The following is a 226,947-nucleotide window of genomic DNA, read 5'->3' as shown; positions in this document are numbered from 1 at the left end:
TACACCTCGCTCAAGAACAAGGACATCGACGTCTTCCTCGGCAACTGGATGCCGACCATGGAAGGCGACATTGCCCCCTATCGCGAAGACAAGTCCGTCGAAACTGTCCGTGAAAACCTCACGGGCGCCAAATACACGCTGGCGACCAACGCCAAGGGCGCCGAACTCGGCATCAAGGATTTCAAGGATATCGCCACCCACAGTGATGCTCTCAGTGGTAAGATCTACGGCATTGAACCGGGAAATGACGGAAACCGCCTGATCCTCGATATGGTTGCCAAGGACACATTTGGCCTCAAGAGCTTCGAGGTCGTCGAATCGTCCGAACAGGGCATGCTGGCGCAGGTCGCCCGTGCAGAAAAATCCGGTGAACCGATCGTCTTCCTCGGCTGGGAACCGCATCCGATGAACGCGAATTTCAAGCTGGCCTATCTGACCGGCGGTGACGACGTTTTCGGCCCGAATCTCGGCGGCGCGACGATCTACACCAACGTTCGCAAGGGCTACACGGAAGAATGCCCGAACGTCGGCACATTGCTCAAGAACCTGCAGTTCTCGCTGCCCATGGAAAACGAGATCATGGGCAAGATTCTGAATGACGGCCTTGAGGGCGAAGCCGCAGCGACAGCCTGGTTGAAAGCCAATCCTTCGGCAATCGAGCCATGGCTTGCCAACGTCAAGACCAAGGATGGCAGCGCGGATGCCCTACCAGCCGTGAAGAAGGCATTGGGCCTCTAAAGCGAAGACATGCGATGCTGATCCGGGGTGTCTTTTGACATACCCGGACGAGCGGGGCATGACATGATATCCGTGCATGGCGTTGGCCGCGAAATTCTGTCGCGTCGAGCGCCAAGCGCTCGCCCGGCGTCTGGCAAGGCAATGTCAGAATCTATGAAACGGATCGAAATGGCGAGGACTGCGACAAAAGCCGAAGGGTGAGGTCAGTGGCTCCGCCAAAGGCTGCAACAAGTAGACTGATGCAATACCCGTCATCATTTCGATCCATTTCACAGGTTCCAAGCCCGAACTGCCCGCCGTCGTCCCTGAATCTGTTCGCGAAAGGTCTCGTCTTACCGTGGAATGGCTCAGCGCCCCTGAAAACCGTTTGCCCGTCGGCCGATACGCCAAGGAAGCCATCGACTGGCTGACTGGAAATCTCGCATTTTTCTTCGACTGGCTCTCGTTCATTTTCCAAAGCGTCATCGACGCTTTGCTATATGTCCTCCAGACACCACACCCGCTTGTGATTGTCGCAATTCTGACCGCACTGTCCGCATGGACACGCCGCTCGGTCGGTATGCCGATTTTCACCATCCTCGGGCTGCTTCTCATCATCAATCTCGGCTACTGGAAAGCGACGACGGAAACCCTTGCGCTTGTGATTGCCGCAAGCGCAGTGTGCATGATTATCGGCATACCGCTTGGAATTCTGGCTGCACGCCGCAAATGGATTTACGCGGCCATGCGTCCGGTTCTCGATCTGATGCAGACGATCCCGACCTTCGTTTATCTTATCCCCGCGCTGGTTCTTTTCGGGCTCGGCATGGTTCCCGGCCTGATCGCCACGGTAATCTTTGCCATTCCAGCACCGATTCGCTTGACCCGCCTCGGTATCATCTCAACACCGCCGGCGCTTGTTGAAGCCGCCGTTGCCTTCGGTGCAACGCCGGGACAGGTACTTCGCAAGGTCGAACTGCCATTTGCAGCCCCTCAGATCATGGCAGGGCTGACCCAGACCATCATGCTGTCGCTGTCGATGGTGGTGATTTCCGCCCTCGTCGGTGCAAACGGCCTCGGCGTGCCAGTGGTACGTGCGCTCAACACCGTCAACATCGCGATGGGCTTCGAAGCCGGCCTGTGCATCGTCATATTGGCGATTGTTCTGGACCGACTGTTCCGCCTTCCCGGCTCGGAGGACGACCTGTGACGGACGCAATCATTTTCGGAAATGTCGACATCGTCTTCGGCAACAGGCCAGAACTCGCTCTGTCGCTGATCGACATGGGCAGATCCCGCGAGGAAATCAACGCGAAAACGGGGCTGGTGCTTGGCGTCGCCAACGCATCGCTCGCGGTGAAGGAAGGCGAAATCCTCGTTCTCATGGGGCTTTCCGGCTCCGGAAAATCCACTCTGGTTCGCGCTGTCAACGGACTTGCGCCGGTCGTGCGCGGCAATGTCTCCATCAAGACCAAATCCGGTTACGTCGATCCTTATCGCACGACGGCGAAGTCGCTGCGCGATCTGCGCATGCACACGGTGTCGATGGTGTTTCAGCAATTCGGCCTTTTGCCCTGGCGCAATGTTGCAGAGAACGTAGGATTCGGCCTGGAACTTGCCGGTGTGCCCGAGGCGGAACGCAAGCGCCTCGTCGATGAACAACTGGAACTCGTCAATCTTTCCGAGTGGGCGAACAAAAAGGTCGGAGAACTATCCGGAGGCATGCAACAGCGCGTCGGACTGGCCCGGGCCTTTGCAACGGGCGCACCGATCTTGCTGATGGATGAACCGTTTTCAGCGCTCGACCCGCTCATTCGAAGCCGCCTTCAGGACGAACTTCTGGAGTTTCAAAGCCGCCTGAAGAAAACCATCCTGTTTGTCAGTCACGACCTGGATGAGGCATTCCGTATCGGCAACCGGATCGCGATGATGGAGGGCGGGCGTATCATCCAGTGCGGCACACCGCAACAAATCGTCAAACATCCGGCCACACAATATGTCGCGGACTTCGTCCAAAACATGAACCCGATTTCCATGCTGACTGCAGCGGATGTCATGACGCGCGGCATTGGAGAAAAGAACGGGCATCTGGCGGTTGCCGCAACGGCCCGCCCCACGTCTCCTCTCATCGATATTCTCGACGCTTTGTCGAAACATTCCGGCGCAATCGGCGTCGTCGACAACGGCTCAATCGTCGGCACGATTTCGGCGGATGACATCGTCAGCGGCCTGACTCGACACCGCAAAAAATGACATTGCACCAGGTTCCAAGAAGGCTTTCGCAACCGCGGAAGCCTTCTTTTTTGTTCCTGGAACAAGAAAACTGTATCTGGAATGCAAGTTCCAAAAAAAAGATTGTATGGAACAACCATTTTAACAAGAATGCGATTGCAAACTAAAAAAAATCGCACAAGCTCAAGCATAGCTTTTGAAGCGATTGCTAAATTTAAGGGGACAGCGATCATCGAAGCCGAAATCGCGCTGCATTAACCGAAAGTACGACGCTTATTTTTTAGCCAGTGAAGTGTCGCAAATGTTATGCCGACAACATGAATACTCATGATTTCAGACAAAAAACAGGCATAAGGTAAGCAAATTAGTCATGAAGTCCCAAGTAGAGCATCATCTAACAATACTCAGAAAAAGGAACACGACATAAGCTAAATTTAAGTATATACAACGCGATCGTAGAACATTAAAACGCCCCATCGAACACCGGTTAATAGCCACCATGACCGTCGTTTCGACTGTCATTAGGAGACTTGAGCGCATGGACAACGAATCTCTGTCGGATCATAGTATCGCCGCTGCGGATCTGCTTTCGGCAATGGCGAATCCAAAACGTCTGCTGATTCTTTGTACGCTCGTGGACACCGAAGTCCCTGTCGGAGTGCTTGCCTCCCAGGTCGGTCTGAGCCAATCCGCTCTTTCGCAGCATCTTTCCAAGTTGCGCGCACAGCGACTGGTCAAGACACGCCGCGACGCTCAGACGATTTATTATTCCAGCAATTCTGAATCGGTGAAGAAGATCCTCGCATCGCTTGAAGAGATCTATTGTCAGTCGCAGAAGAGCAGCCGCACTGCCGCCTGATATTCAGGCTGGCGCTGGCGCTCGCACTTTTGAAAGATGATACCCGAAACCGGCTTCAGGCCGGTTTTTTGTTTTGAGGCTCAGGCTGCGGAAACGATCGAAGCCTGCTGTTTCAGCTTGTTGGCGGCAGCCGCATATCCACCCGATGCACCGTCAACGAAATGCATGTGGTCCCTCGATAATGGCGACGGTACGATGCAGGTCATCAGAGCAGCATCCTGCTCATGCAGCCCATAATAACAGGCACCCGTAACACGGCCTCTTTCCAGTCGTGTCCGCAGGCTCTCAAGTCGCGCCGCGTCCATATCGACTGTCATTTTCAATCCGTCATCGAACTTCCTGAAATCTGTGTTGCTGGCAACGGACCGGCGGTAACGCGCCGCATTGAACCGCCCGAGCGAAAGCCCTGTGATTTGAAGGATATTGATCAAAAAACTCTCTGCCAGGATACGCAGAGAACTGCGGATCGCCCCGACACGATCATGGTAGCCTGAGCGCGCATGTGCTTCCAGGCCGAGCCCTTCGCGCACGAAACCGAGCTTTGGCCCATCTTCCGGCACGGGATGCCCCTGCCGGGCATCATCGCCGGCAAGCTCAACAATATCCGCCACCAGCGCCCGAAACGCCTGCATATCCTGTGACGGGCCCGGCACCGCAATGATGGAAACAATCTTGCCATGTGTCGCCTCGATCGGATTCCAGCGACAGGAAAGCCCCGTCAGATCGGGCCGCGCACCCGTTTCCGCTTCAGGCACACCATAACGCCCCTCTTTCATGCGCGCTTCCGCCCAGCTGTTGCCGCCGCCCGAAAACATCGCATAGGAAACATCCTCGCTCGCCTGAAAACGCGCAACGCGCACGTCGAAACCGTTTTCCCGTATCTCGGCAACGGGAACCAGCGCCACACGCATGGTCAGGTCGAGTTCGTCCTTCACCCAGCGCTGCACATTTGAAAGCGCGGCACTGGCAATCTCCAGTGTATGCGGCGGCACAGCCACTGCTGCCCCATCGCCACCGAAAACGAAAGGCAGATCATGCCGCTTGAGGCTGTTTGAAACCCCTGAGATGACGGCAGCCCCCGCCATGTTGACGGTCTTGTATCGACCAGCACCAATAGCTGCGGTCGAATCGACAATATCGGCAATCGCCAAAGCCCAGCCTTGCGGCAGGGCGCGATAAAGGGCCGGATCGGCAACATCCTCAAAGTGCTGGAACACAGGAAGTGCGGCCAGGAATTCGTCGTCGACTGTTCTCATGCCGTCATTATCCTCCAACGCGCACCAAACGCCAAGCATTCGCAATGCCACAGGTGTATATTCAAACCACGCGTTTCAGGGGCTGATCGCAATCGATTTACCAACTATGAACCGTATAGCTTCAAAGGCCGCTTGCCTAAACCATCAAACCTTTCCTATGAACTGGTTTGAACACTCGGAATTCAAATATGAAACGGGTTTTCGCGTCGCGACGTCTGCAAAACGAAAACAGGCTGCGGACGAGGCGCATACCGGGTCCAGGACCCATTCCAAGGAGATACCAGGATGAAACTGAAGACTTTGACCAGCGTGACGCTCGCAGCGTCCTTCGCCTTCGCACCGCTCGCCCATGCCGAAATCGTCATCGGCCTGATTGCACCTCTGACCGGCCCGGTCGCCGCTTATGGTGACCAGGTCAAGAACGGCGCCCAGACCGCCGTCAACGAAATCAACAAGAAGGGCGGCATCCTCGGCGAACAGGTCGTGCTGAAGCTCGCCGATGACGGTGGTGAACCCAAGCAGGGCGTTTCTGCCGCCAACCAGCTCGTTGCTGACGGCATCCGTTTTGTTGTCGGCCCGGTGACCTCCGGCGTCGCCATTCCGGCCTCCGACGTTTTTGCTGAAAACGGCATCCTGATGGTAACGCCGACGGCAACCGCTCCCGACCTGACGAACCGTGGTCTTTCCAACGTTCTGCGCACTTGCGGCCGTGATGACCAGCAGGCCGAAGTCGCCGCGAAGTATGTGCTGGCAAACCTGAAGGACAAGAAGGTCGCCATCATTCATGACAAGGGCGCCTACGGCAAGGGTCTCGCCGACTCCTTCAAGGCAACGCTGAACGCTGGTGGCGTCACCGAAGTTTTCTATGACGCCTTGACCCCAGGTGAAAAGGATCTGGGTGCATTGACGGCTCGCCTGAAGTCGGAAAACACCGACGTCATCTACTTCGGTGGTTACCACCCTGAAGCGGGCCTGCTGGTCCGCCAGCTCAATGACGCCGGTTCCAAGGCTGTCGTTATCGGTGGCGACGGCCTTTCCAACAGCGAATTCTGGAACATCGGCACCAAGGCCGCTGAGGGCACGTTGTTCACCAACGCCTCCGACGCCCTGAAGAATGCAGATTCCAAGGCTGCGGCAGACGCGCTGGCAGCTGCCAACATTCCGGCAGAAGCATTCACGCTCAATGCCTATGCGGCAGTTGAAGTGTTGAAAGCCGGTATCGAAAAGGCGGGAAGCGCTGAAGATTCCGAAGCTGTTGCCACCGCCCTGAAGAGCGGCGACGCCTTTGCAACGTCGATCGGCAAGGTCACCTACGGCGAGACCGGCGATCTGACCTCGCAGGCCTTCACACTCTACAAGTGGCAGGACGGCAAGATCGTCGCTGCTGAATAAGCTTCAACATATCGTCGGCCCGGAGGCAATCTTCGGGCCGATGTACGATCAGACAGTTGAGCGCGAAGCGCCAGTTGTTGCGCTCTGTCACTTCCATCTTTAGGGTCGGATAAAGATGAATCGAAGAAAGTCCGACATGGTTTCCACACTTGAAGCGCGCATTGACCAGGGTACCGGCCGTGAACCAGCGGATATCGTTCTCAAGGGAGGCCGTTTCTTCGATCTGGTGACGGGCGAACTTGTCGCGTCGGATATTGCCATTTGCGGCGACACCATTGTCGGCACGACGGAAACCTACACGGGTCGTCAGGAGATCGACATTACCGGCAAGATCGTCGTGCCGGGTTTCATCGATACTCATCTTCACATCGAATCATCGCTGGTCACGCCGCATGAATTCGACCGATGCGTCCTACCCTACGGTGTCACGACCGCAATCTGTGATCCCCACGAAATCGCCAACGTTCTTGGCGAGGAAGGCATCCGTTTCTTCCTGGATTCCGCCCTGGAAACCATCATGGACATCCGGGTGCAATTGTCCTCTTGCGTGCCCGCGACACATCTGGAAACGGCAGGTGCCGATCTGCCAATAGAAAAGCTTCTGCCATTCCGGAACCATCCGAAAGTTATCGGCCTTGCCGAGTTCATGAACTTTCCGGGTGTTGTCCACAAGGACCCCGTATGCATGGCAAAACTGGAGGCATTTCAGGGCCAGCACATTGACGGCCATGCGCCGCTTCTCTCCGGGACGGCGCTAAACGGCTATCTCTCCGCGGGCATCCGCACCGAACACGAATGCACGACTGCCACAGAGGCGCTGGAGAAGATCCGCAAGGGTATGCACATTCTTGTGCGCGAAGGTTCTGTATCGAAAGATCTGCACGCCCTGATGTCCATCATAACCGAACGCTTGTCGCCGTTTCTGGCACTCTGCACGGATGATCGCAATCCACTCGACATCGCCGAACAGGGCCATCTCGACTACATGATCCGTACCGCCATCGCCAACGGCGTCGAACCACTTGCCATCTATCGCGCCGCCTCCATTTCGGCTGCAAAGGCTTTCGGCCTTCGCGATCGCGGCCTCGTTGCTCCGGGCTGGCGCGCCGATCTCGTGGTGATCGACACGCTGCAGAACTGCAAGGCAGGCCTGGTACTGTCGGCCGGCAGGATCGTCAACGACGACTTGTTTGCCACACGCAAACCTGTCGCCCCGGTTGGCCTCGACAGCGTCAAGGCACGACACGTGCTCGCAGCACATTTCGGCGTTCCGGCGACGGACAGCGAAAGCCCGGTGATTGGGGTGTTGCCCGGCAAGATCATTACCGAACATCGCCGCTACAAGCTGCCGACAGATGGAAACCAGACCAGCGTCGATCTCACCAACGACATCATAAAGGTCGCGGTGATTGAGCGGCACGGCAAAAACGGCAATCATGCCAACGGGTTTGTGCAAGGTTTCGGCCTGAAGAAGGGTGCTATCGCATCCACCGTTGGACATGACAGCCACAATATCTGCGTCGTCGGCGTCAATGAGGACGATATGGCGCTTGCCGCCAATCGCCTCGGCGAAATCAATGGCGGTTTCGTTGTCGTTGCGGATGGCAAGGTAATGGGTGAAATCGCACTGCCGATTGCTGGCCTGATGAGCCTCGAGCCTTACGAGACGGTTCGCGACACATTGCACGATCTGCGCAAGACGGCTTACGCGCTCGGAACGACGCTGGAAGAGCCTTTCCTTCAGGTCGCCTTCCTGCCGCTTCCCGTCATTCCGCACCTGAAGATTTCCGATAAGGGCATGGTGGACGTGGATCGCTTTGCGCTGATCTGAGCCGAACCAGACGCTGCCAGCCTAAGGTTCGCTGCTAACTCTTTGGTGCCGGCAGGATCTTGCGGAAGTAGACGACGCGTTCCGTTTCCTCAAAACCCAGAGCCGCGTGCATGCAATGAGAAGCGATGTTGGCAATATCCGCATCGGAGGCGAGTTCGGTCACGCCTTTGCTGGCCGCCCATTGTGTGACTTCCGCGATCAACGCAGCGGCAACACCCTGCTTTCGAAACGCCTCCTCAACGTAAACCCCTTCAAGGAACGCCACGGGCGACGTCTGACAACCATTGACGTAGTCATGCCGCAGACTTGCTTCGACGAAGCCGACAGCAACTCCCTCCGCACTGTAGGCGACCAAGCCGGCCTGCCTGTCCGAGCACGTCTGCAGTTCGGCTTTATGCTCGGCAAGCGAGCTTGTGGGCCATAAAAGAGATCGCAGTCGTGACCAGTCATCCAGACAGGCGATGCCGGCCTTGATGACGACCGGCCCCGTCACGCAATGATCCCGCAAAAAACATCCAGCCCTTCAAGGGTCACCACACCTGCACCGAACAGCGGCGTGAAGCCCGGCATCGGCGTGATGTCCTTGATCACAGTACCCTTCGGAACAGGGAACTCCACGGGATCGCGGGTGAGATTGAAGACGAAGAGCAACGTCTCCTCTCCCTTGGTGCGGGTAAAGGCCAGAACATCGAGATTGGTCTTGAGAAAGTGCATATCGCCATCGCGCAATGCACCATGACCTTTGCGAAAGGCCAGCACCGCGCGATAGTGGTTCAGAACCGACTCCGCTTTGCGCTGCTGCCCATCCGCTGCCAGCATCGCATGAGCGTAGGGCACCGGAAGCCATGGTTTCTCCGCAGTCGAAAACCCGGCATTCGGCATACCCGTTTCCCAGGGCATGGGCGTGCGGCACCCATCCCGTCCTTTGAAAGCCGGCCAGAAGCGGATGCCGTAGGGATCGCGAAGATCCTCAAAAGCAAGCTCAGCCTCCGTCAGAGCCAGCTCCTCGCCCTGATACAGGCAGATCGAACCCCGAAGGCTCGCCAGCACGCAGATTGCAAGCTTCGCAACACGCGTCTGTTCCTCGACATTTTCCGTAAACCGGCTGAGATGGCGAACCACATCATGATTTGAAAAGGCCCAGCAGACCCAGCCATCTGTGACGGCCTTCTGAAAGCCTTCAACCGAGTTGCGCAGATGCCGTGCCGTAAAATCCGGCCCGAGCAGATCGAACGTGTAACACATGTTGAGCTTGTCGTTGCCGGACGTGTAGGCGGCAACAGTCTTCAGCGACCTCGCCCCGTCTCCGACTTCACCAACCGTGGCCCGGTCGTCGTACTGATCCATTAGAGCACGAAACCGTTTGAGAAAATCGATGTTTTCCGGCCGCGTCTTGTCGTAGAGATGATCCTGCATGCCGTAGGGGTTCACGTCCGATGCATCGAGGCCGAAACTTTCCTCGTCGAACAGCGGCGGGTTATCGCGCAGCAGCTTGTCGTGGAAATAGTGGTTGACGGTGTCCAGCCGGAAGCCGTCGACCCCACGCTCCAGCCAGAACTTGACGGTTTCGAGCAGCGCATCCTGAACATCGGGATTGTGGAAATTCAGGTCCGGTTGCGAGCCCAGAAAGCTGTGCATGTAATATTGCTTACGCACGCCGTCCCATTCCCATGCGGGTCCACCGAACACAGACAGCCAATTGGTCGGCGCGGTGCCATCCGGCTTCGGATTGGCCCAGACATACCAGTCGGCTTTCGGATTGATGCGGCTGGCGCGGCTTTCCACAAACCAGGAGTGTTTGTCGGAAGTATGCGAGATCACCTGATCGATGATGACCTTCAAGCCGAGCCGATGCGCCTCCGCGATCAGCGCGTCGAAGTCAGCCAATGTCCCAAACAACGGATCGACATCGCAATAATCGGAAACATCATAGCCCATATCGGCCATCGGCGAGGTGAAGAACGGTGAGAGCCATATGCCGTCCACACCGAGCGAGGCAATATAGGGCAAACGCCTGGTTACGCCGGCAAGATCGCCATATCCGTCCCCGGTCGTGTCCTGAAAAGATCGCGGATAGACCTGATAGATCACCGCTCCCCTCCACCAATCCGATTGCACAAGAGGTTTCTGAACCGGGGCATGGGTTGGCTGCATGGAGGCTCTCCTGATGGCGGCGAATCCCAGAATATAAAGCTGTCGCCCTGCCGTAAACGGCAACTTCGCAAATGCACACAATCCGTCGCAATGGACTTGTCAGGCAAAGTCAGGCGTCGTAATTCGAACGCAAGAGCGAGTGGAGGATCAAGGCGTGGGTGGACGGTTTCTTTCGATTGGCGAGTGCATGGTGGAACTGTCTCAAGCCGGAGACGGGCTGCTGCGCAAAGGCTTCGCAGGCGACACCTTCAACACGGCCTGGTACGCACGGGCCTGCCTGCCGGACGATTGGTTGGTGGATTACTTCACTGGACTTGGCGACGACAGCCTTTCAGAGGACATGCTGGCTTTCATCGAGGCAGCAGGGATCGGCACGCACAGCATCCGCCGCATCAAAGGTGGTACACCGGGCCTCTACCTCATCAACCTCAAGAACGGCGAACGGACCTTTAGTTACTGGCGCAATGCCTCGGCGGCACGGCAGCTTGCCGATGATGCCGATCACCTGCGCAAGACGATCGAAAACGCCGATCTGATCTATTTCTCCGGCATTACCCTTGCAGTCCTGTCCTCGCCAAACGCGGTGGAGACCTTCCTGTCGGAACTGCGCCGCGCCAAGGCGGCCGGTAAGCGCGTGGTTTTCGATCCAAATATCCGCCCTCGTCTGTGGGCCGACAAGGCGACGATGCTCGACACCGTTTCGCAGGGCGCGCGCGCCGCGACACTGGTGATGCCGAGCTTCGATGACGAAGCGACCCATTTCGGCGACACGTCCGTCGAAGCGACAATCGATCGCTACCGCGCACTCGGCGTCGTCGACATCGTCGTCAAGGACGGTGCGAAAGGCGCCACGCTCGACTTCGGCGGTCAGCGCAGCCATGCACCTGCGGTCCAGGCTGTAGACGTGGTGGATACCACCAGCGCAGGCGACAGCTTTAACGGCGCGTTCCTCGCTCGCTACGTGACCGGCAGCGCGCCAGACGAGGCAGCAAGCTTTGCTGCCGAGGCCGCTGCTGTCGTGATCGGCCACCACGGTGCATTGATCAGCCCGGAGCTTCTGCCGCTGGTTGGCTGAAGCGCCGCCCTGCCAACTGACATGATCCTGTAACACGCACGCCGCATATACGGTCCGAAACCGCGCAAATCGGGATTCGGCGACGCGGATGCAAGCAGGATCGGCTGTTCATGACGAGAATCACGATTGTCACAGATGCCTGGCACCCGCAGGTCAACGGCGTGGTTCGCTCGATTGAAAACACCAACCTGGAATTGGCCCGCCTTGGCGTCGACGTCCGCATGGTGACACCACAGAATTTCCACAGCATACCCTGCCCGACCTATCCCGAGATCCGCCTGTCCGTCGCCGGATATCGCCGTGTGGCCGCCGAGATCGAGAAAAGCCAGCCGTCCTTCGTCCATATCGCAACGGAAGGTCCGCTCGGTTTTATGGCGCGACGCTGGTGCGTAAAAAACAGGATGCGGTTTTCGACCAGCTACCACACGCGCTTCCCCGAATATGTCGCAGCCCGCTTCCCGGTCCCGGAGCGCTGGCTTTACGCCTTCGTTCGCTGGTTTCACAACGGGGGCAACACATGCATGGTCGCAACCCAGAGCCTTGAAACCGAACTTGAGGCGCGCGGCGTCAGAAACCTCAGACGCTGGAGCCGTGGTATCGACGCGCACCTGTTCCACCCGCGTCCAAAAACATCCCTCCCCTTCGATCTGCCGCGCCCGATCTTCATGACGGTCGGTCGTGTCGCGATTGAGAAAAACCTGCCCGAATTCCTCGACCTCGATCTGCCGGGTTCGAAGGTCGTCGTCGGAGACGGCCCCGCACGCGCCGAATTGCAGGAAAAATATCCCGACGTGCTGTTTACGGGCGTAAAGACCGGCGAAGCCCTCGCCGACGCTTACGCGCAAGCGGATGTATTTGTCTTCCCATCAAAAACAGACACGTTCGGCAACACCATCCTGGAAGCGCTTGCAAGCGGCGTGCCGGTGGCGGCGTTTCCGGTTACCGGACCGATCGACATTCTCGGCGACAATCCTGAGGCTGGCGCACTGGACAACGACCTCCGAAACGCGTGCCTGGCTGCGCTCTCCTGCTCAGCGGAGGGAGCACTGGCGCTCTCGAAAAACTACAGTTGGGAAAAAGCCTCCCGGCAGTTCCTCGACAACGTAATCCAGGCGGCAGGCAAGAACCTGCCTCGCTTACCGCAATCGCGCCTGGCCTGACAAAACGAAAGCTGGCGCCTCCATATTTCGATGGACGAACGACCGCGACAGTGCCAAAAGGCGATCAGGACGCGACCGCCGTTAACTTTAGAACGGGGTCGGGCTGCTGATTGACGTCAGGCGGCTGCCGCGAGAACACGCTGGCCGTCCTTTTTCCATATTGTCGAGATTACCAGGCGCCGCTCAGACCATTGCCGGTCAGAGGAATGGTTGTGCTTTTACCATTGCTGTCACTGACAGAAATCTCGCTTTGCATCTGCTTTGGCGACTTGCGGAACCAACCGGCTGCGATGGACGCCAGATCGCCGATCATGCCGTGCTTGTGCCAATCCGCAAAACGTTGCCCCATGGCCTCCGGCTCGACCTTGTAGAAGAAGTCGCCAGACTGGCCGAGATCGTTGATGGATGTCGCCATGGACGAAAGCGGACGCTGAAACATCTTGGAAGGCACGGAAAGATGTTTTGCACTTTCCGAAAATGCAGGCGCCATGAAATCGATCGCCCATCCATCCGCTTCAACCCAGCAATGGAAGTTTTCGCCAGCACCGGTCACATAACCGTCCTCACGATGATCACCGAACAGGATGAGCGTGCCGCCGAGATTATAGGCAGCGAGGCCGCCCTTCGGCACGGCCTTGATCTTGTACTGCTGCTGGAGAATAAACGCGCCAAACGTGCTGAAATACATGCACGCCGTTGCCGGATCAGCGTTTTCGTTGATAAGCAGGCTGTTGATGACGCGGTAAATCCGGTGGTAGTCGCTCTGCTTAATCAACATGGTCTTTCACTCGCAGTTCTACGTCGACGATAGAGCCGTCAACCAGGCCCATTGTCCGGTGCGATTGTTCAATCTCGTCTGAGGGCATCCCCGCCTTCGATGCGAGGATGCATCAATATTCGATCCGATCAGCGCTTCTTCTTCGCCTTGCCTTCGAACGGATTGTCAGAGCCGCGGTAATGCACACGGATCGGGACGCCCGGCATGTCGAAATCCTTGCGCAGGCCGTTCACCAGATAACGCGTATAGCTTTCCGGAATAGCTTCCGGGCGTGTGCATGAAATCATGAAGGCCGGCGGACGCGCCTTCACCTGTGTCATGTATTTCAGTCTCAGGCGGCGACCGGAAACGGCTGGCGGCGGATGCTGCGTCGTCTGCGCATCCAGCCAGCGATTGAGCCTTGCCGTCGAGATACGACGGTTCCAGACCTTATCCGTATCGATGATGTTCTGCATCAGCCGGTCGAGACCATACCCGGTCTGGCCGGAGATCGGCACGGCGCGAATACCACGCGCCTGCGGCAGAAGCCGCTCGGTCTTTTCACGCAGATCGGCGAGATAGGCCTGCGGATCTTCGACGAGATCCCACTTGTTGAAAGCAAGAACTGCGGCGCGTCCCTCGCGGATCACGAGATCGACGAGCTGCAAGTCCTGCTTTTCGAAAGGAATGGTGGAATCGAAAACGATAACAACCGTTTCGGCAAAGCGGATCGAGCGCAGGGAATCGGCGACCGAAAGCTTCTCCAGCTTCTCCGTCACCTTCGCCTTGCGGCGCATACCAGCCGTGTCGAACATCTTGATGGTGCGGCCGCGCCAGTCCCACTCGACCGAGATACTGTCGCGGGTAATACCGGCTTCCGGACCGGTCAGCAGACGGTCTTCGCCGAGGAAACGATTGATGAGCGTGGACTTGCCCGCATTCGGACGACCGATGATGGCGACGCGAAGCGGCTTCGTGTCGTCGTAAACCGGCTCTTCGTCCTCATCGTCTTCGTCACCAAATTCGTTGTGCGAAAGAACGATGTTGGTTTCCGCCTCATCCACCTCTGGCGGGAACGCCACATCTTCGCCGATCGCGGCGACGATGGCGTCGCGCAGGTCGATCATGCCCTGGCCATGCTCGGCAGAGATCGGGCAAGGATCGCCGAGACCCAATGTGAAGGCATCGTAAAAGCCGCCGTCAGAACCGCGTGCTTCCGACTTGTTCGCTACGAGAACAACAGGCTTGCCGCGACGACGCAGCATTTCCGCCAGCGTTTCATCAGCCGGCGTCAAACCCGCCTTGGCATCGACAACAAAAAGCGAAACATCGGCTTCCTCGATGGCCGCTTCGGTCTGCGCCCACATGCGGCCTTGCAGCGTTTCGGGCCCGGATTGCTCCAGACCAGCGGTATCGATGATGGTGAAACGCAGATCGACGAGCTTCGCCTCGCCGGGGCGGCGGTCACGGGTCACGCCTGGCGTGTCGTCCACAAGCGCCAGCTTCTTTCCGACCAGACGGTTGAAAAGCGTGGACTTTCCGACATTGGGGCGCCCGACTATGGCGACGGTGAAGTTCATTGATCGTAGTTCCTTGAAGGTGGGAAAGCTCTGTTACGAAGCTTTGCCCGAAGCGGTGATATTGTCGAGCATGATCTGCGCACGATTGGTGACGTTACGCGGTGCCTGTGCATCCGTCACGATCTGCTCGAACCATTGTTTTGCCTTGGCGAAGTCGCCCGCCTTGTAAGCGGAGAGACCCAGAGCCTCACGTGCGGAAGCGCGCATCGTCTGGGCTTCGCCGCTCAGTGGTTCCGCCAGCGCAGCAACCTGATCATAGGTGCCGTTATCGACCAGCAACCATGCAGCGCGAACCTTTGCCGTATCGCGGAACACCTGCGGTGCAGACGTGTCGTTGCCAATATCGGTAAAGGCGGAGATGGCACCTGCTGCATCGCCCTTTTGCGACAGCAGCGTCGCCGAACGGAATTTCGCCAGAACCGGATAATTGCCGTGGCCGGATGTCTCCAGATCCGTAAATGCCTTCAGCGCCTCGTCCGTCTTGTTTTCGGAAGCAAGCTTCAAGGCTGCAAGGAACTGATCGCCGGAGTTGGATGCACGGCTGGTGTTCCAATATTCGTAGATACCTGCACCGGCAGCCCCCAGCACGATCAGGACCGCGCTTCCCACGACCACAATCCCGTAGCGGCCCCAGAAATTGGACAAGCGTTCCGAACGGATCTGCTCGTTCACTTCGCGGATAAAGGTATCATTTTCGTTTGCCATCGAATTCTCCGTTATCCACCCGGAAAGGTCGCTACGACCAACCCGTCGGCGGACATGCCAAGGCGCGCTGCCGGGAGCCAGTAAAAAAGGCCCACCAAGCTATGGTCGGCCTTCTAGAGCGTTTTCGCCTTATATGTAAGGGGGAAACGTCGATTTCCTACATCGCAAGCGGTTGCACGCCGATCAACCATTCGTGCAACTTGAATATGAAAGCTGCCCAGAGCGCAACACCGCCGATAACGGCGATGACATCGTAGCGACCCGACACGAATGGACGCACCACCTTCTCCCCTGCCCGCTCACGTCGCTTGAGAGAAATTCTGAGCACCACACCCCAGGCAAGAAACGATGCGAAGAGCAGGATGGAAGACGTCTCACCGTTCGCGAGAAGATGTGCAAGCGCCCAGATTTTCACGGCCAGAACCAGCGGATGTTTTGATTTCGTGGCAATGTGCCCGGCTGGAAGAAGGCTCGCCACAAGACAGATCATCGAGGGCAGCATCAGCGTCAGCGCGATATGGCTCATCCAGATTGGCGGATACCAGAGCATTCCGGTTTCCTGCCGTGCCTCACCAAAACCGTAGACGAGGAGAACGATGGCAAGAAGACTGACGAACGAGTAAAGCCCCCTGAACGGGCCCTGACCAAGCCGCGCAATCATGCTGGCCCGGAACCCGGGCGCAATCACGCTGAGCGAATGCGTCAGGAAAAAGAAGATAAGACAGAGTACGAAAAAGAGCATGGAGCAATTTCCCCTGATGTCCGCAAACGCCGGACTGCGACAAGCCGATGAACGGAATTAGGACGAAAGCTGTAAAAAAGCCAGATTATTCAAAGCTTCGCCTTATTCCGGCGGCAAAAGGCCACAGTGTTTGATAGTCCGGATACCCGATGATTTCCCGTTTTGCCGCCATTTCACTGTCGTTCTGCATCGCCGCACCGGCCTTCGCCCAGGTTGATGAGAAGCCCAAACAGCTCGTCATCGTGTCTTTCGATGGCGCTGGAGACAACACGCTGTGGGACCGGAGCCGGGCGACGGCAAAAGAAACCGGCGCACACTTCACCTATTTCCTTGCCTGTACGCTGGTGATGGATCGCAAGACCAGCGCCAAGACCTATCAGGCACCCGGCCAGAAGGCCGGTCGGTCGAATGTCGGTTTTGGACAGTCGATCGACGACGTCGAGACACGTCTGAGAAACATCTGGACAGCCTCGCAGGAAGGCCACGAAATCGGCAACCACACCTGTGGCCATTTCGATGGCGGGCAATGGACGACAGAGCAGTGGGACGCGGAGTTCACGACCTTTACCAGCACGCTGGAAAACGCCTGGCAGATGATTGGCAAGAAGGGCGAGGAACCCGAGGGATGGCGCGACATGGTGCGCAAGATCAATGGTTTTCGCGCGCCCTATCTTTCACAGGGTGAAGCCTTGACGGCCGCACAGAAAAAACACGGCTTCGTCTATGACGCCACCAGCATTACCAAAGGGCCGGAATGGCCTGTGGAACGCGAAGGCATCGAGCATTTCGGCCTGCCGCTTATTCCGGAGGGCCCAAGCAATCGACCGATCATCGGCATGGACTACAACCTGTTTGTTCGCCACTCCATCGGTGTCGAGACACCTGATCGCTCCAAGGAATTCGAAGAGCGCGCCTACACCGCGTTCCGCAACGCCTTCAACAAGCAATATAACGGTGAGCGTATTCCCCTGCAGCTCGGTTTCCATTTCGTCAAAATGAATGGCGGCGCCTATTGGAACGCCTTTGAGCGATTGCTGCGCGAGGTCTGCAAGAAAGACGATGTCGCCTGTGTCAGCTACGCACAGGCAATGCCGATGATTGAGGCACGCCAGAAACACAAGACGGAAGGGTAAAACCCGACCGGTTACAAAAAGGGCGGCCAATCGGCCGCCCTTTTGTTTTCGTCACGGCCGGTTGGCGGCCATTTCACCCTCTTCAGCCTCACGCTGCAGATAACGCTCGTCGATATCGGGCAGTGGCTGGTCATCGATTGCCGCTTCGAAGGCGACCAAGCGTTTGCGGATCGACAGAAGCTCGATGATCGTCGACCAGGAGCTGACGAGATACTGGAAGCTGTCGCTGACCTGACCGAACGCCGTGGCGATCTGCTGCCATACACCCATGGTGATCTTCGCGGCCACGATGGTCGGGATCAACATGAAGGTCAGGATGATCGCATCGAGCTGACCGAACGTGTAGCGAGCAACGTTGAAATAGAGATAGTGCCAGTACATGCGGAAATAGTTCTTGCGCACATTGGCGAACAGCTCACGCATGGTCGGCGGCTGGGCACGGTCGCCATGGTCTTCGCCATAGACAAGCTCCTTGCGGAACGCTGCCTCGACGCGCTGGTTGCGGAACTGCAGGCCTGGAAGCTTGATACCGACAACAGCAAGAAGCACGGTGCCGAAGACGGACCACAACAGGGCAAGCCAGAACAAAGAATGCGGGATCGCGCCGAGGAATGGCAATTCGGTGACATGCGCCGACATCTGGAACAGCAGTGGCAGGAAAACGACCAGGGTCATGACCGAGTTGATCAGGACAACGCCAAGGCCTTCAACGATCGATGCAAACCGCATCGTATCTTCCTGCACACGCTGGGAAGCACCCTCGATATGGCGAAGCTTGTCCCATTTCGACAGGTAGAAATCGTTCATCGCAGTACGCCAACGGAAGACATAGTGGCTGGTGAAGAACGCCGTGGTGACGTTCATCGCCACGCCAACCATGCCGATTTCCAGGAAGCGCAGTTGAAGTGCGTAGAACTGGCTTGCCTCGATCCCCGGCTGTCCCTCCAGCGCGCGCTGGAAAAGATCGAAGAACGGGCCGCGCCAGTTGTTGATCGCAACGGAAACCTGAACTGCGAAATAGGCGATGAAGATGATGAAGGCCGAACCCCAGATCGACCAGCTGGTCCAGGGGTGGTCCTTGGCAAGGATCTGCCACGTCACGCCGAATATCGCGACGAAAATCGTGAAGTAGAGATAGAACCAGACGTTATCACGGGAAAAGAAATACGCGATGCCAAGAGGTGCCGTTTCGCCCGGAGCCAAGGGCGGCATGCCAAGGGCGGCGCCCAATTGTGGACCGATGCTGTACCACACGGCAATGCACACGACGGTCCACAATGCCGCTGAGGTAAAAAACAGCTTCGGTTTGGGAAAGAAGGAATGAAACACGTTTTTAGTCCACGCGCGTTTGAGATCGGCCATTATTGGCGAAGCACTTGTTGGCGCGAACCTAGGGCAGAAATTTGTGCACAGCAACGCCGAAGCGCTCACCTTAACAATATGTAAGGCATATCAGCCGTGTGAAGGGCTTTCAGCGCCTCGCGTCGGCTGCGAGAACAGGCAACATCAGAAGAATGCTGACACCGAGAATGCAGGTAGCGAGGATCGAGGGGGCCGTGAAATTTCCCGTCGCCTCAGCAATCCATCCGGCGGCAAGCGGGCCAATGATCTGGCCCGTTCCGAAGGCTGCCGTCATGAAGGCGAAGGCACGTCGGGGGCTACCAGCCGCAAATTCACGTCCGAGCTGCAGCCCGTACGCTGTGATGACCATGAAGGTCAGACCAAGCAGCAGGCCACCCGTGAGAACACCTGCGACGGGCGGCAACATCACCGATCCCAGGACACCGACCGCCTCCACCGCGAGCACGATCACAAAGGCCCGCTTCAGCCCTTGAGCCCTCAATACCGGCTTCCACAGGAACAACGAGACCGCCGCAGCGCAGCCGGTCACAAACCAGGCCAGAAACTCCACGAAGACACCGGCTGACGCCATGCGCGCGATGGCGACGATAAAGGTCGCGGTTATGACGTAGCCAAAGCCGAACAGACCATAAGCAAGCGTGGTCAAAACCAGCGGCCGTTTCCATTGAAGCGGCGGCTCGGCGGCGACAGACGCATGCCGGGGCGGTCCTGCAGGCAGAACACGCCAGACCATGACCAGAGTTGCGAACGTAAAGATGGCACCGGCAACCCATTCCTGTCGCCAGGAAGCGCCGCTGCCATGAAAAACAACACCAATCAGGTAAACGACAAGCGACGAAATGGCGATGCCTGCACCGACGCCGCCAAAATGCAGTGCCTGGATATGGTCTTTGCCGGCCTGCATCGCATGACCGATGACGATCTGCGAGGTGAAGATCATGGTGAAAGCGCTGGCGAGACCGGCAAGGAAACGAATGACTGTGAAAGCTGCAACACTATCGAAAACAGCCATGGCGAACAGCAGGACACCGGTTGCCAGCAGACCGGAAAGAGCGACGAGACGCTCTCGTCCCTCTGCCCATGAATAGGCTGCCAGGATGGCGCCCGCCAGATATCCGGCGAAATTGCCAGCCGCGATCACGCCAGCATCTGAGGCCGACAGAGGAATGTCCGCCATCATACCCGGGAGAATGGGGGTGAAGGAAAAGCGGCCGAAACCCATGGCCGATGCCATCATCAATGCGCCGCTGAAACCAAGCGCGACAAGCCGCCTGTTCGAAATATGGTCTGAGGAGGTCATGGACGGCTTATCGCAGCCGCCCAGCCAACCGACAAACAAGTTATTTTGATTGCGCCAATAACGCGTTTTGATCGATCACTCGACAAGCGTCAGAACGAGCGGACCATTTTTCGTCGCAACGACAGTGTGCTCGTACTGAACCGTCGGGGCGCTCGGATCGCTGAAGAGCGTCCATGGATCATCATCACCGTCTTCCGCCCAATAGGCGCCCATCGACAAGAACGGCTCCACCGTGAACACCACACCTTCCTGCATGATGCGTCGCTCCGCCTTGTCCGGCCAGGTCGCAAGTTCTTTCGGCTCCTCGTGCAGCGAGCGACCGATGCCGTGGCTGGCAAGATTGGTAATCAACGTATAGCGGTTCTTCTTCGCAAACGAGCCGATTGCATTGCCGATATCGGCGAATGGACGCCCGGTCTTTACCTGCTGAAGCCCGGTCCACATTGCCCGCTTGCCATCGCGGCAAAGCCGCTCAATCTCTTTCTTGACCGGCGGCACGGCGAACGACGAACCCGTATCGCCGAAAAAGCCGTTTTTCACGGCCGAAACATCGATATTGACGAGATCACCCGCCTTTATGATGCGCGGACCCGGAATGCCATGGGCCACTTCCTCGTTGACGCTGATGCAGGTGGCACCCGGAAACTGGTAGCAGAATTCCGGTGCCGATTGTGCACCATTGTCTTCCAGCACCTTGCGACCGATCGCATCCAGCTCCGCGGTGGTGATGCCAGGCTCAAGCGCATCAGCCATCGTCTGCATCGCAAGCGCGCAAACCCGGCCGACATCCTTCAGCATCTCCAGTTCTTCGTCGGTGGATATGACCATTTTTCCGTCCGTATTCTTGTAAGCGATGCCCTCCTGGGGCACCGCCATCATCGTCAATCAGGCTGTGGCTTTCACCGGATCGGCGCTGCCAGTCAATTCTTTTCTGACGATCGGGGCGACTTTCGTGCCGTAAAGCTCGATACCGCGCATGATCTGGTCATGCGGCATGAGCCCGATGGCCATCTGCAAAAGGAAGCGATCATTCTTGAAGACACCATGCGCCTTGATGATCTTTTCCGCCACCTGCTCGGGTTCACCGAGGAAGAGGTTGCCTTCAGCCCCACGCGCAGCATCGAAATGGGCACGGTTCGTCGGCCCCCACCCCCGCTCGCGACCGAGACGGTTCATAACCTCCGCCTGCGGACCATAAAACTGATCGGCGGCCTTCTCGGTGGTATCGGCAATAAAACCATGGACGTTGATGCTGGTCCGCAATTTCGTCTTGTCTTGCCCTGCGCGGCGAGCCGCCTCGTGATAGAGATCGAATAACGGTGCGAAACGGCGATATTCGCCGCCGATGATCGCAAGCGCGACCGGCAATCCCATCGCACCTGCCCGTGCGACCGACTGCGGCGTACCGCCAACGGCGATCCAGACAGGCAGCTTCTCCTGTAACGGGCGCGGATAGACACCACGTCCGTTGATCGGCGCACGCTTGGCGCCGCTCCAGGTAATGATCTCCTGCTCGCGCAAAGCCAGCAGCAGGTCGAGCTTTTCGGTGAACAGCTCGTCATAGTCTTCCAGATTGTAGCCGAACAGCGGGTAGGATTCGATGAAGGAGCCCCGCCCTGCCATGATCTCGGCGCGACCATTCGAGAGCAGATCGACAGTCGAAAATTGCTGAAAGACCCTGACCGGATCATCAGAACTGAGCACGCTCACGGCACTCGTCAGCCGAATGTTTTTCGTTTTCACCGCAGCAGCCGCAAGCACTGTCGATGGTGAGGATGCGACGTAATCAGGGCGATGATGCTCTCCCAGCCCGAAAACATCCAAGCCAACCTGGTCGGCAAGCTCGATTTCTTCCAGCAGATTTTTCAATCGCCGCACGCCTTCAGGCCCGCGTCCATCAGCGGGGTTGGGGTCGACATCCGCGAAGGTGTAGAGACCGAGTTCCATGTCCGATACCTCTGTTTTTCCGTTCCCCTGAAATAGGCACCCACTCTCCCCAAAACAAACGGGAAAATCTGGAACGGTCTCTTCGAAAAAATGGATGGAAGCGGTTTCTCCAGCGTTTCCCCTGTCACCCATCTTCCCGCAGGAGGCGTATACAGCGCATTCTTCAAATGCCGATTGCCAGCCGGGCCGGTTTGGGCATACGCTCGTCAATATATATGTGCGAGGTAATGCCGAGAGGGGAATGCATGCATCGGACAGTGATTGTAACAGGCTCTACAAGTGGAATCGGTCTTGCCATCGCCCAGGCGTTTGCCAAGGATGGAGCCAATGTGGTTTTGAATGGCTTCGGCGACGACGATGAAATCGAGGAGCTTCGCCTTCTGCTGGAGGCAGAGAGCGGTGGTCGCGTCCTCTATCATCCGGCGGACATGACACAGCCCGATGAAATTGCCGATCTCGTCAATTCCACGTTCGAGAAACTGGGCTCGATCGACGTGCTCGTCAACAACGCAGGTGTTCAGCACATTGCTCCGGTCGATGAGTTTCCGCCGGAAAAATGGGATGCGATCATCGCCATCAATCTGACGAGTTCCTTTCATACCATGCGTGCTGCGATACCCTTGATGAAAAAGGCTGGCAAAGGCCGCATCATCAACATCGCCTCGGCACATGGGCTTGTCGCCTCGCCGTTCAAATCCGCCTATGTCGCAGCCAAACACGGCATCATGGGGCTGACCAAAACGGCAGCGCTGGAGTTGGCGCAAACAGGCGTGACGGTCAATGCCATCTGCCCCGGCTACGTGCTGACGCCTTTGGTCGAAAAGCAGATACCCGAAATGGCAAAGGCGCGCGGGATCAGCGAAGAGGCCGTCAAGAACGATGTGATGCTGGAACTGCAGGCCATCAAGGAATTCGTCACGGTCGAGGATGTCGCGGCCACAGCGCTGTTTCTGGCAAGCGATGCTGCCAACCACATCACGGGTACACATATTTCTGTCGACGGCGGCTGGACGGCGCAATAATCAGCCGATTTTATTTCCATTTCAGAAATAATGAATTTCCGAAACGGAAATCGATCTCCACCCGCAGGCGTGCATAGATGATGAGACAGGAACCGGCGATTTGCCGGGCAACGAAGCAAGGCAGTGCATGAACGACGCAATCAGTTTCATCCTCAACAACGAAACCGTTTCGTTGAAGGATTTTGGACCAACCGACACGCTTCTTGATTACCTTCGGCTCTCCAGACGGCTGACAGGCAGCAAGGAAGGCTGTGCGGAAGGTGACTGCGGCGCATGTACGGTCTTGGTCGGGCGGCTGCTCGATGGCTCGCTGCGATATGAAAGCGTCAATGCCTGCATTCGCTTTTTGGGCTCGCTGCATGGCACTCATATCGTGACGGTGGAACATCTCGCCGCGCGTGACGGCACGCTGCATCCCGTCCAGCAGGCCATGGTGGATTTCCATGGTTCACAATGCGGTTTCTGCACGCCGGGCTTTATCATGTCGCTTTACGGTCTGTGGCTTTCGGCGGAAAATCCGTCACGCGCGGATATCGAAAAGGCCCTGCAAGGCAATCTCTGTCGATGCACGGGCTACGAGCCGATCGTCCGCGCCGCGGAAAAGATCGCGGCAGCCCGCCCCAGTGCGCTTTTCGACCCGCTACAGCGCGATCGTACCGACATCATGGCACGTCTTTGGGCCATCCGGACCAATGAAACCATCGTCGTTACCAAGGGCGACGACCGCACCATCGTTCCGGCAACGCTCTCATCGCTGATCGATCTCTATGCCGCCGAACCGAAAGCAACCATCGTTGCCGGCTCTACCGATGTCGGCCTGTGGGTGACGAAGCAGATGCGGGCGCTGAACCCGGTCATCTTCATCAACAATCTGTCCGAATTGCAGACCGTGACGGTCGATGGCGAGGGCATCACGCTGGGCGCTGGCGTCACTTACAGCCAGGCATTCAAGACCATTGCGGATCATGTTCCGCCACTTGCCCGGCTGTTCGACCGGATCGGCGGTGAGCAGGTGCGCAATATGGGCACGATTGGCGGCAATATCGCCAATGGTTCGCCGATCGGCGATACGCCGCCGGCATTGATCGCACTCGGCGCCATCCTGACATTGCGCTCCTCATCGGGTGCACGCACCATACCGCTCGAAAGCTACTTCATCGAATACGGCAGGCAGGACAGATTGAGCGGCGAATTTGTCGAAAAACTCCTCATTCCGCTTCCTAAGGCGGAAAGCCGCTGCGCTGTCTATAAGATCTCGAAGCGGCGCGACGAAGACATTTCTGCCCTGTGCGCAGCCTTCAACCTCACGCTGGATGCAGACGGCAGCGTCGAAGATATCCGCATCGCCTTCGGTGGCATGGCGGGCACGCCCAAACGAGCGGCTCATCTGGAAGCCGCTTTGCTGGGAAAACAATGGACGCAGGAAACGATCGAGGCTGCCCGCGATATGCTGGACGAGGATTTCCAGCCGTTGACCGACTGGCGCGCGACAGCCGAATACCGGCAACTGACGGCTAAGAACCTGCTGACGCGCTTTTTCCTTGAGACAAGCGGAGCAAAGCAGGAATTGAGCCGTTTTGCGCTGGAAGACGCATAAACGCGAAGGATTGACACAGATGGACACGACCACCTTCGACAAGACCAAAACAAAGATCGATGGCCCGATGCATGCGTCGCTGCGGCACGATTCCGCCCATAAGCATGTCACCGGCACCGCCGAATATATTGATGATATTCCAGAACCCGACGGTTTGATCCATGGCGCGCTTGGCATGGCCGACCGCGCCCACGCAGAAATCGTTTCGATGGATCTTTCCGAGGTCGAAGCGATGCCTGGCGTCATCTGGGTGATGACAGGCAAGGACGTACCGGGCGAAAATGACGTGTCCTCCGGTGGTCGCCACGATGAGCCGTTGCTCGCAGAAAAACTGGTCGAATTTCACGGCCAGCCGATCTTTGCTGTCTTTGCAGAAACCCGTGACATCGCCCGCAAGGCCGCCCGCAAGGCAAAGATTACCTACAAGGATCTGCCGCATTGGAGTGACATCGACGGCGCTTTGGAAAACGGTGAGCCGTTGGTGACACCGGGCATGGTCTTGCAACGTGGCGAAGCGAAAATCGAGATGGACGTTGCGCCACGCCGTCTGACCGGCACGATGCGCATTGGCGGGCAGGAACATTTCTACCTCGAAAGCCATATCGCCATGGCGGTTCCCGGCGAAGATGACGAGGTTACGGTGTGGAGCTCCACCCAGCACCCGAGCGAAATCCAGCATATCGTCAGCCACATTCTCCAGGTGCCATCAAATGCAGTGACCGTGCAGGTGCGTCGCATGGGTGGGGGCTTCGGCGGCAAGGAAACGCAAGGCAACCAGTTTGCGGCCCTTTGCGCAATTGCTGCCAAGAAGCTGAACAGGGCTGTCAAAATTCGTCCCGATCGCGACGAGGACATGACGGCAACCGGCAAACGCCATGACTTTCGGGTCGACTACGAGCTTGGCTTCGACGAGGAAGGCCGTATCCATGCGGTTGACGCCACCTATGCGGCGCGTTGTGGCTTCTCATCCGATCTGTCTGGTCCGGTGACCGACCGCGCCTTGTTCCATGCGGATTCGAGCTACTTCTACCCGCATGTGCATCTCGCGTCGAAGCCTCTGAAAACCCACACGGTTTCCAACACGGCGTTCCGCGGCTTCGGTGGCCCTCAGGGAATGGTCGGCGGCGAACGCTTCATCGAGGAGATCGCCTATGCGGTGGGCAAGGACCCGCTGGAAATCCGCAAGCTGAATTTCTATGGCGAACAGGGTTCCAACCGCACCTTGACCCCCTACCATCAGGAGGTCGAGGACAACGTCATCGCCCGGATCGTCGACGAACTGGAAGCCTCCGCCGATTATCAGGCCCGCCGACAGGCAATCATCGAGTTCAACAAGACAAGCCCGGTCATCCGCAAGGGCATTGCTCTGACGCCGGTAAAATTCGGCATCTCCTTCACCATGACGGCCTTTAACCAGGCTGGCGCGCTGGTTCATATCTACAATGATGGCTCGATCCATCTGAACCACGGCGGCACCGAAATGGGCCAGGGACTTTATACAAAGGTCGCACAGGTGGTCGCCGATGCATTCCAGGTCGATGTGGGTCGGGTGAAGATCACCGCGACCACCACCGGCAAGGTGCCGAATACCTCGGCAACCGCAGCGTCTTCCGGCTCCGATCTCAACGGCATGGCCGCCTACGATGCCGCGCGGCAGATCCGCGAGCGTCTGATCAAGTTTGCCGCCGAAAACTGGAACGTCTCGGAGGAAGATGTCGTTTTTCTGCCAAACCGGGTGCGGATCGGACAGGAAGAAATCGGCTTCAACGATTTCATCAAGAAGGCCTATTTCGCCCGCGTGCAGCTTTCTGCCGCCGGTTTTTACAAGACGCCGAAAATCCATTGGGATCGCGCTGCTGGACGGGGCACGCCGTTCTATTACTTCGCCTATGGCGCATCCTGTTCCGAAGTGTCGATCGACACGCTGACCGGTGAATACATGATGGAACGCACCGACATTCTGCACGATGTCGGCAAGTCGCTGAACCCGGCCATCGATATCGGTCAGGTGGAAGGCGCCTTTGTTCAGGGCATGGGCTGGTTGACGACCGAAGAATTGTGGTGGGACGCCAAGGGACGGCTACGCACCCACGCACCGTCGACCTACAAGATCCCGCTTGCCTCCGACCGGCCGAAAATCTTCAACGTGAAGCTCGCAGAATGGTCGGAAAATGCCGAGCCAACGATTGGCCGCTCCAAGGCTGTCGGCGAACCACCCTTCATGCTGGCGATCTCGGTTCTGGAGGCGCTGTCGATGGCCATTGCCTCCGTTGCCGACTATAAGGTCTGCCCGCGTCTTGATGCACCGGCAACACCGGAACGGGTTCTGATGGCGGTGGAACGGCTGAAGAAGGTGTGAGGGCAAGCAACAATGCCTGAAACGCGCCTTTCCCGTTTCCTTGCCAGTTCCGGTCCGGCCGTCCTCGTCGAAATAGAGGCCGTGAAAGGATCTTCGCCGCGTGCGGCAGGAACCTTCATGCTGGTGGCTGAAAACCTGCTTTGGGAAACCATCGGCGGCGGGCAGTTCGAATATATGGCAATCGACCATGCCCGCGCCATGCTGCGCAGCGGCGCGGTGGAAGACAGCATGGACATCCCGCTAGGCCCGGAAATCGGCCAATGCTGCGGTGGAAGGACATTGTTGCGTTTTCAGCGTGTGACCACAGGCATCGCCAATCAGCTCGAACAGAGGCTTATGCAGGAAGAACAGGCACAGCCCGCCGTCTTCATTTTTGGCGCCGGCCATGTCGGCAAGGCGCTCGCACAGACACTTTCACTTTTGCCGTTGGCCATCACGGTCGTGGAAACACGCCAGAACGAATTGCTGGGCCTGCCGGAAACGGCCGAAACCGTTCTCACGCCGATGCCGGAAGCCGCTGTCGCCACTATTCCCGAAAACGGTGCGGCGATCATCGTCACTCACGATCACGCTCTCGATTTCCTCATTGCCAAAGAGGCGCTTGCGCGTTCCGATCTTGCCTATGTCGGCATGATCGGTTCGAAGACCAAACGCGCTACCTTTGCACATTGGCTGGAGCGAGAGGGAGAACCGCCATCGAATCTTCAAAAGCTGGTCCTGCCAATCGGCGGCAGCAGCGTGAAGGACAAGCGCCCTGCTGTCATAGCGGCCCTTGTGGCAGCCGAGCTGCTGCACGCAATTTCCCTTGTCGGAAATCACTTCGAAAATAGCCACGTCCATCCCTGACACCGATATCGCGCTTGATATCATCCGACAGGCTTTCTTCTGCCAAATCATCTGGCTTGAAGCTTTCAAAGGTAAACCGTTCCAGTGCTCGCAGACCGGCGCGCACGCGGGTCCACGCATGCGAAAGATATCGCCGCATGTTCATCTCCATTCAGAAATTCAATTGATGACTGAGACGAAAGATGCTTTGTTTTTCATCGAAAAACAAATGAAACATCCATCTCATTGCATAAAGAGAACTTATCCATGAAGATGTCGCGCCAGTTCCCGCTGAACGCACTGAGAGTGTTCGAAGCCGCTGCCAGACATTTGAGTTTTACAAAGGCCGGCGATGAACTGGGCATGACGCAGACCGCCGTCAGCTACCAGATCAAACTTCTCGAAGAACACATTGGTGAACCACTGTTTGTGCGCAAGGCACGGCAGGTGATGCTTACGGAAACGGGACAGAAACTTGCGCCTAAAATTGCCGAAGGTTTCAGCATTTTGCGGGAGGCCGTAAACGGTGCGCGCGATACGGCTGACGAAACGTTGAGCATCCACTCGACGGCAACGTTCGCGTCACGCTGGCTTTCCAAACATCTGGGGTCGTTTCAACTCGAAAACCCGTCCATCGCCGTAAAACTGCAGACGTCGAGCGACCTTATCGACTTTGCTCGCTCGGATGCGGATGTTGCAATCCGCTGGAGCACAAGCGACAGCCCTGGCCTTGTTTATCACCGTTTGCTGAGAGGGGTTTTCAGCCCAATGCTACACCCGGCCTTGGCCGAGAGCGTGGGCGGCCTTCACGCGCCAGCGGATTTGCTGAAACTGCGGATCATCGATCCGGGCGATCTCTGGTGGGCAAAATGGTTTCGGGACGCCGGTGTTGAAAATCCTGATCTGGCACGGTACCCGCGAAGCCGCCTCAGCGTACAGGCCTTCGAGGCTGCCGCTGCCATTGCCGGTCAGGGTGTCGCCATGCTGACGCCTGAGCTTTACGCAGACGAGATTGCGCTTGGACGACTTTATCAACCCTTCGAGTACCTCAGCACCGAGGGCAAGGACTATTGGCTCGTTTATCCTGAAGGCAGGAAAAACCAGAGGAAAATAAGGTTGTTCCGCGACTGGATTTTAAAACGGATCGAAGAAGGCAGAACACCGCCAGGTCAAAAACCCATATCGGGCGCATAGAAACAGCGGGGCGTATCTTCGTTTGGATAGAGGCACAGATGATATTCCCCATCGTCCGAGCGGCGTGCCTCACGCTGCGACCAGTTGAAGACGTGGCGCTTGGTCACCAGCCTATGATCTCCCGGTCCAAGTGAGACCTCATAACCGTCAGGGGTAACGCGAACACTTCGGGTCGGGATCATCTGGCAATCCCCCCCTTCGGCATCGCCGTTGCAGCAATAGCTCTCATATTTGAAACCCTTGTGGGATTCATGAGCAAAAGCAGTGGCACTGAAAGCCAGTAGCAGAAAAGTCACTGTCAGAATAACGCGCATCGGCATAGTCTCCGTTGAAGAACAACGGCAGCAGCCGGAAAGTCATTGCGTCACTTCATTCAAAATCCAAACATTACAAGCAAAACCCGGACACAATGGTCTTCGGGACCTGCTTCACCCTGCCCTTGACTGCCCCCCGCCCCAGGGATTGCAGCTCCCGCTTTCGGCACACCACCAAGCGAAGCATGTATGGAAGCATTTTTTGGCTCCGCAGCCTTTTAGTGTAGCACATCACCGGGCTGCACATCCATTATTAGCTGAGTCGCGATAGCCGGCTAAGTGCAATCTGTGCGCCGCACAAGATCATCGCCCTATGTGACGGCGGCGCATCAGCAGCGATGCCTTCGGCGGCCGATGTTGTGGACACAAACGCTCCATATTGTGAACAATCGTCGCGACTGCTCTGCTTTTTTCTTCCCTCTCCGGCAATTTTCTCGCAATGTGCACTGCACAGGATCAGGGGAACAGAATGTACGAATACGCCATTGCCTGGGAATGGATGGCTTTTGCCGTCCGCTGGCTTCATGTGATCACCGCAATCGCCTGGATAGGCTCATCCTTTTATTTCATTGCGCTCGATCTCGGACTGGTCAAACGCGCCCACCTTCCGCCCGGTGCTTACGGCGAAGAGTGGCAGGTCCATGGCGGCGGTTTCTACCATATCCAGAAATATCTGGTCGCCCCTGCGCAGATGCCGGAACACCTGACCTGGTTCAAATGGGAAAGCTATGCCACATGGCTTTCCGGCTTTGCCATGCTCTGCATCGTTTATTACGGCGGTGCGGACCTTTTCCTTATCGACCATTCGGTGCTGGCACTCACCCAGTTTCAGGCAATCTGTCTTTCGCTTGCCTCGCTGGCGATCGGCTGGCTGTTTTACGACTTTCTCTGCAAGTCACCGCTGGGCAACAACACCTGGGGCCTGATGATCGTGCTCTATGTTGCGCTGGTGGCGATGGCGTGGGGTTATACGCAGGTCTTTACCGGCCGCGCCGCGTTCCTGCATCTTGGCGCCTTCACCGCCACCATCATGTCGGCCAACGTTTTTTTCATCATCATTCCCAACCAGAAGATCGTCGTGGCCGACCTGATTGCCGGCCGCACACCCGATCCCAAATACGGTCGGATCGCCAAGCAGCGTTCGTTGCACAACAACTACCTGACGCTGCCGGTCATTTTCTTCATGCTGTCAAACCACTACCCATTGGCCTTCGCCACTGAGTTCAACTGGATTATCGCGGCACTGGTGTTCCTGATGGGGGTTACTATCCGTCACTGGTTCAACACCACCCATGCCCGCAAGGGCAAGCCGACATGGACCTGGCTTCTGACAGCGATCATCTTCATCGTCATCATGTGGCTATCGACGGTTCCGAAAATTCTGACTGGAGAGCAGGAGGAAAAAGCCGCCACCCTGTCTCCTGTCCAGCAGCGCTTCGTCAGTGATGCGCATTTTGCGACGGCGCGCGATGTGGTGCAGGGACGCTGTTCCATGTGCCATGCGGCGGAGCCGGTCTGGGAAGGCGTACCCTTCACACCAAAATCGGTGAAGCTTGAAACCGATGCGCAAATCGCCGCCCATGCACGTGAAATCTATTTGCAAGCCGGCCGAAGCCATGCCATGCCGCCCGGCAACATCACCGCCATCACTCCCGAAGAACGCAAGGTGCTTACCGCCTGGTATGAAAGCGCCGTGTCCGGGGGTGGAAATGCCGAAGGAAAAACAGAATGAGCATGCTTCTGCTGCGTGGCCGCCTGCTGAGCTTTAACCGTGCCCCGCTCTCCATCGATGATCATCAAAGTTATCTCTATATCGAAGATGGTGGCCTGCTTGTCGAGGACGGCAAGATCGCAGCGATCGGCGACTACGCCGATATCCGTAAAAAAGCACCGGAAGACGTCGCGGAGAAAGATCACCGACCTCATCTGATCATGCCCGGCCTGATCGACATGCACCTGCATTTCCCGCAGATGCAGGTTATCGGTTCCTACGCCGCCAATCTTCTCGAATGGCTGAACACCTATACGTTCCCGGAGGAATGCCGTTTCGTCGAAAGTGCGCATGCCCAGCGCATCGCCACGCATTTTTACGATGAACTGGTTCGCCACGGCACCACCACTGCCGTCGCTTACTGCTCCGTACACAAGACCTCCGCCGACGCCTATTTTGCCGAAGCCATGAAGCGCAACATGCTGATGGTTGGCGGCAAGGTGATGATGGATCGCAACGCGCCGCAAGGGCTACTCGATACGCCGGAAACCTCCTACGACGAAACACGGCAGGTCATCGCGGATTGGCACGGCAAGGGCCGTAACCACGTTGCCATCACACCACGTTTCGCCATCACTTCCACGCCCAGGCAGATGGAAGCCGCGCAAGCGCTGGCACGCGAATTTCCCGATCTCTTCATCCAGACCCACCTGTCCGAAAATCTGGACGAGATCAAATACACCTGTGAGCTTTACCCCGAAGCGACCGACTATACTGACATTTACGTCCGCTACGGTCTGATGGGTAAGAAGACCCTGCTCGGTCACGCCATCCACCTGTCCGAACGCGAGGCAGACGTGTTGTCGGATACGGGTGCGGTTGCAGTGCATTGCCCGACGTCCAATCTGTTTATCGGCTCCGGCCTGTTTCCGATGAAGAAACTTCAGCGGCGCGAGAAGCCGGTCCGCATTGCCGTGGCGACCGACATTGGTGGCGGCTCCAGCTACTCGATGCTGCGCACCATGGATGAAGCCTACAAGATCCAGCAGTTTCTGGGCGAGCGCCTCAATCCGCTGGAAAGCTGGCACCTGATGACGCGCGGTAATGCCGAAGCGCTGTCGATGGTTGACCGTATCGGCACGCTGGATGCGGGCACAGACGCCGATATCACCGTTCTCAATGCATCCTCCACCCCTGCCATGGCGCTGAAAATGGAAGTGGTGAAAAGCCTGACGGAAGAGCTGTTCCTGATGCTGACCATGGGTGACGACCGCACTGTGGTGGAAACCTATGTGGCAGGTGAAGCAATGAAAAGCGCGCTCGCATAATTCGGTCACGGCCGAAACATCGCGTCGCCATAACCTGTATATCGGCCCCGAAGAACCAACTCTGTAAGGGAAGTCTCCGTGGTCGATCTGCAAACCGGTAGTCTTGTTGCGATATTTGCGATCTTCACGATTGCAGGGATCGTCAAGGGTGTGACGGGCATGGGTTTGCCGACTGTCGCCATGGGCATGCTTGGTTTTTTCATGTCTCCCGTGGCTGCCGCCGGCATGCTCATTCTGCCATCCTTCATCACCAATATCTGGCAACTTCTGTCGGGACCGCATCTGAAGGCCACTCTCTTGCGGCTGTGGCCCATGATGATTGCCATCGTCGCCGGTACGCTGATCGGCATCCGATTGATGACGGGCGGCGCGGCAGTCTGGACGACTTCGGCGCTTGGCGCAGCACTCGCCACATATGCCGCTTTCAGCCTGCTCGCCCGTCCCTTCTCTCTTCCCTGTGCTCTGGAAAAATGGCTCTCCGCACCGGTCGGCTTCATCACCGGTCTCTTGACGGGCGGTACCGGCGTTTTCGTCGTTCCGGCCGTGCCATACATACAGTCGCTGGGTTTCCAGCGTGACGATCTCGTGCAGGCGCTCGGCCTGTCATTCACGGTTTCCACGATGGCGCTGGCGCTTGGCCTTGCCTCCCAATCGGTGCTCCAGACACAGGAACTCACCATCTCGGCACTCGCCGTTATACCGGCTCTCCTGGGGATGTGGGCAGGTCAGAAAATCCGTCATATTGTCAGCCCGACGACGTTTCGACGCTGGTTTCTGATATGTCTGCTCATTCTGGGATGCGAACTGTTTTTACGGGCATTCTGGCTCTGAAAACGACGACGATTTCGATGTCACAATCCAGAAATTCGTGATATTTGAAGCCAACATTCAAATGTGAAGGCTTTATCCATGGGCAAAATCCTCACCATTGCAGACCTGAAGAAGAAGGCGCAACGCCGTGTTCCGAAGATGTTTTTCGACTATGCCGACAGCGGCGCATGGACGGAAAGCACCTACCGCGCCAATGAAGAGGACTTCCAGAAGATCAAGCTTCGCCAGCGCGTGCTGGTCGATATGACAGACCGCTCCCTGGCAACGGAAATGATCGGCCAGAAGGTCTCTATGCCTGTTGCCCTTTCACCCACCGGCCTCACGGGCATGCAGCACGCCGATGGTGAAATGCTGGCCGCCAAGGCTGCAGAAGAATTTGGCGTACCTTTCACGCTGTCCACCATGAGCATCTGCTCCATCGAGGATGTTGCCTCTGTCACCTCGAAACCATTCTGGTTCCAGCTTTACGTGATGAAGGACCGCGACTTCATCAACAACCTGATCGATCGCGCCAAGGCCGCCAAGTGCTCGGCGCTGGTCTTGACACTCGACCTGCAAATCCTTGGCCAGCGCCACAAGGATTTGCGCAACGGCCTGTCAGCTCCGCCGAAATTCACGCCGAAACACATCTGGCAGATGGCGACGCGCCCGCAATGGTGCCTGGACATGCTGCAAACCAAACGCCGCAGCTTCGGCAACATCGTTGGACATGCCAAGAACGTCTCCGACCTGTCCTCGCTATCGTCCTGGACAGCAGAACAATTCGATCCGCGTCTATCCTGGAAGGATGTCGAATGGATCAAGGAACGCTGGGGTGGCAAGCTGATCCTCAAGGGCATCCTGGATGAAGAAGACGCGCGTGCAGCCGTAGGCACAGGCGCGGATGCGATCATCGTCTCGAACCATGGCGGTCGTCAGCTCGATGGAGCCCATTCTTCAATCGCCATGTTGCCGAAGATCGTCGATGCGGTCGGTGACCAGATCGAAGTCCATATCGATGGCGGCATTCGCTCCGGCCAGGACGTGCTGAAGTCGATCGCCCTGGGCGCCAAGGGCACCTACATCGGTCGCCCCTTCCTTTATGGGCTGGGTGCCGGTGGCAAACAGGGTGTCACAACGGCCCTCGAAATCATCCGTAAGGAGATGGACATCAGCATGGCCCTCTGCGGCAAACGGCTGATCACCGATGTGGACCGCAGCATCCTGGCATAACGTGACCGGGCGGGGAAACCAGCCCTTAATGTCCGACCGTCTTTGAGAACACGTTCACGACCACGACCCCGGCGATAATCAGGCTAAGACCGATCACGGCCGGCAGATCCAGCGTCTGCCGGAACACGAAATAGCCGATGGCCGAAATCAGGACGATGCCGAGACCGCTCCAGATCGCGTAGGCAACGCCGACCGGCAGGGTGCGCAGCGTGATCGACAGCAGATAAAAAGCCGCACCATAGAACAATGCCATCAGGAGCGTCGGCAACAGCCTGGTAAACTGCTGCGATTGCTGCAGGAAAGACGTCGCGATGACCTCGCAGACTATGGCCGCGACAAGCGCTCCGTAGGTCAACATCACCGCATTCATCGTCCTTTTCCCTTTTCCGTTTGCGTAATCAGCAATGCATGAAGTGCGGCGCGATCATCGCCTGCCCCACCATCATCGGCCAGCAGGTCGGCAAGCCAGACGCCATCGGCAGCAAGCCGAACAGCTTCAAGCTGGGGCGTGTTATCCGTGTCTTTGTGACGGACAAGACGCTCTGCAAGCCATGTCGACCACATGCTCCGTAGCGACGGTTCTCCAATCATCGAAACCGAGATTGCCGCCCATTGTTTGCCCGAATCGCGCTCTCGATCGGCGAAAACCGCGTTCACATAGGCACGCGTGAAGCACCCGTGAGCTTCACAATCCTGTGAGACCAACCCATCTATTTCCGCGTCCAGCGCCGTCAAAAGGTCGGCCATCACCGCTTCGAGCAGGACCTGCTTGGAGGCGAAGTGATGAAACAATCCGCCCTTCGTCACACCCGCCGCATCAGCAACGGCCTGGATGGAAATCGCCGAAACCCCTTGATCGGCAGCAAGTTTCGCTGCGCAATCGAGAAGATTGCGACGAACGAGTTCGGGCTGCTTCTTTCGCTCATGTGCATTTGTCATGGCAAAAAACATACCGGATGGACGGTTTCTTTTCAAGGGGACAAGAGGTTCGCCTCATTGGCGGAAATTCATACTTAATTAAGCATGAAAGCTATCTCTAAAGTTTTAGCGGTTTTGTTGCCGGAATGTGTCAGTAAAAATGCGCCGGAAACAGGCTTTCAGGCGGCCAACAGATTTGAAGGGGCGGAAAATGTCGGGAACGATCAAACGGGGAATGGCGGGAGCATGGGTTTTCGCACTCGCCTTCTTTTGCGCGATCCTCTCTTTGCAGGCAAAGCCGGCTATGGCCGGTTATGCGCACTTCATCATGGACGCAAACACCGGCAAGGTGTTGGCCTCGCGCAATGCGGATGTCCTCAACCACCCTGCCTCTCTCACGAAGATGATGACGCTCTACATGACTTTCGAGGCGCTGCACAACGGCCGCCTGAGATGGGATCAGCGCATCACCATGTCAAAACACGGCGCGGCCGCTGTTCCCTCGAAACTGTGGGTCAAGGCTGGCACCACCTTCACCGTGCGCGAAGCCGTTTATGGCATGATCGTAAAGTCCGCGAATGACATGGCGGAGGGCATGGGCGATCACCTGGGCGGATCTGAAGCGAAGTTTGCGCAGATGATGACCCGCAAGGCCCGCCAATTGGGTATGTCGAAAACCGTGTTCCGCAATGCGTCCGGCCTGCCAAGCAAAACGCAGGTCACCACCGCGCGCGATATGGCCAAACTCGGCCTCGCCCTTCAGCGGGACTTCCCTAGAGAATATCGGCTTTTCGCCACCCAGTCTTTCAAGTTCCGCGGCCAGACCATCCGGGGGCATAATCGTCTTCTGGCAAGCTACAGAGGCGTAGACGGCATCAAAACGGGTTACACAAACGCCTCCGGCTTCAACCTGGTCAGTGCCGTCAATCACAATGGCCGTAGCGTCGTTGGCGTCGTGCTTGGCGGCAAGACGGCCCGTAGCCGCGATGCGCAGATGGCCGCGCTGCTGGACAAGGCTGTACCGCAGGCCTCGCGCGGTCGCGCCACCGAACAGCTCGTTGCCAGCGCCAGCGTCAGCCGCACCTTCGATGTGCCACCGGCGACTGTACCTCTGCCGATGTTTGCAGAGCGCCGCCAAGACCCCGTCGCCATGCAGATTGCCACGGCAAACAGCCAGATGGCCGACATGATGCAAGTGTCTGCCATTCCGACACCGGCCTCCCAACGCAGCCGCTGGGAAGTTCAGATTGCAGCAACGGACTCAGAATCTGCTGCGCGCTCGCTGCTGGCCAACGCGCAAAGCAACATTGCGGGAAGCCACACAGGCATTGCCCCCTACACCGAGGCTGTTCAAAGCGGATCGGCAACGCTTTACCGCGCCCGTTTCACCGGGTTCGAGGATCAGTCCTCCGCAGTTTCGGCCTGCAAGGCATTGAAGGCGCAGTCCTACTCCTGCGTGGTGATGACGAGCGAGGGCTAAAGGGTCAGGTCTTCAGCCAGCCGGTGGCCAGGGCATTGGCGAGATAGCCAATGCCGTTTGCCCGCGCCATTTCAGCCATGGCAAGATTGTCGTATCGCACCTGCCGGAAATGCGCCTGCCAGCCTCTGTGCGTCTTTTCCAGAACGGCGTAGCTCGCAAGCGGATGACCGGCCTCGACATGATGATCGAACGGCGCGTTGTCTCTCCAGCCGGGGCAGCCGACACTGCCGGGGTTAACGATCAGTCGGCCATCTGAAAGCTGAACCATGCGCTGAATATGCGTATGGCCGCACAACATCAGCGGCTCGGAAATACCCTCTGCCATGGCCTCGATTTCGGCCAGAGGCCGAAGCTTCAGCACCCCTTCCGGCGAAAGTGTCTCAAGCCAGTATTCGAGATCGTCACGCGGCGACCCATGACAGCAATAGGCAACGTCCTGAAACACCAGACTGAACGGCAAGGTCCGCAACCAGTCCAGATGCGCTTCCGTCAGTTGCGCATAAGCGGGCTTCTCCCAGCTCCCCATCTCGTCCGGTGCACGATCTATCAATTCCCGATCATGATTGCCCCGAACCGAGGGTATCCACTTGCGAAGCAGAAGATCGCCCGTAAAACCGGCTTCCAGCGGACCGCTGAAGCAATCGCCAAGATTGACGATATCGCTGATGCCCTGTTTGGCGATATCCTCAAGCACGGCCTCCAGCGCCGCGCAGTTTCCGTGGATGTCGGCGATGGCGGCAAAGATCATGACACTTAACTTCCGCGGTAGGTCGAATAGCTGAAGGGTGAAAGCAGGAGCGGCACGTGATAGTGCCCGCTTTCGTCGGCAATACCGAAACGGATCGGAATGACGTCCAGAAAGGCTGGTTCTGGCAAGACAATACCTTTGGTGCGTAAATAGTCGCCGGCATGGAAGATGAGTTCGTATTGCCCTTTTTTGAAGTTGTCGCCAATCAGCAGCGGTCCACCATCGACGCGCCCGTCACTGTTGGTCGTCACCGTTTTCAGCTTCTCGCGTGTTTCACCATCAAGCCGATAAAGATCGATTTGCAGGCCTTCTGCGGGTGTGCCGTGGGCCGCATCGAGAACATGGGTTGTCAAACCGGTCATAGGGCAGGCTCCGCGATCATGTAGGGTTCGTCGAAAAAATACTCTTCCAGATTGTTACCCGGCCCATCACGATCGGCAACGAGAAAATCCGACACGGCCTGCAACGGCATCAAGGGATAATGCCACGTATTGCGCCGGTAATTCACACCCTGATCGCCACGCGCCATAAACACCTGAGGTTCGCCAGGACGTCCGCCCTCGTCTTCTGCCACCACAACCAGAAACGACCGACCGGAAAGCGGCGAAAAACTCTGGCTGCCAAGCGGATGCCGCTCCATCATCTCGATGGCATGCGGAAACCGACGCGGCTGGCCGCGGAAGATATTGAGAACAATATGCGCGCCCTCCCCGGCGGCTTCTGGTGCCGCAAGCGCATGATGTCTCTCGGTCTGGCCACCATTGATAAGCCGCATCGAGGATGGGGTTGGTTCGATGACATCGCCGAACGACGCGAATGCCTCTTTGGTCAGGGGGCGGATTTCCAGGAAATCAGTCAAACGTCATTCACCTTGTGTATGCCAGTCGCGGATGAGATCGAGTTGGTCGAGCAGTTCAGGAATGCTGACAGAGGCCGTACGCCACAACAGGGGGAGTTCGGCGCGATAGTGATCGTACGCAATCAGATTTTTCATTGCCCTGATCTTGGACCACGCAATCTCCGGGTGGTCGCTGACGAATGCCGGATAGAGTGTATCTATCCTTGAGGCCGCTTCGCCGATCAGCGCAAGTGCCATCATGGTCGCCATCTGGGTTCGTTCGTCGGCATTGAATTCCTGCTCGTTGATGCCGCGCAGAAAAAGCCGAGACTTGTTGGCCGCCAGCCGCATATCATCGAGATAGGATAAAAGACCATCCTCTTTCATATCGGTCCGCCCCTTCAAGCACTCGGCAACATCGAGGACAGACGCAGCCAGGCGATTTTCTCGACCTGCGCGGTGGCAGTCGAAAATTCATCCTCCGGGCTGTTGTCGATGCGGTTTTCGAAGGCTGAAAGGATATCCTGTCTGTTCAGACCCTTGACCGCAATGATGAAGGGAAACCCGAATTTCTGTGTGTAAGCAGAATTGAGTGCCGTGAAGCGCGCATGCTCTTCAGGCGACAAACGGTCCAGCCCCGCCCCAGCCTGCTCGTTGCGGCTATCCTCCGTCAACTCGCCAGCAATCGCGAGCTTGCCGGCAAGATCGGGATGAGCACGCAATACACCGAGCCTCTCTGGCTCCGACGCTGCGCGAAACTGTGTGCAAAGCGCATCGTGGACCACCTTTGCCGTCAACTGTTCGGAAATCGCTCCGGCGTCAAACGCACGCTCGGCAATGAAGGGCGAATGTTCGAACACGCCGCCGAAGCGGGTTACAAAGTCCTGCCGCACGATCATGATGCAGTGCCTGGCTTGTGGTGTTCGTGCCAATGGCGAGCGATATCGATGCGCTGCGGAATCCAGACCTTTTCATGCCCCAGCACATATTCAATGAAGCGCCGCAGCGCCGCAGCACGGCCAGGCCGCCCAACGAGACGGCAATGCAGACCGACGCTCAGCATCTTCGGCGAACCTTCGACACCCTCTTGATAGAGAACATCAAAGGCATCCTTCAGATAGGTGAAGAACTGATCACCGGAATTGAAACCCTGCGGCGTCGCAAACCGCATGTCATTGGTCTCAAGCGTGTAAGGAATGATCAGGAAAGGATCGTCTTTAGCTCCTTCAACCCAATAAGGCAGATCGTCGGCATAGCTGTCAGACGAATAGAGGAAACCACCCTCTTCCATGACCAGCCGCAAGGTATTGTCAGATGGTTTGCCTTGATACATGCCGTAAGGGCGTTCGCCCGTCAGCTCCGTATGCAGGCGAACGGCCTCCTGAATATGCTTGCGCTCTTCCTCTTCCGAGAAGTCCTTGTATTCCAGCCAGCGATAACCGTGGCTGGCGATCTCCCATCCAGCTTCCTGCATCGCAGCAACCGCTTCCGGGTTGCGCGCCATCGCGGACGTCACACCGTAGACAGTCGTTGTGACGCCGAGGCTGGTGAACATGCGCCACAGACGCCAGAAACCTGCCCGTGACCCGTATTCATAGATCGATTCCATGTTGAGGTTGCGCTGACCCTGCCAGGGTTGCGCACCGACAATCTCTGACAAGAGCGATTCCGATGCCTTGTCGTTATCGAGAATGCAGCTTTCGCCGCCCTCTTCGTAGTTGATAACGAACTGTACGGCGATACGGGCGCCGCCCGGCCATTTCGGATCTGGCGCGTTGCGGCCATAGCCGATGAGATTGCGCGGGTAATTATCGGAGATCATTCAGCCACCTTGCAAATAAGACGCTGAACGGTAGCATTCACGCTTGGAATGTCGAGAGCAATTTTGCCGACATTCCGATGCTTTTTTGTGTACGATTTCGCGGATTAGGCGTCAGGCAATCCTGCGAGCGGAGACCCGACCCATAGGATGCAAGGAATGAACACGGAAAGGAGCGCCGGGTTCGTCCTCGATGAACAGGGCCAGATTGGCAAACGGCATGGGCCGCGCCAGTAACGGCTCGAACACCGTTTTGACGGCACGCTCGATCCGCGAATAATTCACCGGTTCAACGCTGCCCGTCAGCGTCATCTGGAACCGGAATTCATCCATAACATGTGGACTGCCCCAACGATAAAGGTTGGTAAGCTGCGCTGCGGAAAGCCTTTCCGGATTCGCACGCTCGATCTCGGCGTCACCGATGGGCGCGCGGTAACGATCGAATTCCTGAACGACACTCGCGGCAAGAAAATGCAGGACGTCACATGGCCGCTCGGGCACCAGGCTGAACACATTCTCGAGTTTGGCCACAACGAGCTGCGGCAACACGAATGGCTCCTGCTTGCCGGAAAACCGCATAAGATCGCGCAACAGCGACGCTTCTGAGTGCCCCTCGGCCAGACGGAACGGCGCCTTGATCGTGCCGTGGAACCCATAACGTCGTGGCAAAGCCGTGTGATAGGAAATATCCGGCATGGCGAGATCGATCATTCCGGGCGGTTCAACCGCCCGACCGGAATAAACGTCACGACCAAGCCACGCGGCAGCAGCCTGCGTTAACGGATCGTTGGGAGACGGCGTAAAATGAATGGCGTATCGCATGCGCTTATCACCTCGCCGGACATGCGGCTAAACGGGCCTTGTTGCTGGCCAGCAGTTAAGTGATTTGCGTAACAGATTGACGACGCGAAGCGCGTAAATCAGGATTTACTGAAATTCTCTTGCGCAAGACGCAGGTGCTCACCCAACAGAAAACTGGGCGGCAAAGTGGACGTTTGCCCGCAAACCTCCGCCAAAGCAGCATCGGCGAGACGATGGGCAAGGCCGAAACTGACCTTGAAGCCACCCGCAAGCGCGACGATGCGCGGCATTTCGGGCACGCTACCAACCATAGGGTCACGCCCGATTGCCTTCGGCCGCAGACCGGCCCATCGTTCGATCACCGCAGCATTTTCAAGCGAAGGAACGAGCGTTTTTGCTTTCGAAACGAGAAGATCGAGTCTCTCGTCAGTCGTAAAGGGCGCCTCGAAGAAATCTTCGCTGGTGCTGCCGACCGCGACAGTTCCGTCCTCATGCGGCACGACATAAAGGCCGTTGAGAAAAATGACCGGCATTTCAGGGTCACATCGCGCATCGAGAAGAGCTGCCTGCCCTTTGACAGGTTGTCCAAGAGCCAGACCGTTTGGCTGGCCAAAAGCATCACGGATCATTGAAAAGGCGTGATGACCATTTGCAACAATCGCGTGGCCGAAATGAACCTCATGCCCGGAGGACAAGGTTACCCTTCCCTGCGTCGCATCGAGAGACAGGACGCTGCATTTTTCTGCCGCGTGAACATGCCGGGCTTTTCTGATGGCGCTCGACAAAACACCCGTCAGAGCGCGCGGCGCCACGCGACCTGCCAAAGTGTCAAATACGAAACCTGCCTCGCCGGCGGCATGATCCACCCAGGCTTCACCGCGGGCAGGCACATCCGTGACATGCCAGTGAAATTGCCGATCAGCGGTTTTCCAGTTGTCTTCAGCATCCCGTTCGTGACGCTCGGCAATGCCTCGCAAATGCGGTTTTGGCAGAGGAATGATACGACCGCATCGACGGTATCCGGCCGACAATCCGGTCTCGCTTTCAAGCCGTGCGACTTCGGTTTCGAGGTCGATAAGCGCGTCGAACTGAAACTGCTTCTTGTCGGACCAGCGATCCGGCATGTGCGGCATCAATGCGCCAAGTAAACCGCCACTCGCGCCGCTTCCGAACGCTGCTGCATCGACAAGCAGCGTATCGATGCCCATTCGCTCCGCTTTGACGGCCGCCCAAAGCCCCATAATTCCGCCACCGACAATCAGCAGCGACACTGAAGCCGGTAATCTTGGCGATTGACGGTGATCGAAAGCAGGACTATCGGCTTCTCTCATGACACATTCCGAGGACAATCCGGCTTCCGCTACCGGCCATACAGCGCTCGACTGGCGCGACGGGGATATGCCCTATTCCCTGGCCTTTGGCGACCATTTTTATTGCCAGACCGATGGCAGGCTCGAATGCGGCCACGTTTTTCTGGCCGGCAACGGCCTGCCTGAACGTTGGCTCGGAAGCACTGAAACCTTCCGTATTGGCGAACTTGGATTTGGCACCGGCCTCAACCTCTGCGAGACTTGGCGGCAATGGAAGCTGACGCGCGACGGTAGCAGAAAACTGCATTTCATGTCCTTCGAACTTTATCCGATGAAGGGCGAAGAGTTGGACCGTGCGCTATCGAGATGGCCGGAAGTCGACGCCGAACGCCAAGGCCTTGTTGCCCGCTGGCCGGATGAACCGAAAGGTTTCGTCGAGATCGAACTCGACGAAACAACGCACCTGACCGTCGTCTGCGGCGATGCCCTGAAGGGTATTTCGGCACGCCACGAGATCTTCGATGCCTGGTTTCTGGACGGTTTCGCCCCTTCAAGAAACCCTGACATGTGGTCGCTGGAAATCATGCAGGCGCTTTTTGACAAGACCCGGCAAGGGGGCAGCTTTGCGACCTATGCCGCAGCAGGCTTCGTGCGACGAAATCTTCAGGCCGTCGGTTTTGATATCGAACGCCGCAAGGGCTTTGCCGGCAAGCGTGAGATGCTCTGTGGCATAAAGATGGGGTAAGGCAATCGTCCTTGGCTGCAAGATGCCTATTGAGTGGAGCCCTTGGGTTTGTCCTGACGTGGCGCGTTACTATCGAGCCACTGGGCGACCTTGCCTTCCAGTATTTCCGGACTGATCGGCTTCGATAAGTAATCGTCCATACCGGCTGCAAAACACAGGTCGCGATCGGCATCGAGTGCGTGCGCTGTGACGCCGATGATGGGAACATGCCGGCCATCGCCGAAAACCCGCTCCTCTGCCCGGATTGCTTGCGTGGCCTGATGGCCATTCATTACGGGCATAGAAACGTCCATCAGAATGACAGCAGGGTTAAACTCCTGCCATGCCTGTACAGCCTTCTTGCCATTGTTAACGATGCGAAACCGCAAGCCGGTCTGCTGAAGTATCTGTGTGAAGACGATCTGATTGACGTCATTGTCTTCTGCGACAAGCACGTCAAGCAGGCACGGCCGCCCCCGCTCTGCAGGCGCGGGCATGACGACCTCATTCCGATCGGCTTTCTTCGTATTGTCTTCGCGCGGTCTCTCCACGCTTTGCGCTGAACCGTCAGAGCGTCCAGCGTGCTGGCCGCGTTTCAGCCGCACATCGCGCACAACGTCGAACAGCGTCGAACGCAAAAGCCTTGCGCGCGCAGGCTTCATCAGATGCGCCTGCACATTGAGATCGGTGAACAGGCTTTCGTCGCCAACAACATCCATGGACGTCAGGAAAACGATGGCGATGTTGTCGAAACGGCAATCGGAACGTATGCGCTCGACAACATCCAGCCCGTTCATGACTGGCATATGATAGTCCAGGATGATGGCGTCGATATCAAAGCCGATGGCAGAGGCCTCATGCAGAATGGCAAGACCGGCAGCCCCGCTTTCAGCGGCATAGCCATCCACGCCCCACGTATGCAGTTGTTCGGTCAATATGCGGCGATTGACGTCATTGTCATCGATCACAAGTACGCGGACGTCATCGATCGAAACCGTATGAGCGGATACATCGTCACGCCGCTCGGTGACCTGGAACGGGATGCTGACGGTGAAGGTCGACCCTTGTCCCACGCGGCTGTCGACGTGAATGGCGCCATCGAAAAGCCCGACAAGTCCCACCGTGATTGCCAGTCCAAGGCCCGTACCCTCATGCCTGCGTGTCGCCGAACTGTCGACCTGGCTGAACTTGTCGAAAATCGTTTCCAGCTTGTCGGAAGGGATGCCGATACCGCTGTCCTCGACACGCAGCGTCAAAATCGCCTCTGAAGCCTCGGCCGACTGGGCTGACAGTTCGACCAGCACATGGCCGGTCTCGGTGAACTTGATCGCATTGCCAACAAGGTTGGTAACGATCTGTCGAAACCGACCGGCGTCGCCGATAACCCTGCCGCGCACGGACGGGTCGATACGGACGACCAGTTCTATGTCCTTGTCCAGTGCCGCCGAAGACAAGAGTGACACGACGTCTTCCAATGCCTCCACCGCATCGAAAGGCACATTGCGCAATTTCATCTGCCCAGCCTCGATCTTGGAAAAATCGAGGATGTCGTTGATGATCGTCAGCAGGGCATTGCCGGATTTGACAATAATGTCCGTGAAGGTTTTCTGGCGCGTATCCAGATTGGATTTTGCCAAAAGTTCGGCCATGCCGAGTACGCCATTCATTGGCGTTCGGATCTCGTGGCTCATATTGGCAAGAAATTCGGACTTGGCACGGTCGGCAGCTTCGGCGCGTGACAGCAGACGCTCCAGTTCGGCTTCGCGCACCTTCATTTCGGTGACGTCAGTTACGATAACCAGCCAATAGGCTCCAGAACTGTTGGTCGCCTCCAGATTGAGCCACGACTTGCCGGCAACATGGATAAGCCAGGAAAACGGAATGTTGGCAGCGATGCTGTCTTTCCAGGCACGAAGCGTTGCCGCCGCCTCGTCGGCGGTGCCAAAGTCACCACGCTTTGCACAATAAGCAAAGAAACCTGACCAGTTCCGTCCCTTTTCCAGCAGTTCTGGCGGGACATCGAACATCGCCGCCATCGCCTCGTTGGACATGATGATCGTGCCTTGCTCGACAAGAACAAGGCCCTGCGCCATGGCCCGCGTTGCGCCCTGCATATATTCGCCGACGCGCTCGAGATCGGCTTTTGTCTTGGTGATTTCCGCATCGCGCAATCGCACTTCCGTCACATCGGCGTAGGTGCTGAGAACCTTGCCACCGCTCAGGCGGGTTTTGGAGATGACCGTCATCCTGCCATTTTTGCTGCGGACCTCACGCGGCGCAGAAAACTCTTCGTTCAGAAGGCGCGCAACGCGTTGCTCATAAAGCTCTTCAAACGAAAGGTCGCCGTAGTCGTAGAGACCACTCTTGAAATTGCACTCCATGAAATAACGGTAGCTCTTGCCGACAAGCTCTCCGGCCTCCCCCACCCCACCCCACAGGTCGTAGAAGCACGAATTGGCATATTCGATGATGAGGTCTGCATTGATGAGCAGAACGCCTACCGGCAAGGCATGGAGAATGGCCTCAAGCTGGCGGTGCAACTCTTCAGCGTGGTTTTGCGCCGCAATCAGGTCGTTTTCACGCGTTTTCAGAACGCTGACATCGGTGATAGAACCGACAAGATAATGTTCGTCGTCCGGTGTAGAGACTCTTCCGAGCCGCGTGATGACTGGCACGGAGCCACCATCCGGCAGGGGTACGCTTTCAGCCTTCTCGATTGCCCCACCCGTTACCAGAATCTCTTCGTTTTCACGATGAAACTGATCTCCGGCTCCGGGAAACATCTCGCTTGCGGTCTTGCCGATATATCGGGCGAGATTGCCGCCCACGAACTTTTCATAGGCAGCATTGGCAAATGTCAGCCGACGCTGGTCGTCGCGAAGGAAAACCGCGACGGGCAATTGTTCCAGCGCCTCACGCAACAGCCAGGTTTCACGGATATGTTTGCTGAGAAGCGCTTCGTGCGACTTGAACTCGGTGACGTCGATACGCAGGCCAACCAGCATGCCGTTTTCGAGCCGTCTGTTGACAACGCGCACCCATCGCCCGTCGCAAATCTGCTCGACCGCTTCCGAATGCGCCAAGGAAAGCTCGCGCAGCCTTGCATCGACCCAGGCGCGCATATCAGGCTCATCACAAGCCGGTCCATAGCCCGTTTCCATGCAGGCGCGATAACAGGACTCCAGCGAACTCTCGAGTGTCAGCCCGGCCGCCAGTTCAACATCAAGCTCGCTATAGAATTCCGCAAACCGGGCATTGCAATAGACAAGTCGATCGTCGCGGTCGTAGATAACGATCCCGGCGTCGATCAGATCGATCACCCCACTGTCCAGCAACAGATCCGCAGCAGTGCTCTTGCTGAACGGGGTTTCCGGCTCGAAAGCCGGCATGACCTCGAACACTTCGAACAGATAAAAACTTCCGTCGTCGCCGGTGAAGCGCTCGCAACGAGCGTCATAACCTCCCTGTACACTGCGCCCGAAACAGGAAACCACTTCCTCGGTGGCAAATACCACAGATCGGCGTTCCTTGTCTTCGCGGTCAGCACTTGGTGCGCTATTGGACAGTGATGATGTTGTTCGGCCCGCGAGCTGCTCGACCGTCGACCCCATGAAACGGCCGTATGCTGCATTCACGACGACATAACGCAGTTCGCTGTCCTTGATGCATGCGGGCAAATCCAGAGCTTCGACCGCCCTGCACGCTTTTTCCAGCAACCCGCCGCCCTCGGTCATACGATATTCCACGCCGCGCAGATCCATCCCGTCGAATCAAATAGTTCAGGACAATTTCCCGTAGAACGTTAGGGGAGAAACCAACCCTTTGCTATGTACTTGAGAGAACAACAACCAATTGTTAACGACAATTGTCTGATTGCTGCCCAAATCTGGCACATACGCACGCGAGTTCACGCCCGAATCACCGCCGCGACATATCAGCCATGCGTTGTCCGAAGGCCCGTTTTCGAAACTATTGCTTGACTTTGCAGTGCAAAACGCCCACATGCCCGGTTGAGCTTTCACCTTCGGCAGCCGCGTGAGCTGCAGCGGACCAAAGATATTCCAACGCATGAAGGAAAAGCGCAACCGATACAGAAGACGGCATTTGCCGCACTGATGCGCAGAGAGTTATTCCAACCCACAAGTTCCCAATTCACGCGGGGTTCTTGACGCCGAAACCACCGGACAGCAGCAACTGTTCCGGTCGATTTTGTTTTGGCGCCCCGAAAGGCGATACTATTGACCAGTTTTAACGAACTCGGCCTCTCCGAAAAGATTGTGGCTAGCGTTACCCAGCTTGGCTACACGACCCCCACGCCCATTCAGGCAAAGGCCATTCCGCTGCTTCTCGAAGGCCGCGATCTGATCGGCCTCGCGCAGACCGGCACCGGCAAGACAGCCGCATTCGGCCTTCCCATCATCGAAATGCTGCTGAAAAATGCAGACCGCCCGGCAAACCGCACGGCCCGTACGCTGATCCTTGCTCCGACACGCGAGCTGGTAAACCAGATCGGCGAGAACCTTCGTTCCTTTGTCCGCAAGACCCCTTTGCGCATCAACCAGGTCGTTGGCGGCGCATCGATCAACAAACAGCAGCTCCAGCTTGAAAAAGGCAGCGATATTCTCGTTGCCACGCCCGGCCGCCTGCTGGACCTGATCGCGCGCAACGCAATCTCGCTGTCGAAGGTCACCTACCTTGTCCTCGACGAGGCGGACCAGATGCTCGATCTCGGCTTCATTCACGATCTGCGCAAGATTTCGAAGATGGTTCCGGCCAAGCGTCAGACGCTGCTGTTTTCGGCAACCATGCCCAAGACCATCGCTGATCTCGCTCACAGCTACCTGACCGATCCGGTCAAGGTCGAAGTGACGCCGCCCGGCAAGGCTGCCGACAAGGTCGAGCAGTACGTACACTTCGTTGCTGGCAAGAACGACAAGACTGAACTTCTGAAGAAGTCGCTGACCGAGAACCCGGACGGTCGTGCCATCGTCTTCCTGCGCACCAAGCACGGCGCAGAGAAGCTTTCGAAGCACCTGGAGCATGTCGGCTACAAAGTTGCCTCCATCCACGGCAACAAGAGCCAGGGCCAGCGTGAGCGCGCCCTGAAGGGCTTCAAGGACGGCGAAATCAAGGTTCTGGTAGCAACCGACGTTGCTGCCCGCGGCATCGATATTCCTGCCGTGACCCACGTCTTCAATTATGACCTGCCGGAAGTTCCTGACGCTTACGTGCACCGCATCGGCCGTACCGCCCGTGCCGGTCGTGATGGTATTGCCATCGCGTTCTGCGCACCGGATGAAACCCGTCTGCTGCACGACATCGAAAAGCTGATGAAGATCGAAATTCCGGTCGCATCGGGTGAACGTCCTGCAGGGCTGGCAAGCCCGTCGCGCGGCAACAACAACAATCGCGGCCGCAACAACGGCGGCCAGCGCGGTCCCCGCGAAGGTGGACGTCACAACGGAGAATCCCGTCCGTCCCGCCACCATGGACACCGCGAGCACGAAGCCGACAACGATCTCGAAGTCACGTCGGATTTCAAGCGCGTGAAGCAGGCTGAAGGTGAAGCCGGCCGTCCTGCCGGTCCGCGCAAGCATCGCCGTCCGGCTCGCAAGCCTGGTACGAACCGCCACGCTCCGGCTGGCGGCAACGCGCCCGAGAAGCGCGCATCCGGCAACGGCAATCGCGGTCGCAACCGCTAAAGCGTTTCTGGCACATTGACACAAAACTCGGACCCCGCAGGTGCAAGCCTGCGGGGTTTTCTTTGCCTAGCCACTCTGGGCAGCCGCACGCCGACGCTGCGGTAACGTCATGGCGAGGACCCCGATGATGACGCAGACAAGCCCGATCCACATGGCGGGAGTTGGGACCTCACCGAGAAACAGCATGCCAATACCGACACCCACCGGAACTCGCAGATAGGCCTGAGACGTTGTCCCGACCGACCCCAGCGTCTGCATGAGCCGAAAGTAAATCATGAAGGCGAGTGCGGTCGAAAAGACACTCAGGCACAACAATGCTGCAATCGAGGCGTTGGACGGCGACAGCGTCCATGGTCGATCAACGACGACGCTTGCGGGCAGCAGAATGATTGCACCGCAGATCAGCGACCCCGCAGCCGGCATGATTGGATTCAATCCCCTGAAATTCTTCCCGAAAATAGCCGCGCAAGCATAGGAAAAGGCGGCTGCCAGAATGGCAAACTGGCCCCACAGCATCTCACCCGTACCATTGAGTGCTTCAAGGCCGATAATGAGGCATACGCCGGTCATACCGGCGATGGTTCCAAACAGCTTGCGCCCGCTCACCAACTCATGCCGGACGACAAGAGCGGTGAGAAGAAAGGTGAAGATGGGTGTTGTCGCATTGAGAATAACGGCAAGACCGGCATCGATATGCTGCTCGGCCCAGGCGATCAACGTGAAAGGCAACACGCTGTTGATACAGGCCTGAACCAGAAAAAGCCGCCAGGTCGCCGTGTCGGTGGGGAGGCGCAGGCCACGCAATCGCATGATCGTCAGCAGCAAAAGGCCGGCAATCAGCGTGCGTGCGGCAATCAACGTCAAAGGCGGAATGGTTTCCACGCCAATTTTGATAAACGTATAGGAGGAAGCCCAAAGTGCTGACAAACACGCCAGCAGCAGGAGTTCTCTCGCAATATTGGTCTGTGTCGTCACGGATCGGTCTTTCATAGGCGATGAGGTCAGGCCATCTCTAACGCAAAAAACACATCAAAGCTTCGGTCGCCACCGAAGCTTTGCCTGCAAAGAAAAAAGGCCCTGCATGGTCATCACCATGCAGGGCCTCAGGCAAATATGGAACTGCTAAAGCTGGAGATCAGCGGCGTTCGTCGACCGACAGGGCTCCAGCGCCAGCAAAAACCAGATACAGGAAGATGAAGCAGAACAGGATTGCGCCATCGCCACCGTTGAGAGCCGGGAAAAAGCTCTTCGGTGCATGGGCCATGAAATAGGCAACAGCCATCTGGCCGGAGAGAATGAAGGCAACCGGCCGCGTGAAGAAACCAACCAGGATCAGCAGACCGCCGATCAGTTCGAGCAGAGCGGCAACAAGCAGCATCGGCGGCAGCGAGCCTTCCATCTGCGATGCCGGAAAGCCGAACAGCTTTTGTGTACCGTGTTCGATGAAAAGCAGCGCAGCGATGATGCGAAGGGCTGCAAGCGCGTAAGGTCTATAACGAGACAGGTTGTCGAAAGAGGCCATTTCCAGATGCTCCGTTGATTTGGTGCCGCGCTCGATACAGCGCCTGAAACCGGTTATGGATACACGTATCACACACCGGAAATCACGTTTTCGATATTGTAGCATCCCTTTATATATGGAAATGGGGGATTTTCTACAGTGAGTTGTTTTTTATACGGAAAACAGAGATTTCACACTTACATATCAACCGCTGGTCTAGCCGAAGACTGAGTCAGAAAATTCGAGAAATTTTCGGCCTGAACCTCCGTTTCAGACGAAATCGAGCGGCACTCCTTCAAACGCCTTCACTTCCTTCAGTACGAAGGTGGTCTGCATTTCCTTGATTCCCGGCAGGCGTCGCACCACGGACATCGCAAAATCGGCGTAACTGTCCAGATCCGGCGCCACGACCTGCATCAGAAAATCCGCGTCGCCGGCAATGCTGTAACACGCCACAACTTGCGGAAGCGCTGCAACCTGCCGGGAGAAGAGCTCGGCCTCCTCCTCATTGTGGCTGTCGATCTTGACCCGGATGAATGCAAGGACACCAAGGCCGACCTGTCTCCGGTCTATACGTGCGGAATACCCTTGTATGACGCCCGTTTCCTCCAGTTGGCGCACGCGCCGCCAGCAGGGTGAAGCGGAAAGTCCGACCTCGTCGGCCAAGGCCTGATTGGTAAGCCGGCCGTCATCCTGCAGCGAAGACAGAATTCGAACATCGACCGGTTCAAGCTTCGAATTTGGCATAACCTACCTCACACTGAAACAACGGAGGCAGAATCTACCAAATTTAGGCATCGAAGACCAGAAAAAGGCAGGTTCGTCCACTCAAGCACGATTATCTTCCGAAACACATCAGGAAGGAAGAACACGGACATGACAGACGACTTTCGCATCGCCATCATCATCAACCCGGAGATGCCAGCAGGCAGGATTGCCAACACCGTTGATGCCGTTGGCATCGGGCTTGGCGCCAGCACGCCCGACCTTGCCGCAGACCGACTTACGGACGGCCAGGGACGGTCGATCGAGATCAGCTCAAACCGCCCGGTTCCTGTTCTTCAGGCAGACAGCCAGGCGATCGGAAGACTGTTGCTCAAGGCGCTGGAAACAAAACCTGAAGGCTCCGCCATAGTCCCCTTCCCGGCCTTCGCACGTACCTTGCACGCCTATGCGGACTACAGAGAGACCTTTCCCGAAAGGGATCTGTCAGCAGAGGAGATCGACGGCCTCGGAATTACCGGGCCGGCGAAATGGGTCAAATCCCTGACGGGCGCACTGAAACTGCTAAGGTAGAAGCGTAGCTCAGGCCTGCAGGACGACGACGCGGGCGCCGACAGGAACACGCGAATAGAGATCGATGATGTCGTGGTTCAGCATGCGAATGCAACCGCTCGACATGGCATGACCGATGGACTGCGGCTGATTGGTGCCGTGCAACCGGAACATTGTATCGTTGTTACCACGATAAAGATAAAGCGCACGCGCGCCGAGCGGATTGTTCGGACCGCCAGGCATGCCACCAGCGAATTTCAGATTGCGCGGATCGCGTCGCATCATATTCGCTGTTGGCGTCCAGGATGGCCATTCCGCCTTACGACCCACATAGGCATCGCCCTTCAGTGCCAGTCCCTGTCGGCCAACACCAACGCCATACCGCATCGCCCGGCCATCGCCCATGACGTAATAGAGACGGCGCGCCGGCGTATCGACAACAACGGTACCTGCTGGATGCGTCGTATCATAGGACACTTCCTGGCGGCGAAGCTCCGGCTTCACCTTGTCGAGATGCATTGCAGGAAGCGGGAACTTCTCATCCGGCTTCGCCGCATAATTGAGCCTTTGATGCGATACGCCTGAGCTTGCACAACCGGCCAACAACAGCGGTAATCCAAACAGAACACCACGACGCGAAATAGACATGTAACCCCCGCCAAGAATCTTTCGATTAACGAGGGGTATAATTTTATGGTTAACAAACCTCTAATCTACATAGGCAAGTGTTAACCGCCGGACGCCGAAGCAACAGGTTTGCGATTTGCAAGGTAGACACCCGCGACCGCAAGTACGGTCCCGGCCATCATCGCCGTCGTCAATGTCTCGCCAAACAGAACAGCCGCTTCGATGGCAGCAAGCGGAGGCACAAGATAGATCAGTGATGCGGCGCGCGACACCTGTCCCTTGCGAATAAGATAGAGCAACAAGGCAACCGCGCCGATGGAAATTGCCCCGACCGACCATGCAAGCGTCGCCAGAAGCCCCGTGCTCCAGTCGATGTGGCCATCCTCGAGCAAGAACGTGAATGGCACAGTTATCAGCAAAGCGCCGACATATTGCAGGGTCGCCACCGCCATGATGTTTCCGCCATGGACATGTTTCTTCTGGTAAAGCGTCCCGTAGGTGACCGAAACCATGCCAAGGACATTGATGGCCACAGCATAAAACGGCACCGGCACCCCGGCGGCCCCGACCGCCATCACCTTTGGTAAAACTGCGATCGCTATCCCCACGAAACCGATGACCAGTCCGGCACGCTGCGCATTGGACAATCGCTCGCCGATCACAAAAGGAGCGGCAACGGCAGTCATCAGCGGCTGCAATCCGGCAATGATACCACCGATTGCCGCCGGAACGCCTTGGCCAATCGCCCACCAGATCATGCCAAGATAGATGCCGTGCAGGAAGACGCCAGACAAAATCGCACGACCGATGTCCCTCCATCCCCGTGGCCAACTCACGCTTGCCACTTGACAGATCAGCCACAGTAAAACACCCGCCAGAGCATAGCGAAGACAGAGGAACGTCAGTGGCCCGGTATAGTGGACGGCATATTTTGCCGTCACCCACCCGGTTGACCAGAGAAAGACGAAAATGGCCGGAGCCAGACGGTCAAGAGACATGAGTGCGTTCCGAAAACCTTGTCGTAATGGCGGCTTGAACGCCGGTAACTCCGTTACAAACGAAGGTCAAAAGTCTTTTCGTGATCACATCGTTCAGTTTTTCTGATGAAACACCAACCAGCATCAGCAGAAAGCGAAAGAGCAAATTTTATGCATTCGCCCAATGGCCGCACAGTCCAGCAGCCCCTCTCCGCCCCGTCACCCGACGCAACCAATTTCGACGTGCCGCATTTATAGGCTAAATCTCAAAAATTGCTTCTTTTTTATAAGGATAGCTCGGCCACAATCCGGGAGAAAATCTTCAACCGGTGGCCTGCATAGTTCTTGCATTGCTTCTGACGTTGTATTCATATGGCAAAAAAGGGGACATCGAAGTTGGCATTTGACGAAATGATGAATGCGGACAACACGCCGCGAAACCCATACGAAAACTACAACGAGTGGTACAGCCGACAGGACAGCGCGCACCTGATCCAGAAGTCAAAAGACGCGGAAAACATCTTTCGGAAAACCGGCATTACTTTTGCCGTTTATGGCCACGCTGACAGTTCCGAGAAACTGATACCATTCGACATCATCCCGCGCATCATCTCCGGACGGGAATGGCGCAAGCTGGCGCAGGGTATCGAACAGCGGGTGCTCGCCCTCAACGCTTTCCTCGATGACATCTATCACAAGCAGGAAATCATTCGCGCTGGACGTATTCCTCGCGAACTCATTGAAAAGAATGAGGCCTTCCTGCCGGAAATGATCGGCTTTACGCCACCAGGCGGCGTTTATACTCACATCGTCGGCACGGATATCGTTCGCACCGGTGAAGACCAGTTCTATGTTCTCGAGGACAACGCCCGCACACCATCCGGTGTCAGCTACATGCTGGAAAACCGCGAAACGATGATGCAGATGTTCCCGGAACTGTTCCATGAGAACCGCGTGCAACGGGTGGAGGATTACCCCTACCTGCTGCGGCAGTCGCTGGCATCACTTGCTCCGCCCGGCTGCACCGGCAAGCCGCGCGTCGCCGTCTTGACGCCGGGCATTTATAATTCCGCCTATTACGAGCATTCGTTCCTTGCCGACATGATGGGCGTCGAACTGGTGGAAGGATCTGACCTGCGTGTCATGGACGGCAAGGTCAAGATGCGCACCACCCGGGGTTACGAGGCAATTGACGTCCTCTATCGCCGCGTCGATGACGACTTCCTCGATCCGCTGACCTTCCGTCCGGATTCCGCCCTTGGCGTACCCGGCATCATGGATGTCTATCGTGCTGGCAATATCACCATTGCCAACGCACCCGGAACCGGCATTTCCGACGATAAGGCGATCTACTCCTATATGCCGGAGATCGTCGAGTTCTATACCGGTCGCAAGCCGCTTCTGGAAAATGTGCCGACATGGCGCTGTTCCGAGCCGGACAGCCTGAAATACGTTCTCGACAACCTGGCCGACCTTGTCGTCAAGGAAGTCCACGGTTCGGGCGGTTACGGCATGCTGGTCGGCCCGACGGCCTCGAAGCGGGAACGAGCGCTTTTCGCAGAGAAGCTGAGGGCGCGCCCGGCCAATTACATTGCGCAGCCCACGCTGTCGCTTTCGACCGTGCCGATCATGGTGAAAAACGGCATCGCGCCGCGCCATGTCGATCTTCGCCCCTATGTCCTCGTTTCTGACAAGGTGAAGATCATTCCCGGCGGTTTGACCCGCGTCGCGCTCAAGAAGGGCTCGCTCGTGGTCAATTCCAGCCAGGGCGGCGGCACCAAGGATACGTGGGTACTGGAGGACTAAGCCATGCTGGGCAGGACGGCAAACGGGCTCTACTGGATGTTCCGGTACATCGAGCGTGCAGAAAACATCGCCCGACTGATCGACGCGGGCTTACGCATGTCGCTGACACGCAGTGGCACCGGCGATGAAGACTGGGATGGCGTACTGCAAAGTGCGGGCGTACGCGAAGCGTTTCTTGAAACCAACGAAAAGGTAACGGCAGTCGACGCGATCGACTACCTGCTGCGTGAGAGATCAAACCCCTCCAGCGTCATGTCCTGCATCGAGTCAGGCCGCAACAACGCCCGCATGGTGCGGACGGCACTGACGCGTGAAACGTGGGAGGCAACGAACGAGTTCTGGATCGAACTGAAAAACCTCCTCGGTCGACGTGTGAAAGCCGCCGAACTGCCGCAAATCATCGATGTCATCAAACATCGCGCCGGACTGGTGCGCGGCGCGTTCCACGGCTCGATGCTGCGCAACGATCTCTACAATTTCTCGCGCATCGGCACGTTCATCGAGCGTGCGGACAACACCGCGCGTATTCTTGATGTGAAGTATTATGTGTTGCTGCCAGGTATGTCGCATGTCGGATCATCGCTCGACAACGTACAGTGGGAATCGATCCTGCGCTCAGCCTCTGCCCACCGTTCCTACGGCTGGGTGTATGACGCAGAGTACAAGCCTGCCAATATTGCCGATTTCCTGATCCTCAACGCCCGCATGCCACGCTCTCTTGCCTATTGCTACGACAAGATCGCCAGCAATCTCAATTACATTGCAGAGGATTACGGCGAGCGGCACCAGGCTCACGAAACGGCCGAAAGCATCCGCAACACCTTGCACACGACGACGATCAATCGCGTCATGGATGAAGGCTTGCACGAGTTTCTGGAAAGATTCGTCATCCGCAACGGGCAGTTGGGGCAGGAAATCACGGAAGGCTACCGCTTCTATCAGTAAGCGCGTGGACGGGGACAGGGTATGCGTCTGAAAATCACCCATACGACAGAATATGTCTATGACGAGCCAATGCCTTATGCCTTGCAAAGGTTGCGGCTGACACCGCAGACCGGCCCTTGCCAGAAGGTCGAGGATTGGGCTGTCGCAGTCGATGGCGCGACCGTCGAAGTGACCTATGACGACCATTTCGGCAACAGGGTCTCTCTGGTGGAAACCGAAGGTCCACAGCAGCAGGTCAAGGTCGTTGCAAGCGGCATTGTCGAGACCGAAGACAGGGCCGGTGTCTACGGTTACCATATCGGCAATGCACCGCTCTGGCTTTTTCTGCGCGAAACACCACGCACCAAGCCGGGAAAGCTCATTCGCGAGCTGGTCAAGGTGAGCAATGGCGAGAGCGAACTGGCGCGTCTGCACGACCTGATGGAAAACATCCATCGCAAGGTCGAATATGTTCCTGGCGCAACAGACCCGGAAACAACCGCTGAACTGGCGCTGGAAACCGGCAAGGGTGTGTGCCAGGACCACACGCATATTCTCGTGTCTGCGGCGCGCCTGATCGGCCTGCCGGCCCGTTACGTTTCCGGTTATCTGATGATGGAGGACGTGGCAGAGCAGACTGCGACCCATGCCTGGGCGGAGGTGCACCTGGAGGGACTTGGCTGGGTCGGTTTCGACGCTGCCAACAACATCTGCCCCGACGACCGATATGTGCGCATCGCATCCGGCCTGTGCTACCGCGATTGCGCGCCTGTATCCGGCATGCGGATCGGCCAGGCCGGCGAAACCCTCAACGTCTCGGTAACCGTCCAGCAATCGCAGAGCCAGAGCCAATCACAAAGCTGACGGTGATAAAACAGTGACGGGCAAGGACGACGAAACAATCGGCTTTTACAAGCAGAATGCCGATGCCTATACGTCGACAATGCGCAACGCGAACATTCTGTATCTCGAGCCGTTTCTCCAAAAGCTGCCGTCTGGCGCAACGATCCTTGAACTTGGCTGCGGTAGCGGCCAGGACAGCGCTTTCATGCTTGAAAGAGGCTTCGACGTTCATCCGACAGATGGCACACCGGCAATAGTCGCGGCGGCACAGGCAAGACTGGGTGTTCCCGTCAGGCAACTGTTCTTTGATGAACTGGATGAAGAGGAGCGATATGAGGGCATCTGGGCAAATGCCTGCCTGTTGCACGCGCCTCGCCCCTCGCTGTCAGGAATCGTAGGCCGTATTCACCGTGCCCTGAAGCCGAGCGGCGTTTTCCATGCAAGTTTCAAGGCGGGTGAGACGGACGGCCGCGACCGGTTCGGTCGGTATTTCAATTATCCAACGCAAGAATGGCTGACGGACGCCTACATGCGGCATGGCTGGCAGGAACTGACGATCGAAACACGGCAAGGCAGCGGCTATGACAGAGAGCCGACCGAATGGCTCCATATCACAGCCATCAAGGCATAATCTATCACGACAGGACACCGCCCGGCTTATGCTAATGCGCGTGAGATCCTCCAGGAATAGCAGGCACCCGGCCGTCACGGATACGTCTTGCCCGCGCGTTCATCCAGTGTCGTATGACAAATGAATAGAGCAGGCCTTTTACCCCGTGGAACGCCTGTTCGTGTTGCCGATAAAAGGCATCAGGACTGTTGAACAGGCCAAGGTCCTGATTGATGCCAGTCTTCTGGATATAGGTGCTGCGCCCGGTCCATGTGACGGCGGGTGCGTCAAGACAATCCGTTCCCGCGCCATAACCACACAAGGATGAGCCCTGCTCCGCAAAATGCGTTTGCAGGCTTTTCAGAAACCGCGCGTCGAGAATAAAGCCTTCCAGTTCGATCCATCGATCTTCGAACCAGATCTCGACCCAACTGTGCAGAATGCTGTCAGGCGCGATGCCGTAGACGATTTCGGGCACGATACCCCGCTGCAATCCCTTGTGGATCGTGAAGCCGTGCAGACGGCATGGGATTTCCAAAGCGCGCAGCAGTGCCATCAGCAAGATGGCCTTGGTATTGCATTGCCCATAGCCGTCGGCAAGCACAGCGGTGGCAGGAATATCGTCTGCCCGATTGTAACCGAAGGCGACATCGTTTCTTACGAAGTCATAGGCCGCACCAATGCGCTCGAACGGCAACAGCATCGCCCATCCTCTTGCGGCAAGAATTGCCTGTATGCTGCGCGAGCGATAATTCAACAACGGCGTCTCCACCAGATAAGCCTTCACCTCTTTTCCTCCATGAACGCCGCCTCCATCACTTCCGACAATGGCTAGCATCTATAGCGACTAGAGGTTCAAGCCCCTTCTCAACAAAATGGTAGACGTCGTGATGAAAGGCAGTGAGACTGGCAGGAATGCAGGGAGAAAGACTATGAAGCCACTCGGCGGCATTATGGAGACAGCCATCTACGCCGATGATCTGGAGGCCGCCGAGCAGTTTTATGGTGAGGTTTTCGGACTTGAAATGGTCAGGAGGCTTCCGGGACAGTTCGTGTTTTTCCGTTGTGGGCAACAAATGTTGCTGATCTTCGACCCGGAGAAATCCCGCAAGGCGGACGAGCACAATCCCATCCCTCGTCACGGTACGGCAGGTCAGGGACATTTCTGTTTTCGGGTAAAAGACAGTAGGGAGGTCGATGCATGGCGCGATCGTTTCATCACTCTCGGCATTGCTGTCGAACATTACCATCGCTGGGGCAATGACAGCCGGTCGGTCTACATCCGCGACCCCGCAGGAAATTCGGTCGAGGTGGGCGAAGGACGACTTTGGGGCTTAGACGGAATGCCCCCCTCATAAAAAAGCCCCGCCTGTTTCCAGCCGGGGCCCTGATCGTTCATACCACCAGATCAGATCTGACGGACGGCAATCTCTTCTTCCGCATCGACGGCAAGCGGGTTTTTCAGCGCCAGGCCGAAACCAGCGGCTTCGATTTCGAATACGTCGCCCGCCTCCGGCTTCACGCCATCTGCGAAGGAAAGCGTTGCAGTGCCGAACATGTGGACATGCACGTCGCCCGGTGCACGGAACAATCCATATTTGAAATGGTGATATTCGAGGTTTGCGAAGGTGTGGGACATGTTGTCTTCACCCGAAACGAACGGCTTTTCGAAAATCACCTTGTCGCCACGACGAATGCGCGACGTACCGCGAATGTCCGAGGGCGGTGCGCCAACGCGGATTTCCGGGCCAAAGCTTGCCGGACGCAGCTTGGAATGCGCGAGATAAAGGTAGTTGATCCGCTCGGTGACGTGGTCGGAGAACTCGTTCGAAACAGCAAAGCCGATGCGGACCGGTTCGCCCTTGTCAGAGATAACGTAGATGCCAGCCATCTCAGGCTCTTCGCCACCGTCAAGCGCGAAGGATGGAGAAGTGAGCGCAGCACCAGGAGCGGCAGCAACGTAACCGTTGCCCTTATAGAACCATTCCGGCTGAACGCCCTTTTCACCGGCCTTCGGCTTGCCGTTCTCGAGGCCCATGCGGAACATTTTCATGGAATCCGTCAGGCTTTCCTCGGCGGCTTCCGTTGTCTTCTTGTGCATGCTGTCACGCGTTGCAGCGGAGCCGAGATGCGTCAGACCCGTGCCCGTCAGATGCAGATGCGCCGGGTCCGGATGCGTGATCGGCGGCAGAAAACGGCCTTCTGCATAGACCTGCTCAAGGTCGACAGTCTCGCCCAGACCATGCGCGGAAATAACATCCGCAAGGCTCTTGCCACCGTTGGCGGCTTCCATGGCAAGCGCATAAACGGATTCTGCGTTGTTGACGGCACGCGCTTCGCCGCCCTCTTCGCGAACTGCCACGACGATCTTGCCGCTGGTGTCCTTGATCTGTGAAATTAGCACGGTCATTCCTTCCTAAGGCGCTTTACGCCTGTCTCTCAAACCTGCGGCGCAATGCGCCTGCATCTTATGAAAGTGGCCGGAACCCGGCCACTTTTTTGCTTGCTAGATCGGGCTGGACAATCAGCCCTTGTTCTTGTTGTAGACGTCGAAGAACACAGCAGCGAGAAGCACGAGGCCCTTCACCATCTGCTGGAAATCGATGCCAAGACCGACGATCGACATGCCGTTGTTCATGACACCCATGATGAAGGCGCCGATAACCGCACCGGTGATCTTGCCGACGCCGCCGGATGCAGAAGCACCGCCAATGAAGCAGGCCGCGATCACGTCCAGTTCGAAGCCAACACCGGCTTTCGGTGTCGCCGAGTTGAGGCGAGTTGCGATGATCATGCCAGCCAAGCCGGCAAGAACACCCATGTTGATGAAGGTCAGGAAGTTCAGCCGCTCGGTATTGATACCGGAAAGCTTCGTCGCCTTCTCGTTGCCACCCAGCGCATAGATGCGGCGACCAATGGTGGTACGGCGCGTCACGAAGCTATAGAGCACGATCAGAGCAATCATCACGATCAGAACGTTCGGCAGGCCACGATAGGTCGACAGCTGATAGCCGAGGAACAGGATCGCAGCGGAGATGACGAGGTTCTGGGCGATGAAGAAGCCGAACGGCTCGACATCGATGCCGTGTTGTACGTTCACGGCACGACGACGCCAGGCCAGATAGAACAGAATGATCGGTGCGAGTACGGTCAGGATCATGGAAGTCGTGTTAAGACCCTCGATACCGCCGATATCAGGCAGGAAGCCGGTGCTGATGACCTGGAAATCGGCCGGGAACGGACCAATGTTCTTGCCGCCCAGCACGAAAAGCGTCAGGCCTCGGAACACCAGCATGCCCGCCAGCGTCACGATGAACGACGGAATGCGGTGATAGGCAACCCAATAGCCCTGCGCAGCACCGATGATGCCGCCGATGACAAGACAAATGAGCGCCGCGAGGAACGGGTTCATGCCCCATTGCACCGTCAATATGGCGGCGATCGCGCCGACAAACGCAACAATCGACCCCACCGAAAGATCGATGTGTCCCGCGACGATGACAAGCAGCATGCCCAACGCCATGATGACGATGAACGAGTTCTGCAGAACGAGGTTCGTCAGGTTAACCGGGCGGAACAGAATGCCGCCGGTATAAAACTGGAAGAAAACCATGATGGCGACGAGCGCAATCAGCATGCCGTATTCGCGGATGTTGGCGCGAATGTAGGACGACACGGAGATGATGTTGCTTTCTTCTTTTGTTGTATTGGCCGAACTCATGAGTTCTTCTCCCCTGAGCGCATGATAGCGCGCATGATGCTTTCCTGGCTCGCCTCTCCCTTCGGCAGTTCGGCAACGATGCGGCCTTCGTTCATGACGTAGATGCGGTCGCAATTGCCGAGCAATTCTGGCATTTCCGATGAAATCATCAGAACGCCTTTGCCGTCGGCAGCGAGCTGGTTGATGATGGTGTAGATTTCATATTTGGCACCGACGTCGATACCGCGCGTCGGTTCATCGAGGATCAGAACCTCGGGATTGGAGAACAGCCACTTCGACAGCACGACCTTCTGCTGGTTGCCGCCCGAAAGATTGACCGTCTCCTGGAATATGCCCGAAGACCGGATGCGCAGGCGCGTGCGAAAATCGCTCGCCACCTTCATCTCCCTGATGTCATCGATAACCCCCGCATTGGAGACACCGGCCAGGTTGGCGAGTGTCGTGTTGTGGAGAATGTTGTCGTTCAACACCAGACCGAGATGCTTGCGGTCTTCGGTGACATAAGCGAGACCAGCATAGATTGCCTTGCGAACCGTACTGACGTCGACGGCCTTGCCGTCCATCAGCACCTCGCCGGTGATCTTGTGGCCGTAGGACTTGCCGAACACGCTCATCGCGAATTCCGTGCGCCCCGCGCCCATCAGACCCGCGATGCCGACAACCTCGCCCTTGCGGACGGTGATGTTGATGTCGTGCAGCATCTGGCGGTCGCGGTGGTGCTGGTGATAGGCGTTCCAGTTCTTCACTTCGAGAATGGTTTCGCCAATCGGCACATCGCGTGGTGGATAACGATCTTCCAGATCGCGGCCCACCATGTTGCGGATGATGACGTCTTCGCTGATTTCTTCCTTATGACAGTCGAGCGTCTTCACGGTCATGCCGTCACGCAGCACGGTGATCTGGTCGGCCACCTTGCGCACTTCGTTCAGCTTGTGGGTGATGATGATCGACGTCATACCCTGCTTGCGGAACTCCATAAGCAGGTTCAGCAACGCTTCGGAATCGGTTTCGTTGAGCGACGCCGTCGGCTCATCGAGAATGAGCAGCTTCACGCTCTTCGACAACGCCTTGGCGATTTCGACGAGCTGCTGCTTGCCGACGCCAATGTCGGTGATGAGGGTTTCAGGCGATTCCTTCAACCCGACCTTCTTCAGAAGCTCGCGGGTACGGTTGAATGTCGTCTGCCAGTTGATGACGCCGCTCGACGCAACTTCATTGCCGAGAAAGATGTTCTCCGCAATCGACAGCAGCGGCACAAGCGCCAGTTCCTGGTGAATGATGATGATGCCGATATCTTCGCTATCGTTGATCGCGCGAAAATTACGGACGGCGCCGTCGTAGTGAATTTCACCTTCATAGGTGCCCGCGGGATAAACACCGGAAAGGACCTTCATCAAGGTCGACTTTCCAGCGCCGTTCTCACCGACGAGTGCGTGGATCTCACCTTCCTTCACTTGGAGGTTGACGTTCTCAAGCGCTTTCACGCCTGGAAACGTCTTGGTGATGTTCCGCATTTCGAGAATGGTATTGGCCATATCGCAATCCAGCGCCCGATTAATTCCGGGGTTTTTATTTTTATGGAGAGCGGGGAAAGCTGCAAGCCTTCCCCGCGATTGTCAGATTATTTCAGCTGGTCTTCGGTGTAGTAACCACCGTCAACGAGCACCTGCTTGTAGTTGTCCTTGGTCACGGCAACCGGCTTCAGCAGGTAGGACGGAACAACCTTGACGCCGTTTTCATAGGTCTTGGTGTCGTTGACTTCAGGCTCTTTGCCTTCCATCAGCGCGTTGACCATGTTCACGGTAACCTTCGCCAGTTCGCGGGTATCCTTGAAGATGGTGGAGTACTGTTCGCCAGCGATGATCGACTTGACGGACGGAACTTCAGCATCCTGACCGGAAACGACCGGCAGCGGCTGGTCCTTCGAGCCATAACCTACGCCCTTGAGCGAGGAGATGATGCCGATGGACAGACCGTCGTAAGGCGACAGAACAGCGTCGACCTTGGCGTCGGTGTAGTAAGCCGAAAGCAGGTTATCCATACGAGCCTGGGCCGTTGCCGGGTCCCAACGCAGCGTACCAACCTTGTCCATGCCCGTCTGGCCGGACTTTACGACCAGCTTGCCGCTGTCGATGTAAGGCTGAAGAACGGACATAGCGCCATCGTAGAAGAAGAAGGCGTTGTTGTCGTCCGGAGAACCGCCGAACAGTTCGATGTTGAACGGACCCTTGCCATCCTTGAGGCCGAGCTTGTCGACGATCGAAGTCGCCTGCAGAACGCCAACCTGGAAGTTGTCGAAGGTTGCGTAGTAGCTGACGTCGCCGCTGTTACGGATCAGGCGGTCATATGCGATGACCTTGATGCCCTGCTCGCCAGCCTGCTTGAGAACGTCCGAAAGCGTCGTTCCGTCGATCGAAGCAATAACCAGGACCTTTACGCCCTTGGTGACCATGTTTTCGATCTGCGAAAGCTGATTCGGGATATCGTCGTCTGCGTACTGCAGGTCCGTGGTGTAGCCAGCTTCCTGCAACTGCTTGACGATGTTGTTGCCGTCATCGATCCAGCGCGCGGAAGACTTGGTCGGCATGGCAATGCCAACGGCACCCTTGTCTTGTGCGAAAGCCGGCGCAGCAAACGATGCTGCACCGATGGCACAAGCCGCCAGCAACGAAATAATGGATTTCATTAACTCTCTCCCTTGAACCCTTATCTCTGGCGCCCGCATGCTGCGGCGCACCACAAAATCCATGCCATGAAAGAGAGAAGCCGCCCGGTGGCTCAATCCTTTTCGCAAATGCGAAACAGGTCCACTTGCCGCTCCTCCCCGGCATTCCCGCAAACTGTTCCGAATCCATATAACTGTCAAATAGAATAAATCAGTTTACCTATATCAATTTTGATATATTAAATCGATATAATAACCGAATGAGAGAAACAAAAAGCCGATGAACAACCATAAAGAGTATGAGCATCCGCAAAATACTGAAGGGCTTTTTGTCTTCGAAGACAACCCTTTGTTGCGCGCCGGGCTGAAGATGAGCCATCTGCGCATGCTCGTGATGATCGAAGAACATGGGCAGGTCAGTGCAGCCGCAGCAGCCATGAACATGACGCAACCGGCCGCTTCCCGCATGCTTTCAGAAATGGAAGCCATTGCCAAAAGCCCGCTCTGTCGACGCGCCTCGCGCGGCGTCGTTCTGACGAAATTCGGCGAGGCATTGGCAAAGAGAGCGCGCACAATCCTTCTGGAACTGCGTGAGGCAAGCCGCGAGCTCAATCAGATGAAATCCGGAAGCGGCGGCTCCGTCTATATCGGTGCCGTGACGGCCCCGGCGATCAGTCTGGTGGTCCCGGCAATCCGCCGTGCCATGGACACTTATCCCGGCATTGAAATCAATGTGCAGGTGGAAAGCAGCAACATTCTGGCCCGGGAACTCCTGGCTGCCAGGCACGATTTCATTATCGGCCGAATACCCGATGATCTCGACCCCAGCCTGTTCTCCATCCACGAAATCGGCATTGAGCGGGCCTGCCTGATCGTCCGCGAGGGGCATCCTTTGCTGAGCCGCAAACCGGTGGCACTGAAAGATCTCTCCGCCTATGACTGGGTCTTCCAGCCCCCCGGCGCGCTGTTGCGCAGGACCATGGAAGATGTCTTCCTAGCCCACGGCGTTGCCATGCCGCGCAACATTATCAACACGCCATCTGTCGTCCTGACACTCGCGCTCGTCTGCAACACCAACGCCATCGCTCCTATCGCTCTCGATATGGCCGAATTTGTTGCAGCGCAGCAGGCGCAGATCGGTAAAACACGGGTTTTGCCGACAGAATTTGACCTGAACGTCAAACCTTACAGCATCATAACAACCAAAGGTCGTGTTTTGCCCCCTAGTGCGCGTCTGCTCTACGATCTCGTCCTTGAGGAGAGCCGCAAACTTACAACCGAGGTGCAATTCGCGTCGACAAGCCCGGCACAATCCTTCGTTGCTTGAATGACGCCCGACAAGGAGTGCACGGATGCTATTTGGACAATCCGTTTTCCAGTCAGTCATTGAAAGACTGAAACGGGAAGCAGACGAAAATACTGCGGAAGGCGATGAGGTACCGGTAAATTACCGCGTCGGCGGAATGACGTCGGGTTTCGTCATCAATACGGAAACATCAGAAAGGCAACCCGGCAACAGCGGCATGGAGGCCTACATGGCATTCCTGGCTGACGCTCCGCCACCACCCGAACCGGAGCCTGAGCCCGAACCGGACCCCATGCCGACCTATCTTGAGAAAACCTCGCTTGAGGACGTCGCCAACGAGCTGGACATCACTGAACGCGATACGCTGGCGACACTCACCGAAAAACGACGCCGCTTCGCCCGACTTAATCATCCAGATAGTGTGAGGCCGCAGTTCCGGCAAAATGCGACATTGCGCATGACAGCAGCCAATCTTCTGATCGATCAGGCAATCCGCATGTTACGGCGCTGACAGTCGAACGTCAGCAATTATGCCGTTTCGTCCTTATCGCTTATCTTGTCGGCAGGTTCTTCGTTCGTTTTGATCTCATCTGCCGCCGGCCCGGGCTTGAAAGCCACCAGCAGCACGTAGCCGGCATAGACAGCAATGCCGCCGACAACCGTGCCCCAGAAAAATTCCCGATTGACGAACTCAACGACCGCCCAGGCGGCACAAAACCCAACGATCAGCAGTCGCACCCAGATGGGACGATAGAGCGGATGGCTCGTGTCGATATTAAGCATGGCGTCTCCGTGGAGGCTGATGTGCCGAAACCGGCTTTTGGGAACGCTCTATGTCGCCTCCCGAGCAAATCGCCAAGTAAAATCGTCGTAAGTCAAAGGAATATCAAAAAATAAGACTGGCTCTACGTATTCCAGAAAAAACTCTGATCAATCGCGCAAGCGTCCAAGCAGGGTAAGAAGTTTGTCGCGCGCCTTCTCGCCACCAATCTTATCGATCAATTTTTCTTCACGGTCGCGCCATTTGGCGGAAAGACTGTCGAGCAGCCCGACACCCTTTTTCGTCATGTCGAGAAAATGCACTCGCCTGTCGTCTTCCGATTTGCGACGGACAAGCAGGTCCTTTTCTTCCATGCTGTCGACGATGGCGACGAAATTGGCCCGCTGTATGCCGAGCGCCTCTGCAACGTCGCTTTGCTTGAGACCGGGATTGCCACCAACGATTACGAGAACGGAAAAATCCGCTGGCCTAAGGCCCTGTTCAGCCAGCACATCGGCAAAACTGTTTGCCACGGCAAGTTGCGAATGTCGCAAGTGATAACTGATCGCATTCGACAACAGACCGTAGTCGATTTCCGCATCAGTCTCGTCAAATTCCATCTTTTCGGATCTTCGTTCGTTGTCCCGTGCCAATCGTAAAGCCATCGGATCCCCGCGTGATTCGTACCATCTACCCGGGCGGCAGCATAAACGACAAAGCGCTAAAACTGTATTCAAAATAAATGTAGATGATACTAATATTGTATAATAATTTGGTGGTTACCCCGAAAATCTTCGCCGTAACACTGACAAAAGCCCCAATATTAGGCTGCCAAAGCCCGAAAAAGTGATCACCGCAAAGTGAACATTTCGGTAGCCGGCAAACACATCGCCAACCCTTCAGTTATCCTCATATCCCCCTTCACGAAGAACGGGCGGAACCGGGTACCACACGAACCAGTCAAGAAAATCGTCACTACTTATGGGAGCGTCTTTTTCACGAGTGCAAATCTCAACCCGCTCTGACCAGCCCTGAAGCCACGAACAACACCATCATTTTTCAGATCACCAAACAGCCGCAGTTTCACAACACTCTCGTATTTTGACATTGATGTGGGAGAAAAGCTGGGCTATGAACCAACCGCTGCGCGATTCACGCGTCGAGGCTGCACCCGTAGCTCAGCTGGATAGAGTGTTGGATTCCGATTCCAAAGGTCACAGGTTCGAATCCTGTCGGGTGCGCCATTAGTTTTACCGCCAGTTTAAAAGCGAACATTGAGGTCCATGACCTCGGCTACAGCTTTCCGACGTTATTACAAATCGCAACCGCACTTATGTTGGACTCAAAAGTCCTCCGGCAGCCTAGAGCTTCAGCTGCTGTAAATTTACCAGCCCCAGCCCACCATTCAGATCTCGCGACAGGCGCCGGGCATAACCGTGTTGACACGCATGCTCGGCGTTTTCAGCAAAGCGGCTTTCAATCCTTAAATCGGGCGCCTCCAAGATATCGACAAAAACCTCTCTGGAAAGTTCAGAACAAAGGATTTTTGGGCGAAAAACACCGCAGTTTCCGCCAGTGAAAAAAATCAAAAATATTGATTAGCGCCAATGCGTTATACTTCATAAAACCATGCAATACATGGTACTCAAGAATTAAGATCGCCCTTCCAAATATTAACTCGGCTTTAAATGTTGACCTGATAAGGCGTGCAAGTCGCAAAATTTTTTAAGCGGCATACGCACAAACTAGCGCGGAAAATCCGGGCCCTTTTTCTGGCTCGAATTGCATGATGCCTTTCCAGCGCAGGTTCGCACACGAGCCATGTTCTCCCTAATTTCGCTTATTTGCAGATGTCGGACCGCTGTCCTGAATGGCGGTGTCTGGCGGCAGATAGGCGTGACCAGTCGCTATTCGGTATCAAGGACACGTTCATGACTTCGATTATCTCCTCATTGTCTGCTGCGCAGATCTCCAAGCTTTCGACGTCAACAATCGCTGGTTTGACCTCGGAGGACGTGAATGCCCTGGATAGCGCCAAGATCAAGGCGCTGACGTCCTCGCAGATCGCCTCGCTGAGCACTGATAACCTCGCGCTTTTCAGCTCCGAAGACGTCAACGCAATTTCGGTCAGCGCCGTCAAGGGACTGACCGTCGCCCAGATCGAACTGTTGGGCTCCACGCAGATCAACGGCCTGTCGGCTTCCCAGGTCACGGCGCTTTACACGAGCCAGATCGCCGCTCTGTCGACCTCGCAGATTGAAGCGCTGACGTCGGATCAGATCGCAGGTCTCAGCTCCGGACAGGTCGGCACGCTCAGCAGCGACGAAATCGCTCTGTTCTCGACCGATGAAATCGCCGCCATCAGCGCCAAGGCACTGGCTGGCCTCGCCACAGACGCGCTGGCAAGCCTCAGCACCGACAACGCTGCCGCACTGACCAAGACCCAGATCGCTGGTCTGTCGTCTTCTCAGCTCGGCTCGCTCTCCTCTGAGCAACTGAACACCTTCTCTTCCGACGAGATCGAGGCAATCAGCACCAAGGCGCTTGCCGGCCTCGACGTTACCAAGCTCAGCACCGAAATCATCGCCACCCTGACGAAAACGCAGGTCGCGGCCCTCTCCTCGACGCAGTTTGCCGCTCTCTCCACCGAGCAGATCCAGGCCCTGACCTCTGATCAGGTCGGTGGTCTCAGCGCCGCACAGGTCGGAACCTTGAGCAGCGATGAACTGGCCCTGTTTTCGACCGATGAAGTTGCCGCCATCAGCGCAAAGGCGATTGCTGGTCTTGCTACCGACACGCTGGCAAGCCTCAGCACTGACAACGCAGCAGCACTGACGAAGACGCAGATCGCCGGCCTGTCCTCGTCTCAGCTCGCTTCGCTGTCTTCCGAAAGCCTTGCCGCCTTCTCCACCGATGAAATCAAGACGATCAGCACCAAGGCGCTTGCTGGCCTCGACGTTACCAAGCTCAGCACCGAGGGCGTTGCTTCTCTGACAAGAACGCAGGTCGCGGCACTGTCTTCGACGCAGTTCGCAGCCCTCTCGACCGAACAGATCCAGGTTCTGAACTCCGATCAGGTTGCTGGCCTCAGCGCCGCACAGGTTGGCACGCTCAGCAGCGACGAGATCGCTCTGTTCGCGACCGATGAAATCGCCGCCATCAGTGCCAAGGCACTGGCTGGCCTCGCCACCGACGCACTGGCAAGCCTCAGCACTGACAACGCGGCTGCACTGACGAAGACGCAGATCGCCGGTCTGTCTTCGGCTCAGCTCGGCTCGCTCTCGTCTGAGCAACTGAGCACCTTCTCGACCGACGAAATACAGGCAATCAGCACCAAGGCGATTGCTGGCCTCGACGTTGCCAAGCTCAGCACCGAGAATGTCGCAACGCTGAGCAAAACTCAAGTCGCGGCGCTCTCCTCGACCCAGTTTGCAGCTCTCTCTACCGAACAGATCCAGGCCCTGACATCGGACCAAGTCTCGGGTCTCAGCGCAGCACAGGTCGGAACCTTGAGCAGCGACGAACTCGCACTGTTCTCGACCGACGAAATTGCGGCCATCAGCGCCAAGGCGATTGCTGGTCTTGCCACCGATACGCTGGCAAGCCTCAGCACCGACAACGCAGCAGCACTGACGAAGACCCAGATCGCTGGCCTCTCCTCGTCGCAGCTGGGTTCGCTCTCTTCCGAGCAGCTGAACACCTTCTCGACCGATGAGATCAAGGCAATCAGCACCAAGGCACTTGCTGGCCTCGACGTTACCAAGCTCAGCACCGAAAACGTTGCCACGCTGAGCAAGACCCAGGTTGCCGCGCTCTCCTCGACGCAGTTCGCTGCTCTCTCCACCGAGCAGATCCAGGCTCTGACATCCGATCAGATTTCTGGTCTCAGCGCCGCACAGGTAGGAACACTCAGCAGCGACGAGATCGCCCTGTTCTCGACCGATGAAGTTGCCGCCATCAGCGCAAAGGCGATTGCTGGTCTTGCCACCGACACGCTGGCAAGCCTCAGCACCGATAATGCAACGGCTTTGACCAAGACGCAGATCGCTGGTCTGTCTTCGACGCAGCTCGGCTCCTTGTCCTCTGAAGGTCTTGCCACTTTCTCGACCGATGAGATCAAGGCGATCAGCACCAAGGCTCTCGCCGGCCTCGACGTGAGCAAGCTCAGCACCGAGGGTGTCGCCGCTCTGACCAGAACGCAGGTTGCAGCTCTCTCTTCGACGCAGTTCGCTGCTCTCTCCACCGAACAGCTTCAGGTTCTGAACTCCGATCAGGTTGCCGGTCTCAGCGCCGCACAGGTTGGCACGCTCAGCAGCGACGAGATCGCACTGTTCTCGACTGACGAGATTGCCGCCATCAGCGCCAAGGCCATTGCCGGTCTTGCGACCGACACGCTGGCAAGCCTCGGTACCGATAACGCAACGGCACTGACCAAGGCGCAGATCGCTGGTCTGTCTTCTTCGCAGCTCGCGTCTCTGTCGTCCGAAAGCCTTGCCACCTTCTCGACCGACGAGATCAAGGCAATCAGCACCAAGGCTCTTGCAGGTCTTGATGTCACCAAGCTGAGCACCGAAAATGTTGCAACGCTGAGCAAAGCCCAGGTCGCGGCCCTCTCCTCGACCCAGTTCGCTGCTCTTTCGACCGAACAGCTCCAGGCCTTGACCTCGGATCAGGTTGCCGGTCTCAGCGCCGCACAGGTCGGCACACTCAGCAGCGATGAAATCGCTCTGTTCTCGACCGATGAGATTGCTGCCATCAGCGTCAATGCACTGACGGGCCTCGCAACGGATACGCTGGCAAGCCTCGGCACGGACAGCGCTGCGGCACTGACCAAGGCGCAGATCGCTGGCCTGTCTTCGGCACAGCTTGGTTCGCTCTCTTCCGAGCAGCTGAACACCTTCTCGACAGACGAGATCAAAGCGATCGGCACCAAGGCTCTTGCTGGTCTTGATGTCACCAAGCTGAGCACCGAGAATGTTGCAACGCTAAGCAAAACTCAGGTTGCTGCCCTCTCTTCGACCCAGTTCGCCGCTCTGTCCACCGAACAGCTCCAGGCCTTGACCTCGGATCAGGTTGCCGGTCTCAGCTCCGCGCAGGTTGGCACGCTCAGCAGCGATGAAATCGCTCTGTTCTCGACAGACGAGATTGCTGCCATCAGCGCCAATGCCATTGCCGGTCTTGCGACCGATACTCTGGCAAGCCTCAGCACCGACAATGCCGCAGCACTGACGAAGACTCAGATCGCGGGTCTCTCTTCGGGACAGTTGGGTTCGCTCTCTTCCGAGCAGCTCAGCACCTTCTCCACTGATGAGATCAAGGCAATCAGCACCAGAGCACTTGCAGGCCTGGACGTTACAAAGCTGAGCACCGAGAACGTTGCCACGCTGAGCAAAACGCAGGTAGCGGCTCTGTCTTCGGCACAGTTCGAAGCTCTGTCGACGGAACAGATCCAGGCTCTGACGTCGGATCAGATCGCAGGTCTCAGCGCCGCACAGGTCGGAACCTTGAGCAGCGACGAACTCTCGCTCTTCTCGACAGACGAGATTACGTCGATCAGCGTCAAGGCAATCTCTGGTCTTGCCAGCGACGCCCTCGGCGGTCTCGACAGCACGCACCTCGATGCTCTCTCTTCCCAGCAGCTGCAGGCAATGAACACTGCACAGGTTGAGGCAATCATCAACGCCTACAAGACAGCGTAAGATTAACGCAACAAGACAACCTGCGACGCGACTCATAGCCGCGTCGCAGCGTAGGAGCATTCTGATTACAGAATGTTTCGGAAGGACATTCAGCATCTGTCATGGCGAAGATATCCATCATCATTCCGGCCTATAACATGGCCAACCTCATCGGCGAGACACTCGAGAGCGTCCTGCGCAATGAAACCGACATGGATATCGTCGTTGTCGACGATGCCTCCACAGATCAGACTTGCGACATCGTCGAGCAATATGCGGCCAGACACGCCAATATCCGGCTGATGCGCAGCGAGACGAACACCGGACCAGGCGTTGCCCGCAACAGGGCACTGGCGAGCGTAGACAGCGAATATTGCCTGTTTCACGATGCCGACGACCTCCTGATCGAGGGAGCAGTCGATACAGTTCTGCCCTTGATGGACGAGACGAATATCGATGTTGCGGCATTCAGATACAGTGTGCTGAGAACGGCCGACGGCGGTCCCGGCGAGATGCCTCCCATCGACAAGAACATCTGGGATAGCGTTCTTGCAGGGCGCGAGAGCGCAATTATCGATCTCGATTCGGCTGCCCAGTTCCTGGTGACGATCAATTACCCTTGGAACAAGATACTGCGGACCTCATTCATCCGCCGCACGGACTGGCGTTTTTCGACGGCCCGGATCAACGAAGATATCTTGCCGCATTGGGCAGCCTACATGAAGGCTGGACGGTTTTTGGCGGTCAACCGCAGCCTCTCGATCCATCGCCTCGTGCCCGGACGCGAGCAGCACACGAACACCTTCGACGAGCGCCGTCTGGAAATGTTCTCTGCACTCAAGGATGCTGAAAGGCTTTTCGAAGACAACCCGCTCTTCAAGGCAAAATATTATCCGATTTTCATCGTCTTCAAGGCTGGCCTGCTGGAATGGGCACACAAGCAGCTTCGAGAGGATCTGCACGGCCTCTACCGGGAATATGTCGCGAAATCATACCAGTACTTCACGGACGAGGATTTCGACAGGGTTTATCGCATTAACCCGTCGATTGCTCTGGCAAGCTACCGAATGAAGCATTCCGGTCGATAACTCTGCACGCGCACAGATCTCTGCATTGAAATGCCAGGCCATCACCGTTTTGGCGGGAGAGGAAATCTCCCGTCTCCCGCCACGCACTGACCATGCGTTTGCATTGATCGACAAGCAAACACGCCTGCAATACATCCAGCCACAGGCAAGTTACCTGCGATAGCTAAAAATAGCCCACGAAAAGGCCGTTTTTACTTTTGACGCTTCGTCGTCTTCCGCAGGATGTCATGACCGCCAACCACGCTTCTACTTCGAACGACGCCGCCGCTCCCAGCGCAGTTGATCTCGCGCGCAACCAGCGGCTCAGTCTCATGGATTTGCTGAGCGTAACGGAGGCTCTCAGCAGTGCCGGTCAGAAGGCCGCCGCGGTAGAACTTTATAAGACGTGGGTCGCATTCAACGACAACAATCCTGCAGTCCACCTTGCCTATTTCAACTACGCCGTTGCACTCAGCCAGCTTGGCGACCGTGCTGGCGCCGTACAGGCGTTTCGTGCCTGCCTGAAGGCCAACCCGCAATTCGCACCGGGCCATATCAACCTTGGCCGTGTGCTTGAAGACGCAGGCATGATCGGTCAGGCCGTCGAGCAGTGGTGGCAATATGCCGAAACCACGAAACACCTTGATGCCGAAGCGATCGGCCATCGGCACATGACCCTGCAGAACATCGGTCGGGTCCTCGAAGGTGCCGGGAAGTATGGTGAGGCTGAGGCTGCATTGCTGCAGGCGTTCGAACTGCGGCCGGAATTGCCGGAATCGGGCCAGCACTGGGCATCGTTGCGCCAGCGCCAGTGCAAGTGGCCGGTCCTTGCCCCATCGAACTATGTCCCTGCCCGCAAGATGGTCGACGCGATGTCATCGCTGACGCTAAGCTGTTATGCCGACGATCCGATGTTCCAGCTTGCCAAGGCCTATCGCTACAGCAAAACGGTGATCGGTGCCCGGCCAGATATCAGCAAGTTTCCGCGCAGATCACCGAAACTGAAGTCTGGGACCGGTCAGCGTCTGCGTGTCGGTTACCTGTCGTCGGATCTTCGCGATCATGCCGTGGGTTTTGCGCTTGTCGAGGTCCTGGAACTTCATGACAAGAACAGCATAGAGGTTTTCGCTTATTACTGCGGCAACGTGCGCAACGCCGATAGCACACAGGAGCGTATCAAGGCTTCCGTCCATTGCTGGCGGGACATTCATGGCATGGATGATGCCGCAGCCGCATCACAGATCATTTCCGATGAAATCGATATCCTGATTGACGTCAACGGCTACACCAAAGACGCCCGCACGAAGATCTTCGCCTATCGTCCTGCACCTGTCATCGTCAGCTTCTGCGGTTATCCCGGATCGACGGGAAGCCCGTTCCATCAGTACCTGATTTCCGATGGCTACATGATCCCGCCGGAGAACGACATTTATTATTCCGAGAAAGTCCTGCGCATCGCGTGTGACCAGCCACTCGACCGCAAGCGGCCGATCGCCGCCCGGCCAACCCGAGCCGAGGTCGGCCTGCCCGACGATGCATTCGTCTATGCAAGCTTCAACGGCATGCAGAAGATCACCGAAAACTGCTTTGCGCGCTGGATGGCGATCCTGTCGCAGACGCCCGGCAGCCTGTTGTGGTTGTTGACAGGCGATGAGGACGTCAATCAGCGCCTCAGAGATATCGCAGAAAAATGCGGCGTTGCGTCTGACCGGCTGGTATTTGCACCGAAGGTGCCGAACCCGATGCATATAGCCCGTATCGGCGTCGCGGACCTGTTTCTCGATACCTTCCCTTACGGCGCACATTCGACGGCGGCGGATGCGATAACATCGGGCCTGCCCGTTCTGACGATGCCCGGCAAGACATTTGCAGCACGCTTCTGCGGCAGCATCGTCACTGCGGCCGGTGTGCCCGAAATGCTCTGCTCTTCGCCTGAGGACTACGTCGCCCGCGCCATCGGCTTCGAACGCGACCGCAAGAGCCTGCTGGACGTTCGGGAATCGATCGCGCGGCAACGAGAGACCAGTGTCCTGCGCGATATCCCGGCTCTCGCGCGCCGTCTGGAGGAGCTGTTCTGGCAAATGCAGGGCGAATGTGAACGCGGCGAAACACCCGTGCCAGATCTCAGCAATCTCGATCTCTATTATGAAGTCGGTGCGGAAGCCGTCCTCGAGAACATCGAGTTTGAGGACGAGCAGAGCTACCGCAAACGCTATCTGAAAAAGTTGAGCCAATGGCACGACTACGCGCCGATCCCCTACGACAGCCGCCTCTGGCAAAAGCCGGACGCCTGAACCAGAGATCGAACGGACCCGGATTGCGCCAATGACGGTTGATCGTGGATAATCCTCGATCGGCCGGGACACACGCTCAACGACATCTCTGCAATGCAAAACTGCCGCGAAACAGGCGGTCTATGAACAGGACGAATTCACCATGAGCGCGGACGAAAGAATTGTCATTGTGGGCGCCGGGCTTTCAGGCGCCGTCATTGGACGAGAGCTCGCATCGGCAGGCCATCAGGTGGAAATCATCGACGTCCGCGACCACATTGCCGGAAATTGTCACACAGAGCGTGACAGCGAGACCGGCGTCATGGTGCATGTTTACGGCCCGCACATCTTTCACACCGACGACAAGGAAGTCTGGGACTACGTGAACAGCTTCCAGACGTTCATGCCTTACAAAAACCGCGTCAAAACCACGAGCAACGAGAACGTCTATTCCCTGCCGGTCAATCTGCACACAATCAACCAGTTCTTTGGCAAGAATTTCCGGCCCGATGAAGCGCGTAGCTTTATCGAGGAAAAAGCCGACAAGTCGATTACCGATCCACAGACATTCGAGGAGCAGGCACTGCGCTTCGTCGGTCGCGATCTCTACGAGGCCTTTTTCAAGGGCTATACGGAAAAGCAATGGGGTTGCTCGCCGACGGACCTGCCCGCCTCGATCCTGAAACGTCTGCCCGTGCGTTTCAACTATGACGACAACTACTTCTTCCACAAATATCAGGGCATGCCGGAAACCGGCTACACGGATATGATCGAGCGTATCCTCGACCATCCGAACATCACAGTCAGACTTGGCACCCAGTTTGATCGCTCCGAGACTTCAGCCTCCAAACACGTCTTCTATTCGGGTCCGCTCGATGGCTACTTCGACTTCGAATACGGCCGTCTTGCCTACCGGACGCTCGACTTCGAACGCTTTACCTATGAAGGCGATTATCAGGGCTGCGCGGTCATGAACTACGGCGACGTTTCCGTCCCCTTCACCCGCATTACCGAGCACAAACACTTTTCTCCTTGGGAAGATCATGCCGGCTCCGTGTGCTACAGAGAGTTTTCGCGCGAATGCGGCCCTGAGGACATTCCTTATTATCCCATTCGCCTTGTCGAAGATAAGGAACAGCTTGCCGAATACGTCGCGCGCGCCGAAGACGAAAAATCGGTGACCTTCGTCGGGCGTCTCGGAACCTATCGTTATCTCGACATGGACGTCACCATCCGTGAGGCGCTCGATACTGCCCGTCTCTACCTTGCCAAGCGGTCAGAAGGTGCGACCATGCCAGCGTTCCTGCACTCGCCGATCTGACATATCCTGTTAGCGACGAGCGGATAGTCCCGTTAGCCTTCAGGCTCGGCCATCGACGCGTCGATCCACGCGCGTGTCTGCCCCAGAATCTCGTCTGACAGATCGGGGTCATCGACGGCACGCGCAAGGATGACTGCACCGACCATTGCCGCCCAGCTTCCAATGGCGGCACGGCGTGCGTCGGCGACCTCCATGTGCGGCATTGCCTTGCTGATCCGTTCTATCTGCGCGCGCAGGCCGTCCGTCATGGCTTTTTGCGCGGCAGGCGTTTGATGACGAACATCAGCGACAAGCCCTGCGGTCGGGCATCCCTCGGCTGCATTGTCACGGTGCGCTGGCGCAAGATAGGTATCGACAAATTTTCGAAGGCCAGCGCCGCCACTCCTCTGCCCTTCCAGAGCGTGGGTGATGGTCTGCGCGACGAGATCATCTTTTGAGCTGAAGTGGCCGTAAAAGCCGCCATGGGTAAAGCCCGCCGCCTTCATGACTTCGGACACACTCACCGCATCAAATCCCTTTTCGCGAAACAGGCGGCTGGCGACATCCAGTATCTGACGCCTGTTTTCCACCATCTGCTCTCGACTGACCTTCATCGCAAGATTCTCCAATCGCCCCATTGACAGTTTCATGATGGTCATCATATTTAATTTCATTCATGACGACCATCATGAATATAAGCCTCATCAGGAAAGAGAGCAATCCCATGACGCATGTTCCCACCGTTCTCGTCACCGGCGCGTCGACCGGTATTGGTGCTGCCTTCGCTGAACGTTTCGCCAGGCGCGGGCACAATCTGGTGCTCGTCGCCCGCAACAAAGCACGGATGACGGACCTCGCCGATCGCCTGAAAGCCGAAACCGGCGGCACGGTCGACATTATCGAAGCGGATCTCGCCAATCCCGTGCAGAGAGCTGTGGTGGAGGATCGGCTCCGCAACGACGCCAACATTGGCATTCTCGTCAATAATGCCGGATCAAGCCTCGCCGGCAGTTTCGTAGAGCAGACGACTGACGATATCGACCGCCTGGTGGCCCTGAATACAACGGCACTGGTACGTCTCGCACACGCAATCGCGCCGCGCCTTGCCAAGTCCGGTGAAGGTGCAATCGTCAACATCGGTTCCGTTGTCGGCCTGGCGCCTGAATTCGGCATGCCGGTCTACGGCGCGACAAAGGCGTTTGTCCTGCATCTTTCACAGGCACTCGCCCATCAACTCGGCCCGCAAGGCGTCTATGTGCAAGCCGTTCTTCCCGCCGCGACCCGCACAGAAATCTGGGACCATGCAGGCGTCGACGTCAACACGATGCAAAACGTGATGGAAGTGAACGATCTGGTGGATGCGGCCCTGGTTGGCTTCGACCGACGCGAACCCGTAACGATCCCACCTCTGCACGATGCAGCCCAATGGAGCACTTTCGAAACCGCGAGGCAGGCAATGATCCCCGGTTATGCGCAATCCCGGCCCGCCGATCGCTACCTGGCTGCTGTGTGACCGTCATGAAGGCCTTCATCCTCGATCGTTACGGCAAGAGCCAAACACTTCGTCTCGGTGAAATGCCGGAACCCTCACCGGGTTTGGATGACGTTCTGATCGAGGTTGAGGCCGCCGGCCTCAACCTTTTGGATTCCAAAATCCGCAGCGGGGCATTCAAACCGATGCTGCCATACAAGACACCTCTCGTCCTCGGTCACGATGTCGCCGGCACTGTCATCAGCGTTGGATCGAATGTACGCGGCTTCAAACCGGGCGATGCCGTTTACGGCCGCCCGCGCGACGGCCAGATCGGTGCCTTTGCCGAGCGTATCTCGGTAAAGGCAAAGGATCTGACGCTGAAACCAGAAAGCCTGTCCATGGTGGAGGCTGCGTCACTCCCGCTCGTTGCGCTGACTGCGTGGCAGGTGCTGGTGGAGATAGCAAGGATCAGGGCTGGCCAGAAAGTGCTGATCCATGCGGGATCGGGTGGCGTTGGAACCATTGCCATTCAGCTCGCCAAATATTTCGGCGCAACTGTCGCCACCACAGCCAGCGCGGCCAATGCAGAATTTCTTCGCAAGCTCGGCGCCGACGTCGTCATCGACTATCGCACACAAGATTTTTCGAGCCTGCTGTCGGGCTATGATGTCGTACTCAACAGCCTTGACGCAAAGACACTTGAGAAATCGCTGAAGGTGCTGAGATCAGGCGGCAAGCTCATCTCTATTTCCGGCCCACCTGATCCGGCCTTTGCCAAAACCAGAGGGCTGAGCCTACCGCTTCGCCTGTTGATGAGACTGATCAGCACCGGCATTCGCGCCAAAGCCAGACGTGCCGGCATCGAATACGCCTTCCTGTTCATGCACGCAGATGGCACTCAGCTGGAAGAGATCAGCAGGTTGATTGAAAACGGGACGATCAATCCGGTGATCGATCGTACGTTCCCGTTCGAAAAGCTGAATGAGGCTTTCGCCTATATTGAAACGGGTCGGGCAAAGGGAAAGGTCGTTGTGACGCTGAAGTGAGACAGGCAGCGGCATCAATCCGGCAACGCCGCTACGCGCGCTCGCGCCGCGGCCGCGGGCTTTGCTCCAATACCCTTGACCTTGCCTGGAATGGGTATAGCAACCTCTTCATCCTCAACAAGGCTGGCATGAGCCTGGAGATGCAGGCCAACGATTGCAACGATGATGAAAAACCAGACGAAGCCGGTACTCAACATGAACAGGGTTTCAAGGAAACCGTAGAGCAACGTGTAGAGCCATATGCTGACATAAAAGCGTGTGAGCGGGCTCTTGCGCACCGCTTCACTCATCTTGCCGAGATAATAAAGCGGCAGCAGGAAAATCCAGATCAACACCAGCACCAGACCGGGCACACCTGCCGCCAGCAACAGGTCGAAATAGCCATTGTGCGAATCCGGCGCGGATGTCGCCCAGGTATTGTTCTCCGTAAAGCTGCTCATCAGCGCGTCGCTTCGCCAGAACGCCTGGTAGCCATAGCCCAGCAGCGGGCTTTGACGGATATATTCGATCGACACGGTCCATATATCGGTGCGGCCCGTAAACGTCGGGTCCATGCCAAGCTTGGCCAGCATGGCAGAAAATACAGGATCGACCGTCGTCCCTACAGTCACGGTCGCGAAGACTGCGAGCAACGCTGCAACGACCGTGTACCGCCATTTCGGCCAGCGGAGAATGAACCAGCCGACGGAAAAGATGATCGGCATCAACCCGAGCGCAGTCTTGCCACCGGATTTCACCAAAAAGACCAGCGACAGGAGAAACACTGCAAGCCCGCCGACGAATGACCATTTCTTGCAGAGATAAACGCCGACGATAATCAGGATCGACATGACCGACGCGGCTTCATTCTTGTGGCGGAACACGCCGCGCCAGTCTCCTGCAAGCAGCGGTTCCAGTGCGTCCGATGCCTGATGGATGGATCGTGATGGCAGAACAATGACGCCGAAATAACAGAGAAACAAAATGGCGAGCGTACAAACCGCAAGCAATGTGGAAAAGTGCCGCTCCGTCCGGGGCAACTGCAGGAAACCGGCGGCGAGAACAAAGATGATCGCGCACATCACCAGCCGCCGCAACGAGAACATAGGAGCCTCGCCAACAAGCGATGTGAAGGCATACCAGCCGAAAATCGCCACCATCCACAAACGCGGCGCAAAAATCAGTGAGAACGATCGCTCCTTCGCCATGAAGAGAATGAAGCTGAAAAGCAAGACGATCGCGGTAAACTGGTTCAGCAGGCTTGAGCCTGCGGCCATGGCAGAACCCGTATAGGTCGACGACAGGGAAATGTAAGGGGAATAGCCGACCGTGAAGTAGAAGAACGTCAGGTAGAAGAGCGCGTCCCGCCAGTAGCCGTTACCATGTTCTTCTTTCGCTTCGGCCATAAGAGGTTTTTCTCTCTCCCGTTTCAGCGCACCCGTCGTCCGGACCGACGTTGCTCATACCTTTCCGCAACGGCCCCGACATCCCTAACAAGGATTATAATATGATACACGGAAATCGTGCAGTCTTATTTTGGTTCGATCCGGTATGTTGAGCCTCTAAGATGCCAGCTTTCGTGAACATGGTTAAATCGGCTGCGATCATTGAGGGACCTGCCGCTTCAGCTTGAAGTTGCTAGCGGAATTTGGCGAACAGGTGAGCACCCGACACAGGAATTACCGCCGATCGACAGCACATGGGTGCTCGGCAACTATCGGAATTTCATTGCCAACGGCCTAAATCTCCGTTTTTATGTGTGATATTAACATTCCGAAATATATTTCCTGTTTTAGTAATGCCTAAGATATCGACAAGTGCGGGAATCTGACGGTGAACGTTCAGACACAGACCAGCAAAAGCGATGTAGGCAGAAGCTGCGAAGCTGGTGCCGGACATCGCACGTCCGGCGTGCGCCCCATGCACAAGGACGATGTTGACGCGGTTGAAAAGCTGATCAATTCGGCCTTCGGAAAAACGCAGCGCAATGCAACTTTCGATTTTCGTTCTTATATCCGGAACGTCTTTTTCGGCAGCCCGATCTATGACCCTGCTCATGGCAGTATCGTCTACGACATCGGCGACCAACAGATAACCAGCGTCGTTCTTGCCCTACCGATGCGTTTTGTCGTCCATCGTGAACGCATTGTCGGGCGGTTGCTGTGTGCCTTCGCTTCGGACGCTGAAAAAGGCGCTGCAGGTGCGGCGCGCCTTTCCCGAAGCATGCGACCGTCACAGCAGGATCTGTGCTTCACTGACACATCCTCACCGGTGAGTGCCGATCACTGCCTCGCAATCGGCGGCATCATTCTGCCGGTTGAAAGCCTGCAATGGCACAAAGCATTGAGACCATTGTCGAGCATGGCATTGCGGCTGGGTCGCCGGGTCAGATTGGCCGGCTCCAGACCCGTTCTTGCCGCACTTGGATTTGCCGACCGTCTCTTGCGCGGATGGAAGCGCGGGATACGACCGAAAGGCGTCGAAGGCCTGACCGTCAGACCCGCCGATTTCGAAACATTCCGCCTGCATGCGCTGCCGATGATCGAGCGATTTTCCGTTCGCCCCGAATGGTCGAGCGAGGAATTCCATTGGCTGGTCGAGATGGCGAAGACCAATGAAAGCATGGGAAAACTGAACTGCCGCACGGTCGAAGATCGCGATGGTAAGGCGATTGGCGCGGTTCTGTACTTCGGGCATCCGGGAAGAACGGCTTATGTGCTGAACATCGTCACAGCGGCAAGTCGCGAAAACGATGTGCTAAGCCAGCTTTTCCGTCATCTCGATGATGAAAATTATGCCCATGTGACGGGCATGTCCCAGTCGTTCCTGATGAACGCTCTCTATCGCCACAACCAGATGACCTTCCGACATCGAGGTTATTTCTGCGTGACGACGCGCGATGAGGCACTCAAGGATAGCGCGCTTCGTGGCGATATCTATGTCGGCGGCCTCGCCTCCGAAAGCTGGAGCCGACTTATTACGGACTTCTAAGCTGGCTTAGTCTTCCTCTGGAACAAGCCCGTCATAGACCTCCAGCAAGGCGGCTGCGATCGCTGCACCGAGAGCGTTTCCTGCATCGCGAATACCGGCTTCGTCCATATCGCGCACCGCGACTGCGAGGTCAGATGCTTCGCTGGCGACGATCAGCTTGGCGCGTTCGATAGCCCAGAGGCCAAAGTCTCCTCGGTTGTCGATGGATATGGTTTCCGTGCTCACAAGGCGTCTCCGTTTCGATCTGTCAGAACATTTTTTATAAAACCAAACCGCCCTAAACCACAGAATGCGGGAATTTGCACGGCTTTCCCGCGAGCCTATCATTTTAGAAAGGCGAAATATGACCTTTCTCACAGGCGTTTATAAAAATATTAATGATAGTTATTCGTAGTGTTTGAAAGCTTGTGCCGTAGCATGCAAATGACCTAACAAAGAAACGATGGCCACCTTGGACGCCGGAAAAAATTCGACAGGGGAAAACATCATGGATGTGGAAAGGCCGAACATAATTTGGCCTACGGTCCCGCTTGCGACGCTACCGATCGTCGACGCAACCATGGAAGAAACCGCCGAGGACTTCATTCGCCGGGCTTCCACGCCGCGTGCGCCTGACGAGAAACCCTTCTATTCGACATCCGCAAACGGCCAGGTCATTGCGCTCTGCCACCAGGACGCCCAGTTCGACAGCATCTTGCGCCAGGCGGACCAGATCCACGCCGACGGCATGTCGCTGGTGATTTTTTCGCGACATTTCAGTGCCAGGGCACTGAGGGAGCGCATCGCAACCACCGACCTCGTCCACACCGTCGCCAAGCGCGCGGAAGAGACCGGCGCACGGTTTTATTTTCTCGGTGGTTCGGAGGACGTAAACCGTACCGCAGTCGCGGAAATGCAGAAGCTTTATCCGCGTCTCGTCTTTGCTGGTCGGCAAAACGGTTATTTCAAGGAACATGAGGAAGACGCTGTCGTCAAAAACATCGTCGCGTCGCAGCCCGATATTCTTTGGATCGGCTTTGGCATACCGCTTGAACAGCGTTTCGTCGCACGCAATCTCAACAAACTGGCCGGCATCGCAGTCATAAAAACCTGCGGTGGACTGTTCGACTTCATTGCCGGCAAGAACTCCAGAGCGCCACAATGGATGCAGGACATGGGACTGGAATGGCTCTATCGAGCCATGCTGGAACCCAGACGCCTTGGAAAACGCTATTTGCTTACGAACCCTGTCGCGATTTACGCAATGCTGAAGCATCGCGAGAGGGTGCCAAATAAATCCCGGTCCACGACACGTACGGACGCCAAGGAAGCAAAGAAAAGCAACTGAACTTGCTGCCCATAACAGTCAAACAAAAATCACAAGCTATTGAAATATTTAACTATTGGAAATAACGAGCAAGTCGAGTCCAACAACGGCATTGCAAAAAAACAACATACTTTCCAGCAATACGCCTTCTAAAAAATGACCTGTAGGAAATTCGATTGCAACTCACCACAACAGGTCTACACTAAAAAGATATTATAAATTTATTCGAATCAAATGCATATTGGGGACGTCAATGTTGACTACGGCCATTTCTATTCTTGTATATGGCATCGGCACCGTTACCTCACTTGCCATGACCTATATCGAGGGCGCACGTCGAGATAAGGAGTGGGATGTCTACCGCATCAGCGGCATCATCCTGTGTTTCTTCTGGCCTCTGCTTCTGCCGGTTTTCATCATAACCGCCTTCTTGTCGATGTACGGACGAGGAAAGCGACATTCGGCCAGCAGCAAGTCTATCAGCGCTGAAAAGACGCTCGTCGCGCCGCGAATTTCCCCGCGCGCCTAAGACGGACAAAAGATCAGAGACCAAGTGTGCTTGCAGCCGCTTCAACAGTCATGACCTTTGCCCCACCCGACACTGCCGACCGAACAAGGTCGCGAAGCTTTGTCTCCGGGCATCCGTAAAAGCTTGGTGTCGATGAAACGTCATGGGTGAAAAAGATCAGCCATCCGCCAGTTTGCAGCACCTCGGCAAGCCAGCGATAGGCCGCATCGAGGTAGGTCTGATCGGGCCTCAACTCGACAGCCGCAAGATTGTGCAGGTCGGTCCTGCCCTTATTGATGCCGGGCATGATGCTGCGCGCAGTTTTGAACCTTTTGCGCAACAAGGGCTGCATTAACGGCGACGCCATACCGAAAGGAACGGAGAAGTTTCGAGGCCCACTCATTCCGTCGAACGCAGCCAGTGCCTTATCGTTTCGCTCCAGATCTGCCGCGAGCTCCGAGCGGGAAAAGCTTGAAAGTTTTCGATGGGAATAGGTATGGCAGGCGAGTTCGTGCCCCTTGGCGACGAGATCAGCGCAGCCCTGAGCAGGGACCATTTTGCGCTCATTATCATACCCGTCGACGAAATTTCCGGAGATGTAAAACGTTCCACGAGCTCCCTCCTCCTCGAGAATGCGCGCTCCGTTTGTCCAGGAACTCTCCGGCACGTCGTCAAAAGTGAAAGAAACAATCGGTGAGGCTGCCTCGACCTGTACGGCCGGCCCCGGAAAATATCGCACGAGCCGGTTGTTAATCCGGTCGGCCAGCGTCCCTATTTTCTGCGTCATCCACAGCCCCCCGGCGTGTCTGAGTTACTGTCCTTCTTCAAGTACATTGTGAGCCTGATGTCTCAAACAATACACGGCAATCAGAAGAGAAGACCAGATAGGCCCTGTTCCGGTAAAGAAATTACTCTCAAGGCACGAAGAAAGAAGGGCGTAGACCCAGATTCGCGCAAAAAGTGTTGTCAGTGCGGGATAAGTGCCACGGTCGACGGCGCGTCTGAAGTTGTTCGCCGGTATGATGACCAGCCATATGATAGTGAGGATGAAAGCCGGAATTCCGCCATTCAGCAGGCTTTCGATGTAACCGTTGTGTGCGTGATAGGCAGAAACAGCCCATGTTCCGGCAATATCGCCCTGCGACAGAAGCCTCTCGCTTGCCCAGAATGCCTGGAAGCCCTGACCGAAAATCGGCGATTGCGCAAACGTATCGAAAGACAGACGCCATATGTCCGTTCTGCCCGTGAAGGTGGAATCGACACCAACGCTCTCTACCAGATTCTGGATGCTGGGGAAATAGGTTGAGCCAACTGCAAGAATGTTGAGAAAGGCCAGCAGGCCGCCGATCATCAGCAGCGTGCGGTTGGCATGTCGTTCCATAATCCAGACGAGCGCAATGGAGACGGGCAACAGCATCGCCGCAGTCTTGCCATTGGTTTTCCAGAGGAAGAAACCCGCCAGCAGCGCGATGGCGATACCCCCCATTGTCGACCAGGCGCTGCGCAAATAAAGCCCGATCATGAAAAGGATAATCATCGCCGGCGCGGCAGCATTCTTGTGATTGAAGACGCCGCGCCAATCACCCGCGAGGGCCTTTTCATCAAGATCGTATGGTTGGTGGATCGCCCGTGAACTCAAAAAAATCACGCCGAGATAACATACCACCAGAAGGATGATCGCAAAAATGGCCATCATCCGATCGAACTGCTTGCGATCCTGCGGCATCACCACGAGGACACTGGTGATGAAGCACAACAGGCCCGTGAAAATAAGCCGCTGCAACGATGTGCCGGGCTGCGCGCCAACAACGGAGCAGATCGCCAGCCAGCCAAACAGCAGCAAGATCGGCAATCGGGGTCGCAGCAGCAGGCCCGTCAATCTGTGGCGCAAGGCAAATACGCCGAGCAGCGCTGCGATAGCCAGCCCCAGAAGCTGATTGGCCGCCGCATGCGGAACAGGCGGCGCGGCCAGATTTTCAAATGGTGCGACGGAAATCCAGACATAAAGCAGCGTGACGACAAAAAAAGCCGCATCACGCCGGCTGCCGCCAAGCGGAATAGCGCCTTCGCTCAAGCGAACCGGCTGCGTATCAGCGAAACGCGGCATTTTCGCCTGCCTCCGGCGCAGCTAAACGGATCATTGCCCTGCCTTGCGATGAACAGAGACGTTCTTTTTGGGAATCTGTCGTGTTCGAACAGCTATAAACGGTCGTTATCATCATTATTGTGCAATTGCTTTAACCCTCTCTTACCGCAGAACGGCTAAGACAGGGGAAATTACCGCTCAAACCATTTAGATGTGCAAGTCATTTTAGCGGGACAGCCATGTTACATGACGTAACCAGGCAACGTCGGAACACAGGGAGACTTAGGTGTCGTTCAACACGCCGCGGCTCGGCCACCTGATAAGACTGGGATTGTCCTATATGGCGTCCGGTGGCGCGCTTTTGATGTCCAGCGCCGCCCAACTCCTGACGTTCGCCCTGCTTGCCCGTCATCTTGGCGTTGAACAATTCGCGCTTTATGCATCCATCACCGCCGTTACCAACCTCGGCGTCCAGATCTGCGGTATCGGCGCGCAGGAATCCCTGATCCGACGCGTCGCCCAGGACCGCAGCATGTTCCCTGTCATGCTCGGCCACAGCTATATGCTGAGTGCTCTGACAGGCGTGATACTGACCGTTATCGGCATGGTCACGATTCCAGTCTTCTTCCCGACTTCGGAAAACCTGCTCGACACCCTGATCACGACCTTCCTGATCCTCTTCACCAATCTCGTTCTTCTGAAGGTCATTTCGCTTTCGACGCAGAGTTTCATCGCTCACTCCGACTTCGGCTCGGCCAACAAGCTTGAAGTGATGTTTGCTGTCGCACGAACCCTTGCCGCCATATTCGCCTGCCTTGTTTTCAAGGTTGAAACGGTCGAAGCATGGGCCTTGTGGAACCTCGCGGCACATTTGATCGCAGCGGTGATTTCGGTCAAAGCAATCGGCAGGCTCGGCAAGCCGATCTACCGCCTCGTTCGCGAAGAAATCCGCATCGGCATCCTGTTTTCCACGCAATTCCTGTTCAAGGCGGTACGCGGCAATGCCGATATTCTCGTGCTGGGCGCAATCGCCAGCGCCGAAGTTCTTGGCAGCTATTCGATTGCTCGCCGTATTCTGGACAGTTCCTACCTGTCTGTGGAAGCCCTGAACCGGTTGATCTATCCAGGCTCGGCGTCCGCGGCACTGCAAGGCATCACCAAGACCATCGAGCGTGCCTATAACGTTCTGAAAGCAGCACTGTTCATTGCCGTCGGCAGTGCAACCGCGATCTTCATTATCGCACCGTTCCTGCCGCTATTGTTCGGCGACGAATATGTATCGCTGCCGATCATCACCCGCGTTCTGTGCTGGGCCGTGCTGCCCATGGCCGTTGCTGCCACCGCGCTCGAGGCGCTCGGCGCATCCGGACGTCAGGACATCCGTGCCAAGATCTGGAACAGCGGCAACCTGCTCGGCTCTGTCGTCGTCGCCTTGTCCACCTGGTACTTCAGTATTTCCGGAACGATCGGCAGTTACTTCCTGGTGGAGATTGCCATCGCGGCAGCCGTCTGGATCGCGCTTCTGCGGCTGCGTCGTCGCAGCGAAGCGTTTGCCGGAGCGGAGTAAGCCGCAGGCTGAGGCTTCAGGTCTTCTTGGCGGCCTTGTAGGGGTTCAGCGTCACACCCACGCTCGCCATCATGCGACCGACGGACATCAGTGGCGGATGCGTAGCGGGCAGAAGCGATCCGGTTTTGGCGAAAGCCGAAACCGCACGGATCACTGAAAGACCAAGGCTGACAACGTTTTTCGCGCCCAACAGCAGACCACCCTGCAAGCCGGGACGATGCGCGCGGTCAATGCTGTAATTGATGATGCCGGTTCTGAGCGATCGCGTCATGATCCAGCGCGGCGCCATGCGGGTTTCCGGCACATATTCAATGATGACGGCATCCGCGCTCCAGGCGAATTTGAAACCGGCGCGACGGCAGCGCGTGAAGAAATCCATGTCGCCGCCACCGAGAAAGTTGAACTGTACGTCGAATTCGGGCTTGTCGAGACCGTCGAAAACCCGGCGGGAAATCAGGCAATTGCCGGAGCCATGAATCTGATCCACCTCACCCGTTGGCGCTTCGATGGAGCCGAACAGAGGATGTGCGAGAACAGACTTTGGAGCGGGCGCGTCGAATTCGCGGTTCACGGGACCGCCAACAATATCGGCACCGAAGGATTTCGCAGTTTTGACCATCTCGGCCAACCAGACGGGTGAGGCCGCCTCATCGTCATCGATCATCAGAAACCATTGCGCGGACGGATACGTCTGACGCGCGGTTCGAAACGCGGTGTTGATCGCGTAACAGTTGCCCTGCGTCGGTTCGACCAGAGCCTGCCCGGTAAAACGGGTCTCGGCAAAAAACTGGCGCGCGACGCCAAGTCCGGCCTGCCCCTCTCCGTCATTGTCCACGACAACGATGGCGAAGGGAAACTCCACCTGCTGGGCGGCCAGCGACTGGAGTGTCTTGCGCAGGCCTTCAGGTCTGCGGAAACTTGGAATGCACACCACCGCCTCCGGACGAATCTCGGTCATGAACGCTCCTATATCCCGGCGATGGCTGCTGCGGAAAAAATGACCGCCCGCAGGCTCTGGCGCGGACGATGGATGAAAGTGTCGGCAAGCGCCGAGAATGCCTCTTTATACCGGCGAGCACGGAAGGCCTGCGCGACGATGTAGGCATTCATGTGGGTTTCCGATTTGTGGCGAAGCCGCGCCAGTTCCCGAGGGCTGACTGCAGCGACAATAGCAGGATCTGAGAAAACCGCCCGCACAGCGGGCTCGCAATCCTTGAATGTCAAAAGACGGTTCATCATCACGCTTGTTCGATGGACGCGATAGTCAAGAATATGGCAGCCCGGCAGATAAACGAAACTGCCCGCTGCCGCCAACCTGCACCAACCGTACCAGTCCTCTGCATAGCGCAATGTCTCGTCAAAGCCGCCAAAGTCCTGAAAAATGCGGGTCCGCACCAGCATGATGCCGCCATTGACGATGAAATTCCCACCCAGAAGAGCGGGAAGAACATTGCCGATCGGTTTTTCCCGACGACGGATGAGATTGCGGTGACCGATCTTGGCCCCGTCTTCGTCTATCCGTTCGTAGTCGCCGTAGACGGCCACCACATCGTCATTGGAAATTCCCGCACAAAGCGCGTTGATAGCACCCGGTTTCAGGCGGTCATCGGCATCGAGAAACATGGTCCAGGTACCACGCGCCTGCGACAAGCCGAAATTGCGAACGGCAGAAACGCCCTGCCTGCCCTGCGGACGGGTCAGAAGCCTCACGCGGGCATCGCTGAAACTTTGCACCTTAAGGGCCGTATCGTCGGTGGAACCATCGTCAACGACAAGAATTTCACAGATGCTGGCGCCCTGCATCAGAACACTGTCGATTGCTTCCACGATGTAACGCTCGCCATTGCGAACGGGGATGACAATCGAAACGGCAACCAAGACTTTTACTCCGTGACGTGTAAAGCAGACTTCGCACAGTGAAGTTACTACCGGATTAATCGGATCGACGGTAGTTTTGGGAACGGTATAGCCAGCATTAACCTTGCGGCGTTTTAATATGCAATTGGTAAGGTCACGCTGTTATAAATTGGGAAAATCGATTGCGGAGGCTGGGGTTAATGCCGATCGGACGTCGAAACTTTCTGTACGGTGCGGCAAGCGCGAGTTTCGTGCAGGCATTGCCCGATATTGTGCATGCCGCACAAACGAAACGCGCCGCAAAAACCGCTCCTTACGGCGCGGCAGTTTACCTTCCTGACCTGCAAGCTGACAGCCGGGTCGGTGAAGCCGTCGTCAAATATTGCTCACGCATCACGCCCGTCACGGAAATGAAGTGGGAAATCATGCGGCCTTCGGAAGAAGTGTTCGACTTTTCCGCAGCCGATGCGCTTGCCAACTTCGCCCGGCAAAACAAGCTGTCCATGCACGGCCATCCCCTGATCTGGTATTCGTCCAATGCACCCTGGCTGTCATCGGTCAGCGGTGCCAAGGTCGAAAAGCTGATGGAAACGCACATCGTCAAGACGATGGAACGTTACAAGGATGTCGTTCGTAGCTGGGATGTGGTGAACGAACCCATCCCTGACGTTCCCAACAACGCAAAGTCTCGGCGCGATGCCTGGTATTACGGTGCGGGATCGGACGCCATTGCCAAGGCTTTCAAGATTGCTCACGACGTTGATCCGAAAGCGCAACTCGTACTCAACGAATATGACGTGGAATTCGCGGTCGAAAAATCGCCCGCAAAACGCGCTGCATTCCGCAACCTCATTCTGGAACTACTTGATCAGGGGGCGCCGATCAACGCGGTAGGATTACAGGGCCACCTGCGTGGCGGCTGGCCGATCGCCAAGGATGAACTTGCCGCTTTCGTCACCGAAATGCGCGGCCATGGCCTCGACGTTCTGGTGACGGAACTGGACGTCATGGACCAGACCCTGCCCTCTCCGGAAGCTGAACGTGACATGCTGATAAATTCGCAGCTTCGGGATTTTCTCGAGGCGGCCTCAGCCGGCGGCCCGCTTTCCTCCATCACCACCTGGGGCATTTCCGACCAATATACCTGGATACGCTGGGCCTACCCCCGCAAGGACGGAACCGCCAACCGCCCGCTGCCGCTGGACTGGAGCTTCAACGAAAAACCCATGATGACCATCATCAACGAATTCCGGAGCCGCGGCGCATGAATGGTGAAATACCCCTGCCGCCTGTCAGCAAGGCGCTACAGGTCAATCTGCACCCCTTCGATGCCCCACATGCAGCTTTAACACTTCCTCACCAGCTCCGGGTATGGGGCGGGCAGGTCGACCGTATTCTGCTGACTGTCGATACCGGGCAAGTCGGCGCGGGACGTTATAAGGGCAACGGCTTCGAGCCGGCCAGAAAACGTCTGTTCGACATGCTGGATGAAATGCAGGCGAACTACCCGCACCTGCACATCGATGAGGTCGACTACAGCGAAAACGCCCGCCAGGCGGTGACCGACACTTTCTTTTCCCGCTCAACGATACCCTATCCGGCAAAGGCGTTTGATGGGGGGCCGTTCCATGTCTATTTCCACGGGCTGAGGCGTGCCAATGCGCGGTATGTCTTGCACATGGACAGCGACATGATGTTCGGCGGAGGCAGCCAGAGCTGGTTCGATGAAGCAATCCAACTTCAAAAGGACAATCCTGACGCGCTCTGCATAACGCCGTTTTCCGGTCCGCCGACTGTCCGCGGCGATCTCGACATCACCCGCCATGTAGGCATGCCTGGGGTCAAGAACATTCCGATCCCGCGTAAACTTCCAGTACGCACGCCCACCTGGCGCTTCGCGACGGTCTCGACGCGCCTTTTCATGATCGACATGGAGCGTTTTGCAAAAAAGGTCACGTCGCTGGAGCTGTTGCGACCGGACGTAAAACGGCGCATCCGTTCCGTGGCTTACAACCAGCAGCCGATTTCAATGCCGGCGGAAGAGGTGCTCAGCGAAAACATGATGCGGCTCGGTGTCTACCGGCTGGATTTTCTGGGAGAGGGCAAGGGCATGTATTCTTTGCACCCGCCTTACCGTTCGCCGGAATTTTATGCCGCCCTGCCCTCGATCGTCGAACGTATCGAAAAAGGCGATATTCCCGAGGGGCAACTTGGCGACTTCGATATCAACGGATCGATGGTGGACTGGACCAGCGCGCTCGCGGCCAAGACGAAAAGCAAGCGTTACGCCAAGGCACTTCGCCATCTGATCACGGCGAACATTCAACGTTTCGGCAAGGCCTGAGCGGCCTTCCGGAAAGCACCTGGATCAAAGGTGACGAATTACGCGTAACGCGCCGCAATGTCTTCGTGATCGTTGCGGCGCAGATAACGCAGCAGACCAAGCGCCACTGCGATACCGATGCCGAGGAACACACCTCCGGCACCACCGGCGATCAGGAATGTCAATTTGCTTGGCGGCCAGCTTCTGGAGTTCGGCTCAACCGGCTGCGAAATGACCCGAACATTGGTGGAATCAATCGCCTGCTGCTCGGCAATCTGGCGTGAACGTGTCAGGTAGGTTTCGTAGATCGCCGCCGCGGAACGGGCGTCTCGGTCCAAATCCCGCAACCGCACCTGCGCTTCGTTGTCGGTAAAGACGTTGGCGCGCTCGGCCACGGCTTTCAACCGCAGAGCATCGAGAGATGAACGGGCCTCACCAACATTGAGTTTGGCTGCCTGGAGAATGCGCTGCGCTTCTTCCTGCATGCCGCGTTCGAGCATATCGCGCTCGGCACCAGCCGTCGCAAGCCTTGGATGGCGTGCACCATAGGTCAGGGTCATCGCGCCGATCTGCTGTTGCAGGGTACTGTACTGAGCACGAATCGTGTTCATCGTCTGGGAATCGAAGATCGCAGCGCTCTGGGTACGGTTCTGGGCAATCGCCGCATCCATCTGCTTGAGACGCGATTCCTCCTGGATCACCCGTTGCTGCGCGGCCAGAACCTGCGCGTTGAGCTCGCCAGACGTCTGATCGCTGACAAGCTGACCATTGTTTTCCTGCAAGCCATTTTCCCGCCGGAAGTCGGCCACACGCTTTTCGGCTACCGTCACGTTCTCACGCATTTCCTCCAGCCGAGCCTTCAGATCGCCGACAACCCGTTGGCTGCTATCGGAGTTCATCTGGAACAGTTCGCTTTCGAACGCCTTGACGATAGCCTTGGACACCAGGACCGATTTTTCCGCGTCGTTTGTCCAGACCGAAAGTGTCACGACAAAGGAGCGCGGATCGCGTTCTGCCGCCACCCTGTCACCCAACGAACGCAAGGCGCCGATCTTGTTGTCGCCGTCTTCGGGACGCGAAGAAAACATGGCTTTCAGTCGTGCAATCGGCGGCGGATTGATGAATTCGCTATCCTGATCGAGTTTCAGCTCATCGACCACCCGCGCCAGAACATTGCGCGAAGTGATGGTGCGCAGCTTGCTTTCAACTTCGAGAATTTGCGTATCGCGCTGCTGATTGGGCGAAAATACGCCATCGTTGACGACGTTCAGGTTGGACGGATTAACGACGATATCCGTGTAACTCGTGTAACGCGGTGGCGTCATATAGGCGTAGGACAGAGCGGCAGCGACACAGAGAATGATCGCCAGAACGATCCACAAAATTCCGTCGCGCAACCACGACAAGATGTCATCCACACCGATCCGATCGATGTATTTCAGACCGGGCAAGGCGTTCGACAAGCCGGCGCTGGGTGATGATTTCGTCGCCGGTTTTGCTGCACGCACCTGCTCAGCGGCGGGCGTTGCCTTTGGCTCAAGGTGCTCTTTCAGCACCGTGCGCTCGAAGACCTCATCATCATCGACGAGATCATCCAGCAGCGAACCCTGCGATTGTGCGGGAGGTGCTTTTTCATCGAGCGGACGTGTCTGCTTATGTCCCGCCTTTTGAAGCCTGTACATCAGCCAATCCAACTCGAACAAACCATAAAGAAGGTCTCAAAACGTGTTATATGCTCGCCAAAACCCCATTGGTCGGCAAGTCTAAGGTGAACGGGTGAATTTTAGGTTACCCTTTTATCCGCACATCTTTCCGTATTTGTGGCTGCCATGAAAGTGATGATTGACTTCCATGGATCGATACCGTTCTTTTCGTCGTTATATATTTATATTATCCATTTGAACCTCAATGATTTTACCGCAATGGAGTTTGGCATGAGCCTGAAATTTGGAACGAGCGGCCTTCGCGGTCTCTCTGTCGACCTGAAGGGAAAAGCCTCTGCCGTTTATGCAACGGCATTTGCGCGACACCTTCTGAAATCAGGCCAGGCAAAGGCGGGCGACCCCATCCTCGTCGGTCGCGATTTTCGCGATTCCAGCCCCGATGTTTCGGCCACCTGTATCGGCGCCTTGAAAAAAGCGGGTCTCGTGCCGCTTGATTGCGGTACCGTGCCAACACCGGCGCTGGCGCTTTATGGCCTGTCGTTGAAAGCTGCGGCCCTGATGATTACCGGCTCGCACATTCCGGCCGATCGCAACGGGATCAAATTCTACCGCCCTGACGGAGAAATCGACAAGCAGGACGAAACCGCGATTGCCGCGCTGGCGAAAGACGTCGAGGCAGAAGGCATCACTGATGAAGCAGCAGCCGCAGAAGACCGGTCTTCCGTCGTCGCGGAACTCTTCTACGAGCGTAATATTTCGCTGCTGCCGGCAGGCGCCCTTTCCGGCCTGAAAATTGGCGTCTATCAGCATAGCACCGTCGCTCGCGATCTGTTTGTCGATGTTCTCGCCCATTATGGTGCCAATGTCGTGCCACTCGGCCGCTCCGAAACATTCATTCCGGTCGATACCGAAGCCGTTTCACCAGAGACCCTCGACCTTCTGAAAAAGTGGTCCGCTGAACATAAGCTCGACGCGATTGTCTCTGCCGATGGTGATGGCGATCGCCCGCTTCTCGCCGATGAAAAGGGTATTCCGCTGCGCGGCGACCTGATCGGTCTGATCACGGCCAATTTCCTTGAAGCTGGCGTTGTGGTCACACCCGTGACGTCCAATTCCGGCATTGAAGCAAGCGGGCATTTCGCAGTTACCCGCACAAAGGTCGGATCTCCCTTTGTTATCGCCGGCATGGGAGACGCACTTGCAGCCGGAAAGAACGGTGTGATGGGATTTGAGGCCAATGGCGGCCTGCTGACTGCTTCAACCTTCACCGTCAACGGCAAGCCATTGGCGCCTTTGCCGACCCGTGACAGCTTCCTGCCAGTCCTTGCCGTTCTGCTGCTTTCTGCCGAGCAGAAAAAACCATTGTCCGAGATCGCCAGTGCCTACAACTTGCCGGTTGCTGCGGCGGACCGTCTTGAAAACTTCGCGCAGGAGAAAAGTGCCGCACTGATGTCCTATCTGCGCGCGTCGAAGGACAATCTGGCAAAATTCCTCGAGCCGGTTGGTGCCGTGAAAGCCACCAGCGATATCGATGGCTTGCGTGTTGCGCTGACGAATGGCAGCACGATCCACTTCCGCCCCTCGGGCAATGCGCCTGAAATGCGCTGCTACGTCGAGGCAGCCAATCAGGATGAAGCCGAAACGCTGCTTCACAAGGGCCTCGATCTCATCCGCAACTTCGGTTGATTTGCGAGTTGAGAAAAACGCGAGGGGCCGAATGACGCACCTCGCGTTTTGATGTTGCTCTTGCTGCTACCGGGCGCGATAAGAACCGGTAAGAGCGGGAGGCCAACTTGAGCGGCGAAACCATTACCCTTTACGAAGCCATTGGCGGCGATGCCACAGTGCGCGCCCTTTCAAAACGTTTCTACGCGTTGATGGATACTTTGCCGGAGGCTGCCCGGTGCCGGGCCATCCATCCAGCCGATCTCTCGGGTAGCGAGAGCAAATTTTATGACTATCTGACCGGTTATCTTGGCGGACCACCGGTCTATGTCGAAAAATACGGACATCCGATGTTGCGGCGTCGCCATTTCGCTGCACCGATCGGTCCGGCGGAACGCGACGAATGGCTGCTCTGCTTCCGTCGCGCCATGGACGAAACAATCGAGAATCCGAAACTCCGGGACATCATCTGGGCACCGGTCGAGCGGCTGGCACTCCACATGCAGAATCAGGAAGAAAGCGCATCATGAAGAGCGAGAGACTGCGTTCATTTGTCCTGTTTTTGGGAAGCGTTCTCGGCGCTTGCGGCGTCATGCTGGCAGCGGCAGCAACCCACACCGGCGAGACCTACATGCTGGGGAAAGCCTCAGCCATGGCGCTTGCTCACGCGCCGGTCCTCGTCGCGCTTTCCGTTGGCTGGGAGCGCATCAGAACGGCGATGCCCGCAGGCTTGGTGCTTGGCATCGGCACAGCGCTTTTCGTCGGCGACCTCGTATCGCGGCACTTTTCCGGTAACAGCCTGTTTCCATTCGCGGCACCGGCCGGCGGCATTGGCATGGTCGCAGGCTGGTTCGTTCTGGCAGCCGGCGCGTTCATGAAGCCGAAAAACTGATCCTATCAGCCGTTTTTACCGGCGAAACTTCAAGATGTTGCGACCATCAGCAGCGTCTCGACCGAGGTCGAATGTCGAGGCCTCTCCCGGCTGGCGTGTCCTGAGATAAGGGAAGTTCACCACATTGCTGGCGTGTCTGGCAGCACGGTTGCGCCGCTCACGCTCTCCGACGATTTCGAACATTTCGGTCAAAACCGGATCGGCGGCCTGTTCGGCCATTTTATGAAGCTCGACGCGGCAGGCTTCACCTGTCGCGTCGGCGTCTCTATCCGTAACGTTATTGCGCTCTTCGCTCATCGCTTGCGGTCCGTTCATTCATCGTCTGAAGTGCACGCTCCAGACTGGATTTGCTGCCGTTGCGCAGCGGAATGAACGTCTTGCCGAATTTCTTGCAACCGGACTTCACCCGCAGACACGCATCGTGGCTGATACAGTCGATCGGGCAGAAAACGCAGTCGACGGAAGGAAGAACGGTATCGATGCGGGAAACCGCTTCGCGCAACCCACCATCGTGATGAATGAGTTCCGCACCGAAATTGCTGGCGATCTGGCGAAGATGCGCGACCTGACAGTCACGGCCGCCAACATAAAGAAAGCTTTTCGGGCCGGAGGGCTGGGTATCGACAACATCTCTTTCGGACTGCTGCGATGCCTTGCCCTGCTTGCCGCCGCGATCGGCCTTCTTCTTTTCCTTGCGTGCCATGCACTCACCTACCGGTTGTCTGTTGCACTCTGATCGTCAGAGCCTTTTGATCGGAATGCCGGCACCATAATAAAGATGAGTTTTAGAGTAAAGTATAAAGGTGATAATTTTTATCATGTTTTAGCCCATAACTTTTCCGCGTGGAAAATCAGAGCTAATCGCCGATTTTCAACCCACCCATGAAAAGTTGCTCGAGATGACGGGCAGCATCCTCAAAACGACCTTCGCCGGATTTCTCGTCGCCGAGGACAGCACGCACCTGAACATCGAAGTCCGCGTAATGCTGGGTTGTGGACCAGATGGAAAAAATCAGGTGGTAGGGGTCGCATTTGGCAATCCGGCCCGCCTTGATCCAGACGCGGATCACCTCTGCCTTTTCATCCACCAGTTGTTTGAGCGGCCCCCTCAACTCATCTTCTATATGCGGTGCGCCCTGCAGAATCTCGTTGGCAAACAGACGGCTCTCCCGCGGATAGTCCCGCGACATCTCAAGCTTTCGGCGGATATAAGACCGTATTTCGCTTTCTGGATTGCCCGTCGCATCGAAAGCGCGCAACGGGTCAAGCCAGGTGTCCAGCACACGCTCGATCAGAGCCCGATGCATGGCCTCTTTGGTACGAAAATAATAAAGCACGTTGGGCTTCGACATGCCCGCCGCCTCGGCGATCTGGTCAATGGTGGAACCGCGGAAACCGTTGACCGAAAAAACGCTGAGCGCCGCCTCGAGAATGGTTTCCTGTTTCTCTTCCTGGATACGCGTGCGCTTCTGTGTTTTTGCTGCTCGCGGTTTTGCCATCGGCGCTCTCTGTTTCTTTTTAATGCATCTGCTAAAAGGGCTAGATTAAAAAATAATCACAGCGCACAGTTTAGGCAAAATCATTGCGATTCGTCACAAAAATCCCTTGCTGACATTTTCGCGAATTTGCAATGTTTACCAGTCGGTCAATTTATCCGCCATCATTATCGCAAGGCAATGACCTTGTTCTTACAGGCGGAAAATGGGAACGGCACGAGCTTTGCATCCGCAATAACAACAAACTGCGAGGACAACACTTCATGGCAGCGGGTAAGAATTTGGCGGTTGATACCAATCGCCTGTGGGACAGCTTGATGGAGATGGCGAAAGTCGGACCCGGCATTGCTGGCGGCAACAACCGCCGGACGCTGACCGATGAGGATGCCGAAGGTCGCAGCCTGTTCCAACGCTGGTGCGAAGAGGCCGGGATGAGCGTCGGCGTCGACAGGATGGGCACGATGTTCGCAACCCGCCCAGGCAGCGACCCGGACGCCCTGCCCGTCTACATGGGCAGCCATCTCGATACCCAGCCGACCGGCGGGAAATTTGACGGCGTGCTTGGTGTGCTTGCCGGACTGGAGGTCGTCCGCAGCCTCAACGATCTCAACATCACCACCAAACATCCGATTGTCGTGACAAACTGGGCCAACGAAGAAGGCGCACGGTTTGCCCCTGCAATGCTGGCATCAGGCGTGTTCGCCGGTATTCATACGCTCGATTACGCCTATGCGCGTACCGATAGCGACGGCAAGACCTATGGAGAAGAACTCAAGCGCATCGGCTGGCTCGGCGATGAAGAGGTCGGCGCGCGCAAGATGCACGCCTATTTCGAGTATCACATCGAACAGGGACCGATTCTTGAGGCCGAAGAAAAACAGATTGGTGTCGTTACCCATTGCCAGGGACTGTGGTGGCTGGAAATCACGCTGACCGGCAAAGAAGCGCATACAGGCTCCACACCGATGGCAATGCGCGTCAATGCCGGACTGGCAGCCGCCCGCATTCTTGAAAAAGTGCAGGACGTCGCCATGGCCCACCAGCCGGGCGCCGTCGCCGGCGTCGGCCGAATGAACTTCACACCGAATTCCCCCAACGTCCTGCCCGGTAAAGTGGTCTTCACCATTGATCTGCGCACCCCCGATCAGTCGAAACTCGACAGCATGCGCGCCATTTTCGAACAGGAAGCGCCGAAGATTGCCGCCGAACTCGGGGTTGGTTGCTCGATTGAGGCCATTGGCCATTTCGACCCAATTGCCTTCGATCCGGTGCTGGTGGACCGTGTTCGCACCGCAGCCGACAAATTGGGCTACAGCCACATGGATATCATTTCCGGCGCAGGCCACGATGCCTGCTGGACGGCGAAGCTGGCGCCAACGACCATGATCTTCTGCCCCTGTGTCGACGGCCTCTCCCACAATGAAGCGGAGGAAATCTCCCCTGAATGGGCAGCAGCCGGATGTGATGTCCTTCTGCATGCCGTGCTTGAGACGGCGGAGATCGTGGCGTGACTGTGACAATTGCAACTGAGCATCCGAACCAGCCCGACGTAGTGGCGTTGATTGGGCTTTCGGACGAATACATGGCGTCGCTTTATCCGCCGGAAGGCAACTTCGCCGTTGACGTGGATGCCCTGTCCAAGCCGGATATTTCTTTCCTGGTCGGAAGACTGGATGGCAAGGCCGTCGCCTGTGGCGCGATCAAATGGTTTGACGATGGCAGTGCCGAACTGAAGCGCATCTTCGTGCATGACGACGCACGCGGTCACGGCATCGGCCGCAAGATCATGGCGGCTCTGCAGGCACTGGCAACGGAACGTGGCGTCAACCGGCTTTATCTCGAGACCGGTCCGCTGAATGTCGAGGCAGTCGGTCTCTACGAAGCTCTCGGTTATCGGCAATGCGGGCCTTTTGCAGACTACGAGGAAAACCCTCACAGCCTTTTCATGGTCAAGGACATTCAGCAGCAGGGAGCGAAGGCATGAGCTGCTTTCCAGACGGAGAAGCCATTTCAGTGCCTCGCGGCTCCGCACCAAACCACGATCAGACATGATGTTCAGTCCTTGAGATCATAAATCTCGGGTGATTGACTGCGGCAATAAATAAGGGGAACGACCAATGGCCACAGTGATCAAGAACGGCACCATCGTCACGGCCGACCTGACATACAGGGCGGACGTCAAAATTGACAGCGGCAAGATCATCGAGATCGGCCCCGACCTCCTGGGTGACGAGGTGCTGGACGCGACCGGCTGCTATGTCATGCCAGGCGGGATAGACCCGCACGTGCATTTGGAAATGCCGTTCATGGGCACCTATTCCGCTGATGATTTCGAAAGCGGCACGCGTGCGGCGCTGTCCGGCGGAACCACCATGGTGGTGGACTTCTGCCTGCCGGACCCCGGCCAGTCGCTTCTCGATGCCTTGCAGCGCTGGGACAACAAGGCAACGCGCGCCACTTGCGATTACTCGTTCCACATGGCCGTGACATGGTGGGGCAAACAGGTCTTCGATGAGATGAAGACCGTCGTCGAAGAAAAGGGCATCAACTCCTTCAAGCATTTCATGGCCTACAAGGGCGCGCTGATGGTGAACGACGACGAGATGTTTGCCTCGTTCTCGCGCTGCGCGGAACTGGGCGCTATCCCGTTCGTGCACGCCGAAAACGGCGATATCGTCGCCCAGATGCAGGAAAAACTGATCACGGAAGGTAACAACGGCCCAGAGGCACACGCCTATTCGCGTCCTGCCTCTGTGGAGGGCGAGGCAACCAACCGCGCCATCATCATTGCCGATATGGCCGGAGCACCGCTATACGTTGTGCATACCTCATGCGAACAGGCGCATGAGGCGATCCGCCGTGCCCGGCAGAACGGCATGCGGGTTTTCGGCGAACCGCTGATCCAGCATCTCGTCCTCGACGAACGCGAATACGCCAGTGCCGACTGGGATCACGCTGCCCGTCGCGTCATGTCGCCACCCTTCCGCAACAAACAGCATCAGGACAGCCTTTGGGCGGGCCTCGCCGCCGGCTCCCTTCAATGTGTGGCGACAGACCATTGCGCCTTTACCACGCAACAGAAGCGCTTCGGCATCGGCGATTTCCGCAAGATCCCGAACGGCACCGGCGGCCTTGAGGATCGCATGCCATTGTTGTGGACGCATGGTGTTGCGACAGGACGGTTGACGATGAACGAGTTCGTCGCCGTCACCTCGACGAACATCGCCAAGATCCTCAACATCTACCCGAAGAAAGGGGCGATCCTCGTCGGTAGCGATGCCGATATCGTCGTCTGGGACCCTCTGCGCGAAAAGACGATCACTGCCGCCGGTCAGCAATCGGCAATCGACTACAACGTCTTCGAGGGACAGAAGGTCAAGGGCCTGCCGCGCTTCACCCTGTCGCGTGGACTGGTCACCGTCGAAGAGACAACCATCAAGACACAGGAAGGACATGGCAAGTTCGTTGCTCGCGATCCCTACCCCGCCGTCAACAGGGCGCTGTCGACCTGGAAGGAACTCGTCGCGCCGCGCAAGGTGGAGCGCACCGGCATCCCCGCGAGCGGAGTGTGACGGTGAGCACTGTATCAAAACCTGAAATCGTAATCGCGGCAGCCATCCTGTTGAACGACAGGCGGGAGATGCTGGTCGTTCGCAAGCGCGGTACCACGCAGTTCATGCAGCCGGGCGGCAAGATAGATGCCGGTGAAACAGCCGAAGAAGCTCTGCATCGGGAACTGGAAGAGGAGATCGGCCTTGTGCTTCCTGCCAATACGGCAAGCTATAAAGGTGTTTTTCGCGAAGAAGCGGCCAACGAAACGGGTGCAGATGTCGTCGCCCATACCTTCATTGCCCGCCTTACGACCGGCGTCCTGCCACGGGCCGAAATAGAGGAAGTTCGCTGGCTTGCCATCGACGGCGTGTCCGGACTGCCGCTTGCCAAGCTTACCGAAACACAAATGCTACCGCTGGCGCGTGCGGCCCTGGCGGAAAGTGTGAACGAACCCCGATGAATACGTCCTCTTCATACTCCGTCGTCTCGGCAAAAAATCTGGGCCTCACCTTTGAGACGAATGATGGCCCCGTGCACGCGCTGTCCAACGTCAATCTCGAAGTTGGCAAGGGTGACTTCGTCTCCTTCATCGGCCCTTCCGGATGCGGAAAGACCACCTTCCTTCGGGTCATCGCCGATCTCGAAAAACACACATCCGGAGAGATCGCCGTCAACGGCACGACGCCGGAGAATGCCCGTAAGGATCGCTCTTACGGCTACGTGTTTCAGGCCGCAGCACTTTATCCGTGGCGCACCATAGAGAAGAATATCGCGCTACCGCTCGAGATCATGGGCTACACCAGGGCCGAACAGCAGGAGCGTATCGAGCGTACGCTTGACCTCGTCAACCTCGCCGGTTTCGGCAAGAAATATCCCTGGCAACTGTCTGGCGGCATGCAGCAACGCGCATCGATCGCCCGTGCCCTTGCCTTCGATGCCGATCTCCTGCTGATGGATGAGCCGTTTGGCGCATTGGACGAGATTGTGCGCGACCATCTGAACGAGCAGCTCCTGAAACTGTGGGATGCAACCGGCAAGACGATCTGCTTCGTCACGCACTCCATTCCCGAGGCCGTTTATCTGTCCACCAAGATCGTTGTCATGTCGCCACGGCCAGGTCGGGTAACAGACGTGATCGAATCCACCCTTCCGCGAGAGCGCCCACTGGAGATCCGCGAAACACCGGAGTTTCTGGAAATTGCCCACCGCGTTCGCGAAGGGCTGAAGGCGGGGCACAGCTATGAGGGCTGATCTCACGCACAGACAGTCCACACCGCTCTTGAAAAGAAGGGCGCAGCAATGACCCTTTTTCGCGACCGTGTTCTGCCTGTCGTCACCGTCGTTCTCGCCATTCTCGTCATCTGGCATCTGGCGGTCGTCTACCTCAACATGCCATTCGCCCGTGATCAGGCTGCACGCGCCGGTCAGCAAGCAGGCTTCTGGCAGCTTCTGCCGCAGACTTTTGCGCAGGAGCGACCTGTTCTGCCCGCGCCCCACCAGATCGTCGCCGAGCTTTGGGACACCACCGTCAATAAGGCGATCACCTCCAAGCGCAGCCTCGTCTATCATTCTGGCGTAACGCTGTCGGCTACCCTGCTGGGTTTCGCCATCGGCACGGTTCTCGGTATTCTCTTGGCAGTCGCGATTGTCCACAATCGCGCCATGGACCGTTCCGTCATGCCGTGGATCATCGCCAGCCAGACGATCCCGATCCTTGCGGTCGCGCCGATGATTATCGTTGTGCTGAACTCCATCGGCATTTCGGGTCTTTTGCCCAAGGCGCTCATTTCAACCTATCTCAGCTTCTTCCCGATCGTTGTCGGCATGGTGAAGGGTCTGCGCAGTCCCGAAACCATCCAGCGCGATCTGATGCACACCTATAATGCGTCACCGAGCCAGATTTTCTGGAAGCTACGCTGGCCGTCTGCCCTGCCCTACCTCTTCACCTCACTGAAAATCGCGGTCGCTATCTCGCTGGTTGGCGCAATTGTCGGTGAATTGCCGACCGGTGCTGTCGCCGGCCTTGGTGCCCGCCTGCTCTCCGGCTCCTATTACGGCCAGACCGTGCAGATCTGGGCGGCTTTGTTCATGGCTGCGGCCGTGGCTGCCATACTCGTATCGATTATCGGCCTTGCCCACACGGCGGTGCTGAAAAGAATGGGAGAGAGGCCATGAGCAATCCCGGCTGGTTTGTCTTCGCCATCGCCTTTTGGGTTATCGCGTGGTGTCTCAATGAGTGGCTGGTGCGTCGAAATTTCACCATGCCCGCCGCCAGACGCACGGTCGGAATTGCGGTACCGCTGCTGTTCGGCCTTGCGCTGATCGTTTTGTGGGAGGGCATCGTTCGCGGCTTTTCCGTTCCGCCGATCTTGCTACCTGCGCCAAGTGCCATTTTTCTGCGGTTGATATCGTCATTGCCGACCCTGTGGGCGGATTTCCGCCAGACCTTTATCAAATCCGTGCTGACAGGATACGTGCTCGGTTGCGGGTTGGGCTTCGCCGTTGCCATTCTCATTGACCGTTCGCCATTCCTGCAACGCGGCCTACTGCCCATCGGCAACTTCGTCTCAGCGCTACCAGTGGTCGGCATCGCGCCGATCATGGTCATGTGGTTCGGTTTCGACTGGCAATCGAAAGTGGCAGTTGTCGTCATCATGACCTTCTTTCCCATGCTGGTGAACACCGTACAGGGGCTTGCTGCATCCAGTCACATGGAGCGAGACCTTATGCGCACTTACGCGGCAGGCTGGTGGCAAACACTGGTGAAGCTGCGCCTGCCCGCGGCATGGCCCTTCATCTTCAACGCACTCAAAATCAACTCCACGCTGGCATTGATCGGTGCCATCGTTGCAGAATTCTTCGGCACGCCGATCGTCGGCATGGGCTTCCGCATTTCTGCGGAAATGGGCCGCAGCAATGTCGATATGGTCTGGGCCGAAATCGCCGTCGCGGCGTTGGCCGGCTCCGGCTTTTACGGTCTTGTGGCGCTCGCAGAGCGGGCCGTCACCTTCTGGCATCCGTCCGTCCGTGGGGGACGAACGTAAACAACGAAAAAAGGGAACAGCGATGAAAACAAGACTAGCATCTCTTCTTCTTGCCGGTGCGGCGATGATGACGGCCTTCAACGTTCAGGCCGCTGAAAAACTGACATTGCAACTGAAATGGGTCACCCAGGCACAGTTCGCGGGTTATTACGTCGCCAAGGACAAGGGTTTCTATGAGGCCGAAGGTCTCGATGTCGACATCAAGCCGGGCGGCCCGGATATCGCACCGGCACAGGTTCTGGCCGGCGGTGGAGCAGACGTTATCGTCGACTGGATGCCATCGGCGCTTGCGACCCGCGAAAAAGGCGTGCCGCTCGTCAACATCGCCCAGCCGTTCAAGAAGTCCGGCATGATGCTGACCTGCCTCAAGGAAACCGGCATCACAAAGCCTGACGACTTCAAGGGCAAGACACTCGGCGTCTGGTTCTTCGGCAACGAATATCCGTTCCTGTCGTGGATGTCGCATCTGAAGATCCCCACCACCGGTGGCGCGGATGGCGTGACCGTACTGAAGCAGGGCTTCAACGTTGATCCGTTGCTGCAGAAGCAGGCCGCCTGCATTTCCACCATGACCTACAACGAATATCTGCAGGTTCTGGAAGCTGGCATCAAGGCTAGCGATCTCGTCACCTTCAAATACGAAGATGAGGGCGTCGCCACGCTCGAAGATGGCCTCTACGTGCTGGAAGACAAGCTGAAGGACGCAAAGTTCAAGGAAAACCTCGTTAAGTTCGTTCGCGCTTCGATGAAGGGCTGGAAATGGGCGGAGGAAAATCCGGATGATGCCGCAGATATCGTTCTGGAAAACGATGCCTCCGGTGCACAGACGGAAGCCCACCAGAAGGGCATGATGACGGAAGTGGCCAAGCTGATTGCAGGTTCGACAGGCGCTCTCGACAAGGCGGATTATGACCGTACCGTCAAGACGCTGCTCGGCGGCGGCTCCGATCCGGTCATCACCAAAGAGCCTGTCGGCGCCTTCACCACCGAAATCAGCGAAGCTGCGCTGAAATAAATCCCTGCTGTTTGAAAGCATTGTAGATGCGCGGTATGTTTATATCGCGCATTTTTTCTATACCCCGGGTTCGCCAGCCATAAGTTTCAATATGTTGCGTTATACAAAAATGTATATCAAGCATGCCTGTTGCCCGGATTGATTTGCACCCGGCAAAGAACTAGAGTCCCCGCCACAAGACTGCACTTTTTGATCTTGTATAAAAAGCACCAAAGCTGAGGTGCTTGAAGATTCGCGTTGAGGGGCGTTCGAATCGGGAGGATTGAAAAGCAAGTATTGTACCCCTTGTTTCAGATTCATTGTCGCATGTCCTTGTTGTGGAAGCCTTCGGCTGTAGGAAATGCGAGCAGATTGGCGGACTAAGACACATGCGATACAAATCAAAGCTTGGCCGGGTTGCTGTCCTTCTCCTTTCCGTGGCGATCTTGCCGCTTCCGGTGCTGGCCGAAGGCGAAAGTCAGCCTTCCGCAGCACGCCAGAACCTGCCCTCCATCGTCGTTGTCCACGCGGCCGAGCGACCGCTCGTGGATCGCGTCATTGCAACCGGCACCATCAAGCCGGTGGACGAGATTTATGTGCAGCCTCTGGTCGATGGCCTCTCCATCGATAAGCTGAACGCCGATATCGGCGACCAGGTGGAAGCCAATGCGGTTCTTGCCGAACTCTCTACAGACAGCCTGATCCTGCAGAAGAGCCAGTACCAGGCCAATAAGGCCAAGGCTCAAGCCTCGCTTACCCAGTCCAAGGCGCAGGTCCTCGAGGCCGAAGCCAATCTGAACGATGCCATTCGTCAGCGTGATCGTGCCGCAAGACTCGGCCAGACCGGTTCCGGCTCAGTTTCCCAGGTCGAACAGACGCAAGCCGCAGCGGAGGTCGCAAAGGCACGCCTGGATGCCGCCAAACAGGCCGTCTCGGCGGGTGAAGCGGACATCAAGGTTGTCGATGCCCAGATCGAGGATGTTGATCTGCGGTTGACACGCACGGGCGTAAAAACTCCCGTTGCCGGCATTGTCTCGGCCAAAAACGCCAAGGTCGGCGCCGTCGCCAGCGGTGCCGGCACCCCGCTCTTCACCATCATCAAGGATGGGGCCATCGAACTGGTCGCGGATCTCTCCGAAACCGATATCCAGAAGATCAAGGTCGGTCAGAAAGCCTATTTGACGGTTGCCGGCGGAAGCGCGAAAATAGAAGGCAAGGTACGCCTCGTCTCGCCGACGGTGGATGCAACCACGCGCCTCGGCTCCGTGCATGTCGTATTGCCGGTTGATAGCCCAGCGCGTGCCGGCATGTACGCCAGCGCCGAAATCATCGTCGAAGAGACAACGGCACTCTCCCTGCCTCTTTCTGCCGTGACGGCGGGACGCCAGGGCTCGACGACGCGCAAGATCGAAGGTGATGTCGTCAAGCAGGTCAAGATCGAAACCGGCATCGAAGACGGCGGTTTCATTCAGATTGTCAGCGGCATCGCGGCTGGAGACATGGTTGTCGAAAAAGCTGGAGCATTCGTCCGTGATGGCGACCGGATCAAACCGGTAGAAGCCCAGACCACTGCGTCCAACTGACTGAGGGAATGATATGAATTTCTCTGCATGGTCAATCCGCAACCCGATTGCGCCGCTTCTGGGCTTTGCGCTGTTGATGTTCCTCGGCATGCAGGCGTTTTACGCCCTGCCGATTACCCGTTTCCCCAATATCGACGTTCCTGTCGTTTCCGTCACCGTGACCCAGAGCGGCGCATCGCCGTCGGAACTGGAAATGCAGGTGACGAAGGAGATCGAGGACGCCGTTGCCGCGATCAGCGGCATCGATGAAATCCAGTCGACCGTGGTGGACGGGCAGTCGACCACGACCGTGATGTTCCGCATTGAAAAGCCGACTGAAGAGGCTGTTCAGGACACCAAGGACGCCATCGACAAGATCCGCAGCGACTTGCCGGCTGATATCGAAGAGCCGATCGTCACCAAGATCGACGTCGAGGGACAGGCAATCCAGACCTTTGCGGTTTCCTCGCCCAACATGACGCTGGAAGAGCTGTCCTGGTTCGTGGATGACACGATCAAGCGCTCGCTTCAGGGCAAGTCTGGCGTCGGCAAGGTTGACCGCTACGGCGGCGCAGACCGCGAAGTGCGTGTCTCTCTCAACCCAGCCAAGCTGGACGCCTATGGCATCACCGCCACCGAGGTGAACACGCAGCTTCGTGGCACCAATATTGACCTCGGTTCTGGTCGCGGCCAGATCGGCGGCAACGAGCAGACGATCCGCACGCTGGGCGACACGCGCAACGTGGCAGATCTCTCCAATACGACCATTGCGCTTTCAGGAGATCGTTTCGTCAAGCTCTCCGAACTCGGCACCGTGACCGATACCTATGAAGAGCCGAAATCCTTCTCGCGCTTCAACGGCAACCCGGCCGTTACCTTTGCGGTGTTCCGCGCCAAGGGTGCCAGCGAAGTATCCGTTGCCGAAACGGTGGCCGAAAGTCTCGACCAGGTCCGCAAGGACAATCCGGATGTATCGATCCAGATGGTCGATGATGCGGTCTATTTCACCTACGGCAACTACGAAGCAGCACTCCACACGCTGATTGAAGGCGCGATCCTCGCCGTCATCGTGGTCTTCCTGTTCCTGAAGAACTGGCGCGCCACCCTGATCTCGGCTGTCGCCTTGCCGTTGTCAGCGATCCCGACGTTCTGGATCATGGACATGTTGGGCTTTTCGCTCAACCTCGTCAGCTTCCTGGCTTTGACACTCGCCACGGGTATTCTCGTCGACGATGCCATCGTGGAAATCGAAAACATTGCCCGCCACATCAAGATGGGCAAAACGCCTTACCGGGCAGCCCTCGAGGCAGCGGATGAAATCGGCCTTGCGGTGATTGCGACCAGCTTCACCATCATCGCCGTCTTCGTGCCCGTGTCCTTCATGCCCGGCATACCTGGCCAATACTTCATTCAGTTCGGCCTGACGGTTGCCTTCTCCGTGTTCTTCTCGCTGATGGTCGCACGCCTGATAACGCCATTGATGGCCGCTTATCTGATGCGTGCCGAAGACGCGATGGACGACCACCACGACAATGATGGCAGGCTGATGAAGGCCTACACGCGCATGGTCACAGCCACCACCCACTATTGGTGGTCACGCTATCTGACCTTGCTGGGTGCCATCGCTTTCCTCGTCGGCTCCGTCTTCCTTCTCAGCGGCGTTCCCGGCAGCTTCCTGCCGCCGGATGATGCTTCGCGTGTGACGTTGTCCATCGAGTTACCACCGAATGCGACACTGGATGAGACCGACCGCACGACGACAGCCATCTATCACGCCATCCGCGACATCAATGGTGTGGAGAGTGTCTTCGTTCTTGGTGGTGCGTCGCCCAAGGGTGATCTCGAACTACGCCGGGCAACCGTCAACGTCATTCTCCAGCACCTCGATCATTCACTCGTCAAAATGTTGGTGAACAAGGGGCTGGGCTCAATCCCGCTGATTGGCCAATATCTTCCCAAGGTCGAAGAAACCGGACGCACACGCCCGCAATGGGATGTCGAACGCGATATCTTCGCAAAGGTCAACGCTATCCCGGATGTCCGGATCATCAAGCTGAACGACCGTGCGGAACGTGAACTGAGCTTCAACTTCCTGTCCAAGAACGAACAGGATCTGAACGACGCCGTTGGCGTGCTGGAATCGCGCCTGAGAGGATCGCCCATCCTCGCCAATGTCAGCTCGGAAGGCGCTCTGCCACGTCCTGAACTGCAGATCCGCCCACGCAAGGATGAAATTGCTCGCCTCGGCATTACGCCGCAGCAGATTTCTCAGACCGTACGCGTGGCAACCATCGGCGATATCGATGCGCAGCTTACCAAGATCTCTCTCGACGACCGGCAGATCCCGATCCGCGTGCAGGCATCGCTTGATACCCGCCGTGATCTGGCAACCATCCGGGCGCTGAAGATCAAGACGGCATCGGGTTCTCTGGTCCCGCTCTACAGCGTCGCCGATATCGACTATTCGGAAGGTCCAAGCTCGATCAAGCGCAACGACCGTAATCGCGTTGTCTCCATCGGTTCCGACGTTCCCTTCGGTACCGCTCTTGATACTTCGACCGCCGAATTCAAACGCATCGTTGAAGAAACAAGGCTGCCGCCGACCGTCCGTCTCGCGGAAAGTGGCGATGCCAAGGTGCAGGGAGAAATGCAGCAAGGCTTCGTCAATGCCATGCTGCTCGGTCTGATGCTGGTGCTGGTGGTACTCATCCTTCTCTTCAAGGATGTGATCCAGCCCTTCACGATCCTGTTCTCGTTGCCGCTTGCCATCGGTGGCGTAGCCGTAGCCCTCATCATCACGCAGAACGCACTGTCGATGCCTGTTCTGATCGGCATTCTGATGTTGATGGGTATCGTCACGAAAAACGCCATCCTGCTGGTGGATTTCGCCATCGAGATGCGCCGACACGGTATGGAGCGGGTTCAGGCCATGGTCGAAGCGGGCCGCAAGCGCGCCCGCCCCATCATCATGACCTCGATTGCCATGTCGGCCGGCATGTTGCCATCAGCGCTTGGCGTCGGCGAAGGCGGCTCGTTCCGTGCACCTATGGCCATTGCGGTGATTGGTGGCATCATCGTCTCGACCGTGCTTTCGCTGATCGTCGTGCCCGCGTTCTTCCTTATCATGGACGACCTCTCGCGCTTGCTCGCTCATCTCTTCGGCCGCTTCGTCGGCAAGAAGGAGCACGAGGACCCTGCACTGTCCAACGAGGAACTGTCGGGCATCGCCCGTGAAAACAGTCTGGCACTTTCTTCCCTGGAGGCGCGCGTCGCCAGCATGGAGAAGGGTGGAGCAGAAAAACCCGGTGACAAGGGCGGAAAGATATTACGTCTGCCGCCATTGGCTGCCGAATAAATCAAAGACGACGCCGGGCCAAAAACCCGGCGTTTTCATTTATGCGGTCCGGCAAAAAAATCGAACGAATGTGACAGGCACGTCCGCCATTTGATCGAAATCAATTCCCTTTCCTCCATAGCTGCTAGTTTCATCCGCATCGGAAATTGCCGGTTGAGGGACGATGCGATGAACCTTTTTCAAACAAGCGTTGTGGAGCGGGAACAAACAGGCTTCCGCGTTGCTTCGAACAACCCGGCAAACGGGTTGGGCGGGGGCCGCAGGAATATGAACAAGACAGTCAAGCTCAGCAACAAGGACCGTAACATCCTGCTGCGCGCGCCGTTGCTCGGTATTGCCGATGACGCTGCGGCCTTGCGGTTGATAGACGCCGCATCTGTAGCAAGCGCCACCGCACGCCATATCATTTTCAAGGAAGGCGAGAGCGCACAGCATTTTTACTGCGTGCTGACGGGATATGTGCGCCTTTATCGACTGGATCGGCATGGTCGAGAAGCCGACATTCGCATTTGCGGCCCGGGAGACACATTCAACGAATGCCTGATCTTCGGTAGCGACAGCTACCGCTTCAACGCGCAAGCGGCCGAAACCACCACACTTGCCCGTTTTGATCTCGAGAGGATCAGGTTTCTCGTCGATCAGGAACCGGCAATCGCCAAGGCCATCATGCGGTGCTTGTCCAATAACGCGCTTGGCAGCATGGAATGTATCGCCAACGATCGCTTGCAGACCGCGCCGCAGCGCGTCGCCCATTATCTCGTGACCCACGGCCCCCGTGATGCCGCATCCTTTTCGCTACGCCTGCCCTTCCAGAAGAGCCTGCTCGCCGGCAAGCTTGGCCTTGCTCCGGAAGCGTTATCGCGCGCCTTCTCGTCGCTCAAGAAGGCAGGTGTGACCGTCAGAGGCCGCATCGTGCAGGTCAACGACGTCGCAGCGCTGAAACAAATCTAGAATTCTTCGGGGGAGGACGAAGGGCGGGATACCGAAAGGTGTCCCGCCTTGCTTTTGTCGCTACCCGTCAGTACGCAATGAAACGATACGCGTCGTTCTCACGGGTGACGTGGAAAAACCCGCCCAGATGACCACCGGACACCAGCCAACCGTTCTCGGCAGCATCGTTCAGCGCTGTGAGGCGTGTGTCATAGGCAAGCTGCGGATCGATATCGTAAATGAAACCAACGGCCGGATCGGCAGCCTGAAGATCCGTGCTGTGCAAAACATCGCCCCACAGCAACAGCTTGCTTGCCCCTTCGCCAATCAGGTAACCCGTTTGACCTGGCGTGTGTCCAGGCAAGGAAATTGCCTCGATCCCATCGGCAATGCGCCCCGTCGGTATCGGTCTCACCATTTGCCCGCAGATATCGAGAATTCGGGCCGCGATATCGAAGGCGCCTTGCCGTGCGGGTGGCAACTTCTGGCGCTCACTTTCATTCGTGAAAAAAGCGAGATCCGCTTCTGGAATCCATATTTCCGCATTCGGAAAATAGGGAGCGCTCCCATTGAACAGGCCAAGCGCATGATCGCCGTGGATATGCGTCAGCAGGATGCGTTTGATGTCCTTCGGTTCAATGCCCGCCGCAATCATCGCAGCACGTGCGTGTCCGTAACTGTCACCCCACGCGGTTCCACAACCGGCATCGACCAGCGACAAACCGTCTGAACCGGACAGAACGAAACAATTGACGTCGACATCCACAGTTTGGCGATCGAAGGCGGAAAGCGCCGTCTTCAGAGCCGCCTCTCCTTCACGATGAATGAGATGGTCAATCGGCGCCTTGTAGACGCCGTCGACGAACCGCAGGACCTCGTAGGGTCCGAAATGAAGCGCAGGCATTTTCTTACAGACCGCCCTGTTGCTTGAGGAAACCGACGATGCGGTCGATGCCGTCGCCCCGCTTCATGTCGGTGAAAACGAACGGCATTTCCTTGCGCATCCGTGTCGCATCGCTTTCCATCACGCCGAGGTCCGCGCCGACATAGGGGGCGAGATCCTTTTTGTTGATCACCAAAAGATCCGATCGGGTAATACCAGGCCCGCCCTTGCGAGGAATTTCTTCCCCTTGGCAAACTGAAATCACGTAGATGGTGATATCGGCAAGATCGGGCGAAAACGTCGCGGCCAGATTATCGCCGCCGGATTCAATGAAGATCACATCGAGATCGGGAAAGCGTTCATTCAGGCCGGCAATCGCCTGAAGATTGATTGTCGCATCCTCACGGATCGCCGTATGCGGGCAACCGCCGGTCTCGACGCCGACAATGCGCTCCGAAGGCAGTGCCTGCATGCGCACCAGAGCTTCGGCATCTTCCTTGGTATAGATGTCATTGGTGACGACTGCGACAGAGTAATCGGCGCTCATCGCCTTGCAGAGCTTTTCAGTCAGCGCCGTCTTGCCGGAACCGACCGGCCCGCCGATGCCGATGCGAAGCGGACCATTTCCCGATTTCATGATGTTGTTCCCTTCGAAATGCTTCGTTTTGTTCTACCTTAACGCGTCGCGCCGCCGCTTCAAGGGCGCCATGCTGCGCCGCACCAAACCACTGGTCAGTTTATGAGCGGAACAGCCGCGTCGTCTGTGTCTCGTGACGCATCGTCGCCGTGTCCGCGATAATCGTCGCGCTGCCGAGGTCATCAAGCGTTGCGAGAGCCGCCCTCTCCGCGGTTTCCGCCACCCGCTTCTCACTCGACGCCAGGATGGAAACACCATCGGTCTGTCCCGCAATACCGAGCCGGATGCCGGCCGAGACGACTTGCGACACACCTGAATGCAGGTAGGCAGCGATGGCGTCCACAAGCGGCACACCATGTGCGCCCGCCACAGCGCCAACGGTGATGGGATAAGGCGCCTGTTTCGGCAGGTGCTCGAAGACCGGATGCGGCCATGCGCGGGCAGCGGCGGCAAAAGCATTGCCGAGCAGCAGCGTCTCTCGATACCGCTCCGCGGAGCCTGCCAACGCCAGGGCAAGATCCGCCGTGTCCTGCAAGACTGCGCCATCGCCGTAATGGCGCCAGCCATTGCTCAAGAACACGGCATCATTCCAGAGGGCGCCATGCGTCAGCAGAGTTTCCACCCAGTCACCGAGACTTGAAGCATCCCGCACCCTGCGATCCTCGACAGCTTTTTCCAAACCACCCGAGTAGGAAAAGGCCCCGACGGGAAACGCTGGCGACAGCCACGCCAGCAGACGCAACAAAGCGCCGACGTCTCGATCGTCGCGCATGCCTCAGCCGTGGTCGTGGTGATGATGACCATGATCATGGTCGTGATGGTGCCCGTGCGAATGGCCGCCATGGGCGTGGTAAGCGCCGCGAACCGGCTGGAATGGCTCTTCCACATCACGCACCGTGGCGCCGAGCCCCTCCAGCATCGCCCTGATGACATGATCACGCAGGATGAGAATACGCTCGTCCTCGATCTGCGCGGCCAGATGACGGTTGCCGAGATGCCAGGCCAGTTCGATGAGATGAAGGCGATCCCTGGCCTTGATTTCAAAAAGCTTTTCATCGGCGGCACGAACCTCGACCAGATCGCCGTTTTCCACCACCAGCAGATCGCCGTGGGCAAACAGCACCGCTTCCTTCAAATCCAGCATCACCATTTCATCGTTCTGCAGATGCAGAAGCTTGCGGCGAAGATGCCGCTGATCATGGGCAAGCGTCACGTAACCGGACGGCTCGTCGGCAGGGGTTCCGGCAGGAAGATAAGAGGTGACGCGCAGCATGATGGATCCATTCAGAAACAGTCTTGGGGCTCGATTTTTGGCGGATTGCGAGGCCGATTTCAAGGCACCATTATCGCCAAAAAGACAAAGGCCCGGCATTGCTGCCAGGCCCCGTCGAAAAGCTGGAAAACCGCAATCAGGCTGCAGCGCGCGCCTTGAGGCTTTCCAGAATGTTCTGCGGCGAGGAAACGCCGTAAGGATCAGATTCGCAATTGTCCGAATAGCCTTCTTCCTCAAACCACTGCTCAACGACACCGTCGTTAATGACAGCAGCGTAGCGCCAAGAGCGCATGCCGAAACCGAGGTTGTCCTTGGCGACCAGCATGCCCATCTTGCGGGTGAACTCACCCGAACCATCAGGAATGACCTTGACGTTTTCGAGGTTCTGACCCTTGGCCCATGCATTCATCACGAACGCATCGTTGACCGACAGGCAGTAGATTTCGTCAACGCCGAGCGCACGGAAATCGCCTGCCAGCTTTTCGAAATCGGGAAGCTGGAAGGTCGAGCAAGTCGGCGTGAACGCACCCGGCAGCGAGAAGAGAACAACCTTCTTGCCCTTGAAGTAATCGTCCGAGGTCATGTCCTGCCAACGGAACGGGTTCGGGCCGCCAACGGCCTCGTCGCGAATGCGCGTGCGGAAGGTAACGGCGGGCACTTTCTTGCCGAGCATGTCTGATCTCCTTGTCTGGCGTTATGGCGCGGCAGAGCTTGGGAACAATCCGCGCGGAATTTATGGGCTTCGCTTATCGCAAAATCTGCTGCGATGCAGCAGAAAAAACGCAAAAATCGTCCACCGGACAACTGCTATGCACAATTGTTATCCCTGCGAACGACTGAGCCCGCAAAATTCCTCAGAACAGGAAATAACGCTGCGCCATTGGCAAAACCGTCGCCGGTTCGCAGGTCAGCAATTCTCCATCGGCACGCACTTCATAGGTCTCCGGGTCTACCTCGATATGCGGGGTCAGCGAATTGTGGATCATCGATGCCTTGGAGATTCCACCGCGAACGTTCTTTACCGCCAGGAGCTTCTTGGCGACACCGAGACGCTGGGCGAGACCGGCATCAAGCGATGCCTGCGACACGAATGTGACGGAAGAGTTGGTGCGCAGCTTGCCGTAAGCGGCAAACATCGGCCGGTAATGCATCGGCTGCGGCGTCGGGATCGAAGCATTCGGATCACCCATGGGCGCTGCCGCAATAGAACCGCCCAAAAGAACCATATCGGGTTTCACGCCGAAGAATGCCGGGTTCCACAATACCAGGTCGGCGCGTTTGCCGACCTCGATCGAACCGATCTCGTGAGAGATACCGTGTGCGATGGCCGGGTTGATGGTGTATTTCGCGACATAGCGACGAACGCGGAAATTGTCGTTCTCGCCGGTTTCTTCCTTGAGGCGGCCACGCTGGCGCTTCATCTTGTCGGCCGTCTGCCAGGTGCGGATTGCCACCTCGCCAACGCGGCCCATGGCCTGGCTGTCGGATGAGATGATCGAAAATGCGCCGATATCGTGGAGGATATCTTCAGCGGCAATGGTTTCCTTGCGGATTCGGCTTTCGGCGAATGCGATGTCTTCCGGGATCGATGGTGACAGGTGGTGGCAAACCATCAGCATGTCGAGATGCTCCGCCAGCGTGTTGACCGTGTAGGGCCGCGTCGGATTGGTCGAAGACGGAATGACGTTTGGATTGCCGCACACCTTGATAATATCGGGCGCGTGACCGCCGCCCGCACCTTCGGTATGGAAGGCGTGAATGGTGCGGCCCCGGATGGCGGCAACCGTGTCTTCAACGAAACCGCTTTCGTTCAGCGTATCGGTATGGATCATGACCTGCACGTCGAAAGCATCGGCAACCGTCAGGCAGTTGTCGATGGCCGCAGGCGTTGTACCCCAGTCCTCATGCAGCTTCAGCGAGGAGGCACCAGCCAGAATCATTTCCTCGAGCGGCGCAGGCAGAGAGGCATTGCCCTTGCCGGCCAGCGCGAGGTTCATCGGGAATGCATCGAAGCTTTCGATCATGCGCTCGATGTGCCATGCGCCGGTGCAGGTGGTGGCAAGCGTACCGTGTGCGGGACCGGAGCCGCCGCCCAGCATGGTCGTGACGCCGCTCATCAGCGCTTCTTCGATCTGCTGCGGGCAGATGTAATGGATATGCGCGTCCATGCCGCCGGCCGTCAGTATCTTGCCTTCGCCCGCAATCGCCTCGGTCGAAGGGCCGACAATAATCGTTACGCCCGGCTGGGTGTCGGGGTTGCCCGCTTTGCCGATAGCATGAATGCGACCGTCCTTGAGGCCGACGTCTGCCTTGTAGATCCCGCTATGATCGACGACCAGGACATTGGTGATGACGGTATCAACCGCCCCTTCCCCACGCGTTGCCTGGCTCTGGCCCATCCCGTCGCGAATGACCTTACCACCGCCGAATTTTACTTCTTCGCCATAGGTCGTGAAATCCTTCTCGACCTCGATAAACAGTTCGGTATCGGCAAGACGAACCTTGTCGCCGACGGTCGGGCCAAACATACTGGCATAGGCGGCACGGGAAATCTTGTAAGGCATGGGCTCAGGCTCCTTCAGACGCGGAGAAAATCGATGTATCGGAAATTCGGATCAGTCGTCCCTCACGGGTGAGGGCATCGACCAGTTGTCGTTCGGCGGCAAATGGGTGCAGGCTCCAGCCTTCATGGCCGAAACCGACAATCGCAACCTCATCATCGGAGGTTCGGCTTTCTTCCAGAACATGCGCGATGGCAACCATGCCGCTACTCGGGCAGACGTAAGGTTCGGGCAAATAAGCCTGCAAGGCCGCATCCACCCGCTCGTGAACGGCGCGCGGGATAACAATATGGGCCTTGCCGGTTTCTTCAGCGAAGGCCGCAAAACCAGCGCTATAATCGGCACAGAAATCGGCCAGTTCCGGCCAGTTCTTCAATATCTCGGGTTCCATGTCGGAAAATTTCGCCGGATCGCGAACCGACCAGATCGCAGATGCATGTTTTACGCTGTCATTATTGCGCCACTCGGCGCTTTCCGTCATCGCTTTACCAGGACGACCGGTGTTGCAGACGGCAACGATGTCGGTACGATTGCCACCCGGTCCGACTGAACGGCAATCGTTGAAGCGGATGACCACATCGGAAAGGTCGATAAAATCGGCCGCTCCGCGTGGTATCTCTCCGTTTCCAACGATCATGATGCGCCGCGCCATAACGTCAGAAACCTTCCGAAAGCTGGCGCAATTCCGTGGCCCGTTCACGGCTCATATCGGCGAGGCAGGAGGCAATCAGCATCGGCTCCATCGTTCCGCCTCGGGCCTGAAACCCATGGAAATCACAATTGGCGTCGCGGAACGCGACCCAGGCACGCTGCGCGGCAACAAGGGCTTCGGTCGCGCCTTTTCCTGCCGCATCGGCAGCCTTGTCACGCTCGGCAAGAACCCTGCGCAGCTTCTGATATTCGGCGTTCAGTTCCTTGTCGGCCTTGTTGTAGTCCTGCCCGGCGCACATGGTCATGGCGCTTTGCGTTTGCGGAGCGGTACAATCAAGCGCTTCCTCAGCCATAGCAGGCAAGGATGCACCATCGACAACGAACAGCATCGTGGTTACGGCAAAGCCGTGCATCAAACGTTTCATGGCTTTCACCTCACAACGAGGCGCCATCATACGCCTGCGGTTTCAACGCGCGCGGATCGACACCATCGAGACAATTCGCGTTGACTGCCACCATCGGAGTTCCATCCGGCCCGTCAGCGTAAGCAAAACTTTCAATCCCGCAGGTCGAGCAAAAGAGATGATGGATATGATGCTTGTTGAAGAGATATTCCGTCAGCTTGCCTTCGCCAGAAAGCAGGGTGAACTTGTCCTTCGGCGCAAAAGCGAGCGTGGAACCGAGGCGCTTGCAGCGCGAGCAGTTGCAGACAACAGTGTGGTCAAGATCGGCATCAACCTCGAAGCTGACCGCACCGCACTGGCAACTTCCATGATAATGAGCGGTCGCCATCTCAGAGTTTCCCCATAACCTGCTGGCGGAAACCGTACACTTCCCGTTTTCCCGAAAGCGGAACCAGCGTAACCTCGCGTTTCTGGCCAGGCTCGAAACGAACCGCCGTGCCGGCAGGAATATCCAGCCGCATACCGCGAGCCTTGTCGCGATCAAAGGCGAGACCAGCATTGGTCTCCGCGAAATGATAATGGCTGCCGACCTGCACCGGGCGATCACCCGTATTGGCGACAGCAATCGTCACAGTCGGCTGACCGGCGTTGAGTTCAATGGTGCCTTCAGCGGCAATGACTTCGCCTGGTATCATGGTGTTCCCCTTTTTGTCTCAAGCGACTTTTTTATTTCAGGCCGCCCGAACCGGCACACAACCTTCCGCCTTCAAAACACGTTTGGTCGAGGCCGGATTGTTGACAAGCTTGGCAGCGGGACGAATTGGTCTGCGAACCAGTTCACCGCCGCAGTTCGGGCAGATGCCGGAGAGAGTGCCGGCCGCGCAATCGGCGCAATAGGTGCATTCGAAAGAGCAGATCATCGCGTCCGGGCTCTCTGGCGGGAGATCGCGATCGCAGCATTCGCAATTGGGCCGAAGTTCCAGCGCCATGGCGGCTCCTTATCGAATGGGTTCGTGCACTGTCACAAGCTTTGTGCCATCGGGAAACGTCGCTTCCACCTGAACATCGTGGATCATTTCGGCAATGCCTTCCATGACCTGAGCGCGCGAAATCACATGCGCACCGGCCTCCATCAAATCCGCCACGGCCCGGCCATCACGCGCGCCTTCCACAACGAAATCGGTAATCAGCGCAATGGCTTCCGGATAGTTCAGCTTCACGCCGCGTTCCAGCCGGCGCCGTGCCACCATGGCGGCCATGGAAATCAGAAGCTTGTCTTTTTCTCGAGGGCTAAGGTTCATCGTCGTCCCAAAATATGAAGCTTTACAGATTCCAGACTTTCGGCACTGACGCGCCATTTCGCAAGAGCGAAATGACCGGGAAGAGTATTTTTCTGAGCGAGAAGCCGTCGGTTGCCGAAACGCGGATAACAAGCTTGCCCTGCCACTCACTCGCCCCGCCATGATCGCCAATGATGTCGCGGATTTTTGTCAGGTAAGATTCGGCAAGCGGACCGATATAGAGGATCGTTGCGAAGGCGACCTGGCCGGACAGCACGGCAGCTTTGGCCGTCAGGTCAGCAATATCGCCATCAAGCAGCAATTCCTCGGCATGAACGAGCTGTCCGCCATGGCGAATGCGCCAGCGGTCACGGAAAAGGCCAGTATTCATGGCCTCTCCCATCGCCTGGCGACCGAGCAGCACGGCCTCGGCGGCTATGAACTCGGCGGATGCGTCAAGATCCGCTTCCAGCCTGCGGGTCAGCGATGACTGATCGAAAAGGATTGTTTCCTGCGGCAGCCAGTGAAGCTTTGCACCTGGGCCTGCAGACATGCGGGCAGTGACGGCAGCAGTACCCGACGATGCCTTGTAGACTTTTTCGCAGGCCTGGGTCGTCACCACCAGCGACGTGCCTCCAGCGGCTACCGCTTGCCATTCGATCTGGTCGCCACCCGTCAGGCCACCGGAAGAATTGATGAGGATTGCCTCGATCTCGTTCGAAAAGGTATCCGGCAAGCGGATCTTGGCGCAGCCTTCCTGAAACAGTTCGTCAAGACGGCTGCGTCCTTCGACCGCCTTTGTTACAATGCGTCCTCGCCCGCGGGCGCGTTGTTGAGGGGCATGTTCACTGCCTTGCTGGCCGGAAGGGCGGATGCTTTGCTGCTCTGACTGCACGATGTCTCCGGGGTGGTTGCGGAAGCGGAAACCACCTTCGCAACGCAGTCTTTTTTCACGACCGCATCCACCACCAGTTGCCCTTCCGTATTACGGAAGAAATCCCACATTCTTTCAGCCGCATCAACCGTTCGCGTTACCTCACCTGTGGGCATTTTGCGCTCGACCACAGCTTCGGCCTTGACCGTCGGGGTCGGTTCGCTGGCGCCCGGCTTGCGGGTCACGATGGCGGATGCCGCCAGCACTTCCGCTTTCATGGTCGCGCGCGGCCAGGCATGGTCCCAATTGTCGATGACATAGGAATGGATACGCGCGCCGGACTTGCATACGTCATAGGAATTGACGATGAAACTTTCGCCGGATTTGCTTTTTGCGCCGCCCTTGCAGCCATCCAGCTCCGCCCAGCGTTTCAGCGCCGTTTCACCACCATATTGCCAATAGGCCTTGCCACCGCCCTGATAGGGGTTGGCCGGGTCCTTGGTTCCCGCAAACGCAATGATCGACATAGGCCGGGCAGGCTTGCAGCTTGCCGCATCTGGCGCCCATTTGCCCTCTGCCTCGACCGGATAACCGGCGCGCAGCGACGCGACAAATCCTGCGGCCGAAAAATCGTTGCTGCCATTGCAAAGGAACTGCGACAGCATGCGTCCGCCACCGGAGTAACCCGAACCGAAGAAACGCTCCTCGTCTACGCAGAACTTGCCCTTCACCATGGCGATCGCATCGTTGATGTAGGAGACTTCATCCAAGCCGCCGGGACGTTTCGTAACACCGGGAACATTCCAGGCATGGGTGCCCGGCAACTCGCCATTCAGGCTGCCCTGCAATGCAACAACGACAACACCGTCACGCTCGGCCAGTTTGTCCCAGCCACTGCGGTCAAGCTGACCATTCGCGTTGCTGTTGGAACCGTGAAAATCGAAAACCACCGGCAGCGGTTTGTTTCCATCATAAGCGGATGGAACAAAATAGACACCCTGGCGTTCTGCGCCATTGGACAGGATGGAAAAGTCATGTCGACCCGGTTTCATACCGGGTCCGGGAACCTGACCGCAGGTCGATGCCGACGCTGCGAGACCTGTGCTTGCGCAAATCGCAAGACCGATGGCGAGAGTACGAACGGAGCGGAACAGCCGGGCGGACCGGACAACTGCAAAGTCTAGATTCATTGACACGCCTTTATTGGGCACAGTTCCCCGACGATACGTCGGACGTGCGTGGAATGTAAGGGATCAACTGTCGCAGCGTGCGAATAGACTATCTCTGTGTCTCGCATGCAGCATTTGCGCTGCCAATAACACAGGCTGTTCTTCAATAAAATGCAAAAATTGCGCATGAAAGCTATGCAGAGCTGCATAGTCTTTCAAAATATTAATCGCCCGTTTGTATAGCGTGATCAGCGGGCGATGATTTCAAGGCAACTTTATACTGTCAGGTGACGTCGTGCTTCCGGCGTATCCAGCGTCTCAGCCAACCCTTCATGCACGATCTCGCCGCGATCCATGATATAGACATAGTCGGCAAGCTCACGGCAGAAGTCCAGATATTGCTCGACCAGCAGGATCGCCATACCGGTGCTGTCGCGCAGATATTTGATCGCCCGGCCGATATCCTTGATGATCGACGGCTGGATGCCTTCGGTCGGTTCGTCCAGCACAAGGATCTTCGGACGCGTTACCAGCGCCCGGCCGATGGCGAGCTGCTGTTGCTGCCCCCCCGACAAATCCCCTCCGCGTCTGGAAAGCATGGATTGCAGGACAGGAAACAAACTGAAAATATCGTCGGGAATGAAGCGCTCCTTGCGCGGCAACGGCGCATAGCCGCTTTCGAGATTTTCCTGAACGGTCAACAGCGGGAAGATTTCGCGCCCTTGCGGAACATAACCCACACCACGCTTGGCCCGCTGGTAGGGAGCAAGACCGTTCAGTGTTTCACCTCCGAAGCTGATCGATCCGGCGCTGATGGCGTGTTGACCGGTGACGGCCCGCAACAGCGAACTTTTCCCGACCCCGTTACGTCCCAGAACGCAGGTGATCTTGCCCATTTCCGCATTGAGCGAAATGCCGCGCAACGCCTGGGCTGCGCCATAGTGAAGATTGATGTTTTCGACGTTCAGCATATCAGCGCCCCAGGTAGTTCTCGATCACCTTGGGATCGTTCGAGACAAAATCGATCGATCCCTCGGCCAGCACGGAGCCTTCAGCAAGGCATGTGACTTTCACGCCAAGCTCACGAATGAAACCCATGTCGTGTTCAACCACGACCACCGACCGGGTCTTTGCGATCTCCTTCAGAAGCACGGCTGTCTCGGCCGTTTCCGCATCGGTCATGCCTGCGACCGGCTCATCCACCAGAAGCAGTTTTGGCTCCTGCGCCAGCAACATACCGATCTCGAGCCACTGTTTCTGACCGTGCGAAAGATTGGCCGCCAGGTCGTTGCGACGATGTCCAAGACGCACTGTCGCAAGGATTTCCTCGATACGCGCCTTGTCCTTATCCGTCAGCCGATAGAACAGCGTGGCGAACACACCGCGCTTGCGGTTCAGTGCCAGTTCCAGATTGTCCCAGACCGTATGGCTTTCGAACACGGTCGGTTTCTGGAATTTTCGCCCGATACCGAGCTGAGCGATATCCGCCTCGTCTTTCTTCGTCAGGTCAACGCTGTCTTCGAAAAGCACAGTGCCTGTGTCAGGGCGGGTCTTGCCGGTGATGATATCCATCATCGTCGTCTTGCCGGCACCGTTCGGGCCAATGATGGCACGAAGCTCGCCGGGCTCGACCACGAAGGACAGAGAGTTCAGTGCCTTGAAGCCATCAAAGGATACGGAAACGCCATCGAGATAAAGCAGGCTTTTCGAACGGTTTTCGGAAATCGTGTTCATATCAACCTCACTCCGCAGCCTGCTGCGTGACTGCTGCGGCGTCATCGTTGCCCGCGTCGCTTTCGCTCTGCCGCTTTGCGACCAGACGCTTTTCCCGCCGCCCGGCCAAGTAATGCTGGATGGTGCCAACGATGCCCTTGGGGAAGAACAATGTGACTGCGATGAAAAGACCACCGAGCGCAAACAGCCAGAATTCAGGAAATGCACCGGTGAAATAGCTCTTGCCGCCATTGACCAGCACCGCACCGATGATCGGCCCGATCAAGGTCCCGCGACCACCGACGGCAGTCCAAACTACCACTTCGATGGAGTTGGCTGGAGAAAACTCACCGGGATTGATGATGCCGACCTGCGGCACGAACAGTGCACCGGCGATGCCGGCGATCATCGCCGAGACGACGAAGGTGAAGAGCTTGATGTTCTCGACACGAAAGCCGAGGAAACGGACGCGGCTTTCCGCATCGCGCACACCGACCAGCACCTTGCCGAACTTGGAATTGACGATGCCGGCTGCGATCAGCAGCGAAACCGCAAGCATGATCGCCGTCATCGCAAAGAGTACGGCGCGCGTACCATCCGCCTGCACCGAAAAACCGAGGATATCCTTGAAGTCCGTCAGGCCGTTATTGCCGCCGAATCCCATGTCGTTGCGGAAGAAGGCAAGCAACAGCGCGTAGGTCATGGCCTGTGTGATGATCGATAGATAGACACCGTTGACACGGCTGCGGAAGGCAAACCAACCGAACACGAACGCAAGCAACCCAGGCACAACCAGCACCATCAGCGCTGCGAACCAGAACATGTCGAAGCCATGCCAGAACCAGGGCAGTTCCTTCCAGTTCAGAAACACCATGAAGTCGGGCAGAACGGGGTGACCATAAACACCGCGGGTGCCGATCTGGCGCATCAGATACATGCCCATGGCGTAACCGCCGAGCGCGAAAAAGGCGGCGTGACCAAGCGAAAGAATGCCGCAGTAGCCCCACACCAGATCGAGCGCCAGCGCCAGCATCGCATAGGCGAGATATTTGCCGAGCATCGACATGATATAAGTCGGTACATGCAGCGGGTGATCTGCAGGCAAAAGCAGGTTTGATGCCGGAATGAGCAGCGCGACGGCCAGAATGATGCCGATGGCGATGGAGATGCGCCGGTCGAGCGCTTTGATGAGGAAGCCGGTAATCATGCTTCGATTGCCCTTCCCTTGAGTGCGAAGAGACCGCGCGGCCGCTTCTGGATGAACAGGATGATGAGGACGAGCACGAGGATTTTACCGAGTACCGCACCGACAGTCGGCTCCAGGAACTTGTTGAAGACCCCAAGCGACAGCGCACCTACCAGCGTACCCCAAAGATTGCCGACGCCGCCAAACACCACCACCATGAAGCTGTCGATGATGTAGCTCTGGCCAAGGTTTGGCGACACATTGTCGATCTGGGAAAGAGCAACCCCGGCAAGCCCGGCGACACCTGATCCGAGTGCAAAGGTGAAGGCATCGACCCAAGGGGTTTTGATACCCATCGATGATGCCATACGGCGGTTCTGGGTCACGGCACGCATTTCGAGCCCGAAGGACGAACGCTTCAGCAACATGAGCAGCGCGAAAAACACCGACAACGAGAAGGCGACGATCCACACGCGGTTCCAGGTGAAGTTCAGATAACCGATGCTGAAGGAGCCGGACATCCAACTCGGGCTGCCAACTTCACGGTTGGTCGGGCCGAAGATCGAACGGACACCCTGTTGGAGGATAAGCGAAATACCCCAGGTCGCGAGAAGCGTTTCCAGTGGCCGCCCATAGAGGAAGCGGATAACACCGCGTTCCATGACTAGGCCGATGGCACCAGTGACAAGAAACGCAACCGGCAGCGCAATTGCCAGCGACCAATCGAACAGGCCAGGAAAATTGGAGCGGATGACGTCCTGCACCATGAAGGTCGAATAAGCGCCAATCATCACCATTTCGCCATGCGCCATGTTGATGATGCCCATCACACCAAAGGTGATGGCAAGACCGATCGCCGCGAGCAGCAACACGGAACCGAGCGACAGACCGTACCAGACGTTCTGAACATTATCCCAAAAGGCCAGCGAACCTTCGATGCCCGCAATTGCAGCATCGATATCGGGTTTCAGGCTTGCATCGACGGAAGATGATGCGGCCATGAGAATGCTGATCGCATCGCGACCGCCAATGTTCTTGATGGTTTCGATTGCGGCCTTTTTCTGGTCGGCGGGACGGTCGGAGGAAAGCAACGAAACCGCTCTCGCCTCTTCCATTCGGGCGCGCACCTCTGCATCCGTTTCCTTGGCGAGGGCGGCATCGAGCAATTCGAGATTTTCTGCGCTTGGCGCCTTCAGGACCGCATCCGCTGCTGAAAGCCGCACGGATTTCTGCGGGCTCAGCAGCGTCAGACCGCCAAGTGCCGCGCGAATGACGCGGCGCAGATTGTTGTTGACCTTGACCTTGGTAACGGCGGCCTTGGGGGCTTCACCCGCACTCTCGCCAGAAAGCGGATCGATCAGCGTGAAATTTGCACCAGCTGTCTTGACCATGAAGACTGCGTTGTCGGCCTTTCGCAGATAGAGATCACCCGCAGCAAAGGCTTCAAGCGGTGCGACGACGCGCGGATCTCCGCTGGCGGCAATCTGGCCGATCAATGTTTCAGCCTGCTTGAAATCCGCCGTCCCGAGCGCATCGATCAGCGCTTTCGGCTCACTCTGCGCCGCCGCCGGCATGGCCAGACACATCAGCATGCCGATAAAGGTCAACACACGAAGAAACATAGTCCCAAGTCCCCCTTGGATGCCCTCCCGTCTGGAAGGCAGCTTTACTTCTCTCCGCCATGCCTGAACTGATCCGGCAAACTCCGTTAGCCGCGCAGATGCACGGCTGCTGGGTTCCGGTCTGAAACCGGAGTGGCGGCCCACGACTCATGCCGCAGGTCATTGGAATGAGAGGCGCTTTGGCGCGCCTCTCTGCATGCATTCGAAATCAGATCAGCTGCCCTTGCCGCCGCACTTGCCGGTCGCAACGTTGAAGTTGCCGCAGGACATCGGCTTGCGCCAATCCGAGATCAGGTCCTTGGAGTCAGGCAGATAGTCCGACCACTCATCGCCGACCACGGCAGGCGTTTCCTGAACGACTTCGAACTGGCCATCAGCCTGAATTTCGCCGATCAGGACCGGTTTGGTGATGTGGTGGTTCGGCATCACGGTCGAGTAACCGCCCGAAAGGTTCGGAACCGAAACGCCGATGATCGAGTCAAGAACAGCGTCCGTATCGGTCGTGCCGGCAGACTCGACAGCCTTCACCCAGGCATTGAAGCCGATATAGGCAGCTTCCATCGGGTCGTTGGTCACGCGCTTGTCGTTTTTGGTGAACGCGTGCCAGGTCTTGATGAACTCGGCGTTGACTGGAGCGTCGACGGACTGGAAGTAGTTCCAGGCAGCCAGATGGCCGACCAGCGGCGATGTGTCGAGACCGGCAAGCTCTTCTTCACCCACGGAGAAGGCAACAACAGGAATGTCTTCGGCCTTGATGCCCTGGTTCGCGAGTTCCTTGTAGAACGGCACGTTGGCGTCACCATTGATGGTGGAAACCACCGCGGTCTTCTTGCCTGCAGAACCGAACTTCTTGATGTCGGACACGATTGTCTGCCAGTCGGAATGACCGAATGGCGTGTAGTTGATCATGATGTCCTCTTCCTTGACGCCCTTGGACATCAGGTAGGCCTTCAGGATCTTGTTGGTCGTCTGTGGGTAGACATAGTCCGTACCGGCCAGAACCCAGCGTTCGACACCTTCGGTGTTGGCGAGATAATCAACGGCAGGGATGGCCTGCTGGTTCGGAGCGGCACCGGTGTAGAAGATGTTGCGCGAGGATTCCTCACCCTCGTACTGTACCGGATAGAAGAGAATGGAGTTCAGCTCTTCAAAAACCGGAAGAACGGACTTGCGCGACGAAGACGTCCAGCAACCGAAGACGGCGGCAACCTTGTCCTGGCTGATGAGCTGGCGAGCCTTTTCAGCAAACAGAGGCCAATCGGACGCGGGGTCGACCACCACAGCTTCGAGCTTCTTGCCCAGAACGCCGCCCTTCTTGTTCTGCTCTTCGATGAGCATCAGCATGGCGTCTTTCAGCGTCGTCTCGGAAATTGCCATGGTACCGGAAAGAGAATGCAGAACGCCCACCTTGATCGTGTCATCGGCAGCAAATGCGCCGTGGAACGCGGTGGTGGACAGAATGGCGCCGAGCAATGCGCCAGTCAGCGTTTTTCTAAATGTCATCGGAAGAACCCCTCTCCTTGTTTTAGCCTCTATGGGCATCGGCAGCGCTTGAGACCGCCGCTGGAGGAGACTATCGATCTCGCAGACGCGAAACCGTATACGTCAATTGACGTAGGTGGGGTGGCGAAAGGTGCAGCAAGAAAAATGAAGCCGCGCGACCAGAGGCCACGCGGCTCACAAATGAAGTCGATCTAACTGATGATCAAGCGTGCGGTTTGTCGTTTCGCTCTTCGTCCCGGATCGCCTCGTCGTGATACCACGATCCGAAATCGATGTGCGGCGCCCTTGCTTCTTCCTCAAGAGCGCTCAAACCGCCCTTTCGAAACTTGGAAACGCCTGCGCGTCCGCCAACGGGGAATTGATAGATTGTTGCAGTCTCACGATGAAAGCCGGTCGCCATTTCGAACTTCTCACTTTCTTTGCATCGAAGCGCTTCGCTGATGAAGCAAACTTCCGAGCCTCGGATTCGCTCCACTTGATTAAAAAAAAATCACGTTGCGAAAAATATAGGCATTAATCGCCACTCCGGCAAGAAAAACCATTCCAGAAGCGCCGGATTTCAAGGCATTTGCCAAACGAACGAACGAACCGCCAATCTGTGCGCCGCAGCAGCCGTTCTACAGCCGACGCCAGGCCTATGCATAAGAAATCACTCATGAATCATAAGGGGTGTTTTTCCTTGCTGCGGCGCAGCATTACCTCGGCAGCGATGTGGCATCGGCGTTTTCCAAATCGGCGCCAGAAAGATTTTTCGAAAAAATCGGCAAACAACACCAATCTGGCACGCAACATGCATCTATCCCGGCAGCCCTTGATCGCGAGAGCGGCTTCCGGCGGCGAAAGCACCGGGGGCCTCAAGGCTTCGCATTTTTACCTATGAGAGGTTCGTAATGACTAAGTTCAAACTCGAGTACATCTGGCTCGACGGGTACAAGCCGGTACCAAATCTGCGCGGCAAGACGCAGGTCAAGGAATTCGACGAATTCCCCACGCTCGAGCAGCTCCCGCTTTGGGGCTTCGATGGCTCGTCCACCCAGCAGGCTGAAGGCCATAGCTCGGATTGCGTACTGAAGCCTGTTGCGATCTACCCGGACCCGGCCCGCACGAACGGCGCTCTCGTCATGTGCGAAGTCATGATGCCTGATGGCGTTACGCCGCACTCTTCCAACAGCCGCGCAACCATCCTTGACGATGAAGACGCATGGTTCGGCTTTGAGCAGGAATACTTCTTCTACCAGGACGGCCGCCCGCTCGGCTTCCCTGAGCAGGGTTACCCGGCTCCGCAGGGCCCGTACTACACCGGCGTTGGCTACAAGAACGTTGGTTCGGTTGCTCGCGAGATCGTTGAAGAGCACCTCGACCTCTGCCTCGAAGCAGGCATCAACCACGAAGGCATCAACGCCGAAGTGGCCAAGGGTCAGTGGGAATTCCAGATTTTCGGCAAGGGCTCCAAGCGCGCCGCCGACCAGATCTGGATCGCTCGTTACCTGCTTCTCCGTCTGTGCGAACAGTACGGCATCGACGTCGAATTCCACTGCAAGCCGCTCGGCGACACCGACTGGAACGGCTCCGGCATGCACTGCAACTTCTCCACGAAGTTCATGCGTGAAGTTGGCGGCAAGGAATACTTCGAAGCCCTCATGGCTGCGTTTTCCAAGAACTGGAAAGAGCACATCGACGTTTACGGCCCGGACAACCACCTGCGTTTGACCGGCAAGCACGAAACGGCTCCGTGGAACAAGTTCTCCTACGGCGTTGCTGACCGTGGCGCATCGATCCGCGTCCCGCACTCTTTCGTCAACAACGGCTACAAGGGCTACCTTGAAGACCGTCGTCCGAACTCTCAGGGTTGCCCGTACCAGATCGCTTCCATCGTTCTGAAGACGATCGCGGAAGTCCCGACAGCAAAGTCGGCTGCTGCCTGATAAACAAGAAATGGCGTCGTCTTCAAACGAGACGACGCCATTTTTGCGTCTTGCGCACACCGCCAAGTTCTGGAGCGCCAGCGCTCATCGTTTTTACTTAAAACAAGAGCACAAAAAAGGCATCAGCCCTTTACGGAACAGCTCAATCGAACGGCTGAGCCGCGAGGTGACCTTTCGCCAGTTCACTGCGGCAGCGTATCCTGCGCGCTGGAAAATTCCCGCAATACGGGCCCGCAATACAGGAAGGTGAACGATGAGCATTCTCCGGAAATTCTCCCTTGAAAACCGCACAGCGATCATCACCGGCAGCGGACGCGGTCTCGGCTTCGAAATCGCCAAGGCCTTTGCTGAAGCTGGCGCCCATGTCTGGCTGACTGGTCGCAGTGTCGAGACGCTGGAAACAGCGGTCAATTCCCTTCGCGAAGCAGGCGGCAAGGCCGATTATGCCGCTTTCGACATCGCCGACACGACGGCAGGCGGCAGCCTCGTTCGGCGCGTCGTCGACGAGGCCGGACATCTCGACATTCTCGTCAACAATGTCGGCGCACGCGACCGCCGGCCTCTGGCCGAGTTCAATGACGAGGATATGCTCGACCTCATCCGCACCGACCTTACCTCTTCCATTTCCCTGTCTCGCGATGCTGCCGAAGCGATGAAGGCAAAGACTTACGGGCGCATCATCACGATCACCTCCATCCTTGGCTACATGGTCAGACCTGGAGACGCGATCTACCCCGTCGCCAAACAGGGCCTCACAGGTCTGATGCGCTCCATCGCCGTTGAGTATGGCGCGCAGGGCATCACCAGCAATGCAATCTCGCCTGGCATGTTCGCCACGGAAACCAATGCCGCACTTGCCGAAAACCCTGAAATGATCGCTTTTGCCAAGCTACGCGTCCCGCTGGAACGCTGGGGCAAACCTGATGAAATTGCCGGCGCGGCGCTGTTTTTGGCCAGCGACGCATCCTCTTTCGTCAATGGCCACGTATTGACGGTGGACGGTGGCATGTCGGTCCGGCTCTGACGCGGTATTCCCTTGCAAAAACGGCCCTTTCGCCCGAAAGTGCACAATTGAACATCACTTTCGAAAGAGCGCTGGTTTTTAGGCATGGCCGCACGGCAACGCATCATTCCCGTCAGGCGCGAATATAACCGTTGGGTCGCCAACCAGACGCTGGAAGACTACGCCCTGCGCTTCACGGCCAAAAGCGCGCGTCAGTTTTCGTCCAACCGCATTTCGCATACAGCCATCGGCGCAATTTCCTTTCTCGCGCTGGAGGCTATCGGCGGGGCCATCACCCTTTCCTACGGCACGACGAATGCCTTTTATGCGATTGTCGTCGCAGCAATCGCCATGCTCGCTGTTGGACTGCCGATCAGTCGCTACGCCATCCGCCATGGCGTCGACATCGATCTGCTGACGCGCGGCGCAAGTTTCGGCTACATCGGCTCAACGATTACCTCGCTGATCTATGCCGCCTTCACCTTCATGCTGTTCGCCATCGAAGCGTCGATCATGTCTGGTGCGCTGGAACTGGCACTCGGTATTCCGCTCTGGATCGGCTACATAATTTCGGCCGTCATGGTCATTCCGCTCGTCACCCACGGCGTGCGCCTCATCAGCCGTTTTCAGATCGTTACCCAACCCTTCTGGATCGTGCTGAACATCCTGCCGTTCATATTCATCGCCGTCATGGACTGGGAGAAATTCGACCTCTGGCGCGCATTTTCCGGCATCCATCATGCCTCCGGACCACCCGGAACCGTGGCTCCCTTCAACCTCGTCGAGTTTGGCGCGGCCTCTGCCGTCATTCTGGCGCTGATGTCACAAATCGGCGAGCAGGTGGACTTTTTGCGCTTCCTGCCCGCCGAAGGCCAGAGCCGGCTGCGTCACCGCATCGCTGTGTTCCTGGCCGGCTCCGGCTGGGTGCTTGTGGGCGTTCCGAAACTGCTGGCCGGTTCCTTCCTCGTGGTCTTGACCTTCAGTTCCGGCATCTCCGTCGACCGTGCCGCCGATCCAGCGCAGATGTATCTGACTGCCTTTGGCTACATGATCCCCAATCACACGGCGGCGATGTTGCTCATGGTCGCCTTCGTCGTGGTGTCGCAGCTCAAGATCAATGTGATGAACGCCTATGCGGGCTCACTTGCCTGGTCCAACTTCTTTTCCCGCCTCACCCACAGCCATCCAGGCCGCGTCGTGTGGCTGGTGTTCAACGTGGCGATCGCCCTGTTGCTGATGGAACTCGGCATCTACCGTCTGCTCGAAGAAACCCTCGGCATTTTTTCCATCATTGCCATGGCCTGGCTTTGCACCATTTCGGCCGATCTTTTCGTCAACAAGCCGCTCGGCCTCGCCCCTCCCGGTATCGAGTTCAAGCGCGCTCATCTCTACGATATCAACCCGGTCGGCGTCGGCTCCATGGCGCTTTCGGCGACCATTGCCTTGATGGCGCATTTTGGTGTGTTCGGCAGTGTCGTCGCCTCGCTTGCCCCCTACCTTACCCTGATTGTCGCCTTCATCGCTTCGCCACTGATTGCCTGGGGAACGAAAGGAAAATTCTACCTGGCCCGCAAGCCGCGGCAGAAGTGGCATGAGGAAAGCTCCATCACCTGTTCGATCTGTGAACATCCATTCGAGCCAGAAGACATGGCATGGTGCCCGGCCTATGCCGCACCCATCTGTTCGTTATGCTGTTCGCTGGACAGTCGTTGCCACGATATGTGCAAGCCGAAGGCCAAGCTCAATTATCAGGTCGCCACCGTCGCAAAGTCTTTTCTTCCGGATGATCTGGTGGCAAAACTGGCGACGCGGCTCGGCCGATACGCGATGGCGGCCGCCATCGCCGTCACGACAATCGGCGTTATTCTGGCGCTGATCGCCCATCAGGTCGGCACCGCCTCTCCAGCAACGGCTGACGTGGTGAACCGCACCATCCTCATCGTCTTTTTCGTCTTCGCCGTCATTGCCGGGATCGTCTGCTGGTTCCTGGTTCTCGCCCATGATAGCCGGGTGGTGGCGGAAGAGGAATCGTCACGACAGAACACCTTGCTGCTGAAAGAAATAGCCGCACACAAAAAAACCGACGCCGCTCTTCAGGATGCCAAGGAAACGGCCGAAGCCGCCAACCGCGCCAAGAGCCGTTACGTTGTGGGTCTCAGCCACGAATTGCGAACACCTCTCAATGCCGTCCTGGGCTACGCGCAAATCCTTGAGCGCGACGATACGATACCTCCGCCACGTCAATCCGCCATCAGGGTCATCAGGCGTTCCGCCGATCACCTGTCCGGTCTGATCGATGGTTTGCTCGACATTTCCAAGATCGAAGCAGGCCGCCTGCAGGTCTATTCCAACGAAATCAACATTCAGGATTTTCTCGACCAGATCGTCTATATGTTTCGTCCGCAGGCACAGGCAAAGAGCCTGGAGTTCAAGCATGAGCGCGCCCGCAGCTTGCCGCAATATGTCCGAACCGACGAAAAACGCCTGCGCCAGATCCTCGTCAATCTGCTTTCCAATGCCATCAAATTCACCGACGCAGGTGTCGTTACCTTTGATGTCGCCTATCGCAATCAGGTGGCAACCTTCACGGTAACAGATACCGGGCGCGGCATTGCCGAAAAAGATTTGAGCCGCATCTACGAACCTTTCCAGCGTGGTGAGGCCGAAAGCGTTCGTCCCATGCCGGGGCTCGGCCTTGGTCTGACCATCACCCAGCTTCTGACCAATACGCTCGGCGGAGAAATCGCCGTGACAAGCGAGAAAGACAAGGGGTCGACTTTCCGCGTCCGGCTGATGTTGTCAGCCATCGATCGACCAAGCACTGCACCGGCAGCGGAAAAAACCACACGCTCCTATTCCGGACCTCGCCGCACGATCGTTGTGGTTGATGACAACGAGGATCATCGCGAGCTGATGCGGGAAGTGCTTGTACCGCTGGATTTCGTGGTCCTGACCGCACAGAGCGGGCCGGAATGCCTCACCCTGATTGAAGGCATCAAACCCGACCTTTTTCTCATCGATATTTCCATGCCCGGTATGACCGGCTGGCAATTGGTATCGAAGCTGCGCGATGCCGGGCAGACAGCGCCTCTCATCATGCTTTCGGCCAATATCGGCGACGGAGCGATTGCCGGTGCGGGAGAGGACAACCACAACGACGCCATCGCCAAGCCGGTCGACATCCGCCAGCTTTGCGACAAGCTTGCCGTCCACCTCGGTCTGAAATGGATTTATGGGACGGATCCGCCAATCGTGCTGGAAAAACCGATCAGGGCGCCAGTCATCAACCCTGGCGCGATCCACATTCAGGATTTGCAGCGCCTCGGCGAAATCGGCTACATACGCGGCATCGAAGCAAAACTCGCCGACCTTGCCCGCAATGAAGACAACCGGCCCTTCACGGAGGAGCTGGGAGCCTTTGTGCAGGCATTCGATCTCGCTGGATATGCGGATTTCCTCAGCGGCTTCGAAGACGGGGACAAGAACAGGAAAGAACGCAAGGCATGAGCGAACCGTCGACGGCGCACCCCAGAGATATCGTGCTTCTGGTCGATGACAGCCCGGAAGCTCTCGGTTTCCTGACCGAAGCCCTGGAGCAGTCCGGCTTCTCGGCACTGATTGCAACATCGGGGCAGGCGGCGCTGAACATTGCCGAGCGTATTACGCCAGACATCATTTTACTCGATGCGGTCATGCCGAACATGGACGGTTTCGAAACCTGCCGCCGCCTGAAGTCCAACGCTGCGGTGGCACAAGTGCCGGTGATTTTCATGACCGGACTGACCGAAACCGAACATGTCGTGCGAGCACTCGAATCCGGCGGTGTCGATTATCTGACCAAACCGATCAACATCGATGAGTTGCGTGCCCGTATCCGTGTTCACCTTTCGAACGCACGCTCGGCACAAAGCGCCCGCGTGGCGCTCGACGCCGCTGGTCGCCATCTGCTTGCGGTGCGCGCCAGCGGTGCTATCCATTGGTCGACACCGCAAGCGACACGGCTCGTCAATGCCGCGACCGGTCGCGATGACGGGCTTGAGATCATCGTCAGCCATATCGCCGGCTGGCTCGCCGATCGGGCCACTGTCGACACAGGCCGCGACACGCCTTTGACGATAACGCAAGCCGGACGCCCTGCCCTGCAGCTATCTTTTCTTGGGGCCATGGGACCGGACGAATATCTGTTCCGTCTGACAGCCGCGAACGAGAAATCGGGCGATCATCTTCTGAAAGAACATTTTGCGCTGACAGCCCGCGAATCCGAGGTGCTCTTGTGGATCGCCAAAGGCAAATCCAACCGCGATATCGGCGACATTCTCGGTCTCTCCGCGCGTACCGTGAACAAGCACCTGGAACAGATCTACGTCAAACTCGGCGTCGAAAACCGTGCATCAGCAGCTGTAAAGGCAACTCACATCCTGCATCAGGGATGAGCACGACTTGGGCGATACCTAAGCCGTCATGCCCTCGGCAATGAAATCCGGATTGGCAAGCGCATCCTCGCCTTCGCCCTTCACCTCATAGGCAAGCGGACGACCCGAACAATCAAGCGTTCTGCCACCGGCGGCACGCAGCACCGCATCGCCTGCAGCCGTATCCCACATCATGGTGCGGCTGAAACGCGGATAAATGTCGGCCACACCTTCCGCCAGAAGACAGAACTTCAGCGACGAGCCAACCGAAACACAATCTTTGAGACCATGTTCGGCCACGAAGGCTTCCGTCTTTGCAGTACAATGCGAACGGCTGATCAGCGCCACTGGCGAGGCCGCCCGCATGCGGGCGCGAATGGCATGGCGCGCTTCAATCGCACCTTCCGTTGACACCGTCAGCTTCTCCGCATTTTGGTCTTCACCGGTCCACGCTTGTCCCCGGCAAGGCGCGTAAACAACGCCCGCAACAGGAACGCCCTTGCGGATCAGGGCGATATTGACGGTAAAATCGTCCTTGCCGGCGATGAATTCCTTGGTTCCATCCAGCGGGTCGACAAGAAAAAACTGCTCAGCAATCTCTGGAACGGCACCATTGGAAACCGCTTCTTCCGCAATAACTGGAATATCGGGAAAGTTGCGCGCCAGCGCTTCCAGAATGATCGTTTCCGCCCGTTGATCTGCCTCCGTTACCGGCGAACAGTCGTTCTTATAGGAGACATTTGGGCCGGCCTTGTGCACTGCCATAATGGCTTGCCCGGCATCAAGTGCGGCCTGCGTCAATATCTCGATCATCCGTGAGCCCTTGTCAGTTTCGGGGCGCGTCAATAAGTGCGGCACCGGCACCCCATTCGCGATGCGGTCGGCAAGGGCAGAAGCCGTTTGCGCTTTGTTTGTGGACCCTGACGCTGCCACTTTCGCTACTCCTTTGCAAACGCCTCGTCAAATAATGGCATTTGGAATTCTATAAATAAGCATTTACCCGCCATTTTTTCAGCATTTCCTGCCAAAATCATGATCCATTTGATCGGGAAGCAGGCAGTGCGTGTGGAAATTCTAAATATTGTGCAGAAACGCGGGTTTTTGACTTCACATTTCCACCGAACACGATAAGGGTTTGAGATATGGGGGCAGCGCAATAAGTTTTCCCCCATAATTAACATAAACGAGGCGTGGCTCAGTAGAGGCCATACCCGGGGGAAAGACATGGAGTACTTTATCCAGCAGCTCATAAACGGGCTGACTCTGGGATCGATTTACGGTCTCATCGCCATTGGCTATACGATGGTCTACGGCATCATCGGCATGATCAACTTCGCACATGGCGATATCTTCATGCTCGGCGGCTTTGCTGCCTTGATTGTTTTTCTGATCGTCACATCTTTCGTCGCCGGCATCCCGGTGGCACTTCTTCTGATCCTGATGATGGTCGTGGCAATGCTGATGACCGGCCTGTGGAACTGGGCAATCGAACGGGTGGCATATCGCCCGTTGCGTGGCTCGTTCCGTCTGGCGCCGCTGATCACCGCGATCGGCATGTCGATCGCGCTTTCCAACTTCATCCAGGTAACGCAGGGTCCGCGTAACAAGCCGATCCCGTCGCTGGTGACAGACAGCTATCATTTCGGTGCGATCACCATTTCGCTCAAGCAGTTGATCATCGTTGTGGTGACGTCAGTTCTCTTGTTCGCGTTCTGGTACATCGTCAACAAGACGCCTCTCGGACGCGCACAGCGCGCCACCGAGCAAGACCGCAAGATGGCGGCACTGCTCGGTGTGGACGTTGACCGCACCATTTCGATCACCTTCATCATGGGCGCCGCACTCGCTGCCGTGGCGGGTACGATGTACCTTATGTACTACGGCGTGGCCTCGTTCAACGACGGCTTCATCCCTGGCGTAAAGGCGTTCACCGCCGCAGTTCTGGGTGGCATCGGTTCGCTTCCGGGTGCGGTTCTCGGTGGTCTCTTGATCGGCCTTATCGAGTCGCTCTGGTCTGCCTATTTCTCCATCGCCTACAAGGACGTAGCCGCATTTACCATTCTGGCTTTCGTGCTGATCTTTAAGCCGACCGGCATTCTTGGTCGTCCGGAAGTGGAGAAGGTGTAAGTCATGGCCAATATTGTTTCAGACAAAGAAGAGCCGAATGACGCTATCCTGGCCACGGCCGTAAAGGAAGGCCTCATCGCAGGCGCCGTGGCGCTCGGGATGTTCGTCCTCTACGTCGGCATCATCACCTACCAGGACATCAACAACCAGTTGATCTGGGGCACGCGCTGGGGGCTTCTGGCGATCTTCGTCGGCATCGCCGCTTTCGGACGCTTCCTGATGGTTGGTTTTGTCCAGCCGCATCTCGATCGCCGCAAGCTTGCCAAAGCCAAGAAGGGCATTCTTGAAATTTCTGAAGAGAAGGGCTTTTTCCATCAGCACTTCCTCAAGATTGCTCTGGCCGTCCTGCTGCTCTACCCGATTGTTGCCGTTCAGCTTTTCGGCTTCCAGGGCTCACTGAAATACGTCGACAACTTCGGCATCCAGATCCTCATCTACGTCATGTTGGCCTGGGGTTTGAACATCGTCGTTGGCCTCGCTGGCCTGCTCGATCTCGGTTACGTGGCGTTTTACGCCGTCGGCGCATATTCCTACGCCCTGCTTTCGAGCTATTTCGGCCTGTCTTTCTGGGTGCTCCTGCCGATGGCCGGTATCCTGGCTGGTTTCTGGGGTATCATCCTCGGCTTCCCCGTTCTCAGACTGCGCGGTGATTACCTTGCCATCGTGACGCTGGCCTTTGGTGAAATCATCCGACTTGTGCTTCTGAACTGGACCGAGGTCACCAAAGGCACCTTTGGTATCTCCGGCATTGCAAAGGCTTCGGTCTTCGGCATCTGGTCTTTCGACGTTGGCGCTCCGAACAACTTCGCCAAGGCCTTCGGCCTGTCGATGTCGTCGGCTTACTACAAGATCTTCCTGTTCTACGTCATTCTGTTGCTGTGCATGCTGACGGCCTATGTCACGATCAAGTTGCGCCGCATGCCGATCGGTCGTGCATGGGAAGCACTGCGTGAGGACGAGATTGCCTGCCGCTCGCTCGGCATCAACACCGTCATCACCAAACTGACGGCTTTTGCGACAGGCGCGATGTTCGGCGGTTTCGCCGGTTCGTTCTTCGCAGCCCGCCAGGGTTTCGTATCACCGGAAAGCTTCGTCTTCCTGGAATCCGCCGTCATCCTGGCCATCGTCGTTCTCGGCGGTATGGGATCGCTGACGGGGATCGCGATTGCTGCCCTCGTCATGGTTGGCGGTACCGAGGCACTGCGTGAAATGGAGTTCCTGAAGCATGTCTTCGGGCCTGACTTCACGCCGGAACTCTATCGCATGCTGCTGTTCGGCCTCGCCATGGTCATCGTCATGCTGTTCAAGCCGCGCGGCTTTGTCGGCTCACGCGAACCGACGGCCTTCCTGAAGGAGCGCAAGGCCGTTTCCGGAAGCTTTACCAAGGAAGGTCACGGCTGATGACCTCCGGGACGACGACTATGACATCCAATGCAACTGGCGATACGATCCTCAAGGTCGAGCATCTCTCTATGAAGTTCGGCGGCCTGATGGCCATCAACGACTTCTCCTTTGAAGCAAAGCGCGGTGATATCACCGCGCTGATCGGACCAAACGGCGCAGGAAAGACCACAGTCTTCAACTGCGTTACCGGTTTCTACAAACCGACGATGGGCATGATCACGATGCGCCGTGCCAATGGCGAGACGCACCTTCTCGAACGTCTGCCCGACTTCGAGATCACCAAGAAAGCCAAGGTGGCACGTACCTTCCAGAACATCCGCCTGTTTTCCGGCCTGACAGTTCTGGAAAACCTGCTGGTGGCACAACACAACGCCCTGATGAAAGCCTCCGGTTATACCGTGCTTGGCCTCCTGGGCTTGCCGGCCTACAGGCGGGCAGCCGACGCGGCGATTGAAAAGGCAAAGTACTGGCTGGAAAAAGCCGATCTGGTCGAGCGCGCCGACGATCCCGCCGGTGATCTTCCCTATGGTGCACAGCGCCGTCTGGAAATTGCCCGTGCGATGTGTACCGAACCGGAACTTCTCTGCCTCGATGAGCCCGCCGCCGGCCTCAACCCAAAGGAATCGCTGGCACTCAATGCGCTGCTTCGCGGTATTCGCAACGAGGGAACATCGCTGCTCCTGATCGAGCACGACATGTCCGTGGTCATGGAAATCTCCGACCACGTCGTCGTTCTCGAATACGGTCAGAAGATTTCGGATGGCACACCGGAGCATGTGAAGCACGACCCGAAGGTCATTGCCGCCTATCTCGGGGTCGAGGATGATGAAGTGGAAGACGTGATTGCAGAAGAACTCGACGGGGGAGCGGCCTGATGACCGGTGAATCCCTTCTCAAGGTTCAGGGTGTCGAAACCTATTACGGCAACATTCGTGCACTGGCCGGTGTCGACGTAGAGGTGAACAAGGGTGAGATCGTCAGCCTTATCGGCGCCAACGGCGCCGGCAAGTCGACGCTGATGATGACCATCTGCGGCAGCCCGCAGGCCCGCACAGGGCAAATCACCTTTGACGGTGAGGACATCACCCGTCTGCCAACGCATCTGATCGCCCGCAAACGCATTGCTCAGTCGCCGGAAGGCCGCCGCATTTTTCCGCGCATGACCGTGCTGGAAAACCTGCAAATGGGCGCAAACCTCGACAACCTCAAATACTTCAAGGAGGACGTCGAGAAAATCTTCGTGATGTTCCCTCGCTTGAAGGAGCGTCAGAGCCAGCGTGGCGGCACGCTCTCGGGCGGTGAGCAGCAGATGCTGTCGATCGGTCGTGCACTGATGGCAAGGCCGAAGCTCTTGCTTCTCGACGAGCCATCGCTTGGTCTGGCGCCATTGATCGTCAAGGGCATTTTCGAGGCAATCAAGAAGCTCAACCAGGAAGAAGGCCTGACTGTCTTCCTCGTGGAGCAGAATGCCTTCGCCGCACTCAAGCTTTCCGATCGCGCCTATGTCATGGTCAACGGCAAGGTGACGATGAGCGGTTCTGGTAAAGAACTGCTTGCCAATCCGGAAGTACGCGCCGCCTATCTTGAAGGCGGACGTCACTGAAAGATTTTACTTGCGCCGGAGATTTTGCGGCGCAAAACTACACATGGCGTTCCGCAAATCACCAAAGAGTTGCGGAACGTAAACAACAAAAATGCCTGCCGGAAAAACGGTGGGACGCTCAAAAATGGCAGGGCCGGGACATCACCTCCGGTGCTGATGGGGAAAGAAATGCAGGGCCTTTTTTTCGAGACCGATAACGGTGTCCGTTACATTCTGCGCGCTCTGGTTGTCATCCTTGGCTTCTGGACAGCCTGGCGAACAGGCAAGTCCGTTGCCGATGGCTGGGGCAGCTACACGCGGGTGGTCATCTATACGCTGGCGCTTGGCCTTGCCTTGCGCTTTCTGCACCACGCGCTTTTCAACGGACCGTTCCTGAACGGTTTCTACTACATACTGGACGTGGCTCTCCTGCTGGTATTTTCCAGCGCCGGATTCCGCGTTCGCCGGACAAGCCAGATGGTGAATAATTACTACTGGCTCTACGACAGAAGTTCGGCTTTTTCCTACAAGAAGAAAGATTGACAGTCAGATTTTTCTGGCTGCACAATACTCGTTAGAGTGGAACAGTTTCCTGTTCAGTTAAGGTGGGTACTGAACAGGTTCGTGCGATCAACCCATCCAAAGGAACTGGGAGTAAAGTAATGAAGAAGTCTCTTCTTTCCGCCGTTGCGCTGACCGCCATGGTCGCCTTCAGCGGTTCGGCCTGGGCCGATATCCTGATTGGTGTCGGCGGTCCGTTGACCGGCCCGAACGCTGCTTTCGGCGCTCAGCTTCAGAAGGGTGCTGAACAGGCTGCTGCAGACATCAATGCTGCAGGCGGTATCAACGGCGAGCAGATCAAGATCGTGCTCGGCGACGACGTCTCGGACCCCAAACAGGGTATTTCGGTCGCCAACAAGTTCGTCGCTGACGGCGTAAAGTTCGTCGTCGGTCACTTCAACTCCGGCGTTTCCATCCCGGCGTCTGAAGTCTATGCCGAAAACGGCATCCTCGAAATCACCCCTGCCGCTACCAACCCGGTCTTCACCGAGCGCGGCCTGTGGAACACTTTCCGCACTTGCGGTCGTGACGACCAGCAGGGCGGCATTGCCGGCAAGTTTCTAGCCGACAATTTCAAGGACGCGAAGATCGCCATCATTCACGACAAGACACCGTACGGTCAGGGTCTTGCCGATGAAACCAAGAAGGCTGCAAACGCTGCTGGCGTTACCGAAGCCATCTACGAAGGCGTCAACGTCGGCGACAAGGACTTCTCGGCCCTCATCGCAAAGATGAAGGAAGCCGGCGTCTCGATCATCTACTGGGGCGGCCTCCACACCGAAGCCGGTCTCATCATCCGCCAGGCTGCCGACCAGGGCCTGAAGGCGAAGCTCGTTTCGGGTGACGGTATCGTTTCGAACGAACTGGCCTCCATCGCTGGCGACGCTGTTGAAGGCACGCTGAACACCTTCGGTCCTGACCCGACGCTGCGTCCGGAAAACAAGGATCTCGTTGCCAAGTTCAAGGCAGCGGGCTTCAATCCGGAAGCTTACACGCTCTACTCCTACGCTGCAGTTCAGACGATTGCTGAAGCCGCCAAGGCTGCCGCTTCTCTGGAAGCGGAAAAGGTTGCTGAAGCGATGAAGTCTGGCAAGTTCGCAACCGTTCTCGGCGAAATCTCCTTCGACGAAAAGGGCGACCCGAAGCTTCCTGGCTACGTCATGTACGAATGGAAGAAGGGCCCGGACGGCAAGTACAGCTACTTCCAGCAGGGCACGTGATCCCTTCAGGACGCCAATATCGAAGCCCGGTCGCGAGACCGGGCTTTTCTATGTGTAACAAACCGAACGAAGCCCTCCACGCTACTGCGAAGCGTCGTTCTCGCCCTCAGGGATGACCACAAGCGGCGTTCGCCTCACTTACGACGTCAGGCTCCTAAGAACGACGTCCGCGCGCTCCTGGACGTCGATTTTGGGCAAAACGATCGTCTCATAGTCCAGTCGTGCATAATCGCGTAGCAGCCGTTCATACTCATCCATCGCCGTGTCGAGATCATGTTGTCGCTCACTGTCGCTGCGGTAGATTTCCGGCCACGGCGGTGTAATGAAAACCAGCCGGTTGTATCGGTGCTCACGTTGCAGCGTGTCGATAAAGGTGTCGCCCGCGGCATGATGAAGAGCGGACGCAGCATCGACGAGACCGCGATCGAAAAACACTCGCCCCTCTGCCGGTGCGTTTTGACGATCGTCAAGCGAGAGCGCAACCGCACGACGGGCAAAAGCTGCCATATCGTTCCACGGCAGTGCCAGACCGCCACCCACCATCTCCTCGGTGACAATGCGCCTCCCCGGTTCCTCCACCGTTGAGAAACCACGACGGCCGAGCTCCTCAAGCAGCGTGGATTTTCCACCACCCGAGCAACCGGAAAGAATTACGAACCGATCCACGATCGTCCTCCAGGTTCAAAGTGTTTGAGAAAGCGTCCTTGGCTTGGAGCCATAACGGTCTTGATCGGACCGACAAGGAGCCACGGTAAATCAGAAAGCCGACATCGCACACAACCAGCCATTGTTGCTAAGGCACAATATCCAACCCTCGGCTACCCCTCCAGCTCAAGACAATTACCCAGCGTCGTGGAACGATGACATTGCTTTCGTGTCAAGGCGTCATACAGAACGACGCGATCGCACAGAAAATGACAGGTGGTGAGAAAAAAATCGCGTAGAGGAAGAAAAATTTAGCCCGCGAAATAAGGCAACACGAACAAATCAGGCGAAATCATTCAAATTCTTAATAAATCGTCACGAACTGCTTAGGCAATTTTTAAAGGTACCGGGCTAGAGTTCCCGTCATATGGTCTTGAGTTTGTATAGAGTGTCCAATGACCGAAATGATACGCCCACGAGTTAAATATGTCATCGGCCCCGATGGCAGCCCCCTGACGATCGCGGATCTTCCGCCTGCCAACACCCGTCGCTGGGTCATCCGCAGAAAGGCAGAGGTTGTTGCCGCCGTGCGCGGAGGACTGCTGAGCCTCGAGGAAGCATGTGAGCGCTACACGCTCACTGTTGAAGAATTCCTATCCTGGCAGTCTTCGATTGCCGATCATGGCCTTGCCGGCCTGCGCACAACGCGCATCCAGCAATATCGCCACTAACCTGTCGTTTTCGCCGCATTCGTGCTGGCATGATGTTTTCAAACGCCCCGTCGGACCGATCCAGCGGGGCGTTTGTACGTCGACCACAGGCATTGTCGCACTTTTGTGTCCAGTGCGTTCGCCACCCCGACTGTTTCCATTTTAACCGAGCCGGCTAAAGTGCCTGTGAAGCGAACAACAGGATCAAAGGGAGAAACTTCATGGACATCACCACCGCGGAAACGGGATCGCACGGCGAATATTCGGCAATCCTCGACGGCCACAAGGCCGAAATGACCTATTCCAGAACATCCCCCTCCCTCATCATCATCGATCACACCGGCGTGCCGGATGCTCTGCGCGGCAAGGGTGTCGGTCAGGCTCTTGCCACCCACGCCGTCGAAGAAGCCCGTAAGGGCGGCTGGAAAATCATCCCGCTCTGCCCATTTTTCAAGGCGCAGACGCTTCGCCATCCGGAATGGGCCGACGCTATTCAGGGTTGAGGATCAGACTGTCACGACACGTCTTCACGCCACCATCATTGGCGGGGTTCCCTGATGAATGCTCTTGCGAACTTCGTCACGGAATTCAGGTGTGTCTTCAGCACCATGCACGGCAATCGCGTGCTGAACAGCCGCCTCGATCAACTCGTCGGCGGTATCAGCGGAGATGGCAATCGTGCATTTGCTTTCACTCGGAAATTCACGGCAATCGATATATTGACGGGCCATTGTCTTCCTCCCTTTTTGCCGCTGGCGTCAGCTGAAGCAGCGAGAGACTGTTAACGCGGTTTCGCAAAAGCTGCTGCTCGAACAACAAATTTGGAACAGCCGGACCGTGTCCTATTCCCTCTCCGCCCTCAAGGCGCACCTGCGGTCAGTCTCCGGCTCACGGTCGGAACCTTCACAGATTACTCCCATCCCGTAGCGTTAACAAATGCAAAAAAGGCACGAGCCTGCAGCCCATAGAAACGAAAACGGCCGCCTGAACGGCGGCCGTTTTCATAAATAAGGTCATGGCATCCCGTCATTGAAAGCCGCCACCTGATCCACCGGCAGCCGTCAATGAGGACGCAAAGTTCGTCCGGTTACCTTACCGGCCGATCAGGCGCGGGCGCGGATTGCTCCATCGCGGTTTTCCAGTGCTGCGGCCTTTTCGTATTCGGCCTGCACTTCTTCCAGCGAAGCTTCGGCAGCTTCTTGCTGCGTCTTCAGTTCTCGAATGGAAACCTGAAGATTGTCGGCCCGCTGGCGCGCTGCTTTTGCAAAGGTCGGATAGGCGAAATGCGTCGGATCGGTAATTCCCGACTTGCTTTCTTCCAGAGAGATCTGGTGTACCAGCTCCTTGGCCATCCGTTCGAATTCGGACATCATCTGCTGCAACTGCTGCAGCTGCCGCCGTTTTTCGTTGACCTGAAATTCTTTCAGGCGAACTAGGCTGTCACGCGACTTCATACGCAATACTCCATGGATAGCGAGACCCAGGCCAAAAAAGGCATTAACCGCCCGTATTCGTCCCGGCTGTACCGGAATGATTCCTAAAAGTTACCCGGCGTTAATAAAAATCAGCCGCCGTTAACCTTTCGTTTACGGGCATCGTTAATGATAAGCACGATCATTTAAGGGTCGGTAAATGCCAAGTCCAAAAAAATGGACACGACGATGTAAGAGTCGATTGAATCACTTAACGGGTTTTCCTCACGTTAAGCTTCAATTTTGGCGATGGCGGATTCACTTGCAAAAACAGCAGAATGTCAACTTTGCTTAATAAATTCGATACACCTTGCCAAAGGCAATTAGAATTTGTTAACCATTTGGTGGCAGCCTGCAAATCAGGCAACGTCTGGATCCGCATCGCGCGAGGCAATGTTTTACCTCCCTGCGGGCGGCAAAGGGGATAATTATGCGGGTTCTACTTATTGAAGACGACAGCGCAACAGCGCAGAGCATCGAACTGATGCTCAAGTCGGAAAGTTTTAACGTTTACACGACCGACCTCGGTGAGGAAGGCGTGGATCTCGGCAAGCTCTACGATTACGATATCATTCTGCTCGACCTGAACCTGCCTGACATGTCGGGTTATGAAGTTCTGAGAACCCTGCGTCTTTCGAAGGTTAAGACGCCGATCCTCATCCTCTCCGGCATGGCCGGCATCGAGGACAAGGTTCGCGGCCTCGGCTTCGGCGCAGACGATTACATGACCAAGCCGTTCCATAAGGATGAGCTTGTCGCCCGCATTCACGCAATCGTTCGCCGTTCGAAGGGCCACGCCCAGTCGGTCATCGCCACGGGCGAGCTGATCGTTAACCTGGACGCCAAGACGGTGGAAGTTGGTGGACAGCGCGTTCATCTGACCGGCAAGGAATACCAGATGCTCGAGCTGCTTTCGCTGCGCAAGGGCACAACGCTGACTAAGGAAATGTTCCTCAACCACCTCTACGGCGGTATGGACGAGCCGGAACTCAAGATCATCGACGTATTCATCTGCAAGCTGCGCAAGAAGCTCGCAAATGCTGCAGGTGGTGCAAACTACATCGAAACAGTTTGGGGTCGCGGTTACGTTCTGCGCGAGCCGGATGGCGCTACCGAATATCTCGAAACCGCCTGATCTTTTCGAGACAGACTATTTGCAAAAACCCGCCGCGCAAACGGCGGGTTTTTTATTATGTGCCAAAGAAAGAAGTCGCACGTTATTTGCTTGTCACGTTGCGGCCTTAGAGCGCGTCTGAAAGGAAGATGCGGTGTCCTACCCTATTCCGACCCTGAAAACCGAACGGTTGACACTACGCCCGCAAACCATTGCGGATTTTTCCGGCTATCTTGATTTCATGGCGTCTCCGCGCTCGATCGGCGTCGGCGGACCCTATGATCTGCGCGCTGCCTGGGGCATGTTCTGCCACGATCAGGCAAACTGGCATTTCTTCGGACACGGGGCGCTGATGATCGAACGAACCGCAACGCACGAATGCCTCGGCCAGGTCGGCATCAACCACGGTCCGCTCTTTCCGGAAAAAGAACTTGGCTGGCTGCTCTATCGAGGCTTTGAAGGACAAGGATATGCTGCGGAGGCGGCGCAGGCGCTACGACAATGGGCGTTTCAGAGTCTCAAACTTTTGACACTGGTCAGCTACGTCGCACCGGAAAATCTCAAGTCGGCGGCTGTAGCCGAACGCCTTGGCGGCAAGCTCGACGCCACAGCGCCGCGCTCCGATCCCGAAGACCTTGTTTACCGGTATCGCGCTGACGTCTGACGCGCCGCCATAGCCATTGACCAGGAACCGCCTAACGCGGCGTTTGCAACAGACCCGATGCCAGCGCGCGGAACGCCTCGACCGCCTTTGGCAGCACCGTTAACGGCTCTTCGCTTGCAGCAACCCAAAGTGCGGCATTCAACGCCGCACCGCTGATCAACCGCGCCACCGCTTCCGCATCGAGCGGCTTCACGATGCCGGTGGCGATGAGTTGCTGTACCGCACTCTTCGTGACCTGGAGACAACTGTTCTGGCTTGGCCAGAGTGACGGATCGCCAAGTACAGCAGGACCATCCAGAAGAACGATGCGTTGAACCTCGGGATCGAGCGCCATCTCGATATAGGCCGCCCCTTCAGTAAGAAGCGCTTCCCACGCATCTGTATGTTGCGCGCCTGCCGCCTTGGCCTGCATCGCCATTTCCGTGTCGATCTGGTTCACGACCGCCGCCAGGAGGCCGCGCTTGTCACCAAAATTGTGGTACAGCGCGCCGCGCGTCAACCCGACATCAGCCGTCAGCTCGTCCATGGACGCAGCATTATAACCCTTCTCCGCGAACGCCTTGCGGGCAGCGGCGATCAACTTCAGCCTGTTTTCCTGCATCGTTTCGAGACGTCGCCCGGCCATTTTAAACCCTTAAATTCACATACGAAGCGTATCTTGATTTGACATACGGCACGTATGTCACTATTTCACATACGCAACGTATATAGTGCGGCGACTGTCTTTGTGAAGCGCCGAACGATTTGAAGCCTATCAGGAGAACAACATGAGCAAGCGCAACGCCATTTTCCCCGCCGGCCGCCACAAACTTTACGAAGAGCATCGTTATTCGGCCGCCATAAAATCTGGAGATTTACTCTTTGTCTCAGGCCAGGTCGGCAGCAGGCCGGACGGCACCCCCGAGCCGGACTTCGAACGTCAGGTTCGGTTGGCATTCGAGAATCTGAAAGCAACACTAGCCGCAGCTGGCGCCACGTTTGACGACATCGTCGATGTCACCACCTTCCACACAGACCCTGAAGCTCAATTCGACACGGTCTTGAAGGTGAAAGACGAAGTCTTCAACGAGCCACCCTATCCGGCCTGGACTGCTTTGGGTGTCAATTGGCTGGCCGGGTTCGATTTCGAAATCAAGGTTATCGTCCGCATCCCGTCGGCAGAGTAAGACGCCGAAAACATCCCAACAAAAAACCGGTGATTCGCATCACCGGTTTCTTTTTTGCAGGAACACACCCAAGCGAGCGCCTGGGCAGTTCGATCTATCATTCGGCCGCGACGGTAACGGCGGTGAAAACAATCCGGTCTTCGTGGACCTTGTATTCCACCTGCATGCCTGCCTCTTCCGCAAGCAACAGCGTATAATAGGGCTGAACGGAATGAGCATCGACCGCTTCTTCCAGACGGCCCTCGTAGATTTCCACGAACTTGGCGGGAACGCGCATCATCCGGCCCTTGACGGTGATTTCGAACTTGGCGTCACCATCCGGGCTTTCCAGCAACACATCCACATTGCCGCCGCGCGGGATGGAACCGTAAGCCACCAGGAACAGGTTGAGCAACAGCTTGACGCGGTTCTTGGCGACAATGGCGCGCGGCCCATTCCAGCTGACTTCCGCTTTCTTTTCAGCAGCGGCGAAATCCTTGGCAGCCTTCTCCGCTTCTCCCGTATCGATGGACGCCCCGGCAGAACCGGATGCACCGAAAGCAAGGCGGGCGAACTTCAGGCGAACTGATGCGTTGATGGCAGACGTACGGATAAGATCCATCGCATCGGCATCCGCGCCACCTTCGTCCAGAAGTTCGAGGCCGTTGTTGATCGCACCGACCGGGGAAATAACGTCATGGCACACGCGGCTGCAAAGGAGCGCCGCCAGATCGGGACCGGACAGCGTGATATTAAGTTTGGTCGTCATAAAATTCTCTCCTGCGCAAGGGCTGCGCGGACGGTGTGAACATCTAAGGCCATAATGACACCATATTTGGTAAACCGATTGTTAATAGGATGGTTTCAAAATGCCAAATGACTTAACACGGCAATCGGAATTCAACAGACGGACGGACTTGACGATGCGCTTCACGAAAACCCGCACCACTGCACGCCTCGGACTGGAAAAGATTCTTGTGCTGCTCGCAAGCCTTTTTCTGTCGGTTGCGCCTGCCGCAGCGCAGAGCAGTGACCAGTACACTTTCCAGGAGATCATCGACGCGGGGCACGGCTTCTTCGGCGAAACAACCGGTGGACTGGCCAAGGTGGTTGAACGCGCCTTTCAGCAGTACGGCCTTCCGAACGGTTACGTTCTCGGCCAGGAAGGTTCCGGCGCATTCGTCGCTGGCCTGACCTATGGCGAAGGCACGCTTTACACCAAGAACGCAGGCCAGCACCCCGTCTTCTGGCAAGGCCCGTCACTCGGTCTGGACTATGGCGGTCAGGGCACGCGCGCCATGATGCTCGTCTACAATCTGCCGGCAGTTGATGCGCTCTACCGTCGCTACGGCGGTGTCAGCGGTTCCGCCTTCATTGTCGCGGGCGTTGGCATGACCTATCTCAAAAGCTCAGACGTTACGATCGCCCCCATCCGTACCGGCATCGGCGCCCGCCTTGGCATCAATGTGGGCTATTTGAAGCTTACCCAGCAGCCAACCTGGAACCCCTTCTGATTCGCAGGCAAGCAAATCAGGGGCAAAAAACCGCATCTGCTTCGGTTATCGGGCCCCTCCCCACGGTTGCAAGAATAGCGTAGCATGTTTTCACGCCGCTCTTTCCGAGTGTAAGCAGCTTGCAACGACTATGCGTGACCCGGAAATGCGTGGAAACACAAAGAGAGAGCATTGAAGGTGGAAGCGTTTTCACCCAGAAAAATGCTCTGTAGTTTCGGAGACTGTCCCGCGTGATAGAATATGCCATTCTCTTTGGACTGGGTTTTCTGACCGCAACCCTGCTTGCCTTGCTGATTGCACCCGCAATCCATCGCCGCATTGTCGCGTATACGGAAAACCGTCTGCGCGCGACGATGCCCATCAGCCCGCAGGAAGTTCGCGCCCAGAAAGATATGGCGCGTGCCCTTTATGCGGCCGAAAACGCCAAGGTTCGCCAGGAGCTCAACACCGAACGCGAGAAGAACACCTCACTCAGACTGGCCAACGAAGCCGCCTCCAGCGATGCGTATCGTCTTGGTGAGCAAAACCGTGGCCTGTCGGTAAAAATCGAGGAACTGACACTCGAAATCGACGAGTTACGATCCGCACTCGATCAGAGCGAGGAAAACACGACCCGCCTGCAAGCCGGACTTTCCGAGCATCAGGAAACGGCCAATAGCCGCGCCACCCAAATGTCGGAACTGACAGCGCGCCTGACCAACCTCACCCGCGAACTGGACGATTCCAAGATACTGGCCGCCACCCGCGACATTGAGGCCGAGCAGGCAAAACAGAGCGCGTCCCGTTTCCGAAAGGAAGGCGAAACGACTGCACGCGAGCTCAAGGATGTGAGCGACCGCAATCGTGAAGCAATGACAGCCGTGGCGCGCGAAAGCCGGAAGGTGACGCGTCTGGAAGAAAAACTGGCCACTGCAGTCGCCAAGAACGCTGATCTCGATACAGCGCTGACGCTCCGCCAGCAGGAAATCGCACGTCTGAAGGAACAGCTTGCGGCAACGGGCGGTAAGACCGACGACATGGTCATCCGTTTGCCGAACCCGGCATCCAGCAAGCAGCAAGCCCTCGCTGAAGCTAAAACCGCCGTGGAAGCGTCACAGCCGCCAGCAGTCGCCGAGGAAGAGGCGATCCGGCCAAGCGGCCTCGAACAGCAGATCGAAGATATCCGCAATCAGGGCACGGCACTCACCGAGCGACTTATCAATGTTCGTGGGACGACAAATGACGAGGCAATCCGACGCGAAATCGCTCGTATCGCTGCGCAGATGATCGCACTTACCGCCGCACGCGAAGGTGAAAAATCGCCGATCCCTGCGCTTCTGTCAAAGGGTGAAACAAGCTCAGGACGTGACAGCCTTGCGAAACGCGCGACAACGCTGATGGAACAATCGTCCCAGTCACCTGGCGCATAAAAATCAGCTTATATGCGCCCGATTGCGCCGGCCATCTGGTAGAGAGCAAGACCGGATGCTGTTCCCGCGTTCAGACTGTCGAGTTGCGCTGACTGCGCAATGCGTGCCGTATGAAACCGCGAAAGCACTGATTGCGGCAATCCGTCGCCCTCAGTACCGATGACCAGCGCCATGCGTTCAGATCTAGGAATTTGCCGTATCTCGGTTTCGCCATTCGGCGACAGGCTCCATATGGCAAAACCGGCAGCCGCCAACCGCTCCAGCATATCGACCGCATCACCACCGCGATGATAGGGAACGGCAAGCACCGACCCGACGGAGACACGCAATGCCTTTCGGTAGAGCGGGTCGCAGGAGGTACCGTCCAGCAGGACTGCATCGGCATGGAAAGCCGCCGCATTCCGGAACATTGCGCCCATGTTGTCGTGATTGGAAATACCGCATCCCACCAAAACCAGCGATGATGCGGGCAGTCGAGAGATAAGATTATCGGACGATGCGTCACCGACGCGACGGCCGAGCGCCAGAATGCCACGATGCAAATGGAAACCTGCAATGGCATCCAGGACAGGAGCCTCGGCGACGTAAACCGGCACATCGACGGGAAATTCAGCGAGAATATCGGCAACACCCGAAAGCCGGTTCTTGAGAATAAGGATGCTTTCTGCCGCAAAGGCACCCTGCGCTTTGTGAGCTGCCGCCAGCATACGAAGCACGACCGTGCCTTCGGCAATAAAGCGCCCTTGCCTGCCGGTCAGATCGCGCTCGCGAATATCGCGAAATGCAGCAATGCGCGGATCGTCAGGATCTTCAATAGGGATCAGCACATGGCCATCCGGCAGGTCTGAGCTTTTACTGGCCATCGACCGTAACATCGGCGATGAAGCGACCGGCAGCGACGTTGTAAACGAGTGCCTTGCGCGTTCCGTTGGCGAGCCGTCCGTAAAACAGCATGTCACCGCCGGAATAGCTGACGTTTTCAATCGTAAAGCCCTGCGGCAAGCTTGCCGTAGCGGCAACGGGACCATCAGAGGGAACTGCCATTGTCTGGCCCTGCGTCTGCGCCACCGGAGCGGGCTTCGACGGCCCCATCGCCTTGTAGACAACCGCGCCGAACACAGCCATAAGGCTGATAAACATCACGGAGCCCGACACGATCTGCAAACGGATCATCTTGCGGCGAACTTTTTCCATGGCCGGGTCTAACGGCTTGTCTTCCTGTTCGTCTTGCTCGACCTGCGTCATCGGGTTCCCTGAAATGCTGTTGGATCGGAAAAATAAGAATGAACGACCCCTTTAAACAAGGCGACGACGCAAGGAAAGTCCTGATTGCCGGGGAAGATGCCGAAGGGCGCCTTGATTCATGGCTGGCGACCGAAGTCGGCGGCGACTTGTCGCGAAGCCGCCTCAAGGCACTGATCGAGCAAGGGGCGGTATCCGTAAACGGCAAACCCATTACCGAACCCAAAAAGAAGGTCCATCCCGGTGACCGGATCGAGATTTCCATGCCGGAGCCGGAAGATCCCGAACCGAAGGGCGAGGATATTCCGCTCAACGTCGAATATGAAGATGACGATCTGATCGTGCTCGTCAAACCCGCAGGGCTGGTGGTGCATCCCGGTGCTGGCAACTGGACGGGAACGCTCGTCAACGCCCTGATCCATCATTGCGGTGACAGTCTCTCCGGCATTGGTGGTGTCAAACGTCCCGGTATCGTGCATCGACTGGACAAGGAAACCTCTGGTGTCATGGTCGTGGCTAAGAATGACGCTGCGCATCGACATCTTGCTGCGCAATTTGCCGACCATGGACGCACCGGCCCGCTTGAGCGCGCCTACAAGGCCATTGTATGGGGTCGTCCTAAAACCCTGCGCGGCACGATCGATGCCGCTTTGGGACGGTCATCCGACCGCACCAAACGGGCCGTCAAGAACGAGCACGCCGATGACGCCCGCGAGGCAATCACCCACTACGAGGTCATCGAGCGGTTTCATGAGCGGCCGGATGCAACCTGCCTTGCCTCGATGGTGGAATGCCGCCTCGAAACCGGCCGTACGCATCAGATCCGCGTGCACATGGCGCACATTGGTCACCCATTGATCGGTGATCCTGAATATGGGGCAGCCTACCGCACCAAGGCAAACCTGCTGGAAGAACCGGCAAAGAGCATTGTCGGTCGTTTCCCGCGTCAGGCCCTGCATGCTTATCTTCTTGCATTTGAACATCCACGCACCGGTGAGGTGATGGAATTCGAGACTGATATGCCCGATGACATGGAAGAACTGACCAACGCGCTGCGAGGCCACGAACACCCGTAACTGCTTGCTCCTTCCGACGAAACAGCGATAGGCGGGCATGGCAAAGGCTGAAAAATGCCTTGCCCGCCATCTTTACGAAACCTTGGATAATAAAGACAGTTTTCGCTTTTCCCTATATTTTGCAGGCGGTCTCGTTTCCGGACCGCCCCAATTTCGCTTCAATCATTGCACCTTTTCATAGCTGCAACACATGCGATTGACTGGTTCGGCCAGCAATCATCACACCCGCATGTGTCCGCCGAAACCCGCCTGCAGGGCGCCCGTGAAACGACGGGAGACGGAAATGATTGCACATGAACAGCGATGAACGCCGCTTCATATTTCAGGATCTGCGGACGGTGGAGGGATATATCGATCCTCCCGATGCGCTCGTTTTCAAATCCTTGCTGCAAGCTCAGACCGCAAGCGCCCTTGGTGGTGGCATGGCAGATATCGGCGTGTTTTACGGTCGTTCCTATTTTCTGCTGCAGCGGTTCGCGGCCGAAGGTGAAAAGGTTCTCGGGATTGACCTCTTCGAACTCGACCCGCCCGCCGATGGCAGCCTTGACCAGTATCGGCGCTTTCTTGACAACGGCCAGCGCCTTGGACAGCCGGTCGATGAAGACCTCATCATTCGCGGCGACAGCACGCGACTGAATGCCAGCGACATCACCGAACGGGTCGGTCCGGTACGCTTCTTCAGCATCGACGGGGGCCATCATCTGCATCATGTCATGGCAGATGCGAGACTGGCGATGGAGGCGATCGCCGACCACGGTATCATTGTTTTTGACGATACCTTCAATCCCGCCTGGCCCGAAGTTACAGTCGGAATGGCCGACTTCCTTCGCACCCACGGGCACAATCTCGTCTGCTTCTGCATGACGAAATACAAGACTTATGTGTGCCACCGCGAATTTCACGCGCACTACGAACATGTCATCGCCAATGCACCGGATTTGCGTACGCTACATCACGCCGAAACGCAGTTTCTTGGCTCAAAGATTGCGCGCCTCCACAATCCCATGCGGCGGCGGGTCATGTACGAATTGATGGTTCGCTCCGGACTTGGAAATTTTTCGGAACGAATCTACCGGAGCGGGGTTAAGGACAGCACAGAGGATATCGTAACGATGTAACGCGCGTGTGATCGTGGCTGCCGCTTGAAATGCTGCAGCCGCGTACATATCTGTCATCTGGGTTCGTGCGGGGTCGATAATGACCCGCCACGACGGCATGCCTGACGTGGGACGTTAAACGTCGAAAAAGGGTGCCGCCACAGACCAAAGATAAGGGGGTGCTATATGGCCCGCAACAGTTTGCCTTCCATTACAGCCGGTGAAGCCGGTCTTAACAGATATCTCGATGAAATCCGCAAGTTCCCGATGCTGGAACCGCAGGAAGAATACATGCTCGGCAAGCGTTACGCCGAACATGGCGACCGTGATGCCGCGCATAGGCTGGTTACCAGCCACCTACGCCTCGTCGCCAAGATTGCCATGGGTTATCGCGGCTACGGCCTGCCGATCGGTGAAGTCGTGTCCGAGGGTAACGTCGGCCTGATGCAGGCGGTCAAGAAGTTTGATCCGGAGCGTGGTTTCCGTTTGGCGACCTATGCAATGTGGTGGATCAAGGCTTCGATCCAGGAATATATCCTGCGTTCGTGGTCCCTGGTGAAGATGGGTACGACAGCCAACCAGAAGCGCCTGTTCTTCAACCTGCGCCGCCTGAAGGGTCGTATCCAGGCCATCGATGATGGCGATCTGAAGCCGGAGCACGTCAAGGAAATCGCCACGAAGCTTCAGGTTTCTGAAGAAGAAGTTATCTCGATGAACCGCCGTCTGCACGGCGACGCGTCGCTGAATGCCCCGATCAAGGCGTCGGAAGGCGAATCCGGCCAGTGGCAGGATTGGCTCGTGGACGACCACGACAGCCAGGAAGCCGTGTTGATCGAGCAGGACGAACTGGAAACCCGTCGCCGCATGCTGGCCAAGGCCATGGGTGTGTTGAACGAGCGCGAACGACGCATCTTCGAGGCTCGGCGCCTTGCCGAAGAGCCGGTGACACTGGAAGAGCTGTCTTCCGAGTTCGACATCAGCCGCGAGCGTGTTCGTCAGATCGAGGTTCGCGCCTTCGAAAAGGTTCAGGAAGCGGTTCAGAAGGAAGCGCTGGAAGCCGCCCGCGCCCTTCGCGTGGTCGATGCCTGATATCATCACAGCGATCGACATGTGAGAAATTGGAGCCCACAGATCGAAAGATCTGTGGGCTTTTCGTTGTATCCTTCACAACATCCGCAAACAAAAAAGGGGCAGCCTCAGGCAGCCCCTTTTTCTTGTCTCTGTTAGCGCCTTACTGACCCGTCGCAGGCGCGGCTGCAGCCCAGTCGCGAAGGGCGGCATCAAACGCAGCGATGCCTTCTGGTCCCTTCTGCAAAGTCAGCAAAGCACGGCGACCGTTGCGATAGGACACTGGAATGTCGATCCAGTTGCGGCTCTTCAACAGTTCGAGGTTGGTTTTCATCGCGTCAGGGAAGTCATTGAGCGCGATCATGTGGAAATCATCGGTGATTTTGGCCGGAACCGCGATCAGCGCATTACCACGATCCTGCTCCGTGCTCTTCATCGCGATACGCTGAACGCTGTCGATCGCGCCGCCTTCAAATCCAGGCGCAACCGAGAAGACGATCTCGATCAGATGGCTGGCTGGCAACGACGGATCGGTGTTGCGCTTGAAGGTGATAAGCGCGCTCAAACCGCGACCGGGAACAGTAATCTGCCCCTGTACAGTCGGAGACGGTCGGCCTTCACTGTCGTTTTCCTGCTGCAATGTCCACGCAACCGAACCCTGGATCGCGGTTGGTACCGTCTGGCCCAGCACTTCCTCATACAGGAACATGCGCTCGCCACCGGCAACAGCACCGGGCTGGGCAGGCGTCGCTGGCGTTCCGGCCGGCGCAGCACCATTGGCCGCAGGTGTCTCGGTTGTCGCTGGCGGTGCGACGTTCTGCTCGTAGACAGAATGGCCTTCCGCCGTCACCGGCTGACCATTTCCACCAGCAGCCGGGCCCTCGTCACGCTCGGTCCCATCGGCCATAAGGCGCTGGGTGAACTTCGTGCCGGTGACAGAACCGTCGTCGCCGGAAGGTTGAGCCTGATTGTTTGCCGTCTGCTGTCCGGCAGCCGGTGGCTGCTGCGTCGCCGGCGGCGTGGGTGTCTGCGTCTGGGCAGAGTCGGTGGAAGGCGCAGATGTCTCGCCATTGCCGTTGCCTGCTGATTGGACCAGCCCGCCGACCATGTCGTTCAGAGCGTCGCGGTTCATCCAGAGGGCATAACCGCCGCCAGCCAGAAGGCCCGCGCCAACCAGAGCAAGAACGACCGCCGCGTAGTTCCGGCGCGGCTTCTTCTTGACCATATAGGCAGGCGTTGCAGCACTGGCCCCGACACTGGGGGCCTCATCCGAAGCTGCGCGGTTCGACGACGACGCGCCATCATAACCGATCAACTCATCCAGATCATCCCAAGGGGTGCGCTCTTTATTGTCCTTGCCGTCCTTCGGTGCTTCGAAGGGATCATCATTGGCGCGCGGCATTGCCGACGTGCGCTCTGCCGGAAGGTCGATATCCGTGTCCTGGAAGTAGGTAGAGAAATCCTCCACCACGGCAGCTTTTTTCGGCGGCGTTTCAGGCTCATTCCGCGTTTCGGCATAGTCTTGACGTCCACCGAAGACCGGATCGTGATCGACATCGGCACGATGATCGGCGTAGCCGTGCTCGTCGCGCTTCTCGGGCTCGAACGCGACGACCGGTGCTGCAGCATAGGGGTGATGCCCAGCCTGGTTACGATCTTCGTATTCGTCCTCAGGCAAGTCTTCGGCGCCGTGAGGCTGCTGATCATCCTCCGTCGCCTCGTCAAGCTTGCGCCAGTCGTCCTCGTCAACGGGTTGCGCCCAATGTGCCGGAACGGATTCGTCAACAGGCGTGACCGCAGGCTCAGCCTCGACGGGATGATGATGCGCCTCTTCGTAACGCTCCTCTTCCGAGGCGTAGGCAGGCTCCTCATCGGCACGGGTGAAATAGGTGCCGATGACTTCCTGCTGCGGTTGCTCCTGCTCGGCAACGGCATGAACAGGTTCTGGAGCGTCATAAAGCTCTTCCGGCTCCTCGTAAGGAGCTTCGTTGGAGACCTCGGCGTGAGCGTGCTCTTCCTCAACCGGTGCTTCATCGGCGGCAGCGACCGGCGCGGCCTCAACCGGATGAGGCTCCTCGTAGACTGGCTCGACCCGATCCGCTTCGTATTCTTCAGCGTCAGCGGAATGCGCTACCTGTTCAGCGGCGACTTCTTCTTCCGGCTCTTCATAAGAAGGTTGATGCGCCGGCTCTACAGCCGGCGCAAAGCCTTCGTCTTCCTCTTCCAGCGCAGGCAAAGCTTCGGCGAATTCGCTTTCCACCTCAGCAATGGCGCTGTCGAGTTTGGTGATTTGCCGGCGCAGCAGTTCTTCCGGCGGGCGCGGCTTCATGTTTTCAAGCTGGCGCACGACGGCACCACGCGCCTTTTCGTAAACCTTCGCCCGGTTTTCGGGAGTATTGTTCGCCAAGCCATCCACGGCTTTGCGAATGACCGCTACAAAATCCGCCATAAGCACTTTCTCGTCGCGGCCGGCGACGTACCGGCCCGATATGGTTTATGAAACTTGATCGCTGAGGACATTAATCCTCAAACGGATCAGTCACAAGTATGGTGTCGTCACGCTCGGGGCTTGTGGACAGAAGCGCAACCGGCGCTCCGATCAGTTCCTCCACCTGACGGACATACTTGATTGCCTGAGCAGGCAAATCCGCCCATTTTCGGGCACCGACAGTGGATTCTTTCCAGCCTTCCAGCGTGATGTAGATCGGCTCGACACGGGCCTGAGCGCCCTGGCTTGCCGGGAGATGATCGATTTCCTGGCCGTCTAGCTTGTAGCCAACGCAGATTTTCAGCTCATCCAGACCGTCGAGAACGTCGAGTTTCGTGAGTGCGATACCGGTGATGCCGTTGGTCGCAACCGACTGTCGAACCAGTGCAGCATCGAACCAGCCGCAACGGCGCTTACGGCCGGTTACGGTGCCGAACTCATGACCCTTTTCGCCAAGGAACTGGCCGATTTCATCGTTCAGTTCGGTCGGGAACGGACCTTCGCCAACGCGCGTCGTGTAGGCCTTGGTGATGCCGAGGATGTAACCGAGCGAACCCGGACCCATACCCGAACCGGCAGCGGCCTGACCGGCAACCGTGTTGGACGAAGTAACATACGGATAGGTGCCGTGGTCGATATCGAGCAACGAACCCTGCGCGCCTTCGAACAGGATGCGCGCGCCAGCGCGACGCTTCTTGTCGAGCAGCAACCATACGGTTTCGCTGAACGGCAGAATCTTGTCGGCGATGGACGTCAGTTCTTCCATGATCGTTTCATGGGAAATTTCGGCCGCACCGAAGCCGCGACGCAGCGCATTGTGGTGCGTCAGAATGCGGTCAACCTTGACCGAAAGCGCTTCGAGATCAGCCAGATCCATGACGCGGATCGCACGACGACCAACCTTGTCTTCATAGGCCGGACCAATACCGCGACGGGTGGTGCCGATCTTCGTGCCGCTATTGGAGGCCGCGTCTTCGCGCATGCCGTCCAGTTCGCGGTGCAGAGAAAGAATAAGTGTCGCATTGTCGGCGATACGCAGATTGTCGGTCGTGACCTTGACGCCCTGCACTTCCAGACGGCCGATTTCGGCAATCAGCGCATGCGGATCGACAACAACGCCGTTACCGATGACAGCCAATTTTCCAGGACGTACGACGCCAGAAGGCAGCAGCGAGAGCTTGTAGCTCACGCCATCGATGACGAGCGTGTGACCGGCATTGTGACCGCCCTGATAACGCACGACGACATCTGCCCGCTCGGACAACCAGTCTACAATCTTGCCTTTACCTTCGTCGCCCCACTGCGAGCCGACCACCACAACATTCGTCATTTCTTGCTTTCCTGCTGATGACGCTTACGCGCCCGGTAATTCGATGGGAAACCCAAACCCGCGAATGTATACTGTGTTGTCTTGCGGAAAGCGACCCTGTTTCTTGCGGCGAAATTTGCTTTTTCCGTGACAAAATGCGGATTTCGGCTTTATCTCCGCCGGCGGGAATGATCTCGCCGATGCAACCGGCGCGATTCTCACGTGTCGTTTCCGCGCACTCCACCGTCTCGAGCCGAAAGATCAGCGTGTCCTCGAAAGCTTACATCGCCCTCATCATCGCCACGCTCTGCTGGGGCGGCAACACCGTCGCCGGAAAACTGGCAATCGGCCATATCAGTCCCATGGCATTCACCTTCCTGCGCTGGGTATTTGCGGTGGCGATGATTTTCGCGATATCGCTGCCGCAGCTTATTCGCGATTGGCCCATCGTGCGCCAACGCCTGCCCTATTTTTTCGTGCTTGGCAGCGTCGGCTATACCGCGTTCAATGTCTTTCTTTATACAGCGCTCAAACACACCTCTGCCATCAATGCCGCGGTCATTCAGGCTGGCATTCCGATGGTTATCTTCGTCCTGAATTTTATGCTGTTTCGCACACGCGTCTTCGTCGGCCAGATCGCCGGCTTTTGCCTGACCATCGCAGGCGTTGGTCTGCTCGCCTCTCATGGCGACCCAATTTCGCTGCTGCAGCTCGACATGAATGTCGGTGACGCCATCATGCTGCTCGCCGTACTGGCTTACGCAATCTATACCGTGATCCTGCGCTGGAAACCGGCAGTTGACTGGCGTACGCTGATGGCAATTCCGGCCTTTTTCGCGCTCGTCAGCTCTGTTCCGTTGATCGGCTGGGAGGTTTCGCAAAATACCGTGCTGTGGCCGGATCAAACCGGATGGGTTCTCGTTTTTTATGCCGCCATTTTCGCATCTCTGGTTGCGCAGATCCTGTTTATCAGGGGTGTGGAGCAGATTGGCGCCAACCGCGCAGGCCTGTTCATCAACCTCGTGCCCGTTTTCGGAACCCTTCTTTCAGTGGCCGTACTGGGCGAAACGCTGCACACTTATCAGCTCATCGCACTCTTCCTGACGCTTGCCGGAATTGCTGTCGCCGAACGAAAAAAAACGCCGGCGTCCTGATCCTCTATCGGATCGGGAAAACCGGCGCAGTCAGGCAGGCATGAAACTGGATGGTTTAGAGCGCGGTTTCGCGCTCCTTGGATGTGAAAGCGGCGTTGCCGAGAACGATGTCCCCCTTGTCGGTCGACACAATCAGAACCTTTTCAAGCGATCCATCGTCATTGAGAGCAAAAGCGATCCGGAGCGCATTCGACGACCAGCCAGCGCCCACCAGAGCAGAACGCTTGATCGTGGCGCAATCACCGCAATTGTCGGCGCCAACAGGCTGAATGGCTGGAACGTCGCTTCCAAAACCGGAAAAATAATCATCAAGCGCGCCCATCGTGCCGTTGATGTCACGGTTGACATTCAAAAGCTGGTCGCGGCGCTTTTCCGTCAAACGCATGGCAGCGGAGGAAACGCACTGACCCGCAACAAGCGTGCAGCCATCGAAACGATCGGAGGCGGAGATATCGATCTTCGCAAGCGCAGCCTTCTCAGCCGTGGCGAAACCGCGCGCAAAACCGGCGGCACCGGCTGCATCCGCATGGGTGGACATGGAAGCGACGACAATGCCGCAAATGGCAGCAGCAATAATCTTCTTCAGCATTTTCATACCCCGTTTCGGTTTCTGCCAGCTTTGTGCCGGTCTTGATCTGCGTTGCTTTTAATGAGGCGCTCTTTTTTGTTTTGGAGCGCTCCTTCGTCTGTAGTCCCACAATGGCACAGCACTCTTTTCAGCCGCTTTAAGCCGATAGCTACAATTTTATCTGTTTTCGATTTTTTGACATGCCACGCATTTTTCTTGCCCAGGCAATCTGAACGCGCACTGAAAAAGAGAGCGGCATGCGCACAAATTGATGCTTTTCGCGCTCTGCCGAAACGCCTACTCCGGTAAGGAACCACGACAACGGAGCGACAGACATCATGGCGACGGCTTTCTACTGGAACGAATTGAACACGCTGGATTTTGCGACGCTCGACCCGGAAAATACCGTTGCCATCCTGCCGATCGCCTCGACAGAACAACATGGTCCGCATTTGCCCGTCGCCACCGACGTCGCAATCGCCGAGGGCATGCTCTCGGAGTTTCGTGTCCAGAAACCTGCCGATTTGGTGACATTGGTTCTGCCCACGCAGCAGATCGGCAAGGCAAACGAACATATCTACGGACCCGGCACGCTTTCCTTCGATGCCGACCTTCTGATCCGCATGTGGACCTCAATCGGTCAGAAGGTTTCGGAAGCGGGCGTCAAGAAGATGGTCATCGTCAATTCCCATGGCGGTAATGTCGACATCATGAGCATCGTCGGGCGAGAACTGCGTGTGCGATACGGCATGGCAGTGGTCGGCACCCAATGGGGTCGCTTCGGCCATCCGGAAGGGCTGATTGGTGAGCATGAAATGAAATTCGGCATTCATGGCGGCGAGGTCGAGACATCACTGATGCTGCATTTTCGTCCTGAACTGGTGCGAATGGAAAAGGCGCAGAATTTCACATCGAAGGCCGAGTGGCAGAAAGAGCGCTCACGTTTCATCCAGCCGCTGCCACCACATGCCCTGGCCTGGATCGCCCACGACCTGAACGACAATGGCGTTGTCGGCGATGCATCGAAGGGAACCGCAGCCAAGGGCGAAGCTATCTGCAAACATCAGGTTTCCGGCTTCATCGAACTCTTGCGCGATCTCGCAAACTACCCACTTTCGGCGCTCTATTCGCGCTAAAAACGAGGCCCTCAACCCGCCTGTTCGCGTTGTTTGTCCTGCAAGGGCACATGTCCCTGCTTTTGCAGATCGGCAACCAGCGCCGAAAGCTCGGACAACAGGAATTCCACAAAAAGGCTCGCCGCTGTATCGAGCGTCGAGCGTGAGCGGGCAAACAGCTTCATCGGCTGATGGCGCATATGTGGTGTCGAAAACGGCCGAAACACCAAATCCCCACGCTTGCATTCGAGATAAACATCGAGCGGGTTGAGAAGTGTCAGCCCGGAGCCCGAACGCACAAGCTGCTTCATCAACTCCACCGAATTGGTTTCCAGCAGCGGTTCAACCTGCATTGGCAAAGGAGCCAGCACAAGATTGATGACATTGCGAAGGCTCGTGCCCGGCTGCGACAGAACCATCTTCTCGTGCACGATATCGGTGAGATCGAGGCTCAGGCGTTCGGCCAAAGGATGATCGGGCGGCAGCACCACACCAACGGGCACATCGAACAAGGCAAGTGTACGCAGTCCCGGTGCGGCCGGAATATTGAAACCAAGGCCGATATCCGCCTCCCCCGTCAACACCGGGTTAACAGTCGGCGTGCCGCTGTCATTGTGAAGCAGAACCCGTACGCGCGGATGTTTTTCGAGAAAATTGTGCAGGATCGCCGTTAACGGGCCGGCAGCAAGACCGGTAGTCGCCACCATTGTCACTTTTCCCGCCTGCGGCATCTTGAGACCGCGAATGCGGGTCTCAAGCCTTTCATAATCCTTCAGCACCTCGCGGATATGTTCGATGCACAACTCGCCTGCAGCCGTCAGTTTAAGGCCGCGTGGCAACCGTTCGAAAATAGGTGCACCGAACTCCTCTTCGATCGCGAGGATCTGCCGGTTAACGGCCGAGGACGCAACGTTGAGACGTGCTGCCGCCTTGCGGATGGAACCGCAGCGCACGATCTCGTCGATATATTGCAGCTTGCGCGAATGAAGCACGGCGGATCAACTCTGCATAAATTTTGACCGTATCGCATCATTTGTACGCTGACATTCAAACGATGCTTTTAAGGCATCAATGTGCACGAATTTTGATGCTTTTCAATGCGCGATACGCACGATCAAATGAAGACAACAAAACAGGCTCTCACGATGCCGCAAGGTTTAACAGGGGAACAACAAGACATGACCAATGGATTGACGAAAAACGTGTTTCTGGCGGGCATGGCGCTTTGTGGCTCCATTGCCGCAACGGCGCCGGCACTGGCGCTGGACGAAGTTTCCTACGGCACGAACTGGCTGGCACAGGCGGAGCACGGCGGCTTTTACCAGGCCGTTGCCGACGGAACTTACGAGAAACACGGCCTGAAAGTCACCATCGTTCAGGGTGGCCCGAATGCCGCCAACCGTTCACTGCTGATCGCCGGCAAGGTGACCTTCTACATGGGCGGCCAGCTTGGCGATATGGACGCGGTGAAGGAAGGCATCCCGCTGACCAGCGTCGCCTCCATTTTCCAGAAAGATCCGCAGGTGCTTCTCGCCCACCCGGATGCCGGCGTCGAGAAATTCGAAGATCTTGCCAAGCTCGACACCATCTTCATGGGTAAGGAAGGCTATGCCACCTATTTCGAATGGATGAAGAAGAACTACCCCGGCTTCAAGGACGAGCAATACAAGCCCTATACTTTCAATCCAGGCCCCTTCATCACCAACAAGGCTTCCGCACAGCAGGGCTATCTGACGTCTGAACCACACGAAATCGAAAAGCAGGCGGGCTGGGCACCGAAAGTCTTCCTGCTGGCAGATGCGGGCTTCACGCCCTATTCGACGATGATTACCGCGCAGACCAAGACGGTCGAAGAAAACCCCGAGATGGTGCAGCGCTTCGTCGATGCCTCGCTCGAAGGCTGGTACAACTATCTCTACGGCAACAACAAGGCTGCCAACGACCTCATCAAGAAAGACAATCCGGAGATGACGGACGAGCAGATCGCCTTCTCCATCGCCAAGATGAAGGAATACGGCATTCTTGAATCCGGCGACGCGCTTGAAAAGGGCATCGGCTGCATTACCGACGACCGTTACAAGGCCTTCTTCGATGCAGTCGTGAAAATCGGCCTGGAGCCTGCCGATTTGGACTACAAAAAAGCCTACACGACGAAATTCGTCTGCAAGGGCGTCGGCATGGCGCTGAAGAAATAAGACTAGCCTGACCCGCGGCGTCCCAACGTGGCGGGTCTGTCCGGCATCACAATTCCAGAGTGAAGATGAGCGTTTCGTCCCCAGCCGCCACAAGCCTTCCGGCAGAATCCCGCAAGCGGCCTCTGGTCGTCATGAAGTCCGTTTCGAAGACCTTTTCCTCGGGTACAGTGGCCCTGTCCCATATGGATCTGACGGTTGAAGGCGGTGAATTCGTCAGCCTGCTCGGCCCATCCGGTTGTGGCAAGTCGACGGCGCTGCGCATCATCGCCGGTCTTGGCGACGTCACCACCGGTTCGATCGACTGGCCAAGCTCTCGTATCAACTCAAGGGGTTTGCCGGAAGGCGATATCAGCTTCGTGTTTCAGGAACCGACGCTGATGCCCTGGCAGACGGTATTCGGCAACGTGTATCTGCCGCTGAAACTACGTGGGGTGTCCAAGGCCGCCGCCCGCGAAGAAATCATGAAAACGCTGGCGACGGTCGGCCTGCAGGACTTTGCCGACGCCTACCCTCGCGAACTTTCCGGCGGCATGAAAATGCGGGTTTCCATTGCCCGCGCACTGGTGACCAAGCCCAAGCTGCTGCTCATGGACGAGCCCTTTGCGGCCCTAGACGAGATCACCCGCCAGAAATTGAATGACGACGTGCTGAGGCTTTGGCGCGAGACCGGCATCACCGTCATCTTCGTTACCCATTCCGTTTATGAGTCTGCCTATCTTTCCAACCGCATCGTGGTGATGAAAGCTCGCCCCGGCCGCGTTCATGCCGATTTTCCGCTGGTGACAGCCATGGAGCGCGACGCCCATTACCGCACCTCGGAAGACTATCGCCTCGCCTGCGAAAAGGTTTCCACCATGCTTCTCGAAGCCATTGGCAACGGAGAACACTGATGTCCGAAACGCAGGAAGCGGCATTGCCGCAAGCAAAAGAAAAAAGCTTCCTTGAACGGCGCGGTGAACTCATTCTGCGCACGCTGGTCCCGATCGGTGTCGTCGCTGTGCTGGTTCTTGTCTGGTATGTGGGCGTCAAGGTCAGCGGCGTACCACCCTATATTCTGCCAGGCCCGGCTGCCGTCGTCGCCTCGCTCTTCAATGACTGGGGAACACTCGCCCCGGCCTTCTGGGTCACAACGAAGATCACCATGGCCTCGCTCGCACTGGCGCTGGCCGGCGGGGTCGGTATCGCCATCTTCCTGGTGCAATCGCGCTGGATCGAGATCGCCTTTTACCCGATTACCGTCATTCTTCAGGTAACCCCGATCGTTGCGATCGCACCGCTGATCCTGATCTATGCACCGAGCACCCAGGTCGCGCTGCTGATCTGTGCTTTCCTGGTCGCGTTTTTCCCGATCCTCTCCAACATGGTGCAGGGCTTGAAAAGCGTCGACCACAATCTTCTGAACCTCTTTGACCTCTACGGCGCATCCCGCTGGCAGACATTGCTGTATCTGAAACTGCCTGCTTCCCTGCCCTACTTCATGACGGGCCTGAGGATCGGCGGTGGACTGGCGTTGATCGCTGCCGTGGTTGCCGAATTCGCGGCCGGGTCGGCTGGTGCAGGTTCAGGGCTGGCCTTCCGCCTGCTGGAATCGCAATATCGCATGAATATTCCGCGCCTCTTCGCGGCACTTCTTCTGCTTTCCTGTCTTGGCGTGGCGATTTTCGCCATCACCTCCTTCATCTCATGGCTTTCATTGCACCGGTGGCATGAAAGCAGCCTGAAACGGGAAAACTGATGACTGCCGCCTTCATGACATTGCCCGATTCATCAGCCTTCGCTCTGACCAACGCCACCTTGCCTGCCGTGACGGTAGAAGGCTTCGAAGCGTGCGAGCGTGAGGGCCTTGTAAGCGCCGACCTGGTCATCGACGGGGGAAAAATCGCGGCAATCCTTCCGCCTGGCATGACGCCCGCCGATCTGCCAAAAGCCGATCTGCGCGACGGCATGGTCTGGCCCTGCCTTGTCGAGATGCACACCCATATCGACAAAGGTCATATCTGGGATCGCCGTCGCAATCCTGATGGAACGTTCATGGGTGCGTTGGACAATGTGCGAGCCGACCGTGAGGCGAACTGGTCAGCCGAAGATGTGCGAACCCGTATGGAGTTTTCGCTGCGTTCGGCTTATGCGCATGGCACAAAGCTGTTGCGCACCCATCTTGACAGTATAGCGCCCCAGCACCGTATTTCCTTCGAGGTCTTCGCTGAAGTGCAGGAGGACTGGAAGGACCGGATCGCGCTCCAGGCCGTAGCACTGTTTCCGACCGACCAGATTTTCGACGAGCGCTACTTCAACGATCTTGTGTCTGTGGTGAAACGTCACGACGGCCTGCTTGGCGGTGTGCCGCAGATGTCTCCTGATCTCGACGCACGCCTCGATCTCCTCTTCCGCACGGCTGCTGACAACAGCCTCGATATCGACCTGCATGTGGACGAGACAGAAGACAGGCAGGTTCTGGCACTGAAAGCCGTGGCCGAAGCAAAACTTCGCAACGGCTTCGAGGGGGCGGTCACCGTTGGTCATTGCTGCTCGCTGGCGCGGCAGGACGACGACGTCGCGAAAGCCGTAATCGACAAGGTCGCTGAGGCTGGCCTGAATGTCGTGTCGCTACCGATGTGCAACATGTATCTGCAGGATCGCCATGAAGGCCGCACACCTCGATGGCGCGGCGTGACCTTGTTCAAGGAGCTGGCTGCGGCCGGTGTCAGAACCGCCGTTTCCTCCGATAACACGCGCGACCCTTTCTATGCCTATGGCGACCTGGACCCGGTGGAAGTGTTCCGTGAAGCGGTGCGCATCCTGCATCTCGACCATCCGCTCGACGATGCCGCGCGTATCGTGACCACCTCGCCTGCCGACAGTCTCGGCCGCGCCGATATCGGTCGTATCCGCGTAGGCAGCCCCGCCGATCTCGTATTGTTCAGCGCGAGGCGTTGGAGCGAATTTCTTTCCCGTCCGCAGGCTGACCGCATCGTGATGCGGAATGGCATGGGCATCGACCGTCGCCTGCCGGATTACCGTGACCTTGACCCGATACTGGACCGATAAGATGGTAGACTACGCCAAGATCAAGCAGGAGCTGGAGGGCATCGCCGTTGAGGACAACCCGGCGCTGGTGAGACAGAAGAGCCGCGATTTCTACTGGTATTCGCCGGTGCTGAAAGCCCAGCTCGACAACGTGATCGGCGACCTCATTGTCACCCCGACAAGCGAGGAAGAGGTGATCCGCATCCTGAAAGTGGCCTTCGCACATGGCGCACCGGTCACGCCGCGCGGCACGGGAACGGGCAACTACGGTCAAGCCATGCCGCTCTCCGGTGGTATCGTCCTGAACATGGCGGGCATGAACAAGATCAAGGAAATCAAGCCGGGTCGCGTCATTTGCGAGCCTGGCATCGTGATTGCCGAACTCGACAAGCAGACGAAAGCGCATTCCGGCCAGGAGCTGCGCTTCCACCCATCTACAAAGCAGACAGCCACGATCGGCGGTTTCATTGCTGGCGGATCGGGTGGCGTTGGCTCGATCACCTGGGGTGGGCTGCGCGACCTTGGCAATATCCTGCGCCTGCGGGTCGTAACCATGGAAGCCGAACCACGCGTACTCGATCTCACCGCCTGGGATCTGCAGAAGGTCAGCCACGCCTATGGCACCAACGGCATCATCACCGAAGTCGAGATGCCGCTTGCCACCGCCTATGACTGGGTCGACGTGATTGTCGGTTACGACGATTACATGGATGCGGTAAAATTTGCCGACGCGCTGGCTCATAAGAACGGCATTCTTCTCAAGGAAATCGCGCCGATCGCAGCCCCTATTCCTTTTGACTATTTCAATCGCCACAAGCCTTGGCTGAAGGAGGGGCAGTCGGTGGTGGTGCTCATGGTGGCACCGCATTCCATCGAGCCGTTCGTTGCCTTTACCGAAAGAATGAAGGGCGATATCCGTTTCCGCTCGGACACGGTCGAGAGCATGAAGGGCATTCCGCACGCCTATGAGCTGGCTTGGAACCACACCACGCTACGCGCCCTGAAGATCGATCCGTCCTGGACCTATCTGCAAGTGCAGTATCCTGGTCCGGATCACGTGGAAAAGGTCCACAAAATGACTGAGATCTTCGGCGACGAAGTGATCGGCCATCTGGAGTTCATCAAGTTTGACGGCCACATCCAGTGCTCCGGCCTGCCATTGGTCCGCTACACCACGGAAGAACGCCTGGAAGAGATCATTCGCATCCATGAACAGAATGGCTGCCCGATCTTCAATCCGCATCGTTACACGCTGGAAGAAGGCGGCATGAAGCAGACGGACAAGGTGCAGCTTGCCTTCAAGAAGGAAACTGATCCCAAGGGCCTTCTGAACCCTGGCAAGATGATCGCCTGGGAAAATCCGAACTTTGATTTCAAGGCTGGAACCAATTACCTTTTCCCGGGACTTTCCGCCTTTGCGGAAGCACAGGAGGCCTGAGAAACAGGTAACTGCAACCACATATATTTCTTCCGAAGGTACTCCCGAACCCTCGCTCAACAGGCGCGGGTTTCGCACCGGACAAATGGTGGGGTGAACGGCGATGCGACCAGAGCAAGATGCTCGAACAGCGGATCGTCATTTATCAGGAAAACGGCGCGGAAAAGTTTTCAACCTCATGCCGGGACGATGTTCGCCCGGCTGATGACATGGAGCTTTGTCATGCGCGTTCTCGTACTGCATTCACACCCGCTGGAAGAAAGTTATGGGCGGGCGCTTTTTCACCAGACTTGCGAAAGCCTGAAAAAGGCGGGCCACGATGTCGATGCGTGCAATCTCTATGAGGAGGGTTTTGACCCTGTTCTGTCCGCACACGACAGGCGCGTCTATCATGACGTTCCTCAAAACGCCGATCTGGTGCGGTCCTATTGCGAAAGGCTGCTTGCGGCCGAAGGGCTGGTGATCTGCACACCGGTCTGGAATTTCGGTTTCCCGGCAATGCTCAAAGGCTATTTCGATCGCGTATGGCTGCCAGGTGTATCCTTTGCGTTGCAGGATGGCAGGCTGACGCCAACGCTCCGACATATCCGCAAACTCGCGGCTATCATGACCTATGGCGCCACACCCATGCGCGCCTTTCTGGCCGGCAACCCACCCAAACGCATCGTCAAGCGTGTACTTCGCGGCCAGATAAAGCTTGGCGCCCCGGTCAGATTTCTCGCGCATTACGACATGAACAATTGCACCGTCGAGACCCGCTCTGCCTTCATGGAAAAGGTCAAACGGGAAATGGAGCAGTTCTGACGGAGCGGAGGAGAGCGCTATCGGAAGCGTGAAAGAAGGCAGATACAACCTCGCACTCCACGCTTGCGCCCTTTCCCCGACACAAGGATTTTCAGATGGTTAACAGATCCTCGATGCGCGGCATTTGAATTAACCTTGTCTTAAAACCCCACGTTAATCGTTACCAATTTAAAAACGACGGAACGAAAGGGTTCCGTGATGCGTGGCGTATTTGCCGTTGTTCTGCTGATGACTGTTCTGGCTGGCTGCGCGACAGCGCCGTCCCAGATCACCAATGCCTGTGCAATCTTCGAGCAGCGGAATGGCATCTTCAACAACTGGCAACGAGACGCGAAAGCTGCAGAACGTGAGTTCGGTGTACCAGTGCCGGTCATGATGGCGACGATTTACACCGAATCCAGCTTCCGGCCTTACGCCCGCCCGCCGCGCACCAAGCTTCTTGGCTTCATTCCGTGGAAACGCCAATCGACAGCCTACGGGTACGCGCAGGCACTGGATGGTACGTGGGAAGTCTACAAGCGCGAGACGGGACGCTGGTCCGCCAGCCGCACCGATTTTACCGATGCCATTCACTTTGTCGGCTGGTATCACGCCAAGAGCCGCCGTGAAAACGGCATCGCGCTGAACGATCCCTACAACCTCTACCTCGCCTATTATTCCGGTCATGCCGGCTATGCGAAGGGAAGCTGGCGCAATAATTCCGGCGTCCAGAAAGCCGCTCGCCGTTCCGCCAATATGGCGATGCGTTACGAGGCCCAACTGCAGAAATGCGGCTATCGTTGATAGCAGCAGGGCGATCGTGTTGTGATCGCGAGGGCGGTTTGCGCCCTCAACGCTACGGCAAATTGATCAAACGACCTTGGCGGCCGTAACCTCCACTTCGACCAGAAACTCCGGGCGGGTAAATCCCGACACGATGATCAGGGTGGATACCGGCTTGGGGTCGAGCGTATAACGATCACGCACTGCCATATAGGGTGCAAAATCTTCGCGCTTCGTCACAAAACCGGAGATACGGATGACATCCGCAAAGGTCATGCCTGCGTCTTCCAGGATCGCCTTGATCGCTTCGAAACAAAGTTCGGCCTGAGCCGAGACATCAGCGGGAACGGCATCATCCAGACCAATGCCGAGCTGCCCGGAAGTGACCAGCAGCGACGCGCCAGGCGGCACCAGAAGACCATGATTGTAATTGCCGAAAGGCTTGCGCACTGACGGCGGATTGAAAGTCATTTTGCTCATGAAAAACTACCGGAACAGGGGGACGAACTGTTCCGGCAGTATCGGCAAGGCGGGAGATCGTCGCAAGCCGAATATGACTATCAGACCGAATAAGGCGCCACGAAATCGCGGACTGCGTCGATCTCGTTCGAACGGATCTCATGTCCGCCCGGATGCCAGATCGTTTCAACCGAACCACCCTGCGCTTTCAGATAGGTTTCAAGTGACTTTGTCAGAGGAACCGGGCAGATCGGATCACGCTCGCCGGCTGTCAGTAGCACCCGACGTGATGGTTTGGCGGCAGCCGGTTTTGGCGCGAATGGGATCAGCGGATGCATCAAAACCGCAGCATCGAAGAGATCAGGATCTTCAATCAGCACATTGGCAAGAATGTTCGCACCATTCGAAAATCCGAGACCGATGACCGGTCCGGCCTGGTAGTGACCACGGTTTACTCTTACGAAATCAGCAAGTTTGGTCGTCGCACGCTGCAGGTCAACCATATCGTAGACGCCCTCCCCGGTTCGCCGGAAAAAGCGCGCCGCGCCATGTTCGGAAACATCTCCGAGTGGCGACACAACCGTGGCCTGTGGCAAAAGCCGACTGCCAAAATCGAAAAACTGGTTTTCATCGCCACCCGTACCGTGCAGCACGATAAAAAGTGGTCGGCCCGCAGCCCCTGCCCGAGCTTTGTGAAAATAAGTGTCCTGGCCCATAAATAATATCCTTCCGTTTCCCGTCCCGATGCTCAGGCTTGGCCATCCGTCCAGATGGCGCGCAGGCCCTCGGCCTAACCCGAGGGCGACGGTTTTCTTGTTTGTCTCCAGTGATCGAAAAGCCGGACCTTATGCCGCTTTTTCGTCGTCCAGCGGTTCGAGATGCTCTTCCAGAACGGAACGCAGATGCGCGTGCTGGGTTGGCAGCTTCAGTGCTTCACCGAGATGGGCCGTGTCTTCGTCACGATCGAAACCCGGTTCGTTGGTTGCCACTTCGAACAACACACCGCCTGGTGTGCGGAAGTAGATGGCCCAGAAGTAATCACGGTCGATAACAGGCGTGACCTGATACCCTGTGTCCATCAGTGCCTTACGGACCTCGAGCTGCTTTTCGCGATTTTCGACAGCAAAGGCGATGTGATGCACCGAGCCCGCGCCGAGTTTGGCGCCGGAAATATTCGGCATGGTTTCGATATCAATGAAATCCGCACCATTGCCGCCGGGCATACCAAGACGCAGCACGCCATCCTGACGATCAACTTCCTGATAACCCATGAACTTCAACAGCTCAGCGGTCGCACCTTCATCGCGCAGTCGAAGCGAGGCACCCTGGAAACCGCGGATTGCCTGATCTTCTCCGACGCCGTTGCCTGTCCACTGTGGACGCGCGTCGTCGCGAACTTCAACAAGGGCAAAACCATCGCCATCAGGACCGGCAAAATGCAGGCGTCTGTTGCCGAAGGCCTCATCAGCCTTCAAGCCGTCAACACCAGCCTTGGAAAGGCGGTCCTGCCAGTACCCAAGTGAACCCTCGGGAACGGAAAACAGCGTGGTGCCAACTTCGCCGGTGCCCGGACGTCCGCGAGCGATATGCGGGAACGGGAAATAGGTCATGACCGAGCCCGGCGTACCAACTTCGTCACCGTAGTAGAGGTGATAGACATCCGGTGCGTCAAAGTTGACGGTCTTCTTGACCCGGCGAAGGCCAAGCGTATCGGTAAAGAAGCTGTTGTTCTGGCGCGCGCTCGCAGCCATTGACGTGACGTGGTGCAAACCCTTGATCTGGTCAATCATAATAAACCCCTTTGGCTCACTGGCTCCCGAAACGGAGCCGTCCGTGTTTCATGAGCCAAAGATGGGGCAAGACGATCGGATCGTATAGAGAGAACAATCCGAACGGATTGTTCACAAAATAGCACCAAGCCGTAGCAGCAGTCTTGAACGCTGCCGTTCAGTGGTCGTCAGACGCGCCCATCGCCCAATATCCCACAGACCGCAACGAGGCTTTGGGAATACCGACTTCATCCGTCAGAAATGCTTTGGCAGCACGTGCTTCGCTTTTTTCGCAGGCAACGAAAACATGCTGACCATCGTGGTTCTCTGCGAAGGCATGGCCGCGCAGAGCCTGCTCGATCAGACCCGATGTTCCCGCCGGCTTGCCACGACGATAGAGCCAGGTCCATTCGACGTCGGCAGCGCAGACGACATCCTGACGCTCTGCCTCGTTGTCAATCTCCGCATAGACGCTGAGCTTTTTACCAGCCGGCATCTCCGCCGCCATCCGCAACATCACCGGCAGCGCCGTCTCGTCACCAGCAAACACATAACGGTCGGCCTCCGGGCAAACACCACTGGCACCGATAATGCCGACAACATCGCCTGGTTTCGCCGTCGCACCAAAATGCGCACCCGGCATGTGGTCGCCCTCGTGCATGACGAAATCGATATGAACTTCACCACCCTCGATATCACCTGATCGGATCGTATAGATACGCCGGGTCAACAGATCCTCGCCTTCCGGCCAGATGATTGCTCCGGTTTTGGAAAGATAAGGCCAGACCGGCGCACGGCCCTGGTCGGGAACCAGAAGCAATCGGACATGCATGCCGCTGGTGACCAGTTTCTCAATGCCGTTTTCGACAGACACCACCAGACGACGCATGTTGGGTGTCAGGTTATAGGCGCGTGCAATCTTGCCGACGAAGAGATTGGGCAATTCGCGCTGATCCGCGCCATGGCCGACCCAACGGAAATCGAGACCTGTCTCGCCGGAAAACTCAACGATATGCTCCGCCACCATGGCCTTTACGGACATCAGCACGTTTTCAGACACGCAACTGACCCGCGCCGCAAACCGGCCGCCCTCCGCGCTGAAGCTGCCGTGACCGTATTCCGCCTTGAAACGAACCGTCGCGCCATCGCGGCGCATATCCATATGCTCGGCGAAATGGTCCTCAAAGGCATTTACGATGGCGAGCGGATCGGCGAGTGCAACAGAGGTTTCAGCGGATAGAAGAGACACGAAAAACAAATCCTTCACTTTGTAGTCCGGTTATCTTTAATGCCGACAACCGCAAAGCGCAAAGAGATTTATGAGCCTCTAAAGAAGGTTTTTTTCACCACCTGCCACATCGGGCAACTGCCAATCGATCGGCTCATGCCCATGCGACGCAAGAAACTCATTGGCCTTGGAGAAATGGTGATTACCGAAAAAGCCATTATGCGCAGAAAGTGGCGATGGATGTGGTGAGCGCAGCACCAGATGCTTCGCCTGATCTACGAAGGCAGCTTTTTTCTGGGCGTAGGAGCCCCACAGAAGGAAAACGACGTGATCACACTCGTCGTTGACGGCACGGATCACGGCATCCGTGAACTTTTCCCACCCCTGGCCTTGATGGGACGCCGCGCGAGCCTCTTCAACCGTCAGAACGCTGTTGAGCAAAAGAACGCCCTGCCTTGCCCAGCTTTCCAGAAAACCGTGACGGACCGGGCGAACACCAAGATCGCTCTGCAGCTCCTTGTAGATATTCACCAGAGACGGCGGGATACGGACACCGGGCTGCACCGAGAAACAGAGCCCGTGCGCCTGTCCCTGACCGTGATAGGGGTCCTGTCCGAGTATGACGACCTTGACCTCGTCGAGCGGCGTGAGATCAAGCGCCCGGAAATATTCCGGACCTTTGGGAAAGATATGTTTGCCAGCCGTTTTTTCGGCGAGCAGGAAGTCTTTCAGCTTCTGCATATAGGGGCTGGCAAACTCAGGCGAGAGAACGCGTTTCCAGCTTTCTTCCAGTTTGACGCCTGCTTCTGCCATGAAAGCCCCTCTTGCTTACTTGAACCGGTTGCCGCGTTGCAGCACCTCAATCTTGTATCCATCCGGATCGCAGATGAAGAAATATTTTGCAAATGGAGCGCCTTTGTAATCGGCCTCGATGATCTTGCCAGCCGACAGGCCAAGCTCGGTAAAGCGTTGATGCTCGGCTTCCACATTTGCAACGCTGACAGCAAGATGACCGTAACCGTCGCCCAGAGCGTAAGGCACTTCTCGTCCCTTGTTGACCGTCAGTTCAAGCTCGAAATCGCCCTCGGCATTGCTGAGATAGATGAGAGTGAAATTCTCGAACTCGGCGCGTTCCGCAACCTCAAGTCCGAAAGCCTGCTTGTAAAACTCCACCGAACGTTTTTCGTCCAGCACCCGGACCATCGAGTGGATTAGCTTGGCCATGGTGTTTTCCTTCTTCTTACCGCGTGGTGGCCGGTTATGCTCCGGACATCGCGGCAACGGGATAAAGACAGAGTGAGGTGCTTTCAACCCTTAAAGACGTCAGGACAGTTGCATCCCCTCAGAACGTGATAACGCAAACGTCGCGAAATTCCACTATCATGAGTAGTGCGCTCATGATATCGGCATGACTTATGCGCCTCCTATATCTCTGTCTTGGCTGGCTTATGGTCGCAACCGGCATCGTCGGCGCGTTTCTTCCCGTTTTGCCGACCACACCCTTTCTGCTGCTTGCCTTATGGTTCTTTTCGCGCTCCTCGCCGAAGCTCGAAAGATGGCTGCTCACCCATCCGAAATTCGGCCCGCCATTAAGGCAGTGGAAGGAAAAGGGTGCAATTGCCCGAAAAGCGAAAATTGCTGCAATATCAGCAATGTCCGTGAGCTATGCCGCTTTCTGGTTTTTGAGCGATCCGCCACCGCTGCGTGCCTTGCTGGTTGGCGCCGTGATGCTGGGCTCCGGACTTTTCATCATCACCCGGCCAGACCCGGACGCTTGAGCGTGCCGCGGGGCGGCAGCACTCCCTCAGCGATGCCGCGACTGTGGAAGTACGTAGGGGATATGAGCGGCGGGCAACCGTCCGACAACACCACCAATGCCGTAAACCCGCGCGATTGTATCGTCGCTGATCGTCTCGAAGGACGGCCCGCTGGCTGTAACCCGCCCGTCGTGCATGACGATAAGTTGATCGGCAAATTCCGCCGCAAGATTGAGGTCATGGAGGATAGCGAGGACCAGGCCGCCTGCCGAGGCAAAATCGCGCGCCGTTTCCAGCACCGCGATCTGATGGCCAATATCGAGGCTGGCGGTCGGCTCGTCCAGAAACAGGGCGCGAACCTCGCCATTTTCGACCGGATTGGGAACCTGCGCCAAAGCGCGGGCAAATTGCACCCGCTGTTGCTCGCCTCCAGAGAGAACATTGTAGGATCGCTGCTCGAAGCCGCGAAGTCCGGCCTTTGCAAGCGCCCGTCGAGCCTGATCTTCCGGCTTCAGCGCGCCTTGCGCCACCGCTCCCATGCGGACGATTTCCAGCGCCGTGAAGGGGAAGGCAAGTTGCGTGTTCTGCGGCAACACAGCCCGGACCCGCGCCAGCTGCGCGGGCTTGTAGACCGAGATGTCGATATCGTTGTAAGCGACGACACCCTGGTCAGCGCGCATCTCACCTGAGAGCACCTTCATCAAGGTGGATTTTCCCGCCCCGTTCGGACCAATGATGACGTTGACCTTACCTGGTTTCAGATCAACGCCGACACCATCCAGGAGACGGCGACCAGAGCGGATGAGCGTGATATTTTCAGCCCGGATCATCAGAGGTTCCTCATGAAGGTGCCGCCACGACCAAGCAGCAGAAAGAGGAAGACAGGGGCGCCGATAAGCGCTGTCACAACGCCGATCGGCAGTTCGGCAGGCGCAGCCACGGTGCGGGCAAAACTATCCGCCAGCAGCAGAAGCGCGGCTCCGCCAAGCGCCGACGCTGGCAACAGAAAACGGTGAGATGGACCGATCGCCAACCGTAGCAGGTGCGGCACGACGATCCCGACGAAACCGATAGAACCTGCGGCGGCAACACTTGCGCCACAAGCCGCCGCAACCGCCAGAATGACGATGCGTTTCAGCTTCTGCACCGGAATACCCATGTGGAAGGCAGCGGCATCGCCGAGGATTAGCGCATCCAGCCCCTTGGCAACGAAGGGGATGATCGCGAGGACGACGACGATAAAAGGTAAGGTTGCCAGCACCTTGGTCGGTGTCGAACCGCTGAGCGACCCGAGCGACCAGAAGGTGATGTCACGCAGCGCCCGATCGTCGGCCACGAAGATCATCAGTCCCGTCAGCGCACCACTGATGGCCGCAACTGCGATACCAGCCAGGATAAGCGTTGTGGTGGAGGTCGCACCATCCTTGGTCGCAATCAAATAAAGCACCCAGGTATTGAGGAGGCCTCCGAAAAACGCCATGAATGGCAGGAAATGCGGGCCGAAGAAAATCGCGACAGAGGCGAGTACGCCTTCACTCAACGAAATGGCTGCAACGGCAAAAAGTGCGGCACCAGAAGTGACGCCGACGATACCGGGGTCTGCTAGAGGATTGCGGAAAAGTCCTTGCATCATCGCACCCGAGACGGCAAGTCCCGCCCCGATCAGCAGACCCAGTGCCGTGCGGGGCAATCGTACCGCTTCGAGAATGACCTTTTCGCGTGCGTCGAGCCCTGCTGCGCCACCCGTCAGATACACCCAGAGTTCCTTGATCCCGACACCGGTCGGCCCTGTCACGAGCGACACGATACAGGAGACCACCAGAAGACAGACGAGCAGAACCAGAACGACGACCGCGCGTCGCGATCTGTCACCCGGTATATGCTCTTCGGCTGAACTCAAGGCGGCGACCGTCACGGCTTGATGACCTCAGGATAAAGCTTGCTCGCCAGTTCACGGCCGGCCGCTGGAGTGCGTGGACCAAAGCCGATAAGATAAAGCCCATCCATGCTGACAAGCGCCTTGTTGGCGGCAGCAGGTGTGGACTGGAATGCCGGCAGGGCAAAAATCTCGTTCGGGTTGGTGGCATGGCCACCGCGCGACATGGTCAGCACCACATCGGGTGCTGCTGCGATAATGGCCTCATCGGTTAGTGGCTTGTAGCCGGAAATCTCCTGCGCAGCGTTGACGCCGCCTGCCATTTCGATGATCGCGCCAGCCTCGGTGTCCTTGCCCGCCGCCATTACGCGTCCACCGGCAGCGGAAAGCACGAAGAGAACGCGCTTCTTATCCTTATCCGGCACAGATGAAATATCCTTGACCAGCCCCTCGAGGGCAGCCTTTGTCTCGGCGGCCAGAGCCTTTGCCTTGTCCTGAAGACCGACGGCAGCGCCGACGTCTTCGATCTTCTTCGGAATGGCGTCTCCAACAGGCGGCGTATCCACCGTGACGAACGGCACCGCACTTGCCTTGAGAACAGCGATCACATCCGCAGGACCCGAACCATCTTCGGACAGGATAAGATCAGGTTGCTGGGACAGAATACCTTCCGAGGAAAGTGCACGCATGTAGCCGATATCCGGCTTCGACATGGCGTCGGCTGGGTAGGAACTGGTGCTGTCGCGCGCCACGACACGATCCTGTGCGCCGAGCGCGTAGAGGATTTCCGTCACCGTACCGCCGACCGCAACGATGCGTTTTGCCTCCGGGTTCCCCTTGTCGGACGCCAGTGCGGCTGGCGCGGATGCCGCGATCACAGCGGGCAGAAAGGCAGCGAAAACGAAGGGGCGGAGGCGAGACGTCAGCATAGCAAAATCCTGAAAAAACGATGCGGCGCGGCTTTCGTCACGCCTTTTAACTTGAGTTATTTGCACATGTTTATAATCCGCGCAATCTTTTAAGTGGAGTAAATTTGTTTCCTTTGTTGCTAGCCCCTTTTCAAGTGCGCAGGGCCCCGATATCCTGACTGAAACAGGAAGCTTAAAGGGAGAATTCCATGTTCATTGCCATGAACCGGTTTCGCGTCGTGCCGGGTTACGAAGATACGTTCGAAGCCATCTGGCGCGAGCGCAAGTCACATCTCAGCGAGTTGCCGGGCTACATCGAATTTCACATGCTGAAAGGCCCGAAGGCCGAGGACCACACCCTCTACGCGTCGCACACGGTCTGGGCCACCAAGGAAGACTTCCTGAATTGGACGAAATCTGAACAATTCCGCGCCGCCCACGCCAAGGCCGGCGAAAACCGCGGCAAGGTCGAATATCTGTCCGGTCCTCACTTCGAAGGTTTCGACGTCATCATTCACGAAGACAAGAACGGCGAACGCCGCTCGATCGCTGCGTGAGGCTGGAACGATGAGCGCTCTTGCCCAGGCAGCCGACGACCGTCAGGCGCGTGCCGCCGCAGCCCTCGCCGAAAAGCCGGATGGCATTGTCGAAGCGATCGCCGCCAAGGCCGAAGTAACACCGGCGGAAATTCTGGCAATTCTGCCGGAAGGCGCGGCAGTTTCCGCTTCAGCAGAAAAGTTCAACGACATCTGGAACAAAATCCGTAGCTGGGGCGAAGTCCTGATGATCGTGCAGACGCAGGATATCGTGCTCGAAGTTCCCGGCCATCTGCCGGAAGGAACGGAAGGCCACGGCTGGTTCAACATCCACGGCGATAGCCCGATCGGTGGCCACATCAAGAAGGATAGCTGCACGGCGATCACCTTTGTCGATCGCGGTTTCCATGGCCGACGCTCGTGTTCCGTCTGGTTCATGAACGCCGATGGCAAAGCCATGTTCAAGATCTTCGTGCGCCGCGACGAAAACAAGGAACTGCTTGCTGGCCAGCTTTCAAAGTTCGAAGCGTTGCGGGATACCTTCCGCGCTAACTAACGAACTCTTCGCAACCGCCGGGACACCCGGCGGTTTTTTTCTACCGGTTCATCCGTCGTTCAGCACCGTTTTTTATCATCCGCTGAAATGAGGTCGCCACGGCGGCCGAGATCAGCACCAACACGGAGCAAACACCATGAATGACCGCGTTTCCCTGCTTTCCCGCCGCAGTTTCACGGCACTCGCCGCCCTTGCCCCGCTGTTTGCCGCCAGTGGTGTCGCGGCAGCTCCTGCAAACCTTAGAGGAACGGTTGCCTATCGTGAACGCATCGCCCTGCCGCCGGGCGCCACCGTGACCGTTCGACTCATCGACGTCTCGCTGGCTGATGCGCCATCCCGTACCATTGCCGAAACAACAATTCGCCCACGCGGACAGGTTCCCGTACCGTTCGTGCTTCGATACAACGACCGCGATATCCGCCCGCGCCGCTCCTATGCGCTGAGTGCGGAAATCCGCGATCGCGACCGCCTGCTGTTTACCACCACCACCACCCGCTATTCCGTACTGACGGGTGGACGCGATAACACCGACCTTGTCCTGCAGCGTGTGGCAGGCGGCCCGGACCGCCCCGAAACGGAAGTCGGCATCCAGGGCCGCTGGTTGGTTGAAGACATCAAGGGGGAACGCGTTCGCGGACAGAAACAGGCGACGCTCGAAATCTCCAGAGGAGGCCGCGTCTCCGGCAATGCCGGTTGCAACGGCATCGGCGGCGAAGCCCGGATCAATCGCGACCGCATCGATTTCGGCCGTATGATTTCCACGCAGATGGCCTGCGCACCCGATATCATGCGACAGGAACGGCAGTTCATCGACGCGCTTGAAGCGACCCGCTCCTTCCGTCTGGAAGCCCGACGCGGAACGCTGGAACTGCTCGACGGACGTGGTCGCCGCACCATGCGCCTGCGCCGCGCCTGACAACACCCTTCGCACCGTGCTGGTCGGGACATTGCATGTCGTTTCCGGCACGGTGTGGCTGTCATTCGCACCTTATGAATTTGCTCTACCGCGCCGATGCGAAAGAGCGTTTCCATTTGGCACCAAAACGCTCTATGGAACGCGCCGGCCACTCTTGTCCGTTTGGGCCGCGAAGTTGTTGAGGAAAAAAGCGAATGACGACCTATGTTCTGACCGTAGCCTGCAAATCGACCCGCGGAATCGTCGCCGCGATTTCCGGCTATCTGGCGAAAAAAGGTTGCAACATCGTCGACAGCTCCCAGTTTGACGACTTGCAGACCGGCAAGTTCTTCATGCGCGTTTCCTTCATTTCGGAAGAAGGAGCAAGCCTGGAAGCAATCACCGACGGCTTCGCCCCGGTCGCCGAAAAATTTGGGATGGACGCCCGCATTTACAGCGACGGCCAGCGCGTGAAAACGTTGCTGATGGTGTCGCGCTTCGGCCATTGCCTCAACGACCTGCTCTATCGCTGGAAGATCGGCGCGTTGCCCATCGATATCGTCGGTGTTGTCTCGAACCACTTCGATTATCAGAAAGTCGTCGTCAATCACGACATTCCCTTCCACCACATCAAGGTAACGAAAGACAACAAGCCGAAGGCCGAAGCACAACTGATGGAACTCATCGAAAGCACCGGTACGGAGCTTGTGGTGCTGGCCCGTTACATGCAGGTGCTGTCCGACGAGATGTGCCGCAAGATGTCCGGCCAAATCATCAATATCCACCACTCCTTCCTCCCCTCGTTCAAGGGTGCCAACCCTTACAAGCAGGCGTACGAGCGCGGCGTGAAGCTGATTGGTGCAACCGCGCACTACGTCACCGCCGACCTCGACGAAGGCCCGATCATCGAACAGGAAACGGTACGCATTACCCATGCGCAGTCGGCCGAAGACTACGTTTCGTTGGGCCGCGATGTGGAAAGTCAGGTTCTGGCACGCGCCATTCACGCCCACATCCACCATCGCACCTTTATCAACGGCAACCGCACCGTCGTCTTCCCGCCTAGCCCGGGAAGCTACGCATCGGAGCGTATGGGCTGATAGATTGCGCGGTTAAGAGGGCGTCACTGCCTGAGGGAATATCACCCGCGCTCTCAGCCCTCGGCCGTCCGCGCCATCTTCCAGCTCCAGCCGGCCGCTGAACAGGCCGGCGATTTCCTCGACGATCGCAAGGCCAAGCCCCGCACCGGGGGCGACATTGCCATCACCACGGGCGAAACGCTGCCGCACAGTGGCGCGGTTTTCTGCCGGAATACCTGGACCGTTATCCTCGACTTCGAGCCAGGCGGCGTCCACCTCCCTGCCGACACGCACGGTGACTTCCGCGTCCCGCCCGGCGTAGTTGAGGGCATTGCCGACCAGATTGCCGATCAGTTCCCCAAGCAGAAGTGGCTCAGCGGCAATCAATGTAGCGCCCTCCCCTTCAAAACCGAGGTCAATGCCGGCGTCCGCCGCACGCGGCACGAAATCCGCAGTTACCTCCTGCGCCAAAGCGACAAGGTCAACGGCCGAGAATTGCTGTTTCTCACCGGAGCCGGCGGCATCGATATTGGCCATCCGCAGAAGCTGCGCCAGAATATGCTCGGCATGTGCGACCGATGCATCGCCCTTGCGTGCTGCGGCTTGTGCCTCTTCCAGATTTCCTGCACGTGCCGAAAGTGCCAGTTGCGTGCGGATGATGGCAAGTGGTGTGCGAAGCTGATGGCTGGCGTTGCCTGTAAAATGCCGGAGAGCATCGAGTGCCGATTGCAGCCTGACCATGAAGGAATTGACGGTCTCCACAAGGCTTTCCACTTCCACCGGCACGGATTGCTCAATGGGGTGAAGGTCGTTGGGGCTGCGCTCGGCAATCGCCTCCCCGAGACGATAGAGCGGTCTCAATGAAATCGTCACCGCCACCCAGACAATCACGGCAGCACCGACAATCATCAACAACAGGCGAACCGCAGAACGCAGGATGATGGCCTGCGCCAACTGGCTACGGGCGATCGTCGTTTCGGCAACGGTCACTGAAAACGGCACAGAATTGATGCCGGTCGAAGCAAAGCGCTGGATGGCGGCAATCCGAATGCGTTCATCACGGAACACGGCGTCCATGTAGACGGGCGTATCGCCGGTCAGCTTCTCGACCGAAGGCAACGACTGATAACCGGTCAGGAATTGCCCGTTCGGCCCGTCGACACGGTAGAATACCCGGTCCTGCGCTGCCGATGTCAGCATCTCCAGCGCGACATAGGGGATATCGACCTCGAGCGAACCATCCTCGGCTACGACCACACGTTCCGCGATCGCCAGTGCCGACCCGGACAACACGCGGTCGGACACGACATTGGCGGTATTCACCGCCTCACGCCAGGTATCTGCCAGCGCAATGCAGCCGATGATGGCGGTTGAAATGAGAAGCCAGCCAAGAAGCCGTCGCCGGAGCGAATAGGCGGCCTGCTTCATTCAGCCATCTCCGGCAGCTTGTCGAGATAATAACCGATGCCCCGCGCCGTCTTCACTGTCAGCCCGTGAGGACCAAGCCGCTTGCGCAGACGGCTGACATATTGCTCGATGGCATTGCCGGAAAGTTCATCGTCAAATCCGGTGAGCGACTGCACGATCGCCTCCTTGGCGACCACTTTGCCTGCCCTGAGAAAAAGAACCTCCAGCAAGGCGACCTCTCGCGCCGGAATGTCCAGCGGCCGTCCTTCGGCCGAAAAAGTGCGCGACGTCAGATCAAATGACACTTTGCCGAAACTGACCGAAGACGAACGCAAACCGGCGTTGCGGCGCAGAAGCACGCGAACGCGGGCCTCGAATTCGGCAATATCGAAGGGCTTGATCATGTAGTCATCAGCGCCGAGATCCAGTCCCTTGACGCGTTCTTCCGGCGTGCCCCTTGCCGTCAGGATCAGAACCGCTGCCTTATCCTGCCGTGCTCGCATCGCGCGCAGAACTTCGATGCCATCCATTTCCGGAAGGTTGAGGTCGAGAATGACGAGGTCGAAACTCTCCACGGCAATAGCCGCATCGGCCGAAGCACCATCGGACACCACGTCCACCGCATAACCGCTGCCGCGCAGAAGGGCAGACAGCCCCTCCGACAGCACCTGATTGTCCTCGACCAGCAATATGCGCAAATCTTTACTCCCGCAGCGTCGCCTGAACTTAACCAAGCGCTCGGCGCTTGTGAATGGCAAGCACGTGCGGCATGATCTTTTCCATGCGTATCGTCATTTCCCTCTGTCTCTGTCTTTGCTCCAGCCTGTCGGCAATGGCTGAACCGGTTCTTTTTCCTGCACTTTCAGGCAAAGCAGATGCGGTAACGCTGGTGGTCTATTCCTCGCTGGACGAGCCGCTTGCGACGCCCATGATCAAGGGTTTCCAGAAGGCCAATCCAGATATCACCGTCTCCTACGAGGACATGCTGACCGGAGAAATCTATGACCGGATCGTCAAGGAGACCGACGCGGGTCAAAAGACCGCAGACTTTGCCTTTTCATCGGCAATGGATCTGCAGGTGAAGCTCAGCAATGACGGTTATGCGCAGCGCTCCGACCTGCCGATGAGCGCAAGCTGGCCTGCCTGGGCAAATTGGCGCAATACCGCCTACGCCCTCACATTCGAGCCCGCCGTTTTCGTCTACCACAAGCCAAGCTTCACATCAGAAAAGCCGCCTGCGACGCGTGCTGAATTCGTTGATTATCTGGAACGGCATGCCAACGAGGTGCACGGTCGCATCGCCACCTACGATATCGAACGGTCCGGCGTCGGTTTTCTGTTCATGTCACGCGACCAGGAACAGTTCGGCGATATCTGGAGCGTCATCAAACGTATGGGTGCGGCTGGCGTGAAGGTGTATTCAACGTCATCGGCCATTCTGGAACGGGTGTCGGACGGCCGCTTTGTGCTGGCCTACAATATCCTAGGCTCCTACGCCGCAGACTGGGCGTCGCGCCATCCCGATGTCGGTATCGTTTTGCCGAAGGACTATACCGTTGTCATGTCGCGCATAGGTCTGGTGCCGGAAGCCGCAGCCCACCCCGAACTCGGCCGCCGCTATCTCGAATTTTTCATGTCGAAAGAGGGCCAGACGATCATGGCCCGGCAGTTGCAGATACCTGCCGTCAGCCCTGAAGTGGCGGGAGAAAATACCGCCAATACCATGCAGGCGATCCACGGCGCGCAATTGCGACCTGTTCCCGTCAGCCCCGGGCTGATGGTCTATCTCGATCAGGTCAAGAGAAGCCGTCTGATCGAACGCTGGAATGAAGCACTCCGTTCGCAATAGATTGACCGAAAATCGCGCGCGACAGGTGGCGCGGTATCGTTTTGTAGACGTGCGGCGGAAATTAATAGAGAGTAAACAACCAGGGAATTGCGTTGCGTCAGTTAGATGACAGCTTTCTGTGGTGCTCTGCAATCCTTCTTCATTCCGTGGAGGCGGAAGAAGATGTGGGAGGAAATCTCAAAGATCAAAAATGCCAGCGCCGCTTTAGCCGCGTCAGGGTATCTGCGTCTTTGGCACCCCTTCCCGCATAAAAACATAACGACGCCCAAAACGAACAAGGGCATCCTGAGGAGGGTTAAAGTGAAACATTTTCTTATCAGCACATTCCTGGCAGGCGCGATCGCTCTTCCGGCGGCAGCCGCCGACTACATGATCATCGCTCCGGCAAATCCGGGCGGCGGCTGGGACCAGACGGCACGCTCGCTGCAAACCGTTCTCCAGGAAGAAGGCATTTCCAAGAGCGTACAGGTACAGAACGTACCGGGCGCTGGCGGTACCATCGGTCTGGCACAGTTTGCCAGCCAGCAGAAGGGCAACCCGAATGCCCTGATCGTTGGCGGTTACGTCATGGTTGGTGCGATCCTGACAAACAAGTCCCCGGTAACCTTGAACGAAGTGACCCCGGTTGCCCGTCTGACCGGTGAATACGAAGCCATCGTTGTACCCGCATCCTCCGACATCAAGACGATCAAGGATCTGATCGAGAAGCTGAAGAGCGATCCGGGCAGCGTATCCTGGGGCGGCGGTTCGGCTGGCGGCACCGACCACATCACTGCAGGCCTGATTGCCAAGGCGGCTGGCGTCGATCCGACCAAGATCAATTACATCGCCTATTCCGGCGGCGGCGAAGCGCTTGCCTCGATCCTCGGCTCGCAGGTCACGGCCGGTATTTCCAGCTACGGCGAATTCGAAAGCCAGGTTAAGGCCGGCACGCTGCGCCTGCTTGCAGTCTCCAGCGAAGAAAAGCTCGAAGGCATCGATGCTCCGACGCTGAAGGAAAGCGGTCTCGATGTCGTCGTTCAGAACTGGCGTATGGTCGCGGCTCCTCCCGGCCTGACACCGGATCAGGAAAAGGCTGTTAACGCCGACATCGAAAAGCTCGCCAAGTCCGCCAAGTGGCAGGAAACGCTGAAGACCAAGGGCTGGATGGACACCTATCTCGCCGGTGACGAGTTCAAGGCACAGCTTGCCAAGGACACCACCTCCACAGAAGCGATCCTCAAAGACATCGGACTTGTAAAATGAGCCAGGGTTTTAACCCTTCCCGCGAACAAAAGCGCCGCCCTGACTGGGCGGCGCTGCTGATCGCCGTCGCCCTCGTCGCCGTTGCCTGTGTGATCTTCTGGGATAGCGCACGCCTCGCCAGCGTTACCGGATATTCGCCGGTCGGTCCGGCCACCGTGCCCTACGCCATCGGATTCTGTCTGATCGGGCTGGCCATCTGGACAGCCATCGAGGCCTGGCGCAACGATTTCCCGGCCCGTGACAAGCAGGAAGTCGGACCCGTCGTCTGGGTCGTTGCCGGTCTTGCCGCGCAGATGCTGCTGCTGAAAGTCGCAGGTTTTTCGATTGCCACCGGTCTGCTGTTCGCCTTTACGGCCCGCGCCTTCGGAAAACGCAAGCTTTGGTATTCTATCCCGCTCGGGATCGTTCTGAGCTTCATCGTGTGGTTCATTTTTGCGCGGCTCCTGCAACTTTCGCTGCCCGCCGGCCCGCTGGAACGGCTGTTCGTCTAACGGCCATTCCGACCAAATTTCGCGATCAAAGGGAACTGAGGCGCGGCATGAGCGCCATCGTTCCGCCCGACAGGGGGAAATCTGTCCATGAGTACGTTTGAATTCCTGCTGCACGGTCTTGAGGTTGCTGCCCAACCCATGAACCTGCTCTATGCGCTGATCGGCGTCACGCTCGGCACGGCCGTTGGCGTGCTGCCGGGCATTGGCCCGGCGTTGACCGTGGCGCTGCTGCTTCCCGTGACATACCGATTGGACCCTGCCGGTTCGCTCATCATGTTCGCGGGTATCTATTACGGCGGTATGTATGGCGGATCGACAACCTCGATCCTGCTCAACACGCCGGGCGAAAGCGCCTCGATCGTGACTGCCCTCGAAGGCAACAAGATGGCGCGAAAAGGCCGCGGTGGTCCGGCGTTGGCAACAGCCGCCATCGGCTCCTTCGTTGCGGGCTTGATCGCCACAATCGCCTTGGCTTTCGTTGCGCCATACATCGTCAAGCTGGCGCTGGTATTCGGTCCGCGTGAGTATTTCGCGCTGATGGTACTGGCCTTCGTGACCGTCTCGTCCGCCTTCGGCGATTCTGCACTGCGTGGCCTGACATCGCTCTTTATCGGTTTCACGCTTGCCATCATCGGCATCGACCAGTTGACCGGCCAAACCCGCATGAGCTTCGGCGTTCCTGACCTGCTCGACGGCATCGAAGTAACGACGCTTGCCGTCGCTATGTTCGCCATCGGCGAAACGCTGTTCATCGTCGCACAGGGTGCCAGCGGTCCCGACAAGGTGGAGGCCGTCAAGGGTTCGATCTGGATGAGCGCACAGGACTGGGCACGCTCCTGGAAAGCCTGGTTGCGCGGTACACTGATCGGCTTCCCCATTGGCGCAATGCCTGCAGGCGGCGCCGAAATTGGCACCTTCCTCTCCTACGCCACCGAAAAGAAGCTGACCAAATATCCGGAAGAGTTCGGTGAGGGCGCGATTGAAGGCGTGGCTGGTCCGGAAGCTGCCAACAACGCCTCTGCAGCCGGCACACTCGTGCCATTGCTGACGCTCGGCCTGCCGACCACAGCGACCGCAGCCATCATGCTGGCCGGTTTCCAGCAATATGGCCTGCAGCCCGGCCCGCTGCTGTTTGCGACCAATCCGCAACTCGTCTGGGGTCTGATTGCCAGCCTCTTCATCGCCAACCTGATGCTGCTGGTGCTCAACCTGCCGCTGATCGGCCTGTGGGTGAAGCTGCTGACCATTCCGAAGCCCTGGCTTTATGCAGGCATCCTGCTGTTCGCCACGCTTGGCACCATCGGCGCCAATCCATCGGTGTTCGAACTCGGCATGCTGCTCGCCTTCGGTGTTCTCGGCTACATCATGCGCATCTTTGGTTATCCGATTGCACCAGCCGTTGTCGGTCTGATCCTTGGACCACTTGCCGAACAGCAGCTTCGCCGCGCATTGGCCATCGGTCAGGGCGATCCGACTGTGCTCTTCACCTCACCGATTGCGGTCGGACTGTTCATCGTCGCAGCCGCCGCCTTCATCATCCCGCTCATCATGCGCATTCGTGGACGTGGTGAAGTTCTGACCCAGCTCGCAGCAAGCGAAGACTGATAAGAAAGACTCCCAGGGTGACTGGCCTCGTATCCGCAAGGATACGGGGCTTTTTTGTTGCGACAGCAAGCGAGTTTTCCAGCGCGCAAACCGCAGAAGAGTTGTAGAGTCCACCGCAGTCGAAGGAGAATGATATGCGTCGGACCGCACTGATGATGATGCTCGCGCTTGCGGGCTGCACCACGGCCCCTGTTGAACCGATTCCGGGCAGCATCACCTATGGCGGGCAACCACGTACCAAATTGACGAAATCCCCGATCGGCAGCACCCTCAGCCATGAATTCATCATGGGCGACGGACGCCTGGCAATTGAAACCTACCGCATCCAGCCGGACCGTTCGCTGTCGCTTGAAAACCGCGTGATCGTCGGTGATTGGCCTCCGCAATAACGACGCCAACGTCCCTTTTCCACTGAGCGCAATTCAGAATTATTCTAAAAGATAATTTTGATTTCCTGACGCTCTGGCAATAAAGCTGATTTTTGAAATCAGGTTAAGTGCCGGGCAGTCCGTGTTGCCCGGTGCGGTATTTGCAAGGGAAACATCCGTGGCCATGAACTTCTCCTTCCCCGTCCGTCTTCTGGCAGCCGCCGCCTTCGGCATCGGCGCATTGACGGCTCAGGCGCACGCCGAAGACGTTACCATCAAGCACGCCCAGGGCGAGACTGTGCTGAAAGCAGCGCCGAAGAAGGTACTTGTCCTGGATATTCCGTCGCTCGATACCCTGAATGCACTTGGCTATGAGCCGGCAGGTGTTCTCGGCTCGAACCTGCCTTCCTACCTGAAGAAATATTCGGACGATAAGTACCTGAAGGTCGGGACGCTGTTCGAACCCGACTATGAGGCGATCAACGCGGCTGAAGCGGATCTGGTGATTGTCGGCGGCCGTTCTCGTGCCAAATACCCTGATGTTTCCAAGATCACGCCTGCCATTGACATGTCGGTAGATTCCAAGGACTTCATCAACAGCGTCAAGAGCAACGTCACAAAGCTTGGCGATATCTTCGGCAAGCAGGAAGAAGCGAAAAAGCTCGACGCCTCGATCGATGAAAAAGCCGCCCGTTTGAAAGCCCTCGCGCCGGAAGCCGGGACAGCGATGATCCTCGTCACCAATGCGGGCAAGATTGGCGCTTATGGCCCTAACTCGCGCGTTGGCTGGCTACACCGGGAAATCGGCTTCAAGACGGTTGAAGAAAACATCGACGACCGTTTCCACGGCGGCGATGTCGTTTCCTTTGAATACCTCCTGGAGAAGAATCCGGACTGGCTGTTCGTGATCGACCGCGACGCCGGTGTCGGCTCCAGCAAGGAAGGCAATGCTGCCCAGCAGGTTCTTGATAATGAACTGGTGCACCAGACGAAGGCCTGGAAGAACGGCCATATTGTTTACCTCGATCCACAGGCGGCCTATATCGTTTCCAGCGGCTACACCGCATTGACGACGCTGATCGACCAAGTCTACACGGCGGTTTCCGCCAAGAAATAACCGAGACGCAATATTCAGACTCCAGGCTCCAGCCGGTTCGACCGTCTGGAGCCTGCCGTGCATCAGAGACCCGCTTTGAAATATCTGGCACTCGCCCTTCTCGCCACATTCGGCCTTGCCGTCACCAGCCTTTTCGTTGGTGTCAGCGACGTGTCGATCACGGCGCTGATGTCGTCGGAGACAGAAGCCCGTGCGATGCTGGTATTGCTGGTCAGCCGCATTCCACGCACGCTTGCCCTTATCCTTGCCGGAAGCTCGATGGCGATCACCGGTCTCATCATGCAGATGCTTGTGCGCAACCGTTTCGTCGAACCCTCGACAGCCGGCACGGCGGAATCGGCGAGCCTCGGCCTTCTGGTGGTTACCATGTTGGCGCCGGAAACCCCGATCTTCGGCAAGATGCTTGTCGCAGCAGCCTTCGCTCTGGCCGGTACAGCGCTTTTCCTCAGAATTTTAAGACAGGTGCCGTTGCGCGATGTTTTGCTGGTGCCCTTGATCGGCATCATGCTGGGCGGAGTCATTTCCGCCATCACCACCTTCTTCGCCTATCGTTTTGATCTTTTGCAATCACTCGGCGCATGGATGACCGGGGATTTTTCCGGCGTTTTACGCGGCCGATACGAATTGCTGTGGGTCGGTTTCGTTTTCGCCATCGCGGCCTATCTTGCCGCTGATCGCTTCACAGTGGCGGGCATGGGACGCGACTTTACCACCAACCTCGGCCTTAACTACCGGCGCGTCATGACACTGGGACTGACCATCGTTTCGCTTGTCAGCGCTGTGGTGGTCGTAACAGTCGGCATGATCCCGTTCCTCGGCCTGATCGTTCCCAACGTCGTGAGCATGATGATTGGCGACAACATGCGCCGCTCGGTTCCGTGGGTTGCGACGCTTGGCGCAATCTTCGTCCTTGTCTGCGACATCATTGGCAGAACAATCCGGGCGCCCTATGAAATTCCGATCGGTACGGTGGTCGGTGTGATCGGGAGTGCCATGTTCCTCTATCTGCTATTGCGGAAGCGTCGCCATGTCTGAGAGGAAACCCGATACACGAGCACGCATCGTCCTTCTGATCTTGCTGGCGCTTGCATTGATCTCCGCTGCCGCCTTCATGACACTTGGTGCGAAAGGAAGCTGGAGCTTCGTGCTGGCATTTCGTGGGGTAAAGCTCTGGGCGCTGTTGATGGTCGCTTACGCCATCGCCGTTTCAACGGTATTGTTCCAGACGGTCACAAACAACCGCATCCTGACACCCTCCGTCATGGGGTTCGATTCCCTTTACGTGCTGGTGCAAACGGCGTTGATCTTCGTTTTCACCTCCGCCACGGTGGTGATGATCGATCCGCAGATCAAGTTTCTGGCAGAAACCGCCCTGCTCGTCACCTTTTCCGCGTTGCTATATCGCTGGCTGTTCATAGGTGCCGAACGCAGCCTGCACCTTCTCGTGCTGGTCGGCATTGTCTTTGGTGTGTTCTTCCGAAGCCTTTCGGGCTTTATGCAAAGAGTGCTCGATCCGAATGAATTCGCCGTTCTGCAGGATTCGCTGTTTGCCAGCTTCAATTCCATCGATCCGACGCTTCTCGCCATTTCCGCCGTCATCATCGGCGCGGTGACGGTGATCGGCCTACGCCTGATGCACACATTTGATGTTCTCTCCCTTGGACGCGCCGCGGCCATCAGCCTCGGGGTTGATTACAAACGCACCGTCACGATCATCCTGGTGCTCGTATCGGTTCTGATTGCGGTTTCTACCGCCCTTGTCGGCCCGGTCATGTTCTTCGGCCTGCTCGTCGCAGCACTTGCACACTATTTGACGGGGAGCGGCAAACACGCCCATGTGCTGCCTGCGGCAATCCTGATCGCCATTATCTGCCTCGTCGGTGGTCAGGTGGTGCTGGAGCGGCTTTTCGCCTTTGACACCGCACTCTCCATCATCATCGAGTTTCTGGGCGGCATCGTTTTCATCGGACTTATTCTCAAGCGGGGTGCGCGATGATCATCGCAAACGCGGTCAGCAAAGCCTATGGCGGCACCGTTGTCGTCAACGACGTTTCCATTTCCATTCCGGCCGGTGGCGTCACCTCCATAATCGGACCGAACGGGGCAGGAAAATCCACGCTTCTATCGATCGTCGCGCGGTTGATGTCGATGGACAAGGGAACGGTGACCGTAGACGGGCTCGACGTCACAAAAACGCCGTCGGACACACTGGCAAGGCGTCTCTCCATCCTGCGCCAGGACAATCACATTTCCTCCAGATTGACTGTTCGCGATCTCGTCGGCTTCGGCCGTTATCCTTATTCCAAGGGCAGACCCACCGTTGAGGACAAGGTACACATCGACAGGGCACTCGATTATCTGCATCTCGAATCCCTCGCCGATCGATTTCTTGACGAACTCTCCGGTGGCCAACGTCAGCGCGCATTCGTGGCCATGGTTCTGTGCCAGGATACGGATTACGTGCTCTTGGACGAGCCGCTGAACAACCTCGACATGAAACATGCCTCAAGCATGATGAAGATCATGCGCAAGGCGGCAGACGAGCTGAAGAAGACTGTCGTTGTGGTGCTGCACGACATCAACTTCGCCTCCTGGTACTCCGACCACATCATCGCGATGCGCGACGGCCATATCAATCGCCACGGCAGCGTTGAAGATATTATCCGGCCAGAGGTTTTGCGGGAAATCTACGACATGGATATCGATGTGAAGGAGATGGACGGCCAGCGCATTTGCCTGTTCTATGCGTGACACATCGCTATCGTAAGGAATTCTGGAATGACCACCGTTTCGGGTGGAACGCGGCGCAAGCCGGAGCGTTAGTTGAAAGAACAGGAAGGGGACACAGAGCGAAGACGCCCTATCTTTGCCTCCCCTTTCCAGAAAACCGAAGATTTCCAAAGCGGCATTCCGTCCGCACCCTTCAGGAGACATCGATGAAGACGCACAAGACGAAGAACGACCTGCCCTCTAATGCAAAGTCGACCGTGATCGGCATTCTCAACGAATCGCTCGCTTCGGTGATCGACCTGGCGCTGGCGACAAAGCAGGCGCACTGGAACCTCAAGGGACCGCAATTCATCGCCGTTCACGAACTTCTCGACGGTTTCCGCACGCAACTCGACGATCATGGCGATACCATCGCTGAAAGGGTCGTGCAGCTTGGCGGCACTGCGCTTGGCAGTCTTCAGTCCGTTTCATCTGCTACAGCGCTCAAAGCCTATCCAACTGACATTTATGCAATCCACGACCATCTGGGCGCACTGATCGATCGTTATGGCGACGTGGCGAACATGATACGCAAGGCAATCGACGATTCCGACGAGGCCGGCGATCCCACCACAGCCGATATCTTCACTGCCGCCTCGCGCGATCTCGACAAGGCGCTGTGGTTCCTCGAGGCGCATGTTCAGGAAAAAAACTGAACCACATCCTGGGCAAGACATTATCCAGACACCAAAACGCCCGGACAAAACCGGGCGTTTTTCATTCGACACACTGCAGAGATACGCTCGCGTGAACTCGTAATCTGAAATGATCGTCAACACATCATTGCCGAAAATCGAAATCGATTTCCGGAGAGAACAATGGTTGATCTGCAATGTCGGAGCGTTATTCAGCGACCGACAGGACGCATACCGCTAATGTCGCCGCAATATGGCAAGGCCGATATCCCGCAGCATCTCATGGTCGAGAATACCGCGCTGCGCGCTGCGGATGAGTACCGCCGCGCACTCATTGGCGACATGACTGCTACGATCTTCAAGGCACTCAAAACATACGCCATCGAAAATGTTCTGCAGATCGGTAATCTGCTCTGGCGACAACTGCGCGCCAACTCTTTGAAAAGCCGCATACGACAAGGCTCATCCTCCCGATGACATGCCAAGTATCGTTCAACAAGTTTGTTTTTGATTTTTTCGTGGACAGGAAATTTGTACACCCGAACGAATCACTTGTCGAATCAGATTTTAACCAAATGTAAATGGGTGATTTTTCGATTTCCCCACATCAAAACGATAGCGCTCCAATGCGACAATCAGATGAGAATTTCCGATAAATCTGCAAAAGAAAGTGTTGCATTCCAAAATCGATTGAGCGATATAGCACCCGTCGCCGCAACACTGGTGACCCACGGTTCAGCTTACTACCCCGGACCGTTGGCTTATGAGCGGGTGTAGCTCAGGGGTAGAGCACAACCTTGCCAAGGTTGGGGTCGAGGGTTCAAATCCCTTCGCCCGCTCCAAATTCTCCCAGATTAAATATCAAAGAATTCAATGCCGTAGACACGCCTTCGGCATGGATGTTTCCCTGCCGGTCATTATCGGATGGCGGAAGGGGCAGACGCCCCTCCCTCCACATTTGCCAGACTAGGCTGCCTTGTCCCAGGCAGGTGCAAGGCCGTCGGGCGAAACGATGCGGCCTTCAGACGTGGCTAGGCCATGGATGGCAGCCATATCTTCAGTCGAGAGAGCGAAGTCGAAGATCGCGGCATTTTCAGCCAAGCGGGCTTCAGTGATCGTCTTGGACAGCGCGATCACACCGTCCTGTTGCACAAGCCAGCGCAACACCACCTGCGCCACAGACTTGCCATGCCGGGAGGCGATATCCCTCAGAACCGGTTCATTGAAAACCTTTCCGTCCGCCATGGCAAAGTAACCGGTAATCGACAGGCCGGCCTGATGTGCCGCTGCAATCACCGCATCCTGATTAAGATACGGATGGTATTCGATCTGATTGGTGACAAGCGGCGCGCTCGACAGAGCAACAGCTTCGGCCATCAATGCTGTGGTAAAATTTGAAACACCGATATGACGGACTTTCCCTGCCTCTTTCACCGCATTCAGAGCGCCGATCTGTTCGGCAAGCGAAATGGCCTCATTCGGCCAATGCAGAAGAAGCAGATCAACATAGTCTGTTTTCAGCTTCGTCAGGCTCTCATCCACCGACGCTATAAAGGCATCGTGTTTGTAGTTTTCGACCCAGACCTTGGTCGTCAGGAAAATATCGCCGCGAACTATGCCGGAGCCGGAAATCGCCTCGCCGACCTCGGCCTCGTTGCCATAAATCTGAGCGGTATCCACGTGACGAAAACCGGCCTTCAGTGCGTGCGGAACGATCCTGAGAACATCGGCGCCCGGAATGCGGAAGGTTCCAAAACCGAGTGCCGGAATAGCTGCGCCATTTGCGGTGACTGTATGCATGAGCTTGCTCCTGGAGATGGTCGCGGCAGTTTGCGCCGCGACGGTTGTGTTGAGATTGATGATGTTGGGTACGGGTTCAGGCAGCTTTCAGGACCGGAGCCGCGCGACGGTCGAGAGCACTGCTCCAGATTGTCAGCAGCAGGGCGAAAGCAACGAGGATCGCGCCGATCCACGGGGTCGCACCAAGGCCAAGTGGAGATTCGACCACAAGACCGCCGAGCCAGGCACCAATCGCAATACCGAGATTGAAGGCGGCAATGTTGAGTGCCGAAGCCACATCAACCGCACCGGGACGATGTTCCTTGGCAAGCTGCACGACATAGAGCTGCAGGCCGGGAACATTGGCAAAGGACAGGAAGCCAAGCGCGGCAAGTGTAACAAGTGTCAGGATCGGCGATACGGCCGTGAAGGAAAACACCAGGAGGACGATCGCCTGCGCCAGAAACAGACCAATCAAAGCTTTGACCGGATTATGGTTGGCAATCTTGCCACCACCGATGTTGCCCGCTGCGATGGCGATACCATAAAGCACGAGGATCAGGCTGACACTGGACTCAGAGAAACCGGTAATCTGCTGCAGGATCGGCGCCAGGAAGGTGAAGGCAACGAACGTCCCGCCGTAACCAAAAGCCGTCATGGCGAAAACAATCAGCAGACGACCGGAACCGAGAACCCGAACCTGATCGAGAAGGCTCGCAGGCGGCGCCTTTTTCAACGTGTTCGGCAACAGGGCTGCGATGCCGGCAAAAGCGATGACGCCAAGGGCCGAAACAGCCCAGAAAGTGGCACGCCAGCCGAAGACCTGGCCGATATAGGTGCCGAGCGGCACGCCGGTAACGATCGCGACGGTCAGGCCCATGAACATCATGGCGATCGCAGAGGCACGTCGATTCTCGGGGACGAGGTCAGCCGCGATGGTAGAACCGACGGAGAAGAAGACACCGTGAGCGAAAGCGGCGAGAACACGGGCAATGAGCAGAAACTCGTAGCTGGATGACAGAGCCGCCAACGTGTTGCCGACGATGAACAGGGCCATCAGTCCAAGCAACAACGGCTTTCTTTCGATCCGGCCCGTCAGCGCGGTCAAAACCGGAGCGCCGAACGTAACACCAAGTGCATAAACGCTGACGATAAGGCCGGCCAGCGGCAAGGTTATGTTGAGATCTGTCGCAACCGTCGGCAACAACCCGACGATCACGAATTCTGTAGTACCGATCGCATAGGCCGCGATCGTCAAAGCAAAAATAGCCAAAGGCATGACGAATTCCCTTCCCTCGACCGATATCGAGAGCGCTGAAGACAGCCGCGCTGTCTGTTGGAACGATTGATGGGCGCAATATGAGGGAAGAGGACTTGCGTGATAATCAGCAAGAATGGATAAATACCTTGGAATTGAATTCATAGGTGAACAGTCATGGACAACCGCGCTGGAGAAATGGAAGTCTTTGCGACAGCCGCAGAGCTGGGAAGCTTCTCCTCAGCCGGACGCAGACTTGGGCTTTCCCCTTCTGCCGTCAGCAAACTCGTCACACGCATCGAAGACCGGCTTGGCACACGCCTGCTTCAGCGCTCGACGCGCCTTGTGACCCTGACACCAGAGGGCGAAATCTATCTCGGCAGAGCAAGGCGCATTCTGGCCGACATAAGAGAGACGGAGCAGATCGTCGCAAACGGTGGCAAGGTGGTGCCTCGTGGCCTTTTGCGGGTGAATGCCACGCTGGGCTTTGGCGAACGCTATCTGTTGCCGCTCGCACCGGAGTTTCTCTCGCTTTATCCGGAGGTGGAACTGGATATTTCGCTGACGGATGGTGTCATCAGCCTGATCGAAGAGCGGACCGATATTGCGATACGCTCAGGTGCGATGGAGGACTCTGCACTCAAGGCCAGAAAACTCCTGGAGGTCCGACGGATGATCGTCGCCTCCCCCGCCTATCTCGAAAAATATGGCGCACCGGCAAAGCCACAGGATCTGGCCCGCCATAACTGCTTCAGCTTCAACTTCAATCGCAACCTCAACGAATGGCCGTTCAGGAACCCCGACACGGATGAGGTTTATCGACTGCCTGTTTCCGGCAACGCATCGGTCAATAGTGGCATGGCTATGCGCCGCCTCTGCCTCTCGGGCTTTGGCCTTGGAAGGGTTGGAGAATTCCACGTGCGACCGGATATCGATGCTGGACTGCTGGTACCTGTTCTCGAAGACTATAATCCGCAGGACCTTGAAGTTATCCATGCGGTCTATGCTGGCCACGAGCACCTGGCTGCGCGCGTACGTGCTTTCATCGATTTTGTTGCGGATAAGGTCGCGGCGTAGTCAGATCAGATGTTGTTGTGAACCAGCTTTGCCAACCAGTCGACAAAAACGCGAACCTTGTTTGTGACATGTCGGGTTTGCGGGTAGACGACGTAGATCGGCATTGCCTCACAACGCCACTCCGGGAAGACCCGCACCAGTTCCCCCTTCTCCAAAGCCTCCTTGACCATGAAAAGAGGAAGCTGGATCACGCCCATGCCCGCCAGTGCAGCATTGAGATAACTACGGCTGTCGTTGACCGACACGACGTAACGCGGCGTCACTTCGACGCTACGGACACCGTTATCCAGCGACATCGGCATGATCTGGCCGGTCGTGGCATTCAGGTAACCGACCGAATAATGATCGTTTTCAAGATCCTCCGGCGTCTGCGGCATGCCGAAATTTTCGATGTAGAACGGGGCAGCAAAGGTCTCGAATTTGAGCTCGCCTACTTTTCTGGCAATCAGGGACTGGTCGCGTAGCGTTCCCACCCGCAGCGCGCAGTCGACGTTTTCGGCAAGGTAATCGACGAGGCGATCACCGACGCCAAGATCGATGCGAATATGTGGGTAACGCTGATAAAAATCGCACAGATTCGGAATAACGAGAAGATCTGCGAAGACACCTGCCATTTCTACCCGCAAGCGCCCGGACGGTTGCACCTGCGCACTGGACATGCTTCCATCAAGCTCTTCAATTTCCGACAGAATTTGCGCAGCACGCTCGTAATAAAGCGCCCCATCCGTCGTCAACATGACGCGTCGTGTCGTACGGTTGAGAAGCGTGGTCTGCAGGTGCGCCTCCAGCGCCTGCACCATGTTGGTAACGGTGGTTTTGGGCATGCTCAATGCCGTCGCGGCACGGCTGAAATTGCCGGTTTCCACAACACGCGTGAAAACGCGCATGGCCGAAAGTTGATCCATAATTCTCTCAGACGCTCGATTATTCGTGTTTTTGGAACAGTGAATTCAAGTTGGCATACTTGATCGATCTGAGCCGAACAATAATATGCATTTCAGGTTTTGCAACAGGATCTGGTTTCTGCCGGTCCAGGAATTGGTGTCATGGCGATGCGATGGGAGACATTAGGGTGCGGCCAGGCGGCCAGACAGCCCCTTCTCGCTCGACGTTATGAAAGCGCCAACCTGTGCCGCACGCCACCGGTGGTGCTTTATCTCAGAGGCGGTTCGTTTCTAGAAACGGATGCGGATCGGCCGGAACTTCCAGTCGCACGCGCACTTGCGGAAAGCGGTGCCATTGTGGTGGAGGCGGACTACAGCAAGCCTTCGGGCAACGAGTTCCCGCTGGTGATTGATTGCGCCTTTGAAGCGCTCGATCAGGTCAGCAGGGACCGCAAGCATTATGGCAGCGCGAAATCGCTGCTGTTCGTCGCCGGCGAAGAAGCCGGTGGCAACGTCGCCGCCGGACTTGCGCTGAAAGCGCGGGACCGGATGCCCGGCAAGCTTGCCGGACAGATTCTTTTGTCGCCAATGATCGACCCGATGATGACGACGGAATCTTTTCGCGACGCGGACAAGATCGGCATGCGCCAGCGTTGGGCGGATGGATGGAGCCACTACCTTGCCAAGGCGTGCGGCTTTTTCCACCCCTACGCCGCACCATGCCAGTGCACACGTCTCAACCGTGTCGCACCTGCACTGATATTCACCGCGGAGGATGATCCCCTTCGCGACGAAACAATCGGTTATGCGGAAAGGCTTGTGTCATCGGGCGTCGGCGTCCGGCAGCATGTCTTCCCCGCCGGAACCGGCTGGACAGGGCTCTATCGTGGAGAGGGAGGCAGATGGGTTTCGTCCGTCTGTTCGGAATTCACGAGCTTCGTCCAGGATCTGAAACACTGAAGCGTATTTATTCAAAATTCGATCGGCTCTGAGTTCGAGCCAAGGAGAAACCCATGACGCTGAACACGAAGCGCCGCGCCCTGACGGGCGCCGGTATAGGACTTGCTGTCTCTGTTGCTGCGGCAGCCCTCATATTCGACCTGCCTACCAGCCGCGATGCAACGGCTGCGTCTTCGCCCGAAGCACCGCCTGCGGTGCCGGTGACGGTTGCGACCGTCGAAAGCCGCAACGTGATGCGCTGGGAGGAATTCTCCGGCCGCCTCGAAGCTGTCGACCGGGTACAGATCCGCTCTCGCGTTGCCGGTCAAATCAAGGCCGTTCACTTCCGTGAAGGCGCGCTGGTGAAGGAGGGCGATGCGCTTTTCACCATCGACCAGGCCCCTTTTGAAGCCGCCGTCGCCGGTGCAGAGGCACAGGTTGCCTCGGCAGAAGCCAAGGTCAGCCTCGCAAGAACAGAGCTGGATCGCGGTCGTCGTCTTTCTGACAACCGCACCATCTCGCAAAGTGACCTTGATCAACGGCAAAGCTCGTTCGCTGACGCAGAAGCCCAGCTTCGTGCTGCCCGCGCCGCCCTGACCACGGCCCAACTCGACCTTGGCTACACCGAAATTCGTGCACCGGTCTCCGGTCGCGTCGGCAAGATCGAAATCACCGCAGGCAATCTCGTGGCTGCCGGCTCCACCTCAGCAGCGCTGACGACACTGGTGTCAGTCAACCCGATCTACGCCAGCTTCAACGCCAGCGAAGGAACCGTCGCACGAGCACTATCCGAACTGCCGAAGACAGATGGCGCCCTGCCCGCTCTCGAGCAGATCCCGGTAGAGATCGGCACGCTTTCGGATGAAGGCACCCCGATCAAGGGCACCCTGCATCTGATCGACAACCAGGTCGATTCCGCAAGCGGCACCATTGGTGTACGGGCCGTCTTCGAAAACCCTGACGGCAGGCTCATTCCCGGCCAGTTCGTTCGGGTGAGAATGGGCGAACCGAAACCAGAAAACCGCATCGTTATCAGCGATCGGGCGATCGGCACCGACCAGGACAAGAAGTTCGTGTTCATCGTCGATGGCGAGAACAAGGTCAGCTACCGCCAGATCAAGCCCGGCGCTTCGGCCGACGGTCTGCGGATCGTCGAAAGCGGCCTCAGTGCCGGCGACACGATCGTCGTCAATGGTCTGCAGCGCATTCGCCCCGGCGCGACGGTCGCACCGCAGTCGGAAGAAAAGGTCGCGGCGACCCAGTAAGTCATAAAGGCGGCTCGCATTCGCGAGCCGCCGCCTCCCAACAGAAAATGCCCTGAAACTGGTAGCACCGCGCTACCGGAATAGGGCTTTGCATTCCAGATTTTCACCCCGGAGAGGGCTTTGAAATGAACATCTCCAGATTTTTTGTCGACCGACCGGTGTTTGCCGCCGTTCTGTCGGTGCTGATTGTGGTGGCGGGCCTGCTCGGCATGCGCGCCCTGCCGATTTCCGAGTATCCGGAAGTCGTTCCTCCATCCGTCGTCGTACGCGCGACCTATCCGGGCGCTAACCCGAAAGTCATTGCTGAAACGGTGGCGACACCGCTTGAAGAGCAGATCAACGGCGTCGAGGACATGCTCTACATGTCGAGCCAGGCAACGTCGGATGGCGTCTTGACGCTGACCGTTACCTTCAAGCTCGGTACCGACCCGGACAAGGCGCAGCAACTGGTGCAGAACCGCGTTTCGCAGGCAGAACCACGCCTGCCTTCGGAAGTCCGCGCGCTCGGCATCACCACGGTGAAAAGTTCGCCAGACTTCATCATGGTCGTCAACCTCGTCTCCACAACCGACGCCTACGACATCACCTATCTGCGCAACTATGCGACGTTGAACGTCAAGGACCGTCTTGCCCGCATCGAAGGCGTCGGCCAGGTGCAGGTCTTCGGCGCCGGTGACTATTCCATGCGCGTCTGGCTCGATCCGCAAAAGGTTGCCGAACATGATCTCGCCGCCAGCGACGTCTCTGATGCGATCCGTCAGCAGAACGTTCAGGCCGCAGCCGGTATCATTGGCGCTTCGCCAAGTCCTAACGGCGTCGATCTGCAATTGAACGTCAATGCGCAGGGCCGCCTGACCACGCCTGAAGAATTCGGCAACATCATCGTCAAGAGCGGTGCCAACGGTGAAATCACCCGTCTGCGCGACGTCGCGCGCATCGAACTAGGTGCGGCTGATTATACCCTGCGCTCTCTGCTCGATGGCAAGCCTGCCGTGGCCGTGGCCGTCCTTCAGGCACCCGGTTCCAACGCCATTGAAATCGCCGACAATGTCCGTGCAACCATGGACAATCTGCAACTGGCGATGCCGGACGGTGTGAAGTTCGAAATCGTCTACGACACGACAAAATTCGTACGTTCTTCCATCGAGAAGGTTGTCGACACACTCCTCGAGGCCGTTGGCCTCGTTGTACTCGTTGTCATCATCTTCCTGCAGACATGGCGCGCATCGATCATTCCATTGATCGCCGTTCCGGTATCGATCATCGGCACTTTCGGTGTGATGTACGCGTTCGGTTTCTCGATCAACGCGCTGACATTGTTCGGCCTTGTGCTGGCGATCGGCATTGTGGTGGATGATGCGATCGTGGTGGTGGAGAACGTCGAGCGAAACATCGAGAATGGTCTATCTCCGCGCGACGCGACCTATAAGGCGATGCGCGAAGTTTCCGGGCCTATTATCGCCATTGCGCTGGTGCTGGTCGCCGTGTTCGTGCCATTGGCCTTCATTTCGGGTCTGTCGGGCCAGTTCTATCGGCAGTTCGCCTTGACCATCGCCATCTCGACGGTGATTTCGGCCATCAACTCGCTGACGCTTTCTCCCGCCCTTGCGGCACTGTTGCTCAAGGAGCACGGCGCACCCAAGGACTGGCTGACGCGCGGCATGGACAAGATCTTCGGCTGGTTCTTCCGTGGCTTTAACCGCGCCTTCGGCGCCGCCTCCAACGGTTACGGCCGGACTGTCGGCGGACTGGTATCGCGCAAGAGCCTTGTCATGCTGGTTTACCTCGCCCTGGTTGGCGCGACCTACAGCATGTTCTCGACGGTTCCGAGCGGCTTCGTCCCCGGTCAGGACAAACAGTATCTGATCGGTTTCGCCCAGCTCCCTGATGGCGCGACACTCGACCGGACGGAAGATGTCATCAAGCGCATGAGCGATATCGCCATGGAAACGCCCGGCGTCAGCAACGCCATCGCCTTCCCCGGCCTGTCGATCAACGGCTTCACCATCGGCTCCAACTCGGGCATCGTCTTTGCGGTTCTCGACGACTTCGAAAAGCGCAAGACACCGGAGCTTTCCGGTAACGCCATCGCCCTGCAACTGAACCAGAAATTCGCTGGTATTCAGGACGCCTTCATCGCCATGTTCCCGCCGCCACCGGTCAACGGTCTCGGCACGACCGGCGGCTTCAAGCTGCAGATCGAGGACCGTGCCGGTTACGGCTACCAGGCGCTTGACGAAGCCACCAAGGCGGTTATTGCCAAGGCCTATCAGACACCGGAACTGGCTGGCATCTTCTCCAGTTACCAGATCAATGTCCCGCAGCTCTATGCCGACCTCGACCGCGCAAAGGCGGAACAGCTTGGCGTCTCGGTGACGGATGTTTTCCAGACGCTGCAGATCTATCTGGGGTCACTCTATGTCAACGACTTCAACGCCTTCGGCCGCACCTACAGCGTGCGGGTGCAGGCAGACGCCCAATTCCGCGCCCATGCGGAAGACATCGGACGACTGAAGGTTCGTTCGGCAACGGGTCAGATGATTCCTCTGTCCACGCTGCTGAAAGTTGATGCAACGACAGGTCCGGAACGCACGAACCGCTACAACGGCTTCCTTGCGGCCGACATCAATGGTGGCCCTGCCCCCGGCTTCTCGTCCGGTCAGGCACAGGCCGCAATGGAAAAAATCCTCAATGAAACGCTGCCTCCCGGCATCGACTTCGAGTGGACGGACCTGACCTACCAGCAGATCCTCGCCGGCAATTCGAGCATCATCGTTTTCCCGCTTGCCCTGCTCCTCGTCTATCTTGTGCTGGCAGCGCAATATGAAAGCCTGACATTGCCGATCGCCATCATCATGATCGTGCCAATGGGTGTTCTGGCGGCGCTGACGGGCGTCTGGCTGACAGGTGGAGACAACAACATCTTCACCCAGATAGGCCTCGTTGTCCTTGTCGGACTTTCGGCGAAAAACGCGATCCTGATCGTGGAGTTCGCCCGAGAACTGGAGTTCGAAGGCAGGAAGCCGATTGCCGCCGCCATCGAGGCAAGCCGTCTGCGCCTTCGCCCGATCCTGATGACCTCGCTGGCCTTCATCATGGGTGTCGTTCCCTTGGTGGTCTCGACCGGCGCGGGCGCAGAAATGCGTGCAGCCATGGGTGTCGCCGTGTTCTCCGGCATGATCGGGGTAACGTTCTTCGGCATCTTCATGACGCCGGTGTTCTATGTGCTGATCCGCAAGCTTGCGGGTAACCGACCGCTGGTTCAGCACAAGCAGGAAGAGGCAGCCAATTCGGACTACAAGCTCGAAAAGGCAGGCTGACACCGACCAAGAGCCACCGCCTGGCGCAGCCATGTTGCTGTGTCTGCGAAATGCCACGCATCTCAGCATGCGTGGCATTTTTTCTATTAAAACAACCCGTTTCTCTAAAATAGAATCTATTTCAACTGCTTAGACGAAAACAACGAACAAAGACCGGGGAGGAAAATCAAGATAACCAGAATAGATCCAGACGACACCATGTAATTCTCGATGTACATCTTTGTTTATACTTGAAATTTATGTTAGCCTCACGTCCATGATTCGAACTGAATGATTTGGTTCAGGAGCTGCATGATGGAGCACGACTACGAAAGCTGGGCGACGTCCGTCGCCTATTCGATCGTAATGCATGAAGGTCTGGATCTCGCCCTTTCCGCACAAAATCTGGACAAGGGAAAAACCAGAAGCAACCGGCACCGGTTGATGGAAGCTATACGCCAGTCATTGCTTGAAGCACGCTTGCACGGCCACACTGCGGCAGTGCCGGGCGTGTGACTTGCGATAGATCGCTGATCTCTGGAAAGCAGCGTTCAGCCTGCCAGCAAATCGGTCCTGATCGCGGCTTTTAGCGGCAGGTGGTCTGAGGCAATTCTTGCCAGGGCACTGTCATGCGCCTCTACCTGCTCCACCAGTCCCGCTCGGTTGGCAATGATCCTGTCGAGCGCCAGAACCGGCAGATTGGACGGAAAACTCGGGACCGCCGGCGGCATTCCGCCGAACGCGTCCCGCAACGTGTTCAGCGACGAACCGTTGCCGAGCCGCCATTCGTTAAGGTCGCCCATCAAAACAGTCGGGTATTCATCACGCTCTTCAAGCAACCCCAGAAGAGCTTGTGCCTGCCGGGCACGTGAATGCCGCAACAGGCCGAAATGCGCCGCGATAACCCGCAGGGTACCGCCGTGCTTCAGGTCGAGTTCCACCACCAAGGCTCCCCGTGGCTCCAATCCCGGCAGTTTCAGCGTATGGACGTCACGCACTGCGCCTTCGCGAAACAGCACGACATTGCCGTGCCAACCGTGAGCTTTCACACCCGCCTGAACCGGCACCGGAACAAGGCCACTCTCGCGCTCCAGCCGTGCGAGATCGAGAAGGCCGGTACGCTCGCCAAACCGGCTATCTGCTTCCTGAAGCGCAATGATATCGGCGCCAATTTCCTGAATGACGCGGCTCGTTCTCTCAGGGTCAAACTTTCGATCCCGCCCGACGCATTTGTGAACATTGTAGGATGCGATGACAGGAAAGGCATGATTTTTGGTCACAAGAGATGGCGCCAACCGTTTCTTGCGTTCACGCAGCGATTTGATCACGAAGGCCGGCAAGCCTGTGTTCTTCGCCACCTTCATCTCTGCATCTTCAGGCACATCTTTTCGTTTCATGCTGTCTTTCCGGTCAGAGGTAAGGCGAGGCAAGCCACAGGACGCGCTCCCCCAAACGGACAACGAATGGCCGCGCCATTAGTTCGGCCAATCGCACCGGAACGGCATTATCCCGCACCTTTCTGATGTATTGAGCCGTTTGTCCCGCAAAGTCCCTGTCCATCACTTCAAGATCGATTTCAAAGTTCAGCCGCAACGAGCGTGGATCGAGATTGGACGAACCGACGTAAGCCCAGCACTCGTCGATCACTACGAGCTTGGAATGGTTGAACGCCCCTGTCGCTCGCCAGATGCGGCAATAATTCTTCAGCATCTGGTCGAACTGCGCTGTCATGGCACGGTCCACCAGCACGAGATTATTGCTTTTCGGGACGACGATATCCACCAGAACGCCACGCCTCGCTGCAGTCGTGATCGCCGAAATAAGCTCTCGATCCGGGAGAAAATAGGGCGACATGATGAGAATGGACGATCGCGCGATAGAAAAGGCACCCATCAGCATCTTGTGGTTCGTCTCGATGCTCTTGTCCGGACCTGACGAAGAAACACGTGCGACAAGCTGCGAGCCCGGCGTGCTCAGGGGAATTGCCGGGTCCCACATGGGAACGTCCAGCAACTCGCCAGTGGTGAAGCGCCAGTCCTCTGCCGCAATCGAAAAGAAATCGGCAACCACTGGACCGGTGATTTTGAAGTGCCTGTCCTGCGCCTGATGTTCCCCGGCGAACTCGGAGGTAAATCCCTCGCGAATGTTCATTCCACCGCTGAACGCGATACTGCCATCTACCACGAGGATCTTTCGGTGCGTACGCAGATTGGCATAAGGCAAACGAAGCCCCATGATGACGTTACCATTGAAGACATCCGCCGCGATGCCCTTGTCCCGTAGCGTTGGCAGAATACTGGGCACCGAATAGCGGGCGCCGACGGCGTCGACGAGAACGCGTACCTCGACCCCGCGCGACTTTGCCCTTTCCAGAGCCTCGACAAAGCGAGCACCAATCCTGTCATTGTCGAAAATGTAGGTCTCCAGAATGACCGAGCGTCTCGCCTGCTCGATCGCGTCGAGCATGTGCGCATAGGCTTCGTCGCCAGTGACAAGTGTTTCTATACTGTTTCCGGTTGTCAGAGCATGACGCGTCACCCTGTCGCCCAACGTCTTCATTGCCTCGAAACGGCGCCCGAAACGTTCGGCAATCATCTGGCCGGTGGCATCGAACTGCGCCACCCGATCCATGATCTCGTCCTGCATGAAGGAACGCTGCTGCGTGAGGTTCGAGCGGCGGATACGGTTGATGCCGGCAATTGCGTAGATCACGGCTCCGACAATCGGCGACAGCACGATAACACCCACCCAGCCGAGCGCCGAGCGAACCTCTTCCTTGGTCATGGTGGCGTGCACGGCCGCCACGGTCCCCATCAGGACTGAAAGAACAGCGAGAATATGCGGCCAGTAGGCGACAATCAAATCGAGCATGATCGAACTATAGTGCAGTTCGCCGATCCCGCAATGCCAGCGTGCATGACAGGCGAAACTGGCGCCGGACTTTCATTGCCATGCTTTTACGGGATAAACCCTTGCGGGATTAGCGGTGGAAACTGGAGAGGCGATATGTCATGAGAGCGCATCTTGATCTTCGGGCAACGCGGCCGAAAGCAGTCGCGCATGCCAGCAGCGTTTGAAAGCAAGGCCGTGATGCAGGAAAATACCCAGGGCGCTGTCATCGTTATTTCCAGCCATGTGATGCGCGGATCGGTCGGCAACCGTGCCGCCGTCTTCGCTCTGGAAACGCTGGGCTTTCCGGTATGGGCTGTCCCGACCATTGTCATGCCCTGGCATCCCGGCCACGGCCCCTCCACCCGGATGAGATTTCAGGACGATGATTTCGACAAGGCCATGACCGACCTCGAAAACGCGAAGTGGGTTGGCGAGGTCAAGGCCGTCTTGACCGGCTACTTCGGAAGTGCATCACAGGTCCGTTCCGTTGCCCGCATGATCCGCAACCTCAAGGAAAAGAACCCCGCACTCGTCTATGCCTGCGATCCGGTGATGGGCGACAAGGGCGGCCTCTACATTCCCGAGGAGACGGCCGCGGCCATCCGCGACGAACTCATCCCATTGGCAACACTCGCAACCCCCAATCGGTACGAACTCGCCTGGATGAGCGGCGCAGAACTCGAGACCAACAACGCGATCATGGATGCGGCACTGGCACTCGGTCCGTCGAAGATGCTCGTGACCTCGGCAGTGCCGATGATGGCTAGCGGCACCGGCAATCTCTACCTCAGCGGCAAACACGCACTCCTTGCCGAACACCGTGCCATCGAGGATGCGCCGAACGGCCTGGGCGATCTGATATCGGCCCTTTTCCTTGCCCGGCTATTGGAAGGCATGGATGACGAAAAGGCGCTGCAACTGGCGACAGCTAGCGTCTTTGAAGTCCTCGCCAGAACCAAAAAACGCGACATGAACGAATTGACGCTTGAAACCGATTCCGCCAGCCTTTCCACGCCAATGGCCATGGTACAAACGCGTCATCTCTTGCATCCTTCACGCAGCAGGCGCAAATAGCGCCCGGAGGATGGTCTTCAACGCACCGGGCTCGTTTCGCGATCCGGTCCAGCATAACGGTACTGCGATATCATGAAAGATTTTCCAGAAAACCTTCTGAACGGTTACAAGAACTTCATGGCCGGTCGCTACGCCGACGAGCGCGAACGATATCGCGTTCTGGCGGAAACAGGCCAGAAGCCGCAAACCCTGTTCATTGCCTGTTGCGACTCCCGTTCTGCACCGGAAACGATTTTCGATTGCGGACCGGGCGAGCTTTTTGTCGTCAGAAACGTCGCCAACATGGTGCCGCCCTTCGAGCCGGATGGTCAGTATCACGCGACGTCTGCGGCAATCGAATATGCCGTGCAGGTGCTGAAGGTGAAGGACATCGTGGTCATGGGCCATGGCCGATGCGGTGGCATTCAGGCAGCCTTAGACCCCAATCTGGAACCGTTGTCGCCCGGCGACTTCATCGGCAAATGGATGAATTTGGTCAAATCGGCCGCCGAACAGATCCAGAGCAATGACGTCATGACCCCTTCCGAGCGGCAGACGGCACTGGAGCGCGTTTCCATCCGCAATTCCATCGCCAACCTTCGTGCGTTCCCGTTTGTGAAAGCGCAGGAAACAGCCGGCAAGGTCAAGCTGCACGGCGCCTGGTTCGACATTTCGACCGGCGAATTGTGGGTGATGGATAACAAAACGGGCGACTTTCGCCGCCCGGAACTTTGATTGAAAAGAGGTTGACGGCCGGGATTACTGGCCGTCGATCGCCTTGCCGATGAAGGCAATTGCCTGCTGGTAAACGCTGGCAGCGTTCCAGCCCTGAATGGCGGCGAAGTTCGTCTGGCCCTGCTGGTAACCCGCACCGCGCTGCCAGCCGTGACCGACCAGGAAGTTTGCCGTCGACGCCAATGCATCGGCGCGCGAGCCAACCAGATCGACGCGGCCGTCGCGGTCAAAATCCACACCGTAACGTACGACGTTGAGCGGCAGGAACTGCGTCTGGCCGATCTCGCCGTGAGCTGCGCCCTTGGCGTTGACATTCAGGGAGCCGTTACCCACCAGCTTGAGGGCAGCATAGAGCTGCTCGGTGAAGTAGTCAGAACGACGGCAGTCGTAGGAGAGCGTCGCAACGGCAGACAGTGTGTGCTGGTTGCCCATGAAGCCGCCAAAACCGGTTTCCATGCCCCAGATTGCCAGGAGAGGACCAGCAGGAACGCCGTAGGCTTTTTCGATCGATGCGAACAATGCAGCATTGTTCTTCTTCATCGTCTTGCCGCGCGAAATGATCGCCTGGCCACCACGCTTCTGCATGAACTGGTCGAAAGACAGTTTGAAGCTATGCTGTCCGCGGTCCGCGCGAATAGTCGCCTGATTGTAGGAAACACCGGCAAAGGCACGGTCGAGCACGGAGGCGCTGACGCCACGGCCCACCGCTTCCTGCTTGAACGCGCCAACCCATGCCCCGAACCCGGCCGAGGTGTTACCACACTGCGCAGCCAGAACCGGCGTCGCGACCAAAACCGAAACCATGGCCGTACCGGCCAGGATTGCCTTCATAACCCGCATCAAAATCTGCCTTCGATATCCTTTTGGGAAACAGTCCCAAGAAAAAACGTCTCTGTTATCGAGAACTGTGGCATCAAATTGCCTTTCGGCGAATGAGCCTGCAAATAAACTGGCCGTGATGACCCAAATTTGAGAAAACCCGCCCGTCCTCCACACAGAACAAGCGGGTTATACTTAACAAACCTTACAAAATGGTATCAGGCAGCCGCCTTGCGGGGCTTGATGAGACCACGGTTTACCAACAGCTCGGCGATCTGGATAGCATTGAGAGCTGCACCCTTGCGCAGGTTGTCGGAAACAACCCACAGGTTCAGGCCATTCTCAACCGTCGCGTCTTCGCGGATACGCGAGATGTAGGTCGCATCTTCACCAGCGGATTCGACCGGAGTGATGTAACCACCGTTTTCGTGCTTGTCGATGACAAGGCAACCAGGCGCTTCGCGCAGGATATCACGCGCCTGATCGGCAGTGATCTCGTTTTCGAACTCGATGTTGACCGATTCAGAATGGCCGATGAAGACAGGTACGCGCACGGCCGTGCAGGTTACCTTGATCTTCGGATCGAGCATCTTCTTCGTTTCGGCGAGAACCTTCCACTCTTCCTTCGTATATCCGTCTTCCATGAAGACGTCGATGTGCGGAATGACGTTGAAGGCGATACGCTTGGTGAACTTCTTCGCTTCAACCGGATCGGCTACGAAAACCGCACGGGTCTGCTGGAACAGTTCGTCCATGCCTTCCTTGCCAGCGCCGGAAACCGACTGGTAGGTGGAGACGACAACGCGCTTGATCTTGGCAACGTCGTGCAACGGCTTCAGCGCGACAACGAGCTGGGCTGTGGAGCAATTCGGGTTTGCGATGATGTTCTTCTTCGTGAAGCCTTCAACCGCATCCGGGTTGACTTCCGGAACGATCAACGGAACCTCGGAATCGTAACGCCATGCGGAGGAGTTGTCGATTACGACGCAACCCTGCTGGCCGATCTTCGGGGACCACTTCTTCGAAACGTCGCCGCCAGCCGACATCAGGCAGATATCGGTATCGGAGAAGTCGTAGTTTTCCATGTTGGAAACCTTCAACGTCCGATCGCCATAAGACACTTCCGTACCCTGCGAGCGGGCCGAAGCGAGCGCCACGACCTCATCGGCCGGGAAACCACGTTCTGCGAGGATGTTAAGCATTTCGCGACCGACATTGCCGGTGGCGCCTGCGATTGCAACTTTAAAACCCATGATCAAGCTCTCTTTCTATCTCTCCTCTTTTTGGTGAGGGGGAACCCGCAAAACCCGCGGCTTCCTTGATCCCCAGCCAAACCGGGGAGAGAGCGGTGGCCAGAGACGTCAGACGGTTTTAATCGTCGTTTTGGCCGTAATTCGGATGGAATGAGAAAAGCGCGGTTGATCGCCGGCTGATTGTGCCGGTCCTTCCATGACATTCATGTATGCGACATGTCTGCTCAAGGTCGTGCTCCTTCTTCGGGCACAGCTATTAGAAGGTTTCTTGTTTCTGTCAAGCGCAAAGGCACGTGCCAGGCGTTCGCACGAGACCTCGAACGCGGCTCGCCGCGACATTTCCGCAAAGGAAACATTAGACTAAAGTCATAATCCCAAAGCATCTCTCTATCTTGGGTTAATTTTCTGTCACTCTACCTGTCTGCGTACTGCGCCTTCTAGGGGGGACTCGGAGGAGAGAGACGGGTTCCGGCGGTACGCTCATTTGACATCTGTGGAGGACAGACAATGGCAAACGTTGCAGCCGTCAGCGGCTCCGCCCGTCCCATGACGGGTGAAGAGAAGAAGGTGATCTTCGCCTCTTCTCTTGGAACAGTCTTCGAGTGGTATGATTTCTATCTGTACGGTTCGCTCGCAATCTATATCGGCGCGAACTTCTTCAGCCAGTATCCGGAAACAACCCGTAACATCTTCGCGCTGCTTGCCTTTGCCGCCGGCTTCCTCGTACGCCCGTTCGGTGCACTGGTGTTCGGTCGTCTGGGCGATATCGTCGGCCGCAAATACACCTTCCTCATTACCATTCTCATCATGGGCTTCTCGACCTTTGTGGTCGGCATCCTGCCCGGTGCCTCGCAGATCGGCATTGCAGCCCCCATCATCCTCATCATTCTGCGCATGCTGCAGGGCCTGGCGCTCGGCGGCGAATATGGCGGTGCGGCGACCTACGTGGCCGAACACGCCCCCAACGGCCGCCGCGGCTATTACACCTCGTGGATTCAGACGACAGCAACACTCGGCCTGTTCCTCTCGCTGGTGGTCATTCTCGGCGTACAGTTCGCACTTGGCCGCGAAGCCTTTGCTGCCTGGGGCTGGCGCATCCCGTTCCTGCTGTCAGTCATTCTGCTTGGCGTCTCGGTCTGGATTCGTCTGAAAATGAACGAATCCCCTGCCTTCAAGAAGATGAAAGAAGAAGGCAAAACCTCCAAGGCGCCGCTTAGCGAAGCTTTCGGCCAGTGGAAAAATGCCAAGATCGCCATCATCGCCCTGCTCGGCGCCGTCGTCGGTCAGGCTGTCGTCTGGTACACAGGCCAGTTCTACGCACTGTTCTTCCTGCAGAGCATCCTGAAGGTGGACGGGCAATCGGCCAACATCATGGTCGCAGCAGCCCTTATCCTCGGCACCAGCTTCTTCGTGATCTTCGGCTGGCTGTCCGACAAGATCGGTCGCAAGCCGATCATCATGGCCGGCCTCATCCTGGCGATGCTGACCTACTTCCCGCTGTTCAAGGCACTGACCTGGGCAGGTAATCCGGCACTGGCGGAAGCGCAGGCAACCGTTCGCGCCACTGTAACGGCCGCACCGGGAGACTGCCGGTTCCAGTTCAACCCGACCGGAACGGCAAAGTTCACCACGTCCTGCGATATCGCCACATCGTTCCTGACACGCAATTCCGTCCCTTATGACGTCGTTGCAGGACCGGCGGGCCAGCCGGCAACCGTCAAGATCGGCGATGCCACCATCACCAGCTTTGACGCAATCGCAGCCGGTGCAGATGCCGCTGCCAAGGACAGGGCCTTCCAGAAGCAGGTGAACATTGCCCTGCATGACGGTGGTTATCCGCTGGTCCGCGGTGCTGCCCAGGTGCCGGAAGCCAAGCTGGACGCCTTCATTGCCGCCAATCCGGAACTCGGCCTCAACGCCGACGCCGTTCGCGCCACCGAAAGGAAAATGGTCGCCACGGACAAGCTGGTAGCCGACAAGCTGCTGACTGCAGCCGAAACTGGTGGTGCGGCCGAAATGGCGGTCTTTACGATTGCCAATGGTGGGACCTTCTCGATGGTTGCCGACCCGGCGAGCGTCAACTGGGTGGTCATTATCGCGGTGCTGACCGTGCTCGTGATCTATGTGACCATGGTCTACGGCCCGATTGCCGCATTGCTGGTAGAATTGTTCCCGACCCGTATCCGCTACTCTGGCATGTCGCTGCCCTACCACATCGGCAACGGCTGGTTCGGTGGCCTTCTGCCGGCAACCGCATTCGCCATGAGCGCGGCCAAGGGCGATATCTACTACGGCCTCTGGTATCCGATCATCTTCGCAGGCATCACGCTGGTCATTGGCCTGCTGTTCCTGCCGGAAACCAAGGATCGCGACATCCACGCGATGGATTGATCGAGCTCGAACAGAAAATCGAAAAACCCGGCAAAACTGCCGGGTTTTTTGTTGCCACCGTACGAACCGTACCGAAAGTGACCTTTCCCGGTCGGTCATTCCGTCGCAGGTAGACGCCCACCAATTTGGAGACAACTGCGCGCGGAATAGGGTATGAGGCGCTATTGATCGGCAGAGGGAGAGCGATTTTGAAAATTGGGACACCCAAGGAAATTTATGAGGGCGAGGCCCGCGTCGGCATGACGCCCGACAGCGCCCTGGCATTGCAAAAGCTTGGCTACGAATGCGTGATTGAGAGTGGTGCGGGCAAAGCCGCCGGTTTCACCGACGATGCTTACCGCGCCGCAGGCGTGACCGTGGCCGAGAGCGCGGATGCGCTTTATGCACAGTCAGACGTGATCGCAAAAGTGCGGCCGCCGGAAAATGGCGAAGTTGCGCGGCTGTCGGCTGACAAGACGCTGATCTCTTTCTTCTATCCCGCCCAGAACAAGGATCTGCTGGAACAGGCCAAGGCCAGTGGCGCGAATGTCATCGCCATGGACATGGTGCCGCGCATTTCCCGCGCCCAGAAGATGGACGCCCTGTCCTCCATGGCCAATATCGCCGGTTATCGTGCGGTGATCGAGGCCGGTAACAACTTCGGTCGCTTCTTCACCGGTCAGGTGACGGCAGCCGGCAAGGTTCCCCCGGCCAAGGTCCTGGTCATTGGCGCAGGTGTCGCTGGCCTCGCAGCCATCGGTACGGCAACATCGCTTGGCGCAATCACCTATGCTTTCGACGTGCGCCCGGAAGTGGCCGAGCAGATCGAGTCCATGGGCGCCGAGTTCGTCTATCTCGATTTCGCCGAACAGCAGGATGGTGCAACTACTGGCGGTTACGCCGCTCCCTCCTCGCCCGAGTTCCGCCAAAAGCAGCTTGAGAAGTTCCGCGAGCTTGCTCCGCAGATCGACATCGTCATCACCACGGCGCTGATCCCTGGACGGGACGCACCGAAACTGTGGCTGGCGGACATGGTCGCCGCCATGAAGCCGGGTTCGGTCATCATCGATCTCGCCGCCGAACGTGGTGGCAACTGCGATCTGACGGTTGCCGACCAGCGTGTCGTGTCCGAAAACGGCGTCATCGTCATCGGTTATACGGATTTCCCGAGCCGCATGGCGACGCAGGCTTCGACGCTCTACGCTACCAACATCCGTCACATGATGACCGATCTGACGCCTGCGAAGGACGGTCAGGTTGTTCATAATATGGAAGATGATGTCATTCGCGGCGCAACCGTGACCTATCAGGGCGATATCACTTTCCCGCCACCACCACCGAAGATTCAGGCCATTGCCGCACAGAAACCGAAGGAAAAAGCCAAGGAGCTGACGCCGGCGGAAAAGCATGCCAAGGAACTGGCGGAATTCAAGGCGCAGACGAAGAGCCAGGTTGGTCTCTTGGCTGTTGGCACGGCCATCCTGCTTCTCGTCGGCGTTTACGCCCCTGCAAGCTTCATGAGCCATTTCATCGTTTTTGTGCTCGCCTGCTTTATCGGTTTCCAGGTCATCTGGAATGTCAGCCACTCGTTGCACACGCCGCTGATGGCCGTGACGAACGCCATCTCTGGCATCGTCATTCTCGGCGCACTCTTGCAGATCGGCTCCAGCAACTGGTTGGTGGTCATCCTTGCCGCTCTTTCCGTCCTGATCGCCACGATCAACATCGTCGGCGGTTTCCTCGTGACACGGCGCATGCTCGCCATGTTCCAGAAGTCCTGAGCCGTGCGGGGATCTCATAAATGACCATTGGTATTGTTTCCGCGGCCTATGTTGCCGCAGCCGTTCTGTTCATCCTCTCCCTTGGCGGTCTTTCTGGTCAGGAAAGCGCCAAGCGGGCCGTCTGGTACGGCATCGTCGGCATGGGGCTCGCCGTCATCGCCACGGTTTTCGGGCCCGGTGTCGGGCATTGGTTCATCGTGCTTCTGATGCTGGCAGGCGGTTCGGTGCTCGGCTACTTTGTCGCAAGCCGCGTGCAGATGACCGAAATGCCGCAGCTCGTAGCGGCACTGCACTCCTTTGTCGGTCTTGCTGCCGTCTTCATCGGCTTCAACGCCCATATCGAGGAAGCCCATGTTGCTGGCCTCGATGAGGCTGCGCGCGCAGCGCTCACCGGCTTCTCCGCCATCCTGGCGCACAAGACCCCCGTTGAACTGGCCATCATGAAGGTCGAGGTTTTCCTTGGTGTCTTTATTGGTGCCGTAACGTTCACCGGCTCCGTCATTGCTTTCGGCAAGCTGGCAGGCAAGGTCGACGGCAAGGCGAAGAAGCTGCCAGGCGGCCACTTCCTCAATGCCGGTGCGGCCATTGCTTCGCTGCTGCTGCTGGTCATGTACTGCAATGGCGCCGGCATCTGGACACTGATCCTGATGACGCTTCTTGCCTTCTTCATCGGTTACCACCTGATCATGGGTATCGGCGGCGCCGATATGCCGGTCGTGGTTTCGATGCTGAACAGCTATTCCGGCTGGGCGGCAGCGGCCATCGGCTTCACCCTCGGCAACGATCTCCTGATCGTCACGGGCGCTCTGGTCGGCTCCTCGGGTGCGATCCTGTCCTACATCATGTGCAAGGCCATGAATCGTTCCTTTGTGTCGGTCATCCTCGGCGGCTTCGGCGGCACGACGGGTCCGGCAATGGAAATCGAGGGCGAGCAGGTCGCAATCGACGCCGAAGGTGTTGCCGCGGCGCTGAACGATGCCGACAGTGTCATCATCGTCCCGGGTTACGGCATGGCGGTGGCGCAGGCTCAGCAAGCCGTTTCAGAGCTGACGCGCAAGCTGCGTGCCGACGGCAAGACCGTGCGTTTTGCCATCCATCCGGTGGCAGGTCGTCTGCCCGGCCACATGAACGTGTTGCTCGCCGAGGCGAAGGTGCCATACGACATCGTGCTTGAGATGGACGAGATCAACGAAGACTTCCCGAATACGGACGTCGTCATCGTCATCGGCTCGAACGATATCGTCAACCCGGCCGCTCAGGATGATCCGAACTCGCCCATCGCCGGCATGCCGGTTCTGGAAGTGTGGAAATCCAAGCTGGTGATCGTCTCCAAGCGCGGTCAGGGAACAGGATATTCCGGTATCGAAAACCCGCTGTTCTACAAGGACAACACCCGCATGTTCTACGGGGACGCGAAAAAGTCCATCAACGACCTTCTCCCCCTCATCAAGTAAAACAAAAGGGCGTTTCCAGTTTTCGGAAACGCCCTTTTTCATGAAATGATTGTCTGAAACGTGCGTCAGAGAACGTGATAGCTGCGATTGAAATACATCAGCGCCTGCTCACGATCACTGATCACCATATCCACCACTTCGCAAATCAGGATGTCGTGCGTTCCACCGTCATGTGCGGTGCGGATACGGCAATCGAACGAGACGAGTGCGTCCTCAAGGACCGGTGCGCCAGTCTGAAGCGCATGCCAGCGTCCAGCCGCAAAACGCTGCTCTACCGGCGTCTTTCCACCGAACAGACTGCTCAACTCCTGATGCTGTGCGCCAAGCGTATTGACGCAGACGACGCCATTCGCCTTGACGGTGTTGTAAGCGGAGGAATTGCGGTTGATGCAAACGAGCAAGGTCGGAGGATTGTCAGAAACGCTGCAAACGGCCGTTGCGGCAAAACCGGCTCGACCCGCCGCGCCATCCGTTGTCACGACATGCACCGCTGCCGCCAGTCGCGACATGGCGTTTCGATATTCAAGGCCAAGCTCTTGTGCAGTCTTCGCCTCCATGCGCATTTCCTTTTCCAGAGACACCATCTGCATCTAACCTATCCTTCCTTAACAGGCTCTCAAGCCAGGACGCAGGCGTCTTCGAAAGCAAAGCGCGGAAGGCGCCCGAACAGCTTCGACGGATCACCGTGGCCCAGATTGATGAGAAAGTTGGATTTCCATGTCGTGCCAGCGAAGAACGCTGCATCCACCTTGTTTTTATCGAAGCCCGACATGGCACCGGTATCAAGACCGAGCGCACGCGCGGCCATGATGAGATAACCAGCTTGCAAGGTTGCATTACGGAACGCCGTCTCCTCGGCCATGGCCGGGCTGGATGTGAACCAGGAGCGGGCATCGGCGTGGGGGAACAGCACCGGCAGCTTTTCGTAAAACTCGCTGTCGATCGCAGCAATCACCGTAACCGGAGCGCTCATGGTTTTTTCGAGATTGCCGGATGAAAGCGCCGGTCGCAGCTTTTCCTTGCCTTCGGCAGTACGCACGAACACAAAACGTGCTGGCGAGCAATTGGCCGAAGTTGGGCCCATCTTCGTCAGATCGTAAAGTTTCGTCAGAAGTTCATCGCTGACAGGCTCGCCATTCCAGCCATTATGGGTGCGGGCTTCGGTGAAAAGCGCGGCAAGTGCCTGATTGTCCAGTGCAGTCGTCATTGAATTGAAAGTCCCGTCAGTTTGTTTGCGATGCCGGTAGCAGAAACTGCATGAGGCGTCTGTTGAAAAAATCCGGCTCGGTCACGTTTACCGCATGCGCTCCAAAATCCATGAGGCAGAGTTCGGCCTGCGGCAGCCCTTCCGCCAGTCGAACAGACCGGGTGTAGGGAACCAGAAGATCATCCCTGGTCGCGACCACAAGGGTGGGATTGCCGATGTCAGCCAGACGATCGTCGAGATTAAAGCCTCTCAGTGCCGCGATACGCCGCAGCACATTCGTCTTTCCCTGAAAATGCGACACACCATGCACGTCATCCTTTGCCAGACGCTCGGCGTTTTCCGACATCCACACCGCCGGATACAGGAACAGCGGCTGCGCCTTCACAAAGGCTTCGACACCGGACTTTTCCAGAAGTTCAATACGAACGTCGAAGCAACGGCCGGAATGCGGGTCCGCTTTGCTCCATGCATTGATCAGAACGAGCTTGTCGATCAGTTCGGGTTTGCGAAGAGCAAGATCGAGACCGACCAGACCACCAAGTGCATGGCCCATGAAATGAAATGTCTCGAGGTTCAGGGCAGTGGCAATCTCCAGAACATCATCGGCCATAGCCGATATACCGCCCTCCGATGCCTCGCCGCCCGTTCGACCCGTGCCACGATGGTCATAGGTGACGACACGGAAGTGTTCGGCAAGCAGCGCAATCTGCGGCGCCCAGTAAGCACCCGATCCGCCAAGCCCGGAAGACAGGATAATCGTTTCTGCCTGCGGGAAAGCCCCGCCATGAACCTCGAAATGCATCATGAGTGCGTGTCGCCCTTATTTGCCGATATGGGCAACGGTGGCGATTTCCACCAGAGCGTCAGGCTTCACCAAACCGCACTGGATGCAATAACGCGCCGGTTTGTCACCGGGAAAATACTCGGCATAGACCTTGTTGACGGCCTGATAATTCGCCCAGTCGGTGATGAAGATGTGGTTCATCGTCACGTCTTCCATGGTGCCACCAGCCGTTTCGATGACAGACTTGATGGTTTCCAGCACATGCCGGGTCTGCGCACCCGCATCACCCACGTGGACCACGTTGTTGTCCTTGTCGAACGGTAGCGTACCCGAGACGTAAACGACGCCGTCCGCCAGTGTCCCCGGCGAGTAAGGGGCGATGGGCTTGGAGGTTCCTTCAGGCACGACGATCTTTTTCGGCATTACATTCTCCTCTTTTAGCGTTCGGGATCAGTCTTGGACGGGAGCGGCCTGAGAAATCACGCCGCAGAAATCATTGACGGTCGCGACCCAGCCGAAGAATTTTTCGACGTTGTAGACCGTGGCCTGCTGGATGTAGTCCGGCCCAAGATGATGGGTCGCATCTTCCAGCATGACACCGAAATATTCGAGATGGAAAGCATCACGAAGCGAACTCTCGACGCAGACATTGGTCGCGATACCAACGAAAACGAGATTGCGAATACCACGTGCCCGCAGCACACTATCCATATTGGTGTTGAAGAAACCGCTGTAACGCGTCTTCGGCACCAGGATGTCGCCCGGCTGCGGCTGCAGCTCATCGACGATTGCGTAGTCCCAGGTTCCCTTGGCCAGAAGCTGACCCTGCAGTTCGGGGTTGGCCCGCATATGCTTCAGGGCATTGGACTTGTGCCAGTTTGGCGAACCGGGGCCTCCCGCCTCGACATACTCCTTGTCCCAGCCGTTCTGGAAGTAAATGACCTGAACGCCTGCTGCACGCGCCGCATCCAGCGTCTTCTTGATGTTGGCGACGGTGCCTTTCGCGCCAGAAATGTCAAAACCGGCGAGATCGACATAACCGCCTTCGGTCGAATAGGCGTTTTGCATATCGACCACCACCACAGCGGTTTCGCTTGGATTAAGCGTGATCGGCTCCGGCCGGGCCGGAAGCGTGACGCTCTCCGACCGGCTTTTCGGCGCCCGGTATCCTGCCACGATGGCCTCGCTCATTCTGCTGCCTCCAATGCGGGCTTGATATGCTGACGGCTCTTCATCAGCGGCTGCACATATTTGCCGAATTTCTCGATGCCTTCGACAAAGTCATCGAAGGTCAGCATGACGCCACCGGTGCCAGGCACATCGCTCATTTCATCCAGCATCGCCGCGACTTCCTCATAAGAACCGATGATCGTTCCCATGTTGATGTTGACGGCCGAGACTGGGTTGGACATGTGCCGGACGTTGGTGTCGGAGCCCGACTTGGTATCGGCAGCACTTTGCAAGCCGAGCCACTTGATCGCCTCCTCATCGGCACCGGCCTTGTAGTGTTCCCACTTCGCCCAGGCGTCTTCGGATTTTTCCTCGGCAAGAACCATGGTGAGGACGAAGGAACGCACGTCGCGACCCGTCTTTTCGTTGGCGGCCAGCAGCCGCTCATTGGTCGGCGCGAAGGCCTTGGGCGTATTGACGCCTACACCGAAACAAAAACTGTAATCGGCAAACTTCGCCGAAAAGGCCATGCCGGCATTGGAGGACCCGGCGCAGATAAGTTTTACGTCGCCTTGCGGCACGGGCTTCATCCGGCAGTCTTCCATGGTGAAATACTTGCCCTTCAGGTCCGACTGCCCCGTGGTCAGCAGTTCCTTCAAAACAGTCGTATATTCATCGAGATATTCGTAACGATCGGCGAAATATTCGTCACCTGGCCACAGGCCCATCTGGCTGTATTCCGGTCGCTGCCAGCCAGTAACGAGATTGATGCCGAAACGGCCGCCGGAGATGCTGTCGATCGTGGTCGCCATGCGCGCCACGATGGCGGGGGGCATGACCAGAGTTGCGGCGGTGCCGAACAGCTTGATCTTGGAGGTGACGGCAGCAAGACCCGCCATCAACGTAAAGGACTCCAGATTGTAGTCCCAGAATTCCGTCTTGCCGCCAAAGCCGCGCAGCTTGATCATCGAAAGCGCGAAATCGAAACCGTATTTTTCGGCCTTTAGCGTGATTTCCTTGTTCAGTTCAAAACTCGGCTTGTATTGCGGCGAGTTCTCCGAGAGCAGCCACCCATTGTTCCCGATCGGAATAAAAACACCAATTTCCATTTGGCTTGTCCTTCCCCTTTTTCACATCAGGCATGTCCTGATTTGACAATTGAGAAGCAGGTTCCGTGCCAAACAAAAAAATCTATACTATTCAATGGCATGGATGCTTGCCCTCAAATAATTTTTACCGAAAGATAAAAAATTTATCATTCGGTAAATAAATCTGCTCAAATCTTTAGCACGAATATCGGGGCCTGAACAGAAAAAGGGCGACCGATGAGGCCGCCCTTTATTTATGCCAATAATAGGTCAATGCTTTAGACGAGACGTTGCTCGGCATAGGCGTGAACCGCACGGAACGCCGCTTCGGCAGCAGCAATCACGCGCGCCTCTTCTTCCTCGCTCAGTTCGATTTCATCGAGTGCCGCCGTAAAGGTCCGCCAATGCAGGCCTCGCCCTTCCGGGGCCCCAGCCAGATGCCGGGCGCCGAACTCTTCATTGAGGCCAAGCTTTGCGGCATCCTTGAGAAGGAAAGCGGCGCCAAGGTTGGAGCCTTCAACCACATAGAGCCAACCCATCGCTTCCGGCAGATCGAACGCGGTTTCGCTGGTGAAACGAGGGGTTTTCGTTTCGGGCAGGGTGCGCTCCAGATCGGCAAGATCCTGCTCGATCATCGACAGACGACGACGGCCCTTGAGGTCCGGCAGCAGGCCGTCCAGCGTGTCGTTGGAGAAGAAGACATCCAGGTCGCGGTGAAACAGATACTGGGTCTCTACGAATTTTCCGTAGTTGTCCCGGCTCTCAAAAGGCTTCGCCGCCATGATGAAAGTGTCCAGCCCGCCATGCGCGCCGCGCGTTGCAGCCTTCAGGCGCTTTGCCCGGCTCTGCTCTGCATCTCCCGCCACCGTCGGCGTCTCCGCAATACTCATCACATTCATCCCTGTTGCCCGCTATTGGAACCGTGCAATAAAAATCTTTACTCTCATAGTCAAATTTTATTTTCGCGCATTCGCAGGCTTCTCGAGTTTAGCCGACCTTATTTTTCTTCACAAATTCAAATGACTTGCCAGCACTGGTCCACACAGCTGCAGTTAGCGCTTTACAACTAACATGTCACTGCGTTATCAATTTGCAGTCACTTGGGAGGAGCATACAATTGACCCAGAAATTCGGCCTTTCGGCAGCGCTGACTACACCCTTTAAAACCGATGGATCGATCGACATTGACGCCATGATCGCGCACGCCCGCCGCTGCCTTTCAAGCGGCTGCAACAGCGTAACGCTGTTTGGCACCACCGGTGAAGGCAGCTCCATTGGCAGCGTCGAACGCCAAACCATCCTCTCGCGTTTTATCGAAGCGGGAATTGCGCCGTCCTCACTCGTGACAGGCGTTCTGGTCGACTCCATCGAGGATGCCGCACTACAATCAGCGGAAGCACTGAAGGCAGGCGCCCGCAATATTCTTCTCGCCCCACCCTCTTATTTCAAGAATGTCAGCGATGATGGGCTGTTCGCCTGGTTCTCTGCCGTTTTCGAAAAGATTGGCAAAGATGCGCGCGACATCCTCGTTTACAACATCCCGTCCGTCACCATGGTAACGCTCTCTGTTGACCTGGTTGGTCGTCTGAAAACAGCCTTCCCCGGCATCGTGACCGGCGTGAAGGACTCGTCCGGAAACTGGCCTCATACGGAACGGCTGCTCAAGGAACATGGCGATCTGGCGATCCTGATCGGTGACGAACGCGATCTCGCCAAAGGCGTACGTCTCGGCGGTCATGGCGCGATTTCTGGTGTCGCCAACTTCCTGCCGCAGGAAGTCCGGGCCATGGCCGTTGACGGCAAGGACGACAAGCGCATCGAAGATCTTGTTGTGGAACTTCTCAAATTTCCGGTAACGCCCGCCGTCAAGGTGCTGCTATCACACACGACAGGGGAAAATGTCTGGCTCGAGGTGCGCGCCCCGCTCGTGGCAGTTTCGCCTGAGGACAGAGGGCAGATTGGTGCGGCGTTCGATACGCTGTTCCGCAAGCAGGCGGCCTGAAAAGGATCTGGCATGGAAGACACCGGCGAACAGACAACCTTGAGGGAAAAGGCGTATGAGAGTTTTACGCATCACCTTCTTGCGCGCGATGTTCGCCCGGGCCAGTTCATCTCGCAACGCCGCCTTGTCGAACTGACGGGCCTGCCGCTCGGAGCGATCCGCGAGGCTATCCCGAGGCTCGAGGCCGATGGCCTTATCAAGACAGTTCCCCAGCGCGGGTTGCAGGTCGCTCATATCGATATCAACCTGATCCGTGAGGCATTCCAGTTCCGAATCCTGCTGGAAAAGGAAGCGGTTGCCAACTTCACGCGAACTGCCTCTGACGACGCCATCGCGGCCATGCTGAAAGACCACCGCGATATTGCCAACGCAGCGGAAATGGGCAGTTCACCAGAACTGGACGAGCGCGCGCAGGCGGTGGACTGGGGCATGCATGATGCCTTCATCGACTCGCTCGGCAACTCGATCATCTCGAATGCCTACCGGGTCAACTCGATCAAGATGCGCCTCATCAATCAGGAGCGTTTTCGCATCGCCGGTCACGTGAAGTCGGTAATGAAGGAGCACCTCGTCATTCTTGAAGCCGTCGAACGACGATCCGTCGATGAAGCCGTTGATCGGCTGACCGCCCATATCCGCAATGCAAGGGACAGGGCGCTGACCGTATAAAATTGAAAACCGGCCGGGGGTGAGGAGATTTTCGGCCACAAGAGGAGGAAAGACATGTCGCATTCATTGCTCAATCCCACACGTCGTGGGTTCCTGGCCGGCACCGCAGCGATTGGCGGTAGCGCCCTTTTCGGCGTTCGTTCGGCATCGGCTGCCGTCAACTGGAAGAAACACGCCGGCACGACGCTGGAGGTCAATCTGGTTAAAAGCCCGCGCAGCGAAACCCTGATCAAATATCTGAACGAGTTTGAGGAGCTGACCGGTATCAAGGTCAACGCCGAAGCAACGCCCGAACAGCAACAGCGCCAGAAAGTTGTGATCGAGCTGTCCTCTGGCAAGCCAAGCTTCGACGTCGTGCACCTGAGCTACCACGTCCAGAAGCGGCAGTTTGAAAAGGGCAAGTGGCTGGCCGACATCAGCGGTTTCCTGAAAGATCCGTCGCTGACAGATCCTTCGCTTGCGGAAAAGGACTTCGCCGAAGCCGGCATGCTGTTCGCCAAGGACAGCGACGGCGTACTGCGCTCGCTTCCCTTCTCGGTGGATTACTGGATCGTCTACTGGAACAAGGACCTGTTTGAAGCAAAGGGCTTGAAGTATCCTGAGACCTTCGAAGAGCTGGTTGACGCTGCCGAAAAGATCACCGACCCATCTACCAACACCTATGGCTTCGTTGCACGCGGCCTGAAGAATGCCAACACGCCGGTCTGGACCTCGCTGATGCTGGGATACGGCGCCAAGCCGATCGTCGATGGCAAGATCAATACCGAATCCAAGGAAGCGGTTGAGGCGGCAAAGCTTTACCAGCGTCTGATGACGAAGGCAGCACCTCCCGGCGTCTCCGGCTTCAACTGGGCTGAAGCACAGTCCGCCTTCCTCCAGGGCAAGATCGGCATGTGGTTCGATGGCGTCGGCTTCGCACCGCCGATCGAAAACCCGGAAAAATCCCGCGTTGTCGGCAAGGTCGGTTACGGCGTCATGCCAAAGGGCCCGGCGGCACAGGCGGCCGGCACGTTCGGCGATGGTCTCGGTGTTGTGGAGGCAAGTAGCAAGAAGGAAGCCGCCTATCTCTTCTGCCAGTGGGCGATCTCGCATGAGATGGGCGCGCGTCTGCTTCAGGCCGGCGCAGGCGTTCCATTCCGCCAGTCCATCCTCGAGGACCAGAAGGTCCGAGAAGGTGTGAAGATGCCTGCCGCCTGGCTCGATGCCGTCGTCGGTTCGGGCAAGGTTTCCCAGCTCGCGCTTCCGGTCATCATTCCCGTAACGGAATTCCGTGACATCTACGGCGTCGGCCTCACCAATATGATCGGCGGAGCCGATCCGGCAGCAGAACTCAAGAAAGCGACCGAACAGTTCGCACCTGTTCTTTCACGTAGCGAGGGATAATGGTGTCCGTCAGCATCGAAAATACAGCAACGCGAACCAGCCAGGACAAAAGGAGCAAGCCCGCGAGGCTTGCTCCCAACTACTGGCCATTCGTCATACCGGCACTTGTCGTCATCGCTGCGGTGATCGTTTTTCCGTGGGTTTTCACCCTCTGGATGAGCGCCCATCGCTGGACGCTGGGACAGGAGCAGAGCTTTATCGGTTTTGAGAACTATATCCGGCTCGCCAGCGATGCCCGGTTCTGGGAATCGCTTTGGCATACGCTCGTCTATACCGTGCTGTCGGTCGTCGCTCCCCTGTTCCTCGGAACATTGGCAGCGCTGGTTTTCGATGCGCAATTTCCGTTGCGCGGATTTCTGCGCGGCGTCTTCGTCATGCCGATGATGGCGACCCCGGTCGCCATCGCACTGGTCTGGACAATGATGTTCCACCCACAACTCGGCGTGCTGAACTACCTGTTGTCATTCATCGGCATCGGTCCGCTGGAGTGGATCTACAATCAGTCGACCGTTATTCCCTCGCTGGTGCTCGTGGAGACCTGGCAGTGGACGCCGCTGGTCATGCTGATCGTGCTCGGCGGACTGGCCGCCGTGCCGCGTGAACCCTACGAAAGTGCCGAAATCGACGGCGCCAATGCCTGGCAGAAGTTCCGCTATCTCACCATGCCGATGATTGCGCCGTTCCTGATGATCGCCGTTATCATCCGCTCCATCGATGCCGTCAAAAGCTTCGACATCATTTATGCGATGACCCAGGGCGGCCCCGGCACGGCGTCGGAAACCATCAACATCTATCTCTACAACACGGCGTTTGCCTATTACGACATCGGATACGGCTCGGCCATGGCCGTCGTCTTCTTCATCGTCATCATCGCGCTGTCCTTCGTACTGCTCATGGTCCGCCAGCGCACCCAGTGGAACGAGATGGAGGATCGTTGATGAAACGCAAGACAATCGACCGTATCGCGCTGTTCTTCGTCGCGCTGGTGATGATCTCTCCGGTCATCCTGTTCTTCCTCTGGATGATTTCCTTGTCGCTGAAATTCGAGATCGACAACGGTGCCTATCCGCCGATCCTCATTCCGGAACGCTTCGCATGGTCCAACTATGTGAAGGTCTTCGAGGAGAACAATTTCTTCCTCTACTTCTGGAATTCCGTGCTGGTAACGGGGGCGGCCACCATTCTCGCGCTCGTCATCGGCGTTCCCGCAGGCTATGGCATCGCCCGCCTGAAGGCGGAAAAATCGGCGGTGGTCATCATGATCGCCCGCATGACGCCCGGCCTTTCCTTCCTCATTCCGCTGTTCCTGCTGTTTCAATGGCTGAACCTGCTCGGTACGCTCTGGCCACAGATCATCATCCACCTGGTGGTGACGGTTCCGATCGTCGTCTGGATCATGATCGGTTATTTCGAAACCACGCCGAAGGAACTGGAAGAAGCCGCAAGCATCGATGGCGCGTCCTCATGGCAGGTCTTCCGCCTTGTGGCACTGCCGATCGCCAAACCGGGCATCGTGGTGTCCTTCATCCTCGCGGTGATCTTTTCGTGGAACAACTTCGTGTTTGGCATCGTGCTGGCCAGCCGTGAGACACGCACCCTGCCGGTTGCGGTCTACAACATGTTGTCCTTCGAACAGGTGAGCTGGGGTCCGCTTGCCGCTGCAGCGCTGATCGTGACGCTGCCGGTGCTGTTGCTGACGATGTTCGCACAAAAGCAGATCGTCGCAGGCCTCACCGCCGGCGCCGTCAAGGGCGGCTAAGAACACAGTTAGAGCACGGATGCTCTAACCCTTTGTTTTAACGCAATTCCGAACGCAAACCGCGATACGCTTTTGCTCGAATTGCTAAAGTTACGGGATCAAAACGATGGCACCGGTCAATATCCAGAATGTCCAGAAGCGCTTCGGCTCGGTCAATGTCATCCACGGCATCGACATCGATATCAGAGACGGCGAGTTCGTCGTGCTCGTCGGCCCCTCCGGCTGTGGCAAATCAACCCTGCTGCGCATGATCGCCGGCCTTGAAGAGGTGAGTGATGGCGAAATCCACATCGGCGCGCGCGAGGTCAGCCACTTGCCCGCCCGCGACCGCGATATCGCAATGGTGTTCCAGAACTATGCGCTCTATCCGCACATGACCGTCAAGGACAACATGGGCTTCGCACTCAAGCTCAAGAAGGTCGATCAGAAGGAGACAGAAGCCAAGGTCAACAAGGCCGCCGCGATTCTCGGGCTGGACAAGCTGCTCGACCGCTATCCTCGCCAGCTCTCCGGTGGCCAGCGCCAGCGTGTCGCCATGGGCCGCGCTCTGGTGCGCGATCCGCAGGTCTTCCTGTTTGACGAACCGCTTTCCAACCTCGATGCCAAGCTGCGCGTCCAGATGCGTGGTGAGATCAAGGCCATGCATCAGCGGATCGGCACCACCACCATTTACGTTACCCATGACCAGGTTGAAGCCATGACCATGGCCGACAAGATCGTCGTGCTGCATGATGGCGTTATCGAGCAGATCGGTGCGCCGCTGGAACTCTACGATAACCCCGCCAATCTCTTCGTTGCGGGTTTCATCGGTTCACCGGCCATGAATTTCATTCGTGGCCGCGTCGAAGAAGGTGTGTTCCGGACGGCCAAGGGTCTTACCCTGCCCTTACCGGCAACCGCCAACCTTGCCACGCTTGGTGGTCGGGATCTCGTTTACGGCGTGCGCCCCGAACATATCCGGGCTTCGGCCGACGGCAGCATCGAGGGCAAGGTTGAACTGGTGGAAGGGACCGGCTCGGAAATCTACGCCAAACTGGATTGCAAGGGCGACGATATCGCCTGCCTGTTCCGTGAACGACTGGATGTGAAGTTCGGCGACACAATCCGTATTGCCATCGACCCTTCCACGGTCCATCTGTTCGACAGGGAAAGCGGCAAGCGCATCTGAGCGCTTGCCAGGCCTTTTCAGGAAAGGTTTTCCGTGCAGACAATGCGGAAACCAGGCAATCGAGAATGGTGACGGGCATGAGCAGTGAAGACAACACCAGCAAACACGTGTTGTGCGTTGGAGCCGCCGTGCTCGACACGCTGTTTCGTGTCCGTGATATGCCACGCGGTGAAGGAAAAGTGCTTCCCTACGACATGCTGCAGATTGCCGAAGGCATGGCTTCGAGCGCAGCTTACACCGTGCACCGCATGGGTGGCCGTGCCAGCCTTTGGGGGGCCGTTGGCAATGACGAGACAGGCGAACGCATTCTTCGCGATCTCTCCGAAAGCGGCATCGACACCAGTGGAATGACAACTGCCACCGGCGCACGCTCGGCGCTTTCCACCATCATCATCGATGATCGCGGTGATCGGCTGATCGTACCTTTCTACGATCAGAAACTGCATGAGACGAAACGCTCCTGTACCCCTCAGGACATCGCACCATTCGATGCGGTTCTCGTCGATGTGCGTTGGTCTGAACTGGCGCTCGACGTGCTGACCGTGGCACGCGCACTCGGCAAACCGGCCATTCTGGATGGAGATGTCGCGCCCGTGGAAACACTCGAAAGACTGGCACCGGCCGCGACCCACATCATTTTCTCGGAACCGGCAGCCGCAAGCCTGACCGGGACGAACGACGTACAAGCTATGCTGCCGCTTCTGCATGCCCGTTATCCGCAAACCTTTATCGCCGTCACCGCCGGTCCGGCCGGCTGCTGGTGGACAGAAGCCAACGATCCGACGGTTCATTTTCAGTCGACCATGGCGATCGATGCGGTCGACACGCTGGCAGCGGGAGACGTCTTTCACGGCACTTTCGCACTTACCATCGCCGAAGGGATCGAAAGCCGCGCGGCGATACAACTCTCCTCCGTGGCTGCCGCACTGAAATGCATGGTTTTTGGAGGGCGAACCGGAACCCCCAGCCGGAGCGAGGCGGAAGCGGCTTTGGAACAGTGGCTGGCAAGCACGGAACAGGCTCATCTCCGCGCCTCCTGATCGGCTCGGCGAACCCGGCAACGGCATACGCCGTGAGCATAAAACTATTCCATTTTTGCGATGCCGTTTCGTGGTGAACTAGGCTAACGTCCGGTCGTACAAAGCTTTTTCGAAAGTGTTGCACGCACCCTTCCTGCCGACATCACGAGCCTCGACATGCCTGAAAGCAACCGCCCCAGACTTCGCGATATCGGTTTCAAGCCGGGCCATTTCGCCACGGGTCCAATGAATGCCATCACGGATGTCGCAGATGTTCGCATCGGACATGTAACGATCATTGAGGGCGAGACCATCCGCACGGGTGCCACTGCGATCCTCCCACATGGCGGAAATCTGTTCCAGGACAAGGTGCCTGCCGCAATTGCCGTTTACAACGGATTCGGCAAGTTCGCAGGCGCAACACAGATCGAGGAACTGGGCGAGCTCGAAACGCCCGTTGTCCTGACCAATACACTCGCAACCGGCAGAGCCATTGAGGCGATCAATCGATATACGCTTGCCCAACCAGGCAACGAGAAGGTCGTTTCGCTCAACGCCGTCGTCGGTGAAACCAACGATTCCCGCCTGAACGACATTCGTGCCGGCCGTCCGACCACTGAGGAAGTGACCAAGGCACTGGAAAACGCCGTCACCGGACCTGTCGTGGAAGGCAGCATCGGCGCAGGTACAGGCACGGTTGCCTTCGGCATGAAGGGCGGAATTGGC

221 protein-coding genes, 2 tRNA genes and 1 pseudogene (2 of these 224 running past the window's edge) are annotated in these 226,947 nt (G+C 57.2%); 120 read left to right on the top strand and 104 right to left on the bottom strand.

The genetic code is table 11. The features are described from left to right. From ACIQT8_RS10640 to ACIQT8_RS10625, 4 genes are all read left to right on the top strand, one after another. A protein-coding gene (locus ACIQT8_RS10640; RefSeq protein WP_138791138.1) for a choline ABC transporter substrate-binding protein crosses the window boundary here: on the top strand, positions 1-738 show its 3' portion. Its footprint begins 222 nt before the window's first position; 738 of the gene's 960 nt are visible here — the last part of the coding sequence; its start codon lies off the left edge, out of view; it ends in the stop codon at positions 736-738. Positions 739-1,075: 337 nt separating this feature from the next. Then, the gene (gene choW / locus ACIQT8_RS10635) at positions 1,076-1,927 is read left to right on the top strand and encodes a choline ABC transporter permease subunit (RefSeq protein WP_262523133.1); all 852 of its coding nucleotides are present in this window, start codon (positions 1,076-1,078) and stop codon (positions 1,925-1,927) included. Next, a complete protein-coding gene (gene choV / locus ACIQT8_RS10630) occupies positions 1,924-2,970 on the top strand; it encodes a choline ABC transporter ATP-binding protein (RefSeq protein ID WP_400965014.1) in 1,047 nt (348 codons plus the stop codon). Before choW ends, choV begins: the two co-directional genes overlap by 4 nt. Before the next feature lie 517 nt (positions 2,971-3,487). Continuing rightward, positions 3,488-3,808 (top strand): helix-turn-helix transcriptional regulator, encoded by a 321-nt coding sequence (locus tag ACIQT8_RS10625; protein WP_138791141.1) that lies wholly within the window; start codon positions 3,488-3,490, stop codon positions 3,806-3,808. 80 nt (positions 3,809-3,888) lie between these two features. Here the strand turns inward: ACIQT8_RS10625 and ACIQT8_RS10620 are convergent, their stop codons facing one another. Next, positions 3,889-5,064, bottom strand: a complete 1,176-nt coding sequence (locus ACIQT8_RS10620; protein ID WP_138791142.1) for a DUF3095 domain-containing protein — start codon at positions 5,062-5,064, stop codon at positions 3,889-3,891. Between the two features lie 285 nt (positions 5,065-5,349). Here ACIQT8_RS10620 and ACIQT8_RS10615 point away from each other — a divergent pair, with 285 nt between their 5' ends. Then, positions 5,350-6,456 carry a branched-chain amino acid ABC transporter substrate-binding protein gene (locus ACIQT8_RS10615; protein ID WP_138791143.1) on the top strand — a complete coding sequence of 369 codons (1,107 nt, stop codon included), beginning with the start codon at positions 5,350-5,352 and terminating at the stop codon, positions 6,454-6,456. Between the two features lie 136 nt (positions 6,457-6,592). Beyond that, positions 6,593-8,287: an adenine deaminase gene (gene ade / locus ACIQT8_RS10610; RefSeq protein ID WP_400965013.1), complete on the top strand. Its 1,695-nt coding sequence runs from the start codon at positions 6,593-6,595 to the stop codon at positions 8,285-8,287. A gap of 34 nt (positions 8,288-8,321) precedes the next feature. Here the strand turns inward: ade and aac(6') are convergent, their stop codons facing one another. Continuing rightward, positions 8,322-8,762 (bottom strand): aminoglycoside 6'-N-acetyltransferase, encoded by a 441-nt coding sequence (aac(6'), locus tag ACIQT8_RS10605; RefSeq protein ID WP_400965413.1) that lies wholly within the window; start codon positions 8,760-8,762, stop codon positions 8,322-8,324. Positions 8,763-8,776: 14 nt separating this feature from the next. Next, complete coding sequence (locus tag ACIQT8_RS10600) at positions 8,777-10,441, bottom strand: alpha-glucosidase family protein (protein WP_400965012.1); 1,665 nt, start codon at positions 10,439-10,441, stop codon at positions 8,777-8,779. Between the two features lie 154 nt (positions 10,442-10,595). Here ACIQT8_RS10600 and ACIQT8_RS10595 point away from each other — a divergent pair, with 154 nt between their 5' ends. After that, complete coding sequence (locus tag ACIQT8_RS10595) at positions 10,596-11,516, top strand: sugar kinase (RefSeq protein WP_400965011.1); 921 nt, start codon at positions 10,596-10,598, stop codon at positions 11,514-11,516. Positions 11,517-11,626: 110 nt separating this feature from the next. Further along, positions 11,627-12,676 carry a bifunctional monoglucosyl/glucuronosyl diacylglycerol synthase gene (locus ACIQT8_RS10590; protein WP_138791147.1) on the top strand — a complete coding sequence of 350 codons (1,050 nt, stop codon included), beginning with the start codon at positions 11,627-11,629 and terminating at the stop codon, positions 12,674-12,676. 169 nt (positions 12,677-12,845) lie between these two features. Here the strand turns inward: ACIQT8_RS10590 and ACIQT8_RS10585 are convergent, their stop codons facing one another. From ACIQT8_RS10585 to ACIQT8_RS10570, 4 genes are all read right to left on the bottom strand, one after another. After that, the gene (locus tag ACIQT8_RS10585) at positions 12,846-13,454 is read right to left on the bottom strand and encodes a DUF2026 family protein (protein ID WP_138791148.1); all 609 of its coding nucleotides are present in this window, start codon (positions 13,452-13,454) and stop codon (positions 12,846-12,848) included. 128 nt (positions 13,455-13,582) lie between these two features. Then, positions 13,583-15,013, bottom strand: coding sequence for a ribosome biogenesis GTPase Der (der, locus tag ACIQT8_RS10580; RefSeq protein ID WP_138791149.1), 1,431 nt, complete (start codon positions 15,011-15,013; stop codon positions 13,583-13,585). A gap of 33 nt (positions 15,014-15,046) precedes the next feature. Continuing rightward, positions 15,047-15,718: a tetratricopeptide repeat protein gene (locus ACIQT8_RS10575; RefSeq protein ID WP_400965010.1), complete on the bottom strand. Its 672-nt coding sequence runs from the start codon at positions 15,716-15,718 to the stop codon at positions 15,047-15,049. Positions 15,719-15,875: 157 nt separating this feature from the next. Next, positions 15,876-16,460 carry an NnrU family protein gene (locus ACIQT8_RS10570; protein ID WP_400965009.1) on the bottom strand — a complete coding sequence of 195 codons (585 nt, stop codon included), beginning with the start codon at positions 16,458-16,460 and terminating at the stop codon, positions 15,876-15,878. Positions 16,461-16,609: 149 nt separating this feature from the next. Here ACIQT8_RS10570 and ACIQT8_RS10565 point away from each other — a divergent pair, with 149 nt between their 5' ends. Further along, entirely contained in the window at positions 16,610-17,593 is a 984-nt protein-coding gene (locus ACIQT8_RS10565; RefSeq protein ID WP_138791152.1) for a polysaccharide deacetylase family protein, read from the top strand. A 51-nt stretch (positions 17,594-17,644) separates the two neighbouring features. Here the strand turns inward: ACIQT8_RS10565 and sbmA are convergent, their stop codons facing one another. From sbmA to ACIQT8_RS10545, 4 genes are all read right to left on the bottom strand, one after another. Continuing rightward, complete coding sequence (gene sbmA, locus ACIQT8_RS10560) at positions 17,645-18,922, bottom strand: peptide antibiotic transporter SbmA (protein ID WP_400965008.1); 1,278 nt, start codon at positions 18,920-18,922, stop codon at positions 17,645-17,647. 142 nt (positions 18,923-19,064) lie between these two features. Beyond that, complete coding sequence (locus tag ACIQT8_RS10555; RefSeq protein WP_400965007.1) at positions 19,065-20,255, bottom strand: MFS transporter; 1,191 nt, start codon at positions 20,253-20,255, stop codon at positions 19,065-19,067. Positions 20,256-20,330: 75 nt separating this feature from the next. Continuing rightward, positions 20,331-21,083: a type I methionyl aminopeptidase gene (gene map, locus ACIQT8_RS10550; RefSeq protein ID WP_138791155.1), complete on the bottom strand. Its 753-nt coding sequence runs from the start codon at positions 21,081-21,083 to the stop codon at positions 20,331-20,333. 57 nt (positions 21,084-21,140) lie between these two features. Then, a complete protein-coding gene (locus ACIQT8_RS10545; RefSeq protein ID WP_400965006.1) occupies positions 21,141-22,202 on the bottom strand; it encodes an LLM class flavin-dependent oxidoreductase in 1,062 nt (353 codons plus the stop codon). 245 nt (positions 22,203-22,447) lie between these two features. Here ACIQT8_RS10545 and ACIQT8_RS10540 point away from each other — a divergent pair, with 245 nt between their 5' ends. The 5 genes from ACIQT8_RS10540 to ACIQT8_RS10520 all read left to right on the top strand — a co-directional run bounded on the left by ACIQT8_RS10540 (position 22,448) and on the right by ACIQT8_RS10520 (position 29,199). Next, positions 22,448-23,224, top strand: a complete 777-nt coding sequence (locus ACIQT8_RS10540) for a 3-hydroxybutyrate dehydrogenase (protein ID WP_138791157.1) — start codon at positions 22,448-22,450, stop codon at positions 23,222-23,224. A 127-nt stretch (positions 23,225-23,351) separates the two neighbouring features. Continuing rightward, entirely contained in the window at positions 23,352-24,821 is a 1,470-nt protein-coding gene (gene xdhA, locus ACIQT8_RS10535) for a xanthine dehydrogenase small subunit (RefSeq protein WP_400965005.1), read from the top strand. A 19-nt stretch (positions 24,822-24,840) separates the two neighbouring features. After that, positions 24,841-27,180 (top strand): xanthine dehydrogenase molybdopterin binding subunit, encoded by a 2,340-nt coding sequence (gene xdhB / locus ACIQT8_RS10530; RefSeq protein WP_400965004.1) that lies wholly within the window; start codon positions 24,841-24,843, stop codon positions 27,178-27,180. Positions 27,181-27,192: 12 nt separating this feature from the next. Next, the gene (gene xdhC / locus ACIQT8_RS10525; RefSeq protein ID WP_400965003.1) at positions 27,193-28,026 is read left to right on the top strand and encodes a xanthine dehydrogenase accessory protein XdhC; all 834 of its coding nucleotides are present in this window, start codon (positions 27,193-27,195) and stop codon (positions 28,024-28,026) included. A 246-nt stretch (positions 28,027-28,272) separates the two neighbouring features. Continuing rightward, positions 28,273-29,199, top strand: coding sequence for a LysR substrate-binding domain-containing protein (locus ACIQT8_RS10520; RefSeq protein WP_400965002.1), 927 nt, complete (start codon positions 28,273-28,275; stop codon positions 29,197-29,199). Here ACIQT8_RS10520 and ACIQT8_RS10515 read toward each other — a convergent pair. After that, a complete protein-coding gene (locus tag ACIQT8_RS10515; protein ID WP_178340857.1) occupies positions 29,175-29,513 on the bottom strand; it encodes a hypothetical protein in 339 nt (112 codons plus the stop codon). The two genes, ACIQT8_RS10520 and ACIQT8_RS10515, sit on opposite strands and share 25 nt — an antisense overlap. 469 nt (positions 29,514-29,982) lie before the next feature. Here ACIQT8_RS10515 and puuD point away from each other — a divergent pair, with 469 nt between their 5' ends. The 4 genes from puuD (at position 29,983) to ACIQT8_RS10495 (ending at position 34,595) form a co-directional block, all read left to right on the top strand. Continuing rightward, positions 29,983-31,245 (top strand): urate hydroxylase PuuD, encoded by a 1,263-nt coding sequence (puuD, locus tag ACIQT8_RS10510; RefSeq protein WP_138791162.1) that lies wholly within the window; start codon positions 29,983-29,985, stop codon positions 31,243-31,245. Further along, positions 31,242-32,552: a guanine deaminase gene (gene guaD / locus ACIQT8_RS10505; RefSeq protein ID WP_400965001.1), complete on the top strand. Its 1,311-nt coding sequence runs from the start codon at positions 31,242-31,244 to the stop codon at positions 32,550-32,552. The genes puuD and guaD overlap by 4 nt, the downstream gene beginning before the upstream one ends. 78 nt (positions 32,553-32,630) lie before the next feature. After that, on the top strand, positions 32,631-33,383 hold the full coding sequence (locus tag ACIQT8_RS10500; RefSeq protein ID WP_400965000.1) for a sulfite exporter TauE/SafE family protein: 753 nt from the start codon (positions 32,631-32,633) through the stop codon (positions 33,381-33,383). A 78-nt stretch (positions 33,384-33,461) separates the two neighbouring features. Further along, complete coding sequence (locus ACIQT8_RS10495; protein ID WP_178340858.1) at positions 33,462-34,595, top strand: alpha-hydroxy acid oxidase; 1,134 nt, start codon at positions 33,462-33,464, stop codon at positions 34,593-34,595. 25 nt (positions 34,596-34,620) lie between these two features. Here ACIQT8_RS10495 and ACIQT8_RS10490 read toward each other — a convergent pair whose 3' ends face one another. Both ACIQT8_RS10490 and ACIQT8_RS10485 read right to left on the bottom strand, forming a co-directional pair. Further along, a complete protein-coding gene (locus ACIQT8_RS10490; protein ID WP_138791166.1) occupies positions 34,621-34,965 on the bottom strand; it encodes a multidrug efflux SMR transporter in 345 nt (114 codons plus the stop codon). Beyond that, the gene (locus ACIQT8_RS10485; protein WP_400965410.1) at positions 34,962-35,546 is read right to left on the bottom strand and encodes a TetR/AcrR family transcriptional regulator; all 585 of its coding nucleotides are present in this window, start codon (positions 35,544-35,546) and stop codon (positions 34,962-34,964) included. Before ACIQT8_RS10485 ends, ACIQT8_RS10490 begins: the two co-directional genes overlap by 4 nt. A 202-nt stretch (positions 35,547-35,748) precedes the next feature. Between ACIQT8_RS10485 and ACIQT8_RS10480 the strand changes: the two genes are divergently transcribed. Next, the gene (locus tag ACIQT8_RS10480; RefSeq protein WP_400965408.1) at positions 35,749-36,993 is read left to right on the top strand and encodes a serine hydrolase; all 1,245 of its coding nucleotides are present in this window, start codon (positions 35,749-35,751) and stop codon (positions 36,991-36,993) included. A gap of 4 nt (positions 36,994-36,997) precedes the next feature. Here the strand turns inward: ACIQT8_RS10480 and ACIQT8_RS10475 are convergent, their stop codons facing one another. The 8 genes from ACIQT8_RS10475 to ACIQT8_RS10440 all read right to left on the bottom strand — a co-directional run bounded on the left by ACIQT8_RS10475 (position 36,998) and on the right by ACIQT8_RS10440 (position 42,530). Beyond that, on the bottom strand, positions 36,998-37,741 hold the full coding sequence (locus ACIQT8_RS10475; protein ID WP_400964999.1) for a metallophosphoesterase family protein: 744 nt from the start codon (positions 37,739-37,741) through the stop codon (positions 36,998-37,000). A gap of 5 nt (positions 37,742-37,746) precedes the next feature. Beyond that, positions 37,747-38,103, bottom strand: a complete 357-nt coding sequence (gene uraH, locus ACIQT8_RS10470; protein ID WP_400964998.1) for a hydroxyisourate hydrolase — start codon at positions 38,101-38,103, stop codon at positions 37,747-37,749. Continuing rightward, positions 38,100-38,600, bottom strand: coding sequence for an ureidoglycolate lyase (locus ACIQT8_RS10465; RefSeq protein ID WP_400964997.1), 501 nt, complete (start codon positions 38,598-38,600; stop codon positions 38,100-38,102). Before ACIQT8_RS10465 ends, uraH begins: the two co-directional genes overlap by 4 nt. Positions 38,601-38,603: 3 nt before the next feature. Then, positions 38,604-38,966 (bottom strand): DUF86 domain-containing protein, encoded by a 363-nt coding sequence (locus tag ACIQT8_RS10460; RefSeq protein WP_400964996.1) that lies wholly within the window; start codon positions 38,964-38,966, stop codon positions 38,604-38,606. Positions 38,967-38,980: 14 nt separating this feature from the next. Continuing rightward, the gene (gene uraD, locus ACIQT8_RS10455) at positions 38,981-39,478 is read right to left on the bottom strand and encodes a 2-oxo-4-hydroxy-4-carboxy-5-ureidoimidazoline decarboxylase (protein ID WP_400964995.1); all 498 of its coding nucleotides are present in this window, start codon (positions 39,476-39,478) and stop codon (positions 38,981-38,983) included. Then, a complete protein-coding gene (puuE, locus tag ACIQT8_RS10450; protein WP_262523157.1) occupies positions 39,475-40,401 on the bottom strand; it encodes an allantoinase PuuE in 927 nt (308 codons plus the stop codon). The genes uraD and puuE overlap by 4 nt, the downstream gene beginning before the upstream one ends. A gap of 111 nt (positions 40,402-40,512) precedes the next feature. Then, on the bottom strand, positions 40,513-41,220 hold the full coding sequence (locus ACIQT8_RS10445; protein ID WP_400964994.1) for a DUF1045 domain-containing protein: 708 nt from the start codon (positions 41,218-41,220) through the stop codon (positions 40,513-40,515). 98 nt (positions 41,221-41,318) lie between these two features. Continuing rightward, positions 41,319-42,530 (bottom strand): NAD(P)/FAD-dependent oxidoreductase, encoded by a 1,212-nt coding sequence (locus tag ACIQT8_RS10440; RefSeq protein ID WP_400964993.1) that lies wholly within the window; start codon positions 42,528-42,530, stop codon positions 41,319-41,321. Here ACIQT8_RS10440 and mnmD point away from each other — a divergent pair. Next, positions 42,529-43,254, top strand: a complete 726-nt coding sequence (gene mnmD / locus ACIQT8_RS10435; protein ID WP_400964992.1) for a tRNA (5-methylaminomethyl-2-thiouridine)(34)-methyltransferase MnmD — start codon at positions 42,529-42,531, stop codon at positions 43,252-43,254. The two genes, ACIQT8_RS10440 and mnmD, sit on opposite strands and share 2 nt — an antisense overlap. A 26-nt stretch (positions 43,255-43,280) precedes the next feature. On the opposite strand, the gene ACIQT8_RS10430 is transcribed toward mnmD, so the two are convergent. Then, entirely contained in the window at positions 43,281-46,967 is a 3,687-nt protein-coding gene (locus tag ACIQT8_RS10430) for a response regulator (RefSeq protein ID WP_400964991.1), read from the bottom strand. A 504-nt stretch (positions 46,968-47,471) separates the two neighbouring features. On the opposite strand from ACIQT8_RS10430, the gene ACIQT8_RS10425 reads away from it, so the two are divergent. Continuing rightward, entirely contained in the window at positions 47,472-48,935 is a 1,464-nt protein-coding gene (locus ACIQT8_RS10425) for a DEAD/DEAH box helicase (protein ID WP_138791179.1), read from the top strand. A gap of 66 nt (positions 48,936-49,001) precedes the next feature. Here ACIQT8_RS10425 and ACIQT8_RS10420 read toward each other — a convergent pair whose 3' ends face one another. The 3 genes from ACIQT8_RS10420 to ACIQT8_RS10410 all read right to left on the bottom strand — a co-directional run bounded on the left by ACIQT8_RS10420 (position 49,002) and on the right by ACIQT8_RS10410 (position 51,183). Then, a complete protein-coding gene (locus ACIQT8_RS10420) occupies positions 49,002-49,910 on the bottom strand; it encodes a DMT family transporter (RefSeq protein ID WP_400964990.1) in 909 nt (302 codons plus the stop codon). Positions 49,911-50,070: 160 nt separating this feature from the next. Beyond that, positions 50,071-50,457 (bottom strand): DoxX family protein, encoded by a 387-nt coding sequence (locus tag ACIQT8_RS10415; protein ID WP_178340859.1) that lies wholly within the window; start codon positions 50,455-50,457, stop codon positions 50,071-50,073. A 249-nt stretch (positions 50,458-50,706) separates the two neighbouring features. Next, a complete protein-coding gene (locus tag ACIQT8_RS10410; RefSeq protein WP_138791181.1) occupies positions 50,707-51,183 on the bottom strand; it encodes an Lrp/AsnC family transcriptional regulator in 477 nt (158 codons plus the stop codon). A 129-nt stretch (positions 51,184-51,312) separates the two neighbouring features. Here ACIQT8_RS10410 and ACIQT8_RS10405 point away from each other — a divergent pair, with 129 nt between their 5' ends. Beyond that, positions 51,313-51,732 carry a DUF2000 domain-containing protein gene (locus ACIQT8_RS10405; protein ID WP_400964989.1) on the top strand — a complete coding sequence of 140 codons (420 nt, stop codon included), beginning with the start codon at positions 51,313-51,315 and terminating at the stop codon, positions 51,730-51,732. A 9-nt stretch (positions 51,733-51,741) separates the two neighbouring features. Here ACIQT8_RS10405 and ACIQT8_RS10400 read toward each other — a convergent pair whose 3' ends face one another. Both ACIQT8_RS10400 and ACIQT8_RS10395 read right to left on the bottom strand, forming a co-directional pair. After that, the gene (locus ACIQT8_RS10400; RefSeq protein WP_262523166.1) at positions 51,742-52,359 is read right to left on the bottom strand and encodes a L,D-transpeptidase; all 618 of its coding nucleotides are present in this window, start codon (positions 52,357-52,359) and stop codon (positions 51,742-51,744) included. An 80-nt stretch (positions 52,360-52,439) separates the two neighbouring features. Next, positions 52,440-53,336: a DMT family transporter gene (locus ACIQT8_RS10395; protein WP_400964988.1), complete on the bottom strand. Its 897-nt coding sequence runs from the start codon at positions 53,334-53,336 to the stop codon at positions 52,440-52,442. A gap of 375 nt (positions 53,337-53,711) precedes the next feature. On the opposite strand from ACIQT8_RS10395, the gene ACIQT8_RS10390 reads away from it, so the two are divergent. Genes ACIQT8_RS10390 through ACIQT8_RS10375 form a run of 4 tightly spaced genes read left to right on the top strand, consistent with a single transcriptional unit; the run spans position 53,712 to position 57,519 of the window. Next, positions 53,712-55,121, top strand: coding sequence for a circularly permuted type 2 ATP-grasp protein (locus ACIQT8_RS10390; RefSeq protein ID WP_178340860.1), 1,410 nt, complete (start codon positions 53,712-53,714; stop codon positions 55,119-55,121). 3 nt (positions 55,122-55,124) lie between these two features. Further along, positions 55,125-56,066, top strand: a complete 942-nt coding sequence (locus ACIQT8_RS10385; RefSeq protein WP_138791185.1) for an alpha-E domain-containing protein — start codon at positions 55,125-55,127, stop codon at positions 56,064-56,066. Positions 56,067-56,087: 21 nt separating this feature from the next. Then, positions 56,088-56,909, top strand: a complete 822-nt coding sequence (locus tag ACIQT8_RS10380; RefSeq protein ID WP_400964987.1) for a transglutaminase domain-containing protein — start codon at positions 56,088-56,090, stop codon at positions 56,907-56,909. 13 nt (positions 56,910-56,922) lie between these two features. After that, the gene (locus ACIQT8_RS10375) at positions 56,923-57,519 is read left to right on the top strand and encodes a class I SAM-dependent methyltransferase (RefSeq protein ID WP_400964986.1); all 597 of its coding nucleotides are present in this window, start codon (positions 56,923-56,925) and stop codon (positions 57,517-57,519) included. Positions 57,520-57,550: 31 nt separating this feature from the next. Here the strand turns inward: ACIQT8_RS10375 and ACIQT8_RS10370 are convergent, their stop codons facing one another. Continuing rightward, the gene (locus tag ACIQT8_RS10370) at positions 57,551-58,285 is read right to left on the bottom strand and encodes a transglutaminase family protein (protein ID WP_400964985.1); all 735 of its coding nucleotides are present in this window, start codon (positions 58,283-58,285) and stop codon (positions 57,551-57,553) included. 145 nt (positions 58,286-58,430) lie between these two features. Here ACIQT8_RS10370 and ACIQT8_RS10365 point away from each other — a divergent pair, with 145 nt between their 5' ends. Beyond that, on the top strand, positions 58,431-58,856 hold the full coding sequence (locus ACIQT8_RS10365; protein ID WP_400964984.1) for a VOC family protein: 426 nt from the start codon (positions 58,431-58,433) through the stop codon (positions 58,854-58,856). A 50-nt stretch (positions 58,857-58,906) separates the two neighbouring features. On the opposite strand, the gene araD1 is transcribed toward ACIQT8_RS10365, so the two are convergent. The 4 genes from araD1 to chvE all read right to left on the bottom strand — a co-directional run bounded on the left by araD1 (position 58,907) and on the right by chvE (position 63,905). Beyond that, entirely contained in the window at positions 58,907-59,902 is a 996-nt protein-coding gene (gene araD1 / locus ACIQT8_RS10360) for an AraD1 family protein (protein WP_400965405.1), read from the bottom strand. A 120-nt stretch (positions 59,903-60,022) separates the two neighbouring features. After that, the gene (gene gguB / locus ACIQT8_RS10355; protein WP_262523172.1) at positions 60,023-61,219 is read right to left on the bottom strand and encodes a sugar ABC transporter permease GguB; all 1,197 of its coding nucleotides are present in this window, start codon (positions 61,217-61,219) and stop codon (positions 60,023-60,025) included. Further along, entirely contained in the window at positions 61,216-62,754 is a 1,539-nt protein-coding gene (gguA, locus tag ACIQT8_RS10350) for a sugar ABC transporter ATP-binding protein GguA (protein WP_400964983.1), read from the bottom strand. Before gguA ends, gguB begins: the two co-directional genes overlap by 4 nt. Positions 62,755-62,840: 86 nt before the next feature. Continuing rightward, positions 62,841-63,905, bottom strand: a complete 1,065-nt coding sequence (gene chvE, locus ACIQT8_RS10345) for a sugar ABC transporter substrate-binding protein ChvE (protein WP_138791192.1) — start codon at positions 63,903-63,905, stop codon at positions 62,841-62,843. 259 nt (positions 63,906-64,164) lie between these two features. On the opposite strand from chvE, the gene ACIQT8_RS10340 reads away from it, so the two are divergent. After that, positions 64,165-65,211 carry a LysR family transcriptional regulator gene (locus ACIQT8_RS10340; RefSeq protein WP_400964982.1) on the top strand — a complete coding sequence of 349 codons (1,047 nt, stop codon included), beginning with the start codon at positions 64,165-64,167 and terminating at the stop codon, positions 65,209-65,211. 25 nt (positions 65,212-65,236) lie between these two features. Further along, positions 65,237-65,701: a hypothetical protein gene (locus ACIQT8_RS10335; protein ID WP_400964981.1), complete on the top strand. Its 465-nt coding sequence runs from the start codon at positions 65,237-65,239 to the stop codon at positions 65,699-65,701. Between the two features lie 17 nt (positions 65,702-65,718). On the opposite strand, the gene ACIQT8_RS10330 is transcribed toward ACIQT8_RS10335, so the two are convergent. Together ACIQT8_RS10330 and ACIQT8_RS10325 are read right to left on the bottom strand one after the other, a co-directional pair. After that, positions 65,719-65,973, bottom strand: coding sequence for a hypothetical protein (locus ACIQT8_RS10330; RefSeq protein ID WP_400964980.1), 255 nt, complete (start codon positions 65,971-65,973; stop codon positions 65,719-65,721). 147 nt (positions 65,974-66,120) lie between these two features. Continuing rightward, positions 66,121-66,615, bottom strand: a complete 495-nt coding sequence (locus tag ACIQT8_RS10325) for a MarR family winged helix-turn-helix transcriptional regulator (protein ID WP_138791196.1) — start codon at positions 66,613-66,615, stop codon at positions 66,121-66,123. 502 nt (positions 66,616-67,117) lie between these two features. Here ACIQT8_RS10325 and ACIQT8_RS10320 point away from each other — a divergent pair. The 5 genes from ACIQT8_RS10320 (at position 67,118) to glf (ending at position 76,289) form a co-directional block, all read left to right on the top strand. Next, a tRNA-Arg gene (locus ACIQT8_RS10320) sits at positions 67,118-67,194 on the top strand. A gap of 687 nt (positions 67,195-67,881) precedes the next feature. Continuing rightward, positions 67,882-71,649 (top strand): ice nucleation-like protein, encoded by a 3,768-nt coding sequence (locus ACIQT8_RS10315; RefSeq protein WP_400964979.1) that lies wholly within the window; start codon positions 67,882-67,884, stop codon positions 71,647-71,649. A gap of 101 nt (positions 71,650-71,750) precedes the next feature. Further along, positions 71,751-72,716, top strand: a complete 966-nt coding sequence (locus tag ACIQT8_RS10310) for a glycosyltransferase family 2 protein (protein ID WP_400964978.1) — start codon at positions 71,751-71,753, stop codon at positions 72,714-72,716. A 227-nt stretch (positions 72,717-72,943) separates the two neighbouring features. Further along, positions 72,944-74,989 carry a glycosyl transferase gene (locus ACIQT8_RS10305; protein ID WP_400964977.1) on the top strand — a complete coding sequence of 682 codons (2,046 nt, stop codon included), beginning with the start codon at positions 72,944-72,946 and terminating at the stop codon, positions 74,987-74,989. Between the two features lie 142 nt (positions 74,990-75,131). Next, positions 75,132-76,289, top strand: a complete 1,158-nt coding sequence (gene glf / locus ACIQT8_RS10300; protein WP_400964976.1) for a UDP-galactopyranose mutase — start codon at positions 75,132-75,134, stop codon at positions 76,287-76,289. Between the two features lie 32 nt (positions 76,290-76,321). On the opposite strand, the gene ACIQT8_RS10295 is transcribed toward glf, so the two are convergent. Then, positions 76,322-76,882: a TetR/AcrR family transcriptional regulator gene (locus ACIQT8_RS10295; RefSeq protein WP_400964975.1), complete on the bottom strand. Its 561-nt coding sequence runs from the start codon at positions 76,880-76,882 to the stop codon at positions 76,322-76,324. A 110-nt stretch (positions 76,883-76,992) separates the two neighbouring features. On the opposite strand from ACIQT8_RS10295, the gene ACIQT8_RS10290 reads away from it, so the two are divergent. Both ACIQT8_RS10290 and ACIQT8_RS10285 read left to right on the top strand, forming a co-directional pair. After that, positions 76,993-77,781 carry an SDR family NAD(P)-dependent oxidoreductase gene (locus ACIQT8_RS10290; RefSeq protein WP_400964974.1) on the top strand — a complete coding sequence of 263 codons (789 nt, stop codon included), beginning with the start codon at positions 76,993-76,995 and terminating at the stop codon, positions 77,779-77,781. Between the two features lie 5 nt (positions 77,782-77,786). Continuing rightward, on the top strand, positions 77,787-78,788 hold the full coding sequence (locus ACIQT8_RS10285) for an NADP-dependent oxidoreductase (protein WP_262523184.1): 1,002 nt from the start codon (positions 77,787-77,789) through the stop codon (positions 78,786-78,788). 14 nt (positions 78,789-78,802) lie between these two features. Here the strand turns inward: ACIQT8_RS10285 and ACIQT8_RS10280 are convergent, their stop codons facing one another. Beyond that, positions 78,803-80,173 carry an O-antigen ligase family protein gene (locus ACIQT8_RS10280; protein WP_400964973.1) on the bottom strand — a complete coding sequence of 457 codons (1,371 nt, stop codon included), beginning with the start codon at positions 80,171-80,173 and terminating at the stop codon, positions 78,803-78,805. A 427-nt stretch (positions 80,174-80,600) separates the two neighbouring features. On the opposite strand from ACIQT8_RS10280, the gene ACIQT8_RS10275 reads away from it, so the two are divergent. After that, complete coding sequence (locus ACIQT8_RS10275) at positions 80,601-81,758, top strand: GNAT family N-acetyltransferase (RefSeq protein WP_400964972.1); 1,158 nt, start codon at positions 80,601-80,603, stop codon at positions 81,756-81,758. 6 nt (positions 81,759-81,764) lie between these two features. On the opposite strand, the gene ACIQT8_RS10270 is transcribed toward ACIQT8_RS10275, so the two are convergent. Beyond that, complete coding sequence (locus ACIQT8_RS10270; RefSeq protein WP_400964971.1) at positions 81,765-81,983, bottom strand: hypothetical protein; 219 nt, start codon at positions 81,981-81,983, stop codon at positions 81,765-81,767. 262 nt (positions 81,984-82,245) lie between these two features. Between ACIQT8_RS10270 and ACIQT8_RS10265 the strand changes: the two genes are divergently transcribed. Both ACIQT8_RS10265 and ACIQT8_RS10260 read left to right on the top strand, forming a co-directional pair. Next, positions 82,246-83,085, top strand: a complete 840-nt coding sequence (locus ACIQT8_RS10265) for a WecB/TagA/CpsF family glycosyltransferase (protein WP_400964970.1) — start codon at positions 82,246-82,248, stop codon at positions 83,083-83,085. 232 nt (positions 83,086-83,317) lie between these two features. Further along, positions 83,318-83,593, top strand: coding sequence for a hypothetical protein (locus tag ACIQT8_RS10260; RefSeq protein WP_400964969.1), 276 nt, complete (start codon positions 83,318-83,320; stop codon positions 83,591-83,593). Positions 83,594-83,606: 13 nt separating this feature from the next. On the opposite strand, the gene ACIQT8_RS10255 is transcribed toward ACIQT8_RS10260, so the two are convergent. Both ACIQT8_RS10255 and uppY read right to left on the bottom strand, forming a co-directional pair. After that, positions 83,607-84,359, bottom strand: a complete 753-nt coding sequence (locus ACIQT8_RS10255; protein WP_400964968.1) for a polysaccharide deacetylase family protein — start codon at positions 84,357-84,359, stop codon at positions 83,607-83,609. Between the two features lie 24 nt (positions 84,360-84,383). Then, complete coding sequence (gene uppY / locus ACIQT8_RS10250; RefSeq protein ID WP_400964967.1) at positions 84,384-85,679, bottom strand: Wzy-type polysaccharide biosynthesis protein UppY; 1,296 nt, start codon at positions 85,677-85,679, stop codon at positions 84,384-84,386. 319 nt (positions 85,680-85,998) lie between these two features. Between uppY and uppX the strand changes: the two genes are divergently transcribed. Then, positions 85,999-87,225: a Wzx-type polysaccharide biosynthesis protein UppX gene (uppX, locus tag ACIQT8_RS10245; RefSeq protein WP_246705253.1), complete on the top strand. Its 1,227-nt coding sequence runs from the start codon at positions 85,999-86,001 to the stop codon at positions 87,223-87,225. A gap of 16 nt (positions 87,226-87,241) precedes the next feature. Here uppX and uppJ read toward each other — a convergent pair whose 3' ends face one another. Continuing rightward, positions 87,242-88,183 (bottom strand): polysaccharide biosynthesis UDP-hexose transferase UppJ, encoded by a 942-nt coding sequence (uppJ, locus tag ACIQT8_RS10240; RefSeq protein WP_400964966.1) that lies wholly within the window; start codon positions 88,181-88,183, stop codon positions 87,242-87,244. Between the two features lie 8 nt (positions 88,184-88,191). Next, positions 88,192-89,103, bottom strand: a complete 912-nt coding sequence (uppH, locus tag ACIQT8_RS10235; protein WP_400964965.1) for a polysaccharide biosynthesis endo-1,4-beta-xylanase UppH — start codon at positions 89,101-89,103, stop codon at positions 88,192-88,194. A 179-nt stretch (positions 89,104-89,282) separates the two neighbouring features. On the opposite strand from uppH, the gene uppI reads away from it, so the two are divergent. Further along, a complete protein-coding gene (uppI, locus tag ACIQT8_RS10230) occupies positions 89,283-90,350 on the top strand; it encodes a polysaccharide biosynthesis UDP-hexose transferase UppI (RefSeq protein ID WP_400964964.1) in 1,068 nt (355 codons plus the stop codon). Then, positions 90,347-91,426, top strand: coding sequence for a polysaccharide biosynthesis glycosyltransferase UppG (uppG, locus tag ACIQT8_RS10225; protein WP_400964963.1), 1,080 nt, complete (start codon positions 90,347-90,349; stop codon positions 91,424-91,426). The genes uppI and uppG overlap by 4 nt, the downstream gene beginning before the upstream one ends. 38 nt (positions 91,427-91,464) lie before the next feature. On the opposite strand, the gene uppM is transcribed toward uppG, so the two are convergent. Further along, the gene (gene uppM / locus ACIQT8_RS10220) at positions 91,465-93,087 is read right to left on the bottom strand and encodes a polysaccharide biosynthesis protein UppM (RefSeq protein ID WP_400964962.1); all 1,623 of its coding nucleotides are present in this window, start codon (positions 93,085-93,087) and stop codon (positions 91,465-91,467) included. A gap of 252 nt (positions 93,088-93,339) precedes the next feature. On the opposite strand from uppM, the gene uppO reads away from it, so the two are divergent. From uppO to ACIQT8_RS10205, 3 genes are all read left to right on the top strand, one after another. Further along, positions 93,340-94,755 (top strand): polysaccharide biosynthesis phosphomannomutase UppO, encoded by a 1,416-nt coding sequence (uppO, locus tag ACIQT8_RS10215; protein ID WP_400964961.1) that lies wholly within the window; start codon positions 93,340-93,342, stop codon positions 94,753-94,755. 107 nt (positions 94,756-94,862) lie between these two features. Further along, the gene (locus ACIQT8_RS10210) at positions 94,863-95,264 is read left to right on the top strand and encodes a group II truncated hemoglobin (protein ID WP_138791219.1); all 402 of its coding nucleotides are present in this window, start codon (positions 94,863-94,865) and stop codon (positions 95,262-95,264) included. After that, positions 95,261-95,626 (top strand): DUF423 domain-containing protein, encoded by a 366-nt coding sequence (locus ACIQT8_RS10205; protein WP_400964960.1) that lies wholly within the window; start codon positions 95,261-95,263, stop codon positions 95,624-95,626. The genes ACIQT8_RS10210 and ACIQT8_RS10205 overlap by 4 nt, the downstream gene beginning before the upstream one ends. A gap of 15 nt (positions 95,627-95,641) precedes the next feature. Here the strand turns inward: ACIQT8_RS10205 and ACIQT8_RS10200 are convergent, their stop codons facing one another. The 3 genes and pseudogenes from ACIQT8_RS10200 to ACIQT8_RS10190 all read right to left on the bottom strand — a co-directional run bounded on the left by ACIQT8_RS10200 (position 95,642) and on the right by ACIQT8_RS10190 (position 97,125). Beyond that, positions 95,642-95,923, bottom strand: a complete 282-nt coding sequence (locus tag ACIQT8_RS10200; RefSeq protein WP_400964959.1) for a hypothetical protein — start codon at positions 95,921-95,923, stop codon at positions 95,642-95,644. After that, a pseudogene (locus ACIQT8_RS10195) lies at positions 95,904-96,227 on the bottom strand (DUF2325 domain-containing protein); the annotation flags it as partial. The gene ACIQT8_RS10200 and the pseudogene ACIQT8_RS10195, both read right to left, overlap by 20 nt. A gap of 256 nt (positions 96,228-96,483) precedes the next feature. Continuing rightward, complete coding sequence (locus ACIQT8_RS10190) at positions 96,484-97,125, bottom strand: TetR family transcriptional regulator C-terminal domain-containing protein (RefSeq protein ID WP_400964958.1); 642 nt, start codon at positions 97,123-97,125, stop codon at positions 96,484-96,486. 260 nt (positions 97,126-97,385) lie between these two features. Between ACIQT8_RS10190 and ACIQT8_RS10185 the strand changes: the two genes are divergently transcribed. From ACIQT8_RS10185 to ACIQT8_RS10135, 11 genes are all read left to right on the top strand, one after another. Continuing rightward, positions 97,386-98,633 carry a Zn-dependent hydrolase gene (locus ACIQT8_RS10185; protein ID WP_400964957.1) on the top strand — a complete coding sequence of 416 codons (1,248 nt, stop codon included), beginning with the start codon at positions 97,386-97,388 and terminating at the stop codon, positions 98,631-98,633. Then, positions 98,630-99,106 (top strand): GNAT family N-acetyltransferase, encoded by a 477-nt coding sequence (locus ACIQT8_RS10180; protein WP_400964956.1) that lies wholly within the window; start codon positions 98,630-98,632, stop codon positions 99,104-99,106. The genes ACIQT8_RS10185 and ACIQT8_RS10180 overlap by 4 nt, the downstream gene beginning before the upstream one ends. A gap of 133 nt (positions 99,107-99,239) precedes the next feature. After that, the gene (hydA, locus tag ACIQT8_RS10175; RefSeq protein ID WP_400964955.1) at positions 99,240-100,694 is read left to right on the top strand and encodes a dihydropyrimidinase; all 1,455 of its coding nucleotides are present in this window, start codon (positions 99,240-99,242) and stop codon (positions 100,692-100,694) included. Further along, positions 100,691-101,134: an NUDIX domain-containing protein gene (locus ACIQT8_RS10170; RefSeq protein ID WP_400964954.1), complete on the top strand. Its 444-nt coding sequence runs from the start codon at positions 100,691-100,693 to the stop codon at positions 101,132-101,134. Before hydA ends, ACIQT8_RS10170 begins: the two co-directional genes overlap by 4 nt. Continuing rightward, the gene (locus ACIQT8_RS10165; RefSeq protein ID WP_138791227.1) at positions 101,131-101,925 is read left to right on the top strand and encodes an ABC transporter ATP-binding protein; all 795 of its coding nucleotides are present in this window, start codon (positions 101,131-101,133) and stop codon (positions 101,923-101,925) included. Before ACIQT8_RS10170 ends, ACIQT8_RS10165 begins: the two co-directional genes overlap by 4 nt. Before the next feature lie 48 nt (positions 101,926-101,973). Beyond that, positions 101,974-102,849 (top strand): ABC transporter permease, encoded by an 876-nt coding sequence (locus ACIQT8_RS10160; RefSeq protein ID WP_400964953.1) that lies wholly within the window; start codon positions 101,974-101,976, stop codon positions 102,847-102,849. Continuing rightward, positions 102,846-103,718 (top strand): ABC transporter permease, encoded by an 873-nt coding sequence (locus ACIQT8_RS10155; RefSeq protein WP_138791229.1) that lies wholly within the window; start codon positions 102,846-102,848, stop codon positions 103,716-103,718. The genes ACIQT8_RS10160 and ACIQT8_RS10155 overlap by 4 nt, the downstream gene beginning before the upstream one ends. Positions 103,719-103,740: 22 nt before the next feature. Continuing rightward, on the top strand, positions 103,741-104,733 hold the full coding sequence (locus tag ACIQT8_RS10150) for an ABC transporter substrate-binding protein (RefSeq protein ID WP_262523204.1): 993 nt from the start codon (positions 103,741-103,743) through the stop codon (positions 104,731-104,733). Between the two features lie 368 nt (positions 104,734-105,101). Beyond that, a complete protein-coding gene (locus ACIQT8_RS10145; RefSeq protein WP_400964952.1) occupies positions 105,102-106,295 on the top strand; it encodes an efflux RND transporter periplasmic adaptor subunit in 1,194 nt (397 codons plus the stop codon). Positions 106,296-106,308: 13 nt separating this feature from the next. Continuing rightward, positions 106,309-109,629 (top strand): efflux RND transporter permease subunit, encoded by a 3,321-nt coding sequence (locus ACIQT8_RS10140; protein ID WP_262523206.1) that lies wholly within the window; start codon positions 106,309-106,311, stop codon positions 109,627-109,629. Positions 109,630-109,896: 267 nt separating this feature from the next. Continuing rightward, on the top strand, positions 109,897-110,580 hold the full coding sequence (locus tag ACIQT8_RS10135; protein WP_138791233.1) for a Crp/Fnr family transcriptional regulator: 684 nt from the start codon (positions 109,897-109,899) through the stop codon (positions 110,578-110,580). 67 nt (positions 110,581-110,647) lie between these two features. On the opposite strand, the gene ACIQT8_RS10130 is transcribed toward ACIQT8_RS10135, so the two are convergent. The 20 genes from ACIQT8_RS10130 to ACIQT8_RS10035 form a co-directional block, all read right to left on the bottom strand. Beyond that, the gene (locus ACIQT8_RS10130; protein WP_400964951.1) at positions 110,648-111,463 is read right to left on the bottom strand and encodes an MBL fold metallo-hydrolase; all 816 of its coding nucleotides are present in this window, start codon (positions 111,461-111,463) and stop codon (positions 110,648-110,650) included. Positions 111,464-111,467: 4 nt separating this feature from the next. Further along, positions 111,468-112,079: an urease accessory protein UreG gene (gene ureG, locus ACIQT8_RS10125; protein WP_262523208.1), complete on the bottom strand. Its 612-nt coding sequence runs from the start codon at positions 112,077-112,079 to the stop codon at positions 111,468-111,470. A 100-nt stretch (positions 112,080-112,179) separates the two neighbouring features. Next, positions 112,180-112,851 carry an urease accessory protein UreF gene (locus ACIQT8_RS10120; RefSeq protein WP_400964950.1) on the bottom strand — a complete coding sequence of 224 codons (672 nt, stop codon included), beginning with the start codon at positions 112,849-112,851 and terminating at the stop codon, positions 112,180-112,182. A 3-nt stretch (positions 112,852-112,854) separates the two neighbouring features. Next, positions 112,855-113,352, bottom strand: a complete 498-nt coding sequence (ureE, locus tag ACIQT8_RS10115) for an urease accessory protein UreE (RefSeq protein WP_138791237.1) — start codon at positions 113,350-113,352, stop codon at positions 112,855-112,857. A 136-nt stretch (positions 113,353-113,488) separates the two neighbouring features. After that, the gene (locus tag ACIQT8_RS10110; RefSeq protein WP_400964949.1) at positions 113,489-114,025 is read right to left on the bottom strand and encodes a peroxiredoxin; all 537 of its coding nucleotides are present in this window, start codon (positions 114,023-114,025) and stop codon (positions 113,489-113,491) included. A gap of 181 nt (positions 114,026-114,206) precedes the next feature. After that, positions 114,207-115,916, bottom strand: coding sequence for an urease subunit alpha (ureC, locus tag ACIQT8_RS10105; protein WP_138791239.1), 1,710 nt, complete (start codon positions 115,914-115,916; stop codon positions 114,207-114,209). Between the two features lie 4 nt (positions 115,917-115,920). Beyond that, entirely contained in the window at positions 115,921-116,565 is a 645-nt protein-coding gene (locus ACIQT8_RS10100) for a Urease operon accessory protein (RefSeq protein ID WP_400964948.1), read from the bottom strand. A 4-nt stretch (positions 116,566-116,569) separates the two neighbouring features. Next, positions 116,570-116,989 (bottom strand): lysozyme inhibitor LprI family protein, encoded by a 420-nt coding sequence (locus tag ACIQT8_RS10095; RefSeq protein ID WP_400964947.1) that lies wholly within the window; start codon positions 116,987-116,989, stop codon positions 116,570-116,572. Between the two features lie 10 nt (positions 116,990-116,999). Next, complete coding sequence (locus tag ACIQT8_RS10090) at positions 117,000-117,356, bottom strand: GFA family protein (protein WP_138791241.1); 357 nt, start codon at positions 117,354-117,356, stop codon at positions 117,000-117,002. A 1-nt stretch (position 117,357) separates the two neighbouring features. After that, entirely contained in the window at positions 117,358-117,663 is a 306-nt protein-coding gene (locus ACIQT8_RS10085; protein ID WP_138791242.1) for an urease subunit beta, read from the bottom strand. 36 nt (positions 117,664-117,699) lie between these two features. Continuing rightward, on the bottom strand, positions 117,700-117,957 hold the full coding sequence (locus tag ACIQT8_RS10080) for a DUF1272 domain-containing protein (protein ID WP_262523212.1): 258 nt from the start codon (positions 117,955-117,957) through the stop codon (positions 117,700-117,702). Positions 117,958-117,966: 9 nt separating this feature from the next. After that, positions 117,967-118,269, bottom strand: a complete 303-nt coding sequence (locus ACIQT8_RS10075) for an urease subunit gamma (protein WP_138791244.1) — start codon at positions 118,267-118,269, stop codon at positions 117,967-117,969. A gap of 22 nt (positions 118,270-118,291) precedes the next feature. Next, on the bottom strand, positions 118,292-119,122 hold the full coding sequence (locus ACIQT8_RS10070) for an urease accessory protein UreD (RefSeq protein WP_262526188.1): 831 nt from the start codon (positions 119,120-119,122) through the stop codon (positions 118,292-118,294). Then, positions 119,050-120,312 (bottom strand): alpha/beta hydrolase family esterase, encoded by a 1,263-nt coding sequence (locus ACIQT8_RS10065; RefSeq protein WP_400964946.1) that lies wholly within the window; start codon positions 120,310-120,312, stop codon positions 119,050-119,052. Before ACIQT8_RS10065 ends, ACIQT8_RS10070 begins: the two co-directional genes overlap by 73 nt. Positions 120,313-120,566: 254 nt before the next feature. Further along, positions 120,567-121,262: an urea ABC transporter ATP-binding subunit UrtE gene (urtE, locus tag ACIQT8_RS10060; protein WP_138791247.1), complete on the bottom strand. Its 696-nt coding sequence runs from the start codon at positions 121,260-121,262 to the stop codon at positions 120,567-120,569. Position 121,263: 1 nt separating this feature from the next. Next, positions 121,264-122,025 (bottom strand): urea ABC transporter ATP-binding protein UrtD, encoded by a 762-nt coding sequence (urtD, locus tag ACIQT8_RS10055; protein ID WP_400964945.1) that lies wholly within the window; start codon positions 122,023-122,025, stop codon positions 121,264-121,266. Between the two features lie 7 nt (positions 122,026-122,032). Continuing rightward, a complete protein-coding gene (gene urtC, locus ACIQT8_RS10050) occupies positions 122,033-123,211 on the bottom strand; it encodes an urea ABC transporter permease subunit UrtC (protein ID WP_262523214.1) in 1,179 nt (392 codons plus the stop codon). Continuing rightward, the gene (gene urtB / locus ACIQT8_RS10045; protein WP_262523215.1) at positions 123,208-124,812 is read right to left on the bottom strand and encodes an urea ABC transporter permease subunit UrtB; all 1,605 of its coding nucleotides are present in this window, start codon (positions 124,810-124,812) and stop codon (positions 123,208-123,210) included. The genes urtC and urtB overlap by 4 nt, the downstream gene beginning before the upstream one ends. Positions 124,813-125,025: 213 nt before the next feature. Continuing rightward, a complete protein-coding gene (gene urtA / locus ACIQT8_RS10040) occupies positions 125,026-126,315 on the bottom strand; it encodes an urea ABC transporter substrate-binding protein (protein WP_262523216.1) in 1,290 nt (429 codons plus the stop codon). A 202-nt stretch (positions 126,316-126,517) separates the two neighbouring features. Beyond that, positions 126,518-126,715: a DUF2735 domain-containing protein gene (locus ACIQT8_RS10035; RefSeq protein ID WP_400964944.1), complete on the bottom strand. Its 198-nt coding sequence runs from the start codon at positions 126,713-126,715 to the stop codon at positions 126,518-126,520. Positions 126,716-127,205: 490 nt separating this feature from the next. On the opposite strand from ACIQT8_RS10035, the gene ACIQT8_RS10030 reads away from it, so the two are divergent. From ACIQT8_RS10030 to ACIQT8_RS10015, 4 genes are all read left to right on the top strand, one after another. Then, on the top strand, positions 127,206-128,240 hold the full coding sequence (locus ACIQT8_RS10030; RefSeq protein WP_138791252.1) for a glutamine synthetase beta-grasp domain-containing protein: 1,035 nt from the start codon (positions 127,206-127,208) through the stop codon (positions 128,238-128,240). A gap of 253 nt (positions 128,241-128,493) precedes the next feature. Further along, on the top strand, positions 128,494-129,264 hold the full coding sequence (locus ACIQT8_RS10025) for an SDR family oxidoreductase (protein WP_400964943.1): 771 nt from the start codon (positions 128,494-128,496) through the stop codon (positions 129,262-129,264). A gap of 84 nt (positions 129,265-129,348) precedes the next feature. After that, positions 129,349-132,750, top strand: coding sequence for an ATP-binding protein (locus ACIQT8_RS10020; RefSeq protein ID WP_400964942.1), 3,402 nt, complete (start codon positions 129,349-129,351; stop codon positions 132,748-132,750). Beyond that, positions 132,747-133,676 (top strand): response regulator, encoded by a 930-nt coding sequence (locus ACIQT8_RS10015; protein WP_400964941.1) that lies wholly within the window; start codon positions 132,747-132,749, stop codon positions 133,674-133,676. The genes ACIQT8_RS10020 and ACIQT8_RS10015 overlap by 4 nt, the downstream gene beginning before the upstream one ends. Before the next feature lie 18 nt (positions 133,677-133,694). Here the strand turns inward: ACIQT8_RS10015 and cysQ are convergent, their stop codons facing one another. Beyond that, positions 133,695-134,468, bottom strand: coding sequence for a 3'(2'),5'-bisphosphate nucleotidase CysQ (gene cysQ, locus ACIQT8_RS10010; protein ID WP_400964940.1), 774 nt, complete (start codon positions 134,466-134,468; stop codon positions 133,695-133,697). Between the two features lie 411 nt (positions 134,469-134,879). On the opposite strand from cysQ, the gene ACIQT8_RS10005 reads away from it, so the two are divergent. From ACIQT8_RS10005 to ACIQT8_RS09980, 6 genes are all read left to right on the top strand, one after another. Continuing rightward, a complete protein-coding gene (locus ACIQT8_RS10005; protein WP_138791256.1) occupies positions 134,880-135,782 on the top strand; it encodes a branched-chain amino acid ABC transporter permease in 903 nt (300 codons plus the stop codon). A 3-nt stretch (positions 135,783-135,785) separates the two neighbouring features. Next, positions 135,786-137,183, top strand: coding sequence for a high-affinity branched-chain amino acid ABC transporter permease LivM (gene livM, locus ACIQT8_RS10000; protein ID WP_400964939.1), 1,398 nt, complete (start codon positions 135,786-135,788; stop codon positions 137,181-137,183). Next, the gene (locus ACIQT8_RS09995) at positions 137,183-138,061 is read left to right on the top strand and encodes an ABC transporter ATP-binding protein (protein ID WP_262523222.1); all 879 of its coding nucleotides are present in this window, start codon (positions 137,183-137,185) and stop codon (positions 138,059-138,061) included. Before livM ends, ACIQT8_RS09995 begins: the two co-directional genes overlap by 1 nt. Continuing rightward, positions 138,061-138,789, top strand: a complete 729-nt coding sequence (locus ACIQT8_RS09990) for an ABC transporter ATP-binding protein (RefSeq protein ID WP_138791259.1) — start codon at positions 138,061-138,063, stop codon at positions 138,787-138,789. The genes ACIQT8_RS09995 and ACIQT8_RS09990 overlap by 1 nt, the downstream gene beginning before the upstream one ends. Before the next feature lie 168 nt (positions 138,790-138,957). Next, positions 138,958-139,311 carry a DUF6867 family protein gene (locus ACIQT8_RS09985; protein WP_138791260.1) on the top strand — a complete coding sequence of 118 codons (354 nt, stop codon included), beginning with the start codon at positions 138,958-138,960 and terminating at the stop codon, positions 139,309-139,311. 119 nt (positions 139,312-139,430) lie between these two features. After that, complete coding sequence (locus ACIQT8_RS09980) at positions 139,431-140,549, top strand: branched-chain amino acid ABC transporter substrate-binding protein (RefSeq protein ID WP_138791261.1); 1,119 nt, start codon at positions 139,431-139,433, stop codon at positions 140,547-140,549. Between the two features lie 138 nt (positions 140,550-140,687). On the opposite strand, the gene ACIQT8_RS09975 is transcribed toward ACIQT8_RS09980, so the two are convergent. Next, positions 140,688-141,215, bottom strand: a complete 528-nt coding sequence (locus tag ACIQT8_RS09975; RefSeq protein ID WP_400964938.1) for an AAA family ATPase — start codon at positions 141,213-141,215, stop codon at positions 140,688-140,690. Between the two features lie 434 nt (positions 141,216-141,649). On the opposite strand from ACIQT8_RS09975, the gene ACIQT8_RS09970 reads away from it, so the two are divergent. Together ACIQT8_RS09970 and ACIQT8_RS09965 are read left to right on the top strand one after the other, a co-directional pair. Continuing rightward, positions 141,650-141,925: a DUF1153 domain-containing protein gene (locus ACIQT8_RS09970; RefSeq protein WP_003491799.1), complete on the top strand. Its 276-nt coding sequence runs from the start codon at positions 141,650-141,652 to the stop codon at positions 141,923-141,925. Between the two features lie 200 nt (positions 141,926-142,125). After that, the gene (locus ACIQT8_RS09965; RefSeq protein WP_400964937.1) at positions 142,126-142,407 is read left to right on the top strand and encodes a GNAT family N-acetyltransferase; all 282 of its coding nucleotides are present in this window, start codon (positions 142,126-142,128) and stop codon (positions 142,405-142,407) included. Between the two features lie 24 nt (positions 142,408-142,431). Here the strand turns inward: ACIQT8_RS09965 and ACIQT8_RS09960 are convergent, their stop codons facing one another. After that, positions 142,432-142,635, bottom strand: coding sequence for a DUF1059 domain-containing protein (locus ACIQT8_RS09960; RefSeq protein ID WP_138791264.1), 204 nt, complete (start codon positions 142,633-142,635; stop codon positions 142,432-142,434). A 372-nt stretch (positions 142,636-143,007) separates the two neighbouring features. Further along, positions 143,008-143,358 (bottom strand): flagellar export protein FliJ, encoded by a 351-nt coding sequence (locus tag ACIQT8_RS09955; protein ID WP_045017704.1) that lies wholly within the window; start codon positions 143,356-143,358, stop codon positions 143,008-143,010. Between the two features lie 448 nt (positions 143,359-143,806). On the opposite strand from ACIQT8_RS09955, the gene ctrA reads away from it, so the two are divergent. Both ctrA and ACIQT8_RS09945 read left to right on the top strand, forming a co-directional pair. Beyond that, positions 143,807-144,511, top strand: coding sequence for a response regulator transcription factor CtrA (gene ctrA / locus ACIQT8_RS09950; protein ID WP_027675781.1), 705 nt, complete (start codon positions 143,807-143,809; stop codon positions 144,509-144,511). Positions 144,512-144,644: 133 nt separating this feature from the next. Continuing rightward, positions 144,645-145,154 (top strand): GNAT family N-acetyltransferase, encoded by a 510-nt coding sequence (locus ACIQT8_RS09945; protein WP_400964936.1) that lies wholly within the window; start codon positions 144,645-144,647, stop codon positions 145,152-145,154. Between the two features lie 31 nt (positions 145,155-145,185). Here ACIQT8_RS09945 and ACIQT8_RS09940 read toward each other — a convergent pair whose 3' ends face one another. Continuing rightward, positions 145,186-145,779, bottom strand: coding sequence for a TetR/AcrR family transcriptional regulator (locus ACIQT8_RS09940; protein ID WP_400964935.1), 594 nt, complete (start codon positions 145,777-145,779; stop codon positions 145,186-145,188). 142 nt (positions 145,780-145,921) lie between these two features. On the opposite strand from ACIQT8_RS09940, the gene ACIQT8_RS09935 reads away from it, so the two are divergent. Next, on the top strand, positions 145,922-146,320 hold the full coding sequence (locus tag ACIQT8_RS09935; protein ID WP_400964934.1) for a RidA family protein: 399 nt from the start codon (positions 145,922-145,924) through the stop codon (positions 146,318-146,320). Between the two features lie 97 nt (positions 146,321-146,417). Here ACIQT8_RS09935 and chpT read toward each other — a convergent pair whose 3' ends face one another. Further along, a complete protein-coding gene (gene chpT, locus ACIQT8_RS09930) occupies positions 146,418-147,068 on the bottom strand; it encodes a histidine phosphotransferase ChpT (RefSeq protein ID WP_138791268.1) in 651 nt (216 codons plus the stop codon). Positions 147,069-147,216: 148 nt separating this feature from the next. Between chpT and ACIQT8_RS09925 the strand changes: the two genes are divergently transcribed. Together ACIQT8_RS09925 and ACIQT8_RS09920 are read left to right on the top strand one after the other, a co-directional pair. Continuing rightward, a complete protein-coding gene (locus ACIQT8_RS09925; RefSeq protein ID WP_178340895.1) occupies positions 147,217-147,813 on the top strand; it encodes a DUF1134 domain-containing protein in 597 nt (198 codons plus the stop codon). Positions 147,814-148,043: 230 nt separating this feature from the next. Further along, complete coding sequence (locus ACIQT8_RS09920; RefSeq protein WP_400964933.1) at positions 148,044-149,222, top strand: hypothetical protein; 1,179 nt, start codon at positions 148,044-148,046, stop codon at positions 149,220-149,222. Positions 149,223-149,230: 8 nt separating this feature from the next. Here ACIQT8_RS09920 and ACIQT8_RS09915 read toward each other — a convergent pair whose 3' ends face one another. Beyond that, positions 149,231-150,085, bottom strand: coding sequence for a TrmH family RNA methyltransferase (locus ACIQT8_RS09915; RefSeq protein ID WP_400964932.1), 855 nt, complete (start codon positions 150,083-150,085; stop codon positions 149,231-149,233). Further along, entirely contained in the window at positions 150,075-150,467 is a 393-nt protein-coding gene (locus tag ACIQT8_RS09910; protein ID WP_138791272.1) for a hypothetical protein, read from the bottom strand. Before ACIQT8_RS09910 ends, ACIQT8_RS09915 begins: the two co-directional genes overlap by 11 nt. Before the next feature lie 38 nt (positions 150,468-150,505). On the opposite strand from ACIQT8_RS09910, the gene ACIQT8_RS09905 reads away from it, so the two are divergent. From ACIQT8_RS09905 to rpoH, 3 genes are all read left to right on the top strand, one after another. After that, positions 150,506-151,540 carry an RluA family pseudouridine synthase gene (locus ACIQT8_RS09905; protein ID WP_400964931.1) on the top strand — a complete coding sequence of 345 codons (1,035 nt, stop codon included), beginning with the start codon at positions 150,506-150,508 and terminating at the stop codon, positions 151,538-151,540. A 293-nt stretch (positions 151,541-151,833) separates the two neighbouring features. Beyond that, positions 151,834-152,658, top strand: a complete 825-nt coding sequence (locus ACIQT8_RS09900; RefSeq protein ID WP_400964930.1) for a class I SAM-dependent methyltransferase — start codon at positions 151,834-151,836, stop codon at positions 152,656-152,658. A gap of 165 nt (positions 152,659-152,823) precedes the next feature. Next, the gene (gene rpoH / locus ACIQT8_RS09895; protein WP_138791275.1) at positions 152,824-153,726 is read left to right on the top strand and encodes an RNA polymerase sigma factor RpoH; all 903 of its coding nucleotides are present in this window, start codon (positions 152,824-152,826) and stop codon (positions 153,724-153,726) included. 142 nt (positions 153,727-153,868) lie between these two features. On the opposite strand, the gene ACIQT8_RS09890 is transcribed toward rpoH, so the two are convergent. Continuing rightward, positions 153,869-156,154 carry a hypothetical protein gene (locus ACIQT8_RS09890; protein WP_400964929.1) on the bottom strand — a complete coding sequence of 762 codons (2,286 nt, stop codon included), beginning with the start codon at positions 156,152-156,154 and terminating at the stop codon, positions 153,869-153,871. A 70-nt stretch (positions 156,155-156,224) separates the two neighbouring features. Further along, on the bottom strand, positions 156,225-157,523 hold the full coding sequence (locus tag ACIQT8_RS09885) for an adenylosuccinate synthase (protein WP_138791277.1): 1,299 nt from the start codon (positions 157,521-157,523) through the stop codon (positions 156,225-156,227). A gap of 245 nt (positions 157,524-157,768) precedes the next feature. Between ACIQT8_RS09885 and ACIQT8_RS09880 the strand changes: the two genes are divergently transcribed. Continuing rightward, positions 157,769-158,656 carry a DMT family transporter gene (locus tag ACIQT8_RS09880; RefSeq protein WP_262526190.1) on the top strand — a complete coding sequence of 296 codons (888 nt, stop codon included), beginning with the start codon at positions 157,769-157,771 and terminating at the stop codon, positions 158,654-158,656. 55 nt (positions 158,657-158,711) lie between these two features. Here the strand turns inward: ACIQT8_RS09880 and ACIQT8_RS09875 are convergent, their stop codons facing one another. Further along, the gene (locus ACIQT8_RS09875; protein WP_400964928.1) at positions 158,712-159,245 is read right to left on the bottom strand and encodes a transglutaminase-like cysteine peptidase; all 534 of its coding nucleotides are present in this window, start codon (positions 159,243-159,245) and stop codon (positions 158,712-158,714) included. Positions 159,246-159,562: 317 nt separating this feature from the next. Between ACIQT8_RS09875 and ACIQT8_RS09870 the strand changes: the two genes are divergently transcribed. Beyond that, positions 159,563-160,360, top strand: a complete 798-nt coding sequence (locus ACIQT8_RS09870; RefSeq protein WP_400964927.1) for a creatininase family protein — start codon at positions 159,563-159,565, stop codon at positions 160,358-160,360. Between the two features lie 11 nt (positions 160,361-160,371). Here the strand turns inward: ACIQT8_RS09870 and ACIQT8_RS09865 are convergent, their stop codons facing one another. Beyond that, complete coding sequence (locus ACIQT8_RS09865) at positions 160,372-161,331, bottom strand: LysR family transcriptional regulator (protein ID WP_400964926.1); 960 nt, start codon at positions 161,329-161,331, stop codon at positions 160,372-160,374. 186 nt (positions 161,332-161,517) lie between these two features. Here ACIQT8_RS09865 and ACIQT8_RS09860 point away from each other — a divergent pair, with 186 nt between their 5' ends. The 7 genes from ACIQT8_RS09860 (at position 161,518) to ACIQT8_RS09830 (ending at position 168,586) form a co-directional block, all read left to right on the top strand. Continuing rightward, positions 161,518-162,534, top strand: coding sequence for an ABC transporter substrate-binding protein (locus ACIQT8_RS09860; RefSeq protein WP_400964925.1), 1,017 nt, complete (start codon positions 161,518-161,520; stop codon positions 162,532-162,534). Between the two features lie 65 nt (positions 162,535-162,599). After that, a complete protein-coding gene (locus tag ACIQT8_RS09855) occupies positions 162,600-163,424 on the top strand; it encodes an ABC transporter ATP-binding protein (RefSeq protein ID WP_138791284.1) in 825 nt (274 codons plus the stop codon). Continuing rightward, complete coding sequence (locus tag ACIQT8_RS09850; RefSeq protein ID WP_400964924.1) at positions 163,424-164,269, top strand: ABC transporter permease; 846 nt, start codon at positions 163,424-163,426, stop codon at positions 164,267-164,269. The genes ACIQT8_RS09855 and ACIQT8_RS09850 overlap by 1 nt, the downstream gene beginning before the upstream one ends. Then, positions 164,269-165,582, top strand: coding sequence for a cytosine deaminase (locus tag ACIQT8_RS09845; protein WP_400964923.1), 1,314 nt, complete (start codon positions 164,269-164,271; stop codon positions 165,580-165,582). Before ACIQT8_RS09850 ends, ACIQT8_RS09845 begins: the two co-directional genes overlap by 1 nt. 1 nt (position 165,583) lies before the next feature. After that, a complete protein-coding gene (locus ACIQT8_RS09840) occupies positions 165,584-166,999 on the top strand; it encodes an FAD-binding oxidoreductase (protein WP_400965400.1) in 1,416 nt (471 codons plus the stop codon). Between the two features lie 222 nt (positions 167,000-167,221). Continuing rightward, positions 167,222-167,803, top strand: coding sequence for an NAD(P)H-dependent oxidoreductase (locus ACIQT8_RS09835; protein WP_400964922.1), 582 nt, complete (start codon positions 167,222-167,224; stop codon positions 167,801-167,803). A 198-nt stretch (positions 167,804-168,001) separates the two neighbouring features. Continuing rightward, on the top strand, positions 168,002-168,586 hold the full coding sequence (locus ACIQT8_RS09830; protein ID WP_400964921.1) for a transglycosylase SLT domain-containing protein: 585 nt from the start codon (positions 168,002-168,004) through the stop codon (positions 168,584-168,586). A gap of 66 nt (positions 168,587-168,652) precedes the next feature. Here the strand turns inward: ACIQT8_RS09830 and ACIQT8_RS09825 are convergent, their stop codons facing one another. The 6 genes from ACIQT8_RS09825 to ACIQT8_RS09800 all read right to left on the bottom strand — a co-directional run bounded on the left by ACIQT8_RS09825 (position 168,653) and on the right by ACIQT8_RS09800 (position 173,245). Beyond that, on the bottom strand, positions 168,653-169,045 hold the full coding sequence (locus ACIQT8_RS09825; RefSeq protein WP_400964920.1) for a RidA family protein: 393 nt from the start codon (positions 169,043-169,045) through the stop codon (positions 168,653-168,655). A gap of 80 nt (positions 169,046-169,125) precedes the next feature. Then, positions 169,126-169,740 (bottom strand): alpha/beta hydrolase, encoded by a 615-nt coding sequence (locus ACIQT8_RS09820; protein ID WP_400964919.1) that lies wholly within the window; start codon positions 169,738-169,740, stop codon positions 169,126-169,128. Between the two features lie 129 nt (positions 169,741-169,869). Next, entirely contained in the window at positions 169,870-170,814 is a 945-nt protein-coding gene (locus ACIQT8_RS09815) for a VOC family protein (protein ID WP_400964918.1), read from the bottom strand. Positions 170,815-170,971: 157 nt separating this feature from the next. Further along, positions 170,972-172,042, bottom strand: a complete 1,071-nt coding sequence (locus tag ACIQT8_RS09810; protein ID WP_400964917.1) for a DUF2218 domain-containing protein — start codon at positions 172,040-172,042, stop codon at positions 170,972-170,974. 78 nt (positions 172,043-172,120) lie between these two features. After that, positions 172,121-172,834 carry a uracil-DNA glycosylase gene (gene ung / locus ACIQT8_RS09805; RefSeq protein ID WP_400964916.1) on the bottom strand — a complete coding sequence of 238 codons (714 nt, stop codon included), beginning with the start codon at positions 172,832-172,834 and terminating at the stop codon, positions 172,121-172,123. A 15-nt stretch (positions 172,835-172,849) separates the two neighbouring features. Beyond that, entirely contained in the window at positions 172,850-173,245 is a 396-nt protein-coding gene (locus ACIQT8_RS09800; RefSeq protein WP_138791294.1) for a VOC family protein, read from the bottom strand. A gap of 191 nt (positions 173,246-173,436) precedes the next feature. Between ACIQT8_RS09800 and ACIQT8_RS09795 the strand changes: the two genes are divergently transcribed. Then, the gene (locus ACIQT8_RS09795; RefSeq protein WP_138791295.1) at positions 173,437-173,799 is read left to right on the top strand and encodes a YbaN family protein; all 363 of its coding nucleotides are present in this window, start codon (positions 173,437-173,439) and stop codon (positions 173,797-173,799) included. A gap of 26 nt (positions 173,800-173,825) precedes the next feature. Here the strand turns inward: ACIQT8_RS09795 and ACIQT8_RS09790 are convergent, their stop codons facing one another. From ACIQT8_RS09790 to ACIQT8_RS09780, 3 genes are read right to left on the bottom strand one after another with little or no spacing between them, the layout of a single operon-like run. After that, positions 173,826-174,608 carry a heme ABC transporter ATP-binding protein gene (locus tag ACIQT8_RS09790; protein WP_138791296.1) on the bottom strand — a complete coding sequence of 261 codons (783 nt, stop codon included), beginning with the start codon at positions 174,606-174,608 and terminating at the stop codon, positions 173,826-173,828. After that, positions 174,608-175,693, bottom strand: coding sequence for an iron ABC transporter permease (locus tag ACIQT8_RS09785; protein ID WP_262523246.1), 1,086 nt, complete (start codon positions 175,691-175,693; stop codon positions 174,608-174,610). Before ACIQT8_RS09785 ends, ACIQT8_RS09790 begins: the two co-directional genes overlap by 1 nt. Continuing rightward, entirely contained in the window at positions 175,690-176,583 is an 894-nt protein-coding gene (locus tag ACIQT8_RS09780; RefSeq protein ID WP_400964915.1) for a hemin ABC transporter substrate-binding protein, read from the bottom strand. The genes ACIQT8_RS09785 and ACIQT8_RS09780 overlap by 4 nt, the downstream gene beginning before the upstream one ends. Before the next feature lie 188 nt (positions 176,584-176,771). Here ACIQT8_RS09780 and ACIQT8_RS09775 point away from each other — a divergent pair, with 188 nt between their 5' ends. From ACIQT8_RS09775 to purU, 4 genes are all read left to right on the top strand, one after another. Beyond that, a complete protein-coding gene (locus ACIQT8_RS09775; protein WP_138791299.1) occupies positions 176,772-177,119 on the top strand; it encodes an antibiotic biosynthesis monooxygenase in 348 nt (115 codons plus the stop codon). Positions 177,120-177,129: 10 nt separating this feature from the next. Beyond that, complete coding sequence (hutX, locus tag ACIQT8_RS09770; protein ID WP_400964914.1) at positions 177,130-177,654, top strand: heme utilization cystosolic carrier protein HutX; 525 nt, start codon at positions 177,130-177,132, stop codon at positions 177,652-177,654. Positions 177,655-177,790: 136 nt separating this feature from the next. Further along, on the top strand, positions 177,791-178,570 hold the full coding sequence (locus ACIQT8_RS09765) for a YbaY family lipoprotein (protein WP_400964913.1): 780 nt from the start codon (positions 177,791-177,793) through the stop codon (positions 178,568-178,570). A 194-nt stretch (positions 178,571-178,764) separates the two neighbouring features. After that, on the top strand, positions 178,765-179,649 hold the full coding sequence (gene purU / locus ACIQT8_RS09760) for a formyltetrahydrofolate deformylase (RefSeq protein ID WP_400964912.1): 885 nt from the start codon (positions 178,765-178,767) through the stop codon (positions 179,647-179,649). A 12-nt stretch (positions 179,650-179,661) separates the two neighbouring features. Here the strand turns inward: purU and ACIQT8_RS09755 are convergent, their stop codons facing one another. Beyond that, positions 179,662-181,056 (bottom strand): sensor histidine kinase, encoded by a 1,395-nt coding sequence (locus ACIQT8_RS09755; protein ID WP_138791303.1) that lies wholly within the window; start codon positions 181,054-181,056, stop codon positions 179,662-179,664. After that, entirely contained in the window at positions 181,053-181,733 is a 681-nt protein-coding gene (locus ACIQT8_RS09750; RefSeq protein WP_138791304.1) for a response regulator transcription factor, read from the bottom strand. The genes ACIQT8_RS09755 and ACIQT8_RS09750 overlap by 4 nt, the downstream gene beginning before the upstream one ends. 71 nt (positions 181,734-181,804) lie before the next feature. Between ACIQT8_RS09750 and ACIQT8_RS09745 the strand changes: the two genes are divergently transcribed. The 5 genes from ACIQT8_RS09745 to ACIQT8_RS09725 all read left to right on the top strand — a co-directional run bounded on the left by ACIQT8_RS09745 (position 181,805) and on the right by ACIQT8_RS09725 (position 186,614). Further along, positions 181,805-182,884, top strand: a complete 1,080-nt coding sequence (locus ACIQT8_RS09745; protein ID WP_400965397.1) for an ABC transporter substrate-binding protein — start codon at positions 181,805-181,807, stop codon at positions 182,882-182,884. 300 nt (positions 182,885-183,184) lie between these two features. Further along, complete coding sequence (locus tag ACIQT8_RS09740) at positions 183,185-184,129, top strand: tripartite tricarboxylate transporter substrate binding protein (RefSeq protein ID WP_138791305.1); 945 nt, start codon at positions 183,185-183,187, stop codon at positions 184,127-184,129. Next, positions 184,126-184,620 carry a tripartite tricarboxylate transporter TctB family protein gene (locus tag ACIQT8_RS09735; RefSeq protein ID WP_138791306.1) on the top strand — a complete coding sequence of 165 codons (495 nt, stop codon included), beginning with the start codon at positions 184,126-184,128 and terminating at the stop codon, positions 184,618-184,620. Before ACIQT8_RS09740 ends, ACIQT8_RS09735 begins: the two co-directional genes overlap by 4 nt. 87 nt (positions 184,621-184,707) lie before the next feature. After that, positions 184,708-186,225, top strand: a complete 1,518-nt coding sequence (locus ACIQT8_RS09730; RefSeq protein ID WP_138791307.1) for a tripartite tricarboxylate transporter permease — start codon at positions 184,708-184,710, stop codon at positions 186,223-186,225. A 134-nt stretch (positions 186,226-186,359) separates the two neighbouring features. Continuing rightward, on the top strand, positions 186,360-186,614 hold the full coding sequence (locus ACIQT8_RS09725) for a hypothetical protein (RefSeq protein WP_400964911.1): 255 nt from the start codon (positions 186,360-186,362) through the stop codon (positions 186,612-186,614). 39 nt (positions 186,615-186,653) lie between these two features. Here ACIQT8_RS09725 and ACIQT8_RS09720 read toward each other — a convergent pair whose 3' ends face one another. Then, on the bottom strand, positions 186,654-186,779 hold the full coding sequence (locus tag ACIQT8_RS09720) for a hypothetical protein (protein WP_400964910.1): 126 nt from the start codon (positions 186,777-186,779) through the stop codon (positions 186,654-186,656). Here ACIQT8_RS09720 and ACIQT8_RS09715 point away from each other — a divergent pair. The 7 genes from ACIQT8_RS09715 to ACIQT8_RS09685 all read left to right on the top strand — a co-directional run bounded on the left by ACIQT8_RS09715 (position 186,772) and on the right by ACIQT8_RS09685 (position 191,956). Then, positions 186,772-187,710 (top strand): siderophore ABC transporter substrate-binding protein, encoded by a 939-nt coding sequence (locus ACIQT8_RS09715; RefSeq protein ID WP_400964909.1) that lies wholly within the window; start codon positions 186,772-186,774, stop codon positions 187,708-187,710. The two genes, ACIQT8_RS09720 and ACIQT8_RS09715, sit on opposite strands and share 8 nt — an antisense overlap. A 75-nt stretch (positions 187,711-187,785) precedes the next feature. Next, a complete protein-coding gene (locus tag ACIQT8_RS09710; protein WP_138791410.1) occupies positions 187,786-188,745 on the top strand; it encodes an ABC transporter permease in 960 nt (319 codons plus the stop codon). Further along, entirely contained in the window at positions 188,738-189,706 is a 969-nt protein-coding gene (locus ACIQT8_RS09705; RefSeq protein WP_400964908.1) for an iron chelate uptake ABC transporter family permease subunit, read from the top strand. The genes ACIQT8_RS09710 and ACIQT8_RS09705 overlap by 8 nt, the downstream gene beginning before the upstream one ends. Continuing rightward, entirely contained in the window at positions 189,703-190,461 is a 759-nt protein-coding gene (locus tag ACIQT8_RS09700) for an ABC transporter ATP-binding protein (protein ID WP_138791311.1), read from the top strand. Before ACIQT8_RS09705 ends, ACIQT8_RS09700 begins: the two co-directional genes overlap by 4 nt. Then, a complete protein-coding gene (gene dps / locus ACIQT8_RS09695; protein ID WP_400964907.1) occupies positions 190,458-191,135 on the top strand; it encodes a DNA starvation/stationary phase protection protein Dps in 678 nt (225 codons plus the stop codon). Before ACIQT8_RS09700 ends, dps begins: the two co-directional genes overlap by 4 nt. A gap of 162 nt (positions 191,136-191,297) precedes the next feature. Continuing rightward, positions 191,298-191,591 (top strand): hypothetical protein, encoded by a 294-nt coding sequence (locus ACIQT8_RS09690; RefSeq protein WP_400964906.1) that lies wholly within the window; start codon positions 191,298-191,300, stop codon positions 191,589-191,591. A 290-nt stretch (positions 191,592-191,881) separates the two neighbouring features. Continuing rightward, a tRNA-Gly gene (locus ACIQT8_RS09685) sits at positions 191,882-191,956 on the top strand. Between the two features lie 124 nt (positions 191,957-192,080). Here ACIQT8_RS09685 and ACIQT8_RS09680 read toward each other — a convergent pair. Further along, positions 192,081-192,914 (bottom strand): aldo/keto reductase, encoded by an 834-nt coding sequence (locus ACIQT8_RS09680; protein WP_400964905.1) that lies wholly within the window; start codon positions 192,912-192,914, stop codon positions 192,081-192,083. A 76-nt stretch (positions 192,915-192,990) separates the two neighbouring features. Beyond that, complete coding sequence (locus tag ACIQT8_RS09675; protein WP_400964904.1) at positions 192,991-194,172, bottom strand: MFS transporter; 1,182 nt, start codon at positions 194,170-194,172, stop codon at positions 192,991-192,993. A gap of 156 nt (positions 194,173-194,328) precedes the next feature. Between ACIQT8_RS09675 and ACIQT8_RS09670 the strand changes: the two genes are divergently transcribed. Next, positions 194,329-195,228, top strand: coding sequence for a LysR family transcriptional regulator (locus ACIQT8_RS09670; protein WP_262523261.1), 900 nt, complete (start codon positions 194,329-194,331; stop codon positions 195,226-195,228). Between the two features lie 5 nt (positions 195,229-195,233). On the opposite strand, the gene ACIQT8_RS09665 is transcribed toward ACIQT8_RS09670, so the two are convergent. Further along, the gene (locus ACIQT8_RS09665; RefSeq protein ID WP_400964903.1) at positions 195,234-196,133 is read right to left on the bottom strand and encodes a LysR family transcriptional regulator; all 900 of its coding nucleotides are present in this window, start codon (positions 196,131-196,133) and stop codon (positions 195,234-195,236) included. Between the two features lie 141 nt (positions 196,134-196,274). Between ACIQT8_RS09665 and ACIQT8_RS09660 the strand changes: the two genes are divergently transcribed. From ACIQT8_RS09660 to ACIQT8_RS09645, 4 genes are all read left to right on the top strand, one after another. Next, the gene (locus ACIQT8_RS09660) at positions 196,275-197,072 is read left to right on the top strand and encodes an alpha/beta hydrolase fold domain-containing protein (RefSeq protein ID WP_138791318.1); all 798 of its coding nucleotides are present in this window, start codon (positions 196,275-196,277) and stop codon (positions 197,070-197,072) included. Between the two features lie 53 nt (positions 197,073-197,125). Then, positions 197,126-198,316 carry an efflux RND transporter periplasmic adaptor subunit gene (locus ACIQT8_RS09655; protein WP_400964902.1) on the top strand — a complete coding sequence of 397 codons (1,191 nt, stop codon included), beginning with the start codon at positions 197,126-197,128 and terminating at the stop codon, positions 198,314-198,316. Between the two features lie 125 nt (positions 198,317-198,441). Continuing rightward, positions 198,442-201,636: an efflux RND transporter permease subunit gene (locus ACIQT8_RS09650; protein ID WP_262523262.1), complete on the top strand. Its 3,195-nt coding sequence runs from the start codon at positions 198,442-198,444 to the stop codon at positions 201,634-201,636. A 291-nt stretch (positions 201,637-201,927) separates the two neighbouring features. Beyond that, complete coding sequence (locus ACIQT8_RS09645) at positions 201,928-202,131, top strand: hypothetical protein (RefSeq protein ID WP_178340870.1); 204 nt, start codon at positions 201,928-201,930, stop codon at positions 202,129-202,131. A gap of 35 nt (positions 202,132-202,166) precedes the next feature. Here the strand turns inward: ACIQT8_RS09645 and ACIQT8_RS09640 are convergent, their stop codons facing one another. Together ACIQT8_RS09640 and ACIQT8_RS09635 are read right to left on the bottom strand one after the other, a co-directional pair. Continuing rightward, positions 202,167-203,012 carry an endonuclease/exonuclease/phosphatase family protein gene (locus tag ACIQT8_RS09640; RefSeq protein WP_262523263.1) on the bottom strand — a complete coding sequence of 282 codons (846 nt, stop codon included), beginning with the start codon at positions 203,010-203,012 and terminating at the stop codon, positions 202,167-202,169. Between the two features lie 13 nt (positions 203,013-203,025). After that, positions 203,026-204,486, bottom strand: a complete 1,461-nt coding sequence (locus ACIQT8_RS09635) for a phospholipase D-like domain-containing protein (protein WP_400964901.1) — start codon at positions 204,484-204,486, stop codon at positions 203,026-203,028. Positions 204,487-204,705: 219 nt separating this feature from the next. Between ACIQT8_RS09635 and pdxY the strand changes: the two genes are divergently transcribed. Then, positions 204,706-205,581, top strand: coding sequence for a pyridoxal kinase PdxY (gene pdxY, locus ACIQT8_RS09630; RefSeq protein ID WP_400965393.1), 876 nt, complete (start codon positions 204,706-204,708; stop codon positions 205,579-205,581). A 72-nt stretch (positions 205,582-205,653) separates the two neighbouring features. Then, positions 205,654-206,295, top strand: a complete 642-nt coding sequence (locus tag ACIQT8_RS09625) for a carbonic anhydrase (RefSeq protein ID WP_138791324.1) — start codon at positions 205,654-205,656, stop codon at positions 206,293-206,295. A gap of 24 nt (positions 206,296-206,319) precedes the next feature. Here ACIQT8_RS09625 and ACIQT8_RS09620 read toward each other — a convergent pair whose 3' ends face one another. Both ACIQT8_RS09620 and ACIQT8_RS09615 read right to left on the bottom strand, forming a co-directional pair. After that, entirely contained in the window at positions 206,320-207,135 is an 816-nt protein-coding gene (locus ACIQT8_RS09620) for a lytic transglycosylase domain-containing protein (protein WP_138791325.1), read from the bottom strand. Between the two features lie 197 nt (positions 207,136-207,332). Beyond that, positions 207,333-208,367: an aspartate-semialdehyde dehydrogenase gene (locus ACIQT8_RS09615; protein WP_400964900.1), complete on the bottom strand. Its 1,035-nt coding sequence runs from the start codon at positions 208,365-208,367 to the stop codon at positions 207,333-207,335. Between the two features lie 507 nt (positions 208,368-208,874). Between ACIQT8_RS09615 and ACIQT8_RS09610 the strand changes: the two genes are divergently transcribed. From ACIQT8_RS09610 to ACIQT8_RS09600, 3 genes are all read left to right on the top strand, one after another. Further along, positions 208,875-210,758 (top strand): MFS transporter, encoded by a 1,884-nt coding sequence (locus tag ACIQT8_RS09610; RefSeq protein WP_178340871.1) that lies wholly within the window; start codon positions 208,875-208,877, stop codon positions 210,756-210,758. A 188-nt stretch (positions 210,759-210,946) separates the two neighbouring features. After that, positions 210,947-212,518, top strand: a complete 1,572-nt coding sequence (locus tag ACIQT8_RS09605; RefSeq protein ID WP_400964899.1) for a Re/Si-specific NAD(P)(+) transhydrogenase subunit alpha — start codon at positions 210,947-210,949, stop codon at positions 212,516-212,518. Positions 212,519-212,538: 20 nt separating this feature from the next. After that, positions 212,539-213,972, top strand: coding sequence for an NAD(P)(+) transhydrogenase (Re/Si-specific) subunit beta (locus ACIQT8_RS09600; RefSeq protein ID WP_138791328.1), 1,434 nt, complete (start codon positions 212,539-212,541; stop codon positions 213,970-213,972). A 65-nt stretch (positions 213,973-214,037) separates the two neighbouring features. On the opposite strand, the gene rutF is transcribed toward ACIQT8_RS09600, so the two are convergent. The 7 genes from rutF to ACIQT8_RS09565 all read right to left on the bottom strand — a co-directional run bounded on the left by rutF (position 214,038) and on the right by ACIQT8_RS09565 (position 219,111). Continuing rightward, entirely contained in the window at positions 214,038-214,562 is a 525-nt protein-coding gene (gene rutF / locus ACIQT8_RS09595; protein ID WP_138791329.1) for an NADH-dependent FMN reductase RutF, read from the bottom strand. Positions 214,563-214,588: 26 nt separating this feature from the next. Then, positions 214,589-215,179: a malonic semialdehyde reductase gene (locus ACIQT8_RS09590; RefSeq protein WP_400964898.1), complete on the bottom strand. Its 591-nt coding sequence runs from the start codon at positions 215,177-215,179 to the stop codon at positions 214,589-214,591. A 16-nt stretch (positions 215,180-215,195) separates the two neighbouring features. Then, positions 215,196-215,984 carry a pyrimidine utilization protein D gene (rutD, locus tag ACIQT8_RS09585; protein WP_400964897.1) on the bottom strand — a complete coding sequence of 263 codons (789 nt, stop codon included), beginning with the start codon at positions 215,982-215,984 and terminating at the stop codon, positions 215,196-215,198. Positions 215,985-215,999: 15 nt separating this feature from the next. Beyond that, positions 216,000-216,386, bottom strand: a complete 387-nt coding sequence (gene rutC / locus ACIQT8_RS09580; protein WP_138791331.1) for a pyrimidine utilization protein C — start codon at positions 216,384-216,386, stop codon at positions 216,000-216,002. 27 nt (positions 216,387-216,413) lie between these two features. Further along, complete coding sequence (rutB, locus tag ACIQT8_RS09575) at positions 216,414-217,154, bottom strand: pyrimidine utilization protein B (protein ID WP_400964896.1); 741 nt, start codon at positions 217,152-217,154, stop codon at positions 216,414-216,416. Beyond that, complete coding sequence (gene rutA / locus ACIQT8_RS09570) at positions 217,151-218,242, bottom strand: pyrimidine utilization protein A (protein ID WP_400964895.1); 1,092 nt, start codon at positions 218,240-218,242, stop codon at positions 217,151-217,153. Before rutA ends, rutB begins: the two co-directional genes overlap by 4 nt. A 257-nt stretch (positions 218,243-218,499) precedes the next feature. After that, positions 218,500-219,111 (bottom strand): biliverdin-producing heme oxygenase, encoded by a 612-nt coding sequence (locus ACIQT8_RS09565; protein ID WP_138791334.1) that lies wholly within the window; start codon positions 219,109-219,111, stop codon positions 218,500-218,502. Between the two features lie 227 nt (positions 219,112-219,338). On the opposite strand from ACIQT8_RS09565, the gene ACIQT8_RS09560 reads away from it, so the two are divergent. From ACIQT8_RS09560 to ACIQT8_RS09525, 8 genes are all read left to right on the top strand, one after another. Continuing rightward, positions 219,339-220,223 (top strand): dihydrodipicolinate synthase family protein, encoded by an 885-nt coding sequence (locus ACIQT8_RS09560; RefSeq protein WP_400964894.1) that lies wholly within the window; start codon positions 219,339-219,341, stop codon positions 220,221-220,223. A gap of 12 nt (positions 220,224-220,235) precedes the next feature. Continuing rightward, positions 220,236-220,892 (top strand): GntR family transcriptional regulator, encoded by a 657-nt coding sequence (locus ACIQT8_RS09555; protein ID WP_138791336.1) that lies wholly within the window; start codon positions 220,236-220,238, stop codon positions 220,890-220,892. Positions 220,893-220,946: 54 nt separating this feature from the next. Further along, the gene (locus ACIQT8_RS09550; protein ID WP_262523275.1) at positions 220,947-222,275 is read left to right on the top strand and encodes a sugar ABC transporter substrate-binding protein; all 1,329 of its coding nucleotides are present in this window, start codon (positions 220,947-220,949) and stop codon (positions 222,273-222,275) included. Further along, the gene (locus tag ACIQT8_RS09545) at positions 222,275-223,213 is read left to right on the top strand and encodes a carbohydrate ABC transporter permease (RefSeq protein WP_262523276.1); all 939 of its coding nucleotides are present in this window, start codon (positions 222,275-222,277) and stop codon (positions 223,211-223,213) included. The genes ACIQT8_RS09550 and ACIQT8_RS09545 overlap by 1 nt, the downstream gene beginning before the upstream one ends. Next, positions 223,213-224,034, top strand: coding sequence for a carbohydrate ABC transporter permease (locus tag ACIQT8_RS09540; protein ID WP_138791339.1), 822 nt, complete (start codon positions 223,213-223,215; stop codon positions 224,032-224,034). The genes ACIQT8_RS09545 and ACIQT8_RS09540 overlap by 1 nt, the downstream gene beginning before the upstream one ends. Before the next feature lie 106 nt (positions 224,035-224,140). Then, positions 224,141-225,202 (top strand): ABC transporter ATP-binding protein, encoded by a 1,062-nt coding sequence (locus tag ACIQT8_RS09535; protein ID WP_138791340.1) that lies wholly within the window; start codon positions 224,141-224,143, stop codon positions 225,200-225,202. A gap of 77 nt (positions 225,203-225,279) precedes the next feature. Further along, positions 225,280-226,242 (top strand): sugar kinase, encoded by a 963-nt coding sequence (locus ACIQT8_RS09530; RefSeq protein ID WP_400964893.1) that lies wholly within the window; start codon positions 225,280-225,282, stop codon positions 226,240-226,242. Positions 226,243-226,398: 156 nt separating this feature from the next. After that, on the top strand, positions 226,399-226,947 hold the 5' portion of the coding sequence (locus ACIQT8_RS09525) for a P1 family peptidase (protein ID WP_400964892.1). It continues 510 nt past the right edge of the window; the window shows 549 of its 1,059 coding nt (coding positions 1-549); it begins with the start codon at positions 226,399-226,401; the stop codon falls past the right edge of the window.

Origin of the sequence: Agrobacterium sp. NPDC090273 (assembly GCF_044772305.1) — a bacterium.
In the GTDB taxonomy this organism is placed as follows: Bacteria; Pseudomonadota; Alphaproteobacteria; order Rhizobiales; family Rhizobiaceae; genus Agrobacterium.
The sequence above is the reverse complement of the archived record's forward strand: the minus strand, read 5'-3'. Positions and strand labels throughout refer to the sequence as shown.

Excerpts from the sequence above, each read along its gene's own strand:
- ACIQT8_RS10625 (WP_138791141.1), top strand. The coding sequence starts at position 3,488 with ATGGACAACGAATCTCTGTCGGATCATAGTATCGCCGCTGCGGATCTG.
- ACIQT8_RS10620 (WP_138791142.1), bottom strand. The coding sequence starts at position 5,064 with ATGAGAACAGTCGACGACGAATTCCTGGCCGCACTTCCTGTGTTCCAG.
- ACIQT8_RS10615 (WP_138791143.1), top strand. The coding sequence starts at position 5,350 with ATGAAACTGAAGACTTTGACCAGCGTGACGCTCGCAGCGTCCTTCGCC.
- ade (WP_400965013.1), top strand. The coding sequence starts at position 6,593 with ATGGTTTCCACACTTGAAGCGCGCATTGACCAGGGTACCGGCCGTGAA.
- ACIQT8_RS10600 (WP_400965012.1), bottom strand. The coding sequence starts at position 10,441 with ATGCAGCCAACCCATGCCCCGGTTCAGAAACCTCTTGTGCAATCGGAT.
- ACIQT8_RS10590 (WP_138791147.1), top strand. The coding sequence starts at position 11,627 with ATGACGAGAATCACGATTGTCACAGATGCCTGGCACCCGCAGGTCAAC.
- ACIQT8_RS10585 (WP_138791148.1), bottom strand. The coding sequence starts at position 13,454 with ATGTTGATTAAGCAGAGCGACTACCACCGGATTTACCGCGTCATCAAC.
- der (WP_138791149.1), bottom strand. The coding sequence starts at position 15,013 with ATGAACTTCACCGTCGCCATAGTCGGGCGCCCCAATGTCGGAAAGTCC.
- ACIQT8_RS10575 (WP_400965010.1), bottom strand. The coding sequence starts at position 15,718 with ATGGCAAACGAAAATGATACCTTTATCCGCGAAGTGAACGAGCAGATC.
- ACIQT8_RS10570 (WP_400965009.1), bottom strand. The coding sequence starts at position 16,460 with ATGCTCTTTTTCGTACTCTGTCTTATCTTCTTTTTCCTGACGCATTCG.
- ACIQT8_RS10565 (WP_138791152.1), top strand. The coding sequence starts at position 16,610 with ATGATTTCCCGTTTTGCCGCCATTTCACTGTCGTTCTGCATCGCCGCA.
- ACIQT8_RS10555 (WP_400965007.1), bottom strand. The coding sequence starts at position 20,255 with ATGACCTCCTCAGACCATATTTCGAACAGGCGGCTTGTCGCGCTTGGT.
- map (WP_138791155.1), bottom strand. The coding sequence starts at position 21,083 with ATGGTCATATCCACCGACGAAGAACTGGAGATGCTGAAGGATGTCGGC.
- ACIQT8_RS10545 (WP_400965006.1), bottom strand. The coding sequence starts at position 22,202 with ATGGAACTCGGTCTCTACACCTTCGCGGATGTCGACCCCAACCCCGCT.
- ACIQT8_RS10540 (WP_138791157.1), top strand. The coding sequence starts at position 22,448 with ATGCATCGGACAGTGATTGTAACAGGCTCTACAAGTGGAATCGGTCTT.
- xdhA (WP_400965005.1), top strand. The coding sequence starts at position 23,352 with ATGAACGACGCAATCAGTTTCATCCTCAACAACGAAACCGTTTCGTTG.
- xdhB (WP_400965004.1), top strand. The coding sequence starts at position 24,841 with ATGGACACGACCACCTTCGACAAGACCAAAACAAAGATCGATGGCCCG.
- xdhC (WP_400965003.1), top strand. The coding sequence starts at position 27,193 with ATGCCTGAAACGCGCCTTTCCCGTTTCCTTGCCAGTTCCGGTCCGGCC.
- ACIQT8_RS10520 (WP_400965002.1), top strand. The coding sequence starts at position 28,273 with ATGAAGATGTCGCGCCAGTTCCCGCTGAACGCACTGAGAGTGTTCGAA.
- ACIQT8_RS10515 (WP_178340857.1), bottom strand. The coding sequence starts at position 29,513 with ATGCGCGTTATTCTGACAGTGACTTTTCTGCTACTGGCTTTCAGTGCC.
- puuD (WP_138791162.1), top strand. The coding sequence starts at position 29,983 with ATGTACGAATACGCCATTGCCTGGGAATGGATGGCTTTTGCCGTCCGC.
- guaD (WP_400965001.1), top strand. The coding sequence starts at position 31,242 with ATGAGCATGCTTCTGCTGCGTGGCCGCCTGCTGAGCTTTAACCGTGCC.
- ACIQT8_RS10495 (WP_178340858.1), top strand. The coding sequence starts at position 33,462 with ATGGGCAAAATCCTCACCATTGCAGACCTGAAGAAGAAGGCGCAACGC.
- ACIQT8_RS10490 (WP_138791166.1), bottom strand. The coding sequence starts at position 34,965 with ATGAATGCGGTGATGTTGACCTACGGAGCGCTTGTCGCGGCCATAGTC.
- ACIQT8_RS10485 (WP_400965410.1), bottom strand. The coding sequence starts at position 35,546 with ATGTTTTTTGCCATGACAAATGCACATGAGCGAAAGAAGCAGCCCGAA.
- ACIQT8_RS10480 (WP_400965408.1), top strand. The coding sequence starts at position 35,749 with ATGGCGGGAGCATGGGTTTTCGCACTCGCCTTCTTTTGCGCGATCCTC.
- ACIQT8_RS10475 (WP_400964999.1), bottom strand. The coding sequence starts at position 37,741 with ATGATCTTTGCCGCCATCGCCGACATCCACGGAAACTGCGCGGCGCTG.
- uraH (WP_400964998.1), bottom strand. The coding sequence starts at position 38,103 with ATGACCGGTTTGACAACCCATGTTCTCGATGCGGCCCACGGCACACCC.
- ACIQT8_RS10460 (WP_400964996.1), bottom strand. The coding sequence starts at position 38,966 with ATGAAAGAGGATGGTCTTTTATCCTATCTCGATGATATGCGGCTGGCG.
- uraD (WP_400964995.1), bottom strand. The coding sequence starts at position 39,478 with ATGATCGTGCGGCAGGACTTTGTAACCCGCTTCGGCGGCGTGTTCGAA.
- puuE (WP_262523157.1), bottom strand. The coding sequence starts at position 40,401 with ATGATCTCCGATAATTACCCGCGCAATCTCATCGGCTATGGCCGCAAC.
- ACIQT8_RS10445 (WP_400964994.1), bottom strand. The coding sequence starts at position 41,220 with ATGCGATACGCCATTCATTTTACGCCGTCTCCCAACGATCCGTTAACG.
- mnmD (WP_400964992.1), top strand. The coding sequence starts at position 42,529 with ATGACACATTCCGAGGACAATCCGGCTTCCGCTACCGGCCATACAGCG.
- ACIQT8_RS10440 (WP_400964993.1), bottom strand. The coding sequence starts at position 42,530 with ATGAGAGAAGCCGATAGTCCTGCTTTCGATCACCGTCAATCGCCAAGA.
- ACIQT8_RS10430 (WP_400964991.1), bottom strand. The coding sequence starts at position 46,967 with ATGACCGAGGGCGGCGGGTTGCTGGAAAAAGCGTGCAGGGCGGTCGAA.
- ACIQT8_RS10415 (WP_178340859.1), bottom strand. The coding sequence starts at position 50,457 with ATGGCCTCTTTCGACAACCTGTCTCGTTATAGACCTTACGCGCTTGCA.
- ACIQT8_RS10410 (WP_138791181.1), bottom strand. The coding sequence starts at position 51,183 with ATGCCAAATTCGAAGCTTGAACCGGTCGATGTTCGAATTCTGTCTTCG.
- ACIQT8_RS10405 (WP_400964989.1), top strand. The coding sequence starts at position 51,313 with ATGACAGACGACTTTCGCATCGCCATCATCATCAACCCGGAGATGCCA.
- ACIQT8_RS10400 (WP_262523166.1), bottom strand. The coding sequence starts at position 52,359 with ATGTCTATTTCGCGTCGTGGTGTTCTGTTTGGATTACCGCTGTTGTTG.
- ACIQT8_RS10395 (WP_400964988.1), bottom strand. The coding sequence starts at position 53,336 with ATGTCTCTTGACCGTCTGGCTCCGGCCATTTTCGTCTTTCTCTGGTCA.
- ACIQT8_RS10385 (WP_138791185.1), top strand. The coding sequence starts at position 55,125 with ATGCTGGGCAGGACGGCAAACGGGCTCTACTGGATGTTCCGGTACATC.
- ACIQT8_RS10380 (WP_400964987.1), top strand. The coding sequence starts at position 56,088 with ATGCGTCTGAAAATCACCCATACGACAGAATATGTCTATGACGAGCCA.
- ACIQT8_RS10365 (WP_400964984.1), top strand. The coding sequence starts at position 58,431 with ATGAAGCCACTCGGCGGCATTATGGAGACAGCCATCTACGCCGATGAT.
- gguB (WP_262523172.1), bottom strand. The coding sequence starts at position 61,219 with ATGAGTTCGGCCAATACAACAAAAGAAGAAAGCAACATCATCTCCGTG.
- gguA (WP_400964983.1), bottom strand. The coding sequence starts at position 62,754 with ATGGCCAATACCATTCTCGAAATGCGGAACATCACCAAGACGTTTCCA.
- chvE (WP_138791192.1), bottom strand. The coding sequence starts at position 63,905 with ATGAAATCCATTATTTCGTTGCTGGCGGCTTGTGCCATCGGTGCAGCA.
- ACIQT8_RS10340 (WP_400964982.1), top strand. The coding sequence starts at position 64,165 with ATGAACAACCATAAAGAGTATGAGCATCCGCAAAATACTGAAGGGCTT.
- ACIQT8_RS10335 (WP_400964981.1), top strand. The coding sequence starts at position 65,237 with ATGCTATTTGGACAATCCGTTTTCCAGTCAGTCATTGAAAGACTGAAA.
- ACIQT8_RS10330 (WP_400964980.1), bottom strand. The coding sequence starts at position 65,973 with ATGCTTAATATCGACACGAGCCATCCGCTCTATCGTCCCATCTGGGTG.
- ACIQT8_RS10325 (WP_138791196.1), bottom strand. The coding sequence starts at position 66,615 with ATGGCTTTACGATTGGCACGGGACAACGAACGAAGATCCGAAAAGATG.
- ACIQT8_RS10315 (WP_400964979.1), top strand. The coding sequence starts at position 67,882 with ATGACTTCGATTATCTCCTCATTGTCTGCTGCGCAGATCTCCAAGCTT.
- ACIQT8_RS10310 (WP_400964978.1), top strand. The coding sequence starts at position 71,751 with ATGGCGAAGATATCCATCATCATTCCGGCCTATAACATGGCCAACCTC.
- ACIQT8_RS10305 (WP_400964977.1), top strand. The coding sequence starts at position 72,944 with ATGACCGCCAACCACGCTTCTACTTCGAACGACGCCGCCGCTCCCAGC.
- glf (WP_400964976.1), top strand. The coding sequence starts at position 75,132 with ATGAGCGCGGACGAAAGAATTGTCATTGTGGGCGCCGGGCTTTCAGGC.
- ACIQT8_RS10295 (WP_400964975.1), bottom strand. The coding sequence starts at position 76,882 with ATGAAGGTCAGTCGAGAGCAGATGGTGGAAAACAGGCGTCAGATACTG.
- ACIQT8_RS10290 (WP_400964974.1), top strand. The coding sequence starts at position 76,993 with ATGACGCATGTTCCCACCGTTCTCGTCACCGGCGCGTCGACCGGTATT.
- ACIQT8_RS10285 (WP_262523184.1), top strand. The coding sequence starts at position 77,787 with ATGAAGGCCTTCATCCTCGATCGTTACGGCAAGAGCCAAACACTTCGT.
- ACIQT8_RS10280 (WP_400964973.1), bottom strand. The coding sequence starts at position 80,173 with ATGGCCGAAGCGAAAGAAGAACATGGTAACGGCTACTGGCGGGACGCG.
- ACIQT8_RS10265 (WP_400964970.1), top strand. The coding sequence starts at position 82,246 with ATGGATGTGGAAAGGCCGAACATAATTTGGCCTACGGTCCCGCTTGCG.
- ACIQT8_RS10260 (WP_400964969.1), top strand. The coding sequence starts at position 83,318 with ATGTTGACTACGGCCATTTCTATTCTTGTATATGGCATCGGCACCGTT.
- ACIQT8_RS10255 (WP_400964968.1), bottom strand. The coding sequence starts at position 84,359 with ATGACGCAGAAAATAGGGACGCTGGCCGACCGGATTAACAACCGGCTC.
- uppY (WP_400964967.1), bottom strand. The coding sequence starts at position 85,679 with ATGCCGCGTTTCGCTGATACGCAGCCGGTTCGCTTGAGCGAAGGCGCT.
- uppX (WP_246705253.1), top strand. The coding sequence starts at position 85,999 with ATGGCGTCCGGTGGCGCGCTTTTGATGTCCAGCGCCGCCCAACTCCTG.
- uppJ (WP_400964966.1), bottom strand. The coding sequence starts at position 88,183 with ATGACCGAGATTCGTCCGGAGGCGGTGGTGTGCATTCCAAGTTTCCGC.
- uppI (WP_400964964.1), top strand. The coding sequence starts at position 89,283 with ATGCCGATCGGACGTCGAAACTTTCTGTACGGTGCGGCAAGCGCGAGT.
- uppG (WP_400964963.1), top strand. The coding sequence starts at position 90,347 with ATGAATGGTGAAATACCCCTGCCGCCTGTCAGCAAGGCGCTACAGGTC.
- uppM (WP_400964962.1), bottom strand. The coding sequence starts at position 93,087 with ATGTACAGGCTTCAAAAGGCGGGACATAAGCAGACACGTCCGCTCGAT.
- uppO (WP_400964961.1), top strand. The coding sequence starts at position 93,340 with ATGAGCCTGAAATTTGGAACGAGCGGCCTTCGCGGTCTCTCTGTCGAC.
- ACIQT8_RS10205 (WP_400964960.1), top strand. The coding sequence starts at position 95,261 with ATGAAGAGCGAGAGACTGCGTTCATTTGTCCTGTTTTTGGGAAGCGTT.
- ACIQT8_RS10200 (WP_400964959.1), bottom strand. The coding sequence starts at position 95,923 with ATGAGCGAAGAGCGCAATAACGTTACGGATAGAGACGCCGACGCGACA.
- ACIQT8_RS10190 (WP_400964958.1), bottom strand. The coding sequence starts at position 97,125 with ATGGCAAAACCGCGAGCAGCAAAAACACAGAAGCGCACGCGTATCCAG.
- ACIQT8_RS10185 (WP_400964957.1), top strand. The coding sequence starts at position 97,386 with ATGGCAGCGGGTAAGAATTTGGCGGTTGATACCAATCGCCTGTGGGAC.
- hydA (WP_400964955.1), top strand. The coding sequence starts at position 99,240 with ATGGCCACAGTGATCAAGAACGGCACCATCGTCACGGCCGACCTGACA.
- ACIQT8_RS10165 (WP_138791227.1), top strand. The coding sequence starts at position 101,131 with ATGAATACGTCCTCTTCATACTCCGTCGTCTCGGCAAAAAATCTGGGC.
- ACIQT8_RS10160 (WP_400964953.1), top strand. The coding sequence starts at position 101,974 with ATGACCCTTTTTCGCGACCGTGTTCTGCCTGTCGTCACCGTCGTTCTC.
- ACIQT8_RS10155 (WP_138791229.1), top strand. The coding sequence starts at position 102,846 with ATGAGCAATCCCGGCTGGTTTGTCTTCGCCATCGCCTTTTGGGTTATC.
- ACIQT8_RS10150 (WP_262523204.1), top strand. The coding sequence starts at position 103,741 with ATGAAAACAAGACTAGCATCTCTTCTTCTTGCCGGTGCGGCGATGATG.
- ACIQT8_RS10145 (WP_400964952.1), top strand. The coding sequence starts at position 105,102 with ATGCGATACAAATCAAAGCTTGGCCGGGTTGCTGTCCTTCTCCTTTCC.
- ACIQT8_RS10140 (WP_262523206.1), top strand. The coding sequence starts at position 106,309 with ATGAATTTCTCTGCATGGTCAATCCGCAACCCGATTGCGCCGCTTCTG.
- ACIQT8_RS10135 (WP_138791233.1), top strand. The coding sequence starts at position 109,897 with ATGAACAAGACAGTCAAGCTCAGCAACAAGGACCGTAACATCCTGCTG.
- ACIQT8_RS10130 (WP_400964951.1), bottom strand. The coding sequence starts at position 111,463 with ATGCCTGCGCTTCATTTCGGACCCTACGAGGTCCTGCGGTTCGTCGAC.
- ureG (WP_262523208.1), bottom strand. The coding sequence starts at position 112,079 with ATGAAATCGGGAAATGGTCCGCTTCGCATCGGCATCGGCGGGCCGGTC.
- ACIQT8_RS10120 (WP_400964950.1), bottom strand. The coding sequence starts at position 112,851 with ATGCGCGACGATCGAGACGTCGGCGCTTTGTTGCGTCTGCTGGCGTGG.
- ureE (WP_138791237.1), bottom strand. The coding sequence starts at position 113,352 with ATGCTGCGCGTCACCTCTTATCTTCCTGCCGGAACCCCTGCCGACGAG.
- ACIQT8_RS10110 (WP_400964949.1), bottom strand. The coding sequence starts at position 114,025 with ATGCTCGGCAAGAAAGTGCCCGCCGTTACCTTCCGCACGCGCATTCGC.
- ureC (WP_138791239.1), bottom strand. The coding sequence starts at position 115,916 with ATGCCTTACAAGATTTCCCGTGCCGCCTATGCCAGTATGTTTGGCCCG.
- ACIQT8_RS10100 (WP_400964948.1), bottom strand. The coding sequence starts at position 116,565 with ATGGCGCGGCGCATCATGATCGTTGGAAACGGAGAGATACCACGCGGA.
- ACIQT8_RS10095 (WP_400964947.1), bottom strand. The coding sequence starts at position 116,989 with ATGAAACGTTTGATGCACGGCTTTGCCGTAACCACGATGCTGTTCGTT.
- ACIQT8_RS10090 (WP_138791241.1), bottom strand. The coding sequence starts at position 117,356 with ATGGCGACCGCTCATTATCATGGAAGTTGCCAGTGCGGTGCGGTCAGC.
- ACIQT8_RS10085 (WP_138791242.1), bottom strand. The coding sequence starts at position 117,663 with ATGATACCAGGCGAAGTCATTGCCGCTGAAGGCACCATTGAACTCAAC.
- ACIQT8_RS10080 (WP_262523212.1), bottom strand. The coding sequence starts at position 117,957 with ATGGCGCTGGAACTTCGGCCCAATTGCGAATGCTGCGATCGCGATCTC.
- ACIQT8_RS10075 (WP_138791244.1), bottom strand. The coding sequence starts at position 118,269 with ATGAACCTTAGCCCTCGAGAAAAAGACAAGCTTCTGATTTCCATGGCC.
- ACIQT8_RS10065 (WP_400964946.1), bottom strand. The coding sequence starts at position 120,312 with ATGAATCTAGACTTTGCAGTTGTCCGGTCCGCCCGGCTGTTCCGCTCC.
- urtE (WP_138791247.1), bottom strand. The coding sequence starts at position 121,262 with ATGCTGAACGTCGAAAACATCAATCTTCACTATGGCGCAGCCCAGGCG.
- urtD (WP_400964945.1), bottom strand. The coding sequence starts at position 122,025 with ATGAACACGATTTCCGAAAACCGTTCGAAAAGCCTGCTTTATCTCGAT.
- urtC (WP_262523214.1), bottom strand. The coding sequence starts at position 123,211 with ATGATTACCGGCTTCCTCATCAAAGCGCTCGACCGGCGCATCTCCATC.
- urtB (WP_262523215.1), bottom strand. The coding sequence starts at position 124,812 with ATGTTTCTTCGTGTGTTGACCTTTATCGGCATGCTGATGTGTCTGGCC.
- urtA (WP_262523216.1), bottom strand. The coding sequence starts at position 126,315 with ATGACATTTAGAAAAACGCTGACTGGCGCATTGCTCGGCGCCATTCTG.
- ACIQT8_RS10035 (WP_400964944.1), bottom strand. The coding sequence starts at position 126,715 with ATGGCGACCGGCTTTCATCGTGAGACTGCAACAATCTATCAATTCCCC.
- ACIQT8_RS10030 (WP_138791252.1), top strand. The coding sequence starts at position 127,206 with ATGACTAAGTTCAAACTCGAGTACATCTGGCTCGACGGGTACAAGCCG.
- ACIQT8_RS10025 (WP_400964943.1), top strand. The coding sequence starts at position 128,494 with ATGAGCATTCTCCGGAAATTCTCCCTTGAAAACCGCACAGCGATCATC.
- ACIQT8_RS10020 (WP_400964942.1), top strand. The coding sequence starts at position 129,349 with ATGGCCGCACGGCAACGCATCATTCCCGTCAGGCGCGAATATAACCGT.
- ACIQT8_RS10015 (WP_400964941.1), top strand. The coding sequence starts at position 132,747 with ATGAGCGAACCGTCGACGGCGCACCCCAGAGATATCGTGCTTCTGGTC.
- cysQ (WP_400964940.1), bottom strand. The coding sequence starts at position 134,468 with ATGATCGAGATATTGACGCAGGCCGCACTTGATGCCGGGCAAGCCATT.
- ACIQT8_RS10005 (WP_138791256.1), top strand. The coding sequence starts at position 134,880 with ATGGAGTACTTTATCCAGCAGCTCATAAACGGGCTGACTCTGGGATCG.
- livM (WP_400964939.1), top strand. The coding sequence starts at position 135,786 with ATGGCCAATATTGTTTCAGACAAAGAAGAGCCGAATGACGCTATCCTG.
- ACIQT8_RS09995 (WP_262523222.1), top strand. The coding sequence starts at position 137,183 with ATGACCTCCGGGACGACGACTATGACATCCAATGCAACTGGCGATACG.
- ACIQT8_RS09990 (WP_138791259.1), top strand. The coding sequence starts at position 138,061 with ATGACCGGTGAATCCCTTCTCAAGGTTCAGGGTGTCGAAACCTATTAC.
- ACIQT8_RS09985 (WP_138791260.1), top strand. The coding sequence starts at position 138,958 with ATGCAGGGCCTTTTTTTCGAGACCGATAACGGTGTCCGTTACATTCTG.
- ACIQT8_RS09980 (WP_138791261.1), top strand. The coding sequence starts at position 139,431 with ATGAAGAAGTCTCTTCTTTCCGCCGTTGCGCTGACCGCCATGGTCGCC.
- ACIQT8_RS09970 (WP_003491799.1), top strand. The coding sequence starts at position 141,650 with ATGACCGAAATGATACGCCCACGAGTTAAATATGTCATCGGCCCCGAT.
- ACIQT8_RS09965 (WP_400964937.1), top strand. The coding sequence starts at position 142,126 with ATGGACATCACCACCGCGGAAACGGGATCGCACGGCGAATATTCGGCA.
- ACIQT8_RS09960 (WP_138791264.1), bottom strand. The coding sequence starts at position 142,635 with ATGGCCCGTCAATATATCGATTGCCGTGAATTTCCGAGTGAAAGCAAA.
- ACIQT8_RS09955 (WP_045017704.1), bottom strand. The coding sequence starts at position 143,358 with ATGAAGTCGCGTGACAGCCTAGTTCGCCTGAAAGAATTTCAGGTCAAC.
- ctrA (WP_027675781.1), top strand. The coding sequence starts at position 143,807 with ATGCGGGTTCTACTTATTGAAGACGACAGCGCAACAGCGCAGAGCATC.
- ACIQT8_RS09940 (WP_400964935.1), bottom strand. The coding sequence starts at position 145,779 with ATGGCCGGGCGACGTCTCGAAACGATGCAGGAAAACAGGCTGAAGTTG.
- ACIQT8_RS09935 (WP_400964934.1), top strand. The coding sequence starts at position 145,922 with ATGAGCAAGCGCAACGCCATTTTCCCCGCCGGCCGCCACAAACTTTAC.
- chpT (WP_138791268.1), bottom strand. The coding sequence starts at position 147,068 with ATGACGACCAAACTTAATATCACGCTGTCCGGTCCCGATCTGGCGGCG.
- ACIQT8_RS09915 (WP_400964932.1), bottom strand. The coding sequence starts at position 150,085 with ATGGCCAGTAAAAGCTCAGACCTGCCGGATGGCCATGTGCTGATCCCT.
- ACIQT8_RS09910 (WP_138791272.1), bottom strand. The coding sequence starts at position 150,467 with ATGACGCAGGTCGAGCAAGACGAACAGGAAGACAAGCCGTTAGACCCG.
- ACIQT8_RS09905 (WP_400964931.1), top strand. The coding sequence starts at position 150,506 with ATGAACGACCCCTTTAAACAAGGCGACGACGCAAGGAAAGTCCTGATT.
- ACIQT8_RS09900 (WP_400964930.1), top strand. The coding sequence starts at position 151,834 with ATGAACAGCGATGAACGCCGCTTCATATTTCAGGATCTGCGGACGGTG.
- rpoH (WP_138791275.1), top strand. The coding sequence starts at position 152,824 with ATGGCCCGCAACAGTTTGCCTTCCATTACAGCCGGTGAAGCCGGTCTT.
- ACIQT8_RS09890 (WP_400964929.1), bottom strand. The coding sequence starts at position 156,154 with ATGGCGGATTTTGTAGCGGTCATTCGCAAAGCCGTGGATGGCTTGGCG.
- ACIQT8_RS09885 (WP_138791277.1), bottom strand. The coding sequence starts at position 157,523 with ATGACGAATGTTGTGGTGGTCGGCTCGCAGTGGGGCGACGAAGGTAAA.
- ACIQT8_RS09875 (WP_400964928.1), bottom strand. The coding sequence starts at position 159,245 with ATGCTGAAGAAGATTATTGCTGCTGCCATTTGCGGCATTGTCGTCGCT.
- ACIQT8_RS09870 (WP_400964927.1), top strand. The coding sequence starts at position 159,563 with ATGGCGACGGCTTTCTACTGGAACGAATTGAACACGCTGGATTTTGCG.
- ACIQT8_RS09860 (WP_400964925.1), top strand. The coding sequence starts at position 161,518 with ATGACCAATGGATTGACGAAAAACGTGTTTCTGGCGGGCATGGCGCTT.
- ACIQT8_RS09855 (WP_138791284.1), top strand. The coding sequence starts at position 162,600 with ATGAGCGTTTCGTCCCCAGCCGCCACAAGCCTTCCGGCAGAATCCCGC.
- ACIQT8_RS09850 (WP_400964924.1), top strand. The coding sequence starts at position 163,424 with ATGTCCGAAACGCAGGAAGCGGCATTGCCGCAAGCAAAAGAAAAAAGC.
- ACIQT8_RS09845 (WP_400964923.1), top strand. The coding sequence starts at position 164,269 with ATGACTGCCGCCTTCATGACATTGCCCGATTCATCAGCCTTCGCTCTG.
- ACIQT8_RS09840 (WP_400965400.1), top strand. The coding sequence starts at position 165,584 with ATGGTAGACTACGCCAAGATCAAGCAGGAGCTGGAGGGCATCGCCGTT.
- ACIQT8_RS09835 (WP_400964922.1), top strand. The coding sequence starts at position 167,222 with ATGCGCGTTCTCGTACTGCATTCACACCCGCTGGAAGAAAGTTATGGG.
- ACIQT8_RS09830 (WP_400964921.1), top strand. The coding sequence starts at position 168,002 with ATGCGTGGCGTATTTGCCGTTGTTCTGCTGATGACTGTTCTGGCTGGC.
- ACIQT8_RS09825 (WP_400964920.1), bottom strand. The coding sequence starts at position 169,045 with ATGAGCAAAATGACTTTCAATCCGCCGTCAGTGCGCAAGCCTTTCGGC.
- ACIQT8_RS09820 (WP_400964919.1), bottom strand. The coding sequence starts at position 169,740 with ATGGGCCAGGACACTTATTTTCACAAAGCTCGGGCAGGGGCTGCGGGC.
- ACIQT8_RS09815 (WP_400964918.1), bottom strand. The coding sequence starts at position 170,814 with ATGATTGACCAGATCAAGGGTTTGCACCACGTCACGTCAATGGCTGCG.
- ung (WP_400964916.1), bottom strand. The coding sequence starts at position 172,834 with ATGGCAGAAGCAGGCGTCAAACTGGAAGAAAGCTGGAAACGCGTTCTC.
- ACIQT8_RS09800 (WP_138791294.1), bottom strand. The coding sequence starts at position 173,245 with ATGGCCAAGCTAATCCACTCGATGGTCCGGGTGCTGGACGAAAAACGT.
- ACIQT8_RS09795 (WP_138791295.1), top strand. The coding sequence starts at position 173,437 with ATGCGCCTCCTATATCTCTGTCTTGGCTGGCTTATGGTCGCAACCGGC.
- ACIQT8_RS09790 (WP_138791296.1), bottom strand. The coding sequence starts at position 174,608 with ATGATCCGGGCTGAAAATATCACGCTCATCCGCTCTGGTCGCCGTCTC.
- ACIQT8_RS09780 (WP_400964915.1), bottom strand. The coding sequence starts at position 176,583 with ATGCTGACGTCTCGCCTCCGCCCCTTCGTTTTCGCTGCCTTTCTGCCC.
- ACIQT8_RS09775 (WP_138791299.1), top strand. The coding sequence starts at position 176,772 with ATGTTCATTGCCATGAACCGGTTTCGCGTCGTGCCGGGTTACGAAGAT.
- hutX (WP_400964914.1), top strand. The coding sequence starts at position 177,130 with ATGAGCGCTCTTGCCCAGGCAGCCGACGACCGTCAGGCGCGTGCCGCC.
- ACIQT8_RS09765 (WP_400964913.1), top strand. The coding sequence starts at position 177,791 with ATGAATGACCGCGTTTCCCTGCTTTCCCGCCGCAGTTTCACGGCACTC.
- purU (WP_400964912.1), top strand. The coding sequence starts at position 178,765 with ATGACGACCTATGTTCTGACCGTAGCCTGCAAATCGACCCGCGGAATC.
- ACIQT8_RS09755 (WP_138791303.1), bottom strand. The coding sequence starts at position 181,056 with ATGAAGCAGGCCGCCTATTCGCTCCGGCGACGGCTTCTTGGCTGGCTT.
- ACIQT8_RS09745 (WP_400965397.1), top strand. The coding sequence starts at position 181,805 with ATGATCTTTTCCATGCGTATCGTCATTTCCCTCTGTCTCTGTCTTTGC.
- ACIQT8_RS09735 (WP_138791306.1), top strand. The coding sequence starts at position 184,126 with ATGAGCCAGGGTTTTAACCCTTCCCGCGAACAAAAGCGCCGCCCTGAC.
- ACIQT8_RS09730 (WP_138791307.1), top strand. The coding sequence starts at position 184,708 with ATGAGTACGTTTGAATTCCTGCTGCACGGTCTTGAGGTTGCTGCCCAA.
- ACIQT8_RS09725 (WP_400964911.1), top strand. The coding sequence starts at position 186,360 with ATGCGTCGGACCGCACTGATGATGATGCTCGCGCTTGCGGGCTGCACC.
- ACIQT8_RS09720 (WP_400964910.1), bottom strand. The coding sequence starts at position 186,779 with ATGGCCACGGATGTTTCCCTTGCAAATACCGCACCGGGCAACACGGAC.
- ACIQT8_RS09705 (WP_400964908.1), top strand. The coding sequence starts at position 188,738 with ATGTCTGAGAGGAAACCCGATACACGAGCACGCATCGTCCTTCTGATC.
- ACIQT8_RS09700 (WP_138791311.1), top strand. The coding sequence starts at position 189,703 with ATGATCATCGCAAACGCGGTCAGCAAAGCCTATGGCGGCACCGTTGTC.
- ACIQT8_RS09690 (WP_400964906.1), top strand. The coding sequence starts at position 191,298 with ATGGTTGATCTGCAATGTCGGAGCGTTATTCAGCGACCGACAGGACGC.
- ACIQT8_RS09680 (WP_400964905.1), bottom strand. The coding sequence starts at position 192,914 with ATGCATACAGTCACCGCAAATGGCGCAGCTATTCCGGCACTCGGTTTT.
- ACIQT8_RS09675 (WP_400964904.1), bottom strand. The coding sequence starts at position 194,172 with ATGCCTTTGGCTATTTTTGCTTTGACGATCGCGGCCTATGCGATCGGT.
- ACIQT8_RS09670 (WP_262523261.1), top strand. The coding sequence starts at position 194,329 with ATGGACAACCGCGCTGGAGAAATGGAAGTCTTTGCGACAGCCGCAGAG.
- ACIQT8_RS09665 (WP_400964903.1), bottom strand. The coding sequence starts at position 196,133 with ATGGATCAACTTTCGGCCATGCGCGTTTTCACGCGTGTTGTGGAAACC.
- ACIQT8_RS09660 (WP_138791318.1), top strand. The coding sequence starts at position 196,275 with ATGGCGATGCGATGGGAGACATTAGGGTGCGGCCAGGCGGCCAGACAG.
- ACIQT8_RS09655 (WP_400964902.1), top strand. The coding sequence starts at position 197,126 with ATGACGCTGAACACGAAGCGCCGCGCCCTGACGGGCGCCGGTATAGGA.
- ACIQT8_RS09650 (WP_262523262.1), top strand. The coding sequence starts at position 198,442 with ATGAACATCTCCAGATTTTTTGTCGACCGACCGGTGTTTGCCGCCGTT.
- ACIQT8_RS09645 (WP_178340870.1), top strand. The coding sequence starts at position 201,928 with ATGATGGAGCACGACTACGAAAGCTGGGCGACGTCCGTCGCCTATTCG.
- ACIQT8_RS09640 (WP_262523263.1), bottom strand. The coding sequence starts at position 203,012 with ATGAAACGAAAAGATGTGCCTGAAGATGCAGAGATGAAGGTGGCGAAG.
- ACIQT8_RS09635 (WP_400964901.1), bottom strand. The coding sequence starts at position 204,486 with ATGCTCGATTTGATTGTCGCCTACTGGCCGCATATTCTCGCTGTTCTT.
- pdxY (WP_400965393.1), top strand. The coding sequence starts at position 204,706 with ATGCAGGAAAATACCCAGGGCGCTGTCATCGTTATTTCCAGCCATGTG.
- ACIQT8_RS09625 (WP_138791324.1), top strand. The coding sequence starts at position 205,654 with ATGAAAGATTTTCCAGAAAACCTTCTGAACGGTTACAAGAACTTCATG.
- ACIQT8_RS09620 (WP_138791325.1), bottom strand. The coding sequence starts at position 207,135 with ATGCGGGTTATGAAGGCAATCCTGGCCGGTACGGCCATGGTTTCGGTT.
- ACIQT8_RS09615 (WP_400964900.1), bottom strand. The coding sequence starts at position 208,367 with ATGGGTTTTAAAGTTGCAATCGCAGGCGCCACCGGCAATGTCGGTCGC.
- ACIQT8_RS09610 (WP_178340871.1), top strand. The coding sequence starts at position 208,875 with ATGGCAAACGTTGCAGCCGTCAGCGGCTCCGCCCGTCCCATGACGGGT.
- ACIQT8_RS09600 (WP_138791328.1), top strand. The coding sequence starts at position 212,539 with ATGACCATTGGTATTGTTTCCGCGGCCTATGTTGCCGCAGCCGTTCTG.
- rutF (WP_138791329.1), bottom strand. The coding sequence starts at position 214,562 with ATGCAGATGGTGTCTCTGGAAAAGGAAATGCGCATGGAGGCGAAGACT.
- ACIQT8_RS09590 (WP_400964898.1), bottom strand. The coding sequence starts at position 215,179 with ATGACGACTGCACTGGACAATCAGGCACTTGCCGCGCTTTTCACCGAA.
- rutD (WP_400964897.1), bottom strand. The coding sequence starts at position 215,984 with ATGATGCATTTCGAGGTTCATGGCGGGGCTTTCCCGCAGGCAGAAACG.
- rutC (WP_138791331.1), bottom strand. The coding sequence starts at position 216,386 with ATGCCGAAAAAGATCGTCGTGCCTGAAGGAACCTCCAAGCCCATCGCC.
- rutB (WP_400964896.1), bottom strand. The coding sequence starts at position 217,154 with ATGAGCGAGGCCATCGTGGCAGGATACCGGGCGCCGAAAAGCCGGTCG.
- rutA (WP_400964895.1), bottom strand. The coding sequence starts at position 218,242 with ATGGAAATTGGTGTTTTTATTCCGATCGGGAACAATGGGTGGCTGCTC.
- ACIQT8_RS09565 (WP_138791334.1), bottom strand. The coding sequence starts at position 219,111 with ATGAGTATTGCGGAGACGCCGACGGTGGCGGGAGATGCAGAGCAGAGC.
- ACIQT8_RS09555 (WP_138791336.1), top strand. The coding sequence starts at position 220,236 with ATGGAAGACACCGGCGAACAGACAACCTTGAGGGAAAAGGCGTATGAG.
- ACIQT8_RS09550 (WP_262523275.1), top strand. The coding sequence starts at position 220,947 with ATGTCGCATTCATTGCTCAATCCCACACGTCGTGGGTTCCTGGCCGGC.
- ACIQT8_RS09545 (WP_262523276.1), top strand. The coding sequence starts at position 222,275 with ATGGTGTCCGTCAGCATCGAAAATACAGCAACGCGAACCAGCCAGGAC.
- ACIQT8_RS09540 (WP_138791339.1), top strand. The coding sequence starts at position 223,213 with ATGAAACGCAAGACAATCGACCGTATCGCGCTGTTCTTCGTCGCGCTG.
- ACIQT8_RS09535 (WP_138791340.1), top strand. The coding sequence starts at position 224,141 with ATGGCACCGGTCAATATCCAGAATGTCCAGAAGCGCTTCGGCTCGGTC.
- ACIQT8_RS09530 (WP_400964893.1), top strand. The coding sequence starts at position 225,280 with ATGAGCAGTGAAGACAACACCAGCAAACACGTGTTGTGCGTTGGAGCC.